172 protein-coding genes and 1 tRNA gene (1 of these 173 cut by a window edge) are annotated in these 230686 nt (G+C 64.3%); 96 read left to right on the plus strand and 77 right to left on the minus strand.

Annotated elements, in window-relative coordinates:
* On the minus strand, positions 1 to 2360 hold a 2360-nt coding region (locus tag HG800_RS13520), incomplete at its 3' end, for a serine/threonine-protein kinase (RefSeq protein WP_169977173.1).
* 1320 nt (positions 2361 to 3680) lie between these two features.
* Between HG800_RS13520 and HG800_RS13525 the strand changes: the two genes are divergently transcribed.
* From HG800_RS13525 to HG800_RS13555, 7 genes are all read left to right on the plus strand, one after another.
* Positions 3681 to 4184: a hypothetical protein gene (locus HG800_RS13525; protein WP_169977174.1), complete on the plus strand. Its 504-nt coding sequence runs from the start codon at positions 3681 to 3683 to the stop codon at positions 4182 to 4184.
* 141 nt (positions 4185 to 4325) lie between these two features.
* Positions 4326 to 5525, plus strand: a complete 1200-nt coding sequence (locus HG800_RS13530; protein ID WP_169977175.1) for a glycosyltransferase — start codon at positions 4326 to 4328, stop codon at positions 5523 to 5525.
* A gap of 88 nt (positions 5526 to 5613) precedes the next feature.
* The gene (locus tag HG800_RS13535) at positions 5614 to 5805 is read left to right on the plus strand and encodes a hypothetical protein (protein ID WP_169977172.1); all 192 of its coding nucleotides are present in this window, start codon (positions 5614 to 5616) and stop codon (positions 5803 to 5805) included.
* 171 nt (positions 5806 to 5976) lie between these two features.
* Positions 5977 to 7095, plus strand: coding sequence for a fatty acid desaturase family protein (locus tag HG800_RS13540; protein ID WP_169977176.1), 1119 nt, complete (start codon positions 5977 to 5979; stop codon positions 7093 to 7095).
* A gap of 32 nt (positions 7096 to 7127) precedes the next feature.
* Positions 7128 to 8114 (plus strand): carbon-nitrogen hydrolase family protein, encoded by a 987-nt coding sequence (locus tag HG800_RS13545; protein ID WP_169977177.1) that lies wholly within the window; start codon positions 7128 to 7130, stop codon positions 8112 to 8114.
* Positions 8115 to 8210: 96 nt separating this feature from the next.
* On the plus strand, positions 8211 to 8993 hold the full coding sequence (locus HG800_RS13550) for a DUF4058 family protein (protein ID WP_169977178.1): 783 nt from the start codon (positions 8211 to 8213) through the stop codon (positions 8991 to 8993).
* Positions 8957 to 10918: a hypothetical protein gene (locus HG800_RS13555; protein WP_182830371.1), complete on the plus strand. Its 1962-nt coding sequence runs from the start codon at positions 8957 to 8959 to the stop codon at positions 10916 to 10918. The genes HG800_RS13550 and HG800_RS13555 overlap by 37 nt, the downstream gene beginning before the upstream one ends.
* A gap of 89 nt (positions 10919 to 11007) precedes the next feature.
* Here HG800_RS13555 and HG800_RS13560 read toward each other — a convergent pair whose 3' ends face one another.
* Positions 11008 to 12396 carry a neutral/alkaline non-lysosomal ceramidase N-terminal domain-containing protein gene (locus HG800_RS13560; RefSeq protein ID WP_169977179.1) on the minus strand — a complete coding sequence of 463 codons (1389 nt, stop codon included), beginning with the start codon at positions 12394 to 12396 and terminating at the stop codon, positions 11008 to 11010.
* A 506-nt stretch (positions 12397 to 12902) separates the two neighbouring features.
* Positions 12903 to 17267 carry a tetratricopeptide repeat protein gene (locus tag HG800_RS28245; RefSeq protein WP_169977180.1) on the minus strand — a complete coding sequence of 1455 codons (4365 nt, stop codon included), beginning with the start codon at positions 17265 to 17267 and terminating at the stop codon, positions 12903 to 12905.
* 562 nt (positions 17268 to 17829) lie between these two features.
* Here HG800_RS28245 and HG800_RS13570 point away from each other — a divergent pair.
* Positions 17830 to 18717: a HEAT repeat domain-containing protein gene (locus HG800_RS13570; protein ID WP_169977181.1), complete on the plus strand. Its 888-nt coding sequence runs from the start codon at positions 17830 to 17832 to the stop codon at positions 18715 to 18717.
* 72 nt (positions 18718 to 18789) lie between these two features.
* On the opposite strand, the gene HG800_RS13575 is transcribed toward HG800_RS13570, so the two are convergent.
* A complete protein-coding gene (locus tag HG800_RS13575; RefSeq protein ID WP_169977182.1) occupies positions 18790 to 19680 on the minus strand; it encodes a LysR family transcriptional regulator in 891 nt (296 codons plus the stop codon).
* Positions 19681 to 20059: 379 nt separating this feature from the next.
* On the opposite strand from HG800_RS13575, the gene katG reads away from it, so the two are divergent.
* Complete coding sequence (katG, locus tag HG800_RS13580; RefSeq protein WP_169977441.1) at positions 20060 to 22291, plus strand: catalase/peroxidase HPI; 2232 nt, start codon at positions 20060 to 20062, stop codon at positions 22289 to 22291.
* Between the two features lie 241 nt (positions 22292 to 22532).
* Here katG and HG800_RS13585 read toward each other — a convergent pair whose 3' ends face one another.
* The 3 genes from HG800_RS13585 to HG800_RS13595 all read right to left on the minus strand — a co-directional run bounded on the left by HG800_RS13585 (position 22533) and on the right by HG800_RS13595 (position 25568).
* Complete coding sequence (locus HG800_RS13585; protein ID WP_169977183.1) at positions 22533 to 23648, minus strand: MlaD family protein; 1116 nt, start codon at positions 23646 to 23648, stop codon at positions 22533 to 22535.
* Between the two features lie 124 nt (positions 23649 to 23772).
* On the minus strand, positions 23773 to 24627 hold the full coding sequence (locus tag HG800_RS13590) for an ABC transporter ATP-binding protein (RefSeq protein WP_169977184.1): 855 nt from the start codon (positions 24625 to 24627) through the stop codon (positions 23773 to 23775).
* A gap of 26 nt (positions 24628 to 24653) precedes the next feature.
* Complete coding sequence (locus HG800_RS13595) at positions 24654 to 25568, minus strand: MlaE family ABC transporter permease (protein ID WP_169977185.1); 915 nt, start codon at positions 25566 to 25568, stop codon at positions 24654 to 24656.
* A gap of 428 nt (positions 25569 to 25996) precedes the next feature.
* On the opposite strand from HG800_RS13595, the gene HG800_RS13600 reads away from it, so the two are divergent.
* From HG800_RS13600 to HG800_RS13625, 6 genes are all read left to right on the plus strand, one after another.
* The gene (locus HG800_RS13600; RefSeq protein ID WP_169977186.1) at positions 25997 to 26803 is read left to right on the plus strand and encodes a CvpA family protein; all 807 of its coding nucleotides are present in this window, start codon (positions 25997 to 25999) and stop codon (positions 26801 to 26803) included.
* Positions 26804 to 26883: 80 nt separating this feature from the next.
* Positions 26884 to 28941 (plus strand): DUF6798 domain-containing protein, encoded by a 2058-nt coding sequence (locus HG800_RS13605; RefSeq protein ID WP_169977187.1) that lies wholly within the window; start codon positions 26884 to 26886, stop codon positions 28939 to 28941.
* Positions 28942 to 28954: 13 nt separating this feature from the next.
* A complete protein-coding gene (locus HG800_RS13610; protein ID WP_169977188.1) occupies positions 28955 to 29419 on the plus strand; it encodes a hypothetical protein in 465 nt (154 codons plus the stop codon).
* Positions 29420 to 29511: 92 nt separating this feature from the next.
* On the plus strand, positions 29512 to 30537 hold the full coding sequence (locus HG800_RS13615; protein ID WP_169977189.1) for an ABC transporter ATP-binding protein: 1026 nt from the start codon (positions 29512 to 29514) through the stop codon (positions 30535 to 30537).
* Between the two features lie 131 nt (positions 30538 to 30668).
* A complete protein-coding gene (locus HG800_RS13620) occupies positions 30669 to 31577 on the plus strand; it encodes a hypothetical protein (RefSeq protein WP_169977190.1) in 909 nt (302 codons plus the stop codon).
* Positions 31578 to 31650: 73 nt separating this feature from the next.
* Positions 31651 to 32712 carry an ABC transporter permease gene (locus tag HG800_RS13625; protein ID WP_169977191.1) on the plus strand — a complete coding sequence of 354 codons (1062 nt, stop codon included), beginning with the start codon at positions 31651 to 31653 and terminating at the stop codon, positions 32710 to 32712.
* Here the strand turns inward: HG800_RS13625 and HG800_RS13630 are convergent.
* From HG800_RS13630 to HG800_RS13645, 4 genes are all read right to left on the minus strand, one after another.
* Positions 32593 to 33468, minus strand: coding sequence for a hypothetical protein (locus tag HG800_RS13630; protein ID WP_169977192.1), 876 nt, complete (start codon positions 33466 to 33468; stop codon positions 32593 to 32595). The genes HG800_RS13625 and HG800_RS13630 overlap by 120 nt on opposite strands.
* A gap of 4 nt (positions 33469 to 33472) precedes the next feature.
* Complete coding sequence (locus tag HG800_RS13635) at positions 33473 to 34393, minus strand: aminotransferase class IV (RefSeq protein WP_206352267.1); 921 nt, start codon at positions 34391 to 34393, stop codon at positions 33473 to 33475.
* Positions 34394 to 34527: 134 nt separating this feature from the next.
* Positions 34528 to 35505, minus strand: a complete 978-nt coding sequence (locus tag HG800_RS13640; protein ID WP_169977193.1) for a sigma-70 family RNA polymerase sigma factor — start codon at positions 35503 to 35505, stop codon at positions 34528 to 34530.
* 368 nt (positions 35506 to 35873) lie between these two features.
* Positions 35874 to 37844 (minus strand): thioredoxin-like domain-containing protein, encoded by a 1971-nt coding sequence (locus tag HG800_RS13645; protein WP_169977194.1) that lies wholly within the window; start codon positions 37842 to 37844, stop codon positions 35874 to 35876.
* Between the two features lie 819 nt (positions 37845 to 38663).
* Here HG800_RS13645 and HG800_RS13650 point away from each other — a divergent pair.
* Both HG800_RS13650 and HG800_RS13655 read left to right on the plus strand, forming a co-directional pair.
* Entirely contained in the window at positions 38664 to 40064 is a 1401-nt protein-coding gene (locus HG800_RS13650) for an AAA family ATPase (RefSeq protein ID WP_169977195.1), read from the plus strand.
* A 500-nt stretch (positions 40065 to 40564) separates the two neighbouring features.
* Entirely contained in the window at positions 40565 to 41362 is a 798-nt protein-coding gene (locus HG800_RS13655; RefSeq protein WP_315852038.1) for a polyprenol monophosphomannose synthase, read from the plus strand.
* Between the two features lie 145 nt (positions 41363 to 41507).
* On the opposite strand, the gene HG800_RS13660 is transcribed toward HG800_RS13655, so the two are convergent.
* The 3 genes from HG800_RS13660 to HG800_RS13670 form a co-directional block, all read right to left on the minus strand.
* Complete coding sequence (locus HG800_RS13660) at positions 41508 to 41915, minus strand: hypothetical protein (protein WP_169977197.1); 408 nt, start codon at positions 41913 to 41915, stop codon at positions 41508 to 41510.
* 199 nt (positions 41916 to 42114) lie between these two features.
* The gene (locus HG800_RS13665; protein WP_235963682.1) at positions 42115 to 42489 is read right to left on the minus strand and encodes a hypothetical protein; all 375 of its coding nucleotides are present in this window, start codon (positions 42487 to 42489) and stop codon (positions 42115 to 42117) included.
* On the minus strand, positions 42486 to 42800 hold the full coding sequence (locus tag HG800_RS13670) for a hypothetical protein (protein ID WP_235963683.1): 315 nt from the start codon (positions 42798 to 42800) through the stop codon (positions 42486 to 42488). The genes HG800_RS13665 and HG800_RS13670 overlap by 4 nt, the downstream gene beginning before the upstream one ends.
* A gap of 335 nt (positions 42801 to 43135) precedes the next feature.
* On the opposite strand from HG800_RS13670, the gene HG800_RS13675 reads away from it, so the two are divergent.
* The 3 genes from HG800_RS13675 to HG800_RS28585 all read left to right on the plus strand — a co-directional run bounded on the left by HG800_RS13675 (position 43136) and on the right by HG800_RS28585 (position 44739).
* Positions 43136 to 44023: a ThuA domain-containing protein gene (locus HG800_RS13675; protein WP_169977198.1), complete on the plus strand. Its 888-nt coding sequence runs from the start codon at positions 43136 to 43138 to the stop codon at positions 44021 to 44023.
* Positions 44024 to 44248: 225 nt separating this feature from the next.
* The gene (locus HG800_RS13680) at positions 44249 to 44473 is read left to right on the plus strand and encodes a hypothetical protein (RefSeq protein WP_169977199.1); all 225 of its coding nucleotides are present in this window, start codon (positions 44249 to 44251) and stop codon (positions 44471 to 44473) included.
* Positions 44470 to 44739, plus strand: a complete 270-nt coding sequence (locus HG800_RS28585; RefSeq protein WP_449343007.1) for a ParE family toxin-like protein — start codon at positions 44470 to 44472, stop codon at positions 44737 to 44739. Before HG800_RS13680 ends, HG800_RS28585 begins: the two co-directional genes overlap by 4 nt.
* Before the next feature lie 102 nt (positions 44740 to 44841).
* Here the strand turns inward: HG800_RS28585 and HG800_RS13685 are convergent, their stop codons facing one another.
* Together HG800_RS13685 and HG800_RS13690 are read right to left on the minus strand one after the other, a co-directional pair.
* A complete protein-coding gene (locus tag HG800_RS13685; RefSeq protein WP_169977200.1) occupies positions 44842 to 47184 on the minus strand; it encodes a c-type cytochrome domain-containing protein in 2343 nt (780 codons plus the stop codon).
* A 181-nt stretch (positions 47185 to 47365) separates the two neighbouring features.
* Positions 47366 to 49588, minus strand: a complete 2223-nt coding sequence (locus tag HG800_RS13690; RefSeq protein WP_169977201.1) for a PPC domain-containing protein — start codon at positions 49586 to 49588, stop codon at positions 47366 to 47368.
* 327 nt (positions 49589 to 49915) lie between these two features.
* Between HG800_RS13690 and HG800_RS13695 the strand changes: the two genes are divergently transcribed.
* Both HG800_RS13695 and HG800_RS13700 read left to right on the plus strand, forming a co-directional pair.
* Positions 49916 to 51310, plus strand: coding sequence for a mandelate racemase/muconate lactonizing enzyme family protein (locus tag HG800_RS13695; RefSeq protein WP_169977202.1), 1395 nt, complete (start codon positions 49916 to 49918; stop codon positions 51308 to 51310).
* A 304-nt stretch (positions 51311 to 51614) separates the two neighbouring features.
* Entirely contained in the window at positions 51615 to 52226 is a 612-nt protein-coding gene (locus tag HG800_RS13700) for a MarC family protein (protein WP_169977203.1), read from the plus strand.
* 104 nt (positions 52227 to 52330) lie between these two features.
* Here HG800_RS13700 and HG800_RS13705 read toward each other — a convergent pair whose 3' ends face one another.
* Entirely contained in the window at positions 52331 to 52876 is a 546-nt protein-coding gene (locus HG800_RS13705) for a hypothetical protein (RefSeq protein WP_169977204.1), read from the minus strand.
* A 1615-nt stretch (positions 52877 to 54491) separates the two neighbouring features.
* Here HG800_RS13705 and HG800_RS13710 point away from each other — a divergent pair.
* The 4 genes from HG800_RS13710 (at position 54492) to HG800_RS13725 (ending at position 59619) form a co-directional block, all read left to right on the plus strand.
* Positions 54492 to 55211, plus strand: coding sequence for a choice-of-anchor K domain-containing protein (locus tag HG800_RS13710; RefSeq protein WP_169977205.1), 720 nt, complete (start codon positions 54492 to 54494; stop codon positions 55209 to 55211).
* A 631-nt stretch (positions 55212 to 55842) separates the two neighbouring features.
* The gene (locus HG800_RS13715) at positions 55843 to 56919 is read left to right on the plus strand and encodes a hypothetical protein (RefSeq protein ID WP_169977206.1); all 1077 of its coding nucleotides are present in this window, start codon (positions 55843 to 55845) and stop codon (positions 56917 to 56919) included.
* 459 nt (positions 56920 to 57378) lie between these two features.
* Entirely contained in the window at positions 57379 to 58932 is a 1554-nt protein-coding gene (locus HG800_RS13720; protein WP_235963684.1) for an ABC transporter substrate-binding protein, read from the plus strand.
* Between the two features lie 87 nt (positions 58933 to 59019).
* Positions 59020 to 59619 (plus strand): hypothetical protein, encoded by a 600-nt coding sequence (locus tag HG800_RS13725; RefSeq protein ID WP_169977207.1) that lies wholly within the window; start codon positions 59020 to 59022, stop codon positions 59617 to 59619.
* Between the two features lie 152 nt (positions 59620 to 59771).
* Here the strand turns inward: HG800_RS13725 and HG800_RS13730 are convergent, their stop codons facing one another.
* Positions 59772 to 59978, minus strand: a complete 207-nt coding sequence (locus tag HG800_RS13730; protein WP_169977208.1) for a hypothetical protein — start codon at positions 59976 to 59978, stop codon at positions 59772 to 59774.
* A gap of 238 nt (positions 59979 to 60216) precedes the next feature.
* Between HG800_RS13730 and HG800_RS13735 the strand changes: the two genes are divergently transcribed.
* The 6 genes from HG800_RS13735 to HG800_RS13760 all read left to right on the plus strand — a co-directional run bounded on the left by HG800_RS13735 (position 60217) and on the right by HG800_RS13760 (position 64728).
* Entirely contained in the window at positions 60217 to 60792 is a 576-nt protein-coding gene (locus HG800_RS13735; protein WP_169977209.1) for a hypothetical protein, read from the plus strand.
* 57 nt (positions 60793 to 60849) lie between these two features.
* The gene (locus HG800_RS13740) at positions 60850 to 62091 is read left to right on the plus strand and encodes an MFS transporter (RefSeq protein ID WP_169977210.1); all 1242 of its coding nucleotides are present in this window, start codon (positions 60850 to 60852) and stop codon (positions 62089 to 62091) included.
* Positions 62092 to 62253: 162 nt separating this feature from the next.
* Entirely contained in the window at positions 62254 to 62715 is a 462-nt protein-coding gene (locus HG800_RS13745) for a RidA family protein (RefSeq protein WP_169977211.1), read from the plus strand.
* Positions 62716 to 62821: 106 nt separating this feature from the next.
* Positions 62822 to 63052: a hypothetical protein gene (locus tag HG800_RS13750; protein WP_169977212.1), complete on the plus strand. Its 231-nt coding sequence runs from the start codon at positions 62822 to 62824 to the stop codon at positions 63050 to 63052.
* Positions 63053 to 63092: 40 nt separating this feature from the next.
* Positions 63093 to 63935, plus strand: coding sequence for an SDR family NAD(P)-dependent oxidoreductase (locus tag HG800_RS13755; protein ID WP_169977213.1), 843 nt, complete (start codon positions 63093 to 63095; stop codon positions 63933 to 63935).
* 4 nt (positions 63936 to 63939) lie between these two features.
* Positions 63940 to 64728 carry a sugar isomerase domain-containing protein gene (locus HG800_RS13760; protein WP_169977214.1) on the plus strand — a complete coding sequence of 263 codons (789 nt, stop codon included), beginning with the start codon at positions 63940 to 63942 and terminating at the stop codon, positions 64726 to 64728.
* A 65-nt stretch (positions 64729 to 64793) separates the two neighbouring features.
* Here the strand turns inward: HG800_RS13760 and arsS are convergent, their stop codons facing one another.
* The 5 genes from arsS to HG800_RS13785 all read right to left on the minus strand — a co-directional run bounded on the left by arsS (position 64794) and on the right by HG800_RS13785 (position 71387).
* The gene (gene arsS, locus HG800_RS13765; RefSeq protein WP_169977215.1) at positions 64794 to 65825 is read right to left on the minus strand and encodes an arsenosugar biosynthesis radical SAM (seleno)protein ArsS; all 1032 of its coding nucleotides are present in this window, start codon (positions 65823 to 65825) and stop codon (positions 64794 to 64796) included.
* Positions 65826 to 65943: 118 nt separating this feature from the next.
* On the minus strand, positions 65944 to 67329 hold the full coding sequence (locus HG800_RS13770; protein WP_169977216.1) for a glutamate decarboxylase: 1386 nt from the start codon (positions 67327 to 67329) through the stop codon (positions 65944 to 65946).
* A 35-nt stretch (positions 67330 to 67364) separates the two neighbouring features.
* A complete protein-coding gene (locus HG800_RS13775; protein ID WP_169977217.1) occupies positions 67365 to 67700 on the minus strand; it encodes an arsenosugar biosynthesis-associated peroxidase-like protein in 336 nt (111 codons plus the stop codon).
* A 66-nt stretch (positions 67701 to 67766) separates the two neighbouring features.
* Positions 67767 to 69971 (minus strand): spermine/spermidine synthase domain-containing protein, encoded by a 2205-nt coding sequence (locus tag HG800_RS13780; RefSeq protein ID WP_169977218.1) that lies wholly within the window; start codon positions 69969 to 69971, stop codon positions 67767 to 67769.
* 42 nt (positions 69972 to 70013) lie between these two features.
* The gene (locus HG800_RS13785; protein ID WP_235963685.1) at positions 70014 to 71387 is read right to left on the minus strand and encodes a hemolysin family protein; all 1374 of its coding nucleotides are present in this window, start codon (positions 71385 to 71387) and stop codon (positions 70014 to 70016) included.
* Between the two features lie 491 nt (positions 71388 to 71878).
* Between HG800_RS13785 and HG800_RS13790 the strand changes: the two genes are divergently transcribed.
* The 10 genes from HG800_RS13790 to HG800_RS13835 all read left to right on the plus strand — a co-directional run bounded on the left by HG800_RS13790 (position 71879) and on the right by HG800_RS13835 (position 80497).
* Positions 71879 to 71952, plus strand: a tRNA-Val gene (locus tag HG800_RS13790).
* A gap of 363 nt (positions 71953 to 72315) precedes the next feature.
* On the plus strand, positions 72316 to 73506 hold the full coding sequence (locus HG800_RS13795; protein WP_169977220.1) for a haloacid dehalogenase type II: 1191 nt from the start codon (positions 72316 to 72318) through the stop codon (positions 73504 to 73506).
* Positions 73507 to 73784: 278 nt separating this feature from the next.
* On the plus strand, positions 73785 to 74657 hold the full coding sequence (locus HG800_RS13800) for an alpha/beta hydrolase family protein (protein WP_169977221.1): 873 nt from the start codon (positions 73785 to 73787) through the stop codon (positions 74655 to 74657).
* A gap of 108 nt (positions 74658 to 74765) precedes the next feature.
* Positions 74766 to 74966 carry a hypothetical protein gene (locus HG800_RS13805; RefSeq protein WP_182830372.1) on the plus strand — a complete coding sequence of 67 codons (201 nt, stop codon included), beginning with the start codon at positions 74766 to 74768 and terminating at the stop codon, positions 74964 to 74966.
* A gap of 18 nt (positions 74967 to 74984) precedes the next feature.
* Positions 74985 to 76187, plus strand: coding sequence for a tetratricopeptide repeat protein (locus HG800_RS13810; RefSeq protein ID WP_169977222.1), 1203 nt, complete (start codon positions 74985 to 74987; stop codon positions 76185 to 76187).
* Between the two features lie 31 nt (positions 76188 to 76218).
* The gene (locus HG800_RS13815; protein ID WP_169977223.1) at positions 76219 to 76914 is read left to right on the plus strand and encodes a hypothetical protein; all 696 of its coding nucleotides are present in this window, start codon (positions 76219 to 76221) and stop codon (positions 76912 to 76914) included.
* Entirely contained in the window at positions 76911 to 77957 is a 1047-nt protein-coding gene (locus HG800_RS27440; RefSeq protein ID WP_169977224.1) for a DUF1559 domain-containing protein, read from the plus strand. Before HG800_RS13815 ends, HG800_RS27440 begins: the two co-directional genes overlap by 4 nt.
* A 93-nt stretch (positions 77958 to 78050) precedes the next feature.
* Positions 78051 to 78833, plus strand: coding sequence for a M90 family metallopeptidase (locus HG800_RS13825; protein ID WP_169977225.1), 783 nt, complete (start codon positions 78051 to 78053; stop codon positions 78831 to 78833).
* Positions 78834 to 78866: 33 nt separating this feature from the next.
* On the plus strand, positions 78867 to 80114 hold the full coding sequence (locus tag HG800_RS13830; RefSeq protein WP_169977226.1) for a mandelate racemase/muconate lactonizing enzyme family protein: 1248 nt from the start codon (positions 78867 to 78869) through the stop codon (positions 80112 to 80114).
* Between the two features lie 182 nt (positions 80115 to 80296).
* The gene (locus HG800_RS13835; protein WP_169977227.1) at positions 80297 to 80497 is read left to right on the plus strand and encodes a hypothetical protein; all 201 of its coding nucleotides are present in this window, start codon (positions 80297 to 80299) and stop codon (positions 80495 to 80497) included.
* Positions 80498 to 80555: 58 nt separating this feature from the next.
* Here HG800_RS13835 and HG800_RS13840 read toward each other — a convergent pair whose 3' ends face one another.
* From HG800_RS13840 to HG800_RS27995, 12 genes are all read right to left on the minus strand, one after another.
* Positions 80556 to 82241 (minus strand): hypothetical protein, encoded by a 1686-nt coding sequence (locus HG800_RS13840; RefSeq protein ID WP_169977228.1) that lies wholly within the window; start codon positions 82239 to 82241, stop codon positions 80556 to 80558.
* 61 nt (positions 82242 to 82302) lie between these two features.
* Entirely contained in the window at positions 82303 to 84984 is a 2682-nt protein-coding gene (locus HG800_RS13845) for an NPCBM/NEW2 domain-containing protein (protein WP_169977229.1), read from the minus strand.
* Between the two features lie 92 nt (positions 84985 to 85076).
* Positions 85077 to 85586 (minus strand): hypothetical protein, encoded by a 510-nt coding sequence (locus HG800_RS13850; protein WP_169977230.1) that lies wholly within the window; start codon positions 85584 to 85586, stop codon positions 85077 to 85079.
* A 68-nt stretch (positions 85587 to 85654) separates the two neighbouring features.
* Entirely contained in the window at positions 85655 to 87577 is a 1923-nt protein-coding gene (locus tag HG800_RS13855) for a DUF4175 domain-containing protein (RefSeq protein ID WP_169977231.1), read from the minus strand.
* Positions 87564 to 89795 (minus strand): hypothetical protein, encoded by a 2232-nt coding sequence (locus HG800_RS13860; protein WP_169977232.1) that lies wholly within the window; start codon positions 89793 to 89795, stop codon positions 87564 to 87566. Before HG800_RS13860 ends, HG800_RS13855 begins: the two co-directional genes overlap by 14 nt.
* A gap of 45 nt (positions 89796 to 89840) precedes the next feature.
* Positions 89841 to 92291 carry a VWA domain-containing protein gene (locus HG800_RS13865; protein ID WP_169977233.1) on the minus strand — a complete coding sequence of 817 codons (2451 nt, stop codon included), beginning with the start codon at positions 92289 to 92291 and terminating at the stop codon, positions 89841 to 89843.
* 43 nt (positions 92292 to 92334) lie between these two features.
* Complete coding sequence (locus tag HG800_RS13870) at positions 92335 to 94509, minus strand: BatA domain-containing protein (protein WP_169977234.1); 2175 nt, start codon at positions 94507 to 94509, stop codon at positions 92335 to 92337.
* Between the two features lie 3 nt (positions 94510 to 94512).
* A complete protein-coding gene (locus HG800_RS13875; RefSeq protein ID WP_169977235.1) occupies positions 94513 to 95439 on the minus strand; it encodes a DUF58 domain-containing protein in 927 nt (308 codons plus the stop codon).
* Positions 95408 to 96454, minus strand: a complete 1047-nt coding sequence (locus HG800_RS13880) for an AAA family ATPase (RefSeq protein ID WP_169977236.1) — start codon at positions 96452 to 96454, stop codon at positions 95408 to 95410. Before HG800_RS13880 ends, HG800_RS13875 begins: the two co-directional genes overlap by 32 nt.
* A gap of 33 nt (positions 96455 to 96487) precedes the next feature.
* Entirely contained in the window at positions 96488 to 97570 is a 1083-nt protein-coding gene (locus HG800_RS13885) for a prenyltransferase/squalene oxidase repeat-containing protein (RefSeq protein WP_182830373.1), read from the minus strand.
* A complete protein-coding gene (locus HG800_RS13890; RefSeq protein ID WP_169977237.1) occupies positions 97567 to 98457 on the minus strand; it encodes an SIMPL domain-containing protein in 891 nt (296 codons plus the stop codon). The genes HG800_RS13885 and HG800_RS13890 overlap by 4 nt, the downstream gene beginning before the upstream one ends.
* A 1-nt stretch (position 98458) precedes the next feature.
* Positions 98459 to 100663, minus strand: a complete 2205-nt coding sequence (locus HG800_RS27995) for an outer membrane protein assembly factor BamB family protein (RefSeq protein WP_169977238.1) — start codon at positions 100661 to 100663, stop codon at positions 98459 to 98461.
* Between the two features lie 249 nt (positions 100664 to 100912).
* On the opposite strand from HG800_RS27995, the gene HG800_RS13900 reads away from it, so the two are divergent.
* The 13 genes from HG800_RS13900 to HG800_RS13960 all read left to right on the plus strand — a co-directional run bounded on the left by HG800_RS13900 (position 100913) and on the right by HG800_RS13960 (position 113083).
* Positions 100913 to 102007 carry a mandelate racemase/muconate lactonizing enzyme family protein gene (locus HG800_RS13900; RefSeq protein ID WP_169977239.1) on the plus strand — a complete coding sequence of 365 codons (1095 nt, stop codon included), beginning with the start codon at positions 100913 to 100915 and terminating at the stop codon, positions 102005 to 102007.
* A gap of 158 nt (positions 102008 to 102165) precedes the next feature.
* Entirely contained in the window at positions 102166 to 103275 is a 1110-nt protein-coding gene (gene gcvT, locus HG800_RS13905; RefSeq protein WP_169977240.1) for a glycine cleavage system aminomethyltransferase GcvT, read from the plus strand.
* Between the two features lie 263 nt (positions 103276 to 103538).
* Positions 103539 to 103934 carry a glycine cleavage system protein GcvH gene (gcvH, locus tag HG800_RS13910; protein WP_169977241.1) on the plus strand — a complete coding sequence of 132 codons (396 nt, stop codon included), beginning with the start codon at positions 103539 to 103541 and terminating at the stop codon, positions 103932 to 103934.
* A 77-nt stretch (positions 103935 to 104011) separates the two neighbouring features.
* Positions 104012 to 104503 carry a type II toxin-antitoxin system VapC family toxin gene (locus HG800_RS13915; RefSeq protein WP_169977242.1) on the plus strand — a complete coding sequence of 164 codons (492 nt, stop codon included), beginning with the start codon at positions 104012 to 104014 and terminating at the stop codon, positions 104501 to 104503.
* A complete protein-coding gene (locus tag HG800_RS13920; RefSeq protein ID WP_169977243.1) occupies positions 104490 to 104699 on the plus strand; it encodes a hypothetical protein in 210 nt (69 codons plus the stop codon). The genes HG800_RS13915 and HG800_RS13920 overlap by 14 nt, the downstream gene beginning before the upstream one ends.
* A 235-nt stretch (positions 104700 to 104934) precedes the next feature.
* Positions 104935 to 105645: a hypothetical protein gene (locus HG800_RS13925; protein ID WP_169977244.1), complete on the plus strand. Its 711-nt coding sequence runs from the start codon at positions 104935 to 104937 to the stop codon at positions 105643 to 105645.
* A gap of 187 nt (positions 105646 to 105832) precedes the next feature.
* Positions 105833 to 107188, plus strand: coding sequence for an aminomethyl-transferring glycine dehydrogenase subunit GcvPA (gcvPA, locus tag HG800_RS13930; RefSeq protein WP_169977444.1), 1356 nt, complete (start codon positions 105833 to 105835; stop codon positions 107186 to 107188).
* 242 nt (positions 107189 to 107430) lie between these two features.
* Positions 107431 to 107991, plus strand: coding sequence for a Uma2 family endonuclease (locus HG800_RS13935; protein ID WP_169977245.1), 561 nt, complete (start codon positions 107431 to 107433; stop codon positions 107989 to 107991).
* Between the two features lie 3 nt (positions 107992 to 107994).
* A complete protein-coding gene (locus tag HG800_RS13940; RefSeq protein ID WP_169977246.1) occupies positions 107995 to 108276 on the plus strand; it encodes a hypothetical protein in 282 nt (93 codons plus the stop codon).
* A gap of 99 nt (positions 108277 to 108375) precedes the next feature.
* Positions 108376 to 109908 (plus strand): aminomethyl-transferring glycine dehydrogenase subunit GcvPB, encoded by a 1533-nt coding sequence (gene gcvPB / locus HG800_RS13945; protein WP_169977247.1) that lies wholly within the window; start codon positions 108376 to 108378, stop codon positions 109906 to 109908.
* Between the two features lie 159 nt (positions 109909 to 110067).
* On the plus strand, positions 110068 to 110817 hold the full coding sequence (locus HG800_RS13950; RefSeq protein WP_235963687.1) for a lipoate--protein ligase family protein: 750 nt from the start codon (positions 110068 to 110070) through the stop codon (positions 110815 to 110817).
* A gap of 317 nt (positions 110818 to 111134) precedes the next feature.
* Entirely contained in the window at positions 111135 to 111974 is an 840-nt protein-coding gene (locus HG800_RS13955) for an FHA domain-containing protein (protein WP_169977248.1), read from the plus strand.
* A gap of 134 nt (positions 111975 to 112108) precedes the next feature.
* Positions 112109 to 113083 (plus strand): AAA family ATPase, encoded by a 975-nt coding sequence (locus HG800_RS13960; RefSeq protein ID WP_315852039.1) that lies wholly within the window; start codon positions 112109 to 112111, stop codon positions 113081 to 113083.
* 223 nt (positions 113084 to 113306) lie between these two features.
* Here HG800_RS13960 and HG800_RS13965 read toward each other — a convergent pair whose 3' ends face one another.
* Positions 113307 to 115793 (minus strand): PAS domain-containing sensor histidine kinase, encoded by a 2487-nt coding sequence (locus HG800_RS13965; RefSeq protein ID WP_169977249.1) that lies wholly within the window; start codon positions 115791 to 115793, stop codon positions 113307 to 113309.
* Positions 115794 to 116107: 314 nt separating this feature from the next.
* Between HG800_RS13965 and HG800_RS13970 the strand changes: the two genes are divergently transcribed.
* From HG800_RS13970 to HG800_RS28000, 6 genes are all read left to right on the plus strand, one after another.
* The gene (locus tag HG800_RS13970) at positions 116108 to 116458 is read left to right on the plus strand and encodes a (2Fe-2S) ferredoxin domain-containing protein (protein WP_169977250.1); all 351 of its coding nucleotides are present in this window, start codon (positions 116108 to 116110) and stop codon (positions 116456 to 116458) included.
* A 38-nt stretch (positions 116459 to 116496) separates the two neighbouring features.
* Positions 116497 to 117396, plus strand: coding sequence for a pantoate--beta-alanine ligase (gene panC / locus HG800_RS13975; protein ID WP_169977251.1), 900 nt, complete (start codon positions 116497 to 116499; stop codon positions 117394 to 117396).
* A complete protein-coding gene (panD, locus tag HG800_RS13980) occupies positions 117387 to 117788 on the plus strand; it encodes an aspartate 1-decarboxylase (protein ID WP_169977252.1) in 402 nt (133 codons plus the stop codon). The genes panC and panD overlap by 10 nt, the downstream gene beginning before the upstream one ends.
* 109 nt (positions 117789 to 117897) lie before the next feature.
* Positions 117898 to 118770, plus strand: a complete 873-nt coding sequence (lgt, locus tag HG800_RS13985; protein WP_169977253.1) for a prolipoprotein diacylglyceryl transferase — start codon at positions 117898 to 117900, stop codon at positions 118768 to 118770.
* A gap of 211 nt (positions 118771 to 118981) precedes the next feature.
* Positions 118982 to 122590: an ATP-binding cassette domain-containing protein gene (locus HG800_RS13990; RefSeq protein ID WP_169977254.1), complete on the plus strand. Its 3609-nt coding sequence runs from the start codon at positions 118982 to 118984 to the stop codon at positions 122588 to 122590.
* 152 nt (positions 122591 to 122742) lie between these two features.
* Positions 122743 to 124872: a TolC family protein gene (locus tag HG800_RS28000; RefSeq protein ID WP_169977255.1), complete on the plus strand. Its 2130-nt coding sequence runs from the start codon at positions 122743 to 122745 to the stop codon at positions 124870 to 124872.
* Between the two features lie 91 nt (positions 124873 to 124963).
* Here HG800_RS28000 and HG800_RS14000 read toward each other — a convergent pair whose 3' ends face one another.
* A complete protein-coding gene (locus HG800_RS14000; protein ID WP_169977256.1) occupies positions 124964 to 128062 on the minus strand; it encodes an Ig-like domain-containing protein in 3099 nt (1032 codons plus the stop codon).
* A gap of 487 nt (positions 128063 to 128549) precedes the next feature.
* On the opposite strand from HG800_RS14000, the gene HG800_RS14005 reads away from it, so the two are divergent.
* The 7 genes from HG800_RS14005 to HG800_RS14035 all read left to right on the plus strand — a co-directional run bounded on the left by HG800_RS14005 (position 128550) and on the right by HG800_RS14035 (position 135548).
* A complete protein-coding gene (locus HG800_RS14005; protein ID WP_169977257.1) occupies positions 128550 to 129107 on the plus strand; it encodes a response regulator in 558 nt (185 codons plus the stop codon).
* 177 nt (positions 129108 to 129284) lie between these two features.
* Positions 129285 to 130502, plus strand: coding sequence for a hybrid sensor histidine kinase/response regulator (locus tag HG800_RS14010; RefSeq protein ID WP_169977258.1), 1218 nt, complete (start codon positions 129285 to 129287; stop codon positions 130500 to 130502).
* A 103-nt stretch (positions 130503 to 130605) separates the two neighbouring features.
* Positions 130606 to 131436: a response regulator gene (locus tag HG800_RS14015; protein ID WP_169977259.1), complete on the plus strand. Its 831-nt coding sequence runs from the start codon at positions 130606 to 130608 to the stop codon at positions 131434 to 131436.
* A 185-nt stretch (positions 131437 to 131621) separates the two neighbouring features.
* Positions 131622 to 133037, plus strand: coding sequence for a diadenylate cyclase (locus HG800_RS14020; RefSeq protein WP_169977260.1), 1416 nt, complete (start codon positions 131622 to 131624; stop codon positions 133035 to 133037).
* Positions 133038 to 133229: 192 nt separating this feature from the next.
* A complete protein-coding gene (miaA, locus tag HG800_RS14025; protein WP_169977261.1) occupies positions 133230 to 134186 on the plus strand; it encodes a tRNA (adenosine(37)-N6)-dimethylallyltransferase MiaA in 957 nt (318 codons plus the stop codon).
* A 379-nt stretch (positions 134187 to 134565) separates the two neighbouring features.
* Complete coding sequence (locus tag HG800_RS14030) at positions 134566 to 134805, plus strand: tautomerase family protein (protein WP_169977262.1); 240 nt, start codon at positions 134566 to 134568, stop codon at positions 134803 to 134805.
* 119 nt (positions 134806 to 134924) lie between these two features.
* Positions 134925 to 135548 (plus strand): PEP-CTERM sorting domain-containing protein, encoded by a 624-nt coding sequence (locus tag HG800_RS14035; protein ID WP_169977263.1) that lies wholly within the window; start codon positions 134925 to 134927, stop codon positions 135546 to 135548.
* 319 nt (positions 135549 to 135867) lie between these two features.
* Here HG800_RS14035 and HG800_RS14040 read toward each other — a convergent pair whose 3' ends face one another.
* Positions 135868 to 136827 (minus strand): GGDEF domain-containing protein, encoded by a 960-nt coding sequence (locus HG800_RS14040; protein WP_169977264.1) that lies wholly within the window; start codon positions 136825 to 136827, stop codon positions 135868 to 135870.
* Between the two features lie 312 nt (positions 136828 to 137139).
* Between HG800_RS14040 and HG800_RS14045 the strand changes: the two genes are divergently transcribed.
* Complete coding sequence (locus tag HG800_RS14045; protein ID WP_169977265.1) at positions 137140 to 138516, plus strand: IS4 family transposase; 1377 nt, start codon at positions 137140 to 137142, stop codon at positions 138514 to 138516.
* A 249-nt stretch (positions 138517 to 138765) separates the two neighbouring features.
* Entirely contained in the window at positions 138766 to 140010 is a 1245-nt protein-coding gene (locus HG800_RS14050; protein ID WP_169977266.1) for a hypothetical protein, read from the plus strand.
* A gap of 176 nt (positions 140011 to 140186) precedes the next feature.
* On the opposite strand, the gene HG800_RS14055 is transcribed toward HG800_RS14050, so the two are convergent.
* The 5 genes from HG800_RS14055 to HG800_RS14075 form a co-directional block, all read right to left on the minus strand.
* Positions 140187 to 141380, minus strand: a complete 1194-nt coding sequence (locus HG800_RS14055; RefSeq protein ID WP_169977267.1) for an arsenate reductase/protein-tyrosine-phosphatase family protein — start codon at positions 141378 to 141380, stop codon at positions 140187 to 140189.
* 113 nt (positions 141381 to 141493) lie between these two features.
* The gene (locus HG800_RS14060; RefSeq protein WP_169977268.1) at positions 141494 to 141784 is read right to left on the minus strand and encodes a YbeD family protein; all 291 of its coding nucleotides are present in this window, start codon (positions 141782 to 141784) and stop codon (positions 141494 to 141496) included.
* A gap of 123 nt (positions 141785 to 141907) precedes the next feature.
* Entirely contained in the window at positions 141908 to 145399 is a 3492-nt protein-coding gene (locus tag HG800_RS14065) for an efflux RND transporter permease subunit (protein WP_169977269.1), read from the minus strand.
* Positions 145400 to 145588: 189 nt separating this feature from the next.
* A complete protein-coding gene (locus HG800_RS14070; RefSeq protein WP_169977270.1) occupies positions 145589 to 146944 on the minus strand; it encodes an efflux RND transporter periplasmic adaptor subunit in 1356 nt (451 codons plus the stop codon).
* A complete protein-coding gene (locus HG800_RS14075) occupies positions 146941 to 147525 on the minus strand; it encodes a MarR family winged helix-turn-helix transcriptional regulator (protein WP_169977271.1) in 585 nt (194 codons plus the stop codon). Before HG800_RS14075 ends, HG800_RS14070 begins: the two co-directional genes overlap by 4 nt.
* 310 nt (positions 147526 to 147835) lie before the next feature.
* Here HG800_RS14075 and HG800_RS14080 point away from each other — a divergent pair, with 310 nt between their 5' ends.
* Complete coding sequence (locus HG800_RS14080; protein WP_169977272.1) at positions 147836 to 148753, plus strand: NAD(P)-dependent oxidoreductase; 918 nt, start codon at positions 147836 to 147838, stop codon at positions 148751 to 148753.
* 137 nt (positions 148754 to 148890) lie between these two features.
* Here the strand turns inward: HG800_RS14080 and HG800_RS14085 are convergent, their stop codons facing one another.
* Positions 148891 to 149226 carry an MGMT family protein gene (locus tag HG800_RS14085; protein ID WP_169977273.1) on the minus strand — a complete coding sequence of 112 codons (336 nt, stop codon included), beginning with the start codon at positions 149224 to 149226 and terminating at the stop codon, positions 148891 to 148893.
* A gap of 66 nt (positions 149227 to 149292) precedes the next feature.
* Positions 149293 to 151032, minus strand: coding sequence for an apolipoprotein N-acyltransferase (gene lnt / locus HG800_RS14090; protein ID WP_169977274.1), 1740 nt, complete (start codon positions 151030 to 151032; stop codon positions 149293 to 149295).
* A 298-nt stretch (positions 151033 to 151330) separates the two neighbouring features.
* Between lnt and HG800_RS14095 the strand changes: the two genes are divergently transcribed.
* A complete protein-coding gene (locus HG800_RS14095; RefSeq protein ID WP_315852040.1) occupies positions 151331 to 152029 on the plus strand; it encodes an SDR family oxidoreductase in 699 nt (232 codons plus the stop codon).
* A gap of 250 nt (positions 152030 to 152279) precedes the next feature.
* Here the strand turns inward: HG800_RS14095 and HG800_RS14100 are convergent, their stop codons facing one another.
* The 5 genes from HG800_RS14100 to HG800_RS14120 form a co-directional block, all read right to left on the minus strand.
* Complete coding sequence (locus tag HG800_RS14100; protein WP_169977275.1) at positions 152280 to 152435, minus strand: hypothetical protein; 156 nt, start codon at positions 152433 to 152435, stop codon at positions 152280 to 152282.
* 512 nt (positions 152436 to 152947) lie between these two features.
* Positions 152948 to 155947, minus strand: a complete 3000-nt coding sequence (locus HG800_RS14105) for a protein kinase domain-containing protein (protein WP_235963689.1) — start codon at positions 155945 to 155947, stop codon at positions 152948 to 152950.
* 108 nt (positions 155948 to 156055) lie between these two features.
* Positions 156056 to 156613: a sigma-70 family RNA polymerase sigma factor gene (locus HG800_RS14110; RefSeq protein WP_169977277.1), complete on the minus strand. Its 558-nt coding sequence runs from the start codon at positions 156611 to 156613 to the stop codon at positions 156056 to 156058.
* 232 nt (positions 156614 to 156845) lie between these two features.
* On the minus strand, positions 156846 to 158006 hold the full coding sequence (locus HG800_RS14115) for a sensor histidine kinase (protein ID WP_169977278.1): 1161 nt from the start codon (positions 158004 to 158006) through the stop codon (positions 156846 to 156848).
* 249 nt (positions 158007 to 158255) lie between these two features.
* Positions 158256 to 158657: a response regulator transcription factor gene (locus HG800_RS14120; RefSeq protein ID WP_169977279.1), complete on the minus strand. Its 402-nt coding sequence runs from the start codon at positions 158655 to 158657 to the stop codon at positions 158256 to 158258.
* A 288-nt stretch (positions 158658 to 158945) separates the two neighbouring features.
* Here HG800_RS14120 and HG800_RS28250 point away from each other — a divergent pair, with 288 nt between their 5' ends.
* Together HG800_RS28250 and HG800_RS14130 are read left to right on the plus strand one after the other, a co-directional pair.
* Positions 158946 to 160400 carry a sensor histidine kinase gene (locus HG800_RS28250; RefSeq protein WP_169977280.1) on the plus strand — a complete coding sequence of 485 codons (1455 nt, stop codon included), beginning with the start codon at positions 158946 to 158948 and terminating at the stop codon, positions 160398 to 160400.
* The gene (locus tag HG800_RS14130; protein WP_169977281.1) at positions 160375 to 161070 is read left to right on the plus strand and encodes a response regulator transcription factor; all 696 of its coding nucleotides are present in this window, start codon (positions 160375 to 160377) and stop codon (positions 161068 to 161070) included. The genes HG800_RS28250 and HG800_RS14130 overlap by 26 nt, the downstream gene beginning before the upstream one ends.
* A gap of 140 nt (positions 161071 to 161210) precedes the next feature.
* Here HG800_RS14130 and HG800_RS14135 read toward each other — a convergent pair whose 3' ends face one another.
* From HG800_RS14135 to HG800_RS14145, 3 genes are all read right to left on the minus strand, one after another.
* Entirely contained in the window at positions 161211 to 161570 is a 360-nt protein-coding gene (locus HG800_RS14135) for a rhodanese-like domain-containing protein (protein ID WP_169977282.1), read from the minus strand.
* A 32-nt stretch (positions 161571 to 161602) separates the two neighbouring features.
* A complete protein-coding gene (locus tag HG800_RS14140) occupies positions 161603 to 162379 on the minus strand; it encodes a TVP38/TMEM64 family protein (RefSeq protein WP_169977283.1) in 777 nt (258 codons plus the stop codon).
* Between the two features lie 480 nt (positions 162380 to 162859).
* Positions 162860 to 163873, minus strand: a complete 1014-nt coding sequence (locus tag HG800_RS14145; protein ID WP_169977284.1) for a DUF3500 domain-containing protein — start codon at positions 163871 to 163873, stop codon at positions 162860 to 162862.
* A 324-nt stretch (positions 163874 to 164197) separates the two neighbouring features.
* On the opposite strand from HG800_RS14145, the gene HG800_RS14150 reads away from it, so the two are divergent.
* The 4 genes from HG800_RS14150 to HG800_RS14165 all read left to right on the plus strand — a co-directional run bounded on the left by HG800_RS14150 (position 164198) and on the right by HG800_RS14165 (position 169173).
* Positions 164198 to 165088: a ferredoxin--NADP(+) reductase gene (locus HG800_RS14150; protein ID WP_169977285.1), complete on the plus strand. Its 891-nt coding sequence runs from the start codon at positions 164198 to 164200 to the stop codon at positions 165086 to 165088.
* A 205-nt stretch (positions 165089 to 165293) separates the two neighbouring features.
* A complete protein-coding gene (locus tag HG800_RS14155) occupies positions 165294 to 166205 on the plus strand; it encodes a sulfide/dihydroorotate dehydrogenase-like FAD/NAD-binding protein (RefSeq protein WP_169977286.1) in 912 nt (303 codons plus the stop codon).
* A complete protein-coding gene (gene gltA / locus HG800_RS14160) occupies positions 166202 to 167659 on the plus strand; it encodes an NADPH-dependent glutamate synthase (RefSeq protein WP_169977287.1) in 1458 nt (485 codons plus the stop codon). Before HG800_RS14155 ends, gltA begins: the two co-directional genes overlap by 4 nt.
* Positions 167660 to 167718: 59 nt before the next feature.
* Positions 167719 to 169173 (plus strand): hypothetical protein, encoded by a 1455-nt coding sequence (locus HG800_RS14165; protein WP_169977288.1) that lies wholly within the window; start codon positions 167719 to 167721, stop codon positions 169171 to 169173.
* Positions 169174 to 169200: 27 nt separating this feature from the next.
* Here the strand turns inward: HG800_RS14165 and HG800_RS14170 are convergent, their stop codons facing one another.
* The 4 genes from HG800_RS14170 to HG800_RS14185 all read right to left on the minus strand — a co-directional run bounded on the left by HG800_RS14170 (position 169201) and on the right by HG800_RS14185 (position 174786).
* Entirely contained in the window at positions 169201 to 170796 is a 1596-nt protein-coding gene (locus HG800_RS14170) for an arylsulfatase (RefSeq protein ID WP_182830374.1), read from the minus strand.
* A gap of 79 nt (positions 170797 to 170875) precedes the next feature.
* Entirely contained in the window at positions 170876 to 172018 is a 1143-nt protein-coding gene (locus HG800_RS14175; RefSeq protein ID WP_169977289.1) for a FliM/FliN family flagellar motor switch protein, read from the minus strand.
* A gap of 17 nt (positions 172019 to 172035) precedes the next feature.
* A complete protein-coding gene (locus HG800_RS14180; protein WP_169977290.1) occupies positions 172036 to 172995 on the minus strand; it encodes a hypothetical protein in 960 nt (319 codons plus the stop codon).
* A 249-nt stretch (positions 172996 to 173244) separates the two neighbouring features.
* Positions 173245 to 174786: a glycosyltransferase family 39 protein gene (locus HG800_RS14185; RefSeq protein WP_169977291.1), complete on the minus strand. Its 1542-nt coding sequence runs from the start codon at positions 174784 to 174786 to the stop codon at positions 173245 to 173247.
* 465 nt (positions 174787 to 175251) lie between these two features.
* Between HG800_RS14185 and HG800_RS14190 the strand changes: the two genes are divergently transcribed.
* The 6 genes from HG800_RS14190 to HG800_RS14215 all read left to right on the plus strand — a co-directional run bounded on the left by HG800_RS14190 (position 175252) and on the right by HG800_RS14215 (position 183492).
* A complete protein-coding gene (locus tag HG800_RS14190) occupies positions 175252 to 175908 on the plus strand; it encodes a dual specificity protein phosphatase family protein (protein ID WP_169977292.1) in 657 nt (218 codons plus the stop codon).
* A gap of 404 nt (positions 175909 to 176312) precedes the next feature.
* The gene (locus HG800_RS14195; RefSeq protein ID WP_169977293.1) at positions 176313 to 176822 is read left to right on the plus strand and encodes an N-acetyltransferase; all 510 of its coding nucleotides are present in this window, start codon (positions 176313 to 176315) and stop codon (positions 176820 to 176822) included.
* Positions 176823 to 177012: 190 nt separating this feature from the next.
* Entirely contained in the window at positions 177013 to 178812 is a 1800-nt protein-coding gene (locus tag HG800_RS14200; protein ID WP_169977294.1) for a glycosyltransferase family 39 protein, read from the plus strand.
* Entirely contained in the window at positions 178809 to 181121 is a 2313-nt protein-coding gene (locus HG800_RS14205; protein WP_169977295.1) for a glycosyltransferase family 39 protein, read from the plus strand. The genes HG800_RS14200 and HG800_RS14205 overlap by 4 nt, the downstream gene beginning before the upstream one ends.
* 248 nt (positions 181122 to 181369) lie before the next feature.
* Complete coding sequence (gene lpxD, locus HG800_RS14210) at positions 181370 to 182476, plus strand: UDP-3-O-(3-hydroxymyristoyl)glucosamine N-acyltransferase (RefSeq protein ID WP_169977296.1); 1107 nt, start codon at positions 181370 to 181372, stop codon at positions 182474 to 182476.
* Positions 182477 to 182574: 98 nt separating this feature from the next.
* Entirely contained in the window at positions 182575 to 183492 is a 918-nt protein-coding gene (locus tag HG800_RS14215; RefSeq protein WP_169977297.1) for an LpxI family protein, read from the plus strand.
* 13 nt (positions 183493 to 183505) lie between these two features.
* On the opposite strand, the gene HG800_RS14220 is transcribed toward HG800_RS14215, so the two are convergent.
* A complete protein-coding gene (locus HG800_RS14220; protein WP_169977298.1) occupies positions 183506 to 184444 on the minus strand; it encodes a hypothetical protein in 939 nt (312 codons plus the stop codon).
* 551 nt (positions 184445 to 184995) lie between these two features.
* On the opposite strand from HG800_RS14220, the gene HG800_RS14225 reads away from it, so the two are divergent.
* The 3 genes from HG800_RS14225 (at position 184996) to HG800_RS14235 (ending at position 187876) form a co-directional block, all read left to right on the plus strand.
* Positions 184996 to 185220 carry a hypothetical protein gene (locus HG800_RS14225; protein WP_169977299.1) on the plus strand — a complete coding sequence of 75 codons (225 nt, stop codon included), beginning with the start codon at positions 184996 to 184998 and terminating at the stop codon, positions 185218 to 185220.
* A 221-nt stretch (positions 185221 to 185441) separates the two neighbouring features.
* Positions 185442 to 186587, plus strand: coding sequence for a DUF1559 domain-containing protein (locus tag HG800_RS14230; RefSeq protein WP_169977300.1), 1146 nt, complete (start codon positions 185442 to 185444; stop codon positions 186585 to 186587).
* 95 nt (positions 186588 to 186682) lie between these two features.
* Complete coding sequence (locus HG800_RS14235) at positions 186683 to 187876, plus strand: tetratricopeptide repeat protein (RefSeq protein WP_169977301.1); 1194 nt, start codon at positions 186683 to 186685, stop codon at positions 187874 to 187876.
* 61 nt (positions 187877 to 187937) lie between these two features.
* Here the strand turns inward: HG800_RS14235 and HG800_RS14240 are convergent, their stop codons facing one another.
* Positions 187938 to 188738 carry a cytidylate kinase-like family protein gene (locus HG800_RS14240; protein ID WP_235963690.1) on the minus strand — a complete coding sequence of 267 codons (801 nt, stop codon included), beginning with the start codon at positions 188736 to 188738 and terminating at the stop codon, positions 187938 to 187940.
* A gap of 296 nt (positions 188739 to 189034) precedes the next feature.
* Between HG800_RS14240 and HG800_RS14245 the strand changes: the two genes are divergently transcribed.
* The 3 genes from HG800_RS14245 (at position 189035) to HG800_RS27455 (ending at position 192895) form a co-directional block, all read left to right on the plus strand.
* Positions 189035 to 189250, plus strand: coding sequence for a hypothetical protein (locus HG800_RS14245; RefSeq protein WP_169977302.1), 216 nt, complete (start codon positions 189035 to 189037; stop codon positions 189248 to 189250).
* A gap of 150 nt (positions 189251 to 189400) precedes the next feature.
* A complete protein-coding gene (locus HG800_RS14250; protein ID WP_169977303.1) occupies positions 189401 to 190843 on the plus strand; it encodes a sulfatase-like hydrolase/transferase in 1443 nt (480 codons plus the stop codon).
* A gap of 393 nt (positions 190844 to 191236) precedes the next feature.
* A complete protein-coding gene (locus HG800_RS27455; RefSeq protein ID WP_449343008.1) occupies positions 191237 to 192895 on the plus strand; it encodes an MFS transporter in 1659 nt (552 codons plus the stop codon).
* A gap of 85 nt (positions 192896 to 192980) precedes the next feature.
* Here the strand turns inward: HG800_RS27455 and HG800_RS14265 are convergent, their stop codons facing one another.
* From HG800_RS14265 to HG800_RS14280, 4 genes are all read right to left on the minus strand, one after another.
* Positions 192981 to 194381 carry a DUF418 domain-containing protein gene (locus HG800_RS14265; protein WP_169977304.1) on the minus strand — a complete coding sequence of 467 codons (1401 nt, stop codon included), beginning with the start codon at positions 194379 to 194381 and terminating at the stop codon, positions 192981 to 192983.
* Between the two features lie 176 nt (positions 194382 to 194557).
* A complete protein-coding gene (locus HG800_RS14270) occupies positions 194558 to 195355 on the minus strand; it encodes a 6-phosphogluconolactonase (RefSeq protein WP_169977305.1) in 798 nt (265 codons plus the stop codon).
* A gap of 184 nt (positions 195356 to 195539) precedes the next feature.
* Complete coding sequence (locus HG800_RS14275) at positions 195540 to 196271, minus strand: PepSY-associated TM helix domain-containing protein (protein ID WP_169977306.1); 732 nt, start codon at positions 196269 to 196271, stop codon at positions 195540 to 195542.
* Entirely contained in the window at positions 196219 to 197790 is a 1572-nt protein-coding gene (locus HG800_RS14280) for a DUF2271 domain-containing protein (protein ID WP_169977307.1), read from the minus strand. The genes HG800_RS14275 and HG800_RS14280 overlap by 53 nt, the downstream gene beginning before the upstream one ends.
* 292 nt (positions 197791 to 198082) lie before the next feature.
* Here HG800_RS14280 and HG800_RS14285 point away from each other — a divergent pair, with 292 nt between their 5' ends.
* Positions 198083 to 199375, plus strand: a complete 1293-nt coding sequence (locus tag HG800_RS14285) for a tetratricopeptide repeat protein (RefSeq protein ID WP_169977308.1) — start codon at positions 198083 to 198085, stop codon at positions 199373 to 199375.
* Positions 199376 to 199645: 270 nt separating this feature from the next.
* Here the strand turns inward: HG800_RS14285 and HG800_RS14290 are convergent, their stop codons facing one another.
* The 6 genes from HG800_RS14290 to HG800_RS14315 form a co-directional block, all read right to left on the minus strand.
* Positions 199646 to 200134, minus strand: coding sequence for a hypothetical protein (locus tag HG800_RS14290; protein ID WP_169977309.1), 489 nt, complete (start codon positions 200132 to 200134; stop codon positions 199646 to 199648).
* A gap of 202 nt (positions 200135 to 200336) precedes the next feature.
* Positions 200337 to 201443, minus strand: a complete 1107-nt coding sequence (locus HG800_RS14295) for a DUF1559 domain-containing protein (RefSeq protein WP_169977310.1) — start codon at positions 201441 to 201443, stop codon at positions 200337 to 200339.
* A 769-nt stretch (positions 201444 to 202212) separates the two neighbouring features.
* Complete coding sequence (locus HG800_RS14300) at positions 202213 to 204468, minus strand: PQQ-dependent sugar dehydrogenase (RefSeq protein ID WP_169977311.1); 2256 nt, start codon at positions 204466 to 204468, stop codon at positions 202213 to 202215.
* 200 nt (positions 204469 to 204668) lie between these two features.
* Positions 204669 to 204827, minus strand: coding sequence for a YqaE/Pmp3 family membrane protein (locus HG800_RS14305; RefSeq protein ID WP_169977312.1), 159 nt, complete (start codon positions 204825 to 204827; stop codon positions 204669 to 204671).
* A 55-nt stretch (positions 204828 to 204882) separates the two neighbouring features.
* Complete coding sequence (locus tag HG800_RS14310; protein WP_169977313.1) at positions 204883 to 205788, minus strand: DUF2188 domain-containing protein; 906 nt, start codon at positions 205786 to 205788, stop codon at positions 204883 to 204885.
* Positions 205789 to 205883: 95 nt separating this feature from the next.
* Positions 205884 to 206054: a DUF1328 domain-containing protein gene (locus HG800_RS14315; RefSeq protein WP_152049572.1), complete on the minus strand. Its 171-nt coding sequence runs from the start codon at positions 206052 to 206054 to the stop codon at positions 205884 to 205886.
* Between the two features lie 563 nt (positions 206055 to 206617).
* Here HG800_RS14315 and HG800_RS14320 point away from each other — a divergent pair.
* Genes HG800_RS14320 through HG800_RS14330 form a run of 3 tightly spaced genes read left to right on the plus strand, consistent with a single transcriptional unit; the run spans position 206618 to position 211767 of the window.
* Entirely contained in the window at positions 206618 to 207277 is a 660-nt protein-coding gene (locus HG800_RS14320; protein ID WP_169977314.1) for a PH domain-containing protein, read from the plus strand.
* Positions 207278 to 207282: 5 nt separating this feature from the next.
* A complete protein-coding gene (locus tag HG800_RS14325; protein ID WP_169977315.1) occupies positions 207283 to 208833 on the plus strand; it encodes a DUF2254 domain-containing protein in 1551 nt (516 codons plus the stop codon).
* Positions 208834 to 208890: 57 nt separating this feature from the next.
* Entirely contained in the window at positions 208891 to 211767 is a 2877-nt protein-coding gene (locus HG800_RS14330) for a hybrid sensor histidine kinase/response regulator (protein ID WP_169977316.1), read from the plus strand.
* 154 nt (positions 211768 to 211921) lie between these two features.
* Here the strand turns inward: HG800_RS14330 and HG800_RS14335 are convergent, their stop codons facing one another.
* From HG800_RS14335 to HG800_RS14365, 7 genes are all read right to left on the minus strand, one after another.
* Positions 211922 to 213379 (minus strand): sigma-54-dependent transcriptional regulator, encoded by a 1458-nt coding sequence (locus tag HG800_RS14335; RefSeq protein ID WP_169977317.1) that lies wholly within the window; start codon positions 213377 to 213379, stop codon positions 211922 to 211924.
* 1136 nt (positions 213380 to 214515) lie between these two features.
* Positions 214516 to 215250 (minus strand): hypothetical protein, encoded by a 735-nt coding sequence (locus tag HG800_RS14340; RefSeq protein ID WP_169977318.1) that lies wholly within the window; start codon positions 215248 to 215250, stop codon positions 214516 to 214518.
* Between the two features lie 808 nt (positions 215251 to 216058).
* Positions 216059 to 217750: an N-acyl-D-amino-acid deacylase family protein gene (locus tag HG800_RS14345; RefSeq protein ID WP_169977319.1), complete on the minus strand. Its 1692-nt coding sequence runs from the start codon at positions 217748 to 217750 to the stop codon at positions 216059 to 216061.
* Positions 217751 to 217771: 21 nt separating this feature from the next.
* On the minus strand, positions 217772 to 219445 hold the full coding sequence (locus HG800_RS14350; RefSeq protein WP_169977320.1) for a gamma-glutamyltransferase family protein: 1674 nt from the start codon (positions 219443 to 219445) through the stop codon (positions 217772 to 217774).
* 266 nt (positions 219446 to 219711) lie between these two features.
* Positions 219712 to 221076 carry a glucose-6-phosphate dehydrogenase gene (locus HG800_RS14355; protein ID WP_169977321.1) on the minus strand — a complete coding sequence of 455 codons (1365 nt, stop codon included), beginning with the start codon at positions 221074 to 221076 and terminating at the stop codon, positions 219712 to 219714.
* Positions 221077 to 221306: 230 nt separating this feature from the next.
* The gene (locus HG800_RS14360) at positions 221307 to 222782 is read right to left on the minus strand and encodes an aldehyde dehydrogenase family protein (protein ID WP_169977322.1); all 1476 of its coding nucleotides are present in this window, start codon (positions 222780 to 222782) and stop codon (positions 221307 to 221309) included.
* A gap of 78 nt (positions 222783 to 222860) precedes the next feature.
* Positions 222861 to 223385, minus strand: coding sequence for an OsmC family protein (locus HG800_RS14365; protein ID WP_169977323.1), 525 nt, complete (start codon positions 223383 to 223385; stop codon positions 222861 to 222863).
* Positions 223386 to 223682: 297 nt separating this feature from the next.
* On the opposite strand from HG800_RS14365, the gene HG800_RS14370 reads away from it, so the two are divergent.
* Together HG800_RS14370 and HG800_RS14375 are read left to right on the plus strand one after the other, a co-directional pair.
* Entirely contained in the window at positions 223683 to 226490 is a 2808-nt protein-coding gene (locus HG800_RS14370) for a DUF1553 domain-containing protein (protein ID WP_235963692.1), read from the plus strand.
* Between the two features lie 97 nt (positions 226491 to 226587).
* On the plus strand, positions 226588 to 228087 hold the full coding sequence (locus HG800_RS14375) for a DUF1501 domain-containing protein (RefSeq protein WP_169977324.1): 1500 nt from the start codon (positions 226588 to 226590) through the stop codon (positions 228085 to 228087).
* A gap of 73 nt (positions 228088 to 228160) precedes the next feature.
* Here HG800_RS14375 and HG800_RS14380 read toward each other — a convergent pair whose 3' ends face one another.
* Positions 228161 to 230686, minus strand: the 3' portion of a protein-coding gene (locus HG800_RS14380) for a DUF7133 domain-containing protein (RefSeq protein WP_169977325.1). It continues 474 nt past the right edge of the window; the window shows 2526 of its 3000 coding nt (coding positions 475-3000); its start codon lies off the right edge, out of view — the gene reads right to left on this strand; its stop codon occupies positions 228161 to 228163.

The following is a 230686-nucleotide window of genomic DNA, read 5'->3' on the forward strand; positions in this document are numbered from 1 at the left end:
CAAAGCGCTAGTGCCGCCTGGTACGATGCCTCGGCCTCCGCCATCCGGCCGGTGATCCTGGAGAGGTTGCCCAGGTTTTGGTGGTTGGCGGCCAAGCGGTTGCGGTAGTCGGGGACCTCGGGGTGCTCCTCGGACAATCGCTCAAGCAGCGTCAGCGCCGCCTGGTACGATGCCTCGGCCTCCGCCATCCGGCCGGTGTCGCTGTAGAGGTTGCCCAGGTTTTGGTGGTTGGTGGCCAGGCCGGTGCGGTAGTAGGGGACCTCGGGGTGCTCCTCGGACAATCGCTCCTGAAGCGTCAGCGCCGCCCGGTACGACGCCTCGGCCTCCCCTGCTCGGCCGGTGGTGCTGTAGAGGTAGCCCAGGTTTTGGTGGCTGATGGCCAGGTCGCGGCGGTAGTCGGGGACTTCGGGGTGCGCGGCGGCCAGTTGTTCCTGCATCTCCCGGGCCTTGGTGTAGAGTGATTCGGCTTCCGACAATTGGCCGGTCCGGAAGTAGGTGTAGCCCAGGTTGTGTTGGTTGCGTGCCAGTTCGCGGCGGTAGTCGGGGACTTCGGGGTGCGCGGCGGCCAGGTCACGGAACAGGGCAACGGCCCGCTCGCTTGATGTGATCGCGTCCGGCATCGAGCCCAGCGCATCGTCAATCATGGCCAGCAGTCGGAGGGCACGGCCCAGGTCGGCCCGTGCCTCAGGGTCCTCGGCGCGGCGGGCGGTGAACCGCTCGTAGAACTCGCGGGCCGATTGCAGCAGGTCGCGCCGGAGCGGCTCCATGTGCGGCTGGTTCAGCAGCGTGTCCTCGCTGACCTTCGTGTAGAAGTTGTCCACCGCCTCGCGGGCCAGCTCGTAGTTGGCCTCGGCCAGCTCGTAGTTCTCGGTGATCCGCCGATTGGCCCGGCCCAGGAGCGTCGCGCCGACGGCCAGGCCAACCACGGCCGCCAGCAGCAGACCGGCCGCCCCGGCCACCAGCGGCTTGTGCCTTCGCGCCCAGCGGCCGGCGCGGACCAGCGGCGGGTCGGGCCGGGCGGCGACCGGCTCGTCGGCCAGCCAGTGCTCAAGATCCTCCGCCAGCGCCTTGGCCGACCCGTAACGATCCTCGGGCCGCAACGCCATCGCCTTCAGGCAGATCGCCTCCAGGGAGCGGGGGATCGCCGGGTCGACCGAACGGGGCGGGGCGAAGTCCCCCCGGCGCACGGCGGCGAGCACCTCGGCGGTCGACTCCTGGGGAAACGCCGGGCGGCCGACGAGGATCGTGTAGAGGGTGGCCCCGAGGCTGTAGACGTCGCTCGGCGGGCCGAGCATGTCGAGCCGCCCCTCGGCCTGTTCCGGCGGCATGTACTGAGGTGTCCCCAGGGCGCTGCCGGGCAGCGTCTCCTGCAGGTCGCTGCCGCTGGGGGGGCGCAGCGAGGGCTCGTCGCGCGGCTCGGTCGGCTCCTCGGGGCGGCCGACGACCTTGGCCAGGCCCCAGTCGACGACCAGCGTCTCGCCGTACTTGCCGACCATGATGTTGGCCGGCTTGAGGTCACGGTGCAGCACCCCGCGGTCGTGGGCGTAAGCGATCGCGTTGCAGGCGTCGATGAATTGGGACAGCAGCCGACGGAGCCCCAGCGAGCGTTCGGAGGGGCCGGCCCGCTTCGCCTCGTCGGCATGGTAGGCGGCGATCGCGTCCCGGAGGCTGTCGCCGCGGATGAACCGCATGGCGTAGTAGGGGCGGCCGGTCTCCGGGTCGTTGCCGAGCGAGTAGACGGGGACGATGCCCGGGTGCTCCAGGCCGCCGGTGACCTCGGCCTCGAAGACGAAGCGGCGGCGGTCGGCGTCGCCGTCGGCACGAAGGCCGAGGATCTGCTTCAGGGCGACCTCGCGGTTCAGCTCGGTGTCGAGGGCGACGCTGACCTCGCCCAGTCCGCCCCGGGCATGCGGACGAACGACGCGGTAGCGGCGGCGCTCTTGCTCCGGTGAGGGGCCGGTGTAGCTGGCCGTGGCCTCGGGGTCGTCCGAGGTTGGGAGGGAGGCCGTCGCGGGCATGGGTGTGGCGGGCGGGGTCGGCACGTGGCCCAGGCTGGCCACGACCTCGGGGTCGGCCAGGGATCGCAGCCCATCGTGAACCTCAGGGTCAACCGCGACGGCGGCCAGGCTCCGCTGGGGGTTGTCACCGTGGCGCGCCAGGTGGCGGCGGAGCATCCGCTCCAGGGCGTCGTGGTCCTCGGGCGCGAGGTGGCCGCGGTCCTGAAGGATCTGCTCCAGGGGCGTCTGCTTGTCGAGGGCCCAGGCCTGCATAGCGTCGATCAGCTCATCCTTGGAGACGAAGTCCATCTGCAGGGCGAGCAGGCCGTAGAGGAGGTTCCGGTCGGCAAGGGCTGAAGGCATCCGCGGCTCCTGAAGCGTGGTGGAGGCACCATCGGGCGACGGGATGGACACGAACGACTGTAAAGAATATGTCACACCGATTCAATTGAGACGGCATGATGGCTGCTCCAGGCCCTGCTCCTGATGACGCAGCAGGTTCTCTCCCATGATGTGCGGGCCTTCGAGTTCGCTTTCCGCCCCCATTGACGCGGTCTCCGACTCGTATTCAGCCCCCGATGCGGGCCTGAGATCGTCGCAATCCCGTGGACCTCCAGGCCGTCGATGCGACAGCTGGACTCATCAGCGTCGGTTGGAAGACGCAGGGACAACGCGTCCCGACCCCGATGACGCACCATTGAAGGGTCGCTGAGCCGGCGACAGGCCCCGGAAGACTCGTGCACCGACGAGTTCCGACTTGACTTCTTCACAATCGGTTTGTGTGGCAGAACTCATGTTGAACGTTGCCGAGACCGCGTGCTCGCCGCGAACACGTCGGAGTCCGATTGAGTGACTGAACCTCGCCCAAATCCCGATCCTATTGGATGAGCCGGTTTGTCCTCCGTCCTCGTTCCTATCTCCCTCGGCATCCAATGGACAAGTCAGACCGCGCCATGCTCCTCGATCCTTCCATCACCTGAGACGATAGGCCGTCAACCTGCCGCGAACCGATCTCAACTGCTTGTGACGTTTCACCCTCGAAATTCCCGAAACGAATCGGCGTATGATGACGCAAGTTCAGCCCCCACAACCCCAAACGCACCATTGGTCTGGGCGCACCCGAGCGCACCGGACCGCGCATCGCCTGCGCACCGGCCCGGTCAACCGACCTGCTGCAATCGTTGAGAGCAGGGCCTTTCCCGAGGCGGTTTCGGGGCACTCCATGATCTCTCAAAATCCCGAAACGAAGATGTGCGAACGGTCGCAACTCCAGATCCCACAACCACAAACGCACGATCATGCCCGGCGTGCCCTGGCGCACCGTGCCGCGCACCTCCAGCGCACCTCGGGCGTTCTTGTGCAGCGGCGGGTCGGTTTCGCTCGGCGTCCCGACCTGCGTCGAGGGACCTCATCCCTCCCGATCCCGATTTCCCGAAACGAATTGGCCCAGGATGACGTAACCTTCCTGAAGATAAGCACAAATCGCTTCCTCCGCCCGGCGAGCCCAGGCGCACCGGGCCATCTGCCGGAGGCGCACCGGCCCAACCCCGACGCCCGCGATCGCACCCTTCGGGCCCGCCCGCCCGACCCCTGGCACAACGATCCCGGCGTCGCCGATCCCCGGGCTCCGTACCGATCCCCCCGATTCCTGGTTGTCCCCCACGGCTCAGCCGATATGATGAGATGACTGACCAGAGACGCAAACACGCACCCCTTTCCATGCTCCAAACGCCCATGATCGCTTGGATGGCTCTGGCCCTGATTGCCGTTCACCCCGCCGTCGCCTCCGACGATGCAAGTGAGGCGCGCACGGAGACCTTCACCGGCTCGGTCCTTCGCCTGACCGAGGCCATCGAGCCGCTCGGCGTGACCTCACCGCAGGGGCCAATCGCCGATCAGGTCGTGCTCCGAAACGCCGAGGGCACCATTTGGCCCTTGCTTTACAATGTCGGCAGCCGGGCCTTTTTTGAGGATGACCGGCTCCGCGACCGGCCGGCCGAGTTGGTGGCCCGCCGCATCGAGGGCCTTCCGTACCTTCAGGTCCTCTCGGCGAAGATCGCCGACGAGCAGGGCGTGTTGCGAACGCCCGAGTATTACTGTGACATCTGCACCATCAGCGTCCGCTTCGATCAACCCTGCCCCTGCTGTCAGGCACCGATGGAGCTTCGGTTCAAGCCTGAGGACTGAGCGACCGACCGCTCGGCCAGGTGCGACCCCGACCTGCGGCGACCGTCGCCGCCTCCGGATTCCAAGCGAGGATCACCGACTCCGTTTCTTTCCTTCCTGAGTCTCTCCCCACCGTTGGCGAGAACCGCCAAGGATCATCCGATGCTGAGCGGTGGAAGTCTGTTCCTGATCGCGGCGGCCAGTGTGGCGGTCTTCACCACCCTGGCCTCGTTCCTGTTCCTGGTCCTGATGACCCGCCGGAGCCGTCGTCGGCACCTGCCCGACCACACCCCTCCGGTGTCCATCTACAAGCCGCTGAAGGGGCTTGATGAAGGGCTCGAAGACAACCTTCGCAGCTTCTTCCAGCTCGACTACCCGACCTATCAGCTCCTCTTCTGCGTGGCCGATCCCGAGGACCCGGCCATCGACGTCGTCCGACGCCTCCTGGCCGAGTTCCCCCATCACGATGCCGAGCTGATCGTCGGCTGCTCCGTCTTCGGGCTCAACCCGAAGGTCGAGAGCCTCGCCATGATGGACCGCGTTCGCCGCCACGACCTGATCCTCATCAGCGATTCGAACGTCCGCGTCCGGCCCGAATACCTCCGCGAAACCGCCTGCTACCTGGCCGAGCCCGGCGTCGGACTGGTCACGAACCTGTTCACTGGCGTCGGCGAGCGATCCTTCGGCGCCGCCCTGGAGAACCTGCAGCTCAACGGCTTCGTCGCCGGCAACGTCGCCTGGGGCAACGGCATGGGCCTGACCTGCGTCGTCGGCAAGTCGATGCTCATCCCCGCCCATGTTCTTGAGGCGATTGGCGGCTTCGCCGGCGTCCGGAACCTCCTCGCCGAGGACCAGGCCATCGGCATGCGCGTCCGACGTGCCGGCTACACGATCCGCCTGAGCCACCACGTCATCGAGAACGTCAACCGCTCCCGGAGCCTCCGCTGGTTCCTCAACCGCCACTCCCGATGGTTCAAGATCCGCCGCCAGATGGCCGGCCCCCTGTTCGTGATCGAGCCCCTGGGCAACCTCTCGACCGTCGCCCTGGCCTGGGCCTTCTCCGACGTCTCTGGCATCGCCTGGGGCGGCCTGCTCGCGCTGATCAGCCTCGGGATGGTCCGAGACGCGGTGCAGTCAAAACTCCTCCGCGGCCACACCCCGAGCCTCAAGACCCTGGCCCTGAGCCCGATCAAGGACCTGTTCCTGATGCCGATCTGGTTCGATGCCCTGATCAACCCTCGGGTCATCTGGCGAGGCAACCGCCTGATCGTCGGCCGCTACACCCGGCTCCGCCTGGCCCGCGTTCCCCGACACGTCCACGTCCGCGTTCGCAACATCCGCCGGCTCCGCGCCCGCGGCTGACCCGACCCGGACACCTACCCGCTCGCCCGGCCCCCGGGCGTCTCTCGGTTCCCCTTTGCTCGTCCCACCAAAGGAGATGCACCCGACCATGAGTGGCCCGATCGTCCGCAAGTACGGCTTCCCGAACTTCGACAAGATCTTCGGCGCCAAGCCCATCCTCCACGGGGTCGACGACGATCCCAAACCCGAAGCCCCCCAGGAGCAGCCCTCGACCGACGCCACCCCCCGGACGGAAACGCCCAACGACCCCACAACCGAGTCGCGACCGTCCTCCTCCTGAGCCGATTCCTCCATCGCCCGCGCGATCCGGTCAATCGGCTCAACCCGGCCGTGCCTGCCTGCCGAAGAGAAACGAGGCTGCGGGTCCGTCGATTACCCGACGTCCGGACCCGCCCCCCGTTCCCTTTCCCACCGGCTCCGGGACGGAAGGCTCGATTGGCAGGAGGCGTTGATGACCCGGGAGAGCGGCTCGGAATTGACCTGGGATCAGGCCCGCCACGCCCTGCTGGCGATGTCGAAGCCTGACAACCGGACGAACCTCGCCTGCATTGCCCGCGAGTACGCCCTGATTGCCTTCGCCCTGTCTACGGGAGCCGTCGCCTGTTCCGCCTGGTCCGAGAGTCGGTTGCCCACGCTTGCCTTCGTTCCGATCTGTACGGCGATCGCGTTTCTCGTCGCCGTCGGCCAGCACCGCCTCTCGGGACTGGCGCACGAGGCCAGCCACTTCGTCCTCTTTCGCAATCGCCTGGCCAACGAGCTGGTTTCCGACCTGCTCCTGCTCTTTCCCCTCGTCGCCATCACCCAGCGCTACCGGGCCGCCCACTGGGGCCACCATCTGTTCGTCAACGATCCCGACCGCGACACCGACCTGATTCGTCTGAACCACCCCGACCCGCACCGCTTTCCGATCCCCCCCCGAGCCTTCTGGAACCGCTACGTCCTGCGAGCCCTCTGGCCCCCCGCGATCCTGCGTTACCTAATCGGAAGGGCCAAGGCCGCGAACTTCGCCGCCCCGGAAGGATCAAGGGTTCCCTCGGCCGTCTACCGGGTGGCTGTGGCGAAACGACTTCGTGGATCCTACTGGTTGCTTGTCTTTTCAGGTGTTCATTGTTCTGGAAATTGGCCCACCTTCTTCCTGTTCTGGGTCCTTCCTCTCTTGACGTTCTATCCGATGTTGATGCAACTGCGCGAGATCGCTCACCACGCCAACGCTCCTGACTCGGGAGACCTGACCAACTCTCGCGTCTTCCGGGTGCATCCGATCTTGCGCTTCTGCGTGTTTCCTTACGGACAGGATTTTCATCTGACACATCATCTGTTCATGAGTGTCCCTCACTTCCGGATTGCGGACGCGGATGGCTTGCTCCGCCACTGGCCGCCGTATCGGGATCGGGTGGTGGTCTGCCAGGGGTATTTCCTCCGCCGCAGGGGGAGCGAGGGACCATCGCTGCTCGAGCTTCTCTCCCGGCCGGCACCCCAACCCAGCGGGCCGGTTCTGATCGGTCAGGAACACTTACTCGAACCCGTCGCGTTACCGATGACCTCGACGCCTCGGAGCGAAGCCGCCTGAATCCCGATGGCTGCCCCTGGAGAGACCTTCGCATGACCACGATTCGTGCCGCGGTGGTGCAGGCCGCGCCGGTGAGCTTCGACCGTGACCGATCGATCGACCGCCTTCGTACCCTGACCGTCGAGGCTGCGGCAAGCGGGGCTTCCCTCATCGTCTTTCCCGAGGCATTTGTGCCGGGCTACCCCCGCGGGCTCGACTTCGGCGCTCGGGTCGGCTGGCGGACTCCCGAGGGCCGCGAGTGGTTCCGCCGCTACTGGCAGGCCTCCGTGGAGGTTCCCAGTCCTGCCGCCACCGCCATTGGCGAGGCCGCACGTCTGGCTTCGGCCCATCTGGTCGTCGGGGTCGTCGAGCGCGACGGGGGAACGCTCTACTGCTCCGTCCTCGTCTTCGGACCCGATGGCCGCCTGCTGGGCAAGCACCGCAAGCTGATGCCGACCGGCTCCGAGCGGCTCGTCTGGGGCTTCGGCGACGGTTCGACCCTGCCGGTGATCGACACCCCGATCGGCCGCCTGGGAGCGGCGATCTGCTGGGAGAACTACATGCCCCTCTTGCGCATGCATCTCTATGCGCAAGGAGTTCAACTCTACATCGCTCCCACTGCCGATGGCCGGGATACCTGGCTCTCGACCATGCAGCATGTCGCCCTCGAAGGCCGATGCTTCGTCCTCTCCTGCAACCAGTTCGCCCGCCGGCTCGACTATCCGCACGACTATCCGATCGAGGGGTTCGACGATCCCGAGGCGGTCGTCTCCCGAGGCGGTTCTTGCATCATCGACCCGCTAGGCCAGGTCCTCGCCGGTCCAGACTTCGACGGCCCCTGCATCCTTGCGGCCGACCTCGACCTGACCCTCATCCCTCGTGCCAAGTACGACTTCGACGTAGTCGGGCACTACGCCCGTCCCGACGTTTTCCGCCTCCTTGTGGATACGAGGCCCAAGCCTCCCGTCACCTCGGCCGAGCTGGGAGCGTTCACCTTTTCCCCACCTCTTGACGACCCGGAGACGGACGACGCGACGTGACGACGGATCGAAGCCTGTCCACCCTGTTCTCTCTCGAAGCCCCTTCGTAGACTGGAGCCATCGGGCTTGCCTCCACGATCCCCAAGGACCGCCACCATGCCCGGCATCTTCCCTGGCGTTGATCCGTATATTGAAGCTCAGGGCCAGTGGCCCGATTTTCATGCGAGTTTCATTACTTATCTCCGCGATGCGCTATTCGACCGGCTTCCAAATCATTACGAGGCCGTCATCGAGGAACAATTTCGGCTCTACGAGTCCGACGACGAGCCGGCCCTGCTTGCCAAGCCCGATGTCGCCGTGCTTCGCACCGGGAAACCCCGCGGAGAGGAGGGCGGAGTCGCCGTGGCGGAGCTGGTCGAGCCGGTGACGGTGCCCATCGCATCGGTCGAGCGGGAGGATTATCGGCATACCTGGATTGAAATCAGGACGCTCCCCGAGCGGTCGTTGGTGGCAGTGGTCGAGCTGCTCTCACCGACCAACAAGTATGGCCAGGGGCGGAACGACTACTTGCGCAAGCGAACATCGTATCTTGCGCAACCGGTTCACCTGGTTGAGCTGGATTTCCTGCTCGCCGGGCACCGTATGCCGATGGCGGCCCCAATGCCGCCGGGCAATTTCTTTGCGGTGGTCGCGCGATCGGAGCGGAGGCCCGATGCCGAGGTCTACGCCTGGTCGATCCGGCGGGGCTTGCCACCGATTCCGATCCCGCTTCGGCCACCCGATCCCGATGTTCGGCTCGACCTGGCCTCGGTCTATGCGACCGCGTACGATCGCGGGCGATACGCCCGTCGCCTGGATTACTCGGCCGCACTCTCGCTTCCCCTGGCCGATCCCGACCAGCAGTGGGCCGCCGAACAGATCAAGACCGCCACCAGGTGATCACCTTCTCCCAGAACAACCTTGCCATGCGATGGATTCTTGTCCTCTCGTTTCTTGGATTCTTGATTTCCTCATCGGCGGACGCCCTCGATGAGCCGCCGTTCGCGGTCGAGGTCGTCGATGTCGAGACGGGCAGGGGGGTGCCGCTGGTCGAACTGAAAACGGTGCATCAGGTTCGGTTCTATACCGATAGCGCCGGAATTGCGGTGATCGACGCGCCGGAACTGGTCGGACTTGAAATATACTTTTTTGTCTCAAGCCACGGGTATGAATACCCGAGCGATGGATTCGGATACCGAGGGGTCCGTTTGCAGGTGAAGCCCGGAACGATCGCTCGGGTCAAGCTGCCGAGGGTAAACGTTGCCGAGCGGCTGTACCGGGTGACAGGAGGGGGGATCTATGGGGAAAGCGTTCGGATTGGCCGGAAGGCACCTCTTGATGAGCCGCTCGTCAACGGCCTCGTCTTCGGGCAGGATAGCGTGTTCTCGATTCCGTACCGGGGTCGGCTCTGGTGGTTCTGGGGCGATACGAACCGCCCAGGCTATCCGCTGGGAAATTTTCATATGTCGGGAGCAACGTCCGATCTGCCGTCACAGGGAGGACTTGATCCGGATGTTGGGGTGAATCTAAACTATTTCGTGGATGAGAACGGGTTCAGCCGCCCGATGGCCCGGATGCCGGGTGACGGGCCGACCTGGCTCTCTGGCTTCGCCGTGCTGCCGAACGAGGATGGTCGGGAACGGCTCTACGCCGGATATGCCAAGATCAAGCCTCCGCTGACGACCTATGAGCGGGGGATCTGCCGCTTCGACGACGATACGGAACAATTCGAGCGGGTCGCCGTCTTCCCCTCTCCCGAAACCCTGGCACCCAATGGCCACGCCGTCCCGATCGAGGACCGCAACGGTACCAAATTTCTCCACTTCGCAACCCCCTATCCGATTGTCCGGGTCAAAGCCACCCCGGAGGCGATGACCGATCCGTTGCGCTATGAAACGTTCACCTGTCTTGAGGGTGGCAACGCGCCTCAGGTCGAGCGTGATGCCGACGGTCGGCCCGTGTATCGCTGGCGAACCAACGCGGCTGTCCTGGGACCGAAAGAGCAAGCCGACCTCATCAAGGCGGGAACGCTGTCCCCAGGAGAGGGATTGCTGAACCTCCGTGACATCGAGACGGGCGATCCGGTATTCGCCCACGCGGGAACCGTCGCGCCGAACCTCCATCGGGGGCGTTGGGTGATGATCACCACCCAATTGTTCGGGCGGTCGGTGCTGGGAGAAGTCTGGTACGCCGAAGCGGATTCGCCGCTTGGTCCCTGGGCCTTCGCTCGCCGTATTGTCGCGCACGATCAGTACAGTTTTTATAACCCGATGCATCATCAGGCCTTCGACGCTGGCGGGGGGCGGACCATCTATTTCGAGGGCACGTATACAGAGATGTTCTCCGGTTCGAACGTGCAAACGCCTCGATACGACTATAATCAGATCATGTATCGACTCGATCTGGACGATCCCCGATTGAACCTACCCGTTGCGCTGTACCGGATTCGAGACGAACAGGATCGGGAACGACTTCGGCCGATCGGAGGACTCGGGGATCGGCCGAGCGAGGGATCGGTCGCCTTTTTTGCGCTTGATCGGCCGGGAGCGGAAACGATCCCGGTGTTCGAGGTCGAAGGTTCCGAGCGAGTGACCCTCCAGGTTGGCGGCCAGATCGAAGGGACGCCATGCTTTCACGCCTTGCCCGTCGATCTGATCGACCCGCCCCCCGAAACGACGCTGCTGTTCACGGTACGCGACGATCAGGGGCGTTTCGGCGTCCATGTCGGAGATGAGCCGCTGTCCGAGGGATGGGAACGCCTGGGTGAGCCCATCTGCCGGGTCTGGCTGCGTCCGGGGCCCGAGCGGCAACCCCTGTTCCCGTAAGGTGGGCACAACCGGAGTACCCCTCGGCGGTGTTCGTCTCGGTCCGCCGAGGGTTGCATTCATCCAAATTCTATCATTGTCAACAAATACTATTTCACTGCCGTTCGGAAGGCAGCGGGCAGCAGGTTACTGGCGGCGTCGATGACGATTCCTTCAACGCCCGGAGCAAATCGGGTCGGTTGGCCGTAGAAGATCATCGAGCCATCGACCTCGTAGCCGCCTTCGTCAAGGAGTCGGTCGGAGGCGATATAGCACGGAGCGTCATTACTGTAGGCGTTGATCCAAAGCCGCTCGGGGTCGGCCACCCGACGGAGGTGCAGCGCGTAGTCAACCACGACCTCCCCGGCGAGGAAAACCATTGCCAGGTCATCGCCGAAGGCCCAGACCTGCACCGGGTACCCTTCCAGAGCTTCGGGGAGCGATTCACCCTGGTCGAGGCGGGCGAGCATGGTCCGGGCGTGCAGCCCTTCCTGATTGGTCTGCCCAGCACGGGCCTGCCAGTCCTCACGCGAGGGCAGGGGGGCGAAGGGAAGATTCACACGACTCAATTGAGCATGTGAGACACCGCCGAGAGGAGTCATCGGCGCGTTCAGAACCGCGGCAACGCCTCGGGCGATGGCCTCGCCGTGGGCTCGGGCCTGCGAGCGTTCGCCTCGGGGTTCGGGGTTGGCGTCGGCTCCACACCCGATGGCGATCAGCGCAATCGCGCCGGGGAGGTCGCGCTCGATGGCTTCCTGAGCGTCGCCGGCCCAGTCGCCGCAAATCTGGTTGAACTCGCCGGTCAGGGTGGTGCAGTGGCACGCGTACGAGGTAAGCAAGGCGCGGGTCGAACCGTCGGGATCGGTCACCCGGAGGACAGGCAAGGAGTGGTCGGTCGGGCCGTCGGGATTGACCCCGAAGCCGACCCACGTGCCCTCGCGGAGCACGCGGCGGTTGGCCGCGAAGTCGGCCGATCCAACTCCCCAGTCCAGTCGTCCCGGACGGCGATCGGCCAGGGCGTCGAGGGCGACGGCGGTGAGGTGGTCGGTCAGGGCCTCGGTGTAGCGGTCGATGTGGTCCTGTTCGGTTCGGTTCGGGAACTCGGGGAAGAGAAAGGGGGCGACATTGGTCAGGGCTGGAGCGGTGTGCGTGTGAGACGCGGAAATGGCCAGGCGATCGCGGGCGAGGCCCGAACGATCGGCCAGGCGTCGCGCGACCTCGGTGGTCATGGCGTCGGGGATGCCAAGGTTATCGACCGTGATCAGCACGGCCGGGCCGTCGCCGTCGTCGCCGCCGATGGCCAGGGCCTTGGCCCAGAGGCGCTGATCGACCCCTTCGGATTCGGTCGATCGGTTGCCGTAGCCGGTCAGCCGGACGGGGCCTTCCGGAGTAATGTCAACCCGAGCCACGCCGACCGGGATCTCGGGGGCGTCCTCGGGGATTGCGCTGGTGAGCGTCAGCGTCAGTGGCAGCGTTGCGAGCAGCGGGGAGAGGATCATGGGCGGGTTCCTCGATTCCGGGATGAGAGTTCGTGCAATCCTCAGGGCTGCACGATACCCGGAACGAGGTCGGAGGGGCTATCCACTGGCTCGGAAAGCGGCGGGTCAGGTTCGATCCCGACCGTCCCCATTTGATCCTCGCGTTACGCCCAATCGCTCGGGTTCGGTTTGGCGATCGCTGGGGAGACAATGCGTCGTCTTCTGGCTGTCTGTTGAAGCGAGCGAATCAATGAATCTCTCTTATTGATTCTTGATTTCTCAAATAATGAAGTGATTCTTTTCTTGAAAATCAATTTAATGAGTTTTCGGTCACTCCTGGACGCCTTCCTTCCGAGCGAGACAGAAGACCCCTCACCCCGACCCTCTCCCCGCGAGCGGGGAGAGGGAGGAAGATCGTGAACCATCTCCCCCGCTTGCACGAGCACGACTCCTTTCTGCCTTCTGTCTCCTGAGCGCAACGAGGCCGAGCCCTGGCTGAACCTAAGGCGCGGTGCCCATCACGGTCCTCAGAGGTCAGAGAGGGCGGCGAAGGCATCGCGCTCGAAGGGGTCGAGGTCGTCGACGGTGAGGCCGAGTTCCAGGGCTCGGGCGAACGAGGCTCGGGCCGCATCGGGATCGCCGGCCTGGTCGAGGACCCGAGCGAGGTGGAAGTGATAGAGGGCGCCGTTGGGCCGCTCGCGGACGACCTCGTCGAGGGTGCTGCGGGCCTCGTCGAGCCGATCGAGCCGCAGCAGGATGACGGCTCGGGTGTCGAGCAGTTCAGGAGCCCGGACGTCGAGGGCCGCCAGCGCGCGGTCGATCAACTCAAGGGCTTCACCGGGCTCCTTGGCATGCTCGCTGAGGGCCCAGGCAAGGTTGTTCAGGTAGACGACGTTGTCCGGTTCGCTCTGGAGCAGCTCGCGGTAGATGCGGATCTCGTCGTCGAAGCGCGTCGGCTCGATCCGGCCCTGGAAGTGGCGGAGCATGGCCAGCACGGCCTTGATGGCGGGCAAGTCGTGGCGTGCGGTGGCCTGTTCGATCAGGTCCGAGGCGCGGCCCATCAACTCCGGATCGGCCTTCGAGCGTTCGACGACGGTTAACACCCCCCGAACGGCCTGAAGCGCGGCGACGGCGTCGTCGGACTGGATGGACGGTTCGGCCAGTTCCAGGGCTTCGGGGTAAAGATCGCGGGTGGCGAACCACTGGGAAGGCATCCAGGCGAGGGTCGGGAACCGCTTGGCCAGGTCGCGGCCGACCCGTTCGGTCGGTTCCAGGGTCGAGTCGCCTAGCTGGACGAGGCGTTGGAAGGTGGCCGCGGCCGAGTCGAGCGCGTTGGGGGCCTCGACCGCCTCGAAGTAGGCGCGTTCCAGCTCCTCGGCCACCGAGCCGGCCTCGGCGCGGGCCTCAACCAGCAGCAGGTCCAGTTCGGTCAATTCTCGGGGTTCGGCCGAAAGGTTCCGGAGGCGGTCGAGCTGTCGACCGGCCTCGTCGAGCTGGCCGGCGCCGATCAAGGCACGGGTGTACAGAGCCACGGCGACGGGGTTCGTGCCGCTGATGGCGGTCACGGCGGCGACCTCGGCGGCCCGCTCGGGCTTGTCCATCTGGAGCAAGAGCCGGGCGAGGGTCTCTCGGGCGGCGGCGGTCATCGCGTCGCTGGCCGGCTGGTCGATGATCAAGGCCTCCAGGCGGCCGACGGCCTCCTCGCGTCGGGAGGCTTCGGGGTGCCGGGCCAGGACGATCGCGCGGGCCATCCGATCTTGCGGGGCCTGGGGATCGGTCAGTGCCGGCTCTGGGCCGAGAGCGTCCCAGGCGGCTTGCCACGAGTCAACATCGGAGCTTCGATCGGCGAGAATCAAGGCCTTGAAGCGCGCGGCCGGCCGCGAGTCGGGTTCGAGGCTCAGCAGGTGCTCGATCCGTTCCAGGGCCTGATCGGAGCGGCCGACGGAGCGATCGAAGCGGGAGGCGAGCAGGAGGGCCAGGGAGTCGTCGGGGCGAGCTTCCAGGGCGGTCGTGTAGGCGGCGTCGGCGGCGTCGAGGTTGCCGATCGCTTCCTGGGCCTGGGCTTCAAGCAGTTCGGGGAAGTCGCTCACAACGAACCGTTTCATGGCGGCAATGGCCTCCTGGGTGGCCTCGGGCTCACCTCGGCCGGCGAGGTAGCGGATCAAGGCGATCCAGGATGGGGCGTCGCGGCGTTCGTTCGCCTGAGCGCGGAGCATTTGCTCGACCTGGGCCGTGCGGCCGAGGCGGTCGTACATGGCCATCCGCCAGGCGGCAAACACGGGGGTGTTGGCCGAGGGGCTCTGGCCGGCGCGTTCAACGTACTCGGCGGCAAGATCGAGCCGGCCGCTGCGGAGGCAGGCCTCGGCGGTCAGCCGGTCGATCTGAGGGTCGAAGCCGGCGGTGGAGGAGAGCCGAGGGAGGCGGTCGATCTCGTCGAGGCGATCGAGCCGAACGAGCAGATCGATCATCGGAGCCAAGGCGCGGCCTTCTCCCTTGTCCCAGGCGGCTCGGAGATCGACCAGCGATTGTTCGAAGAACCCTTCGGGAGGATTCGCCTGAGTGTCCAACTCGCCAAGCTGCCGGTAGGCGAGGCCGCGAAGCAGCAAGGCCGTGGGCAGCTCGGGAGCAAGGCCAGGGTTCGCCTCAGTGCCGTTGCCGAGGATCGGGGCGAGAGTTTCCAGCGCCTTCTGGGTCCGGCCGAGCTTGTCTTCGCCAGGAATCCGGAGCAAGAACTCGGCCAGGCCGAGCCGGTAGGGCAGGCCGGGCTTCTCCTGGTCCTGGGGGCCTCGAAGCTCGCGGAGGGCAGCCTCGGCGCTGGGAATGTCTCCGGTGTCGATCGCCAGTTCAAGCTGAGCCAACAGCGGGATGGCCGATCCCGGCTGGAGCTCTTGCCAGGCGAGATAGGCGGCTCGGCCCTCGTCAAACTGGCCACGCGCAACATGCATGCGGCCGAGGGTCTGGAGCACCTCGGGCCGCTGGTTGGTCGGCAGAGTCGTGGCGGCCTCGCTCAGCAATGCGATGGCCTCGCGTCCCCGGCCAAGCTGCGAGAGAATCTGAGCCTGGGTGATCGTCAGCGCCGGGCGAGTGCCCACCGCGTCGGGGCTCGAGGCGCGTTCGAGGACTGCAAGCGCCTCCTCGAAGCGGTTCTGCCGGACGAGCAGGTCGCTCCAGGTAGTCCAGAAGACGACTTCCTCCGGATGCTCGGCCACGGCCGATTCGAGGCGATCGAGAGCTTCGTCGAGCTGGCCGTCGACCTGAAGGCGCTGGATCTCCAGAAGCGTCAGGGCCGGAGTGTCCGCCATGGCCTCGATCGCCCGGGCGTCGTTCAGGGCGGTTTCGAAGCGGGTCCACGAGCGTCGGTTGGCCGGCAGGGCGGCTTGCTGGGCGAGCAGGTAGCGCAGCTGAGGGACACGCAGCTCCAGCGACTCGGGATTCTCGGCGATGGCATCACGGAGCTCGGCCAGGGCGCGGTCGATTCCCTCGGGAATCAACGCCTGAACCCGTGCCAGGCGGACCTGAGGATTGTCGGGGGCAAGCTCGACGGCGGCGTTCAGATCGTCGAGGGCGGCGGCCCGCTGGCCAAGCCTCTGCTTGCTCTCGGCCCTGGCGATCAATAGATCGGGCTTCAGCGAGGCCATCAGGTCGGGTTCGGCCGCGTTCAGGGCGACGATCGCCTGGTCGTGCTGACCGGCGGCCTGAAGCCACTTGCCCCGGAGATACTCGTAATTCGCCGTGCGGTTCTCGCTGACGACCTCGCCGAAGCGCTTGACGAAGATCCCGGCTCCGTTCAGGTCTCCCGAGTCGATCAGGATGTTGGCCAGTTGCCAGATCAGGTCCACGTCCTGGGTCAACAGAACCGCCTCGCGGAGGCGATCGATCGCCTGGTCGGTGCGTCCTTGCCGCTGGTCGATACTGGCTCGGATCAGCGCAACCTGCGGAAGCCCTTGATGCGATTCGGAAAGCCGATCAAGGAACGATCGGGCCTGAGCCAGCTCATTCCGGGCCAGGGCATCGGAGGCGGCGGTCGTCATCACCAGAAGGAAGTTGCGGGAATTGTCGTCTTCATCGGGAATCAACTCGGCAGCGCGGGTCAGGGCGTTGGAGGCCTTCTCAGGCTGAGAGGAACCGACAAAGTAGTTGTACCGGACCAGCCAGGCATCGACGGAATCGGGCGCATTGCGGACGAGGTCGTCCATCACCGCCTCAGCCTCTGTCGGATCGTTGAGCCGATCCCGGTAAAGCAGGGCGAGCTGTCCGGCGGAGACCGCGTCCGTCGGATCGCGATCGAGGGCGTTTTGATAGGCGTCCATCGCGGGCTGAATGTCCCGATTGGTGCCCGCGACCCCTTCCCGGGCCAGACCGAGCAATCGGTACGACTCCGCGTCGTCGGCCCCGCGTCGAATCAGGTCCTCGACCACGGTTTCAGCGTTTGAATAGAAGCTACCGGCGACGCGATACTCGGCGATGACCGCTCGGCCCCTGGACCGCTCGATGTAGAGCTGGGCCAGCCACTTGCGGTTCTGCTGGCGATCGGAGCCCTCGACGTTTCCCTCCGGATCGAGCCGGAGCAGCCGCTCGTTCTGGCTGATGGCTCCAAGCAGGCGGCCCTCGTCGCCTTGCTCCAGCACGGCCTCGGTCATCAGGCGGGTGTAACGATCGAGCATCTCGACGTCGTCGGGGCGTTTCTTCAAATAGCGTTCGAGGTGGCGCATGGCCATCCGGGGCTTTTCGTTCTCGATGAGCGTCTCCGTCTGCCGGATCAGCTCGGTTCGGACCCGCTCCCGGAAGACCCCGGCGGCGAAAACCCCGCCAATAACGAGCACCAGCACGACCACCGTCGTGCCGATCACGGCCTTGAGATTGACTCGCTGCGTTGTCCGCGATCGTCCCACCTCGATCTCCTTCAACTCGTGGCGTCGTCAAAATGCGGGGGGCTGGGCGTCGAGAGCGAATTTCCCGTCAGATGCCATCGCTCAATTGATCGGTTTCAGGCCGGTTTCGGATCTGGCCCGAGGGGGAGAATTGCACCGTTGCGCGGCAGCCGGTTGGCACCGTGTCTCCCGAACCTCGCTCGCGGCCAACACGCAAAATCCTCGCGAGTGGGCCGCCTCGGCCCAGGATTCGCGACGTCACCATCCCCGTCCTTTACGATCCTAGAGCATTCCCGGGACATTTTCTTTCACCATTTTTCCCGAAGGCCATCAGATTCGTCTCCACGATCGACACCGGAACAACCTCCCAGACCGAGCCGAAACGCCCGAGTCCTCACCCGATCCTCGCCCGCTGGCTCGATTCACCGGCATCGCCTCTGGAAGTCTGGGATGATTGGGTTGATTAGGATGATTCTTTGTGTTCTCGGGGATGGCGGGGTAGAGTGGAGGTGTCGGTCGGAGCGAATGATCGACTCCCGATCGGGACGAACGGAACGACCTCGACCGAGGAGCAAGCATCACGATGATGACAACCTTGACGAGCGTGGCAGTCCTGACGATCCAGTTGACGGTCGGAGGGCTGGGATTGTTCGACTGCTTGAAGAAAGACCGGCATGCGTTCGGGGGGGCAGACTGTTGCCTGCGTTGCGAATCGGAGGTGATCAAGGTTCACAATCTGCTGGAAGTGCTCCAGTATCACGTGAGTGCGTCGCAGCGCGTCGATGCGGCTCGGTCGCTCAGGAGCTATGACTGGCAATGCCACCCGGAGATGGTGCCGGTGCTGGCCGACGTCTTGATCAACGACTGCGAGAAAAAGGTGCGCAAGGCGGTCGCAGAGACCCTGGCAAAGCTCCACCCATGTGACCCGACGGCCCAGGTGGCGCTGGAGCAGGCGGCCATCAGCGATTCGGACTTCTGGACCCGAAGACGGGCACGCAAGGCTCTCGATCGGATCGACCGGGGCTGTGGGTCGGGCTGCTCGGTCTGTGCGCCGATCGCGGTCGTGGGAGAGGTCGTCGGCACTCCCTTGCCGGTCGAGTACGAGGTTGAGATCGAGACGCTGCCGCCGTTGCGGGCTCCTCGGGTTTACGGAGAGGTCCCGTATGATCGGGTCGCACCGCTCTACGAACGTCGGGTGCCCACCTTGCCGCCGGCTGACGTGACGGAACCGTCTCGTTCCGACATCCCCGTCTTGCCCGACCCGAACGCCCGGCCCGAACTGTTGCCCCGGTCCATCGAACCGTTCGAGCTCGAAGCGCCGGTCGAGGTCGCCCCTCCCGACGTCTTGCCGTTGCCGACTCCTCCGTCGGTTTCGCCGTTCGGAGCGTCTCGCGGGGTCGAGGAACCCCCTCGGCCTCCGGCTCGCGCAGCCAGGCCGATCCGCATCTTCACCATCGGCCGACCGCGGTAAGCGATTCCCGATCCCGCGTGAGAACCCGTCGGGCGCTGGGGTCGGTCGAGTCGACCCCAGTGCTCCCTCGCGTCACGAGTGCGACACGCCCCCCTTTGAGCGTCGCAAGGCGTCTCGAAAGGCGTGAATCAGGCGGCTCTGAAAGCGATAGGGGTTCCAGATGACGGCCACGCTGCGCGTCGGCTTTTGCCCCGAGAACGATCGATAGACGCGGCGATCCGTCTGATCAAGCTCGCGAGCCATGGCCGGAATCATCGACACGCCATGCGACAGGGAGACCAGCTCCTGCACCATCGCCAGCTGACTGGTCCGCTCGACGGCGACAGGCTGAAACGACCGCTGGCGACAAAACGACACGATCGTATCGGACAGGCAGTGCGCCTCGTCGAGCAGCACGAAGGGATAGACTTCCACATCTTTGAGCCGGATTTTCTCCTTCTCCACCAACGGATGATCAGGGGGAAGGACCAGTAGCAGTTCTTCCTCGAACAGTTCTTCGAATTCGAGATACCTGGCCGGGACGGGCAAGGCAAGGATGGCCAGATCAATCTCCCCCTGCGTGCAGCTCTTGAGCAAGGCGTCGGTCGTGTGTTCCTGCACAATCAGCGTGGCCTTCGGAAACGCCTTCGAGAACTGCCGAAGCACTCCCGGCAGGAAGTAGGGGGCGATGGTTGGGATCGCTCCCACCCGCACCCGACCGCTTTGACCGTCGTCGGTAATTTCAGCTTTTGTATCTTCGAGAATGGTGAGCACCTGTTGGGCTCGGGCTTGCAGCAGGGTGCCCGCGTCGGTCAGGGAAACGGATCGCGTTTTCCGCTCGAAGACCGGCTGACCGAGTTCCTCCTCCAGCTTCTGAATCGACCGGCTCAACGCCGACTGCGAGATCGACAGATCCTCCGCGGCTCTCGTGAAGTTCTGTCGATCGGCGACGCGGAGGAAATACCTCAACTGATCGAGGTCCATCAATCACCTCAGTGTGCGATGCACCGGGTGCATCGTAAGAAGACGAAGAATGCATTGGGATTATTGGCGCCGCCTCGTCATACTGCAACAGTCGAGGTTTGCGAGCCGATGGGGGCAGCCTCGAACACCTCTCTGCAGCACTCGCTTCGACGGTCGTGCGAATTGTCGGCCGAAAGGAGAACATCTGATGGCGTTGCGAACCCTTTCTTTCTGTTGTGCCGGGGCGTTGCTTGTCACGTCGATCGGCTTTGTCCAGACCCCAGCCGTTCCCCGGAAAGGTGGCGAGCTTCCTGCGGCTGCCGCTACCACCACCCCCAATGCACCCATTGCGACGGTCTTCCAGGTTGAGGAGGCGCAGGGCATCGAAGCCTGCCCGGTGATGGGCAACGTCAACCCTCCTCAGGCCCGGAACACCGCGGCCGGGTCGATGTCAAACGGCGACTGGTGGCCGAACCAGTTGAACCTGGCGATCCTTCATCAGAACTCCCAGAAAAGCAATCCGATGGGAGCGGACTTCAATTATGCGGAGGAATTCCAGAAGCTCGATCTGGAAGCCGTGAAAAACGACCTCCGTGAATTGATGACCACCTCTCAGGACTGGTGGCCAGCCGACTATGGGCACTACGGCCCCCTGTTCATCCGCATGGCCTGGCACAGCGCCGGCACCTATCGCGTTTCCGACGGCCGAGGCGGCGCCGGCTACGGCACCCAGAGGTTCGCCCCCCTGAATAGCTGGCCCGACAACGCCAACCTCGACAAGGCCCGACGGCTCCTCTGGCCGATCAAGCAGAAGTACGGCAACAAAATTTCATGGGCCGACCTGATGGTCCTGACCGGCAACGTCGCGCTCGAATCAATGGGATTCGAAACCTTCGGCTTCGCCGGTGGCCGCGAAGACGTCTGGGAGCCTCAGGAAGATATTTACTGGGGTCCCGAAAGCGAATGGCTCGGCGACAAGCGGTACAGCGGTGACCGCGAGCTGGAAAACCCGCTGGCCGCCGTCCAGATGGGCCTGATCTACGTCAACCCCGAAGGCCCGAACGGCAAGCCTGATCCGATCGCCGCCGCTCGGGACATCCGCGAAACTTTCGGCCGCATGGCCATGAACGACGAGGAAACCGTCGCCCTCATCGCCGGCGGCCACACCTTCGGCAAGGCCCACGGCGCCGCCAGTGCCGACAATGTCGGACCCGCTCCGGAGGGAGCCAGCCTTCAGGAGCAAGGGCTCGGCTGGAAGAACCGCTACAAGAGCGGCAAGGGCGTTGACACCATCACCAGCGGCCTCGAAGGGGCCTGGACCTCCACCCCGACCGAGTGGTCGAACGGCTACTTCGACAACCTCTTCGGCTACGACTGGGAGCTGACCAAGAGCCCCGCCGGTGCCTGGCAGTGGACCCCGAAGGAGGAATCGGCCAAGGACACCGTGCCCGATGCCCACGACCCGACGAAGTCCCACGCCCCGATGATGTTCACCACCGACCTGGCCCTGAAGATGGACCCGGCCTACGGTGAAATCTCGAAGCGTTTCCACGAGAATCCCGAGGAGTTCCGGCTCGCCTTCGCCAAGGCCTGGTACAAGCTCACCCACCGCGACATGGGCCCCGTCTCTCGCCTGCTCGGGCCTGAAGTGGCCGAGCCGCAGATCTGGCAAGACCCGGTCCCGCCGGTTGATCACGCCTTGATCGACGACGAGGACATCGCCGAACTCAAGAACAAGCTGCTTGCCTCCGGTCTGTCGATCTCCGATCTGGCGTCAACCGCCTGGGCCTCGGCCTCCACCTTCCGCGGCAGTGACAAGCGCGGCGGAGCCAACGGCGCCCGCATTCGCCTCGCCCCTCAGAAGGACTGGGCGGTCAACGAACCGGCCAAGCTTGCCAAGGTCCTGGCGACCCTGGAAACCATCCAGAAGGAATTCAACGACGCCCAGACCGACGACACCAAGGTTTCCCTTGCCGACCTGATCGTGCTCGGCGGCTCCGCCGCCATCGAGGAAGCCGCGAAGAAGGCCGGCCACGACATCCAGGTCCCCTTCATCCCCGGCCGCACCGACGCCACCCAGGAAATGACCGAGGTCGAGTCGATCGCCTACCTTGAGCCGAAGTCCGACGGCTTCCGCAACTTCTTCGCCAGGGACATCGACCGGCCCGCCGAGGAACTGCTCGTCGATCGCGCCCAGCTCCTGACGCTGACCGCCCCGGAGATGACCGTCCTCATCGGCGGCATGCGAGCCCTCGCAACCAACTCCGGCAGCGGCCCGCTGGCCGATCTCGGCATCCTCACCGAACGTCCCGGCACCCTGACGAACGACTTCTTCGTCAACCTGCTCGACATGGGGACCGAGTGGCAGGTTTCTCCCATGTGTGAACACTTCTTCGAAGGTCGTGACAGCGCGACCGGCGACGTGAAGTGGACGGCCACCGCGGTCGACCTCGTCTTCGGCTCAAACTCGCAACTGCGGGCCATCGCCGAGGTTTATGCGAGCGAAGGTGGCCAGGAGAAGTTCGTCAACGACTTCGTCGCCGCCTGGACCAAGGTCATGAACCTCGACCGCTTCGACCTCGAACCGAGCCAGCGATCGAAGCCGCAGGTCGTTGCGCTGCAGCAGCAGTGATCCTCGCATCGCATCAGAATCAATCGCTATTCGCACACTTCCAGGACGATGCAACGTCCTGGAAGTGTTTTTGTTTGGAGTAGACCTTCCATCCTCAAATGATGCGTCGCCGCGTTGTCCTGGGTGGCCCCGGTTGGCGAGCAACCGGGGCCACCCAAAGCAAAGGGACACTGCATCTCTTGAGGGTGGAAGCGGTACTACGCGAGAACGGCTGGCGGTAGCGTTTGAGGCCCAGTTTGCCTTACCGCCCGTTAAGCACTCCGGTGCTGATCAGCCCGGGGTCTCTGGAAATCTTCTCGGCGAAGGAGCCGAAGGTCCGCAGGACGGACCGGGCGTCGTTGGCGGCGGCATCGGCCGATCGGAGGACGAGGCGGAGGTCCTCGTAAAGCTGGGGGTCGGACACGAGACGCTGGATGGTCCCCTTCGTGTTTAATCGTCCCTGACCGTCGTGGAGATAGGCGGTCAGAACGCTGATGTCGTAGGCGATCTTGTTGGCGCGGAAGAGGGCCTGGCCGAGGTTCGTGCGGGGGCTGTCCCCGGGGCCGGCCTTCAGCTCGGCGGCGATCGGCTGCAGGTCGGCCAGCAGCACGTCGAGGCGCTCGGAGGCCGAGGCCACGCGGTTGAGCGTCATCTTCACCTGATCTTTCGTGGCGTCGTCGAAGGCCGAGTCGAGCTTCTCGGCGACGCTCCGAATGGTGGCGACCGTTGGCTTGATCTCGGCCTCGTTCTCCTCCAGCACCCGGCCGAGGTCGTTGGCGACCATCTCGATACTGCGGCCGGTGTTGCCCCAGGTGGTGAGGAACTCGTCCAGCGAATCGGCCTTGCCAACGATCGCCGAGAGGTTCGTGGCGGCGGCCTCGATGGCGACCATCGTGCTATCGGCCTGCTCGAAGATCTTGGTGGCGTCGGTCAGCAACAAGAACGGGTCGGTGGCAACGAGTCCGGTAATCCATCGGTCCTCGCGGATCGCCTCGTCGGGCGAGTCGAAGGTCTTCAACGGCTCCGATCCCGTGCCGGAGATCAGGTCGATCGCCACGTCGCCAATCAGGGCCCGGCCGAGCCGGGGGGTGGTCCCTTCTCGGATCATGTAGTTCGGGTCGAGCGAGAGGGTAACGAGGACTCCTTCGGGCTGGTCCGGCTCGGTGAAGGTAAAGGCGAACACCTCCCCCACCCGAACGCCACTTTTCCGCACCGGGATGCCGCGATTGACCCCCGGGGCCTCGGGAAAGTAAACGGTCACGAAATGCCGTTCCTTGATCAGGGCAGGGGCCTCGAACCAGACGATCAGCATCGTCAGGACCATGCCGGCGACAATGACGAACATGCCGATCCGGAATTGCATCACACGTTCGTTCATGGTCGCTCCTCTCGCGCGGGGTGGTGACTCGTGTTGCGTGATCCAAGTATGCCTGGTCAGCGGCTCGGGTGGGGAGTATTCGTGTTGCCGATCCGGATTTCCTTGACTCCCCGAGGCGAATTGCTCAGCCGCGAGCGTTGTTCAACTCGCTCAGGCGTTCGCCGGCCTCGCCCCGAACAAACTGGCGAACGCGGGGGTCGGGGTGGTCCTCCAGGGCGTCGGGGGGGCCATCGTAAAGAATCTGGGGCTCGTCCGGTTTGAGCCGGGCGAGCGGGTAGAGCATGATCACCCGGTCGGCGACCTTGGTGACGGTCTTCATGTCGTGCGTCACCACCACGCCGGTCGTGTGCTTCGTGCGCTGGGTTTGGAGGATCAGCTCGTTGATCACGTCGCTCATGATCGGGTCGAGCCCCGTGGTCGGCTCGTCGTAGAGCATCACCTGCGGATCGAGCGCCAATGCCCGGGCCAGGCCGACGCGCTTGCGTTGACCTCCCGACAGCTCGGCGGGCTTCTTCGGTTCAATCCCGATCGGCAGGCCGACTTCTCGAAGCCGTTCGTGGACGATCCGGCGGAGCATCCGCTCGTCGTACAGCCCGTGCTCTCGGGGGCCGAAGGCGACGTTGTCGTAAATGGTCAGGCTGTCGAACAGGGCGGCCATCTGAAAGAGGAAACCAAATCGGAGTCGCACCTGGTTCAATTCGTAGGAACTCAGGCGGTTCAGGTCCATCCCTTCAAACAACACCGTCCCCTCGGTCGGTCGCATCAGACCGATCATGAGCTTTAACAGGACCGTCTTGCCGCAACCGCTCTCGCCGATGATGCAGAGCGTCTGCCCCTTGGGCACCCGGATCGTTACGTCCCGCAACACCTGCTGATGCCGGAAGGTCATGCCAATCCCTTCCAGCGCGATGACCGGCTCGGCCCCTTCGGTCGAGCCGGCAACGGGGGCCGTGGACGGGCTGGGCGAGGTGTTGCTCATCGGCGTGCGAATCCCCTCGGGTTGCCTCAGACCAGGGTGTCGGCCTCGGGCCAGATCGCGATGTAGAACTTGTTCCAGGTCAGGCCGAGGCAGAAATCGAGAAAGAGGATGGCCACGAACGACGTCACAAACGCCTCGGTCGCCGCCTTGCCCACCCCCTCGGCTCCGGCCGAGCAGTTGAAGCCGCGATGGCAGCTGATCAGGGCGATCGCCGCGCCGAAGAAGTAGCTCTTGAACACCCCGGCGAAAATGTCGATCCCGCCGACGTACGACCTCGAATGCGCCCAGTAATGGTATGAATCAACCCCGAGCATCTGCGTGGCCACGACCGCCCCGCCAATAATCCCCATGAAGTCGGCCATCAGCGTGAGCAAGGGAATCAAGAGCACGCAGGCCAGCAACCTCGGGACGGCCAGATAGGCGATCGGGTTCGCGCCGAGCACGTCGAGCGCGTCGATCTGCTCGGTTACGCGCATCGTGCCCAGCTCGGCGGCCATGGCCGACCCGACCCGACCGGCGAGCATCGTCGCGGCCAGAACCGGCCCTAGCTCCTTGACCAGCGAGATGTTGATCACCGACCCCAGCCGCGTTTCCATCCCCATCGCCGCGAACTGCCGGTGCGCCTGTACGGCCAGCACCATGCCGATGAACATCCCCGTAATCGCCACCACCGGCATGCTCTTGACGCCGATCAGGTAGAAATTCGGCACCAGGGTCCCCCACCTCGGCCGCCGACGGACCATCCACATGAACGTCAGGGCCGAGAAGACCGCGACGTTGCCGATCTCGGCCACCGTGTCGAAGAATTGCTCCCCCAGCTTCTGGACCGGCGAATCCTCCGGGGGACGCGCCGGCGTCGGGAGCTGCTCCGGGGGTGACGAGCCCGCCGGAGTCGTGGACGACGAGGAAGACGTTGGGGCGTCGGCGGTTGTGGCTTCCATGACGCGAGTTCCTGGCCCTCGGCCCGATCGCTGAAGTCGGTCGGTCGGGGTCGGCCGTGGCGGGTGTCCGGGCGAGGGGCTTGCCTCCGTGCGGGGGATGACCGGCGTCCTCAATCGAGCGGCTCGGATGATCCCAACTCCCATTCTCTGCGATCCAGCGCCGTTGGCAAGCCGAAGATCTGGAACAATGGACAACGAGAGGATCGAAGGGGTGTCCTGCCCGGCCAGTCGCCCTTGTGCGATGGGCCGAACTGGGGAATGATCGAATCGAACCGCCGAGGCATCGCCTCTGCATGACTCATCGGACGCCTCGCCGATCGTCGGGAATGGGCCGCGAGCGGGTTTTCCCTCAAGATCCGCCTCCCAAGAGCGAACACGTCAATAACAGGATTGGTTGCGCGTTGCCTGGGCGGAAGGATGAGACTGCGATGGGTATGGACGTCATCCTCAGTGCGATGGTGCTGATCGCCGCCCTTCGGGGCTGGTTCCGAGGGTTCTTCGCGCAGGCGATCCGCATCGGGGGCTTGATCGGAGGCATCTACCTCGCCGCTCCGCTCCGCGACCTGGCCCGGCCGATCGTCGCCGCTCGCCTGACCTCGATGAGCCCCGATTTGCTCGACCGCCTGCTCTGGTGGGTGGCGCTCGTCGTGGCCTTCGTCGTCTTGACCGGGGTGGCCACGGCCATCGTGATGGCCTCTCGGCGTCGGATCGCCCGCGATCGCTCGGCCTCGGGAGTGGCCGGACCGTCGCATCGCGGGGATCAATCGGCCGGCGCTTTGCTCGGCGCGGCCAAGGGAGCAGTTGTCGTGGCCTTTTTGGTCGCGGCCATCCAGCCGTACACGCCCGATTACGTCGCCTCGGGCGGCTGGGTTGGCGAACAGGTTGAAACGTCGTATGTGCTTGCCCTGTCAGCACGTTACGAACCGGCTCGGCGGATCTGGGATGCCGAGCCGGTGCAGGCCCTCGTCTCTCACGTCCGTCAGATGGGGCTCGGGGCCTCAGACGCCGATGCCGATGCTGACTCGGATGACGCGCCAAACGATTCCCGACGCGCCTTTGCCGTTGATTCCTCCGAGCCCGAATCCCAGGCCCGCGCCCCGGCCCGTCGGCCGGCCCCTCTGGCGGTCGAAGCAAAGCCCTCGGCCGACGGGCCAAAGGATTTGCAGAGCGCATTGGACGAGGTCCGCCGCGACCTGGAAAAGCTCGACGCCCTGCGCAACCTCGTCCCTCGCTGAGCTTGACCCCCTCGGCGATCGTCGGCACACTCCCCTGACCGGGCATCCTCGCAGGATGGAGGACCGGGGGGAGAGTTTCCATGCGCGACGGATCGCCCGAGCTCGACCGGCCTCACGTTCGACCCGCCCCGACCTGGATGGCCTACGCCCTTCTGTTCGGGCTCTCCCTCAGCCTCGGCGGGTATCGCTCGCTCGACGGCGATCAGGCGTATCGGCTTCCCTTGCTCCTGCATCAGCAAGACCCCGCCGTCTTCGCCGATGACCCGTTCGTCCGGGCCTTCGATGCCTTCAACCCTCACCGGGGTTATCTCACCCTCCTTGACGGCCCAAGCCGCCTGATCGGCCTCCCTGCCGCCTTGTTCCTGCTTTACGCGCTGACCTACGCAGTGACCTGCCTCGGCGTCCGATCGCTCGCCAGGGCGATCTGGCCCGGTTCGGGAGAGTGGGTCGGCGTCCTTGCCGTCGCCCTCCTCTTGCTCGCCGATGCAGGCAACATCGGCACCAATCACCTGTTCGAGCCGATGCTGCTCGACCGCCTCATCGCCTTCGGCCTGGGATGGGTGGCCCTTGCCCTCTTCCTCCGCGGCTTCCACCTTCGTTCGAACGCCCCCTCACCCGGCCTCCGGCCCCCCTCTCCCCCTGTCCGGGGCAGCGGGATGATCGCATTGGCCATCGCCGGGCTGATTGGCCTGGCGGGTCTCGTCCATCCTGCGCTTGGGATGCAACTGGGGATGCTCCTCGCCGCCGGCTGGCTGCTGGGTCTGATCGTGCCGGGGCGATTGGCGATGGACCGGCGCTCGTCGGCCCTCGGCCTGACCGCCCTTGCCGTGGCCCTGCTGCCGACGGTGCTGATCCAGGCCCCGCAAAAGGCGGCCCTGTTTGCGGGGCTCGACCCGGAAACCTTCCGCGTGCTGAGCTTCACCGTCCAGGGTCCGCAGCACATGCTGCCGCACCTCTGGCGGCCGATGCAGTGGCTCGCCTGGTTTGGCTATGTGGCCCTGGCGGGCGTCACGCTCTGCGATCTCGGGCGGCCGTTTTCCGTGGCTCGAAACCGGGCGGCGGCGCTGATCGGAATTCTCCTTCTTGCCCTGGCGGCGGCCTGGGTGGCGATCGAGGTGATTGGCGACCCCCGAGTCACCATCTTCCAGCCCTTCCGGATGGCGACCGTCGTTCGGGGGCTTTGCCTCGTGGTCATCGCCGAACGGGTCCGTTCGCTCGCCGTCCGCGGTGATTTCGCGGGCATCGTCCGCGCCGCGTTGCTCGTTTCGGGCCTCGGGAGCGACGGGGCGATGGTCCTTGCCGTCGCCACCGAGCTGACCTGGACCCTCGGTGATCACATTCGATTCCCTCGCCTCGCCCTTTCCTGTGCCCTGGCGATCCTCGCCGGGGGCATGGCCTACCTGTTCCGCCACGACCCCGACGCGGGATATGTTCCTGTGTTGCTCGGAATCGGCGGCGCGATCCTCGTCGGAGCCTGGCGTCTTCGAATCAGACACGTGCCCGCCTGGACCCTTGGCCGGGCAATCCGTGTGACGGTCCTCTCCTTTGCCGTGCCCGTGCTGGCCGTCCTCGCTTCGATCCTGCCCGCCGACGGCCCCGCCTGGCTACAAACCGCTCGCGAGGCCCTCATCAGCCGATGCCGGTTCGCCGAAACTCCGACCGACGACGTGGAACGCCTGGCCCTCTGGGCTCGATCGCACACCCCTCCCGACGCCCGCTTCATCGGCCCTCCGGGGCCAAAAACCTTCCGCCTCTGGTCGCGACGCGAGGTCGCCTTCAACCGCGCCGCCAGCCCCTACGACGGCCGCGGACTGGCCGACTGGGCCTCCCGATTCGCCGATCACGTCGGTTTCAACGGCGATGTCGCCTCCTTCGCCCGCGCTTACCTAACCGATCGCCACGCCCTCGAACGCCGCTACCAGGAGATGCCCGACGCCGACCGCGCCGCCCTCGCCCGACGCCAGGGAGCCGATTACGTCCTGGCCGCCGCTCCCGGTGCCGACGATGCAGAAGATCGGTCCCTGGAGCTGCTCCGGGTCGATGGCCGTTACGCGATCTATCGAGTACGCTCCGTCGAGGATGTCCACGGTCGACCGGAGCCCGGTCGTCTTGCGACCGGCGGCGTGATCCGCGATTGAGGAGGACTCGGCCGTGGGCTACGCATTCACCTGTCTCGTCGCCCCGATCCCGGTGGAAAGGCTGCAAGAGGAGCTCTCGCGAATTCCCTTCGCCGAGGGCGTGGACGTGATCCGGATTTCACTGAACCGGTCGATGGCCGTTGCCGGGAATCGGATCTCCGCCGAGACGCTCGATTGGGTGAGTCGGGCCGCGCGCGCGCTTTCTCAGAAGGTGGGGCCCATCGTCGCCATGCGGTGGGACGACCGCGTCGGCGATCGGGCGGCCGATCTCCTTGAGAACGGGCTGGTCGTCCATTCGTTCGGGCCAGACGACGAGGACGAGGAATCCGACGACGAAGACGAAGAATCCCTGGCGAATGCGATCGACCTGGCCCTTGCGCAGGCTGGGTTCGACGACTTGGGTGGGGCGGCCGGGGTCGTCTCGTTCGCCTGCCTCGCACGGCCGTTCGGCCGCCTTGAGTCTCGTCCTCAAGATTGATCCCGTAGCCCCGGCTGGGCGGAGTCTGAGTCGGAGACTAGAATGATGGCCCGGATGTGACGATTGATTTGTCCGGCCCCGAGTTCCCCCCCATGACCCTCCCCGCCCCCGGCGACCTGGCCATCCGCGTCCAGAACCTCCGCAAGGTCTATCCCGCTCGCACCGGCCCCGTGGTCGCGGTCGATGGGCTGGATCTGGAGGTCCTCTCCGGCGAATGCTTCGGCCTGCTCGGACCCAACGGCGCGGGCAAAACCACCACGGTCGAGATCCTTGAAGGCCTGAACGACGCCACCAGCGGCGAGGTCGAGGTCCTCGGCCGCCGCTGGGAGACCGATGCCGACGCCATCCGCGACCGCATCGGCGTGACGCTTCAGGAAACGCGCTTTCCCGAAAAGATGACCGTCCGCGAACTGCTCCAGCTCTTTCAAAGCTTCTACCGCTCCGGTCCCGATCCCGATGCCCTCATGCCGCTCGTCTCGCTGGAGGCCAAGGCCGACGCCTACGTCGAGACCCTCTCCGGCGGCCAGCAGCGCCGGCTTGCCGTCGCCCTGGCCCTGGTCGGCGATCCCGAACTCCTTTTCTTCGACGAGCCGACGACCGGCCTCGACCCCCAGGCCCGCCGCCAGCTCTGGGACGTGATCCGCAGCCTCCGCCACCGAGGCCGAACCATCGTCCTCACCACCCACTACATGGACGAGGCCGAACGCCTCTGCGACCGGATCGCCATCGTTGACCACGGCAAGGTCATCGCCCTCGGCACGCCCGACGAGTTGATCGCCCGGCTCGGCGGCGAGCATATCATCGAGTTCAGCCTCGGCGGCGACGGCCCCGCCTTGCTTCCCGAAGCCTTCGCCGACCTCCCCAGCGTCGCCACCTCCCGGACCGAAGGGGACGCCTTCGCCCTCGCCGTCCACGAGCCCCACGCCGCCATCCCGGCCCTGCTCGATCGCCTCGAAGCCCAGGGACGCCCCTTGCTCCGCCTCACCACCCGCCGCGTCAGCCTCGAAGACGTCTTCGTCGCCCTCACCGGCCGCCACCTCCGCGAAGACGGCATCGAACCCAACGGCGAGGCCTCCCCCACCGGCCGAGGCCGCCGACGCCGGTCGAGGGCGGGGTAATGTGCGATCCTTTGAACATGCCTGGTACCGCTTCCAATGAAATAGGGTGGGTTTCTCCCGGGTGGCCCCGGTTGCTCGTCAACCGGGGTCGCGGAGCGACGAGCGGTTTCGGTGCGGCCCCCCGTCCCCTCGTGCGGCTGCGCCGCCCCGGTTGGCGAGCAACCGGGGCCACTTACAACGCATCCTTCGAGGGTGGGAGCTGGACTGGCACGATTGCCGCGATCATCGTGAGCCTGTTCTTGCCGGGCGAGTGCCAATCAGGCGATGACTTCCCCGATGACCTGAGACAGTGGATCGCCACTGAGCCTCCCCAACTCGAATCCGAACGCTGGTGGGCGGCTGAAAATAACTTCGAGTATGAATGGGTCGTCTCGCTCCGCGACGGCCAGCCTCGGGTCGATCGGCGCGACGTGAGGAGCGAGGAGATGGACCCGCTCCCCTTCGTCATCGAGCCGGGTTCCTCTCGCGAAGGGCTCGCGGGCCGGAGGTATGCGATCAGGGTGATCGACGGCTGGCTGGTCGGTTTCAACGGCGGGGAGTTCGGTGCAGGGCTCTGGTGGTTCTCGCCCGACGGGAGCCAGCGAGTGAAGCTCGGGGAAGCCTGGATCAACGGCTTCCTCCGGACCGAAACCGGCATCTGGGCCATCGAGGGTCTGGCCCACGGAGCCGATGACTCGGGTCAGCTTCTCCGGATGGTGCACGCCCCCGGCGGCCGTTGGCAGGCCGAACGATCCCTCGACCTGGGCCAAGCCCCCGAAGTCCTCGCAGAGGACGCCGACGGCCGGTTCATCGTCGCGACATCCGAGCGGCTGATCCGGGTCGATCCCGCCGCCAAGACCATCACAACCTTGATCGAAGAGGTTTTCTGGCAAGGACTTTACCCCAATTCCATGGTCGTCACCCCAGCCGGGACGATCTTCATCGGGATGCGGCATGGCGTGGCGAAGATCGAGCCGGGGAACGACGGCCATGCCCGGCTCCATTGGCTCTTGCCGAATCAATCATTCGTGGACTTGAAGCCAGTGGAAGGGTTCAAGTAAGGAATCGTTGCCCCGACCCATTCCCAGTCTGGCCTTTCAGACCGCACAATCACCCTGGACGAATACCCTTCTCATGCCCCGCTCCTCCTCCCTCTGGCAACTGTATCTGGCCCGGCTCCGCGAGTTCTACCGCCAGCCGGCGCGGATCTTCTGGGTCTACGGCTTCCCGATCGTCCTGGCCGTGGTGCTCGGCCTGGCGTTCAACTCGGGAGCGCCCGAGGTGGTCGTCGTCGACGTGGTCGATACTGGCGAGGCCCGGACGATCTTCGGCCTCGTCGCCTCGGCCGTCGATCCGGAAGACGGGCGGGTCGGCGTCGCCCTCAATCTCGTCGGGCCGGAGGAGGCCGACCTGCGGCTCCAACGCGGCCAGACCCCCCTCGTCGTCGAGCCGACCGGACCGAACGCGGTGAGCTACCGCTACGATCCCACCCGGCCCGAAGCGCTCGCTGCCCGGGCCGCGTTCGATGACGCCTATCAACGGGCCCTCGGTCGCGAAGACGTGGCCGAAACCACCAACGCCATCATCGACGAACCCGGATCACGTTATATCGACTTCCTCATCCCCGGATTGATCGGCGTCAACGCCATGGGCGGCGGCCTCTGGGGAATCGGCTTCTTGCTCGTCAACTTCCGCATCGGCAAGCTGCTCAAGCGGTTCCAGGCCACGCCGATGCCCCGCCGCAATTTCCTCCTGGCGATCCTCGGCGCCCGGATCACCTTCCTCATCCCGGATCTGGCCATCCTCCTGACGCTCGGCGTCGTCGGCTTCGGCATGCCGATCCGGGGGAATCTTGGCCTGGTGATCTTGATGGACGTGGTCGGCGCGCTCGCGTTCGCCGGAATCGGCCTTCTGGTCGCCAGCCGGGCGCAAACCACCGAAACCGTCAGCGGCCTGATGAACCTCGTGATGATCCCGATGTGGCTCTTCTCGGGGGTCTTCTTCTCCTACGAACGCTTCCCCGAGGCCATGCTCCCGTTCATCAAGGCCCTGCCGCTCACGCAACTGGTCGACGGCCTACGGCGCGTGATCCTCGAAGGGGCGGGCCTGGTGGACGTCGGCTCGAACCTCCTTGTCCTCGCTACCTGGGCGGTTGTCACCTTCGTCATCGCCCTGCGGATCTTCCGCTGGAACTGAATCGGGCGCCGGTTCCGGTTTCGGATCGGGCGCCGGTTCCGATTCGAATCGAATGACCGGGTGAAGGAAGACTTCCAGGAAATCCCCCCAAAAACCCGCAGGACCGGGAGCATCGGGCATCGGGGGAACGTCTTCCTCATCTACGAGCTGCACGAAGAACGACGCCTTGGCCAGCAGCTCCACGTCGAGGAACCGCGACGACGATTGCGGCGGCAACACCTCCAGCGCCTCCCTGCGGTGCAGGCGACACGGCGAGTGCACGTCTCGCAACGGGATCGCAAACAGAAACGCCCACGGTCGGCAGGCCAACCACCGCACCACCCGACCCAGAAACGATCGCCGACGCCGGCCAAGCACATGATCGGCGTGGTCGATCGCCTTGAGCAACGGGTTCAAATGAGCCTCGGTCCACGGCTCCATCGCCGTGGTCACCAGCACAAGCGGCAGATCCGCCCCCTGCAGCGCCCGTTTCAGCCGGACGGCCCGCGACTCGTACTTGTACGGCTCGACGATGATCCGCAACGGCCGCCCCCGGCCGCTGAGCAACTGGCGCAACCGCTCCGCGACCGCCTCGGCCTTCGCCTCGTCCTCGGTCAGCACGATGGCCCAGATCCCGGCCGTCTTCGGCACCGGGGCCCGCACGGCATGCGCGTCGAGCGGGTGCAGCGGTTCCTCCAGGCTCGTGCCCGAGGCGGCAAGCACGTCGGCTTCGGCCAGGTTCGGCGAGGGTTCGGGCGTCGGGGGAGGCGCGGCCAAGGGGTCAGGCTCCCGCGCTGGAGGCACCGACCGGCGACCCGGTCGCGATCGGTTCCAGGCCGTCCCGGAAGCGCCGGACCGCCTCGGCGAAGCCGGTCACAAGGCGTTGAGCAATCGGCCCCGGCGTGCCGTCGCCGATCGTTGCGTCGTCGATCCGGGTCACGGGAACGATCTCCAGGGTCGTGCCGCTGAGCATCACCTCGTCGGCCCGGGTCAGGTCGTCGAAGCGAATCGTCGCCTCGGCAAATGGAATGCCGAGCGACTCGGCCAGCTTCAGGATGAACCCCCGGCTCGTCCCCGGCAAGATCCCTGGCCCTTCCGGCGTCCCTTCCAGCCGACCGTCCCGCACCCAGAGCAACGACGAATGCGTCGCCTCCGTCACGATCCCGTCCCGATCCACCAGCACCGCCTCGATGCAACCCCCCTGGTGCGCCGCCTCGTTGGCCAGTACGTTGCCGAGCAGGTTGACCGACTTCACGTCGCAGCGCTTCCACCGCAGGTCGGGATAACTGACCACGGGGACGCCCGTTTGCCGACGCTCGGCGGTGCTCGAGTCGTCATACGGCCCGACGATGATCAGCTCCGTCGGCGGGGTCCCCGGCTCCGGGAATCGATGACGACGCGGGGCAACCCCCCGGCTGATCTGAATGTATACCGTCCCTTCCTCGATCCCGCTCGCGGCAATGGTCCGATGAATCCGTCCGGTCAACGCCTCGAAATCGACCCCTTCGATCCTCATCTCGTTCAGGCTGCGCGTCAGGCGGGCGACGTGCTCGGCCTCCAGCCACATCCGGCCGCTGTACAGCCGCATCACTTCATAAATGGCGTCGCCGAACAGGAAACCGCGGTCCCAGACCGGGATCTTGGCCTCGGAGGCAGGCATCTGCTCACCGTTGAGGCAGGCCAGAGGCTCAATGGACGACATGGTCGGACTCTCGTTGGCAGGCATCAGAGCGAATTCGATTGCGACCACGATACCCCGGCGCAGGGGGCCGAGACAAGCAAGACCGCTGAGCCGAATCATGCGGCCCTCGCGATCACCAGCCGACGTCGTTCTTCCTACGAGGCTTCGACCGGAGGGGGATGCCCTTCCATCGTGTCTTGCCAGGCTCGTTTCAGCGACCGAAGGGCCCGAGCTTCGATCTTCCGAACCCGGTCCCGCGACAGGCCAAGAGCCTCGCTGATCTGCGTCAAGGTACGAGGGGGCTGATGGTCCAGGCCGAAGTGCAGGGTCAGGATCTTGCACTCGATCGGATCAAGGGTTTTCAGCGTCTGGCCGAGCTTCTGCCGCGATTCCTGCTGGTCGAGCCTGGTCTCGGGATGATCAACATGGGCGGCGGCCTCGGCGAACGGGTTTTCCTCCTCCGACGGTGAGCCGATCTGGCACCGATGCACGCGAAGAGCCTGCTCCACCATCTGCCTTTGGGCGCGTTTGAGGCCAAGGCTCGCGGCGATTTGATCGTGGCTCGGAGGAATGCCGAGCTGCTGGAGCAACGCGCGCTCCGTCCGATTCCACTTGGTGAGCAGGTTGATCAAATAGATCGGCAGTCGGATCGGTGCCGTGGTGGTTTTTAGGGCCCGAAGAATCGATTCCTTGATCCAGTAACTGGCATACGTGCTGAACCGGACCCCAAACCCGGGATCAAATTCCCGGGCGGCCCGCAAGAGCCCGAGGTTCCCTTCCCCCACCAGGTCGTCCATCGACAATCCTCGTCCGAGGAAGTCCCTGGCGATGGTCATGACCAGCCGCACGTTGGCCAGCACAAGCCGTTCCCGGGCCTCCAGATCCCCCCGCAGGCTCGCCTCGCCCATCGCCCGTTCTTCCGCCGCGGTGAGAAGCGCATACGGCCGAATCTGGTCCGAGTACACGTCGATCGGACGATCCGGAAACCTACGATCCTGGCAAACTCGAACGCTCCTGCGCGGTTGAGTCGTCCTCGGACTCCCTCGGGCGCGAGGGGGTTCCCGTCCGCGCAAGGTCGCCCGGCTCGGTGGGGTCCGGTCCGATTGCTGAGAAGTCAGGGTCGTGTACGACATGGGGGTTCTCCTTCGAACAGGGCGGCCGATCGGCCGCATCCCCTCGTCCCGTTTCGTCAAGATTCCCTGGTGTCCCCGGCCTTCGGAGACTGCGAGGGCTCCGTTGCGATCCTCGATGAACGGAGAAGGACACTCCTTGGGTGTCTGGTTCCAACAAGGTCGAAACGCAAAAACCCCGATGACGGAGGATAACACCTCAGTCACCGGGGCCATCGCGACCAACCGATTCAACCACTCGCCGACATGGCGAATGTTCGATTAAGCCTATTTTCTCAACAGGACTTCCTGTCGTCAACAAAATTAGGCAAATTCTTCCAGCCGCCGGGGTCGTTCCCTGCCAAGAGGGACGACCCCAGGACATGCGAGGCTTACTCCTTCTTTGCCAGGGCTTCGTCGAGCTGACCCTCGGCTTCGGTGGCGGAGCGGACCTCGCGGTCGACGACCTTGCCGGAGGGGTCGACCAGAATCATCGTCGGCAGCGAGATGATGCCGAACTCGTCGGCCAGGCGGCTTTCCATGCCCCCTTCCTCGACGATGGTCGCCCAGGGACCTTGCTCGGCGAACGACCGGGCGGAGCTAGGGTCGCCATCCAGGCTCACGGCGACGATGGCCAGCGCGTCCTTGCGACGCTCGGCCAGGCGGGCCAGTTCGGGAAGCTCACGCTGGGTCGGGGGAGAGGTCCCCGCCCCGAAGACAATCAATACGTGCTTGCCCTTCATGCTCGCCACGTCGATCGTCTGGCCGTCGAGTCCCGGACCGGACAGAGCGATTGGCTTGCCCACCAGATCGAGCCGATTCAAGGCACCGGCTCCCTTGCGGCCCGAAGGGGTGTCGGGAAACTCCTTCGCAAGCCGTTCGTAGACCGTTCGGGCCTCATCCTCGGCGCCGTTGAACTCCTTGATGCTGGCGAGCTGGAAGAGCGCCTCGGGCACCTCATCCGACTTCGGATAGTCCTTGAGGAACCCTTCGAGCCCGTCGATCCAGGCCTTCTGGGCTTCCACAAGCTTTTCGGGCTCCTTCGAGGCCTGCAGGCTGTACTCGGCCGGGATCAGGCGGAAGGCCGCGTACGATCCGAGGGCCCCGCCCCCCTTGACGAAGTCGTCGAGCACCCGCTTCGTCGCCGGGCCGATCTGCGGGTCACCCGTCTGATAGGCGGCGGCAAGGCTGTTGATCGCTTCCTTCTCGTATTCAATCCGGTCGGCGTCCGAGGCCGCGGCGATCACGTCGCGAAGCTTCCGGACCCGCTCGTAATGATAGGTGGCGATCTCCTTCGCGTTCCCCTTGGCGAAGACCTCGACGGCCCCCGCGTCGTAGTCGGCCAGGGCTCGCAACGCCTGTTCCAGCTCCGGGCTCACCTGCGAGGCAACCGCGCTCCCGGCTCCGCCTCCTTCTCGGTAGAGCCAGGCCCGGATCCCCTCGTAGGCGACGATCATCTCGGCCTGCGACGGATCGGGGTTAAAGGCTCGGGGCAGGCCGACGAACTTCCAGACCTCGCCGATCTTGACCAGCTCGGGAACCTGCAAGTACGCCACCTTCCCCAGGTCGGTCATGCCGTCGGGCGACCCGGCGAAGATCACCGAGTTCTCAAACAGCAAGAGGTCATCCTTCAGGGCCGCCGAGGCATCGGCGGGGATCAGATGGGGCATGTCGGCGTCGAACCGAAGCCAGGCGGTCGACTTCGTCCACCCCCAGCCGCCCAGCGCCTTCGACAGCGCCTCGATGGACGCCGGGCGTTCGCCGGTCTCCTTGCGAACTTGCTCAACCAGGCCCCGGGGCAGGCCGAGGTTCGCCAACTCGTCGGCCGAGGCCATCACGCTGTTCAAGAGCGGCTGATCGCCAGCGACGAGGGCATCGACCAGCACCTTGCTGGCTTCCTGGGCCGACAGCCGCCGCCAGGACGCGATCTTTCCGTTCTCGACCGCGGCGATCCGGGTGCCGGCGGTGTTCAGCCATCGCGACTCGTCGATCTTGCGATCGTCGTTGTAGTCGATGTCGCGATACACCTCGAATCCATCTCGGTAATAGCACCACTGATCAATGTTGCGGTCGCCGCTGACATCGACGAATCGGCGAAGGGTGCGGCCCTGGGCGTCTCGAATGACGACCGTGACCCCCTTGACCCCTCCTCCCACTCGGGAGGCCGACAAAACCTCGGCGGTGCACGAGGCGATCTCGGCCGAAGCGGTGGGCGTGTCGTATTCGACCCCGCGCTGAACCGGCCGGTTCTCCTTCAAGATGCTGGCCACGTCGAGCTGCTGCGCCATCGAGGCTCGGCCGGTCGACAGGCCAAGCAGCACGGCGGCAGCAATTGCCGCAGACCGGAAGCGGGCGGCACGCATCGGCTCCTCCTTCACCCTATTTGTGATTCCCGAGCGGTGATCCGAACCGCACGATGTTCAAACGCAGTGCGATGCCGGTTGGCACCGGCCGGAATTCCCAATCGAGCAAGCAAATGGGGTCCCGAAATCCGTCCTCACCTCACACGATCGTTTTGCCTCGCGTCATGAACGAAACGAAAACCGCGAGGGAGGACCACCGGCATCGCGTCTTCAGCAATGCTTCGGCACGCAACGGAGTCAGGGTCAAGCCTCCCGGATCGGGTCATGATCCGGCCGTCCGGGTCGTGCGGAATACGCCTGTTCCTCCGGTGTTTCGCCGGAGTAGGTCTTGATCTGCTTCAAGCGCCGTTTCATGACTTAGACGCAATCTCCGTTCCGGGGTCGATTGCTACCGGCCGCCCATCGCCCGAAGCCGGTCGCGGTTCCCGATCGAACGTCAAGAACCGCTTGCGCTTGAGACGCAACCCAGCCCGAGGAATCGCCTCGGCAGGCCGTTCCCGAACCTCCCCTCCGGCCTCATGCCGCGTTGGAAAAAAGTTCCAAATGACCGAGGGAACGACTCATCCCGAACGCCCTGGCAAGACGGCTTGGTTCGGTCGTGCGGATCGGATCGATTGTGGGTGGGTGATTCCTGCCATTCTGAGCCGGTTCGGAATCAAGCCCCAGGGGGGGACCCTCCGATATGAGGGGGGATGGTTGACCGGGCATCGTTGATCGGCCCGCGTATCGGATCGCTCAATCGATTCGAATCTCGGATCGAGATCCGAACGCTCCTTGCCGGTCCGCCGGCCCAGACCAAGGATCAGGAGAGTGGCGGCGATGGACCGACGCATCGACACCGACCGCAGCGCGAAGGATCGCGATCGGGTCGGCCGCAGTACGGACGTGTCCGTGCTTCCCAGCCGGCAAGACGCCCGATCAGCCTGTCTTCGGGGCCTTCAACAGGGCAGGGGGCCGGTTCTCTTGACCGGCGAGGCTGGCTCGGGCAAAACCTGGCTCTGCAAGAACCTGGCCGAATCGTGCCCGAAACTCGGTCGATGGTTGATGCTCGATGCCGCTCCTTCGGATTCGGGGCTCGACCTGCTCCGAAGGATTCTGCGTGGTCTCGGCCGTCGCGATGCGGCCTCAGTGCTCGATGCCCGCGCCGATCTGGCCGATGAACTGGCCGAGCAGGCCGAAGATGGCCGACGCTGGTTCCTGGTTCTCGACGAGGCGCAGAATGCCTCGGACAGTGTGCTTGAGGAGTTCCGGCTCCTCTCCAATCGGCTCGGCCAGCCGGATGGGCTTGCCGGTCTCGTTCTTGTGGGTCGGACCAGCCTGGTGTTCCGCTTCCGCAGCCGATGCTGGGAGTCGCTCGAATCGCGACTGGCCGTTCACGCCCAGCTTGGCCCGATCGACGCTGAGGAAGCCCGGCTGCTCCTGGAGCTATCCCTGCCCGAGCGTTCCTGGAACCCGGACACGATCGAGACGATTCACGCCCGAGCCGCCGGGAACCCGGCGCGGTTGCTCCGGCTCGCCGGTCAACTGCTTCCCGTTGTTCGCCCGGAAGCGGTTCGGGCCGTCTCCTCTCCGAGTTCGCAGTCGATCTCGGCCCTCGATCGTGAATCCGAGCGGCACTGGTCCGTCTCCCCTCGGATCACTGCCTTCGACCGCAAAGCCGACCCGATCGCCGACGCTGATCCCGTCACTCCCTGCTGCGATCCCCCCCGCCTTGGCGAGGCTCGGCCTCCGCTTCGGTTCGAGGATGGCGTCATCGAGGTCGGCTGGGCCGATGCGGAAGACGCTCCGGTCGACACCGAGCCCGATCCCCACGCAGCCGACGACCACTCCCCGGCCGATTCCCTTGAGCCTCGGGACGATTCGATCGCGATCGAGTGGCCCGTGTCCTCGGACTCAGTTGTGTCGAACCCCCGGCCGGTCCAGCCTTCGACGGTGGCGATCGACGATCGCTACGCGGAGATCCAGGCGCAGTCGCAGTGGTCCTTGGCGTTGCAAGCGGCGAGAGCGTCTGAGGACCCCTCGGCAGGTGAGATGGCCTCTCAAGGCCCCTGCGACGACTCCCAGCATCCCTGTGCGTGCGAAGGGCTCGGCGAGACCTCGGAGAACCGCGATTGGTCCTCGGATCGCTCCTCGACGAACGTTCGGGCGGAGTCGGGACAGGAGTTCGCTCCCTACAGCCGACTCTTTTCTCAGTTGAATTCTGCCAATGAGCCGGAGTAATCGGACTCCGAGCGTGGTTAGGTCGGGCTGTCGGGCGATTCTCAGGGAATTGGCTCAAACGTGGCTGGACCGATCGCCGATTGAGGATTACCAATGAGACGCGAATTCCCGCCCTTCACCGGGCGGGATCGCCGGGAGGGCAGGTGCCGTCGCGCGTTGCCAACGATTGATGCTCCCGTGCCCCCCATTTCCCGAGGGGGGACCTCGCGCACGGTGGTCCTGGCGAGCGGTTCGGATTCACTCCGGATGCGCGGCCCGGGCCTGCAAGGGCGGCACCTGCCTGTTCCCGACCTTCGTGTCCATTCAACCTGGGCAGTTGTCCCAGGAATTCCGGAGAGCCTCACGTTCCGAGCGGAGGAGACTGAAATTCCGCTTCGGTTCTGCTAGGCTAGTCCGATGGTAGGGGATACGTGCTGATGCCCGTGACTGCCCCGTTGCGAACTTTGTCCCGACCGGCAATGACGTTGCGCCGATCGGTTTCGCCCCGTCCCGGATCTGTCGTGAGCGACCCGCTTGACTCCGCCACCGAAGCCCCGAACCCGCCTCCCCGGCTGGTCGTTTCGCTGGCGACCTACAACGAGGCCGACAATCTCGTCCCCCTCGTCCGGGCCATTCGTAAGTACGCGCCCCACGCCTCGATCCTCATCATCGACGACAATTCCCCCGATGGCACCGGTCGGGTCGCCGACCGGCTTTCCGAGCAATTGCCCGACGTTCACGTCCTGCACCGAACTGGCAAGCTCGGCCTGGGCACGGCCATTCTCGAAGCCATGCGCTTTGCCATCCGGGGCCACTACGACCAGCTTCTGAACCTCGACGCCGACTTCAGCCACCCGCCCCGGTTCATTCCCGACCTGCTCGCCGGCATGAATCGCTTCGACGTGATGATCGGCTCGCGCTACGTCCCCGGCGGCGGCGTCGAGAGTTCCCTGTTCAACACCAAGCGCAAGCTGATGAGCTGGGCGATCAACACCTACGCCCGCGTTCTGCTTGGCCTCTCCTCCCGCGACAACAGCGGCTCCTATCGCTGCTACCGCGTCTCGAAGCTCGCGGAGATGGACCTCGACCAGGTCAAATCACGCGGCTATTCGTTCATGGAAGAGATTCTTTACTGGTGCCGACTCGTCGGTTGCACCATCGGCGAGACCCCCATCATCTTCGAGGACCGCCGCGCCGGCAAATCGAAGATCAACACCCTCGAAGTCCTCCGCGCCCTCGACGTCATCCTCCGCCTCGGCCTCACCCGCCCCTTCCGCCGCCGATCGACGGGAGCCCGGCCACCGGCCGTCCAGGCCTGATGCTCCGCCGTCGGGTTGCGTTCAGCCGACCCTTCCCAACCCTCGCCCCCGCTCACGGGGGAGAGGGTGGCCGCAAGGCCGGCTGAGGGGGCTCCGTCACGTAGCCCTGGTGGAGGGTGCCACGAGTGGCACACGCCCCTTGCCTTCAGTCTGTTGCCTTGACGACAGAGCTGCCGCTGCTCAGGACACCAACGGGGTCGATCCAGATCATGCGGGCCGGAGTGACACCATCGGCCGGGATGAACTTCAGAAAATCGCCCGGGGCGAACGCTTCACCGACCCCTGCGACAAGATAGGTATGCCGGCCTGCTTTGTCGGTGAGCCGGAAGTAATGACCGACCGCGACGGGATCGGCCTCGACATGAAGTCCGGCGTTCAGATCCGCCGAGCGCAGGGTCACGACCTCCCCAGTCACCTCCGGCAACGCCGACCACTCGACGGACATGACGGCGTCGCCAGCCTTCCACTCCGGAATGCGTGGGCTGTGCGCATTGTGGGATGCTGACGCCGGGCCGACGAGCACAGCAACGGCAACGAAGATCGAGCGCAGCATGCGAACCTCCACCTCTCTGAAGTTTGGGATCAGAGTCGGTTGGGACAGGTAGGTGGCGCGCCACCCATGCCACACGACGGTCACGAATCTCCTCACGACCGCCAGAATCACTGATCCAGGTCGAGTTGCGATCGGGGGACGGAGCTTCCTCCTGCCCAGCAAATTTCCTGGAGGAGAGGGCTTCGTCCCTCTGCACAGGTTAGCCCGCGTCGCGCTCTCGGACGGTCAAATACACTTCCTGGCACGTCTCCGCAATCCGCTCGCCCAGGCTCTGATACTTCACCTCAAGCTGGCCCGAGTACATGCTCAACACCTTGCACAGGAACGCCGAGTGCGAAGCATCTGCCTCCTCGGCGAACTGCTGCAGCGATTCCTCAATCTGATCGGCGAGGTAGAGCAGGAACTGGGCCTGCCCCTTCACCTCGGCCAGGGCGCGATGCAGTTCGGGCGAGCCGCCCGGATCGATCGAGCGATCGGCAGGGGTCGCCGGTTCGGTGTCGGCCTCGGGGGCTGTGTCCGGACGGGGTTCGAGGGCGGTGACTGAGGGGCTTGAGTCCGAGGGTCGGCCATTCATGCGGCGTCCTCCGTGCCGAAGCGGGATTCGCTGTTGACCAGCGATTCGAGCGAGCCGCAAAGCTCGCCCACGAGCCGCATGTTCTCGCACTCGACAGCGAGATTTGAGGCGTGCATCTCGATCAATTGACGCAGGAAAATCCGCGTGCCGGGGTCTGCCTCCCCTTCAAAACGCTCGACATCGGCCACGGCAGCCCGAACGAGGTAATCCATGAACTGGAGCTTGCCTCGAATCGACGTGCAGAGCCGATCCAGCTGGCCGAGTTCGATCTCGGCGGAGGGTGGCAGGGCGGTCGAAGCAGGGTGCGACATCCGTATCTCCCCGACCGTGCGGGTCGGTTGCTCGACGAGAAGGAACCTGCCCAACGGGCCGGACCAGCACACAAAAACGACGGCACTTGGTCCGGGGGCCGCCGAGGCATGCAACAATGCGCAAGTCCTCGGCGTTCCACGATGGAGCGTTGGAGCTTAACCGGGTCGGTCCTGCTCGACAAGCGATTTTCTCGACGCACCCTCTGGCGACCCGGCGCCCTCGGGGTATCATGCGCCCGAAGCGGGGCGGGCAGGGGCAGGTCGTTACGACCGCCGATCCCGGCCCGTCGGCGATCCGATCGCGATTCGAACCGAACCACCGGGAGCAACGACCCATGATCCTCAACCGACGCCGCATGCTCTTGGCCTCCGGGGCCGCCGCCCTGGGAGCCTCCGCCTTCGCCCGCACCCTCTCCGCCGCCCCTCAGGGCGACCGCAAGAAGATCCTTTACTTCACCAAAAGCTCCGGCTTCCAGCACTCGGTCATCGCTCGCGACGGCGACGAACTGGCCCACTCCGAGAAGATCCTCATCGACCTCGGCGCCGAGCACGGCTTCGACGTCACCGCCTCGAAGGACGGCCGCCTGTTCGACCCCGACCGCATCGACGAGTGGGACGCCTTCGTCTTCTACACCACCGGCGACCTGACCCAGCCCGGCACCGACGGCCAGCCCCCCATGTCTCCCGAGGGGCTCAAGGCCTTCCTCGACGCCATCCAGTCCGGCCGCAAGGGGTTCGTCGGCATCCACTGCGCCACCGACACCTTCCACAGCGGACCCGACGACCGCACCCCCTACATTGAGATGATCGGCGGCGAGTTCATCTCCCACGGCCCGCAGCAGGTCGCCAAGATCAAGGTCGTCGATCCCGACTTCCCCGGCGCCGGGCCCTTCGGCTCCGAGTTCGAAATCAACGACGAGTGGTACGCCTTCCGCAACCTCTCCGACCAGATCCACGGCATCATGGTCCAGCTCACCGAAGGCATGCAATCCGGCCGTGCCCGCGACTACGAGCGGCCTGATTACCCCATGACCTGGGTGAAAAAGTACGGCGACGGCCGCGTCTTCTACACCTCGATGGGCCACCGCGAAGACGTCTGGACCAACCCCAAGTACCAAGGGCTCCTCATCGGCGGCCTCAACGTCGTCACCGGCCGCGCCGACGCCGACTTCACCCCCAACGTCTCCGAGATCACCCCCGACTACCAAACCCTCCCGGGCTGACCTGTTCCCCGCTTCCTCGGCCAGGGAGAGCCACGGCGAGAGCCGTCGGCCCTTGGCCGAGGAAGCAGTAGCGTGACAGTCATTGGCACCCTGCAAGGCAAGTATCACGTCGCTTCTTCACTCGAACGCAGGAGGCCGGAGCTTGGTCAGTCTGGGACAGGTGGGGCCAGTGAGATATGCTGGATGGTGTCGACTTCCAGACTTCATCAATCAAAGGAGTGAACTATGTCTCGACTCATGGAACAGGCGATCGAGAAGATCCGGCAACTTCCTGAATCTGAGCAAGACGCGCTCGCCTCGATCGTGCTTCAGGAAATCGAATCTGAGCGGCGATGGGAAGAACTCTTCGCCCGGCCCGAGTCGAGCGACCTGCTTTCCCGCATGGCTGACCAGGCACTGACCGAAGCGAAGGCAGGACGGGCCACGCCGCTCGACCTCGATGACCGATGAATTCGTTCCTCCTACCGCAGTTCCTGGCGTTGTACCGTGCACTTCCCCAACAGGTTCGGCAACAGGCTCGGCACGCCTACGCCTTGTTTCGACAAGACCCACATCACCCGAGCTTGCGTTTCCGCCAGGTTCATCCGGTCCGTCCCATCTTCTCTGTCCGTGTTGGACTCCATGTTCGGGCCGTCGGAATCCGGGAGGGAAACAACATCTATTGGTTCTGGATCGGCTCACATGCGGAGTACGACCGCCTTTTGAACCAATATTGAAGATCGTGGAACACGTCGCCTGGCCGGCTGGCCGTTCCGGTGGCCAGGGCGAGCGAGCAGAACTCGCCCCAGCTCACGGGCCTCCAGATGTCAGACAGGCCCTTATTCCTCCCGGCCCGCCGTCAACGACGGCTCCGGCCGCGCCCCCGAGAACGGCTCGATCTTCCGGATTAACGCCCCATCGGCCCCCTTCCAAAGGAAGATGGCCCCCGTGTCGTCTCCCGCGGCGACGATCGAGCCGTCGGCCGAGGTGGCGACACTGTAGACGTAATCCGTTGGCCCGCTGAACCCGCGTTGAATGCGGCCGTTCTCAACGTTGAACAAGCGAACGGTCTTGTCGCCCGAGGCCCCAATCGCCTCGTTCTTGCCCGGCACCCAGCGGACCGACGTGACCTGGCTGCCCACGGCTTGCGAGGTCCGCAACTGCTCGCCGTTCTCATAATCCCAGAACTTCAACACATTGTCGGCCCCGCCGCTGACGAGCTGCGTCCCTTCGGCGTTCCAGTCGACGCTCATGACGTGGTGCGTGTGTCCTTCAAACGCCTTGAGCCGCTCTCCCGAAGGAATGGCCACCACCCGCACGAACTTGTCGGCCGCGCCGGTGGCCAGGCTCGTCCCGTCGGGGCGGAACTTCACGCCGAAGACCGTGTCGCTGTGCAGCTCCGGCAGATCCAGCAGCAAGTTGCCCGTCTCCGCGTCCCAAAGCTTCACCTCGCCCGACCCCGCCGGCTCGCCGCCTCCGGTGGCAATGAGCTTGCCATCGGGGCTGAAGTCGATCGCCAGCACCCGGAAGACATGCGGTTCGAGCGTCGTGTGCAGCGACCATTGCCCCTCGAACGTCCAGACGTTCATGCCTTGATCTTCGGATCCCGAGACGACCCGGCCGTCTCCCGCAAACGCCAGGGCGTTCACGGCCGACACCTTGGTCGGGTCCTCTGCGTTGACGTGACCGAAAGCCACCACGCCCACGCCCGTGTCCGCCTCCCAGACCTTCAAGCCATTGGCTCCGGCCGTGGCGATCCGATCTCCCGACGGGGAAACGGCCACCGCGCGAACGCCACCGTCATGGGCGTTCACGACTGACCCCGCGGCCCCGTCGGCCAGCGACCAGAGGCGCGCCGACCCGTCCGCGCCACCACTGACAATCGTGGCACCATTCGGAGAGCAGGCCAACGTCTGCACCGCCCCCTCGTGCGCGGCGATCGTCCGCGGTTCCCCGTCCCCTTCGACCGACCAGATCCGGACCGTTCCGTCCTGGCCCCCCGAGATCACCGCCGACCCGTCCGGCGTCACCGCCAGAGCCCGCACGGCCCCCTCATGCCCGGTCCGTTCGACCGGTTCGGCCCCCTCCGGGAATCCGGCCCCCGGCCCTTCGGGCAAGGACCAGATCCGAACCGCGCCGTCCTCACCCGCCGAGGCCAGTTGCTTGGCATCCAGTCCGACAAATGCTAATGCGTGAATTGCTCCCTCGTGTCCCTTGTGATTCCCGATCGCCGCGCCGTCCTCCAGCGTCCACAGGCGGATCACCCCGTCAGCTCCTCCGGTGGCAATCACCCCGGCCTCGCTCGCCAGCGCCACCGATCGCAACGCTCCTCCTTCGGCCGGGCCAATCGTGCGGATTTCCGCATCCGTGGTCGCGTCGGCCACGCGGATCGAACCGTCTTCCAAAACCGCAACCACGGTGGAACCATCCTGCGGCGACGCGATCGCATTGACCGTCGCGCCCAGCCCGCCGAAGCTTCTGGCCAGTTCGCTCGTCGGTGCATTCCAGACGGTCACGATCCGATAGCTTCCTGCCGCGAGCCGTTTCCCGTCTCGGCTAAAGCGGATCGACTGAATGAGATCCTGATGCCCTCCGAGCGTAATCACTTCCTGACCTGTTTTCGCGTCGAAGACCTGCACCACGTTCGCCCGCCCGACCGCCAGATCGTTGCCGTCTCCGGTCAGATCAACCGCCAGCACCGGGTTCACCCCCGGCGGCAAGGCCCCCAGCTCGATCGCTGCGTCTGCCGCCTCCAACTCGGCCATCATCTCCTCGGTGTCGTCCTTCGCCCCCTGGTCGATCCAGAGCTTCAGCAGGCCCAGCTCATCGGGAGTCATCGGCTCCAGGTTCTTCTCGACCGGCGGCATGAACGGCTCGACCGTATGCGCGGCCATCTGAAAGAGCAGGCTTTCCTCGGCCTTGCCCGGCACGATCGAGGGCCCGCTGGTGCCCCCCTTGAGCATCCCGGCGACCTCTTCCATGTTCAGATCATTTTCTGCCAATGCCGAGTTGTGGCACCCTGCGCAGCGAACATCAAGAATGTCAATCAATTCCGTGATGTAACTCACCGGCTCGTCCCGTTCCGGCACGTTCACCTCAAGCTGTCGGGCCTGAGTCACGGTCGTCGCGCCAACGGTCAAGAGCAGGCAGAGCAGGGGGGGGAACGTCGATCGCATTCGCATGGGTGCGGGTCCTATTCGGAGAGAGAGATCAGGCGGGACAGCGGAGGTTTGACGAGACTTCTGAGGTGAGACTCAGACATTTATGGAGATCCCAAACCAATATCCGAGTTTCAAGAGCGGCCACCGGGGATACCCCAAACCTGGGACGGTCTACGCGAAGGCACCCTTTGCGGGCTTACCCTCATTGCTCCTTGGGACGGACGGTCAAGATGATCGGGTTCGACGGCTCACTCAGGTTCGCCTCCATCGTCGCTTCAGGATTGCGCGGGTCGGGCACGGTCGCCTTCCCCCCGGCGCGAAGGAAAATCGTATAAACACCCGGCTCCACGTTCTCGGCCACCGTTACCGGCACCGCGACCGCGTCCTTCTCCGCCTCGATCTTGGTATTTGCGATCGCCAGATTATTCGGCAAGGCGTCGGGAGTGATCGGAAACTCCCCTTGCACCCCCTCGCTCCGGGAGATCCGTGCCGTCAGCTCGAACGACCCGCCCTGCGGCACCGTCACCGCGTTCGGAACCACCGAGAGCCGGGTCGCCGCCTCGGGACGCAAGGCCATCACCAGCCCTCGCGTCACCCGAGCCGGGGTCGGGGCATTCCCCCCCGGAGGAGGCCGGGTAATCGTCCCCGCCACTGCCACGCGAGGCGGTTCGTCCACCGGTTCGCCGTCGGCTCCCAGCCGACGCCCTACCAGCCGAACAGTTCCCAGCTTCGGCGGCGCTCCGGCCGACGCACTGAAGATCATCGGCGCTTGGACCTGATTCGCCGCAATCACCACCGGATCGCTCGACACCCCCGCCGGCAACCCCTCCGCCTCGACCCGGATCGGACCGGCCATCCCATCAAATCGATGCGCCAGCACATAGGCCACCGATCGCCCCCCGCTCCATAGCGTCAACCCCTCCGGATTCCCCGGATCGTTCGGCGCCACAAACAACCGATAATCCGGCTGCTGCGGACGCACGACCAGCCGATACACGGCCGTCGGGTCCACCTCCCGAGCGTTGTACAGGTCGCCGACGGTGATCACATACGTCCCGTCTTCCGGCGCCTCGAACCGCACCACCGGGTCGACCGTCCCCGTGCCGAAGCGGTTGCCCGTGCCGGGGTCCCCCTGGTCATCCCCCTCAAGAATGTCCCGAAGCGAGCCGTCGCCCATGACCCGCTGCACCAGCAAGGTCGCATCCACAGGCGACCCGATCCGATCGGCCCAAACCTCGATCATCCAGACCTGACCCTTCGTCGCCTCGAACCGGTACACGTCCTCGTCGTCCACCTCCCGGAAGTCACCCGAAAGGTCGATCGGCGGCGCAATCACCATCGGATCGTCATGGTCGCTCGGACCCTCCTCGACCACCACCGGACCCATCGCCTCGGCCAGAAACACCGGATCGGCCGCTCCTCGATCGGTCTCATGAACATGCCAGAACCCCGCGGTTCCCCCTCCCGGACTGGCGTCCAGACCAACGCCGGGGCGATCAGGGTCGATCTGCAACTCCGGCGGCACCGTCACCGACACGGTCAGGCGTTCCAGCGATTGCCCATCCGGCAACACGGTCCCCGACGGCTCCCCTCCCAGGTTCCGGCCAAGCAACGTGACCTCCACCGTCGCTCCCGCATCCACCGCGCTCGGCACGACGGCATCGACGTGCGGCCCCTCATGCACCGTCAAGCGATACACATGCTGCGGTGATCCTGCGTAAATCACATCCCGCACCTCGACCCGATACGTCCCATCCCCTGGCAAGACCGTGTCGATCAGCGGATCGCGCCCGACCGTCCCGTGCCCGTACGCCAGCTCCCGCCCCTCGGCGTCGTACAGCCGGACCTCTCCATCCAGGCGGCTGTCGATCCGCACCGCGGCCAGATCAATCAGCACCCGTTGATCCGCCTTCCCTTCGAAGGCGAACCAGTCCACATCCGTCGCCCCGTCGATCTGACCGTTGACCACCTGACCAACCGTCATCCCCCCCGCCTCGGCCGGCCCGTTGTTCGGCTCCTGCTCGATCCCCTCAGGCCGCTGCCCCACCACAAACGCCTTCGGGTTGCTCACCCCCAACGGGCCGACCACCCTCACATCGTGCAAGCCCAGCGGCACCTCAGGACCGATCGTCACCCGGAACCTCGGTGGCGAAGCATCCCCCTCAACCCGCTCCGTGGTGATCCCCGGATGATCGAACCAGAGCCCCGAGGCCGACTCCATCTCCGCCCCCCCCAGACGCACCTCCACCGCCTCGCCCCGCGTCCCTCCCGGCGGAAACACGACATCGAGCCGATGCTTCGGCATCTGCCCCTCGACCGACGATACCCCCAGCCCCAGCCCGATCCCTGCCGCGAGCATCATCGGCGCAAGCCACCGCAATCGTCTGGACCCGTGCTCGGGCCCCTTCGGGCAGGATCGGCTCATCTGGTCAACTCCGGCGTGAGGAACGCAAGGCGGGCGCATCGTCCGGGCAAAGCCATCGCAAGCAGGCGGGCGAATCGCCCGGCTCCGGGCCTCCTCGACGCCCGATCCCCGGCCAATTCGTTCTTCCATCATAAATCCAACACCCTCCCGATGGCACCCCCTCGCCCCGCTCCACCCTCCTCGGCTCACCGGGCCCGCCCCTCCGGTCCCTCGTTGAGCCTCACCGGCCTTGACCGTAGACTACCCCTGTTTGACACCTGTTGGAGAACCCGGCCGCCTCTCCCCGGCCCCCTTTTTTTTGAGCTTCCGCCGACCGAGGACCTTCCCATGCCCCGATCCTCAACCAATCCCGCCGGCCTCCTCGACCGCCGCCGCTTCCTCGGCGCCTCCGGCCTGGCGCTGGCGGCCACGCTTGCCGGCACTGGACCGCGGGCCTGGGCCCGTTCCCGGGCGAAGGGGACCGACTTCCGGGTCGAGAAGGTCGACCGCACCACCGTCCGCATCCCGTTTCGCGAGACCCCCGGCCGCGCCCTCGCCCGCGAGATCCCCCACTGGGACCACTTCGAGATCGTCGAGGTCACGCTCGGCTCCGGCCACGTCGGCTTCGGCGAGTCGATGCTCTACTACTCCTGGGGCGTCACCGGAGACGACGACGCCGCCCGGGTGCTCGGCAAGAATGCCGCCTCGTTGATGTGGGACGACTCCCTCGGCTCCGGCCTGCAACAGGCCCTCTTCGACGCCGTCGCCCGAGGGCTCGACGTCCCCTTGCACCGATTGCTCGGCGAGCAGGTCCACGACACCACCCCCGTCTCCTGGTGGAACATCGACATCCCCCCCGCCGACTGGGTCAGCGAGTGCCAGGAGGCCTACGCCCAGGGCTACCGCGCGATGAAGACCAAGGGCCGCCCCTGGTTCGACATCTGGGCCTGCGCCGACGCGGTCCGCGACACCATCCCCACCGACTTCAAGATCGGCGTCGACTTCAACGACACCCTCCTCACCGCCGAACAGGGCATCCCAATCCTCAAGGACCTGGAGCAGACCCCCCAGATCGGCATCTTCGAGACCCCCATCCCCCAGTCCGACGTCGAGGGGAACGTCCGAATCCGCAACGAGATCGAGATCCCGATCGCCCTGCACTACGGCACCCCCCGGCCTGCCGTCGTCATCAAGCGAGACGTCTGCGACGGCTTCGTCGCTGGCGGCGGGGCCAGCCGCTTGATCGACACCAACGCCGTGGCTGCCACCGCCGGACTCCCCTTCTGGCTCCAGCTCGTCGGCTCCGACATCACCGCCGCCTGGTCACTGCACTGCGGCGCCGTGCTCAGCAACGCCACCTGGCCGGCGGTCAACTGCCACCAGCTCTTCGCCGCCCGGCTCTTGACCAATCCGATCCTCCTCACCGAAGGCTACGCCCCCATCCCCACCGGCCCCGGCCTCGGCTTCGAACTCGACCGCGACGCCCTCGACCGATACCGGATCGAGAAGCCCGCCGAACGTCCCGACCCCCCCCGCCTGATCGAGACCACCTGGCCCGACGGCCGACGCCTCTACACCGCCAACACCGGCCGCGTCAACTTCATGCTCTCCGCCGCCAACGCCGGCCAGATCCCCTACTTCGAGCGCGGCGTCGATTCCCGCCTCCTCCCCGACGACGGCTCCGACGCCTGGCGCACCCGCTACAACCGCGCCCGATCCGACGGGCCCTTCCTCGAACGCTGACCCCTCCGCCTCGCCATCGGCCCTCCCCCGGGACGATCCGACGTGAGGCCGGGGCAAAGGCTCCGCCGCGCCCCGGCCTCGGAGGCTGTCTCACCCTGGGCCCGCTGCGCCTTGCCCCGGCCACCCGACGCCACGCGAGTCGTCTCCTCCGCCCCGTGACTGGGTCGCCTCCTGACCAGCAACGATGGCTCATGGATGCCGTCGATCCCGAGCGTTATGATCCGAGTCGGAGCGAGCCGCCCGCACGTCCGGGCCGGACTTCACGAGACCCACACGCGATACGGACACCGTTGACGGAAGCCAGATGATCGATTTTGCCAGGTCCACCATCCTCCTGCTCTTACTCCTCAACCCATTCCTTGTAATTGTATATCTGACAGAGATCGTTCATAAGCTAAACAAACAGGTGTTCTGTCGTGTCCTGATTCGGGCGGGATTGATCGCCGGGATCGTCTTCTGCGGATTTGCCATGATGGGAGACGCCATCTTCGGCGATCTCTTGCAGGTGGAATTCGCGTCCTTTCAGATCTTTGGCGGGATCGTCATCCTCCTCATCGGCCTCCAGTTCGTCTTCCGCGGGCCGACGGCCATCGAACTCCTCAGGGGCGAACCCGAGCACCTCGCAGGAGCCGTCGCCATGCCCGTGCTCATCGGGCCGGGGACCATCAGTGCGAGCGTCGTCATCGGCAAGCGGCTCGATCCCCTCCCCGCCTGCGCCGCGATCTGGATCGCCGTCGTGACCTGCCTCAGCACGATGGCGCTGCTCAAGGTCCTGCACGACTACGTCCGTCCGCACCGCGAGTCGCTCATCCGGAGATACATCGAGATCGCCGGACGCATCACCGCCCTCTACCTGGGGACGGTCGCCGTTGAGATGATCATGAAGGGCGCCCGCACCTGGACCGCGAACTTCTGAGAGTTCGAGTCGGGTGCGTCGAGTCCGCGAAGACGCACCAGCGAAACCGGATCGGTGCGTCTTCGCAGACTCGACGCGTCCTACGGGACTACGGGACTCCGCGCTCAGCGCACCACGAAGCGAGCCGCTCCCATGCAACCGGTGTAGTCGCGCTGGAAATGCTTGGCAAACTCCTCGCCGGACACGCGATCGAGTTGCCGATCCGCCCTGACGCGGAACACGAACACCTTCGCCCGATACGTCCCGGGCGGAAAATTCATCGGAAACTCCTCGTCGAACGGCGGCTTGAAGGATTCCCCCGGCACGACATGAAACGGCTGATGGTCATAGACCTGGAACAGCCCCACCTTCCCGCCGGAGTCGACGACCTGCAAGGCCCATGCATAAACGTTGTCCGGCCTCTGATCGCTCAGCTCTGCCTCGGCGTGGACGGTGACGACCCCCCGCTCAAACTCCGCGTCGACACGCTTCATGGTCCCGGACGAGATCTCCACCAGCACCGGAAGGCCCCGGGCCTCGCCCGCATCGGCCGTCCTCGTCGCCGCCCCCGCCGGCTTCGGGGCCAATCCGAACTGGATTCCGAGGATCACGCACGCGCCCAGCACCGCGGGAATCGCGCACTTCAGGGTCATCTTGGCCGTGTTCGTCATTTCATCTCTCCGAGAAAAATGGGCTCGGGATCGGGGAAGCTCCCCGAAAGGAGCCCGTGGACGTGCTCCCTCATCCGTCCGATCGCACATTAGAAAACGAGTTTAAATCAAAGGAAGACATGCGAAAACTCTTTCGACGATGACCTGGTCGCGTCAATGCAATCCGTGAGGTCGTCGGAAACAATCACGGTGGCCTTCCAGGTCGGTCCCATGTACAGGTGATATGTCTCTTCGGAATCGTATTGGTTCAACGATCCGCAATCCTTGACCCCTGGACTCTTCCCCGCCTTGCCCGTGTCAGGCAGCCACAGCTGAAGCGCATGGCTCCAATGCTCGATGGTTCTGCGGACACAGAGTGCACAATTCGAGACATCAACGTCAGTGCAGTTAAAAATGACTTCGTTGGTCACTTCTGCGTCGAAATCGCCGGTCACGGCTCGAATTTCGTCAATTAGACGGCTGGTATTCTGAGATCGATCTCCGTCGGCGTGCACGCGTCATCGAGATTCCGCGACAATGCCGGATACGGCGTGAACGTCGCCGCGAGAAAGACCGTCGCCGTAGCCACCGCTGCCATTGAATAGCAAGACTATCGGGTCATGGAGATTCTCCGAATTAATCTCTTCTGCAATTGTCATGGGGGGTATCTCTGTGTATCTCGTCCGGCTGAGTCTGTCAATGAGAAAAATACGTATTTCAGATTGTGCAATCAAACGGCCCCGGCCACCCGTCGTCTCACTCGGGTGGCCTCCCTTGCTCGCAAGCTGAGTGCAGAGTGACGCCCCGACGGCGACTGCCCTTGCCTTACTTCGGAGCTTGGTTGCTCGTTTTCCCAAAGTCAGTGATCTTGACGCGTTCCGGGCCGCACGATACATTGAGTTTAGTTAGGCTTTATTCGCACTGCGGAGATTATTTATGCCTTCCCCAAATGAGAGCCGGCTAATGGCTAACGGCTGCGACATGCCAATTGAAGTGTTCCAAGATCGGATTGTGGACATTATGGCTGAGATGTTCCGAAGCTGGTCGATCGATGAGCTTCTTCTCCACCCACGCGACGGGATGGAATACTGCTCCACTGTTCGGCGCACCACAGGGTTTCATGATCTGCCGGACGATTTGATCCTCCGCATCCTGCTTAATCGGAGAAAGAGTCCCTAATTGGCTTGAACTGGCCGGGTGGCACTGGTGGCGTGCCACCAGTGTTCATCAGTGTTGACGCCGCCCCTGCCTCCCGTCCCTGGCCGACGGAACCAAACCCGGCGTCTCCGATCCCCTCGGCCGACGGGCCTGGGGGCGTGTCCGGCTTGGAATCCTCTGACCTGCTGAGGCACGGGTGGTCGCCGCGGGTGTCCCCGATGGCTCGTCAACCGGGGTCGCAGAGCGAAGAGCGGCCCCAGCGAGACGACCCAAGCCTCTTGCGGCTGCGCCGCCCCGGTTGCTCGCTGGGCACCCGGGACCACCCGCGGCATGCCACCTGTCCCTTCGATCCTTTTCATGCCGTTGATGATTTTCGGGAACACAGGCTTGCAATCACAGTTTCATCGACTCTATGTTCCGCTCTAGCGTCATAGTGATGACGCACAACGTAGAAACAATAGCATGTTGGAGTGAATCGATGCATCGAACGATGTTATTGCGATTGCTCGCTGTGTTTGCCATGATGGCCATCGCCCCTTCGACTTATGCCTCGCTCTCGATCGAAGGCACGACGGCAGGGACGTTTATCAACCCAAGCCCAAGTACCGCAACGACCACCGGCGTCGGTACCAGTTCGTTCACCTGGGGGATCGGGGCGCCCCCTCCCCCGAGCAGCCTCGAATTCACGGCAACCCCGTTTGATACCTTCACTGAGTCTGAGTTCAAGGTCGGCACATTGAGGTATTACAACGGAACGATTCAAGGTGGTTCGGGGGCGGACACCGTCGATCTGAAAATCGACTTGAACTTTACGACACCTCCGGCCGGAACGAAGAGCTTCGAGTTCACCCTTGAACTGATCAACACACCGAACACGGGGAATGCGGAAGATTCGGCCGACTTCGTGCTCCTCCCAACCCTGTTTCCCACAACGATTTTCACCATCGACGGAATCCCGTACACCCTGAAGTTGCTCGGGTTCCGTAATGTCGTTGGGGACGGCTTCCTCGAATCCGACAGTACTCAGTTCCACGTCCTCGAAAACCGTTCTGCCTCCGCAGAGCTCTGGGGCGTGGTAACGGCGGATTTGATTCCCGGGCTTGCCGTTCCCGAGCCGTCGACCTGGGCAATGGGCCTGACCGGCATGGTCCTCAGTCTCGGCTACACGCTGTCGCGGCGCCGACCTGCCCGCATCTGATAACCTCGTCGACCGCAGGCCGTCGGGTGGCATTGATGGCGCGCCCCCGGTGTTCCTCAGCATCGACGGTGCCATTGCCTCTCGTCCTTGGCCGACGGAAACCAACCGCGCGTTTCCGATCCCCGCAGCCGACGCTCCTCGGCGTCCTGCCCGGCTCGGAAACACCTCCGACCTTCTGAGGCACAGGTGGAACGCCACCCATGCCCCCGATTGCGAATGAGTACCACGGGTTCCTTCCTCGGAACTCGGAAGGAGTGCCGTCTCCGCTGCGCGGGTAGCCCCGACACCGCTCTCGGTGTCGGGGCGTCGCGGCCGCCCGAGGCATCAGCTCACGCATTGCCCATCCCTCCGCGATCGCACATCGAAAGCCTTGGAATTGGCTCGAGTCCCTTGCGACCGCAGACAGGGTCCGGGGGTTCCGCGTCACATGGCCATGCGACGCTGGGCAAAAAAAACTGATCGGCCACCGAATTCTCCGGATTTCCACAATTAAGCCTCGCCCATTTCCTGATCCTATCAAATGAGTCGCGCGGTTCTCCTCCCGTTGAACCCTGCCAGAAACGAACCGCTCGCCCGACCAATCAACTGGCGTACCCCCTGTGTCTCACCCCTCCTTGGAACGCAACCTCCCATGTCCCGCACCACCGTGAAGCAAACCCTCGCCAACCGCCTGAACGCCCTCCTTTCCACCGGTCCGAAGTCGAGCGAAGGGAAAGCGCAATCGAGCCAGAACGCCCGATCGCACGGCCTCTCGAAACTCGGCACCCGCTTGCCCGCCGCCATGCGTGAGGCGATCGAAGCCCGCAAAGCTCAGTGGCGCAACGACTACCGCCCCGAAGGCCCGGCCCAGAATTGGCTCTTTGAGCGCCTCGTGGCCGAATCCGTCCGCCTCGATTGCTGCGACGCCCGCATCGTCGCCACCCGCGCCGAACACGCTGCTCGCGCCTCCGAAAGCTGGGACGACGACCGCGCCGCCGCCATCGCCTCCCTCGCCTCCCGACTCGCCCAGCACCCCGACCGCATCCAGCCCCAATTGCTCCAGAGCAAGCACGGCGTCCTCTGGCTCCTGGAGCGCTGGGATGAGGTCTCCGACTCGCTCGCCCGCCACGAAGGCTGGACCTTCGACACCTGGAACCTCGCCCTCGACCTGCTCGGCGTCCCCGCCTTCGCCCGAGACGGCTCCGGCCCCTGGGATCTTGACCCCGAGGACAAAACCGAGGCCCCCGGCCTCGACCTCGTCGCCCAGTCCACCGCCGCCCTGCGCGCTCGCCTCGACGCCTTCCTCAATGCCCGCGACGAGCGAGCCCAAACCGACGCCGCGCTCGGCCTCAACGCCGACGAGCCCCCCGCGCTCCGCCTTTTGGAACGCTACGCCGCCGACGCCCGTCGCCAGTTCTCGAAACTCCTGAACGAGTTGCGCCGAATCCAGTCCCTCGCCTCCCGGCCCGCCCCCGCCGCGCCGTCCCATCCCCCCGGCCCCCGGCCCGACCGCAATTCCGATCGCTCCCAGCCCGATCCCGCGCCCGCACCGCCCCCGATGGAGCCTCCCGACACGCCGCCGACGACCTCACCCTCACCGGCGCGAAACGAACCCATCGTCCGCCCTTCGATCGGCCGCCCCTCGCTCCGCCAGGCCCTCCCCGGAGCCTCCGCCCCCCTCAACCGCCGCGCCCGCCGCGCCCGGGCCGCCGCCTCCCGACGCTCCTGAACCCCCTCCCTGCCGGCTCCCAACCCAACCGACGGCCAGCGTGCGCGCCGAGCCAGGCCCCGGAATCGAAGGGAGCCACAGAGGAACCGAAGCAGTCTTGAGCCACGGATGAAACACAAATAAAACCGCATATGAAATAATCAAGATAAAAACATACTGCGGATGAGAGATGACACGCTCGGGACAAGCCGACGGCCTCGTTGCCGCCGGTTTGGTTTGCCGATCCATCTCGTTCTCGCTTCTCCTCCCATCCTCCCATCTGTGTTTCATCCGTGTTTCATCCGAGGCTCATCACCTCCCTTCTCCTCCGTCGCTCCTCATCCGCCTCCCGCTCGTTCTCCGTTTGACCGAGGATCAGTGGCCCCATTACGATACTCACGAGACTTCGGGCCGATCACGTTGAGCCGACCGGGGTCGGGTTCCTGGGCCGTTGAGACATCACGGGAGCTTGGGCACATCATGGGGCATCGGGCAGGGCAAGGTCTGGCGGTTGTCGTGGTGATGGTCGTCGGCATGATCGTCTCGGCGGGTTGCGGCAACCGGGGGGGGCCTGAACCGGGCGACCTCGTCGAGCCCTTCGCGGGCGTCTCCCTCCGGGTCGCCGTGCTCGGAGAACCGGCGCTGGTCGGTATGCTCGACGACCGCCGAGGCGAGTGGGAACGCAGCCGAGGCGGCTCGGTCACGATCGAGGCCGCCCCCGACCTCCCTGCCGCCGACGGGGCCGACGTCCTCGTCTTCCCCGGTGACCAGCTCGGCGCCCTGATCGACGCCGACCGCCTCCGCGTCCTTCCCGATTCCCTTGTCACTCCCCCGGATCGCTCGGCCGACCCCGACGCGCCCGCCCCCGTCGAAGTCGGCATCGGCGAGCAGCTTGCCTTCGCTCAGGTCTTCGACGTCTACCGCGAGGAGGTCTCGAAGTACGGCGACGATCGCGTGGCCCTCCCCCTCGGCGGCTCAGCCCTGGTGCTCGTCTACCGGGTCAAGGCCTTTCAAGGGGAAGACCTTGCCGCCGAGGCCGAGGCCGCCGGCGTCAGCCTCGACCCGCCGACCACCTGGGAGCAGCTCGACGCCCTCGCCCGCTTCCTCCACGGTCGCGACGGCAACGGCGACGGCCAGCCCGACGCCGGCATCGCCCTCGCCTTTGCCCCGGATGAGGTCGAACGGCTTGGGGTCGAGACCTTCTTCGCCCGATCCGCCGCCCTCGGCCTGCATCGCGACTACTTCTCCCTCCTCTTCGACCCCGACTCCATGGCCGCCCGCCTCACCGACCCGCCGTTCGTCGAGGCCCTCGACGCCCTCGTCGCCCTGCAAGAGGCCGGGCCGGACGGCGTAGCCTCGTTCGATGCCGAGGCCGCCCGATCAGCCTTCCGCTCCGGCTCCGTCGCCCTGCTCATCGACCGAGCCGAGCGCTACGCCTCGTGGCTCGACGAGGGAGACGAGGCCGAGCTGGGTATCGCCCGCCTGCCCGGCTCCGACCGCATGTTCGAGGCGATCCGGGGGGCGTACGACCCTGCCGATCCCCCGAACCGCCCCGGCTACCTGCCCGGTGGCGGCGGCTGGTTAGTAGGCGTCTCGTCGGCCACCGCTCAGGCCGATCCCGCCGAGGACTTCGCCCGCTACCTGATCGAGCCCGACACGGCCTCCCGGCTCCGGGTCGATCTCCGCGTGCCGATGCTCCCGGTCCGTTCCCCCCTCGTCGGCCAGGGGCCTCCCCTCGGCCGTGACCTGCCCGGCCTGAGCCGTCGCGACTGGTCCGACGCCGTCTCGCGGACCTTCCTGGCCGATCGCGTCTTGGTCGGCCTTCGCATCCCCGGCGCCTCGGGGTATCTGGACGACCTTGCCCAGGCCATCGCCTCGGCCGCGACCGGCGACTCCCCCCCCGCCGAGGCCCTCCAATCCGCCGCCGACGCCTGGGACGCCCGCTCCCGAGACCTCGGCCTCGATCGCCAGAAATGGCACTACCGTCGCAGTCTCAATGCCTTCGTGACCTCCGATCAGCCCCCTCCCCGCTAATCACCCCGCGATTGGCCGATCCATCCCTGACTCTGAATGTCTTCCCTGAGGCTCCGTTCCTGACCTGAGTTGAGTTGAGCAACCGCCATGTCTCTGCCCACCCCCCGAGTTGGATTCTCGAACGAGCGGACCGCGCGGGGTGATGTCGACCTGACGATCGAGCAGTTGTGCAACCTCGACAGCGCTCCCGCGTTTGTCCGACGGGGCCAGGACGTTGAGGAGGCCCTCAATCGCCTGCACGGGCACTGCCGACGGGTCCGGGCCGAGATGCTGGAAATGGTCCACCTTCGCCTCCGGCAATGGGCCGCCGTGGCAGTCGGTCCCGACGATTGGTCCGATCGCTTCGATGGTCCCGTCGCGCCGCTCTGGAGCCTGGCCAACGCCCCGACCGAGGCCCTCTGGGCCGATCGGCCGGCCTCGACTCGGCGTCGTCGGGCTGTGGCTCGCGACCTCATCGGCAGCCTGACCCGGTTCAACCGCCGCTGGTCCCGCCACGTCGAGGAGTTGAATCTCGACCCGATCAACACGCGGATCGAGGCGTACAATCGCTACTACCTGATCGAGAAAGAGCTGCTTATGGGTTCTGCCCGATTGGCATCACACTTCTTTCGTGTTCATCCGTTGCTCCGGGGCGAGCATCTGCTGGAACGCCACCCGCTCCTGCCCATGCTTCAGGCCAGGGGATGACCTGATCAACGGCCCGTCCCTTTGCGGAAGACTCGCAGCGATCGGCTCGATCCACCAGGGCCGGCCGCCTTCGAAGCGGTCTTGGCCTCGGTGGTTGATTGCCGAGCCGCCGGACGATCCTGGCCCAACGCCGATCCTCGGAGCAGGAGCCGTCAGGGTTCGCCCTGGCTTCCAAGCATGTCGAGCGCGTTGAGCGAAGCCGTCGCCTGCTCGACGTTGTTGCGGATGATCTCGAGCATTTCCTCACCAAGTTCTTTCTCAAATTGGGATTTTCGGATTGCGGTCGCGGCCGAGGCAATGGCACTGAGCCGGTTTCGAAGATCGTGCACAACCTCTCGGATGGAGTCGGAATCGCTCATGAGAGCCTCTCGGAGTTGTTGAAGACCAAAGGGCGGCATCGCCGGCATCGTGCTCCCATCGTCGGAGCCTCGCGAACCTCGCCTTCAGTGTATCAGTGCAATTGCCGCGCCGTCAGATCCAGGGAGCACGAGCGTTGCCGGACGAAGGCCCGATCGCGTACCCTGGTGCTTCGCGATCGAGTGTTCGGGAATCGGCGGACAACGCCAGGTGAATGATCGGGAGGAGCACACGGCGGTCATGGACCGGATCTTCCTCGGATCGGCCTTCCTTCATGCGATGCTTCTGCTGGCCGCCTTCGGGTCGGGCCTGTTCGGAGGGGTGGCTGAGGGTTCCTGGCAAGGGCTCCACGATCGGCTCGGACCTGCGGCGACGATGACCGGTGTCCTGGTCAATACGCTCGTGATTGCCAGCATCGGTTCTCGTGAAGCCTGGATTCGCCGGGTCGAGCGTGACGCAGGACTTCCGGGGCGATTCCACTCCCGAGCGATCCGGAACCGCCGACGGGTTGCTCCGCTCGCGGTTGGAAGTCTGGGGCTTCTTGCGATGGCGTCCTGGCTCGGGTTCCAGACCGGATCGAGCAGTCCGGGGTCGCCCTGGAGTCTCGCTCATCTGGGCCTGGCCTCGGTGGCGATCGGCTACCAGGGGGCCTCCCTTGCCGTCTTCACCCTGGCGATTCTCGGTCAGAAGGCGATGACCCGAGCCCTCACGGCTGAAGTCGATCGCCTTCGGCCTCCCCCCTTGATCTCCACCGACCCGGACCCGGCCGCCCCCCCCTCGGTCGCTCCTCCCGCCGATCGCCTCCCGACTGTCTGAACTCGCCTCCCTCCCTTGGTTCTGATTCCGGACCTCTGCAGAGGAACCTCCCCGCCGATGTCGCCGCTGCTGGTCGTCGTTTCCATCGTGCTTGTGGACTTGCTCGGATTCTCGCTGGTCATGCCGCTCTTGCCTCGGTACGCCGAGCAATACGGTTTTGACGAGCGCATGATCGGTGCATTGTTCGCTGCCTTCCCGCTCTGCCAGCTCATCGCCGGGCCAATCCTCGGACGCCTGAGCGACCGCTACGGGCGTCGGCCGATCTTGCTCATCAGCCAGGTCGGCACCACGCTCTCGTTCCTGATGATCGGCCTGACGGATGTCTTCGTCATCATGCTGCTCGGCCGGATGCTCGACGGCTTCTCCGGCGGTAATATACTGGTCGCCCAGGCGTACATTGCCGACGTGACGAAACCGGAGGAGCGAGCCAAGGGGCTCGGCCTCATCGGCGCGGCCTTCGGCGTGGGATTCGTGCTCGGACCGTTGCTTGGGGGGCTCCTTGTCTCGTTGCCGATCGGGCCGGTCTGGAGCCTTCGTCTGCCGTTTCTGGTCGCAGCCGGATTTTCAACACTTGCCTGGATCTTGACCTGGCGATGGTTGCCCGAATCCCGCCCCCCGGGGATCGAGAATGTACCAAGGGCGGCCGTCCGCGCTCCCGGCTGGCAAGGGCTCGTCCGGGCCGTCGGCGATCGAAACGCCCGACCACTCGTCCTCCTCGGGGCGCTGGTCGTCTTCGCCTTCGCCAGCCTGGAGGGAACGTTTAGCCTCTACCTGGAACGCCGGATGGGACGCGGGGCCGGCCAGGCCGCCTATTGGTTCGCTGCGCTCGGTCTGGTCAGCGCGATCATGCAAGGAGGCCTGATCCGTCGTCTCGTACCCAGGTTCGGCGAGCCTCGCCTGATCCCTGTCGGCCTTGCCCTGCTGGCTTCGGGGTTGGCCTCGCTGGCGATCGTGCAAACGACGGCCGGACTGGCATTGGCGGTGGTGCTTGTCGGTCTGGGCCAGGGGCTCGCGGCGCCGACCGTCTCGGGCCTGCTTTCGCGTTCGGTCACACCGAGCCGACAGGGAGCCATCTTCGGAGCCTTGCTTTCGGCGCAAACGTTTGCACGATTGATTAATTATCAGACTGCGAATGAGTTGCTTGCCCGCTACGGACCCTCCGCTCCGTACTGGGAAGGGGCGGTGATCGCCACGCTGGCCTTGCTATTGTCCGGCTGGGCGATTCGGACGGCCCAATCTTCGGGCGATCGAGCGGGTGAAGTCCACCTGGCGAGTGCGGCCTCCAACGCTGACGTCTGAGGGACCTGAACCATGCTCGCTTGGCCTGCTCACGTCTCATCGCGCAGCTCGATCGGGCAACGTCCCCGCGGCGGTTGATTCGAGCGGGTGTCCGCGGTAGCCTCAATGGCCGAAATGGACCCGTTATTCGAATCACCCCGCAGCACAGAGGATCACCCGATCATGGGAGCCGACGCTCGCATCGACGAACTGAAGTTGGAACTGCCCAAGGCCCCGAAACCGGTGGCGACGTACGTGACGGCCAACCGTCACGGGGACTTGCTTTACGTCTCGGGGCACGGCCCGTTGAAGCCCGACGGCTCGATGTACACCGGAAAGCTCGGGGCCGAGCTCGACCTGGAAGCTGGGAAGATCGCCGCGCGACAGGTCGGACTGGCCATTCTCGCCACCTTGCGATCCCACCTGGGGACGCTCGACAAGGTTGAGCGACTGATCAAGACGCTCGCCCTCGTCAATTGCACGAGTGAATTCGCCCAGCAACCTCAGGTGGTCAACGGCTACTCCGACCTGATGCGAGATGTCTTCGGCGACGCCGGCGTTGGGGCCCGGAGCGCATTGGGGACCAACAGCTTGCCAGGTAACATCGCCGTCGAGATCGAGGCAATTTTTCAGATCAAGGACTGACGGAGCAAGGCCCGCTCATCCCATTCCCCCCTCGCGGGAATGGAATGAGCGGGGCTGTTGAGCAGGTGTGCCGCACTTCTCGCAACTCAAGACCAGGGTACGATGAATGCACAAAAAAGCTGAGTACCGATATGTTATTCTTGATTACAATGGCAATTGCTGGCTGGTACAGGACGGTGGAACCCAGAAGACCTCCGGCTTGCCGTCGATGCTGGCCGAGGGGTGGGTGCCCGTCCGAGAAACACCCTTTCATACCGAAGGTACCGTAACACCCTACATTCTCATCCTTTTGGAACAAGACGGCTCCGGCACAAGCAGCGACTTTGGCTTTGCCTGACGGATGCACTCCCATCAATCAACCAAAGAGGGATCGGACCGTGACTCGACCGGGAGGACGACTCGACGGCCGATCCTGCCTGATCGTGGGGGGAACGGGTGGGATTGGACTGGCAACGGCCGAGCGCTTCCTCGCGGAAGGTGCACGTGTGGTCGTCTCGGGGAAGACTCCCGAGGAGGCGAGCGAGGCGATGAGCCGGCTTGGCCCGCTCGGTCCGGTCTGGAGTGAACAGGCGGACGTCTCCGACGAGGACTCGGTCATTGAGTTGTTCGATCGGGCGGTGGCCTGGCTCGGCGAGCGGCTCGATGTACTGGTGCATGTGGCCGGGATCAGCGGCCGACGCTTCGGTGATGGCCCACTTGATGCCTGTACCCTGGACGGCTGGGAAACGGTGATGGGTGTGAATGCCCGCGGTGTTTTTCTGACGAATCGGGAGGCGGTTCGACGGATGATCACAAATTGCCCAGGAGAAAATTTACATGAGTTGACTGGTTTGCGCGGATCGATCGTCAACGTCGGCTCGGTGCTGGCTCGGTCTCCGGCTCCCGACTATTTCGGTACGATTGCCTATGCGGCAAGCAAGGGGGCGATCGAATCGTTGACCCGAGCCGCAGCGGCTCGTTACGCACGCGACGGCATCCGGATCAACCTGATCGCTCCCGGGCTGATCGAAACGCCAATGGCCACGCGAGCCGTCAACGACCTGGCCATCCGGCACTACCTGCATACGAAGCAACCGATGGCCGGTGGTCCCGGATCGGCGCTCGACGTGGCCGAGGCCGCCCTCTTTCTGGCCGAACCGGCCAGTCGGTTTCTGACGGGGGTTGTGTTGGAGGTCGATGGCGGCTGGTCCCTTTCCGATGGTCAACTCTTGAACGGATAACGCAATGGCGGATCGTGAACGGAATGATGTTCTTGCGCAATACCTGGTTGCCGCCCGATCGGCCATTGACGCGATCGAAGCATCCCAGCTTGATGCCATCCGTCAGGTATCCCAGCAGTTTGCGGAGACGATACTTGCTGATCGTTTGGTCCACGTCTTTGGAACCGGCCACTCTCGGATGGCAGTCGAGGAGATGTTTCCGAGGTATGGATCGTTCCCCGGGTTCCATCCGATTGTCGAGTTATCCATGACCTTTCATAATCCGGTGGTTGGTCCCAACGGGCAGCGTCAGGCGATGTTTCTCGAGAATGTGCAGGGTTTTGGGCCGGTCCTCTGGCGGAACTTTGTGACAGACCCGCGCGACTGCGTGCTCGCCATTTCCACAAGTGGTTGCAATGCGGTGACGATTGATGTGGCCAATGAGGCGAAACGTCTGGGAATGACGGTCGTAGCCCTGACCTCGCTGGCTCATAGCGAGGTGTCGACCTCGCGCCATGAGTCGGGGAAGAAGTTGCACGAGGTGGCGGATTTGGTGCTCGATCAGAAGGCCCCGGCAGGGGATTCGAGCGTCTGGATTGAGGGACTCGACACTCCGGTCGCGCCGATCTCGTCCGTCAGCGGTTGCACGATGATCAACCTCGTGAAGGCCGAGGTTGCCCGCCTGCTCACCAAAGCCGGTCGGCCGCCGAAGGTGCTGACCGCCGCCTGCCACGTTGGCACCGATCGGGCACGGACCTTGTTCGACGAGACGTATGACGACTACCGGAGACGTGTGGGCGTGCTCTATCGCTAGGGACGGAACCCTCGATCGCACGCTTCTCGATGAATCCGATTCTGACGCCCCATTCCCATCAGTGATCAGGGTGCCACCTGGCCTCCACAACTGGAGCCGGAACCGGCCGTGCAGCCGTAGCAGTGCAGCCCGGTCACGATCGGTTCGGTGGTAAGGAGATCGAGGTCGAAGTCGGCGATGTGGCGCGGCCGGGTGGGCAGGTCGAGCTGCTGGTTGAAATCGCAGTCGTACAGGGTGCCGTCCCAGGACACCGAAAGCAGACTGCGGCACATGACCCCTTCGGCAGCAGTCGGGTTGTAGGAAGAAATCAGGCGATTCATGTACGCATCGTACTGGTTCGTGCGCATCAAGAATTCCAGGAATCGGTTGATAGGCATGTTTGTAATCACGTAGAGGTGATTAAAGACAATGCCGTATCGGTTGTTGAGTTCGCGGTGGAAATCGGTCTCGATCGAGGCTTGTTTCGGGGGAAGAAACGCGCCGGTCGGGTTATAGACAAGGTGGAGCAGGAGTCCGGAGTCGGGGACTCCATAGCCGAGGCCATTGAGGCGGCGGAGGGCGGCAATTGAGTCGTCGAAGACGCCGGAGCCACGCTGGGAGTCGGTCGAGCGAGGGAGGTAGGAGGGGAGACTGGCGACGGTTTCAACGCGATGCTGGGCGAGAAACTCGGGCAAAGTCTTGAAGCGGGGGACGGTGAGGATGGTCAGGTTGCAGCGATCGATGACGTGTCGGCCGAGGTGTCGAATCTGTTCGACGAACCAGGAAAAGTGAGGATTCAGTTCGGGAGCTCCGCCGGTGAGATCAACGCGGGGAATCCCAGTTGCTTCGAGAACCCGGAGACAGTGGGTCATGGTCTCTCGGGTCATGATCTCGGTCCGATCGGGACCGGCGTCGACGTGGCAGTGTTTACATGTCTGATTGCACATCTTGCCGAGGTTGATCTGCAAGACGTCGATGCCAGTGCGCGTCAGGGGATGAAGCCCATGCGACGCAAGCGACTCGTGAAAGGGCCGAAAGGTTCCGGAGGGCCGGAGGATTCGAAGTTGCTCGTCGACGGTTGCCAGGGGGTGTCCCTGGCCGAGAAGACTGCGGGGCATGACAGGCTCGTGAGTCGAGTCGAAAAGGAAACGGGGGCTGCCCTGATCGTACCATGTGGAGGATGAAAACGGGATCGTTCGCGGGCAAGCGATTGGCAGGACTCAGGAAGAAACGAGATTAGCAGACGCCGTGCGGTTGATTGTCGGAAACGACGGGGAGATGCACCTGTCGAAGGCGATCGACCTTGGCCAGCGCGGCTTCAAGATCGCGGACGAACAGTTCGGCGAGATCGCGGCTCAGGTTCTCTCGGACCACGGCTCGGAGAACGCGAATCTCCTGAGCATTGGGAGGCAGGGGGTAGGCAGGGACAATCCAGCCCCGTTCTCGGAGGGTCTCGGAAAGCAGGTCGAGGGTTTCGGCAGGCTCCGAGGGGTCGGCGAGGGTCAGGGCGACGACGGGAATGGCTCGGGTGTCGCCAAGGCGTCGGAAGCGGCCGATCGCGTCGATCCGATCCTGGAGATACGTGGCATTCTCCATGATATTGCCGACAATCCGGGCGTATCCGGCGAAGCCGAGTCGGAGAAAGTTGTAATACTGAAGCAGAACGGGAGCGCTGGCACGGGAGAAGTTCAGGCTGTAGTTCGACATTTCGCCACCGAGGTAGCTGATCTTGAACACCAGCTCGTCGGGTAAATCGGCGGTATCTCGGAAGACGACCGTTCCAATTCCCGGGTAAACGAGTCCAAACTTGTGATTGGAAACGTTGATGGAGCGAACCCGTTCGAGGCGGAAGTCCCAGACGAGGTCGGGATTGGCGAAGGGAACGATGAAACCGCCACTCGCCGCGTCAACATGAATGGGGATGTTCCATCCGTGCTCGGTCTGGACGCGGTCGAGCAGGGAGGCAATGTCGCTGATCGGGTCGATCTGGCCGGTGAAGGTGGTGCCGAGGACGCAGCCGACGGCGATCGTATTTTCGTCAATGCGGTCGGACACGCCTTGCGGCGTGAGGATGTGGCAATCGGTTGAGAGAGGGGCAACGCGGGCCTCAACATCAAAGTAACGCGTGAATTTTTCCCAGCAGGTATGAACATCTGCGCCGAAGACGACGTTGGGTCGATCGGTGGGAAGCCCCTGGGATTCGCGTCGTTTTCGCCAGGCCCACTTGTGGGCCAGGAGGCCGAGCATGATCGCCTCGGACGATCCGACGGTGCAGGTGCCGACGGGGGTGGCGTCATCCGGGGCGTGGAAGAGGCGGCCGATCATGCTGACGACGCGGTGGTGGATCTCGTCGGTCTGAGGGTATTCGTCTTGATCGATCAAATTTTTGTTCAGAACATCCACGGCTAATCGGTCGGCTTCGGGCTCCATCCAGGTCGTGACGAAGCTCGCGAGATTGAGCGCGGGGTTGCCGTCGAGTTGCAGCTCATCGCGCACGAGACGAGCCGCGACATCGGCGGACATACCGTCGGCGGGGATGCGGTCGCGGGGGATCGAGCGGGAGAAGTCTCGCGAGGCGTAGGTCGGCGACAGCTGGGTCTCGGTGTGGCGAATCGGTTTCATGGGCCTCGGAGCCTTGGTCGGAAGAGCAGAGGAGCTTACATGGAGAGGGAGTCGTGGATGTCCTTCATCTGGACGCCGTGGACCAGGGCGACTCCGGCTCGCAAGGCGGCGGCGACCTGAACGGCCTCAGTCATCTGTTCGAGGTTTGAACCATTCTCAAGACAACTGCGCGTGTAGGCGTCGATACAATAGGGACAGCGCTCGTTGTGTGCGACGGCCAGGGCAATGAGGGCTTTCTCTCGGGCTGAGAGGGCGCCATCCTCGAAGACGGCGCCGTACCATTCCTGGAATTTTTCCCAGAGGGCAGGGGCACCCTCGGCAATTTCCGGGAATCGAGGGAGGTCCTCGGGGTTGTAATAGGACGAGGCCATGAGGGTGTCAACTCCTTTTCGCAGGGCAAGCGAGGCGTGATGATACGGCGATTCGCCGATCGAACGTTATGTCGGGATGGGTGAAAGCCGTAATCGGGCAAAGAGTGCCGAGAGGACATAAAAGCCGACGGCGACCCAGATGAGGTTGTTAAAGCCGATGGCGAGCGAGAGGTTTTCACTCAGGCCGCCCACCACCACCCCGGCCACGTTGGCCCCGAGTGCGAGATCAGGGCGAACTCGGTCTCGGAAGGCGGTTGCGAAGATGATTCCCGCGAAGAAGACAGGGAGGAAGACCACGGTGCAGGAGACGATGACGCGGAGCACATCCGGCAGGGCGAGGTAGGTCTCCAGGGGGACCAAGACGTTGGCCAGCAAAGCAAGCACCAGCGCCACGTAAGCGGGCCACTGTCGCGTTGGCTTCACACGGATCACAAAGAGATTTCCGAGCAAGATCATCACGAGGATTGCACCGAAGACGATGGAGTTCACTGCCCAGGTGGATCCGAAGAGTAGCGCCATGTGAACGACTCCCTTGGTTTCCAGGAGCATGAAGCCGGCACCAAGAAAGAACATCTGTACATCGGGTCGTCCTCGTCTGATGGGGGCGAATGCCAGGATCAAGCCAAGGGAGAGGATACCGACAATCGCCATTCCTCGGAGGTTCAGGTCGGGGATGGAAGGTTCGCGAAGGTAGAGGAAGGGCCAGGAGTCGGTCGGGACGTCAGCGATGCCAGCTTTGATGACCTGGGCGGGGCGAAGCGCATCGATGGGGCCTTCGGATCGAGGGGCGAAAAACCCGTCGATGGTCGCGGATTCGGGGTCGAGGGATGTGACGAGGACCTCGTTGGCGGCGAATCGACGGCGGGCCTCTTCGACAGAGGGGGTCGAGCCGTTGCCGGCCATGAGAAAAGTGATGTGGTTGCTTTGTGAGGCGTCGGGGCGGATTTCGTCCTGGGGGGGGAGCGAGAAGACGACGGGGGACTCACCGAAGGCGGCGTCGATCATCAGGTCGATTCGTCCCACGACCCAGCCCTGCCGATAATAGTTGTAGGCCGCGAAAACGCCACCGGGTTTCAGTCGCGCCTGGATATCTTTCATGGCCTGATCGGTGAAGAGGAAACTCTCCAGGCGCAGGCTCGAATAGCCGGAATGAAGGACGAGGGAATCGACGAGCGCATAAATAATGAGATCGTATTGTTTCTCAGTCGTACGCAGGAATCCTCGGCCGTCGGTCAGGTGGACGGTGACGCGGGGGTCTTGATAGGGTCGGTTGGGGTGGTGCTGTTGCCCGAGCCGTTGAAGGGTGGGGTCGATCTCGACCGCGTCAATCTGTTCGGCCCCGAATTGCAGGGCGGAGGCCACGTCGTTGCCCGACCCCGCCCCGATGATCAACACATCCTTGAATGCGTTGCCGCCGCCGGCCCGATTGAGCAGGTGCGGGAGCCAGTAGGCGCGACCGGTGGTCTTGACGTCGACCATTTGCTGATGGCCGATGTTGTTGGTTTCGATGAGGCGAGAGTCGGCCGAGTATTCGACCTTGTAATAGGGGGACCAGAAGGTGCGGGCCTCGTTGCCAGGCCCGAAGGCAGAGAGGGCCGCGAGGTAGATCAGGCCGATGAGGGAACCGATTTGCAGCATCGATCGCGTGCGCAAGAGTGCGATGAACACTCCTGATGCCACGGCGAACCACAGGAGCGGTGTGGTTTCGAAGCGCGAGGCGATTGCGAATCCCGCAATGCCGACGAGACTTCCGGCGATGTCGGTGGAATAGGCTGCAACCCGGTGGGGAATGGCGTTGAAGCGTCGGCCCATCACCTGGCCAATGCCAATGAACATCACAGCAATCAGAACGAAAAAGACCCCGGCCAGCACCTCGATGGGAATGACCCAGGCGAACGGGTCGCGAGCGAGATATTCTGTTCCAAAATAGATCTGTTGTGGAGATCCTTGCCCTCCCACCTCGACCATGACACCTCCGCCTGTCTGGTGGGCATAAAGAATCCATTGCGCCAGCAAGGCCGCGACAAGTCCGACGGGAAGTGTGAGGCGAGCATAGTCTCTGGTCGAGCCTGCCGCGAGCAAACCGACAGACAGTCCCAGGAAGCACGCCATCAGGACGAGGTTCGTGAAGAACGTCAAAAACGCCACTGTGGCCCCGAACCATCGAATACAGGCCAACTCAAGGAACAGCGCGACGAAGCTGATGAGAAACAGTTCGACATACGCGCGCCGGGTTGTGATCGTGCTTTCCGAAGGTGATGAAGATTCCATGCGTTCTGAGCTTTCCGGCGAGGAATCGGGCGATCGGGATGGTCAGGATGGGTCTTCGGTGCCAGGGGAGTCAGAGGGGTTAGGGTCGTGTTCCGGGTGTTCAAGCGATTCAGTGCTGATGGGTTCGACCCGAACGCGTCTGACCCGGTTTGGCTCGGCATGGAGAACGATAAGACGGTGTTGCCCAACGACCACGGCATCTCCTTCGGTGGCCAGGCGTCCGAGAAGCTCGACGACCAGCCCACCGGTGGTTCGCGAGTCGATTCCTTCGGGCACGGCCACGGCGTTGGCTTCGCGGAGTTCATCGACGGGGTAGACGCCGTCGACTTCAAATGCGCCTCCGTCCTTGGATTCAACGCGAGGGGGTTCACGGTCGAACTCGTCCTGAATCTGGCCGACGAGCTTTTCCAGAACGGTCTCCAGCGTGACCATGCCCACCACGTCGCCATGTTCGTTTAACAGCATGGCAAGGTGGATCTGATTCCGCTGAAATTCGAGCAAGAGCAGGTCGAGCTGCATGGTTTCCGGCAAGAATGGCACGGTTCGAGCGAGCCGACGCAGGTCGGGACGGCCGTCGTCCGAGCCACTGGAACGGAAAAGATCTTTGACATGAATGAACCCGACAACCGTTGTCAGGTCGTCTTCGCAGAGCGGGAACCGGGTGTGTCCGGCGCGGCGGGCGATCCGTAAATTTTCCTCGACCGACCGGGCAAGGCTCAGGTACACAATATCAATCCGGGGGACCATTGCGTCTTCAGCGGTCTTTTCTTCAAGATTGAGGACATTCTCAATCATCACTCGTTCAAACCGGGAAAGGTGGCCCCCCTGGTTGCTCTCGGAAAGAATGTGCCTGAGTTCTTCCTCGGTATGGGCGAGTGCTTCGTGGTCGAGTTTGCCGATTCCGGCCAGGCGAAGAATGAGATCACTGAAGCCATTGAGCAGCCAGATCACCGGGAAGAAGAGGTAGTAAAAGGCCATCAACGGCGGTGCGGTGATCAGCGCCATGGGCCGGGCCGCCCGAATGGCCAAACTTTTTGGGACAAGTTCGCCAATGCTAATGTGGAGAAACGTCACGAAGATAAAGGCGAACGCGGGGATGATCGGAATCCGCTGCCCTTGAATTTCCAGCGCACGTTCCGGCAGACCCATCGAGTGCAGCAGGGTTTCAATCCCTGGTTCGACCGATCGTTCGATGACGAAGCCCAGCCCCAGGCTCGCCAGCGTAATTCCGAATTGCGAGGCGGACAGGTAGGCGTCGAGATGGTCGAGCAACCGGCCCGTGACCTTCGCCGCCCAATCGCCCTGTCCGGCCAGCTCATCAATCTGGCTGACCCGAACCTTGACCAGCGCGAACTCGGCCGCGACGAAAAAGGCGTTGGCCAGCAGCAACCCGGCCACAACCAAGAATTCGACCATGCCCATCCTCGGGCCTGTGCGATGATGGCGGCCCCCGGGGTGATCTCCGCGCGACGGGGGCCCGAATGCGTCCCCACCGCCGATCGACCCAAAGGCCCTGTCTTCCCCGCGATCTTACCCGAACTGACTTCCCCTCGCACGATTCTTCTACCCGAGCCCCGCCGATTCACTGTTTCTCAGGCTTTGCGGTCGTCCTGCCTCCTCCGCATCCTATCAACCTCAAGCTTTTACCTGGTCCTTCCCTTGAACGGCCGACCGCTGCAATGGCCCAGACGATCTTCCTCAAGTGTTCGTGCTCGGTGCGCTCCCTTCGCCGACTGCTCGACGCGATCCGGCTCGTCATCCGTCGATCCTGTGCCCCCCTGACTTTGCTGTTCGATTGGTTCCCTTTCTCCTCGATTTGCTCTCGATTCCTCAACACCGGGAATTTTTCACCTTGAACCCGGCCAATCCGCTCGTTAATGTGAGACTGGTTTTTCCCACCTTGCCTCGGGCGGCTAGCTCAGTTGGTTAGAGCGCCATCTTCACACGGTGGAAGTCACTGGTTCGAGTCCAGTGCCGCCCATTTTTCTCATGTGTTGCCGATCTTGGAGTGAGAGGTTCCCCAGGGGTGGGGGGGGCCGGATCGGGGACGATTCGGGTGATACGACCGTCGAGGTTGCTCGGCGACTCGTGGTGACGACGTGCTTGACCGGATCGATTTGCGGGTCCGATGGTCAAGAACGAGGATGCAGCGCAATCTCAATCGAGGGACGAGGAAGCCTTCGATCGATGGCTGATGCGCACCGGGTCGACTCGGTGAGTTAGGCTTGATGCTTGCGTTGGATGGGATTGGAGGTGTCAGAATCCTGAGTGATCTGAGCGTTTGCCTTGCTCGGTGAGGCGACGATCAAGGCGTCGATCGCAACGCAACACGGGGGACAGGCCGATGGAACGCCCCAAGATCATCGTCTTTGACGTGAACGAGACGCTGCTCGACCTGACGCCCTTAAAAGTGAGCGTGGCTGAGGCCCTTGGAGGTCGACCGGACCTGGCGTCGCTCTGGTTCACGACGCTCCTCCAGTATTCACTCGTGGCGACGGTTGCCGATCGCGACCAGCACTTCGACGAAATCGGGGTTGCCTGCCTGCAGATGATCGCCGAGGGCCAAGGAATCCGGCTGGATCACCACACGGCGCGGCGTTGCCTGGCTCTGATGCGGGCGCTGCCTCCGCATCCCGAGGTCACCTCGGCCCTCGAACGCTTGCGGGACGACGGATACCGGTTGGCGACCCTGACCAACTCCTCCAGGGCGGTCCTGGCCGATCAGATGACGCATGCCGACCTGGAGCGTTTTTTCGAGGCCATGCTGAGCGTCGAGGAGATTGGGCGCTTCAAACCGCATCCCCACGTCTACCGCTGGGCTGCTCGCCGACTGGGGGTGGAGGTCTCGGAGTGTCTGCTCGTCGCCGCTCACGGTTGGGACGTGGCGGGGGCGTCATGGGTCGGCATGCGGACGGCCTTTGTCGCTCGGCCGGGCCAGTCGCTGTATCCGCTCGGCCCGGCCGTCGATGCCACGGTCCCTTCCTTCGCAGACCTTCCTGAGATGGTGGCGCGGTTGGTCTCGTCTTCGCGAGCGGAAAGGGGAGAACCGGTGCTTCTCAAGAAGATCCTCGACCCTCAGGAGCACCCTCCAGAGACCTCGGGTCGCGTGATCGACCTTGCGGCCGAGGCGGCAGTGCGGGTGACGTCGGAAGACCCCGAGCATCCGATCGACCATGCCTTCGATGACTCTGAAGGTCCCGGAGGTTCGCGTTGGATCGCGGGCACGCCCGGCGAGCAGACGCTGATCCTGGCCTTCGATGCTCCTCAGGGAATCACTCGGGTTGCGCTCGAAGTTGAGGAGCGGAACGTCGCCCGCACTCAGGACCTTCAGCTGGCTCTCTCGACCGACGGCGGACAGACCTACCGGGAAGTCCTCCGGCAGGAATACGGCTTCAGTCCGACCGGATCGACCTTTGAGCGGGAAGACTGGGAGGTTCGAGCCGATCGCGTCACCCACCTGCGGCTGGTCATCAGGCCCGACAAGGGTGGAAGGCCATGTCGGGCGTCGATCACGACCTTGGCGTTGCGGGGTTGAACGCTGACGGAATCAACAGATCGGCACGCCCTGTCCCGACCTCTGAGGAGAGTACGGTTCCTGATCGTCGCCATCGGAACCCTTGCGTTGGAAAGATCTCGCAGCCGGGAGCGAGAGGCAGCCTTCTGAAGCAATTCTCCGTCAGACGCCTCGTTCAGGAGACGAGGGTCGGAGGGGACCACCTGTGGTATGCTCGGACGCATCGAATCCGATCGATTCGCGGGCCTGGTGATCTCCGGATTGACCTCACCGATCAGGACGATAAAACGAGGAAAAGCATGATCATGTTTCGAGTTTGCTCTCGATTCCGAGGGATCGTTCCGTCGACCCTGCTTGCGGTGGCGCTCGTCCTGAGCCCCGACGGCGCTCAGGCCTGGCAAGGCGGAGCTGCCCCGCCGGTGGTTGACGAGCCGTCGAAGGAACTCCCGATGCCCGGAGAAGTCTTTCAGGTCGAGGGACAAACCGCCTTCCTCATCCTGCCGGAAGGAGCATCCGCGACCGAAGGCATGCCGTGGGTCTGGTACGCCCCGACCCTTCCAAGGTTGCCGGGACCCGAGGAGCGCTGGATGTTCGAGCGGTTCCTCAAGGCCGGGATCGCCATCGGCGGGATCGACGTGGGAGAGTCGTTCGGGAGCCCCGAGGGACGGGCACGCTACACCGCCTTTTATGAGTCGCTCGTTCAAGGACGCGGACTCTCACCGCGGCCCTGCCTGCTGGCGAGAAGCCGAGGGGGCCTGATGCTCTACAACTGGGCGGTCGAGCATCCCGAGTCGGTGGCCTGCATTGCCGGTATCTACCCGGTTTGCGACCTTCGCAGCTATCCCGGCGTTGATCGAGCGTCTGCCGCCTATGGGATGACTCCGGAGAAACTGACCGACGCCCTCACGTTGCACAATCCGGTGGACCGGGTCGAGACGCTGGCGAGGGCGGGCGTGCCGGTCTTCCACCTCCACGGAGACGCGGACACGGTCGTTCCCATCGAGGCGAATTCGGCGGCGTTGGCCGAGAACTACAGCAAGTTCGGTGGCGAGATGACGCTGCGCGTCGTTGAAGGGGGCGGGCATACCATGTGGCCAGGCTGGTTTCAGAGCCCGGAGCTCGTCGCGTTCGTGATCGCCCATGCGACAGCGAGCGAGCCAGACAAGCCCTGATTGCAAGCTCCGGGAGTTCGTTTCAACAGGGCACCGCTCGGCTCGCGGGCATGGTACACTGGTCGCCAACCGGATGAACGTGGCGACCTCTTTCTCGGGAGCATGATCATGCGACGATGGACTTCCATTCTGGCCGCCTGTGCCGCCGTTGTCACGGGCGGAACGCCGAGCCAGGCTGGGGCCGAGACTCCTCAGGTTGGTGAGCGGTACCCGGATTTCGTCCTCCCGAGCATCGACGGGGGCGATCCCGTTTCACTCTCGCAATTCCGGGGCAAGAAGGTCCTGTTGATCCAGTTCGCCTCGTGGTGAGCGGGCTGCCGCAGGCACGTGCCGGTCTGGCACGACTCGACCCGATCGTGGGTAAACGACGGACGCCTGGTCCTACTCGGCGTCACCCAGGAACAGCACGCCGACCGCTGCCGCCTGTTCGCCCGGTGGCAGGAGTTTGAGTTCCCGATCCTTCACGATCCGATCAATGTGCTCCAGTCGGAGGCCGTGCCGATTCTCACCGCCATTGACGAGCATGGAATCGTGCGCGACCTTCAGCCTCGGCTGGAGACGTTCGAGGCGGAATTCCTCGATCGCTCGTTCCCGGCCGAGCACACGAACGCCGAAGTTGCTTCTGCCCAACCTCCCGATCTCGACACCTTGAGGAACCTCGCCCGATCGAACCCGACCGCCGATGCCTGGCGATCGCTGGGAGATGCCCTGGCCTTGTGGGGCGGCATCGGTCGGATCGACGAGGCCATCGAGGCGTATGAACATGCCCTCGCGCTCCGGCCGGACGATGCTGACAGTCGCTTTCGGCTCGGAGTTTGCCACCGGATGCGGTTCGAGTCGCCCCATCGACTCCCCGGCGACTTCCAGGCGGCCGTCGATGCCTGGGGCCAGGCGCTCAATCAGGAACCGAATCAGTACATCTGGAGACGTCGAATCGAGCAGTACGGCCCCCGGTTGGCCAAACCGTACCCGTTTTATGACTGGGTGGACGAGGCCACCGAGGCACTCGCCGCCCGGGGAGAGCCGCAGGTTCCGCTCGCCGTCATGCCCACCGGGGCTGAGATTGCCCAGCCCTCCCGAGACTTCGAGGTGTTCGACGCCGTCGAGCAGTCCCCCGATCCCCAGGGTCGCATCAATCGCGATCGGCAAGGGCTCATCGAGGCCGAGGTCGCCGTCGTCCCCGCGAAGGTTCGTCCGGGAGCAACAGCTCGGGTTCATGTGACCTTCCTGCCCAATGCGATCCGGAAGGCCCACTGGAACAACGAGTCGACGCCCTTGCGCCTGTGGATCGAACCTCCTGAAGGATGGCGTGTCTCAGGGAAGTTGCTGACGGCCCCTCAGGGGGACGAGGCCGAAACGAACGAGATTCGCCGCCTCGATTTCGAGGTCGAGGTTCCTTCCTCGGCGACCGGCCCGACGCGCATTCCTGCCTTTGCCCTGTACAATGTGTGCGAGGACCTGGGCGGTGTCTGCCTCTTTCTTCGACAGGATCTCGTGATCGAGGTCGATGTCATTCAAGAGGCCCCTTGAACCGGTTTTCTCTCAACGTGGGAGGATGGCGATGCGATTCAAGCGGCCTGGGATGAGCGTGGTGATCGTCCTCGCCAGTGCCGAGGTTGCCTGGGCAGGGATGCCCTCGATCACCCTGACCGACCTGGCCCGGATGCGGATGCAAACGCTCTCATTCTTTTTGCTCGGAATCCTCATCTGCTCGTGGATCGTGCAGCGCATCTGGAACGGGCTGAGCAAGGACTTTACCTGGCTCCCCCGACTGACGTTCGGCAAGGCCCTCGGCCTCATCACGCTCTGGGGGTTCCTGTTCGTCCTCATCCTGACCATGATCTCCGGTGCCCGGGAACTGATGACACCCGGCGCCTGGGAAAAGCAGGGGTTGACGTATACGATTGTTGAGGAGAGCCCCACGGAGGTTTCCCCCGATCCGCTCCTTGAGGAACGCCGCCGGGCGCTCGACCGGCTTCGGATCGCCCTTTGGACCTATGCTCGAAGCCACGACGGTCGTTTCCCTTCCCCGGACGACCTGACCGCCATCCCCGACGAGGCGTGGCAGGTGCCCGACCCCTGCGGCATGCGGTACCTCTATGTGCCCGGACAGATCGCCGACGAGGGCCACAAGCCGCTCGTTTACGAACCGGAACTCTTCGACCTCGATTGCCTCGTGCTCCAGACCGATGGCCGGATCGTCGTGATGACCTCCGACGCGATCGACCACGCGCTCGGAGAGGAGCAAACCCCATGAGACGGTCGATCTTCGTGGGCTGCATGACGATCGTGGTCCTCGTCAGCCTTGCCACCATTGGTCTGGTCGTGCCGCTTGATGTGACGATTGCCCTGACAGTGGGCTGGGCCTTCTTCCTTGGCCGGGTGCTGCCGGAGGTCACCATTGCCTGGGATGGGGTGGTTACGGCAGTGGTTTGCATCGTCGTTTTCGTGGTTGGTGCCCATGCCTTTCTTCGCTGGATCGCGCAGCAGCGCATCGCGGAACGCTCAGAACACGCTCGACCCTGGCCGTTCCGGTGGACCGCGGCGATGACGGGGGTGATCCTCGTGATGTTCCTCGCCGGGATCGCGGCGACCGGGGTCGTCCATCAAGTCGGCTGGCTGTTGACTTCGGGCGAGCCGATCGCAGGCTTCGTCAGTCTGGCCGCGCAGCGTGCTCAGTCGTCGAACAATCTGAAGCAGATCGGCATCGGTTTGTCCAACTACCACGACTCGCACGGCACCTTCCCGCCCGGCGCGACGTTTGACGATCGCGGTCGACCGCTCCACGGATGGCAAGCGATGCTCTTGCCTTATGTCGAGCATCAGGCGATTTACGACCAAATTACCTTCGAACTACCCTGGGATGATCCCGCCAATCGTGAACCGTTCCAGACCGAAGTGCTCATGTTTCTCAACCCCGGAAACATCAACTCCGGGAATCTCAATCGGAGTGATGCGGCCGGGTATGCCCTCAGCCATTATTCCGGGAACGCTCGGCTTCTTGGTGGAGACATGCCACGAAGTCTGACGGACCTGACGGATGGGGCCTCCACCACGATTCTGGCCGGAGAGGTTGCGACCGAGTTCCTTGCCTGGGGCCATCCGATCCAGTGGCGAGACCCAGCCCTCGGGATCAACCGCTCTCCCCGAGGCTTCGGAAGCCCGTTTCCCCCTGGAGGAGCGAATTTTGTGTTCGCCGATGGATCGGTCCGGTTCGTGAAGGAGACAGTCGATCCTCAGATCCTCAAGGCGCTGAGTACCCCGACTGGGAACGAAGCGATTTCGAACGGGATGTACTAACGATGCGTCTTTCATCGTGGCGAATCTTGCTCAGGTTGGCCCCGCCAGCAGCATGTTCAAGACGAAAACACTTCAGACGCCTGGAAATCGCTTATGTTTGGGATCTTCGAAACAAAACGGCAGCGGCGGAACCGGATTCGCTCCCAGCCCTTTCCCGATCATTGGGGTGAGATCCTGAGCAGGGAAGTTCCGCTTTATCAACGCCTTTCCAAAGAGGATCGGCAGGAACTCCAGGGGCTGATTCAGATTTTCCTCGCCGAGAAGCATTTCGAGGGCTGCGGTGGGCTGACGCTGACCGATGCCATTCGCGTCACGATCGCCGCGCAGGCATGCGTGCTTCTGTTGCATCGGGAGACGGATCTGTACCCTCGTTTGATTACCATTCTCGTCTATCCGAGCGCCTACGTCGCCCGGGCGCGAGAGCCGATTGGCGGCGGCTTGGTCCTTGAAGGGGAGGTTGCCCGTCTGGGTGAAGCGTGGAAGGATGGTGTGGTGGTCCTGGCCTGGGACGATGTGCGTTCCGGCGCTTTAGACATTCACGACGGGCACAACGTCGTCCTGCACGAGTTTGCGCACCAACTCGATCAGGAGAACGGTCCGGCCGACGGGGCGCCAATCCTTGAGCATCGGAGCCGCTACATCTCCTGGGCTCGCGTCCTCGGCGATGAGTATGAACAACTGCGCAAAGACGCTGCGTCTGGGCGCTTGAGTGTGCTTGACCAGTACGGCGCCACCAATCCAGCCGAATTCTTCGCTGTGGCGACCGAGTGCTACTTCGAGAAGTCTGAGGAACTTCGACGCACGCATCCCGAGTTATTCGAAGAACTCAAGGCATACTATCGGTTTGACCCGACCCAGATGACGACATTGGACTGAGTGAGCCTGCGACCCCTCTCGATCGGAGCAACGATGATACTCCACCGACGACACCTCCTCGGGGCCGGCATTCTGGCACTGTCTGCGGGACGAATTCGCGCCCAGCAGGAGCAGACGATCACGGTCGAGGACCTGGATCGAGTCGCTCAGGAACCGATCCTTCGGGTCGAGGAACTGACGGCTCCCCTGGAGATCACCGCCCTGGACCTCCTCCGCAACGGTCAAGAGTTCCTGGTACGCGTTCGGACCCGAGACGGGGCCGAGGGGATGGCCGTTCCCAACTCGATGCATCTAATCCACACGTATCCGATCTTCGTGAACCGGGTCGCTCCGTTCTTCCTCGGGAAGGACGCTCGGATGCTGGAAGACCTGCTCTGGGAGGTTTCCAGGCATTCGAGCAACTATAAATATCAAGGGCTCGCTCTCTGGGTTTGTGTAGCCGCAGCCGAGTTTGCCATTCTGGACCTGCTGGGCAAGTGCACCGGGAAGTCCATCGGCGACCTGCTCGGCGGTGCCCGTCGCCGTGACATCGCCGTGTACCAGGCAAGCGGGAACCGGGGGAATACCCCTGAGCAGGAAGTTGACCACCTGAAACAGCTTGTTGCGGAGAGCGGGGCCAAGGCCGTGAAGTTCCGACTTGGCGGTCGATTTCGGCGCGATGATGCCGACTCGCTTCCGGGCCGGACCGAAGCCTTGATTCCTCTCGTCCGCGAAGCCTTTGGCCCGGACATGACCCTTTACGCCGATTCCAACAGCTCGTATTCCGTTGCAAAGGCGATCGAAATCGGCCGCCTCATGGAAGCTTATGATTATGCCTTTTACGAGGAGCCCTGCCGTTTCGATCACCTGGAAGACACAAAAACGGTTGCCGATTCCTTGACGATACCCGTGGCTGGAGGGGAGCAGGAGTCGAGCGAATACCGCTTCCGCTGGATGATCGCAAACCGAGGGGTCGACATCGTGCAGCCCGACCTCCACTATTACGGCGGCTTCATCCGCTCGATGCGAGTTGCTCGAATGGCTCATGCGGCAGGCATGGGTTGTACTCCGCACATGTCGGGCTCGGGACTCGGGTTCCTTGATGCGGCGCACTTTGTCTCGTGCATCCCCAACCCTGAGCCGTTCACCGAGTACAAGGGCGACCCTTCAATTCCCGTGACCAGCGACACCTCCTCCCTGTCGAGTGAGAACGGGGTGATCCGGGTGCCCAGCGGGCCGGGTTTCGGCGTGACGATCGACGAGCAGTTCGTTCGTCAGGCAACGCTCGTGACATCGGGATAATCCGAGCGGAGGCACTCGACAGCATTCTGGCTCTCGACGCCAGGATTCTGCGCCGTGGTCCGTCACGATGGGTAGAAAAAGCAGGTCATTCACCGTAGCCAGGCCCCTGGCGAATCCGTTCGGCATCACCCTTGCATCGGGGTTTCTCAGAAGATGAGGAACTCGTGATTGCGAGGCATATCATGAACGCGATGACCTATTTTGAGAGGTTACTTGTCTCTGCCGAGCGGATCGCCCACCATCCCTGGCATCCGAGCAAGGACGAGACGATTGCACAGTGCATCGAGGAAATCGAGATGATTGCACTGGATGGGCATCTCAGCGATGCCCAGTACGAACAGCTTCGAGCCGTCCTCCGAAGTGGGTGTTCGAACGCTGCGTGAAGGGAAGCGGTCCATCGCGCTCGGACCGTGGGGCGATCGACCGATCCAACACGATCAATCAAGGAATCGGCTGATTGAGCGTCCGTAACACGCGTTCGACCCGAAACACAATTTCAAGGTCGTTATGATTCAGGGCGTCCTTGAGTGCGGGAATGGCGACCGGACCCAGAGTCAGCAGGTCGCGCTCGGCAGTCTCTCGGACGCTCGCAGACGGATCGCCAAGAAGAGCCACCAATTGCTTTGCCTGGTCTGAGAGGTTGGGGTCGATCCCGGAGATGATCACCGTGGCAACTCGAACGGTGCGATTGGGTGGGGGGAACACATCGAGCGGTACAAGTTCGTCGAGGGCTGCTCGATCGAGGTGGGCCAGCACGATCAGTCGATCGGGTCGGAACAGCGGATCGCTCAGTTCGTTGATCGTGACGCTCGCCCGATTTTCGCCGATTCCTCGCTTAACGAGACGCCGCAAGAACTCTTGATCTGACACATTGGCATACTCGGGATCGGTTGCTGGGAACACCTTCGAGAGCGTGAGCGTGACGGGCGGGCCTTTCACCTGAGCTTCGCGAGAGGTGGCGTCCGCGCTGAGTCGCTCGGAGGTGCTGAGCAACAGGGACCCGTCCTGGATGATCCGATAACTGAGGCCGGCGTTGCCAAGCACCTCGGCCAGAACGTCACGAGCCGAACGTTGACCGGCGGTCGGAGCCGCCGACCGGGCATCGAGGTCGATCGATGCCAGAGCGAGCGTCTGATCATCCCGCACCGTTTGCAGCCCGGTTTGGGTGCTGATCCGTTGAAGGATGGCCGCAATGGGCATTTCAGAACCATCAAAAAAGATAGGCTGATTCAAGCGTTGCTCGGTCTGGGCTCGAACGGTTGCATCAGCCTCGGCGGGGAGGGGGGTGGGAGGGGAGTCTTGGGGCTTGGGGTCATCCACGTCCTGGGCTTCGTCGTCGAAGAGGTCGAGTGTGGGGTCGCGATCTGGGTTCTTGTTCGTATCCGTCCCGTCTTCAGGGTCCGAATCTCCCTCAGCGTTCTCCGAGCGAGGCTCCTCGGTGGGCGTTCCGGCGGGAAGCTCGTCAAGCCAGCCGATCCGGAACCCTCCCTCGGCCGGGGCAATCACCGCGAGATCATACAAGGTCTGCGATGACACATTCTGAAGCGTGTACTCGTCTGGGCCGTCCTGAAGTGTCAGTGGGATCGGCATGGCCAGTTCGGCGTCATACGAGAGAAATCGTTCCGTCCTGGCTTCGACCTCGATCACCAGTGAATCATCCAACTCGCGGAGCGCCCGGAAGGGGTGGGATTCCGACAGAAAGACGAGAGGCAGAGACTCTGGAACGGTCCGCGAGAGATCGATCCCGAACCATCGAAGACTGTCGACCCGTTCTCGGGCCGGAGGCCAGTGCGAGAGGAAGGATCCCGACGTGAGCTGAAGCTCGACATCATTGTCTATTGTCGGCGCTCCGAGAAGCCGGATCACCGAAACCGGAGCAATGGCCAGCCCCTTCGACCCTGTCCCATCCTGACTCGGCCGAGCCGTGCCGACCACGCTCGGCATCGCATTGCCGAACGCCTTTCGGTCGTTCATGCGTTCGTGGGCCGGAGAACCGGTCCAGATCGACCACTCCTCGACCGTGATCGGTAACACCTCCTGCCCATGACATGCTTCTCCAGTTGCGCAAAGCAGTACAACATTCACATAAGCGAACGCGAAAGGTATCCGATTCAAGAACAGTCTCATTCCAGGTGCTCGGCAGAAGAAACGCATCGGTCCAGCCCCGTGGCTCATCACCCAAGAGTGCCTAGGGTGCTTCCGGAGGATCGCGGTAGAGTCGGGCGTTGGCCCAGATCAGGCGGTCGCCCGCATCCTGATCGGGGCCATAGTCAACGACCAGCCGGAGTGTCTGGGCTCCCGCAACCGAAAGGCGAAGCGTCGTGGCCGGCGTCTCGGCGCGAAGGTCGGGATTGGCGAAAATCTCCGCGTCATCCGCGAATACCCGGCAGTCGACCCGACCAAGGCCCCTTGTCGTGTCATCAAAGCCAACCAGAGTCTCAAATGTACTGAATCGTCCGTTCAGATCGTAGGTCAGCTCGCAATGCGAGTGCACTGCCAGCCCGCGATCGAAGGTCTGGCCATTGATCGTCAGCGGCCCTCCACGAAGAGATTCGTCTCGTCTCCAGGGAATCAGGCGGCCGAAGTAGGGCGTTTGCTCGACGCGAGCGGGTTCGAGGTCGGAGAGATACGTCATTCGAGTCCCCTGGAACCGAACCGATTGGACCTCCGAGGCCGGCACCTTCAACGTCGCTCCCCAGACGGTCTCGATCGTCCAGGTCGTGCCGTCAATCGCTCGCCAGAAGCCGGAGAGAGCCTGATCTTCGGTCATCGAGAGCCTCGCGATCGGCTCGTCAGGCTCAGGGTCGACCGGGGCTGGTCCCTCGGCAAGCACAATCCCCTCGACCAGCCTCAGGGGCACCGTGCGACTCTGGTCCTGGTAGATCATCCGGATGCGGTCCCCCTCCATGCCTTCAATGATTCCGGCCACCGCCACGATCTCACCACCTCGGGTTCGGGCGAGCAAGACGTCTTCGGCGCCTCGGGTATCGAGGCGTTCGGAGAACGTACCCTCCGGTTCGATCCGGTCGATCACCTCCACGCGGACTCCTCGGATCCGACCGAGCGGGATCGCGATCGTCTCCGACGCTCCCCAAGGAAGCGAAAGAATGAGCGATTTTTCATCTATTGCGGTGAGTGTGCCGGACAGCTCCTGCCCATCCTTAAGGAACACACGAACGTCGTACCCGGTCGAGTTCGCGGGCAGATCGGCATCGACCACGTGAGCCGGGTCGGTGCTCTGGTCGACCTTCACGGTGAGAGACGCGGACTGCTGATCCGCGTAGGTCAGATTGATCTGGAATGATTTGCCGTTGCAGTCTCCTGCAGGGGGTTCGAGGAACAGGTCGGCGTGGGGACGTTTTCCCGAGCGTTTCAGCACGAGCGGCCAGTCCGTTGATCCGCTGGTGTCAAGTCGCCAGCGGCTCTGGCCCTCGTCGGTCTGGCACGAAGCGACAATTTGAGTGAGTTCCGCGTCGCGAAGACCGGAAAGCCTGAGATGAAGGTCGCGGATGCCGTTTGGTTCCGGTTCCGCACGAGGGGCCTGAGTTGATCGCGAGGTCGAAGGGGTTGGGGTGGTCCTCGGAACCACGGTCCCCGGTGGCGGCAACGGTGCATCCTTCTCAGGATCGCCACCTACGGCTGGGTGTTCCTCGCTGGAGGGTTTGGCGTTCTCGGCCGTTGCCGAATGCGGGCCGGTCAGATCCACATTCGGTTGACCGAGAAAACGACCCGACAACGTGACGGTGCGTTCAAACCGGACCACATCGAGCTCATCAAGTGGGATGATCGCCTTCGGCTCGGGCGTTACGGGCGCTTCCGACGCTGCTTCGGGTGATGGGGCAGAAGCGTTCCCGGCGGACGGCGGAGGGGGGGGCGGGTTGTTCTCCCGGACCGCAGCGATCGTCCCATTGAGCGTTGCCTCGACCCGGATGGGAGCCTCCTCCGGGCCAGCGATTCGCTCCACAATCACCACTTCCTCCAGCCTTGCGACGTTCCCCTCGACGGTCGAACTCCCGGTCACAGACGGAGCCTCCGTCGGGGCAGTCGATTGCTCGGGCCTGGCCGGGCCGACCTGAAGCGAGCCGTCTTCCAGGCCGATTGGCTCTCCGTAGACGACCTGACCGTGAATTGTGCGGACGGCCGTGCCCAGCCCTCGAAGCTGGTCGGCGTGGACGGTCACCGATTTGATCAACACATCGACAGATTCGGCACCATTGCGGTTCAGGGCGAATACCTTCAGACCGATCAGGTCGCCATTCCCGAGGGGCATCTGTCCGAGGTCTCGCGGGCTCTCAGAGGCGGCATCGAGCACGCGATAGGAGAGCGTCGATCCATCGCGTTGCACGATCAATCGGAACGAATCCCCCTCGGCTGGGAAGGTAGGGCGGGGGGGCTTCGCATCGCGGGCAGCGGGATTGTTCCCGGGAGCAATCATCCTCATCTGTGACGGTTGCCGAGGGGCATTTCTGGGCTGATTGACCACGCGGTAACGGATCGAACCATCCGGCTCGGTCACGCGGACCAGGGTGGCGTCGGGCTGATCCAGGGTCTGGGTGGCGACGGAAAGCCCGACGGCCACTCCGTCCTCCTGCGTTGGGGTCGGCAGCGATCGCACCTCCATTTCGACCTGGATGGTGGCATTACCGACGATGCGCAAGTTGGATGGCGACTTCCAGCCGGTTTCCTCGTCTTTCGCGTTGACCCGGAGTCGAAGTCCCTCGGATTCGAAGAGGAAAGCGTCCTCCTTGCCGTAACGCTCCGAGGCAAGGGGCTCCAGGGCGATCGCCTCGGTATCGAACGATCGGGAGTAGTCGTCGAAGGGACCCGCAAGCACACTGGTCCCAATCACGAGAATCGTCGCGATCCACATGAGAAATGATCCCCGATCGTCGCTTCCGATCGTCTGGCCAACAAGGCACCGTTCGTTTTGAAGAATGCTCGCACGAACGAGCGAAGATGACCTCACGGTGACTGGGGCGTGTCCTGTGCCGGCTCACTCGTGGGGGTAGACTCGGTGGTGGTTTCCTCGGCGAGCCTCCGGTAGTAGCGTTCGAGGACGGTCCGGTACTCGGGCGGGAAGCCCTCGGACATCGACTGCAAAATGCGGTCGCGCTCCCGGGCGGAGAGGTTCGCCCAATCCTTCTGACTCGCATTCGGATCGGTCAGATCACCGATGCCGCCGGTTCCCTTGCCGATGGTCGAATCGGCCAGCGGGTTGGTCGGGTTGTTTCGTTTCATGCCGTTGCGGCAGGCCGCACACTCTTTTTCGAGCTCGGCAATCAACGCATCCAGATCACGGACAATGTCCTGTTGTCGGACCTGGACCGGCTCGCCGGTCTGGGTGTCCTGCAGGTCTCGAACGACCCGGCCCATCTTGACGGAAATGCCGGTGATGGGGGCCTGCGCGTTCGATTCGCTGCCGACCAGGCCGATGACACAGGCCACGCTGAAGAGTAGGGGAACGATTCGCATCGTCGAAGACCTCATACGAAGAGAACGATTGTTTGTCACTGAATACGTCTGCCGAGTGTTCTCATCGATCACAAATCCACCTCGCCGCCAAGGCCGGGCGGTTCCAACTGCCGGCCGATCTTAGAGAGCGATGCACGAATCTCATCCTGATTGTTGCGCAGGGCGTCAATCGCTCGACGCAATTCGGCTGAGAGGGGAGTGTCGTCGGGCCGCGTTTCATCCACGATCACCGTGTCGTCGTTCAGACGCGTTTGAAGCATGCGAATCATCTTCAACTCCGCGACCAGGCGATTGAGTTCCCGTTCCCGATCGCGAGGGTTCGTGGGCAGCGGGGTTCCGGGGGGCGGCGGGGTCGAGGGGGGGAGCCGCCGCATGGCCTGAATCAGGCCGAGCAGGTCCTCCTCGATGCGTCGCTCCAGGGCAATCGTCGGTTGGGTCGCATCACCCGCCTTGAGCAAGGCTTCGACCGCCAGCATCTCGCGTCCTAGCACGCGGAGCGAGGTTGGCAGGGCGATTCCGAACTCGGTGATCTCAACCAGATCGGTCAACTGTTCGATGCGAGCCGCCAGCTCGGCCTCACTCTTGGCCAGTCCCGCCAGAGCGATCAACGCCGTGCGCGATTGCTCGGCCGCTCGGGGGGCCTGGGCTTCCGTCGATTCCCGGATGGCGACCTGAGCCTCGTACATTTCGGTCAAATCGGCCAGAATCTGCGCTTGCAACTCCGTGCGCAGTTCAACAAGCAAGTCTTCCATTGCTCCGGCGAGTGTCTCGCGCGATTCCAGAAGCTTTTTCAGGGCATCAAGCTGATCGTTCGCTGCCGGCTCGGGCTCGGTCTGGGCAAGGTTGCCCTCGGCGTCTCGCATCGCTCCGCTGGCGTCGATGAGATTCTTCTGAAGCGAGACTCCCGCATCTCCCAGCCGAGACGAAACACGAGACAGGGCGTCGGTGGCATCTCGGTTTCGGTTCTGGTCGCGTTCGAACTGGCGGAACTGATCCTCGGAAATGGCAGCTTCGGCCTCGGCGATTCGCTCATCGAGCCGGTCGCGTTCCTTGAGAAACAGGTCGAGTGCCTGCTGCCCCGAGTTCAGGGCCGGATCCAGCGAGTCCGCCTCCAGGTGGGTTGTCGTGTCGTCCACATGGGGAATCGCTTGCTTGAGCCAGGCCGGTTCGCGCTCGGCGAAGAGCGGATCGGCCGCCAGCGTGGCCGCAGTCTCACGGACACCAGCCTCCCGAGCAATCGCTCCCGACACCGCCTCGGCCCGATCCTTGGGTGTTGCCGCATCTTTGCCGTTTGTGGTCGTCTCAAGCACCGCGTTTTGATCGCGGATGATCGACTCCAGGTCCTCCCGTCGTGATCGGAGGCGATCCAGCTCTTCCTGCGTCTCGATCGCCGAACGAGACCAGGCCAACTCGCGCTGTTCTTCCTTGATGATGCGTTCGAGCTGAGCGAGAGTCTCGCGCATCTGACGAAGCCGGGCGAGTTTCAGCTCGAAATCCAGATCTTCCGCCAGCAAGAGATTGCGAAGATGTTCAAGCTTTGCCAGCAGTTGACGGACCTCCGTCTCTGCCTTTCCGAGCTGGGCTTCCTCAAGCAGGGCTTGCGTATCACGCATCTGCTGGAGGATCAGTTCCTCTCGCGAAAACTTCAGCGCCAGTCGAAGCCGCGAGGCGTTCTCGGGTTCAAGGTTGAGCAAGGCCTCGGAGAGCCGGAACATCCGCTCCTCCAGTTCGGCCATTTGCGCGGCCACGTTCTCCTGGGTGAAGCCCATCCGGCTGCGATCACCGCCCAGGGGGACCGCAGCCTCGGTGGCGGCAGGGGGCGACGGAGCGTCGGTGTCCGCCTCGGCCGGGGTCGAGGGTTTTGGCGTGGGTGTGTCGAAGATGTCATCGATTCCGTCCTGAGCGACGACGGCATGCGCAAGCACCATCGAGCCCAGGAGGAGCGAGAGCATCAGCGGCAGCCGCGGGAGGCACTGGCTAGGGAAGCTCATCAAAAACCTCCTCGGTCCGGGAATCCCGGACTTGCTCGGTGGCGTCAAGAATGGATTGTTGCATCTTAATCACTTCGGCGACCTGATTCACGACATCGACAAAACTTTCCCACTGAGACATTTGTTCGAGAATGGTATTCATCTGGTTGACCACCTCCTCGTGCAAGGCTCTGGCCGTTTCCGGGTCGGCTCCCTGACGAGCAGCCCCACCCCCGAGGGCTTGCAGGACGTTCCGCAGCTCGGTCATCGGCCCGGCGCTCAGCGATCGCATGGGGGTGATGACCCCGTCTTGAAGCAATCGATGTGATTTGGCCGAGCCGATCTGATTCAGTTGCATTTCCACGAGGGTGTCGGCAATGCGCCCGCTGATCTGTTCAAGCTGCCTTGCCTGCGTCACCATCACTCGAAGCGCACCGAGCATCGCGTCACGATCTGGTGTCTCCGCCAGCGCGTCGCGTTGACCATCCACCGCGTCCAGGGCGGTGACGAACTTCGCCCGCTCTGCTCGTTGGCGGATCAAGATTTCATAAAAAAGTTCCTCGGGCGAGACCACCTGGAATCGGAGCGCGCCCGACTGCCCCCGTTGTACGCCTCGGGTCGAGGCATCTTCGGCCTCTGCAACGATCACGAAGGTTGTTCCCAGGGCCGGCGGCTGCGTGAGCAGATCCACATCGTGCCTTGCCTGGTGATCGAGCACGGCGCGCCCTTCGCCAGAGGGAATGGGGATAGGAACCGTTTCCCGATCGGCCCGTCCTGACGCGGCATTTTCCTGAGCAGGAGAAAGGCGATCGATCTGGAGGTTGACCTTGGCCAGGCCCAGGTCGTCGGTGGCCGTGAGGCTGAGTGGAATCGTTGCCACCGGTGTGACTCGCGATCCCACGCCCAGGGCCCTTAAGCTCACGCGAGGCTCTCGGTCGCGGAGCAAGGCGATCGAAAGAAACACGGATCGTGATTCAAGGCCGGTCGGCTCGGAGGTCAGTCGAAGTTCGAGCGTCGTGGCCTCCTCCAACGTCCATCGCGTTTCGAATGTTCGATCGTCGATTCGGGAGGGAGACGGGACCGCCCCCGGCTGTGCGTCGATGCGAAGATCGGCCAGAGGTTCCGAACCCGTCAGTGTCAGCTCGATCTCGGTGTCAGGGAGAACGGTCAGCAGTTGTCGTGGATCGTCGATCGTGCGGAAGGCGTTGTTCGGTGACCCAGGCTCCCGGACCCGAAGGCGAATCGATGCGAGGCTTGGGCGATCCACCCGCTCAATCCGGAACGGGCCAAGCCAGTCGTCGCCGCCTCGCAAGGAAACGCGTGACGACTCGTTGGACGCTGGAATCTCGAAGCGAAACCGAGAAGGTTCCACTGCGGTCATCACGCCATCGCGTCGACCTCTTCCTTCAACCTCCTCGCGAATGCTCACGCGATCGGGTGTTTGAAGCGATTGCGGGGCCGATCGGAGCAGCAAGGGGGCTCCTCGTCCCGGAACGTTCCAACGATCGCCGATCTGTTCCAGATCCGGAAGATCTGATCGAACCTCGATCACGAACGGTTCGTCTCGGGGAGCAAGCAAGCGGTCCTGATCGGCCAGGCCGACCACGCTGAGATACGTTCGCTGCGGCCATCGCTCCGACGACCCGAACAGCCAGCGATCCACGCTCAACCGCGCCGCTTGGGGAGCAAGCAAGGCGAAGGCGATCGGCACCAGCAGACAGCCCACCAGGCCGGCAAGTTGCCTTGCTGTTCGCCGGCGGTTCCAGAGCAGGTGCCAGTCGGATTGGGCCAGGGCCTCACTGGCCAGACGCACCGCCAGCCGGACCATCGCGGGCGAGGCCGAGCCGTTTGGTTCGCCCAGTAGGGTCGGGAGCTGAAGCACGTCGGCCACGCGTTGCCCTGTCCCAGGGCGGAAGCGATCGACGGTCATTGCCAGTCCCAAATCGTCGAGCTTCGACGCGTGCCATCGCGCCCACGTCCGCCAACCAATCCCGATCAGAACCAGCGGGGCGACGACTCCCATCACCACCAACCGGGTGGTCGTGCCAAACCGCCCGAGCCAGTCGAGCAACACGAGCAGGGATGCCGTCACGGTCAGGACCAACATCGCATCGACGAGTGATTCCAGCGCGGACTGCCACGTCAACCGCCGCCGAAGCCGCGCAAGCCGATCGCGCAGGAGCCGTTGCTCCCTCTCCAGCGATTCGAGTTCCGGAAGCTCGTCGGTCGCGATTGTCACGATGAGGCGTCCTTCTGGGCGAACGAACAGAATAGGAGAGTCCGATTAGATCATGCGTACGAGTTTGCGAACGATCCATTCACTCGTCAGGGCGATCATGAGCAGCGCGGCCAGCAATGGAGCGTTCCAGAGTTCCTGCCGCGTTTCCAGGGTGCGAGTCACCTCTCGCATCGAGATCAGTTGATCCAGGCGATCCAGATCGGTCAACTCAATCACCTGACCGCCCGTCATGCGGGCCAGATCGTTGAGCAAGGGGCGGTTCAGGCTCGGCTCATCGACTTCGCGACGCGGGGGATCGACCCGGAACGTGGTGGTCGAGACTCGCACACCCGACCCCGGGTCGCCCGTCGTTGCGGGAACGATGCGCAGGGTATAGGCCCCGGCGCGATCCGCCGGGAAGGTGGCGGTCAGGCCGGCGGGATCGCTCGGGTCGGGGTCGAACCGGATCGGCTCGGGGGGCTCTCCGGCGCGCTCCAGCTCGGCGATTAGGTCGGACCCCTCGGCAATGGCCGATTCATCGGTAAAACGAACCTGCATGGCCACCGTATCACCGACCCGGTAGCCCTCCTTGCCCAGCCCGACCTGGAACGGGAAGCGACCGCCGAGTGCCTTGTTCCGCCCGACGCGATCGATCAGGCGAGCCCAAAACCCATCAAAGTAATCTTCCGAGAGATACCGCCAGCGATACGTGCTGTCGAAGCCGAGGAAAACCGTTCGCCCCGGCCCGTAGAGCTGTGAGGCGAGCAAGACGTGCCGACCGTACTGGTTCTGCATCCTCGGGTCGCCGTGGCGCGCCAGCACGGTCGCGCCGGGTCGGGCCCGGGTGACGGGAAAGCTCCAGTACATTCCCGGCAGGCTGCTGAGAATCGCCCGGTTGCGGATCGGGTCGGGATGGAAGGCGAAGACCGGATCGGCTCGCCCTTCATTCGTGAGATCCAGCACATAGGTGTTTGCCGAGCTCAGTCGGACCTCCGCCTCGGTCCGATAGAGTCCCGGATCGCGAACCACCGGAAGGATGCGCGTCCACGAGTCAGCAGGCAATCCGCCGGCGTCTTCGTCGAACAGTTGCTGTGAATGCAGTTCACCCGCCACGAAGATGAGCCCGCCGGCATCCTTGCCCACGAAGTCAACAATCATCTGTTCCCACTCGGGACCGAGCGCGCTCATGTCGGGATCAACAAGCACAAGAACATCGTAATTTGCCAACTCCTCTCGCGAGTTCGGCAGGCGAAGGATCGGCCGATCGCCGACCTGCCGATACCCCGCGTCGGCGTGCTGGAGCCACGACACGAACTCGACCTGGGCATCGCGTTGCATGGCATTGCGGAGAAACTGAATCTCGGGAGACGGCCCGCCGGCAATCAGCAAGACGCGAATCTGCTGTCGGACGACCCGAGCGGCCGCGGTCACGTCGTTGTCGTCGAGGGTCAGCTCCGGCCCGGCGTCCTCAAGCCGAGCTCGATACTCGTACGAGCCGACGACGCTCGGCGTGGTTCGAAACGTCTCCCTCGTCAACTGACCATCCTCGCCGAGCGCAATGCGACGCTCCTCGATCGCCTCCCAATCCCCTTGATTGATGCGACGTTCGAGCGTGAGTGTGGCCTCGGCATCCTGCAACCCTCTGGCATCCACCACGGCGGCCAGGGTCATCGGTTCGCGGACGAAGGCGACGGGACTAAGCTCCAACTCGGCCAGGCGAACGTTTCGGGGACCTTCTTCCGACCCGGCTGCAATCGCAAAAATCGGGATGCCTTGATTGGCTGCGGCCTCGGCCACGCGAATCGGGTCTTCCCCCACGTTCGATCGGCCATCGCTCACGAGCACGATGCCCGCCACCGGCCGGCCTCGATGGCTTGCCAGAACGCCCCGCACGGCGTCTCCCAGCGGTGAGACCGCGCGATCGGCCTCGATCGCGTCGAGCGATTCCGGTTTTCCTTGAGAGACACCCCCCCCCCGACTGGCAGACTCCAACGTGTCCAGCGAGACGGTCCGGCCCTTGCCCAGCCGCTCAAGCTGAGGACTCAAGGTCCTGCGCACCAGGTCGATGCGAGCGGTTTCTCGCAACCGAGCCGCAGAGGATTTCCCCTCCTCGGGCTCGATGCCGAGCATCGTGGCAACTGCCGAGGCGCGTGCCTCGTCTGTGTACGGATCGGAGAACCGCATGCTTTCCGAATCATCCACAATCATCAACAGGTGAGACGGAATCGACTCGCGGCGGCTGGTGATCAGCACCGGCTCGGTCAACATCGCGGCCACGGCCAGCAGGGACACCGTGCGCAGGCCGACAATCAGGGCGCGACGAGGGCGGCTCAGATCTGTCCGTTCTCGACGGGCGAGAAACCAGAGCATTGCCACGATCGCCAGTGTGACCAGCGTGAGGGCCAGGACCCCACCGCCTCCCGGCACGGCCGAAAGCTCTAGCCGAGACTTGCCGACCATCTCGGCCCCCGGCGACGTTTCGATGCCCAGCATGTGCTGCCAGAGACTGCGGTTCATGTCGGATTCGTATCGTAAGAAAAGAGAATGGCTCAAACGAATGCTAACGCGATCGGCCGATCCAGGTTGTGAGCATTGGCTCGGCAATCATCAGGGCAAGCAATCCCCAGGCGAGCGCTCGCCAGAGTTCCCGGCCGGTCGGAGACGAGAGGGCTTCGGTTCCGCTTCGGCCGGAGGCCACCTCGACCTCCAGGGGCTCAAGCAGTTGGGTGACCTCGTCACGACCGATCCGATCCAGCTCACTTTCGCGGGGATCAGGATTCGCCGCCGAAAGCTCGTTCTGAACGCCAAGCGGGCCCTCTTCCCAGGTCAGCCGGTAAAGACCCGCGCGGCGCGTATCGGGAACATCAATGATGAGAGAGGTGCTGGGATTCTCGTCGCTGGACGGATTCAAGGGAACGGCAGTGAGTGCTCGCGGCTCGCCGTCATTGGGTGGGAAGAGGCGGATGTCGCTCAGTGACTGGCTGGTCTCCACCACCTTCCGAATCGGTTCGCCCGCCGTGACGGTATTTGCTAGGGGAGTGGCCCGTGCCGTTCCCCGTACGGCTTCGCGGATGGCCAGCACGAAGCTCGGCTCGACCGGCCAGTCGTTGCCGTCGCGGTCGGCTGTGGTCGTCCAGAGCAAGACACGACCCTCCCCCACGATCCGCTCGATCACCGCGGGCGATCGCTCGGGATCGTTCCAGCGGGCGAGCACCCGGATGCTTCCCTCGGCATCGTCTCCTCCCTCCTCAACCGTCATCACTTGCCGTACCGCCACCCGCTCCAGCGCCGAGGGCCGAAGCTCCAGCAAGGCTTCCAGCGGAGACGGTCGCACCGGCTCAATGATGACCCCGCGAATCTCCTGATCGACCATTCCCCGCATCCGCGCCGGCAGCAGGCGAGCCTCGTCGCGATCGAACAGATCGTGATACGATCCGATGTCCATCCTGGCTCCGGCGAAAATCATCAGACCCATCCCCTCACGTACCTGTCGAATCAGACGATCCGCCTGTTCCGGAGTGGGCGAGGCAACGTTGGCAAGGATGAGTACATCGGGAATTGCAAGCCTGTTCGACAGAAAATCCTCATCTTGCACCACCTCGACGCGCCAGGCGTCGGCGTCGCCCACGCCGATCGAGAGCGGAGCGGCCAGGTAATCGACCTCGCCGCCAAACGGCTCCGAGGACGGCTCGCCATCGACCAGGCGGATGAGGAGCGACTCCTTCACCTCCACCGCGGCCCAGCGGCGGTTGTCGCCGGGCAGGGGGTCTTCGGGCAGCTCAATGGCCAGGTCGTGCGGGCCGAGGCCTGGAAATCGGACCGTGATCGGCACACGAACGCTCGATCGAGCGGCGATCTCCGGCAAGGGAAGCTCGGTCGGGGCATCATCGACGCGGAGAATCGCCGAGGCTCCTGTGATGGTACTCGGCGAGTCGTTCCGGATCGTCGCCTCCCAGCGGCTTTCGGCATCGGCCAGGATGGTTCGGTCGAGCGGTTGCAGAGACTCGACCGCGAGGTTCCCCGCTCGGTCGCCGTCGTCTCCCACATCCACGATTCGAACGATGAGTCCGCGTTCCTGCCACCGTCGGGCCATCGGCCCGACCCCTTCATCCCAGCCCGATCGGCGTAAATCGGTAATGATTGTCAGTTGCTGGGTCGGAAACGTGCACGATTCCAAAACTCCATCCAGCGCCTCGAACACGGCGGGCCATCCGGTGTACGTTTCCGTCTGAGCCAATCCCAGGGCCGCGCTCGACAGCTCGTCCTGGCGGCTGCCTTCGACTTCCAGCAGGACCGGGACCCCCGGCCTTGAAGTCGTCACCAGTGAGCAGCGGTCCTGCGGCCTCGCCTGGGCGAACAGGGCCGCGGTGACCTCTCGGGCCTCTTGAAACGCTGGGGGGCCTTCCCCCTCGTATCCCATGCTCAGGGAATCATCCACCAGGACGATTCGGCTCGTCCGGCTTCCCGGCCCGGCCCAGCCTTCCAGGCCGGTCGGGTCGAGGATTGGCCGGGCGAGCATGAGAAAGAGGAGGATCGGTAACGCAATGCGCAAAAGCAAGAGCAACCACTGTTCGATCTGCAGGCGTCGGCGATTGCGACGCACCGTCAGTTTCAGCAGTCGCATCGGTGCCCATTCCACGCGTCGGAACCGTCGGCGGTTCAACAGGTGGATGATGAGCGGGACGGCGCCCAGCAAGGTTCCCCAGAGGAGCAGGGGGGTGAGAAAGGTCATCATGGCTCAGGACCGCCCCGCCTGTCGGGCCGCTCGGTCGGCGTCCAGCCGCGCGTGGAGGAAGACACTCAAGGCGTCGGCCAGCGGCTCGTCGGTGACGAACCGCACATGGTCATAGCCACGTTGGCCGCATTCCCGGCGGGTGTTTTCCAGGAAGTCTTCCATCGCCTTGCGATACTCGCGGCGGAAGGCCCACGGCTCGGCAAATAGTTCCTCATCCCCTTCGATGTCCTTGAAGATTGTCGGCCCGTCGAACGGCAAGTCCAGCTCGTCGCGGTCGAGGATCTGAAGGATCAGGGCCTCGTGACCCTGGAACCTGAGACGGTTGAGGCTGTCATACAAGCCGTCGGGATCGGTGAACAGATCCGAGACCACCACGACGACACTCCGCCGCTTGAGCTGCCCGGCAAGCGATCGCAGCAAGCCGCCCAGATCCGTCGTTCGGCTCGGAGCACAGCGTTCGAGCTGCGCCGTCATCGCCACGATCTGCGCCTGGGTGGCGTTTGGCGGCAAGGTCTCGGTCGCCTTTTCGTCGAACAGGACCAGGCCGACCGGGTCCTGTTGCCTGACCAGCAGCAAGGCGAGCGAGACGACCAGGGTGGCGGCGTAGTCAAACTTCGAGAGTGCCGCCCGGGCCCCTTTGTACGCCATCGACGCACTGGCATCGACGACGAACGTGACGCGCACGTTGCTCTCTTGCTCATATTGCTTGATGTAGTGCCGATCGGATCGTGCGAAGACACGCCAGTCGAGCCGCCGCAGGTCCTCGCCGGGCGAGTACTCGCGGTACGAGGCGAACTCGATGTTGAAGCCGAGAAACGGGCTGCGGTGCTGGCCGCTGATCGCCCCTTCGGCCAGGCGACGGGAGCGGAGCGTCAGGTCGGCGATCCGGGCGATCGCGTCAGGATCGGAATACGTCCGCGACGGCGTCATCGGCGGCCCCCTTGCGGATCGGGATGTCGTCCAGAAGGCGCTGGATGATCGAGTCGCTCGACTCTCCGGCCGCCTGGGCGTTGTAGTTGATGACGACGCGGTGACGGAGGACCGGCCGGGCGACCTCCTTGATGTCTTCGGCGGTCACGCTTGGCCGGCCCGCCAGCGCGGCCCGTGCCTTGGCCGCCAGAATCAACGCCTGACCGGCTCGAGGTCCGGCCCCCCAGGCGACCCAGTCGCCAATGTACGACGGCCCGCCGTGTTCGGGGCCTCGGGTGGCCCGCACTAGGTCCATCGCGTAGTCGATGCAATGGTCCGACACCGGGACCCGGCGCACGAGCTGTTGCAAGGCGGCGATCCGCTCCCCGGCGATGATCGGCACGATCTCCTGCCGGTCGGCCCCGGTGGTTACGCGGTAGATTTTGCGTTCTTCATCGGGAGTCGGATACTTGATGAAGATCTTGAACAGGAATCGGTCGAGCTGGGCCTCGGGAAGCGGATAGGTTCCTTCCTGCTCGATCGGGTTTTGCGTGGCCAGTACGAAAAACGGGTTCGGTAAGCCGTGGCGGTGGCCGCCGGCGGTGACCTGGCGTTCCTGCATCGCTTCGAGCAGGGCAGCCTGCGTCTTGGGAGGGGTCCGGTTGATCTCGTCGGCGAGGATCAGGTTGGCGAAGACCGGACCGGGGACGAACCGCAGTTCCCGGGCTCCGGTGCTGCGATCCTCGTACAACACCTCGGTCCCGGTGATGTCCGACGGCATCAAGTCGGGCGTGAACTGGATGCGGTTGAAGTCGAGCGAGAGGGATTGCGCCAGGCTTTGCACCATCAGGGTTTTCGCCAGGCCGGGCACCCCTTCGAGGATGCAATGCCCTCGGGCGAAGACGGCGATCAAGAGCTGATCGACGACCTCATCCTGCCCGACGATCTGCCGGGCCATCTGCTCGCGGATTTGCCGGTGAGCGGTTTGCAGCTCCTCCAGCCCGGCAAGGTCGAGGTCTTCGGTCGAGGTGCTCACGAGGCCATCCCTTTCGTCGGAAATCGGATCCGTTCAACGCTGGAAGACAGGAAGATATTTGAACGGAAGTTGCAAAATGATGGCGGCGATCGACGTGCCGTAGACCTGGCCGATGCCGTCGCCGTTCCACGAACCGTCGTCGGCTTGAAGGCTCATCAGGTGGTCGCGCGTCTCGGGAAAATAATCATCCCAGTACTCGTCACCGGCCATGTAGAACGCCTGGGCGGCGTAGAGGTGGGCGTAGTACGTGTGCCCTCCTCCTTTATTCCAGGCGTCAGTCGCCTGAAAGGCGTCCCAAACATACTTGAGACAATCGGTGGCGATTGGGCTGTCGAACTGGCCCGAGTTGTACAAGGTGGCCACCGCCGCGGCCGAGATGGGCAGGCGAGGGCCGCCTCCCGAGCCGAGCGAGTAGGCAATACCCCCCTCCGGCGTCCGGCACTTCTCCAGGTACTTCCCGGCCTCTTCGATTACCGCAGGAGGCACGAGAAATCCCGCATTGTGAGCTGCCCGAAGGGCCTGGACCTGGGTCACGGTCACCGAGCCTTCGTCGCCGGTTCCCGGAACGTAGGTCCAGCCGCCGTGGATGCTCTGCCCGCGGGCGGTCAAAATCACGGCCTTGCGGATCGCCTCGCGCACCTCGCGCCGGAGCGACTCCTTGGTGATCATCCCGTAGACCGAGGCCAGGAACATCAATGCGAAGCCGTGCCCGTGCATCGGCTGGCCGTTGTCCTGGCTTGGGCCGGTCAAGAGTCCTGAGGGGGTCGAGCAGCGCACCAGGAACTCAACCGCCCCCTGCAGGTTCCTGGCGTACGGCCCCCGGGTCGGTGAGTCGCCGTGCGCCAGAAACGCTGTTCCCGCCAGGCCGGTCATGGCCACCGGATACGCCTGGCCGCCGCCGATCATCCACGAGCCGTCGTCGGCCTGGGTGCTGGCCAGGTAATCGGTCCCGCGTTCCACGGCGCGGAGCGTCTCGGGCGTCAGGTGTTTGGGCAAGACCTGCCCGCTGCCCTGACCCCTGGCGATCCGTCCTGCGAGCCCCCCCGCGACGGCCCCGCCGAGGCATTGGCCAAGAAACGCGCGACGATTGGCGGGGGTCGGCGTGCGAATGCTCATGGTGTCCCGTCTCCGTCGCCCGAGGCGGGCCGAAGCTGGAACCGGACGAGCAATTCAACCCGCACAGGAACCTCTTGCAACCGGGTCGATTCCAACCGCCCCTCGCGCGGGGGCTCCTCGTTCGGGATGGCGACTCGGGGGACGTTGGCGATCGGATCGCCCGGCCTTGCGACTTCCTGAATCGCGACGATCGGCCCGAGCTTGGTCCCGCTCAGGCGGGCGAGCCGTTCGGCTCGGGTCCTGGCATCGGCCACGGCGGCCTCGTACGCCTGCTCCTCCACCGCCTCGAAGTCCTCGACGATGAACCGGACGAGGTTCATGTCGTACCCTCGGGAGCTGTATTGATATGGATTGACGTTCGGCTGAGGGCCGATCGTTCCTCCGGCATCCTGCGCCACGTCGAGCAATCGGGCGGCCAGTTGCAACAGCTCCTCCTCGTCTTTCCCTTGAATCTCGGAGCATCGCACGACGAGCTTGCGGGACAGTTGCACCTCGGGCTTCGCGCTCAGGGTCGTTCGGGGGTCGATGCCGCCGTACTGATTGGGAGCCGGCCCCTTTTGATCGACGAGCAGCCCACGCTCCTCGATCTCAACCTGATCGAGCTTCAGGTTCGCAAACGCCTCCTCGATCCTCGCCTTCGCGTCACGATACTTGACGATCGCGTCGGCCGTCAGTTCGGAGGCGGAGGTCACGTGCAGGTCGATTTCCATCAGGTTGGGCATGGCATCGACGATCGCCTTGCCCGAGACGGTGATCCCCTCGATGTCCTCGGCTGCCTTGTCGCGGGGGGTGTAAACCACCTGCCCAAACGCCTTGTGTGCCTCCAACCCCAGCCCGATCGTGCCGAGGAAGACGACGGCCGTCACGACCGATCGCGTTGCTCGCATCTTATTGCTCTCCTTCGTCGGTCGTTTGTGCGTCGTCGGAGTTGGGATTGAGATTCGAGTCGAGATCATCCTCGCCGGGGCGACGCTCGTAGGCCGAGATCGTTCGGTTTGAGACGGCCAACAGCCAACAGTCGGTCAGCAGCAGGTCGCCGCCGATCGACCCCGTGTCGTCTCCTCGAACGATCCGACGCACGCGGCCGGTCTGCGAATCCAGCTCGAAGATCCCGCGAGGGGTCAGGTGCCAGATGCCGTCGTTTCGGATGATCGGCCGGCCGTCGTAGCTGCCGCCGGGCAATCGGATCGACCACTCCAGGCGCCGAGAATCGACGTCGAGCGCATCGACTTCGGGGCCGCCAAGAATCACGCTGCCTTCCACCGCTCCCAGCAATCGGGCCGACCTGGCCATGGGCCGATCCCATCGCAGGGTCATCCGATCGGGGTCGATGGCGGCGATCCGGCCCGACTTCGCTCCCTTGACGAGCAAGGCTCCGTCCACCTCGACCGGACGGCCCGCGGCCGTCACCGGGTCCGGGATGCGGTTCGAGGAAACGAACACGCGGCCTCCCGAGCCCGACACCGGATCGGTCTCATACGCATAGCCCCAGGCGAGGTCGCCGGTCTCGGCGTCCAGCCGGACGAGCACTCCCGCGTGCGTATCCAGAAACACCGCCCCCCCTCGATGCACGAGTTGCGGCTGGGCCTCCTGAAACGGTACACCGTAATAGTAGCGCTGCTGGTCCTGCCGAAGCGTGCCGACCTCGGCCTTCCAAAGGACCTTGCCGTGACTGGGCTGGATCGCCAGCACAAACAGCCCTGGTCCTTGCTGCGGTTGCTGATTCATGAACGTCCGGCCGACGACGAACACCCGATCGCCGACGGGCAGGGGGGGGCCGATCAGGTCGAGACCAGCCAACTCCGAGAGGTCGGTCGATTGCCAGACCACGTCTCCCGAGTCCGATCGGCGGCAGACCAGCCGAAACGGTGCATTGTAGTTCTGGTCGCGCAGATCGCGTTCGAGGCTGAGCAGTCGATCGCCGACGGCGACCACCAGATAACGGCTCGGGTCGATCATCCGTCCCTGGTTCTGCGAGACGGCTGTGTTCAGATCATGAAACGGGGCCGATCGCCAGAGCATCTTGCCGGTCGTCAGGTCCACCGCGAACAGGTAGCTAAGGTAATTCACAAACAACCGCGATCCGTCGGTCGCGGTCCCTGGGACCGTCAGACTGAGCGGATTTACCCGCCACTGTTGCTGTTCCTGCTCGGTCATTCCCGCGACGACCGAATCGCCGAACCGTACCTGCCAGGCCGCCGCTTCCGTTGCGCCGAGCACGGGGGCAGGCTTCTTGCTGGGATCGGCCGAAGCGGAATCCTCCGGCTCCGGCTCATCAAGAACCCGATCGAGAAACGTCTCCGCCTCCTCGGGCGATCCGGCAATCACCACCTCCTCGCCGGCGTATCGCCCCTCAATGTCCCGGCGTAGCTCTTCCACTTCCGAAGCCCGTCCGGCTCGGTGCAGCGCCAGGGCTGCTTTCACGGCGATCTGGGCCGGAGGGAGGTCGGAATCGGGATAGTCGCGGAGAATTGCCAGCCAGCACTCGGCTGCGCGGTCGAACCGCCCTTGCTGGAAGCGGAGATCCCCCAGCCGATCGGCCGCGTCGTCTCCGGACGAGGTGAGAAAGGACGAGGCAAACAACCGTTCAAGCGTCTCCTCCTCCTGCTCACCGACGGCCAGATCGAGCAATCGCTGGGCCTCGGCATCGGCAAAGAGGCGGTAAGCCTCGCGTCCTTCGGGGGGGAGGCTCGCCAGCAAGCCCCTCCTGCGTTCCGAAACGCGGATGATGAAGCCGTCGTCCCGATCGACGAACCGTTCGTTCTGCTCGTCGGGAATCCCATCGAGTGCCTTGAAGGCCCGTTCCCAGGCCGATCGGCGGGCGAACCGTTCGAAGTCGTCGAGCGCTTCCTTCACCTCGGTCGAGGCTGGCGGAAGCTGGATCGGCCGCCCCGGCTCCTCGTTCGAGGGCTGCGCGGCCACCAGCTCCATCATCATGACCTGGCCGATCGCCGTTTCCGGCCCGCTCGCAAGCAACAGGGCGAACAGCCCAGCCGCTGCAACGGCCCAGCCTCGCGCGGTTCGGCCGCTCGGCAGCCCGTTTCGGAAGCGATCGACCGACCGGACCCAACCTTGCCGGAATCGTCGAGTCACAAGGGCTTCCCCAGATGGACACACACTCATGAAGGCTCAAGATAGCACTGTTGTATCGAAGTGGTCGCAGAGGGGGCAAGCGAATTCTTTCGGAATTCCTTGCACGCATGGGTTTCGTGATTCGCCCTCAAGAGCCGGCTCCCCGCTCGACCCGTGCGATTGCACCCCGTATGATCGCGCCGATTCGATCCGGCACCGAAACCTTGATCGTGAATTGGCTCAAACGAACTGCTCAAAGGAATTTGTGAGATGAAGATCGCCCGCGTTGACTCGTTTTCCGTCGAGGTGCCACAAAAACCGCCGATCGCCCCCTATCACAGCCGCTATCGCGGTGCCTCGTCCACCTTTTCCATTTTGATCCGCCTCGAAACCGACACCGGAATGGAAGGCTGGGGAGAAACCCCTCAGGTCTATCTCGGCACCAAGCTTACCGGCCGAGAGGCCGAAGGGCTCCGGTCAATGCTCGTGGGAATCGATCCGACGAACATCATGGCCGTCTATGAAGACTTGAAATTCGATCACATTTACATCCAGAGCGCCGTTGAGATGGCCCTCTGGGACCTGACGGGGAAGATCTATGCCTTGCCCCTGTTCCGCCTCCTCGGCGGCCCTTATCGACGCGAGATCGAGCTGGCCGCCTGCATGGGGATTCAATCGTACGAGCGTGCCGGCGAAATCGCGAAGCTCTATGTTGAGATGGGTTTTTCGACCCTCAAGACCAAGGCCGGTCGCGATCCCGAGGAAGACCTGGCGATGGTCCGAGGCGTTCGAGACGCCGTCGGCGACCGCCTGGAGCTGCGCATCGACCCCAACACCGGCTATTCTCCCGAGGTCTGCGAGCAACTTGCAAAGGATCTCGAACCGTACCGCCTTCAATACTTCGAGCAGCCGATGCCCGAAGACCTGATCGACGACTCGGCCCGCATCCGAGCCCTCACCTCGACCCCGCTGGCGCTGAACGAGTCGGTCACGACGATGGCCCGCGTTCGTACGATCCTTGAGAAACAGGCGGCCGACGTGCTCTTGCCCGATACGTATCAGTGCGGCGGCATCTGGGCCACGAAGCTTGTGGCCGAGGTCGCTGCCTCGGCCGGGGTTCCTTGCGTTGTCCACTGCTCGCATGATTTGGGGCCGAAGACCGCCGCCATGCTTCACCTGGCCGCCAGCACGCCGAATTTCCCGATGGCAAACGATTGTACGTATTACGGACTGATTGACGATGTGATCGCTCACCCCTTCACCATCGAGTCGGGCCGCATGACCGTTCCCGAAGCCCCGGGCCTCGGCATCGAGGTTGATCTGGAGAAGGTCCGCAAGTATCAGATCGACGCCTCCTCGTCCTGACCGGCTCGTCGCCGGTCAACACGCGGTTGTCCTTGGGTGGCTGGCTTCGCTAGAATCGCCCCAAATCCGGACTCGGCCGCGTCGTGATGAGATGAGACGAGATTCCCCTTGGCCGTGATGGCTCCGCGCGCTGATCATGTAGCGAGGTTCTGCTTCCCATGTCCACTGTCGAACTCTTGAAAACCCCCCTGTACGACTGGCACAAGGCCCACGGCGGCCGGCTGGTTGAGTTCGGCGGCTGGGTGATGCCGGTCCAGTATTCGAGCATCGTCGAGGAACATCGGGCTGTCCGACAACACGTTGGCCTGTTCGACATCAGCCACATGGGCCGCCTCCGCTTCGACGGACCCGATGCCCTGGCCTGGCTTCAGCACGTCACGACCAACGACGTGGCCCGCCTCGCCCCCGGCCGAATTCAGTACAGCCTGATCTGTGACGAGGACGGGGGCATCCTCGACGACGTACTCGTGTACCACCTGACCGAAGCAGACGGGTACGGACTCGTCTGCAACGCCTCGAACCGCCTCCGCGTGGTCGAGCAGTTCGAGCAGCAGGCCGGCTCCTTCAACGCGACTCTGGCCGACTCGACCCTCGATACGGCCATGATCGCCATTCAAGGGCCGGCCGCGCTGTTGACCCTTCAAGAGCTGTTCGAAGGACCCTCCCTCGCCGAACAGGGCTACTACAGCCATACCTCCGGCCAGGTCCTCGGCACCCGGGCCTCGGCCAGCCGAACCGGGTACACCGGCGAAGACGGCTTCGAGCTGATCGTCCATCGCGACGTGGCCGAGGCCGTTTGGCTCGAACTGCTCGAATGCGGCCTCAAACGCGGCATCCGCCCCTGCGGCCTCGGCGCCCGAGACACCCTCCGCTTCGAGGCCGCCATGCCCCTCTACGGGCACGAGCTGAGCGAATCGGTCAACCCCTTTGCCGCCGGTCTCGCCCCGTTCGTGAAGCTCGACAAGGGAGACTTCGTTGGCCGCGACGCCCTGACTCGTCTGAAGGAGGCCCCCGGCGCCGCCCGGATCGGCCTGAAGCTTCCCGGCCGCAAGATCGCCCGCCAGGGTTGCGGCGTCCTCCGGGGCGACACCCTGATCGGCACCGTCACCTCCGGCACCTTCGCCCCAACCCTCCAGCAGAGCCTCGCCATGGCCCTCGTCACCCCCGAGGCTCCCCCGCTCGGCACCGAGCTCGTGGTCGAGATTCGCGGCCACCGTGAACCGGCCGAGGTCGTCGAATTGCCCTTCTACCGCCGCCCCCGATCCTAGAGCAGTTCCCGAGTGCAAGGAGCGCCTTCTCCCCGCTCGCGTGGAGAGGCAGACCGAGACCTCCGCCACCCTCTCCCCCGCGAGCAGAGCGGGGGAGAGGGTGGCCGCAAGGCCGGGTGAGGGGGGCTGTGCCCCGAACCTCACGCCTTGCCATCCAAACGCAGCCCCCTCTCCCCGCACGCGGGGCGAGGAAGCCAGTACTCAACCCTCTCCGCCGCTTTCGAGAACAAACAGCCTTTGCCCCCCAAGGAGCCCCGACGATCATGGACCCCAAGGATCTCAAGTACGCCCCCACTCACGAATGGGTCTCGATCGACGGCGACGTGGCGACCGTCGGCCTCTCGACCTTCGCCGTCGAGCAGCTGACCGACCTCATCATGATCGACCTCTCCAAGGCCACCCCCGGCACCACCCTCTCCGCCGGCGACTCCTTCGGCGAGGTTGAGAGCGTCAAGTCCGTCAACGACCTCTACGCCCCCCTCTCGGGCGAGGTCATCGAGGTCAACGCCTCCGTCGCCGACGACGTCAACCAGATCGCCCAGGACCCCCTCGGCTCCGGCTGGATCCTCAAGCTCCGCCCCTCCTCCCCCGACGCCGAGCTTCCCAATCTTCTCGACTTCGACGCCTACCAGAAAAAGGTCGCCGAGGACTCGCACTGATCGGGAACTTCAAGAATGCTTCGAGCACTCTCAGGACTGCTGATCCCCTCTCTGCGATCAAGCGGTAAAATGGTGCCATGAAGCCCAGGGTTTACCTTGAGACCACTCTGCCCAGCTATCTGACCGCATGGCCGAGCCGCGAGCTGGTGCGGGCAGCTCATCAGCAGATCACCCAGGAATGGTGGACGGGCCGGGATGCGTTTGAGCTGTACACATCCCGACTCATCCTGCTGGAGTGTCAAGCTGGTGATGCCCAGGCTGCGGCCACTCGCGTATCTTCCCTCGAAGGAATTCCTCTGCTGGAGGAAACGCCTGAGGTTGCGACATTAGCGCAATCTCTGATCAGAGATGTCCCTCTTCCCGAACGGGCGGCGGCTGATGCGGTCCACATCGCCCTTGCGGCATTCCTCGGTCTGGATTACCTCTTGACCTGGAATTGCAAACATATCGCAAACGTGACGTTGCGACCACGAATTGAGGCTGTTTGTCGTGCTGCCGGATACGAACCTCCATTGATCTGCACGCCCGAAGAATTACCCACTGGAGGCCAGGACGATGAAGGAAGATAGTGTTTTGGAGCAAGTTCGAGCAGCCCGAGAGGCCTATGCCAAGCTTTTTGGCTACGACGTTCACGCCATGGTGGCTGACCTTCGAGCGCGAGACGATCGTGATGTCCGGCCAATCGTAAGGCTTCCCCATCGCAAGCCGTCCGAGGGGCGCGTTTCTGAGGTGGCCGGTTCGACCCGCAACAGTGACGAGGGCTGATCATCGCCGAGCCCGTCCTGGCGGAGGCTACCCTGCGCAACCAACCTTCCTCCCAGCCCGGACCTGATGTTGGTTGGGGTGAATCGGGCAGACCAACCTCATCCGGGAACATGGCGGCCTCCCGGAGTTTCGGCTCGAGGTCACACGTCTCATCCACACTCGTGGGTCCGCACTGCGATACCCTTCGGCCCATCCCTCGGGATCGAACATCCCCCAGCCCAGGACGCATCCGAAGATGACCACGCCCCGAGGAGTACCGTTCCCAAAGGCCTGGCCGTCGATCGAGCTCCCGGGCTACCGCGATCATCCCGACCTGGCGACCTACTCGTTCTTCGCGTACGAGACGCTGCCTCCCGCGCCGTCTAAACACGTCCAAGGCACCTTTGACTGGCTCAAAGCCCGGCCGATCCATGCTCCTCTGGAGGCCGGGTGGGCAGAGGACGCTGCGACGCGCTTGCCCGCGCTCGTCCGCGAGGCCAAGGCGAAGGGCCTGACGCTGCCCGAGTCGTTCTTGACCTTCATCGCGGACCCGGAACTCGTCGGCCGTGTTCGATCGTGCACCGACTGCTACTTCGAACTCCCCGATTGCCTGTTGCGACCCCCGTGGAACTCCGAGGCCGCGCTCGTCCACTTTCTTTCTGACTCGCAGGGATGCCTGTTCTGGTACCTGTACCTCGATCCGAACTCCGATCCCGTCGTCCTCGTATCCCTCAATGACTATGGCGATCCTTCTGAGTCGGTTCCGGAGATCGATCCATCGAATACACCCTCCGGAGACGGCGAATCAGATTCTCCATGGAGCGAAGGTCCCTGGCTCTGCGTTTCGTCGTTCGAGGAATTTCTCTACCGGTTCTGGATCGAGAACGAGATCTGGTATGCCATCTCCGAGGAAGCCCGGTCGTTGAATGACGAGGAACGGGCATACGCAGAGCATTACGTGACCTAAGCTGGAACCCATCGACTTCGGTTCTGGGGCGTTGAAGGTGCGATGGACTCGCTATGAGGTTCCTCGGAAGTCGCCTCGTCGGTTCGTAGGCCGTCTCGTAGAATAAGCGCCTACAATGACGCTGAGGGCCGGGCGATCGCGCACCGGCTCCTGGAGACGCCCGATCATCCGAACCCCCTGGCTGGTAATGGCCTACATTCTGAACACGGACGAACAAACGCGGGAGATGCTTGCAACGATCGGCCTGGAGTCGCTCGACCAGTTGTTCGAGATGGTCCCGCCCGGCGTCCGGCTCGATCGGCCGCTCGACTTGCCGCCGGCCCTGACGGAGATCGAGCTGACCCGGCACGTCGGGGCGCTAGCCCGAAAGAACGCGAGCATCGACGATCGCCCCTGCTTCCTCGGCGGCGGCGCGTACGATCACTTCATCCCCGCCGTGGTCGACATGCTCGCCAGCCGCGGGGAGTTCTACACCGCCTACACCCCCTATCAGGCCGAGGCCAGCCAGGGAACGCTCCAGGCGATCTTCGAGTACCAGACCCTCGTCGCGCAGCTCACCGGGCTCGACGTCTCCAACGCCAGCCTCTACGACGGCGGATCGGCCGTGGCCGAAGGGGTGCTCATGGCCATCGCCTCGGGCAACCGGCACGGCCGGGTCGTTGCCAGCGAGGCCGTCCACCCCGAATACCGGGACGTGACCCGGACCTACCTCGAGAACCTCGACCCGGAACTCGTCACCGTCCCAACTCGCAACGGCCGGACCTCGATCGACGACCTCATCGCCGCCATCACCGACGACACCGCCGCCGTCATCCTCCAGCAGCCGAATTTCTTCGGCCAGCTTGAAGACATCGAGCCGCTTGTCGCTGCCGCTAAGGAAAACGGGGCGACGGTCATCGTCAGCGTTGATCCGATCGGCCTCGGCCTGCTCAAGCAGCCCGGAGCCTACGGCGCCGACATCGTGACGGCCGAGGGGCAGCCGCTCGGGAATGCCCTGGTCTACGGCGGGCCGTACCTGGGGATGCTCGCCTGCCGCGAGTCGTACCTCCGCAAGATTCCCGGCCGACTGGTTGGCCAGACGCTCGACCGTGACGGCCGCCGCTGCTTCGTTCTCACCTTGCAGACCCGCGAGCAGCACATCCGCCGCGAAAAGGCGACCTCGAATATCTGCACCAATCAAGGATTGATGGCCCTTCGCGCCAGCATCTATCTTGCCGTGATGGGGCCGACCGGCCTCCGCGACGCCGCCGCGCAATCGGCCCGCAAGGCCCACTACGCTGCCGATCGCCTGGCCGAGATCCCCGGCCTTTCGCTCGCCTTCGACGGCCCCTTCTTCAAGGAATTCGTCGTTCGATGTGAGGGGAAGGACCCGTCCCGCGTTTTGGCCGAGGTCGGCCGCCTCGGCTTCCACGGCGGCATCGCGCTTGGCCGCTGGTATCCCGAGCTGGCCGACGCCATCCTCATCGCCGTCACCGAGAAACGCACCCGATCCGAGATCGACGCCCTCGCCGACGCCTATCGCCAGGCCCTGGCTGTGGTCTAATCGATTGCGCCGCGCACGCTGAAGGCGTCGGACCCCTCACCCCCCGCACTCGTGGGCGAGGGTTGGTTTTCACTCCCTCTCCCCCGTTCGCGGGCGGAGAGGGCCAGGGGTGAGGGGGGTCTTCTCACCCTCAATTGCCGATCGAACCACCGGCGACAACGACACCACGAACACGTACCATTTCATCCCACGCCCTAACCTCCGACCATCCCGGCCCCTCCATCCCCTCGGAGCCGATTCCCATGTCCACCCGCACCCGTCCGATGACGAGCGACGAGCTACTCCGGTTCGACGATCCGTCGGTTCGGGTCGAGCTGGACCGGGGAAAGCTGATCACGATGCCCTTACCCGGCGGCGAGCACGGCATGATTGCCTCGGAAATCCTTGTGTTGCTCGCCGTTCATGTGAAGGCAAACCGGCTGGGTCGGGTCTTTGCCGCCGAGACGGGTTTCCTTCTCCATCGGAATCCCGACACCGTCCGCGGTGCCGATGTCGCGTTTGTCGCTCACGACCGTCTGGCCCAGGTGGCCGATCGGAAAAAACATCTGCCCCTCGCCTCCGATCTGCTCATCGAGATCGTCTCTCCCACCGACCGCCCCGGTCGGATCGCGTCGAAGCTCACCGAATGGCTCGACGGCGGCGCTCGATTGGTCTGGTGGGTGTATTCTGATCGCCGCGAGGTGGAGGAGCATCGCCCTGGCCGCGATCCCCGGACGATTCCCGCGGCCGAGCACCTCGACGGCGGCGATGTGCTCCCGGGCTTCCGCGTCCGCGTGTCCGATCTGTTCGACGGAGGAGGCTGAGCGATGCGCAAACACGACGCGGCCCGACGCCACCGGCGAGCGGTCGTGATCATCGCCGCAATGGCCGGCGTACTCCTTGTCTTGCTGGCCTCGGTCGTCCCGTGGGCCAAAACGCAGTACGACGCGAAGGGGATCGAACCCTCCCCCGCGGTCGATGCCATTTTTCGGATCAGCGCGATGGTCACCGATCAACTGACACTCGTCCTCTTGCTTGTCGCGGTCCTGATCGGTCTGCTCTGGTCCTCCTTCGGACTGCTCGATCGCGCCTTTCGGTCGCGGGCTTGAACCTCGGAAACGATCCGCCGCGCTTACCTTGATCCGCTCGGTTGCAACCAGATCCCGACCGCCCTCGCACGGACCTTTTTTTTGAATCGGCGACGACCCATGTTGAAGAAAGACCAGCCCCCGCTCCTGTTCGAAGCGTCTCGCCCCGGCCGTCGCGTGCGGATCGTCCCCCCCTCGGACGTGCCCGACCGGCCGCTCGATGACCTCATCCCCGCCGAACACCGCGCCGAGGCGCTCCCGCCCTTGCCGGAACTCGGCGAGCTCGACGTCGTTCGCCACTACACGAACCTCTCGACGTTCAACATGGCGATCGACGCCAACTTCTATCCCCTCGGGTCGTGCACGATGAAGTACAACCCGAAGCGCAACGAGCGGCTCGCCTCGCTCCCCGGCATGGCGGCCTTGCATCCCTATCAGGACGAATCGACGCTTCAAGGAATGTTGCAGCTCCTGTTCGAGATTCAGCACGATCTTGGCGAGATCGCCGGCCTGCCCGCCGTCAGCCTTCAGCCTGCCGCCGGAGCCCAGGGGGAGCTGACCGCGTTGATGGTCGCCGCCGCGGCCTTCCGCGATCGCGGCGAGCACCGCACCACCGTCCTCGTCCCCGACAGCGCACACGGCACCAACCCCGCCTCGGCCCAACTTGCCGGGTTCAAGGCCGTGACGGTCAAGAGCGACCCGCGCGGCCTCGTCGACCTCGACGACTTCAAGGCGAAGCTTAACGACGAGGTTGGCGTCTTCATGATCACCAACCCGAACACCGTCGGCCTGTTCGACCAGCAAATCACCCAGATCGCCGACTTGCTCCACGAACGCGGGGCCTTGCTCTACCTCGACGGGGCGAACATGAACGCCATCCTCGGCGTCGTCCGGCCCGGCGACATGGGGGTCGACCTCATGCACTACAACCCGCACAAGACCTTTTCCGGCCCTCACGGCGGTGGCGGTCCCGGCGCCGGGCCGATTGCCGTCCGCGACCACCTCGCCCCCTACCTTCCCGCTCCCACCGTCGGACGGCGCGACGACGGCACCTATTTCCTCGACCACGACCGCCCGAAGGCGATCGGCCGCGTCCGCTCCTTCTTCGGCAACGTCGGTGTGCTCGTTCGCGCCTACTGCTACATCCGATCGCAAGGCCCCGAGGGGCTCAAGGCCGTCGCCCAGCACGCGGTCTTGAATGCCAATTACCTGCTGGCCCTGGTCAAGGACGTCTACCCCGTGCCCATGGGCGATCGCTGCATGCACGAGTTCGTCGCCTCGGCCCGCGCGATGGCCCGCGATCGCGGCGTCCGTGCGATGGATATCGGGAAGCGGCTGATCGACTACGGCTTCCACGCCCCCACGGTCTACTTCCCCCTGATCGTCTCCGAAGCCCTCATGATTGAACCGACTGAGACCGAGAGCAAGGAAACCCTCGACGCCTTCGCCCGCGCCCTGCTCGCCATCGCCGAGGAAGACGCCGAGCTGCTCCACGCCGCCCCCGTCACCACCCCCATCAGCCGCCCCGACGAGGTCGCCGCCGCCAAGCGTCCGATCCTCCGCTGGAAACCCGACTCCTCCGCCGCTCCCCAGCCCTCGGCGACCCCCGTTCCCGCCGCCGATCGGGGCACACTCGTCACTCCTTCGTATTAACGCGCCGGTCGGGATGACTCCGTCTCACCCTCGCCGAGGCGACCGCAGTCATCCCGACCCCCGCTGTCACCACGTGGCCCCAACCTCACATCCTCCTTTCCGCTCTCGCCTCGCGCTCTTCCCCACCCCACTGCCTACTGCCTCAGGGAGTCGCTCTCGATGCAATGCCGGGTCTTGCCTTACGAGGCGGGGGACGGGCCGTGGAACATGGCCGTCGATCAATGGATGCTCGACTCGGTCGTTGCCGACCCGAGCATGGCCATGTTTCGCACCTATGAATGGTCGGTACCGACCCTGAGCCTCGGCTATTTTCAGCATCGGGCCGAGGCCGACGCCGACCCCCGATGGCGTAAGGCGGCCCTCGTGCGGCGGTCCACCGGAGGAGGAGCCATCTGGCACGATCGCGAACTGACCTACGCCCTGGTGTTGCCGGCCAATCACCCCCTGACCCGACGTTCCAAGGACCTCTATCGGGCAGTCCATCAGGCCATTGTTGGCTTGCTGTCCGAACGGGGGATCGTCGCCCGCCGTCGCGGCGAGGCCGAGGCTCGCGTCGGTCGCGATCGCCCCTTGCTCTGCTTCCTCGACCGCGACGCCGAAGACCTCGTCGTGGACGGTTCGAAGGTCCTGGGCAGTGCCCAGCGGCGTCGGGCGGGGGCGTTGCTTCAGCACGGGTCCCTCTTGCTCGACACCTCCGAGCAAACCCCCGAGTTACCCGGCCTGGCCGCCCTCGCACCCGAGAAGTCCATCCCTTCCCCCGCCACCTGGGCCGATTTGGTCCAAAACGTGCTATTCAAAGCAGTCGAGCTTGACCCAATCATTCAGGTGTTCACGCGTGCGGAGCGAGACGCTGCCGACCGCCTGGCCCACGCCGTCTATCGCGACCCCGGCTGGACCGATCGCCGGTAATTTACGTGCGATTCCGGCTTGAAACTCTTGCAAAGGATTCACGGACTGGTAAGCTCAACGTCGATAATGGACGTGATCTGTTCTCACATCCGTGGACCTGAACCGGCCTCCAAACCTTGCCTTGGGGCAGAACGGGTTACAATTCCTCTTGGAATGGTCTTCCGGACGGAGCCACGTCGGGTGGGGGCCGGTTGGCCCCATCGAGCTGTGTTTCGATTCATGTCCCAGCTTCCGCTCTCGTCACTCGTTCTTCCGTCTGTTTCCATTTCTTGGGACCGTCCGGGACGGCCGACGCGCACGCATGGGGGCGTCTACGTATGAGCGCGAAAGTCTCGCTGATCGTCGTTCAAGGCAAGCCCGAGGGGAAGGTCATCCCCTTGGTCACTCCCCGTTTTCGGATCGGACGAGGAGAGGGTTGCCACCTGCGCCCGAATAACGAACAGGTCAGCCGCAACCACGCCGAGATTGAGCAAACCGATCAGGGGATCGTCCTGCGCGATCTGGGCAGTCGCAACGGCACCTTCCTGAACAACCAGCGGCTCGAAGCCAACACCGATCAAGTTCTCAAGAACAAAGATCTGGTGCAGGTTGGCCCCCTGACCTTCGCCATCTCCATCCAGGGAGCCGTCGCCGCGTCGCCCACCACCACGCCCGACAAGTCCGAGCGCGCCATGGCCAAGGCCGCCTCGCTCGACGAGCTGAGCAACGACGACATCGACTCCTGGCTCGTCACCGACAAGGATAGCGCCGCTCCTCCCGAACGCCCCTCCGGCGTTTACACCGGCGACACCATGACCTTCTCCTCCTTCCAGGAGGCCAGCAAGTCCGATCATCAGGTCCCCTCGGCTCCGGCTCCCGAGGAACCCGAAGCCCTCGCCGAACCGGAACCGGAACCGGACGCCGAACCCGAAGACGAGCCCGAGCCCGTGGTTGCCGAGGGCGACGACGACATCTACGACAAGCTCGACGACGAATACGACCCCGACGCTCCCCCCGAGCCCGAAGAGTTCGTCGACGAGTCCAACCCCTTCTTCGCCGCAAAGAAGGACGCCGAAGACGAATCCGCCGTCACCAAGAAAAAAGAAGATGTCGATTCCAGCCGGGCCGCCGAGGACATCCTTCGCAAAATGATGGAACGCCGACGCGCCCCCCGCTGATCGAACCCAACACGAGGGGCAAGCCACCAGAGCGAGGATCGCCTCGCTCCCCCCTCGCGGCTTGCCCCCCGTCGATGGCTCGCTGACCCTCCTCGGCGAACCCATGCCCGGCCGACCCTCCGAGCAATCCGCCCGTGCCCCTCGATCCTGAGCCGACGCCCAACCTCGCCCCGCTGTTCGATCGCCTGGAAGCGCGGGTCGTGGGACAGCGTCCCTTGCTCGATCGCATGGTCATCGCCCTGCTGGCCGGCGGCCATGTCCTCATCGAAGGCGTGCCTGGCCTCGCCAAGACCCGCGCCGTCCGCGCCCTCGCCCATGCGCTCGACCTCCCGTTCCGTCGCATCCAGTTCACGCCCGACCTGCTCCCGGCCGACCTGACCGGCACCCAGGTCTACCACCCGCAAACCGGCCGCTTCGACATCAAGCACGGCCCGATCGTCACCAGCGTTCTCCTGGCCGACGAGATCAACCGCGCCCCGGCCAAGGTCCAGAGCGCCCTTCTCGAAGCGATGCAAGAGGGCCAGGTGACCATCGGCGACGAAACGATCCGCCTGCCCGACCCCTTCTTCGTCCTCGCCACCCAGAACCCGATCGAGCAGGAAGGGACCTACCCCTTACCCGAGGCCCAGCTCGACCGCTTCCTCATGAAGCTCGTGGCCCGTTATCCCGACCGCGACGCCGAGCTGGCCATGCTCGACCTGCCCGGCATCACCGACACCCAGACGCCCCTCGACCCCGATCCTCCCTTGCTCGGCCCAGCCGAGGTCCGATCCCTCCGTGCCGCCACCAGCGCCATCCGCGTCGCCCCGGCTCTGAAGTCCTACATCGTCGACCTGATCCGGGCCACCCGCGATCCCCTCGAATACGGCCTCGACCTCAGCCCGCTTATCGAGCTGGGGGCCAGCCCCCGGGCCACCCTCGCCCTCTTGCGTGCCTCCCAGGGGCATGCCCTGATCTCCGGGCGCGACTACGTCACCCCCTTCGACGTCAAGGCGATCGCGCCCGACGTCCTCCGCCATCGCCTGCTCGTCTCCTACGAGGCCGATGCCGAGGGCCTTTCCCCCGATGCGCTCCTCCGCCGCGTCCTCGACTCGATCCGCGTCCCCTGATCCAATCTCCCCGACGAACCCAGACCCCTCACCCCGCACTCGGGCGCGGGAGCCAGACCTCCCCATCCCTCTCCCGTCTGCGGGGGAGAGGGTGGCCGCAGGCCGGGTGAGGGGGCCGATCGGAAGAACGCCAAGCGTGGCGATCCGAACCCAGCCCCCCCTTGCACGGTGATCCAAGGGGCCGATCCGCCATTGCTCCGAGGCCCGCACCAGGGCACCGCGCTTAACTCGTGGTCGGCAATCGCAACCGGAAGGTCGCTCCTGCCCCCGGAGTCCCCTCGGCCTCGATCGTCCCCCCGTGGCCGGTGATGATGCTGTGGCTGATCGCCAGCCCCAGCCCTGTTCCTTCGCCGACCGGCTTGGTCGTGAAGAACGGATCGAACAGCCGGGGCAGGTGCTCGGGCTCAATCCCCCCGCCGTTGTCCTCGATCTCGATCACCTGCGCCTCGTCTTCATCCCGAAGCCGGATCGCAATCCGACCGCCCTCAGGACGGTCAAGGTCCTGGATCGACTGGCTGGCGTTAATCAGCAAGTTCAGAATCACCTGCGCGATCTGATTCGCCACGCACGGCACGCGGGCCAGGTCCGGCGGCGCATCCACCTCGACCGTGATCTTCGCCTTGCGCAACCGCCCCTGAGCCATTTCGAGGGCCGAGGCCACCAGCTCGCTCAGCGGCACCAGCTCCTTCGACGGCGGAGCGGTTCGGGCCATGCTTCGCAAGTTCGAGACAATGCTGGCCACCCGTTGCACCCCTTCTCGGGTCCGGGTGATCAGTCGATCGGTGTTGGCCCGCACGTAGTCCCAGTCCAGCTCGGCCTCGACCTCCTCGATCTGGCGGACCGCCTCGTCCGCCATCTTCGGACGAGCCTCCTCATAGGTCTCAATCAGGCTGAACACCCCGCGCAGGTCACGCTCCAGCACCGCGAGGTTGTTCGCCACATAGGCCAGCGGATTGTTGATCTCATGCGCCACCCCTGCGCTCAGCAAGCCGATTGAGGCCAGCTTTTCACTCTGAATCAGCATGTCCCGCATTCGCTGTCGTTCGGTCAGGTCGCGGATCGAGCCAATATACTGCAACTCCTTCCCCTGACCGAACGCATTGAGCGACAGCTCCAGGGGGAACAGTTGCCCCCCTTTGCGACGCCCTTGCAGCTCGACCGTCCGACCCACCAGCCGCTCCGACGGAGCCGCGCACTCGGTACAATCACTCCGGTCGCCAGGCTCCGAACCGTCTTCGGGGGTCAGCAGAACCAGCGACAGGGGACGGCCGATCACCTCGAACGCCTCGAAGCCGAAGGTCCGTTCGGCCGCCGGGTTGAACAACGTGATCTTCCCCTCGCAGTCAGCCACAATCACCGCGTCGAGCGTCGCCTCGGTCAGTTGCCGGTAACGCGCCTCCGATTCCAGCAGCATCCGGTTCTTCTGCGAGAGGACCTCGGCGTTCGACGCCTGCACCTCGGCAAATCGCCGCCGGGTTTCCTCCAGCGTCTTGCGCTCGCTGATGTCCCGAACCACCACTAGCACCGCCGTCTGAGCACCAAGCTGGATCGTTGAACTGGTGATCTCGACCGGAATCTTCTGCCCCCCCTTGGCCCGATGGGTCCCTTCGAACCGCATGTGACCGTCGCGCAGTTGCTGGCTCAGCCGCTCCGAGAACCCCTCGGCAAACCCCTCGGCGTCGATGTCAAAGGTCGTCAGCCGAAGCAGCTCGTCGCGGCTGTAGCCGAGCAATCGGCTCGCTGCCGGATTGGCTTCGAGAATCTTCCCCTCGGTGTCATGCACGAAGACCGCGTCTTCAATTCCATCAAAGAGTACTTGTGCCCGTTGCCGAGAGGCAACCAGCGCCGCTTCCATCTGCTTCTGCTCGGTGATGTCCTGAACCGTCGTCCGAATACCGAGCACCCGGCCGTCGGCATCAATGCGCAAGCGCTCCCGGATCATCACGATCAACGCCCGACCGTCCCGACGCCGATACGTCCGCTCGAAGGGAACCAGCATCCGACGCCCGGCAACCTTCTCGGCCACGGCCTGCCGCGCCAGATCACGCTGCGACGGATCCACCAGATCAAAGATCGGCCGACCGACCAGTTCCTCGCAGTCGTAGCCGAGCATCTCGCATTCGGCCCGGTTGATGGCCACGATCCGGCCGTCGCAATCAATCTCGTGATAGCCGAACGGTGCCTCGTCAAACAGGTGCCGGAACCGCGATTCCGACTCTCTCAACGCGCGCTCGGCCTCTTTCTGCTCGCTCAGATCCGTGATGAACGAGAAAAACGCCATCGGCCGGTCCGCTTCATCGTAGAGGACATCGGCCACCAGATCGACCGGCACCAGCCGCCCGTCGCGCGCCCGGTATTCCTTCTCGTACCGCAGCGGACGCCCCTCGGCCAGCAAGCGGTTGCGCGCGTCGATCGTCGTCTCGTGCCAACGTTCCGAGGTCAGGCCGACGATCGTCCGGCCGATCAGCTCCTCGGGCTCGTAGCCGAGCAGATCGCAAAAGGCCCGGTTGGCCCGCAGCAAGGTGCCAGCCAGCTCGACAATGATAAACGGTTGCGCCGATCGCTCCAGCAAGGCCAGCGCAAATGGACCCAGGCAACGGCTCAGCGAGTCTTCCACCTCGGCTCGGGGTGGCCAGTGGACCGATTCCGCCGTCACCAGCCCCGAACCGTCCTGCGGGTCCGGGATTCGTCTCTGTCCGGCAGACTCCACGGCTCGATCCTCCCCTCGAACCTCAAGCCGTTGCGCTCTCGTAACCCGGCGCGATCTTGACCCGATCCGCCCCAACGGAACACCATTGAAGTATACGGGCCGCTCCGGCGGTTCCTCCATGAAAAACCCGTCCCTTTCGGACGATTGCTCCCTCCTTTGGCGAGGTGCGTCGCGTCTTCGGTCCGCACCAATCTGCGGCGATTCCCAAGGGTCCGTGTTTCGACAAAGACGCGACGCCCTCCCAGGTTCGACGCCCCTCTGCTCACTCGTCTCGTTTCTTTCCCGTTCGAACGCCCCGAGGTCTCACCCCTTCCATGCCCGCGTACTCCCACCATCTGTTCATTTGCGGAAACGTTCGCGACCCCGGCCATCGTCGGGGCAGTTGCGACCCTTCCGGAGACGGCGACCTGCGCTCCGCCTTCAAAAAGGCCCTGAAGCGCGCCGGACTCGCCCAGGAGGCCCGCGCCAACTTTGCCGGATGCCTCGACCAGTGCGAGCACGGCCCGGTCGTCGTCATTTACCCCCAGGGCATCTGGTACGGTTCCGTGACCGAGGACGACGTGACTCGGATCGTCTCCGAGACCCTCGTTCACGGCCGCATCCTCGACGACCTCGTCATCGCCGACGGTTGCCTGAACAATCCCGATTGCCCGCACCGCTCCTAACCTTCCGATCCGACCGCTCGGGACGAGTCCACCACCTCATGAGCCACGCCGCCCCCCCTCCCGTCGTCGTCCCCACCATTGCCGAGTGCCGCCGCCTCGTGACTGAGGCCCGCGCCTCGGGCAAGTCGATCGGCTTCGTGCCCACCATGGGAGCCCTGCACGACGGCCACCTCCGTCTCATCGACGCCTGCCGACGCCATTGCGGCTTCCTCGTCACGTCGATCTTCGTCAACCCCACCCAGTTCGGACCGAACGAGGATTACCAGCGCTACCCCCGCACCCCCGACGACGACCACCGCCGTTGCGCCGAGGGGGGCGTCGACCTGATCTTCGAGCCGACCGTCGCCGAGATGTACCCGAACGGCCCGACCGCCACGTTTGTCGAGGTGCCGGGCCTCTCCTCGGTCCTTGAAGGCAAGAGTCGGCCGACTCACTTTCGCGGTGTGACGACCGTCGTGGCCAAGCTCTTCGGCATCGTCCAGCCCGACCTGGCCGCGTTCGGCCGCAAGGACTTCCAGCAACTGGCCGTCATCGCCCGGATGGTTCACGACCTCAACATGCCCATCCGCCTGCTGCCGGTCGAAACCCACCGCGAAGCCGACGGCCTGGCCATGAGCAGCCGCAACCGCTACCTCTCGGCCGATCAGCGCCGGGCCGCCGTCGTCCTCTCCCGAGCCCTTCAAACCGCCGCCGAGGCCGTCGCCTCGGGCGAGCGCTCGGCCGATCGGGTTCGACAGGATCTTGCCCAGGCGATAGAATTAGAGCCGCTGGCCCAACTGGACTACGCCGAAGTCGCCGACGCCGAGACGCTCGAACCGCTCGACGATCTTTCCGCCGGTCGACCGGCCGTCGCTCTCGTCGCCGCTCGGTTTGGCGACACCCGGCTCATCGACAACACCCTCTTGCCGACCGTAACGTCGGAATCTTCATGCAATTGAAGCTGCTCAAGGGCAAGCTGCACCAGGCCGCAGTCACTGGCTGCGCCCTGCACTATCATGGCAGTCTGACCCTCGATCCCGAACTGATGGCCGCCGTCGGCATCCTGCCGTACGAGGCGATTCTCGTCAGCAACATGGCCACCGGCGACCGTGCCGAGACCTACGCCATTCCCGGAACTCCCGGCGCTCGCCAGGTCGAGCTGAACGGCTCGATGGCGCGCCTCGGCGCTCCCGGCGACCGCATCATCGTCATGGCCTTTGCTTTGCTCGATCCCGACGAGGTCGAGGGCCATCAGCCCCGCGTCGTCGCGCTCGACCGAGAGAACCAGATCATCGAGCGGCTCGACGCCCTCTATGTGCCGCTCGCTCATCGCGCGGCTCTGACTCCCTGATCGTCCGAATGATCCCAGGGCCGATCCGATCGTTCGTTCTCCTCAACCGTTCGGCGAGCCCTTCCGCCGTCCTCCGTTCCCTTCTCCCCCTTCCCGGACGCCGCCGACCATGTGGCAGGTCCTGTTCGAAATCCCCGGCACCGGATTCCGCGTCCACGGCTTCGGCCTGATGCTGTTTCTGGCCTTCATCGTCGCGATGAATCTCGCCTCCTGGCTGGCCAAACGCTCCCGGATCGACCCCAACGACGTCTTCGACCTGGCCATCTGGGTGATCGTCGGCGGCTTGCTCGGTGCCCGAGGCTTCTATGTCCTCCAGCACCGCGAGGCCATCAGCACGTTCTGGGATATTTTCAAAATCTGGGAAGGGGGGATCGTCCTTTACGGCAGTCTCATCGGTGCCGGGATCGGCTTCACCCTGTTCTGGCGATGGCGGCGCTTTCCGTTCCTGCCGATGCTCGACGTCGTGGCCCCGGCCATTGCCATCGGCGTGGCCCTCGGTCGGGTCGGATGCTTCCTCAATGGCTGCTGTTTTGGAGATACGTGCGATCTTCCCTGGGCGGTCCAGTTCCCCTCCGGAACGCTTCCCTGGCTCGACCATGTCAGCGGGGGCCTGATCCCCTCCGATGCCCCTCGATCGCTCCCGGTTCACCCGACCCAGCTCTACTCGACCCTCGACGGCCTGATCCTCATGGCCTTGCTCCTGGCCTTTTTCCCGCTTCGCCGTCGAGACGGTGAGGTGATGGCCCTGTTACTCGTGACCTACCCCATCACCCGATTCCTGATCGAGCGGCTCCGCGACGATGAAGGGGCCATCTTCGCCGGCATGACCATCTCGCAGAACATGAGCATCGTGCTCTTGATCGGCGGGCTGGCCTTCTGGGCCTTCCTGCTCGGTCGCCCTCCCGGACGCCTTGCCGATCTCCCCGAATCGAGCGCTCCTTCGGCCTCGCCGCCAGGATCTTCGACCCGTTCCCGACCTTGACCCAGGCCGATCCGGCTGCATCAAATCCGCTGTCCGTCCGATACCAGAACGAAGCTCTGTTCATTTGCCGTCCTGAACCTCGGTCGTGCCCGGTCGTTCGCCCTCGGTTGGAAGCCTCGAATTCGACGAGGGCAGGGCAGGGCAGGGGTTCCGAACAGAACGGTGCTCGGTGCTCGGGGGCTGACAGGGCGGCGGAGGCGCGAGCGGACTCATGGACCACACGTCGATCCGAGAATCGGCCCTTGAAGCGCTCGACGCGATCGCCCAGTCGATGGGACTCGATCTCGATCTGGCCGACGCCATGCGCGCTCTCGCCGAGGCCGAGCGCGCCATCCCCGGCACCTGGCAAGAGACCTGGGCCGACCGGCTCGAACGGGCCGGGGCCGCGATGGGCTTGCGCATCGAGCGCTCGGACCAACCGGCCCAGGAGATTCTCACCCGAAGCTACCCCCTGACCCCGCTGCTCGCCTTTCTCGAACGCGACGACGGCCCCCGCTGGATCCTCGTCACGGCCTCCAAGGCCGGACAGGTTCGCTACGCCATCTTCAACGAGCCGTCGCAACGCGAACGCCCGTCTCCCCGCTGGGCCTCGGCCGACGAAATCGAGCGGCGGCTCGGCCCCGACGCCGATCGCGTCCGATGGGCCATGGTGCAGCCGCTCACCCCCCTGGAAGGCATGCGCGGCGGTCGCTTCGAACAGGAGGTCGCGGTCCCCCTCAAGCCGCTTTCCCGGCTCATCGCCCTGCTGAAGCCCGAGCGGCAAGATCTCGTCGCCATCGTCGTCTTCACCATCGTCATCGCCTTGCTCTCGCTGGCGACCCCAGTGGCGGTCGAACGCCTGGTCGTCACCGTCTCGCTCGGAACGACCTATCAACAGGTCGTCTCGCTTTCGGTGATGCTTTTTCTCGCGCTGGTCTTCTCGATGATCTTCCGGGTCATCGCCTACTACGTCATGGAGATCATCCAGCGCCGGATTTACGTCCGAATCGTCTCCGACATCTCCTTCCGTCTCCCTCGCGCCCGCCTCGAAGCCTTCGATCGCCAGCACGGCCCCGAGCTGGTCAATCGGTTCTTCGAATTCGCTCAGATCCAGAAGCTCTCCTCCATTCTCTTTCTCGACCTGCTTTCGCTCATCATTCAGGCACTGGTCGGCATGATCGTGCTGGCCTTCTACCATCCGTTTCTGCTGATCTTCGACGTGGTGGTGATCATCCTGGGCTTCTGGGTCGTGTTCGTGTCCGGCCGAGGGGCCATCGCGACCGTCATTCAGGAGTCTCACGCGAAGTACGAGTCGGCCGACTGGCTCGAAGAACTCGCCCGCAACCCGATCGCCTTTCGCAACCGAAGCGGTCCCGAGCTGGCCCGAGAGCGGGCCGACTCGGTCGCCCGGCACTGGCTCCGCGCGCGTCGCTTCCACTTCCAGATCGTCTTCAATCAGGTCATCAACGCCAACATCCTGGCCGTGACCGCCATCACCGGCATGCTCGCCCTGGGCGGCTGGCTCGTCATGAGCGGCCAGATGACGCTCGGCCAGCTGGTCGCCGCCGAGTTGATCGTCGCCGTCGGCACCAGCTCGTTGATCTCCCTCGCCAAGCACTTCGAAGGCTTCTACGACCTGATGGCCGCCATGGAGAAGCTCGGCTATCTGACCGATCTTCCGCTGCACAACGAACATGGGGAACAGCACCGCGTCGACCCCGATCGCGGGGCCGCCATCGAGCTTCACGAGGTCGCTTACGACTACCACAATCACGACGCTCACGGCCGAGACGACCAGATCCACGACGGCCACCACCTCGCCCTGGCCGAGCTCGACCTGGAGATCAATCCCGGCGAGCGCCTCGCCCTGATCGGACCCGATGCCTCCGGTCGCTCCACCCTTGTCGAGATCCTGGCCGGACTCCGAGACCCCTCAACCGGCCGCATCCTCTACGACGGGGCCGACTATCATGACATCCACGCCCGCCAGCGCCGCGAGGAGGTCCAGCTTGTCCGCCATGTCGAGGTCTTCCACGGTTCGCTCGTCGAAAACGTCCGCATGGGATGCGAAACCCTCTCCTTCGACGATGTGCAGGACGTCCTCGACCGCGTCGGCCTGCTCCGAGAGCTGGAAGCCTTCCCCCGAGGCATGCAGACCGAGTTGACCTCCGGCGGCGCTCCCCTCTCGGACGGCCAGGCCCGCCGCCTGACCCTCGCTCGGGCCCTCGCCAGTTCCCCCCGTCTCCTGATCATCGACCAGACCCTCGACGCCCTCGACCCCGGCGTTCGCGCGAAGGTTCTCGACGCCGTCTTCGATCCCCAGGCCCCCTGGACCCTCGTCGTCGTCACCCAAAGCGCCGACATTGTCGATCGCTGCCAGCGCATCGTGACCCTCAAACCCCCCTCGACTCCCGAGGCCCCCCTGGTCCGGCCGATCCCCCCCGACTCCTTCGCCCCTCCCGAAGATCACGACGACGACCGCGACCGCGACGACCATCGCCCCTGGTACATGAACCTCAGGACGACGCCCCCCGAAATTCCTCCCCGGCAGCAGGTGCTTCCGGCACTTCGGCTCGTGCAGTCGATGGGGCCGCTCCGCCGCCTGAGCAAGGTCCTGGTCGTCTTGCTCCTCCTCGCTCCGATCGCGATGGCCTTCGTCCCCTGGCGGCAGAACATTCCCGGCCAGGGCAGGGTGGTTGCCTTCAACCCCCAGGACCGCCGCCAGCCGATCCGAGCCACCATCGACGGCCGAGTCATGCGCTGGTGGGTCGTCGAGGGTTCGCAGGTCAAACGCGGCGACCGGATCGTCGAGCTGGAAGACAACGACCCCGCCTATCTCGAACGCCTGGAATTGCTCCTCGACGCCGCCCGAGAACGGGTCCGGGCCACCGACGCCAAACGCGTCGCGTTCGAGGAAGTCGTGACGGCCCTCACCGAAACCCGGACCCGAGCCATCGCGGCCGCTCAGAAGCAGCTCGACATCGCCATCCAGAATGTCGAGATCGCCCGCCAGAATCTCCAGGCCTCCGAGGCCCGCGTCCGCGCCACCGCCCCCGACTACGAACGCAAACGCCGAGGGGCCGCCGAAGGATTAGTGTCAATCCAGGACTTCCAGTTTGCCGAAAAAGCCTATGCCGAGGCTCGTGCCGATCTTGCCGCTAACGAGGCAGAGGTCAGCGCCGCCAACGAGCAGGTGGCCGCTCGCAGCGCCGAGCTCGATCGCGTTCGAGCCGAAATGCAAAGCCGAATCGACTCGGCCCGCGCCGACCTCGAAACGGCCCAGAACGACCTGGCCGAGGCTCAGCAAGGCGTCACCAACGCCGAGGTCGACCTCGCCCGCCAGAGCCGTCGCCTGGTGCTTGCCCCCCGCGACGGCACGATCTTTCGCATCTTGACTGGACAGGATACCGACATCGTGAAGATGGGCGATCCGCTCGCCCTGCTCGTGCCCGATTACCCCGACCCCATGAGCCGGACTGTCGAGCTTTACGTCAACGGCCGCGACATGCCCCTGATCGAGCCCGGCCGCGAGGTCCGTTTGCAGTTCGAGGGCTGGCCCGCCGTCCAGTTCATCGGCTGGCCGTCGGTGGCCGTCGGCACCTTCCCCGGTCGGGTCATCCTGGTCGATCCGACCGAAGACGGCTCCGGCCGCTTCCGGGTCCTCGTCGGCCCCCCGCTCGGTCAGCCCGAAGCCTGGCCCTCCGAGCGCTTCCTCCGGCAGGGGGTCCAGGTCCAGGGCTGGGTCCTTTTGCGACACGTCACGCTCGGCTACGAAATCTGGAGATTGATCAACGGCTTCCCCCCTTACGTCGCAATCGACGAACCCGTCACCGCCTCCTGATCCGCTCCCTTTCCCTCAACACTCGTGTTCCCCGGAACATCCGCACTCGGCTCGCCAAACGTCTTTGCATCAAGCCGAATGGGATCTGGTGAAGATGTGTTCCAAAGGTCCTGAACGTACCACCCCGATTTCCGGGGCGTATTGAGGACGATATGCACACGCGGATCTGGCTCGTCCTGCTCTCGATCTCCGCCTGGACCCTGGGAATGGCCTCCCAGCCCGGCGAAACGCATCTGGCGATGCAAGACACGCAGGAAATGCCCTTCCGCCCCTTCCCCTTCTCAATCCCTCCCGAGCGCCAGACCGGACCTCCTCGGGCCGAGGGTGAATTGCCCTCCGAACGCGGCTTGCCCCCCACCGACATGCCCGGTCAGCGCGAAGGACCGCCCCGAGCACAGGGCGTCGCGCCTCCCCTGTCTCAGCCCGATCAGCTTCGACCTCAGCCCCTACCCGGGCCTCCACCGCTCGGTCCCGTCCTCGGCGTGGGAGAAGACAGCGCGCTCCCTCCCATCTTCTCCCAGACGAAGCCGCTCGATCTGCCCGGCCTGTCGGATGATTCCCCCGGCGCCTCCAGTTTCGGCGGTGCTCGTTCCCTCGGCCCTGCCGACGGCTTCGGACCTCCCGCGCAGCTCGGCCCAAGACTCGGCTCCGACGTCGATCTCTTCGCCTCCCCCGGCCCGTTGCCGCCCATTGCCCCGGGAGAGCAGCCCGACCTGGACGAAATCCGAAGCCTCGTCGAGCCGATCGACCTGATCCCCTCCGAGGGGCTCTTTGCCGAATTCTCCCCGTTGCTTCCGCAGCCTCCTCCCGTGGCCGATCCCGATCCCCCCGCCCCCTTGAGCCTCTCCGAGATCCTCGTCGCGGCCGAATACGCCTATCCCCCGTTCCTCGAAATTCTCCAGCAGCCCCGCATCGCTACCGCCGACCTCCAGCGCGTCCTCGGCCCCTTCGATCTCCGCCTCGATGCCGAAGGGCGCAACTGGGCCCTCGGCTACTATCAACGCTGGCTCTACGACGTCTTCGTCTCCCAGCGATCCACCAACTGGGGCACGCGCTACTTTGCCGGCTACCGCCTTGGCCTTGGGGTCTGGCCGATCTATTACCAGTATCTCGACACGCTCAACGGCGGTGCCTACGTCGCCGGCATGGAACTTCCCTTGCTCAAAGATGGCCCGATCGACGCTGAACGCGCCAGGGTCATGCAGGCCGAGATCGCCCGTCGCCAGGTCACTCCCGCCGTCTCCCGACGCCGGATCGACCTCATCCGAGACGTCACCAAGGTCTACTGGAACTGGGTCGCCATCGGCCAGAACTACTGGATCAAGGCCGAGCTCCTTCGCATCGCCGAGGACCGCAACCGCGCCATCGCCCGACAGGTCGAGCTCGGCCTCGTCTCTCCCCTGGAGCTGGTCGACAACCAGCGGATCATCGTCCAGCGCCAGGCGATGGTCCTCGACGCCAAGCGACGCTTCCAGCAGGCCGCGCTCGAACTCTCCCTCTACAACCGAGACGCCCGGGGATTCCCCGATATCCCGTCCCCCGATCGCGTTCCCCCGGCCTTCCCCCAGATGCTCAAGCCCTCCGTCGATCGGTTAGGCGACGACATCGACGCCGCGCTCCTGCTCCGGCCCGAAATGCTCGACTTGAACCTCGAATCGCAGAGCCTCGACATCGACCGCCGCCTCGCCGAGAACTCCCTCCTGCCCGAGCTGAACTTCTACCTCTACGCCGAGCAGAACACCGGCCCCCCCAAGACCACCAACCGCAACGACATCGCCGCCCAGGTCGAGCAGCGGATCGAACGCAACAAGGCCCCCTTCATCATGGAAGCTTCGTTGCTCTTTTCCGTCCCCCTCCAGCGCCGCGAGCCCCGCGGACGCCTCCGCGTGGCCGACGCCAAGATCACCCAGCTTCGCCTTCGCCAGCAATTTCTCCGCGACCAGATCGCCGTGCAGGTCAAGGACGCCGTGGCCGCGCTCCAGGCCACCTATGGACAGATGATCGCGCTCGAACAGGCGTATGAAGCCGCCCGCCGCCTCGAACTGGCCGAGCGCCGCCGCTTCGAGCTGGGCCTCAGCAGCGTCCTGCTCGTTTACATCCGCGAACAGGCCACCGCCGACGCCCTCTCCCAGACCGTCGACGCCGGCTACCGCTTCTTCACCGCCCTGGCCGACTACCGCGCCGCTCTCGGCATCGACGCCCTCCCCCCCGATTCCGTCACCGTCCCCTTGCCCCCCGACCACTTCAGCACGCTCGAATATCACAAGACCGGCCGCTATTGATCGGGACTGGCCCTCGCCGATGGAGGAACCCCGGAGATTGGGCCCCTGGACTTGAATTGCCTTTGTCTCCGAGGTTCGGTCTTCTGGCCCCTCACCAGACGATTCCTGCCCCCTCCTCGCCGTTCGACTCGCCGACCAATTGGATCAGCGGGACCAATCCGTACCGCCAGAGCGAACCGGTTTCGATGGCGTTGCCATAAGGATCCTGGTTGGCGTCGATGGCCGCCGGTTTATCGATCGCGACCACCTGATAAGGGACGCAGTTGGAAAAGGTGAGTGTGATCGACGAACCTGCAGACAAGTCGATCTTGTTGTTTTGGTCTTGCGGAATGTCCAGGGAACTCGAATACCAGCCTTCGATCTTCCAGACCACAACGTCCACAGGGCTGTTGTTCTGAAGCAGGAAGCTTTGGAACCCTCGCTCTCCCACGGTGAGGTCGGGACTGGGCGTGGGTGCGCCGTCCCCCACCGGAAAGGCTTCGAGCCGGTAGGTCGCCTGCCGCGTGATGATCTGGTTGCAATCGGTCCCGGAACTCGTGCCACAAGTCGAAAGCTCGATGTCACGAATGGGCTGTTCGTTCTCCTTGATCACGATGCGGACAGCATCCTTCACCTCCCAGCTCAAACAGACGCTGTTGCCCTGGCAAGGGACAAAAATCGCACCGTTGTGCCACGCGTTGAACGAGACAATGTCAGCGGGAATGGCCTGGACGTCGAGCACCCGTGCATTGCTCTGCAACCCTCGACTCGTGACCGACACGGTCCAGCTTCCCGGTGGGAAATTGCTACCCCGGCATCGAATCGAGGTCGCGCTGATGGTGAGGATTTCCAGCGTCCGGGTCGCTTCCCCCGCCTTCGACGCCCTCACCACCGTCTCTCCCGCCTTGAAGCATGAGCCCGTCAGTTGCAGCTCGAAGGTCCGACAGGCTTGCACGGCCTGCGGGGCAATGGCGTCGAGCGTTGGCGTGTCGAAGACCTCAATCGTCATCGAGTCGCTCAGGTGCCCCGGCGCGGTGGCCGTCAACACAACATCTAGACACCCTGTTCCGGTCGCGGTGACCGACATGCTACTCGTGTCCTGTCCCTCGGGAATCACGACCGTTGCTGGAACCTGGAGCCGGCTGGGGTCGCTGCTGGAGAGCGAAACTGTCTCGCCCCCCGCCGGCGCCGGGCACGAGATCCGCACCGTGACGTTGGCCGACTGACCCACTTGCAACGACTCCGGCCCCGTCAGGTGAACCTTTTGATACCGCTCGATCGTGATGTTTCCTTCAACCTTGCCGCAGCTTGACCCGTTGACCACCGATGCCGCGCGGATGACATACGACTCATCCTCCCGAGCCGTCACCCCCAGGCTTCCTCCCGGCGGCAGGTTCTGACCCACCACTGTTCCGTCCGACGCGATCACCTCAACTCTGATGTACTGGTCCGGGTCGGCCCAACCGCTCTCGCTCCCCAAATCAATCTGCCAGGAGAGCACCACCTCGGTACATCCTTCAGCAGCCAGCGAAAGCTGCGTCACGCCGCTGGCCGACCCCTCCAAACCAGACGCATGAAGCGAAACCAATCGGGGAGGAGGCACCACGTCCAGCCGGTTCCGACCCGTGCACGCAATCTGGAGTGGACCTAATCCGGCTTCGAACAGGTCGAGCACAGGATTGCGCGACATCCCGGCCATGCGGAAACAGGAGTCGATGAACGCGATGTTTCCAGGAGTCTGAACTGTCCCCCGGAACCCGACGCACCCAGAGAACTTCGCCTCCTTCAACCGTACTCGGATCAGGTTCGACGAGCGGCTGATCGTCTCCAGCAGAACCTTCTTGTTGAATGCTCGCTGAAGCACGGCAAAGCATTGGCCCGCCCCCCCGAATGATTGGCCCTCGACCGGCCGGATCTCCAACTCGACATTCGAGGCCCCGAGACAGACCGCCGATGGGCTGATGCTGCCGATGTCCTCAACCCGAGGGCACATCGCCGGAGGCTGATAATTCGACGCCGCGTCCACAATCTCGTCCACGCAATCGACCCAGAACCCGCACGGAAAGCCCCCGCCGCCACCGGGGCTCGGCGTCCCTGGCCCTGGCACCGGAATCCCCCCTCCGCCTCCTGGAATGGGTCCGCCGCCAGGTCCACCTCCAGGGATCGGTCCGCCCTCCGGAATCGGCCCTCCTCCGGAACCTCCCCCCGGAAAAGGGCCGCCATCGGGCCAATCCAACGGCTCGTCGGGACCCATCCCGCCGCCGGGTCCAGAGGGTTGCCACCCGGTGAAACCGCCGACGCGTCCCGTTCGCCCGTCGAGCACGTCGTCCCGAAACGCTTCGAGCGCGAACGCCCGGTCCTTGATCAGGTCGGCCGTCTGGCGCGTCAGCGCTCCTGGTTGCGTCAGGTCGCCCAGCCGTTCCGCCCGCAACCGATCAAGCAGGAATCCGGCCGCCGTCGCCACGAACGCCCCCGCCGCATCGACGATGCACGGGGAACCGTCCGGCTGAGGACCGCCGAACGATCGCGGACCACCCCGGCCGCGCCCTCCTCCCGGTGGCATCGGCCGCATCGGCCGGCCCGAGAAGGTCATGGCAACCCCCGCTCCCGACGGACCCCCCGATCCCCCAGGGACGACGCCCCGACCTGGTTCCCCGACCAGACGGAGAAACGCCCGATTGGCCGCGCGATCCCCTTCCAGCACCCTCCTCCCCAACGCAGCCAGCGTGTTCAACTCGCGAATCGACGCATTGACCCATGCCGGAACTCTCGGGCGTCCATCCAGCTCCATCCCCTGGCCCTTCAGCGCCTCAGCCATCCGTGCGAGCGTGCCCACCGCCACCAACGCCGGACCCGAGGCCGGACGCGGCGGTGCGACGGCCGCTTGCGGAGCCATCGTCGCCGCCGGCCGGTCCAGGACGACCCGCAGTTGACTTGCACTCGATCGCGGGACGATCGTCTCGGCCCTCCCCATCACCGAGCCCCGATCACACAGCACCCTCAACTCGACCGACTCGGGTGAGCTCCCCGACACCGCCTCCCCTCGCAGCAGAAACCGCCCCCCTTGATCCACGGCAACCCGGCAGATTTCCTTCCCCGTACCCGGCTCGACCACACACACTTCCTTCGGTTTCCCCGTCGGCCGGCCATCCGCATTGTGGATCGTTCCCAGAAGAAAACCCGCGCCGCGTTTCGCTGAGTTGCCGCTCATTTTCACCACCTGTTCACGAATCAACGAATAACAGAGACGTTCTACTTAATGACGCTTGTGTGATTGTCCCGAGCCATCGGATGAGACCTCGGTTCCGCTCATGTAACGCGTCCCGAACCCAGAAGGCCCAGAACGCCGCCAGCTTCGTGCGGTGGAATCCTCATGTCAACGCTTTTATCGAAGAAAAATCTCGACGGATGTGCTGAAGTTTTGACCAGGAAAGCATAAGATTCTTCAACAAAAAAACTTGATTTTACTTTAACGTTTATGATGTGTTCGATTCTTGTCGAAGAAGTCTTTCCTGTCGGTCGCAGCACTCGCCAGGGCGATCTGTTCCGGACCCGTTGCGTCTGAAATCGGAGCAGGCGACTGTTCGACGAACCGTCGGTCGTTTGGTATGCTGGTTCTTCGGCTGGCCGAGTCCGTCGGGACCGGGCCTCCTCCCTCGGCCGACCAGACCGTTTTCAACGCCTCTTGAGCCTTCACGATGAAGCACTGCCTGCTCGTCGTCGACGATGAACCGGACGTTTGCGACTCGGTTCATGACCTCCTGCGCCGCGAGTTTCGCGTTCTGAAGGCCCACGGGGCCGAGGAAGGATTGCGGCTGCTTCGTGAACACGACGTCCACATCATCATGACCGACCAGCGGATGCCCAGCATCACTGGCGTCGACTTCCTCACCCGGGCCCAGGCCCGAATGCCGCAGGCAATCCGGATGCTCTACACCGGATTCACCGACCTCGAATCGATCATCGCGGCGATCAATCACGGCCACATCTATCAGTTCCTCCGCAAGCCCTGGCAGCCTGAGGAACTGCTCGACGCCGTCCGGTCGGCCGCCGCCGAGTACGATCGTCTCGTCGCCGTCGAGGAAGATCGGCTCCGTCTCAAGCAGGAGCTGGAACTGCTCAATCACCGGGTCTCCTGCCTCGAGGCCCAGATCGAGCGGCTCGGCGGCACCTTGCCCCTGGCTCCGGCTCCGTCTTCCTCGGACTCCTCGTCCACCCAAACAGCCCCCCGGAACGCCGATGAAACCGCGACCTGATTCCCGCTGACCGGCCGACTTGCCCGCTCCCGACCGCGTCCCGTCCGGCCTCCACGCGATGCCGGACCGAGACCCTCGACGTCTCTTTCGCCTCGGTTTCCGCGACCCGCGATCAGACCGGCTCCCCTTGTCGCTCGACGCTCTCCCGACCAGGACGCACCCCGTTCAGTCCGTCTCATGGATCGTCTTCACACCCTGCTGATCGTCGATGACGAGCCGAGCCTCCTGGAAAGCCTTTCCGGTTTGCTCCGCCGTCGGTTCCGGGTCCTCACAGCCTCCAGCGGTGAGGCGGCGCTCGCCCTGCTCGACGCCGGTGAATCCGTCCACATCATCCTCTCCGATCAGCGCATGCCCGGCATGAGCGGCGATGTCCTCCTCTCCCGGGCCCGACTCTTGGCTCCCGAGGCTATCCGCATCCTCTTTACCGGCTATGCCGAGATTGGAGCGGTCATCAACGCCGTCAATCGCGGCGAGATCTTCCGCTTCCTCCTCAAACCCTGGGAGCCCCAGGAACTCGAAGCCGTGCTCGATCAGGCGGTCGCCCAGCACGACCTGATCGCCGACCGCCGCCGACTCGTCGAGCAGCTTCAGGCCGCCAACGATCGCCTCACGATCGCTAATCGCGAGCTCACGGAACTCAACGAGGTCAAAAGCGCCTTCCTCGAAGTCGCCAGCCACGAATTCAACACCCCGATCACCCTCGTCCACGGCATGAGCGAGTTGCTTCGCCTGCTCAAGCCCGACCGAGACGAGGCCGAGGCCGAGCTCCTGGAGAAGCTCTCCGAAGGCTCCCGACGCCTCGCCCGACTCGTCGCCGATACCCTGAAGCTCATGAAGGCCCAGGACTTCCGCCGATCGCTCCACCTCGCCCCCGTCGACCTGGCCCACCTGCTCGACGACGTGGCCGATCAGGTCCACCCCTTCCTCCATGCCCGTTCCCAGCGCCTCGACCGCCAGTACGACCCCGGCCTCGGCCGGGTCACGGTCGATCCCGACAAGATCCGAGACGCCCTGGTCAACCTCCTGACCAACGCCATCAAGTTCACCCCCGATGGTGGCCTCATCCAGCTCCTCGCCGAGCCCCAAGGCCCTGACCAGGTCGTGATCCACGTCGTCGATCATGGCGTTGGGATCGAGGCCCGTGCCGTGGCTCGGATCTTCGAACCGTTCTTCACCGAATTCGACCCCACAAGCCACTCCTCAGGCAACTTCGGCTTCCAGAAGCGCGGGCTGGGCCTCGGGTTGAGCCTCGTCAAGAAGTTCGTCGAGCTTCACGGCGGCCAGGTGTCCGCCCACAGCTCGCCAGGGCTGGGGACCACCGTCTCCGTGACCCTGCCCAGACAGCCCGATCCCGAGCACCAGCCCCCGCTGTCCGAAACCGGATCGAGCGGGTAGAATATTCCGGGCCTGGATGTTCGACGTTCGTTGGTCGTGCCTGTGCCAACTGGCCCTCCACGGTATTGACCCAACCCGCCGCCTCTCCCCCTCAGGGGGTCTTATGCCGACCGCGCTGATTGTTGAAGACGAACCCGACGCCAACACGCTGCTCTCGATGCTCGTCCAGATGCGCGGCTACCGACCCCAGTCGGCCCTCGGCGGCATCGAGGCCCTCGAACAGTTGAACCAGCACCGGCCCGACGTCGTTCTGCTCGACCTGATGCTCCCCGACCTCAGCGGATACGAGGTCTGTCGCGCCATCAAGGCCGCCCGAGAAACCGCCCTCATCCCCGTCGTCGTCGTCTCGGCCGCCCGCGTCGAGGAAAACGAGGCCCGCTCTTACGCCGCTGGCGCCAACGACTTCGTTCCCAAGCCCTACACCCCCGACCAGATCTTTCGCGCCCTCTCGGCCGCCGACGCCTGGCGGCAGGATGTTGGCCGACGCCCCGCCGAGGGCTGTTTCAGCTTCGACCTCCGCGACCCCCTCGAACCGCTCCGCGAGCTGTCTCGCCTCCGCAGCCTCCTCCGCGCCTGGACCCCCTTGCCCAACGATTCGCTCTGTTCCGTGATCGTCGCCCTCCGCGATCTCTGGGATTCCGCCTCCTCCTGGGGACGACGGCAGGAAGGCTCCGTCACCGGACGACCGATTGCCTCGGTCCACTATCGCCTCGAATCCGACCGCCTGGTCTTCTCCATCGAAGACCGCAGCGACGGCTGGCTCCGCCACGACGCCCCCTCCACCCCTGAATCCCTCCACGGTCTTCCTTCCGAGTTCGTCGAAACCGAACGCCACGACGACCGCCTCGTCTTCGTCTGCCGACACTCCCAGGTCGATCCCGAGCCCGATCTCGACTTCGATTCCGACCTTCACGACACCGACGACGTCCACTGATCGCTCCCGATTGACCCTGCTCCGATCGACCGCCCAACCCGAACCTGTTCCTGTTCCTTCCCTCGACTCGCTCCGGAATCGGCCACGACACGCCCCGTCCAACTCGCTACACTACCTCGCCCGATTCCCAGTCACTCACTCCGCCCCTTCCCGTGCCACGTTCGAGCGATGGGGGACGATTGCCGATGCCTGAGCCGACGGTCCCGATCCCGGAGCGTTCCTTCCGATCCAACTCCCGGCTCGTCGGCCTTTACCACGCGCTCTTACGCCAGCAGCTCGACCACTTCTTCCCCGACTCCCGCCTCCGCCTCGAAGGCGACCACAGCCCGATCCACTGGAACGCCCGCCCCGACGAGCCCAACTACCACCTCCTCAGCGACCCCGACGGCCTCGATCTGATCATCGACTGGTTCGGCTCCCGCTACGTCTTCCAGCCGGTCAGCCCCGTCCCCTTGCTCAGCTCCGAGCGCAGGCTCGTCGAAACGATCGTCCGCGTCCTCGACCTCCGCTTCCGCACCCTCATCGACATCGACGCCGTCGACCGCACCGAGCTATTCGACTACGCCCTCGAAGACGTCATCGTCACCGAATACCTCAACCCTCCCGCTCCCATGCGCCTCCCCGTGGCCATGGAAGCCATGCGCATGGCCGCGCTCTCGACCTACGAGGATCGCCGCGTCTCCTCCGGCGCCCTCTTGCTCGGCACCGAGACCGACCCCGCCTTCCCCGACCGCACCAACGCCCCCGACGCCCCCCGATACAACGTCCGCCTGACCTCGATCAAGATCATCCATCGCCTCTGCGACGGCCTCCGCACGGTTTTCGTCGTCGACCGTCGCGGCGACCTCGCCTGGGCCGTCGACATCGAACGATGGACCGAGCGTGTCCAGGGCCACGCCCCCTTGCCCGCCCCGTGCCCCCGACGCTTCGAGCACCATGCCCGAGCCACCCGTACCGGCGATCACGTCGGCCTCGTCCTCTCTCCCTCTCAGGAAATCAAAGTCTTTGCCGGAGGCGTGCCCGTCTTCACCTTCGCCAACGCCCGATGGCGCTTGCTCGACGTGCCCAACAAGTTTGCCTCCTGGACCAGGGCCGTCGGCGACCAGGCACCCCCCGGCCTCGCCGCCCGGCTCTTTCAGGCCGCCATGAACCTGTCGGAAGACCGAGTCGGCGCCCTCATCGTCCTCCTGCGCGACCCCGAGGAATCGCTCCCCCACCTCGTCGCTCCCGGCGACCGGATCGAGGACATGCTCCCCCTCGATCCCGACGCCCCCGCCGACCCCGACCATCTTCCCCCCCGCATGGCCAAACGCGCCTTGCATCACCTGATCTTCAGCCGCCGGGTCGGCGACCTCGACGCCTCGGTCCTTGAAGCCGTCGCCGGCATCGACGGCGCGGTCGTCGTCGATCGCCGCGCCCAGCTTCTCGCCTTCGGCGCGATCCTCCGCATCACCCCCGAGGCCATCCTCGCCGCCCGAGCCTCCGAAGGCGCCCGCACCGTCGCCGCCCTGGCCGCCAGCTACCACGGCCCCGTCCTCAAGGTTAGCCAGGACGGCGTCATGTCCATGTTCCTCGGCGGCCGCCGCGTCTGGGAACTCTGATGAGGCAGTAGGCGGCGATGAGCCCTCAACCTTCCGGCCTCTGGTCCTTCCGATCACTTCCCGCTGTTCTCCGGTCCTCATCGCAATCCGGTCGACTCCCTTCCATCCTCTGCCTACCACCTACCGCCTACTTCTTTCTGCCTACTGCCTACTGCCTACCGCCTACCGCCTACTGCCTACTGCTTACTGCCCATGCCCACCAGCAACCCCTTCCACCGCGCCATCTACCTCACCGGCCCGACCGCCTCGGGCAAGACCGCCGTCGGCATTGCCCTCGCCGAGCGGCTCAACGCCGAGATCCTCGCCCTCGACTCCATGACCCTCTACCGAGGCATGGACATCGGCACCGCCAAGCCCACCGCCGCCGAGCGCCGAGGGGTCCCGCACCACCTGATCGACGTGCTTGATCCCTGGCAATCCGCCTCCGTCGCCGACTACCGCGCCTGGGCCGCCGAAGCCCTGGCCGACATCGCCTCCCGCAACCGGCCCGCCCTCTTCGTCGGTGGCACGCCGATGTACCTCAAGGCCCTCCTCCGCGGCCTCTTCGACGGACCCGCCGCCGACCCCGCCCTCCGCCAGACGCTCGAAGCCGAGGCCGACCGCCTCGGCAACGCCGCGCTCCACGCCCGCCTCGCCGCCGTCGATCCCCCCACCGCCTCCCGCCTGCACCCGAACGACCGCCGACGGATTATCCGCGCCCTCGAAGTTGTCACCCTCACCGGCCGACCCCTCAGCGCCCTCCAGCTTGAGCACGACCAGCCCGCCCCCGCCTCCGTCCCCGTCGTCTGCCTCGACCGCCCCCGCGCCGAGCTGTACGACCGCATCAACCGCCGCGTCGCCGCCATGTTCGCCGACGGCCTGATCGACGAGGTCCGCCGCCTCCTCGCCCAGCCCCACCCTCCCCACCCCGTCCCCATGCAAGGCGTCGGCTACCGCGAGGTCCTCGACCTCCTCACCGGCCGCCTCCCCTCCGAGGCCGCCGCCATCACCCTCATCCAGACCCGCACCCGCCAGTTCGCCAAGCGCCAGCTCACCTGGTTCCGCTCCCTCTCCGAGGTCCAGTTCCTCTCCCTCTCCGACCCCGAACCCCCCGACCACACCGCCGACCGCCTCCTCGCCCTCCTCCCCCGAGCCGAGTCCCCCTCCTGAACATCTCGTGATCCGCTCCCGTCCCGGGCCATTCATTCCCCCTCGCGCAGAATGATGCTCAATCTCAACGCGCAACGTTGCGCCGCGTCCTCATCGACGCTCCGCACCCTCTGAAAAACGGCAACATCGGGACGAAGTCATCTGCCTCTGTCCGTCGAAGCCCGAGAATCTCCTTGCAATCTCCAGCGATTGCAGGCACAGTGCTGATGCGACGCTCAGGATGAAACGAGCGTTTAGGCCGTGTTCTGCCGCGTTTTTTTGGGGTCGCCGGTTTGCCGCAACAGGGACGAATCGCGCACCGAAACAAGGTTGGACTTCGAATCGCGTCCGAGTCCGAGGTGGCCCCAGGTCATCTGGACGCAGCCGAGGAGAATGCACCATGCCTCTCGTTCAGGTGAAGGTCATCGAGGGCGTCTTCTCGGAGGCCCAGAAGCAGGAGATGATCCGCAAGCTCACCGACGCGATGGTTTCCATCGAAGGAGAGAACATGCGTGCGGTCACCTGGGTGGTCGTCGAGGAGGTGAAGAGCGGCAGTTGGGGGATCGCCGGGAATCCGTTGACGACGGCGGATGTCCAGGCACTTGCCGCTGGCCAATCGCCATCGGATCCCGCCGCCTGACCGCTCTCATGGCCCCGGCCCGCCGCGGCCCGTCTCGAGAGTTCGATCAGTTAGGTTCCTCTCCCCGGGCCGATCCGCTGAGGTTGCTCGTAAGGCCCTAGACTTAGTGGAGAATATTGATGCGTCTCGCCCTCGTCCTCGCCATCTCGATCGCTGGATTCTCGATCAACCCGGCATCCGCCGAGTTCGCCACCTCTCTCGTCGAGAGTTCACCACTTTCCGGTGGAAGTCCGACCAATGTGCTTGGCGCGCCGGACGGGCTGATTGCCGGCTTCGATCAAGTCGACGCCTCGACCCCTGGGTTCGTGACCGTGAGCTTCGACCGGACGTTCGTCGATGTCATCGGCTCGGATCTTCTGATCCATCTCGTCGACTGGATCCCGGGCGACGACGAAGTCTTCGAGGTTTTTGCGAGCCTCGATGGGACCGCCGGCTCGTTCCTCAGCCTCGGGGCCTCGGGCACGCCGTCAGGAGGGGTCGACCAGCCCGTGACCCTCGGGTTCGACTTGGCCACTGCAGGATTATCCGCCGCTCGATTCGTCCGAATCCAGAATCTGCGCATCGACCTGACGAACGCCTTCGAGGGGCCAGACATCGACGCTGTCCAGTCCGTCCGAGCCGTGCCCGAGCCGGGTGGCCTCTTCTTGCTGGGCCTCGGGCTGATCGGGCTGACCGGGTATGCCAGAAGAAGGGGGGCGGTTCGCCGTGGCAAAGCCGAAGCCGTGCCCTCGTCCTGCAATTGAGGAGTGCCTGGCCATGCCGCATACGCCGTGCTCGACAGCCCCGGCTCGCCGGGTGTCCCGGGTTCCGCGCTAGCGGAACCCGGGCGAGGGGCCGGCTGGCCTCTGCGGCTTTACCCGGGTTCCGCTGGCGCGGAACCCGGGACACCCAGGCGAGACGAACCGCTTGACGGTGTCGGCATACGTTCCGAAAGCCAAGAGGGTGGCACGGGTTCTGCCTTCGAAACCCGTGTCTCGTCGTCCGAAACAGCCCTCAGATGCCACCCTACCCCTTGGCGACACCTCCAACGGGCTGGGATCCCGCGAGCCACCCACCCGATGCTCAGGCCGGCGAGCCCCCGCTCGGGCTCAAGGCCGGTTGCGACCCGGCATACACCTCCAACCCCGACCGCGCCCGCTTGGCCGCATACATCGCCAGGTCGGCATGTCTGAGCAAGCGAGACACATCCCGTCCCTGGTCCGGCCAGGTCGCAATCCCCAGACTCGCCCCGACCGTCAAGCGCTGCTCACCGACCCGCATCGGCAGGCCGATCGAGGCCAGAATCGCCGCCCCCACCCGCCGCGCGCGCAGTTCATCGGCCCCACGCAGCACAATCCCGAACTCATCTCCACCCAGCCGCGCCACCAGATCGTCCCGGGTCACCACCTTCTGCAGCCGAGGACGCATTTGCATCAACACCTCATCCCCCGCCTCGTGCCCGAAGGTGTCGTTGATCCGCTTGAACCCGTCGAGATCCAGCAGCAGCAACGCGAACGGCTCCCCCCCCGCCTCCACCTCGTTCAGCGCCTTCGACAGTGCCTGAAGCAGCTTCGAGCGGTTCGGCAAACCGGTCAGCGCGTCGTGGGTCGCCTGATACGCCAGTTGCTCCTCAATCCGCTTTCGATCGGTGATGTCCACCAGCACGTTCGACGCCCCCAGCAACCGACCCTCGGCGTCGCGCATCGGGTTCGCGTGCGCCAGGGCCCACCGAATCGCGCCGCTCGGCTGCTCGATCACCACCTCCTGCCCGTTGTACGACGCCTGGTCCCTCAGCGCCAGCGCCATCCAGCATTCCTCATGCGGCATCAACCGCCCATCCGCGTAAAACAGGCGATACGAGCCGCAGAATCGGTCCGCCGGATCATTGATCCGCGGCGTCCGTCCCCACACGTCCACCGCGTTCCGGTTGCAGTAGGTAATCAACCCCGACACATCGCACGTATACGCCGCCGCCGGCAGCGTGTCGAGCACCTGCAGCAGAAACGATTGCGACTGCCCGGAATCGTGTATAGAGGCGTCCATGATCGTCATCCGACATCACGTCGTCCGAGCAAGACAAGGTCGCCATGACTCCTGAGCATGGTGCGGCGTCATCGCCTCGGGCGAAAGGAATCAGAAAGGCTCACCTTCATTGTAAGTCGGGCAGTTCGAGAGGGCGTACGGATTTGCCCCCAGTTCCCCCATTTTTCTCAGAATTTCTTGAACTGCTTTCGGTTTCCCCAACCTCCCCGAGCTGAGACGACGTGCTCGCCTCCCTCCCCTGCAGAGCCGCTCACCATTACCCACAAGTTGGGGGGTGGCGATCTCTTGGCATTCTCGGTTCGTAAGAGAAGGATGTGGTCCGAACACGAACTCCGCTCCGTCCGCCTTGGTGATCGTCGTCTCAATCGTCGCCTTGCGATCCTCGTCGAGGCTCTCGCCGCGAGGCCGGAGGCCAGCGTCCCTCAGGCCACCGGCTCCTGGGCCGCCGCCAAGGCCGCTTACCGTTTCTGGGACAATGACCGGGTCTCCCCCGAGGCGATCTTGGCCGCTCATCGCGACAGCGTCCGCGACCGCCTGCCCGAGATCGGCCCGATCCTGGCCATCCAGGACACCACCGCACTGGACTGGACAACCCACCCCGCGACCTCCGGATTGGGTTATCTGGCGAACCGCCGCAAGGTCGGGCTGCTTGCCCACTCCGTCTTGGCTGCCGACCTCGACGGCGTCCCCCTCGGCCTGCTGCATCAACATGTCTGGGCAAGAGCCCCCGAGGGATTGGGGCATCGCGCGTTGCGCAACAAGTTGCCGACCAAGGCGAAGGAGACCCAGCGATGGATCGAGGCCTTGAGTGCCACCGAAGCCGCACTGCCCCCGGGGACGCTCGTGGTGACGGTGGCCGATCGCGAGGCCGACTTCTATGACCTCTTCGCCACCCCGCGGCGTGACGGCTCCCATCTGCTGATCCGCGCCAAGCCGCGTCGCCGCGTCCGGCATGCCGAGAAGCTGCTCGACCGGGCCTTACGGACCGAGCCCGCCCGGGGGTCGTTCGATGTCGAGATCCGTCGCGGTCCCGGCCGCCCGGCGCGGGTCGCGAGCCTGACCGCACGCTTCGCGGCGGTGTCCCTGGCGCCGCCCTTGACTCGCCGCATCGGCGAACGCCTCGCCGATCTCCGCGTGACGGCGATCCTGGCCGAGGAGGAGTCCCCTCCGGGGGGCGAGGAGCCAATCCGGTGGTGGCTGCTGACGACCCTGCCGGTCACGACCTTGGCGGAGGCCCAAAGGATGGTGCTCTGGTACTCACGACGCTGGCTCATCGAGCGTTATCACTCCGTGCTCAAGAGCGGTTGTCAGGTGGAGCGACTCCAGTTGGAGGATGCGTCTCGCCTACGTCGCGCTCTGGCTACCTATGCCGTGGTCGCCTGGCGGCTTTTATGGCTGACATGCCGGGCCCGACAAGCTCCCGAGGACGCCTGTGACACGGTGATCGCCGAAGCGTCGTGGCAGGTCTTGCACCGGGCGGTCGAGCGATCCGAACCGCCGGAAAGGGCTCCCGGATTGAGAGTAGCCGTTCGCCAATTGGCCCGGCTGGGAGGCTTCCTGGGTCGAGCACGCGACGGAGAGCCCGGCGTGACAACCCTCTGGCGCGGCCTCCGTCGACTCGACGACCTGACCCTGGGTTGGAATCTCGCCGAACAAGCGTCGCGGGCCAGTCCCCCAACTTGTGGGTAATGGTGAGCCCCTGCAGAGCCGAGGGAGAACAACACGCCTGGCCCCGCCTCGTGATCCCCTTGCTGCCCGATCGTTTTTCTCGTCAAACCCGGATTTTGTGACTGGCGCTCCCTGTTGCCACGATGATCTCAGGGTACGGCCTTCCGTCGGCCGCGGCGCGGGAGCCGCGCGCCGGGCCGAGTTCGATGAAGAAAAACACCACGCCTCACCCGCCCGTCGGCGGCCGGCGATCGCTTCGAGGTGACACCCATGAGCGCCCCCCACGACCCGATCCCTCACCCACACTCCCCCCGACGCTCCCCCGGCCCCCGATCCGCCGACGCCCTGAATCGGACCCGGCAGAACGCCCGCCGTCACGGCCTCACCGCCTCCTTGCCCGACACCGAGGCCGAGATCGCCCTGATGAACACCTTCTCCGAAACCTGGACCCGACAGCTCGGCTCCGACAACGACCCCGAGGAAGCCCTCATCCGCTCCGCCGCCCTCGCCTATGCCCGCCTCGAACGCTGCCGAAAGGCCGAGGAATCCGCCCTCGCCGATTCGACCCGCAAAGCCGTCGAACGCTGGCAAAAGGCCCGACGCCACGCCGTCCGCAAGCTCGCCCAGGCGCTTCCCCACGACCCGTCCAACACCGTGGCCGACCTCGAAACCTCCTCCTTCGGCTGCGATTGGCTCATCCGCCACTGGCTTCGCCTCGACGCAAAGCTCTGTCAAGGAATCACTTGGGATCGAGATGACATGGCCCGGTCCATGCGGTTGCTCGGCCTTCATCCCCAGGCCCCCGGCCCCGATGCCGACCCGGAACTCCGGCGCGTCTGGCACCTCGTCCGCTGCTGCTCCCGGCTCCCGGTCGAGCCGACCCCCGGCCTCCCGACCGACCTCCTCCCCGCCCTCGCCGAGCTTCGCCTCCTGATCGCCGATGAACTGGATCGCCTCGAAACCCTCCGAGACGACCTCTGGCAGCACCAGGATGCCGCCGAGGCCGCCGCCGAGGCTCAGCTCGGCCTCATCGACACCACCAAGGAAGGCCAGCTGCGCCAGCGCTACCGCCGCGAAGCCTTCTCCGAAATGATTCGGGGAATCAACCAGGTCATGCGCATCCGGGTCGAACGCTCGAAGGACCATGATCGCCAGTGGCACCAGGCCCACCCCCACCTCTCGACCCGGCGATCGCCGGCCCCCCCGCCGTCACGGAGTCCCGAGCCTCCCCGGATGCCAGTCGCCGACCCCGCCCGAGCCAACGCTCCCGACCCGCCGTCGGATCGCTCCCGAAACGAATCTCCCGAACCAGCCGATGCGACCGCTTCGGATCGCCTCAACCCTCAGTCAGATCAGGAAATCCGTCGCGATCCCTCCGCGGTTGAGCCTCGACTCGATCAGCGCACCGACCCGCGATCGACCGGGTCCGCACGCCCCTCGACCGACCCGATGGCTCCTCAAGATCCCCCGTTGCAGGCCCCTCATCGCCCCTCCCACGACGACGATCGCGGCTGATCGGCCCCGATCCCGCCTCGGTCCGCCCCGGCCGGCCCGCTCGATCGGGCTCAACCCCCGATCCTCCCGCCCTCGGTCCGCGCCGAAGGCCGCCCCCCCCGCTCCTCGCTCCTTGGCAATCCGACCTTCCAGGAACCCTCAGCCATAACCCCGAGTCCCCCAGGAACCGGATCGGATCAGCGATCCCGAATGTCTTCCGGTGGAGTTTGCCCGGCTCCGGGAGGGATCAGTTCGTCGAGCCAGATGGCCAGATGCGTCCGGATCGCCTCGGCGGTGGACCGATAGGTGGACAGGTCCGAGCCGACCGGGTCATCAATGTCGTACCCGTCCGGGTCGAGCAGGGCCGTGCGGTCGGCAGCCTCGGGCGCATGTTCAAGCAGAATCCGGAGATGCGACCGGGTCATGACCAGAATCCGATCGGCCGCCCGGACCAGCTCGGGCACGAGCATCCGGCTGGCGTGCCCTTCGAGCGATCCGCCAAACTTCCGGACGACCTCGACCGCGTTGGCCGCCGCGGGAGCCCCCTGCATGGCCGACAGCCCGGCCGAGAGGATCAGCCAGCCGTGCGCCTCCAGGTCCTCGGGATGGCACCCGAGCCGATCGGCCAGCATCGCCTTGAACAGGGCCTCCGCCATTGGACTCCGGCAGGTGTTGCCGGTGCAGACGAACAGAATGATGGTACTCGCCAGCCTCCCCAGGGTGCGATCGTCGAGCAGGCCATGCCGGACGACGGTCATCTGCCCCGCCTTGAAGGCCAGGATCGACAGGCCGTCCGGATCGTCGATCGCCCCGTCGTCGATGAGCAGATCGGCCCCTTTCGGCTCCAGCAGCCCCGCGACCGCCCGGACCGTTTCCCCCTGCGGGCCGATCGGCTGCCCCAGCACCAGAGGCCCGGCCAGCAATCGGGTCAGATGCTCCACAAACGCATGCTCCGGGCAGCATAAGGCGATGGTTGCGTCGGAGCCGACCAGTGCGGTTCGAGCACCTTCAGGAAGGCGATCGGCCAGACCGCTGCTCACCCCGTCGGCCAGTCGGAGCACCACCGGCCCCGGCCAGGCCCGCGAGGCGACCCGGCGGGCCTCGACCGGCGCTTCCGTGGCCCAGTCGGTCAGCTCTCCGGGACCTCGGACGCAGAGCCAGACCTCCCCGGTAGCCTCGGGATCGTGCTCGGCGAGCCGTTGCATGGCCGCGGCGACCCGAGCGACCGCCTCCGGCTTCAGGGCCGAGGCGGCCAGGGCATATCCGGTCTCGGTCGGGAGGGCGATCACCCCGCCCCTCGCCAGGGAGGCCACGGCTCGATGGACAACGTCCCTCGGATCATCCGCTCGAAACAGCTCGATGAGTTCAGGCGACGGGTTCGGATCGCTCATGGACCTTGGGCCTGGCCTCGGGTCTCGAAGCCCCCGGATCGCCACCAGAGTGAACCGAGGAAGTTGCTTACGCGAGCTATCGAGCTTACGGTCTGCCGCCAATCGCGGTCAATTCAGAACAGAAGCCGGAGGCCCGAAACCTCATGCAGCCTGGCATAGATCGCCCGCACCTGATCGGCCGACTGGACCGTGATGTCCAGCGTGACCGAGACGTGCCGCCCCCCCTTGGTGAACCGGACCGAATGATCGAGCTCTCCCGGGCCGGCCAGTTCCTCCTGCACTGCGGCCACCACCCGCGCCGGGAAATCCTCGTCGGACGATCCGATCGCCCGAATCTGGTAGCTTCCCGGAAACGGATGCACCGACTCCAGCAGATCAGCAGACGGGATATTGTTCGAAGACATCAGTGTTCCTTGATTCAAGGTGAGGCGTCGGACAGTTCCTCTTCATTGTTTCGCGACGCCACCCCCTCGGCAAGTCCAGGCCCGGTGTCCGAGCGGCGGAAGCACCGGGCCATCAGACGCGACTCAGGCCCCCGGAGCGCGGGTTGGATCGTCGGGCGAGGCGTGCACCGGCTCTCGGGCCGGGGCCGCCCCCGACCGTTGCGACGGCGTATGGCTGGCCTCGTCGTCCAGGTCCACCGACAGGGGAATCTCGTCCTCCAGGTGGTGATCCTCGCTGATCGAATGGCCAAGCCAGTCAAGCACATCCGCATAGATCGCGTACAGGCAGGGGACCAGCATCAGGACCACCATCGTACCGAAGGCCAGCCCAAACGCCAGACTTGTCGCCATGGGGATCAACACTTGAACTTGCAAGCTTTTCTCGGTCAACAGCGGCAGCAATGCCGCCACCGTCGTAAGGCTGGTCAGCAAGACCGGGCGGAACCGGTCCTTGCCCGCCTCGCGCAGGGCCACCCGAATCGGCTTGCCCGCGGCCACGTTGTTGTTGATGAAGTCGATCAACACAATCGAGTCGTTGATGATCACGCCCGAGAGTGCCACCAGCCCGAAGAAGCTGAACAGGGTCAGCGGCAGGCCCATCAAGAGGTGGCCCCAGATTGCCCCAACCAGACCGAAGGGAACAATCATGAGAATGAAAACCGGTTGCAGATACGACCGAAACTGCGTGGTCAAGAGCACGAACATGGCGAACAGGGCGATCACGAAGCCCACCACCAGGCTGCCAAACGACTCCTGCGTCTCCTGCTCCTGTCCTTCCCACCGAACCGTGACACCGGGGAACAGTTCCAAAAGCTCAGGAATGAACGTTTGTTGAAGATCCTGGGTAATCTCCCGGGCGTTGGCCACGGCCGAGTCGAGGTCGGCCGTCACGGTGATCGACCGTTGCTGATCGATCCGGTTGATTGCCGAGTAGCCCCGCTCAACCGTCACCGAGGCCAGTTCGTCCAGCGGAACCTCGCCCGCCTCGGGGGTCCGGATCCGAATCTCCCTCAGGTTGGCCAGGCTTTCGCGCTGCTCCGGGGGGTTCCGGACCATCAGCTTCACCTCGTGCCGACCACGTTGCAGCCGCATCACCTCCTCGCCGTAGAAGGCCGATCGAACCGTCAGGGCCAGGGCGTTCGTGTCGATCCCCAGGGCCTCGGCCGAGGGCTTCACCCGGAGCTGGATCTCCGGCTTCCCCGGCTTACTGTTGTCGGCAATGTCAAACACACCTTCATACGTCCCCAGGCGTTCCTTGCAGCGTTCGGCCAGGGTTTCGAGGGCGTCCATGTCCTCGCCTACGAGCTGGAACTCGATCGGCTTGCCTCCGGGGCCGGTGTTGCCGGCGCTGAACTTGGCCTCGTCGAAGCCGTGGACCCGCTTCAGCGAGGCGTCTCGCCAGCGGTTGACCAACTCGAAGCTGCTGATCGGCCGTTCCTCACCGCCGACCATCTCGGCGAAGACCATGCCCATGTTCGAGCCACTGCTCGACATCGAGGCTCCTGGTCCTCCTCCTCCGGTCTCCACATAGCCGATCGATCGACTGATGGCGCGGATCGGTGGCTGGCCGGATTCCTCGGCGATCTCGGTATGAAGCCGCTCGATCTCCTCGGCCATGCGTTGGGTCGCCTCGTCCACCACGCTCGCCGGGGTTCCGGCCGGGTAGGTCACCGTGGCCGTGATGTAGTTCGAATCGAAATCCGGGAAGACCACGAACGGCACCTTGCCACTCGCCACCAGGCCGAACGAGCCAACCAGGATCGCCAGCATTGCCGAGAGGAACACGACCGGAAAGCGGAGGAAGAACCGCAACGACGGCTCATACGTGCGTTCGATCACCCACTTCAAGGCCCGATCGACGGACGACCGCACCCCGTGATAGGCCGAGATTACCGGGTTTTCCAGCCGCATCGCTCGCGTTTCGGCCCGCCGACTGCGGAAGGCCCGCACCAGCCAGATCCAGGCAAAGAGCGGAGTCAAGAGCCAGACGACCACCCGGCCGATGACTCCCAGAATCGGCGCCCGACGGTGCGAAAGGTGATTCGGCAAGATCAACAAGCTCTCACCCAACGATCCCAGCAGCATCGAGCAGACGACGATCGGCATGATGAAGATCACCTTGCCCAGCACCCCCGCCACGAAAAACATGGGCATGAAGGCAAAGATCGTCGTCGTCACCGAGGCCATGACCGGACCCGAGACCTCAATGGTGCCGTCGATGGCCGATCGGACCGGAGACTTGCCCATCTCGCGATGGCGGTAGATGTTTTCACCCACCACGATGGCATCGTCGACCACGATCCCCAGCGCCATGAGGAACGCGAAGGTCGAGATCATGTTCAGCGTCACGCCGGTTCCGGCCATGACGATGAAGGCGAAGCCGATCGACACCGGAATCCCGAGCGCCACCCAGAGGGCCAGGCGAATCTCCAGGAACAGGGCCAGCACAATGAAGACCAGGGCCAGCCCTTGCAGGGCATTGCTCGTCAGGGTATCCAGACGCTCCGAGACGAGAATCGACTGATCGTCGAAGACCTCGGCCCGGTAGCCCGAGGGAAGCGTCAGATCGGCCACATACTTGCGAACGTCGGTGACGACCTCGATCAGGTCCTCGGTGCGGGTCTTCTGGACCATCATCACGATCGACGGCTGCTCTCCCTCGAAGGCCGGTGCCACATCCGGGTCGGCCAGGGGGGAGGGGAACCGCATCCAGCTTCGCTGAGCCGTATCGGTGAAGCCGTCGTGCACGGTCCCCAGATCCTTGACCCGCAAGACGGCGCCATCGGTTCGGCTCAGAAGGGGAAGCTCGGCGATCTCGTCGCCCGTCAACCGCTTGTTCTTGCCCCGGACGAGGAATTCGGACGACGGGGACCGGATTTCCCCAGCCGGCAACTCGATATTTTCCTGGCGAATGACCAGGCCGACCTGCTGAAGCGACAGGTTGTGCCGCCTCAAGGTTTCTTCAGGGATTTCAACGTCGATCTGATAATCGCGGACCGCAAGCATCTCGACCAGCGAGACCGACGGCAGGTCGAGCAGCTCGGTTCGGATCCGCTCGGCAAGATCGCGAAGTTGAAGATCCTCTCGAAGCCGCCAGGCACGCTGCCCCTCGGCGTCGAGTCCTTCGGGCATCGGCGCTCCGCCGAACAGGGCGACCCGGATCGCCGGCTGGCGGAAGGCCAGCAGCTTGACGTCCGGGTCCTCGGCCAGGAGCGGGAAGCTGGGGATCTGGTCCACCTCCGAGCGGATCTCGTTCAAGACCCGCTGGGGATCACGGATGTTGCCGTACATCTCAGCAACCACCGTCCCCACGCCCTCGGCGGCGGTGGAGGTGATCTTCTTGATGCCGTCGACCGCCCGGATCGCTTCCTCGATCTTCTGGCAAATCCCCTCTTCAACCTCGGCCGGACTCGCGCCGGGGTAGGGGACCGTGATGGTCACGATCTCCAACTGGAATTCGGGGAACAGCTCTTTCTTCAGGCCCAGGAGCGACAGCACCCCCACCAGGATGGCGGCCACCATGATCGTGTTGACGGCCGGCCCGTTTCGGACGACCCATTGAATGATCCCACTCACGAAAAGGGCTCCTTGGCAGGCGGGGGGAACGAAGGCACTGGCACGCCGAGGCACGGGCCGACGATCGTCAGCCGATGCGCCAATCATCACGAATGTCAGGGGAACTCGAACCGAAGCAACGCGGACCGATTGGTCGGTGCAAGGACGGGGCGAGGCCGCAGGCCGGGCGCCCCTCGCGTCAAGATTGGGTTATCGTGGTCGAGCAGCCGAAGTCGAGGCGACGGTCTCGTCGGGGACGCTGGGGGCCGAAGGATCGACGATGGCCACCTCCATGCCTGCGACGGGGGAATCGAGCGGAGAGATCACCAGCGGGGCACCGACCGGAATCGGGTCGCCGGGGCCGTCTCCTCGGATCACGACCACCTCGTCCAGGACCCGGACCGGATCCACCCGTCGGATCTCCAGTCGGCCGTCGTTCACAAGCCAGATCTCATTGTTTGGCCGGAAGGCAGCCCGGGGGATCGAGAGCAAGGGCACCCGCGTTTCGGTGCCAAACAGCGTGACGGAGACGAACATGCCGCGCCTCAGGCCGGCCGGGTTCGGGACCTCGACCCGACACGGAACGGTGCGGGTTCGTTCGTCGATGCCACCCCCTTCGAACCGAGAGAGCACCCCGGCCCAGTCGGTCGAGCGGCCGGCCAGGGTCCGAGAGACGATCGCTCGGGCTCGGGGGATGGCGTACGGGTCGTCGTTGGCCAGGGTCATCGGATCGTCGCCGCCAGCCAGCCAGAACAGGTCTTCCAGGCGAAGGCTGCAACGGACCTCCATCGTGGCACTGTCCTCAATCGTGACCAGGACCTCGCCCGGCCGGGCGTAGGCATCACGTTCGACGCGGACCTCGACGATTCGTCCGTCGATGGGAGCGGTGATCGTGGCTCGTTCCAGGTCGTAGGCAACCTGGTCGAGCTGGGCCTCGATCCGACGCATCTGGGCTTCCAGGCGGGCTCGTCGGCTGGAATAGGTGCGGCGATCGTTTTGCAACCGCTGCAAATTCTGGCGGGCGGTGAGCATCTGGGCATCGGCCGCATCACGCTCGGAGGCCGACGAGGCGCTGCGGGCGATCAACTGCTCGACCCGGATCTGCTCACGACGCCGAAGCTCGACTTCCTGCTCGGCCAGGGTGACCAGTTCCTCGGTGTTCTCGATTTCGATGTCGAGCTGTTCAAGGTCGGCGGCCACCTGGGCCAGCTCGGCCTCGAACGAGGCGCGCTGGATTTCGAGCGGCCGGGGGTCGAGCCGCAGGAGCAAGTCGCCGGCCTTGACCGATCGTCCGGCCCAGCAGGCCTCGGTGCGCTCGACGACCCTTCCCTGGACCTCGGCCGAAAGGGTGATCTCGCGCTTCGGGATGATCGTGCCGTTGACCTCGATGCCGAGGCCTTCATTCGAAGCATCGGTGGTCGGAACGACCTCGACCCGAGGCAGCTCCCGACCGCGTTCAACGCGCTGGGGAGGCTCCTTGGAGGCAACCAGGCCGGCAAAGACACCGACCCCGCCACCCAGGAGCAGGGCCGGCAGCAGCACGTTGCGGAAGAGCTTGGCCATCATCGAGATCGTCCTTCGCTGCCGCTCGGCAAGGCTTCGGATCGGCCCGTCGCCTCGCCAGCCCGGCCGCTGACCTTGATATTAATGTGCTCGAAGCCGGACCACGCGCCCGGATCGATAATGCGTTGGAGCATGGATTTGAGCTGCAATCTCTCCTGTTCGGAGAGCGGTGCCAGAACCTCGTTTTCCACGCCTTCCACGGTGTCATTCGCCCGTCGGAACAGATCCTGGCCCGATTCCGTGAGGTGGATGCGGTGGGCCCGTCGGTCGACCGGATCGGGCTGGCGCTGGACCAGATCCCGACGCTCCATTTCATCCAGCAATCCGACCATCGAGGTGCGATCGATACAGATCGACTCTCCCAGCCGCTGCTGGGCCACCGGGCCGAAGTGGTAGATCATGGCGAGGACCTGGACGTGCTTGAGCTGCACGCCCATGGGCTCCAGCTCCTCCTCGAACCGCGATCGGAGCCGGTGGGCAGCCATCGCCAGCAAGAAGCCGTATCGCTCCCGGGCCGATGTTTGCCGCGGATCGAGAGCGAGTCGCTCCTCAGTCGTGCCCAGTTCCTCGGTCCGATCGTTCATTGTGCTCCGATTGCAAGAGGGTCGCAGGCCGCCAAAAGTTCGCTGGTTTTCCCAGAATGTCTGAACGGTGGGGTCGAGAAGATCTTCAGTGGCGGCAACCGTCAGAAATGAGGATCGTCAGTCTTCCTGATAGTTTCTAGCCAAAACGGATTGCTCGTCAAGACAAATCGAGAGAAATGTATTCGGGGAGCGTGAGTGGGCAAGGGGAGCGTTGGGGTTGCTTCCGATCGGAGCCGGGGTCTGGTAGGGTATCGGGCCGTTGGGTGGACGAGCATCTTGACTTGAACCGCGAGCGCGAGAGGCGAGAACGATGGCTCTGGAGATCGCACCGGGCAAGACGACGATTGGATGGATCGGCACGGGGGTGATGGGGTCCTCGATGTGCGGGCACCTGATGAGTGCTGGGTACAAGGCGACCGTGTACAACCGGACGAAGGCCAAGTGCGCTCCGCTGGTGGAGAAGGGGGCGACCGAGGCGAGCACGCCGAAGGAGGTGGCAGCGGCCTCGGACGTGATCTTCACGATCGTCGGGTATCCGAAGGATGTGCGGGAAGTGATTCTGGGCGATTCGGGGGTGCTGGCCGGGGCGAAGCCGGGGAGCATCCTCGTCGATATGACGACCAGCGAGCCGAAGCTGGCCGAGGAGATCTTTGAAGCGGCGAAGGCCAAGGGGGTCCACGCGATCGACGCGCCGGTCTCGGGTGGCGACGTGGGGGCGAAGGAGGCGCGCCTGTCGATCATGATCGGCGGCGAGGAGGAGGCGGTGGCGACGGTCAAGCCCCTGTTTGAGATCATGGGCAAGACCATCGTGCATCAAGGCGGGCCGGGGGCCGGCCAGCACACGAAGATGGTCAATCAGATCCTCATCTCGACCGGGATGATCGGCGTGTGTGAGGCCTTGCTGTATGGCCACAAGGCGGGCCTGGACCTGGAGACGGTGCTTCAGAGCGTCGGCTCGGGGGCGGCGGGGTCGTGGAGCCTGAACAACCTGGGGCCAAGGATCATCAAGGGGAACTTTGATCCGGGCTTCTTTGTCGAGCACTTCATCAAAGACATGGGGATCGCCCTGGCCGAATCGCGCCGGATGGGCCTGTCGATGCCGGGCCTCGCCCTGGCCGAGCAGCTTTATCAGGCCGTGGCCGCGCAGGGGTACGCCCGGAATGGGACGCAAGCGTTGATGCTGGCCCTGGCGAAGCTGTCGAACGTGGACTGGACGGCGAAGGGTTGAACCGGGCGCTTCCGGGGACCAATCCGTCGGTGGGCCTGGAGTTGGAATGATTCCGGGCCGTGCCGGCGTGAACCCAGATGGCTCACGACCGGGATCGGCTCTCGGTCGGAGGGGGCTCGAAGGGATCGAGCCGCGCTTCAGTCTTTGGGAGACCAGAAGAGGCGGTCGAATCCCTCGACCTTGTGCCTTGGACCGAACCGAAGGCCCTCGGCGCGGAGGCGATCGAGCTGCTCGCGTCCCCTTGTCTCAAATCGGGTTTTGCTGATGGTTCCGCCGTCGGCCAGGACGCGATACCAGGGGATGGCGTCCTGCTCGTCGTCGGTGAGGGTGGCGAGGATGTAGGCGACGTGCCTTGCCATGACGTCGAGATGCCGGCCGATGGCCGCGAAAGTCGTGACCCGACCCTCCGGAATCGACCCGACAATCGCAAGCACGTCGTTCTTGATCCGCATGAACGCGGGGGATCGCGGCATTGGGAGACTCCCCTTGGACCGCTCGGACGACCAGATCACCTGTCTGAAAATCAAGTCAAGACAAATTCACTTCTTGGTGTTATGTCGAATGAGGAGCGATCGGCCGGCGGCGATCGGAAGGGACGCAAGGCAGAGCCCGAGGCAGGCGGTAGGGAGCCAGTCGCCGGTCTTCATGTAAACACTGGTGCGAGGATCGAGAGGGACCTCGACGGTGAGGACCCCTTCGGCAGCGTTCGGAAGGGAGTCGCGGGAGGGGGGATCGAGCGAGGCGAGGACGGTGCCGTTGCCGTCGATGAGGGCGGAGGTGCCGGTGTTGACGCTCCGGGCGACGGGCATCCGCAGCTCGACGGCGCGGAGGATGCTGCTGGCCAGGTGGAGCTGGTGGGCGGCGGTGCCGCGGAACCAGCCGTCGTTGGAGAGGTTCAGGAGGATGTCGGTCGGGTGGCCGTTGGGGGCAGCGGCAAGGCGTCGAGCGACATGGGGGACGCTGTCCTCGAAGCAAATGGGGGTGCCGAGCCGCCAGGGGCCAAGGCTGAGGGTCGAGGGTTTGAGGCCGGGGTCGAGGCTGGGCATGTGGTCGGCGCTGAAGGGGGTGAGCGCCAGGACCCAGGGGATGGTTTTGACCCAGGGGATGTACTCGCCAAACGGGACAAGATGGATCTTGTGATAGGTCTGGGTCTGGGTGGTCCCTGGTTGGAGCAACAGGGCCGTATTGTAGTGGGCGAGACCGCCGGGTCGGAAGAAATAGGAGTTGATGCCCACGATCAAGGGGGTGTTGATGCGGTTGGACCATTCGTGGAGCATCGTGCGGACCTCGCCGCCGACCTCGGCCCAGCGGTCGGGGTCGGAGCCGGGGGAGTAGCGGGCGAGCTGAGCGTGGTATTCGGGTTTGGGAAGTGAGGGGTCGATGTCGATCCAGCCGTAGGGGAACATGGTTTCGGGCAGGACGATCAGGTCGGGCTGCTCGGTCGTGGCCTGGCCGACGAGGCGGGCGAAACGGGCAAGGACCTCGGCCGGGTCGGGTCCACCGCCGAAGACCTGCGGGATGTCGGACTGGATGAGGGCGAGCTTGGGGCCGGGCTGAAAGTCGGCCTGATCGCGTCGGACGCTGCCGTAGATGAGGCTGCCGCCGAGGGCAACGACAACCAGGGCCGTACGAATCACCTGCCCGATGGCGGGGCGGCGGCCCGAGGGGGTTTGGACCCATCGAGGGCGTTCGATCAGTTCGAGAAGCCAGGCGTTGACGAGCATGACCAGGAGGCTGAGGCCCCAGGCTCCGGTGAGGTCGGCGACCTGAATCAAAGGGGTGAGCGAGGCGGTGCTGTGGCTAAGGAAGAACCACTGGAAGCCGTTGAGCGGATAGAGACCACGAACGAATTCGACCGCGATCCAGGCGGCCGGGGCGGAGAGCATCAAGGGGATGCCAAGCCGACGGACCATCACCCGCATGAGGCCGATGGTGACCGGCCACCAGAGGGAAAGGACCAGGGCCAGGGCAAGCCAGCCGGGCCAGGCCGATTCGTCGGAGGCGCGGACCCACTCGACGGCGAGGAGCCAGAAGGTCAGGCCGCCGACCCAGGAGCCGAGGTAGACCGATTTGGCCGGGCGATCGGAACGGACGAGCCGGAGGACGGGGACGAGGGCGACCCAGGCGAGCCACCAGGCGGCGGTCGGCTCGAAGGCGAGGGCCATCAGGAGGCCGGAGAGGCCCCCGAGCAGGCTTGGATGCGGGTCGAAACGTGCGTTGGCCGATCGAGGCGCCGGGACGGTTTGGGACGCGGGTTCGGCGGCGGTCGGCTGCGACATGAGATCCCCGCGCCGGTCAATCGGCCGGCGCCTCCGTGGCGGTTCAAGGCGATTTCGGGAGTGGTGATCTCCCGAGCGATGGTTGGTCCGTCGGGGACATCAAACCGAAAATGCCCCCGTTTGAGGATACGAATTCCAGGACCAAAAGGTTGGGCGCGGCTTGAACAGGTGGGTTTCGGACGGAGGCGATTGGGGCGAGAATCACAAACTGGAACGGGCAGCGGGCTTTGCGACGTGGTGCGGAGCAGTGAAGAAATGCTGCCCTGCAGGCAGGTTCAAGAACCAGGGAGGCGACATCGTGCCGGAGCCTCGATCGAAACGGATTGTGCTGACGGGTGCTACCCGGGGACTCGGCCGGGCCATGGCCGAGGGCTTTATCGGGCGGGGTCATTCGGTGGCCGGATGCGGCCGATCGGCCGATCGTGTGGCCGAGCTTGCGAAGACGTTCGGGCCTTCGCATCAGTTTTCGGTGGTGGATGTGAGCGATCAGGATGCCGTGAACACCTGGGCCGCGACCGTGATGGAAACCTTCGGCGTGCCTGATTTGTTGATCAACAACGCAGCAATCATCAATCAGAATGCACCCTTGTGGAAGGTGCCGGTGGAGGAATTCAATCGTGTGGTAGACGTGAACATCAAGGGGATTGCCAACGTGATTCGAGCGTTTGCCCCTGCGATGGTGGACCGCGGGTCGGGGGTGTTCGTGAACTTCAGTTCGTACTGGGGGCGATCGACTTCGGCCGAGGTGGCGCCGTACTGTGCGTCGAAGTTTGCCGTTGAGGGCTTGACGCAGGCGATGGCGCAGGAGCTGCCCCAGGGAATGGCGGCGGTGGCGTTCAATCCGGGGGTGATTGATACAGAGATGCTTCGCTCGACGTTTGGAAGCTCGGCCGGGAATTATCTGTCGCCGGATCGCTGGGCCGAGTCGGCGGTGCCGTACCTGCTGGCACTGGGAGCGTCGCAGAATGGGACGTCTGTGACCGCGCCGGGACAGTAACGGGCAGGGGTTGGTTGGACTGGTGCTCTGAGGTCGGTGCGGGAATCGACCCGCACCGACCTCACCAGAAACCTTCACAATCACGGTCCAAAGGGATCACATTCTGTCCAAAGGGATCACAATCAAGCCAGAACGCTTCACACACGGCACACGCGCTCACACACCGAGATGGGGGGGGCGACCGGGAAGGTAATCGGCGCGATCGAAGCGATGAGGCTTCGATCGGGCCTGTGAGACCCGGTCGGCGTTCTTACGATCCATCCAGGTGATTCGGGGGAGTTCGGTGTTCCTGGAAGGAGGACGGATCGGGGGCGAGCCGATTCGGGTCGTACGCGGTGAGCACGAACGTCTCTCCGGATTTGGCCTCGAAGCGCTCGCGGTAGAGGATCTGGTCGGCTCGGGTCATCACCATCTCATATGGGCCTGGGTTCAAGTACAAGAGGATTGGTTCATGAGATTGTTGGTCAATTTGACACGTGTGGCCGCCCACAGAAACCTCCACGTTCGACTCCGTGACATGAAGGACGAGCTCGCAGGGTGATCCGGCTCGACCGGCGATCCAGAGGAGCATTGTCAGACCCATGACGGACCCGACGCTATACTGAGCAATTCGAGCGAGTATGGTAGACTGGACGAACGAGGGAATTAGATAGGTAATCGACACAGTTTCATTCCTCGCTTTCGGGTCACGTGGATTCCCAGTCCAGCAGAGGTTGCCCGTTACGGCTCAGCGTGCAGGCTCAAGGTTCAGGTCAAGGGGATTAGGTCTGATCGAGGGGCACTTCCTCAGCTTTGACAGTTACCCGGTGATCATGGTTCGAGTCGATCCTGAGCGGCGCTGATCGACGCATCGGCGCAAAGTTATCCACTTAAGAGCTATCTGACCGAAATCAGCAAAAGGTTACAGATTTTTTTTATTCAACACGGCCCTCCCGTCAATCGAGGGCCGATGGTCCCGCAGTCTTGGTCGATGATGAAGCGTGATCCGCTGTTGTGTCCTCCTGTATTGCTGAAAGCGGTGTGGTTGGTCTCCTGGGAAATCGCCCTGTCGTTCCTGAGCGCTTCCGAGGGGCTCCCATCCTGACCAATGAGGAACAGGGAGATTTTCATGTGGGTTGCAGAGACGAGGGACCTGAGGTCCTGGGAGTTTGGTGACAAAGCGGGGGGACGACGGGTCGAGGCTGGTGAGTCGACTTCAAGGAGTCGCGTAGCGATCTCGTTTTGGAGAACCTGAAGTTCGGCAAGCCAGGGCTCACTCTTGTCCAGAAAGGAGCGTTCGTAGCTGGCACGAGCGGCTTCGACATCTCCTGCGTGGAGTTGCAATTGCGCAAGGGCGCACCAGTAAAATCCGAAGCCGCCGATGAAGTCGGGGTGATCGGCCGAAGCCTGGATGGCTTCGAGGGCGAGTTCGAACTGACCGGCGCGGTGAAGGACCAGGGCGAGCGCAGACCAGGCCTTGGGGCTTCCCAAGATCGTCACCGCCTCCTGGGCTGCTCGGGTCGCCAGATCGGAGTCAACGGGGACCGAGGCAGGGAGGGTGGCGAGGTAGATGGCCAGGTGTTCGAGCCGGATACAGCGGCGGGATTGCTGATAGGCGTCAGAGGGAATGGGGGTCGCCAGGAGATCCCGGAGCCATCGCTCGGAGACCTCGCGGATGGTCTCGAATTGACCAAGTGCGCGGCAGGTGCCCAGGTAGTGATTCAAGGCGCTGCTGGTCTGAATGTGGGTCGATCCGAAGAGGCGGCGATGGGCTTCGGCAACCTGTGCGTACAGGAGGATCGCCTCTTCGTTTTGTTGGCGTCGCTGGAGTGTGGTTGCGAGGAACTTGCGGGAGGCGAGGGTTGCGGGATGATCGGCACCGAGGACGCGATCGCGCCCGGCGACGGCCTGTCGGAGGACACGCTCCGAGTTGACATGGTCTGCCTTGCAATACAGAACCCGTCCGAGGACGTGAAGCGTCTCCAATGTCTCCGGGTGGTCGGGGCCGAGAAGTCGAGTCTGGCCCTGATAAGCATCTTCGAGCAGGGTTTGTGCTTCCCCCATGGGGACTGTCCCCAGCGTGCGAAGGACCTCATCGGAGAGACTGAGGTTTGGAGCTTTTCTGAATCGCTCAAGCAAGGCCTTGTTGAACTTGACCTGGAGGACGTGACCGAGGGTGGTCATTGAGTCGAGGGTCTGGCGGTCGTTGGGGCCAAGGACGCGGCGACGGGTTTCCATCACTCGACGGGCGATCGGTTCGGCTTCGTCGGGGATGGCGACCAGTCCCAGAGCGTCGGGACACAGCGCGCGGACGACCATTGCCTCGGCCGTAAGAGTTTGGGGGTGGTCGGGGCCGAGGTGCTCGGCTCGCAGGGCGGCGGCGAGGCGGAACTGAGGGGCGGCGTCCTCGTAGCGGCCGAGATCGTAGTAGGCTCGACCGAGGGCGATCCGGGCGGAGGCCTCGGCGGTAGGGTGGTGGCCGAAGCGCGCGGGAATGGCCGCTTCTCCTGCGACGAAGATGTCTTGAAGTGTGGGAGTCTTGCCCTGGAGCCGTTCGGGAGCGGCGGCGCCGAAGACGTCATTGACGAGGTACTCGACGACCAGGCTGGTTTCCTCGGCACTGGCGGCGGCCTGGGCCTCGGCCCGGGTGGCGCGGTGGGCCTGGAGCAGGCTCAGGACAGTGGCCGTGACGAGAACCAGAACGATGAGGACGGTCGAGGTGAGGATTGCACGGTTGCGGGAGGCGAACTTTTGGAATTGGTAAGCGGCCGACGGCGGTCGGGCGAGGACGGGCTCGTTGTTCAGGTGTCGGCGGAGCTCAGCGGCGAGGGCGTTGGCGGTCTCGTAGCGGCGGTCGCGTTTCTTTTCGAGGCATTTCATGACGATCCAGTCGAGGTCGCCCCGGACGGCCACGAGAATGCGGCGGGGGTCGGCCCCTCGGGAGGCCGAGATGGTGGAGAGCGATTTCCCAAGGCCGCTGAGCCGAGTGCTCGGGGTGACGGCTTCACGATCGTGGATGAGTCGTCGGATCTGGTCGAGCGGGGCCCGCTGAAATTCCTCGCGCTGGATTGGGGTCGAGCCGGTCAGGAGTTCGTAGAGGAGGACGCCGAGGCTGTAAATGTCGCTGCGGGTGTCGATGTCGAGGCCGGAGAACTCAGCCTGCTCAGGGCTCATGTACTGAGGGGTGCCGACGAGCTGGGCGAAGCCGGTGAACAGGGTCTTGTCGGTGAGGCTCTGGCTGGTAGCCTTGGCAATGCCGAAGTCGATGACCTTGGGGACCGGCTCGCCGTCGTGGAGCGTAACCAGGATGTTCGAGGGTTTGAGGTCTCGGTGGATGATCCCTTTTTGATGGGCGTGCTGCACCGCCTGGCAGACCCGGACGAACAGGTCGAGGCGTTCCTGGATGTCGAGGCGGTGGCGGTCGCAGAATTCGGTGATCGGGAGGCCCTTGACCAGTTCCATGACGAAATAGGGGCGGCCTGAGTCGTTCGTGCCGGCGTCGAGGACCCGGGCAATGTTCGGGTGGTCCATCAGTGCCAGGGCCTGTCGTTCGGCCTCGAAGCGGGCGATGACCTGCTTGGTGTCCATGCCCGGCTTGATGACCTTCAGGGCGACTCGGCGGCGGACCGGCCGTTCTTGATCGGCCATGTAGACGGTGCCCATTCCCCCCTCGCCGATCGGTTCCAGGAGCGTGTAAGGGCCGATCACTGTGCCGATCGCCTCGATTGAGGGTTCGGCCAGGGGGCCTCCCGCCTCGGTTGAGAGGAGATGGGCGGGATCATCGTCGAGGAAGTCGCCCGCCTTGCGATGCGACTGAAGCAGGGATTCGACTCTGGCCCTCAACGCGACGTTCCTCTGACAGGCCTGGTCGAGGAATGCGCGCTGGGCGTCGGGGTCCTCAAAGTCGAGAGCCTCCATGAAGATGGTGCGCTCGCTCATCGCCGCAGCCCTCCCGAAACAGGTCTGGCGGGCCATCCGCCCGAGAGTTCATGCGATTCTTGGGGGTGGATCACGTCACCGAATTGGAAAAAAATTCCGGACGGTGAGTTACTCCTCGCTCAGTTTGTGGTGAAGCCAGGCGCGTGCGTAGGCCCAGTGGCGGTCGACCGTGCGGGGAGCGATCTCAAGAACCTGGGCGATCTCGACGATGGTGAGGCCGACAAAATAGCGAAGCTTCACCACCTCAACCGAGGTTGGGTCGTGCTGGGCAAGTGCGTTGAGGGCGTCGTCGAGGGCGGCCAGATCGGGGCCTGGCGAGGCGATGGAGTCGATGGCGACCTCGAAATCGAGTCGCTGATGGTCGCCGCCGTGTCGGAGACGGCACTTCCGGCGGTAGCGATCGACGAGGATACGACGCATGGCCTCCGCGGCGGCCTTGAAGAAGTGACCCCGGCCATCCCACTCGATGGGTGAGGAAGGATCGATCAGCCGGAGGTAGGCCTCGTGCACGAGCGCCGTGGCTTGCAGCGTCTGTCCGGGGCGTTCACGGGCCAGATGCGTGGCTGCGAGCGTGCGCAACTCGTCGTAAACGAGCGGGAGCAATTGCTCGGAAGCGAGTGGGTCTCCCTGCTCAATTGCCGAGAGGATTTGTGTAAGATCGTTCATCCGTACCGGCCCATCAAGAAGGGGACGGCCTTGTGGGTGCAATCTCGTCGATTGCACCGTTCAAGAATGACACGGATATGAAGATAAGCTTGTTGAGCCAGCCTTGCAATTCCTGATCGTCCTGAGATTTCCTTGATCGGACCGGAACAAAAGGGGGCGTCGGCCGATTCAGAAGGATTCAAAGGAGTGGAGCAGGCGTCAATCGAGGGTTGGGATCGAGAATTGTCGAACTTTATTGGTACAAAGAGGTGACTCGGTCGCTGGAGATCGGGTTGGAGCCGACCGCGATCGGGGTGTCGAGGATCGACGGTGAGGGGTTGGGTCCAAGGATCGGGAGGAGGATGAGCACCTCGGCGCCGGGCGAGGCGTTGGTCAGGGTGATCCAGCCGCCGTGGGCTTCGACGATCCGTTGGGTAATCGACAGTCCGAGCCCCAGGCCCTCGCTTCGGGTGGTGAAGAAGGGTTTGAACGCCTGGCGACGGATCTGGGGGGGGAAGCCGGGTCCGTTGTCCCGGATGGCGATCCAGAGCGACGGTTTGCCTTCGGGAGCGATGGCCTTGCACTGAACCCGGATTTCGACGGGATCGGTACTGCAATCGAGCGTGTTCTCGAAGAGGTTGCGAAAGACCTGCTTCAGGCGGAAGGAGTCGGCCAGACAGTCTCGGGCTTCGCTGGCACCTTCGAGGATGAGCCGAGCCGTACGACCGTTCCGGCGGGTTTCGAGGTCATCCCAGACCTCTCGGGCAACGCTGTAGAGATCGCACGGTTGGAGGTTGAGCTGAAGGGGGCCGGCCTGGCTGCGAAGGTCGGCAAAGAGGCGCTCGAGGTCGCGACAGCCGGCGAGGCCGGATTCCAGGACGGAAGGCAGGTCGGGGTCGCCGTGGGAGGTGAGCTTTGCAAGTTCGAGGGCAATCTTGGTGCGGTTCAGGGCGTTGCGTCCTTCGTGGGCAAGGACAACCAGCATCTGGCCAAGCGAGGCAAGCTGCTCGGAAGCCTGGGCACGCTGCTCTGCCTCTCGGAGCCGAGCGAGGCGCTGGAGGCAGGCGTAGAGGGCCTCGGGTTCGAGGGGTTTGGACAGGGAGTCAACGACTCCTCCTCGAAGGGCGGCAAGCAGACCCTCGTGTTCACACCAGGCCGTGAGGAGAATCAGGGCACAATGAGGAGCCAACAGTCGAATGCGGGGCAGCGAGGAATCGATCGTGCCCTCGGGGAATTGGCGGTCGAGCAGTGCAACATCAAAGCTGCTCCAGTCGTCCGAACGGAGGGCGTTGATTTCGCGAAGCGAACTGGCGAGGGTGACACGATGGCCTTCTGCTTCGAGCAGATCCCGGAGTGTTGTGCGGGCATCCTCATCGTCTTCGACGACCAGGATCTCAAACAGACTCGTGCTCATCAGAAATGTCCTTGACGTCACATGCTCAAACGTGTCAACAATGATCGGTCAGTTCGTTCGGCCCGAATGGCTCAGGAACCGAACTCGAACACCATGACGAGGTCGGAAGGACTTGAACCACCGCTGACGGGGCGCCTGGGGTGACCGCCGCATCACCGGTATGCCCGCGCGTTCGCGTCATCAACAGAAGGCAGGGCGAACGCGCAGGAACACACGGCGTCAGAAACGATCGGGGACGCGTAGAAGGCCTTATCGAAACGCAGGCATATTCGCCGTTTGCAGGTTCGTTGTAAATAACTGAGTGGCGATTCGGATGACGAGGGAACTGGGATGGACCGGTTTACTGAGGCAAACCTGCGGAGACAGTCCCAGACGATCCGCCAACCGTTCCGGGGATTCCGTTCCGATGGCGATGACGGCCTGAGGTACCTGTGACTGACGCTCGTGGATCAGGCTCAGGACGCCATCCCCTCCTCCCCAGGCAAGATCCGCGTCGATCACAATGACCTCGGGTTGGGAGGATCGGAGCCGATCCAGGCAATCCAGGCCATCATTGGCGGTCTCGACCTGGAATCCGAGGGACGCAAAATAATCCGCGAGGATGGAACGAAGCGAGGGGTCAGACTCGGCAAGAAGCAGGTGAGGAAACATCAGTGCATCCGCCTAGTTAAAGGCCTTTGTTGCTATAAAATGTGCTCGTTCATCCATGCGAGTTTGCGATAGGTTTACTACCGTGTTCCTGGGTGTCAACCGTATGGCAAGTCAGAGGGGGCTGCAATCGGGAGAATCATGAATCGGTTGTAGTGAATTCCATGACAATGGTTTCTGAATTCATTGGGCGCAACGGTTTGGATGGTTAAGGTGAGAGAGTGAGGTGTGCGCGTTGTGTGAGTGTCTCGGGGAGGAATCACCTGGCGCAATAGGGACTGGAGAACGCGTGTGGAACAATCGAGAAATGATGAACATTGGACGAACGTTAATGCGATCGTCGAGTCGGTGCTCGATGCCCTTCCGGCGCACGTCTGTTTGCTTGATGCGGAGGGGACGATTGTGGCGATCAACCGGCGCTGGGAGCAGTTTGCGCGGGAGAATGACGGCGACCTGCAACGGTGCGGACTGGGTGTGAACTATCTGGAGGTGTGTCGACGGGCCGCGGAGCAAGGTGTCGCATTGGCGGCTGAGGCGCTGGAGGGAATTCGCGACGTGATGTCGGGTCGTCTGGAGTCGTTTACCCTGGAGGCGCCGTGTCATCGATCGGGGAAAAATCGGTGGTTTTTGATGCTGGTGGCTCCGTTACATTTTGATCATCAGGGACTGATTATTTCTCATGTGGACATTACGTATCAAAAAGAGGCCGAGTTTGCACTTCATGAAAGTGAGGATCGACTGCGCACGGTGATTGAATCGGCTGCGGAAGGGATTGTCTCGATGAACAAAGACGGGATTGTGGACTCGTTGAATGCCGCTGCGGAGCAACTCTGCGGTTACACGCGATCGGAAGTGATTGGGAAGAAGATTTCGATCTGGATACCTTCGCTTCCCGAGGCGCTGAATGAAGAGGGTTTGGAGCGGCTTCGGTCGAAGGAGCCGGGGCGGGTGGCCGGTCGGGTGCCGTTGATGCTGTTGCAACGCAAGGACGGCAGCAGTGTGCCGGTCGAGCTGTCGATCAGCAAGGTTGATGACCTGGACCTGTACACGGTGATCATCCGCGATCTGTCGGAGCGGCGAGCCATGCAGGAGCAATTATTGACAATTGCCGAGCAAGAGCAGCGGCGGATTGGTCAGGATCTGCACGACAATGTGGGGCAGGAGCTGACCGGGTTGGCCCTGATGGTCGAATCGCTGGTCGAGGCGACAGAGGAGATGGATTCATCGGAGAGCAAGCTAGTCGAGCGGATTCGAGAAGGACTGCAACGGGTGCAGGAGGGGATGCGAAACCTCAGCCGCGGGCTCATTCCGGTGGAGGTCGATGCCGAGGGGCTGATGTCGGCTCTGAGTGAGCTGGCGACCCGGATCGGGAGCAACCACGAGCTTACCTGCCGCTTTGAATGCCGGGAAACGGTTCGGGTGGAGAACAATCAGGCGGCGACACAGCTCTACCGAATTGCTCAGGAGGCGGTTTCCAACGCGGTTCGTCACGCTCACCCTCGTCAGATCGTGATTCGATTAACGTACGAGCGTGATCAGGTCTTGCTGGAGATCTGGGATGACGGCACGGGTCTGTGGCATCCGGATGAGCAACCGGGCGAAGGGATTGGGTTGAAGATCATGCGGAGCCGGGCAGAGTTGATTGGGGCCCAGTTGCAGATTGAATCTCGCGAAGGACTCGGGACCAGGGTTGTCTGCACGGTTCAAGGGAGGATTGTTCATGGAGAGCGAGCCGAGCCCCAATGATGTGCCTGAGGTTCCTGCCCGGGTCTTGATTGTCGATGATCATCCGACGGTTCGGGAGGGCTTGGGCTTCCGGATTGCCCGATGCCCGGATCTGATCGTCTGTGGTGAGGCGGCCGATTTGTGCAGTGCGATGGCGGAGGTGGAGGCGACGAATCCGGACGTGACGGTCGTGGATATTGCCCTCGGAGCCGAGAGCGGGATCGATCTGATCCGTCGGCTCAGGATTCGTGATCCGTCCGCGAAGACGCTGGTCTGGTCAATGTATCCTGAGTCACTCTACGCGGAGCGTGCCCTTCGTGCCGGAGCGATGGGGTACATCACCAAGCAAGCGGCGACGGGACGGATCATTGAGGCCATCCGTCGCGTTCTGGCCGGAGAGATTTATCTAAGTCAGGCGGCCGCGAATCAGATGCTGCGCCGGGTGGTGGGGACCAATGCCGGTGAGGTGAGTGCCCCGGCTCCCACCCCCGAGGCCACGCTCTCGGACCGGGAGCTGGACGTGATGCGGCTCATTGGCTCGGGGCTGACGACGTCGGAGATCGCCAATCAATTGCATTTGAGCGTACACACGATCGAGACCTACCGGCAGCGGATCAAGATCAAGCTGGGCCTTCGCAATGGGGCCGAGTTGATTCGGGCGGCGACTCAGTGGGTGCTGGAATCGCGCTGACTGACCAGGCGAGGCAAAGGGGAGGGAGGCAAGGGTGGAACCAGACCAAAGGGGACCGGAGCGGGGGGAAGGGCGTGTCCCGGCTCGCTGGCCGAGCTCCGCGGGATGGTCTGCTGCGGGGCCATTGCTGGGGTTTAGACTTAATAGCGCGGAACGGTGGGATCAATCGTCAGGGACCAGGCGTCGATCCCGCCTTCAAGGTTGATGACGTCGGAGACGCCCTGGCTGGCGAGCCATTGAGCGGTGGCGAGCGATCGGACGCCGTGGTGGCAGTAGATCACCAGGGGACGACCGTCGAGGCAACGGCGAACCAGGTCGAACCGTCTGGAAATCTCACCGATGGGCACATGAAGATCGAGTACCGTCTCAGGCACCTCAATGGTGCAGTATTGGCGTTCCAGATCTTCGCGCACATCGAGCAAGACCAGAGGGGACCCCGAATCGAGGTGGTCTTTCAGCACATTCGGCGGCCAGCGATGGACATCAGTAGCCTGAATCATCAGGGCGAAACTCCCGAGGGTCGGAGGGTTTTTCAGGGCGATCGGGGAGGGTCGGCAGGGGGAGGAGATGGGGAGTCGTTCCGATCTTCCGCACTGACCTGGGCCAGCGCCTGGGTTGCGATCACGGCCAGGATCGCCGCGGTCAGCAGCGCAGAGAGGAGCAGGAGGGCCCACCCCCTCCCGCCGAGTTCCGCCGGTCGTTCGTTGCTGGCCGAGGCCCCGATGAAGGAAATGACCACGGTTCCCGGAACCATGCCGACAAGGCTAGACAGCACATACGTTGTGAAGCGAACACCCGTTAACCCCAACGCATAATTTAACAGATTGAACGGAACCGCCGGAGAAAGCCTGAGCAAGAAGACCACCCAGGCCCCTCGCTTGGCCACCGCCTGATCGAGGGATCGGAAGCGGTGGTCAGTCTCGATCCGGTGTCGGATCGCCTGGCGGGCGATCCGACGAGCGATGAGGAAGGCGACCGACGCCCCCATCACGGCCGAGAGCAGTGCCAGCCCCGCGCCGAGCATCGGGCCAAAGAGGTATCCGCCGGCCAACGTCAGGACCGTTCCCGGAGCCATCATGACCACGGCCGACACGTAGACAGCCACGTAAACGAGATAGCCCCACCAACCGGCCCGATCGATTGCCGGCAGCAACTGCTGCTCGACCCAGTCCGAGACGGGCAGGCTCCGCCAGAGCAGAGCGAGCCCGAGCAAGGCCAGGGGGAGAAGCAACCACCGCAGCGCCGGACGGAGCGAAGCCGTCAGGGTGTTCCGCCGACCGAGCGTCTGATCGGTCTCCTCCTTGCTCATGGCATGTCTTCTACGCAGAGGCTGGGTGAGAGGGACCCATGTTCCGAAAAGTCAACGCGTTCGCATGAATCCATGATCGCTCGAATTCGATCACGCAGATTCCTCTCAGGCAGGCCGAATCCGGGGTCGTCGCAAGGGAAGTGCAAGGGAAGGTTTCTGGAATGATTCCGAGGTGGGTAGACACGGTGGTGCCCCCTGAGGGGGGGAAGATGGTGATCTCGGAACCGTGCGGACCGAACGGGGAGTGGCGGGGGTGATCTCGACGATTGGCCGGGGACCTGGATCGAGTCGGATCGGGCCGGGGTGGCGTGGGGAGGGGTTACGCCGTCGGGCGGCCCGCCTTGGGGGATCGAGCCCTCGACCGAGGGGGCCACGTCGCGCATTCGAGCCACCCCGAAGACCCTGGGAGAAAACGGGGTGGCAGGATGATCAGGCCCATCCGGTCGAGGCGATTGAGTTCGAACAGGGAAGCAGCCGGGGTTATTCGGCGGCGGCGGCGATGGGTTCGCCGAAGTCGCCGAGCATGCTCCGCCAGAAACTATGAATGTGGTTGGCGTTGTTCTGGGTGTTGTTGAATTCGATGAGGAAGGTGGGGCCCTGGATGCGGTAGGCGTGCCCCTGGTTACGTTCGGTGGCGCCGAACCAGGCGAAGGCGACGTTCTCGGGGCCGGCGTCTCGGATCTCGGTCAGCCAGGCCTCGGCCACGCGGGCGGGCATGTCCATCGCGTAGGCTTCGACGAGGGTGCGGAGCATTTCGCGCTGGGCGTCGGTCATCTGGGCGTAAGTCAGGCCGACGGCCTCGTCGGTGGGAGGCTGCGGATCGTTAGCGGATCGGACGTCGTCGGGGGCGGTGTCGGAGAGGATTGCCGTGGCCTTTTGGTCGTCGCTCAGGGCCTGGACCAGGCGAAGGGCGCGGTCTTCGATCTCGGCCAGGGTGCGGAGCCCTTCGCGGGGTCCTTGGCGGACCTCGGCCGGATTGGCGCCGAAGAAGGCGGGGGTGGCCGAGACGATCGCGCCGTCCTCGATGGTGAAGTTCAGGGAGAGGTGGTGCCCTTCGACACGCCATCCCCAGCGCCCCTGGTTCGACGGTTCGCCGAAGATGCTGAAGAAATAGAGTTCGGGGTCACGACGGGGGGCGTTGTTCTCCATCTCGTGGAGGATCTGCTCCAGGCTCATGACCGTGGTGGCCTTGAGCGTGCCTTCAGCGCTGAGGCCGGTGGCGAGCAGGCCCATGGCGAGGGTGCGTTCCTCGGGGGTCATCTGCTTGACGGGCAAGCCTTCGCGTTCTCGGGGGATGAAGTGCCAGTTGAGCCGTTCGGGGTCGTCGAAGGTGAAGGTGGCCAGGTCGCGCTTCGGGTCGTCGAGCCCATCGAGGAAGCGCGAGGCGGCGGTGGCCATGGCGGCCCCTGGCCGGTCGGCGGCGGCTCCGGCCCAGAGGGCGAGGCTGATGACCCCGAGGGTGCCCAGGGCGAGGCTTGGTTTCAGTCCGCGCATCGGATCGCTCCCCGTTTGGCGTTGGCTTGGCGTTTGGCGTGGGTGAGAGGGGGGTTCGGGGCGTCTCTCGGAGCAAATCCGATCGCTCGGGAGCCCCGGCCCTCGATCCGGGACGGCCAACCGCCCCGTGACCGGCTCGTGTCATGGTACCGATTGTTCAACAGATCGCCAGCCGGCACCGGCTCGGAATCAGGAATCGAACAGGGGCGATTGCGTTGACCCTTCCTGCACTCGGGTCCAAGATAACCGTGGCGGCCTGCCGTGCGGCCCCCCATCAGGCTCAATCCGAGAATGCCGACCCGTTCGAACCGAACCCGATGACTTATGCCTCGAAACGCCCCCGATCCTTCGCTCGATATCCCTGCGCCTCGTTACCAGACCGATGATCCGGGGGTCGCCCGGGTTGTCTCGAACGAGCGGCTGACGCCCAACGGATCGGCCGAGATCCGGCATCTGGTGCTCGACTGTTCGGGGCTCGATTACCAGTACCGTGAAGGCCAGAGCGTGGGGATCATCATTCCCGGCGTCGAGGACCGCGGCCACGCCAGCACCGTAAGGTTCTACTCGATTGCCTCGGGCCGAGGGGGTGAGGCGGGTCAGAAGGGCCTGGTGGCGATTTGCGTGAAGCGGGTGATGGTCGCCGATCCGATAACCGGCGCGTTGCGCGGAAGTCCTTCGTCAGAATTTCTTTGCGACGCCAAACCCGGTGACGACATTGCCGTGACCGGCCCGTATGGAAAGAGCTTCGTGTTGCCAGACGATCCGCGATCGAACCTGATTTTGGCGGCGACCGGAACCGGTGTCTCCCCCTTCCGAGGGTTCCTGCAACATCTGTTTACCGAGCGGGACGACTGGCAAGGGCAGGTCCGGCTGTTCGAAGGGGCCCGATCGGTCGGCGAGTGCCTTTATCGAACCGAGTTTGCCGCCTATCAAGAGGATCACCCCAACTTCCGCGTCCACTACGCCCTGAGCCGCGAAGAACATGCCTCGGGCGGCGCTCGGATGTACGTGCATCATCGCATGGAGGAGCAGATCGAGGAGGTCTGGGCGCTGCTCGATCGGGAGGAAACGTACCTTTACATTTGCGGGATCAAGGGGATGGAAGGGCACATCGAGCGGGTTCTTGAACGTCGAGCCGACCGCGACGGCATTTCCTGGTCTGACTTCCGGCGCGTCCTGCAAGACTCGGGGCGGTTGCTGATCGAGACGTACTGATTCAACTGATACAATCCGAGCGCCGGAATCGGTGACTTCCTCTGTTCAGACGCGCCGATCTTTGCTACGATTATTGAGATGAGCTGCGCCTCAAGAGGGGGCGCTTGGCTAATCTCTCTTCGAAGCCTCAGGGCGGGGCGATTGCCCGTCGAGTGTCGACGGGTGACGGTGTAATGGCCGCGTTCACCCCGTCCGGTAGACGATCATGTTCCCGATTCTCGAGGCTGAATTTCTCGCGCCTGAGATCAAACGATTCGTGATCGAGGCGCCCCGAGTCGCCCGCAAGCGGAGGGCCGGGCAGTTTGTCATCGTTCGCCTGCATGAGCGTGGCGAACGGATTCCTTTGACGATTGCCGACGGCGATGCCGATCGAGGCACAATCACGCTGATTGTGCAAGGAGTGGGCAAGACAACTCGCCTGATGAACATGCTGGAGGCCGGCGACGCGGTGCTTGACCTCGTCGGGCCGCTAGGCGAACCCTCCGACGTTCGGAATTACGGCACAGTGGTGGTCATTGGCGGCGGGGTCGGAACCGCCATTGCCTGGCCGACGGCCAAAGCGATGAAAGCGGCCGGCAACCGTGTGGTGGCGATCATCGGGGCCAGGACGAAAGAACTCGTTCTCCTCGAACCGGAACTCCGGGAGATCGCCGACGAGTTGGAGATCGTGACCGACGACGGCAGCTACGGCCGCAAAGGGGTGGTGATCGACCCGCTTTGCGAGCGGATCATGCGAGGCAACCGGATTGACCTGGTGCTGGCCATTGGCCCGGTGCGGATGATGCAAGCGGTGGCCGAGATGACCCGCCCGTCAGGCATTCGGACGATCGTCAGCCTCAATTCGTTGATGGTCGACGGCACCGGCATGTGCGGCGGCTGCCGCGTGGCCACGAAGGAGGGGACTCGATTCGCCTGTGTGGACGGGCCGGAGTTCGACGCCCACATCGTCGACTTCGATGTCCTTGCCCGGCGGAACCGGACCTATGCCGCCAACGAGGCCGAGGCGCTCGAAACCTTCCGGGCCAACCCGAACGCCGCGCTCGAGTTCGTTCGTCGTTCGTGCCGCCTCGATCGTTGCCATGCCGAAGGGGACCTGGCGGAGGTGAGCTCCTCATGAGCGGCAATACCCTGCCTCCCAAGGAACGGATGAAGATTCCTCGCCAGGCGATGCCCGAGCAGGAAGCGGATCTCCGTCGGCACACCTTTACCGAGGTGAACCAGGGACTCACCGTCCTCGGCGCCACGACCGAAGCGCTGCGATGCCTCGAATGCGCCAAGCCGGTCTGCATGACCGGCTGTCCGGTTGGGGTGAAGATCCGGGACTTCGTCGAGCTGATCACGGCGGGCGACTACCTGGGCGCGGCGAGCAAGATCCGAGAGGACAACGTGCTGCCGGCCATCACAGGCCGCGTCTGTCCGCAAGAGACGCAGTGCGAAGGGTGCTGCATTCTTGGCAAGAAGTTCGAGCCGCTGGGGGTGGGCTACCTCGAACGCTTCGTGGCCGACTACGAGCGCGAGCAGGGTAGGATCGGCCTGCCCGAGATCGCCCCGCCGACCGGAAAGCGGGTGGCGATCATCGGGTCTGGTCCGGCCGGACTGAGTGCCGCGGGCGATCTGGTCCGCTGGGGGCATGCGGTCACGGTGTTCGAGGCGCTGCATGAGATTGGCGGTGTCTTGCTGTATGGCATCCCCGAATTTCGATTGCCGAAGGAGATCGTCCGGCACGAGGTCAACGCGCTGGGTCAGATGGGGGTCGAGTTTCAGACGAACGTCGTCGTGGGCAAGACGGTGACGATCGACGAACTGATGACCGAGGACGGTTACGATGCCGTGCTGGTGGCCACGGGTGCGGGCTTGCCGAAGTTCATGGACATTCCGGGCGAGCATCTCTCGGGGGTCTACTCAGCCAACGAGTTCCTGACGCGCGTCAACCTGATGCACGCCAACGACTTCCCGAAGTACGACGAGCCGGTCTTCGACTGCCGGGGGCAGGACATCGCCGTCATTGGCGGCGGCAATACGGCGATGGACGCTGTCCGCACGGCCGCTCGACTGGGGGCCCGGACGAGCACCTTGATCTATCGTCGGACCGAGGCCGAGATGCCCGCGCGGGTCGAGGAAGTCCGCCATGCCAAGCAAGAAGGGATCGACCTTTTGACCCTGGCCAACCCGGTGGCGTTCCTCGGCGATGACGAGGGGCGTCTGACCGCGGTCCGATGCATTCGGATGGAGCTGGGAGCGCCGGACGACTCGGGCCGACGCTCGCCGGTGCCGATCGCCGGGTCGGAGTTCGAACTGCCGGTGGCGATGGCGGTGGTGGCGCTCGGCACGGGGGCGAACCCGCTGGTGCAGTCGTCGACCCCCGACATGGCCACGAACCGCAAAGGGTACATCGCGGCTGATCCGGAGACGTTGCGGACCTCGAAGCGTGGCGTGTTTGCTGCAGGGGACATTGTGACCGGGGGCGCGACGGTGATCCTGGCGATGGCCGCCGGTCGGACGGCTGCCGCGTCGATCCGGGATTATCTCGACACGGGCCGCTGGGACGGGGAGCCTCCTTCGCCTGCCTGACGCAAGCGAAGGAGGGAGGTACGGGCGGTCGGAGTGATTGTCAGGTACACTGCTCTGCCATGACGCTTCGAGTTGCCCGGGTGCTGGTTCTGGTGGGTTCGGTCCTGCTCCTGTTGGGACTGGGTCTGCTGCTGCGCGATCCGAGGGTTCCGCTGGGGGTGCCCGGAGAGTGGACCTGGGCCCGGCTTGGGGAGGCGGTCGAGCCGGTGGCGGTGAGTGTCGGCCTGGGCCTGGCGGGGCTGGCCGTGTATGTCGCGTTCGTGGCGATCGGCCGGCGCGACCTTGGCCGATCGGTCCGTGGGTGGCGTCGGGAAGCAATCTGGCTGATCGGGTTGCTGGTCATGGGGGTGTTTGCACAGCTTGCTGCCCTGTCCGCCGCGCCACCGGGATATGGCACGGCCAAGATGGTGACGCTCGCCATGAGCGGATCGAGCGGCTATTACAACGTCGCACGGACGGAGATGACGGATGTGGCCGGGTTTCTCGACTCCTATCCCCAATGGATTCGTGAACAAGATGTTTATCATATCGGCACGCATCCGCCTGGTTTGTTTCTGACGACCTGGGGGGCGTTGGCCGCGATGGATGCGTTCCCGGGGCTGGCCCGGGGAATCGACGAGCGTTTACCGGTGGATCTGGTCAATGCGTTCCGAGAGATTCTTGGGCCGATGCCGAGAGCCGATCGCGCCGCGTTGGTCCTGATCGCTGCCCTGACGCTGATGATCTGTGCGGGGACGGCGGTGCCACTGTATCTGTTGATGCGAGGGTCGGGACGTGACCCGGCGGTGGCATGGTCGGCGGCGAGTCTGTGGCCCCTGGTTCCTTCGGCGATCCTCTTTCAACCGACGGCGGACACGGCGTTTCCGTTGCTGGCGGTCTCGGCCCTGGCGTTGGCGACCCGTCGAGGAGCGATCGCGGCGGCACTGTCGGGGGTGGTCCTGGCAGTGGGGATGGTGTTCACGCTTGCGTTTCTGGCGGTGGGCTTGATGGTCGCCTTGATGATTGTCACGAGCCCCGGAGTTTCGATTCGCCGGAGGGCGGGGTTGATCCTCGCCACGGGGGCCGGGTTTCTGACGCCGACCGTGGTGGGATGGCTCGTGACGGGAGCGAACCCGTTCCTGATCTGGTGGTGGAATCAGGCGAATCACGCGGGGTTTTATGTCGAACACCCGAGACGATACGCGGCCTGGCTTTTGATCAACCCGATCGAACTGACCGTAGCGCTCGGATTACCGGCGGCGGTCTGGGCCGGGGTGGGGCTGGCGAGTGGCCGGGCGCCGCGGGTTTCGTGGATCGCGCTGGGGGTCCTGGTCCTGTTGACGGTGAGCGGGCGAAGCCTCAGCGAGGTCGCCCGACTCTGGATCCCGTTCTGCCCGATGCTGCTGGCCGCCTCGGCGGCTGGACAGGCTCGGCTTGGGGGAGGAGCGGTGACCCTGGCCGTGACCGCCCTGTTGATGGCGATTCAGGTGGTGATGATGCAACTGACGATTCAGGTTGTCTATCCGGATGTGTAGTGTTGCTGATTGGATCGGATGTTCGCGTCATTGACTCGCGATCGGCCAGGGGGCGACGCCGCAGCGCTCGGCCCAGGAGTCGTAGAGCGCGGACAGTTCGACAACCGTTTCGGGATGCTCGTCGGCCAGGTTGTTCAACTCGGTGCGGTCGAGGGCGAGGTTGTACAGCTCCCAGGGTCTGCCGTGGGGGGCGACGAGCTTCCAGTCGCCGAGCCGGACGGCGCGGTTCCCCTGGTGTTCCCAGAAGATCGGCCCGCGGTCGATCGGCTCGCCCGCGAAGCCGGGGACGAGGCTGCGGCCTTCCAGCGGCAGGGTCGGGGTGCCGTTGCGGGCCCCGGGATAGGCGGCCTGGGCCAGTGCGAGGCAGGTGGGCATGAGGTCGATGATGTGGCCGGGCTGGTGCTCGATCTGCCCCTTGCGGCCGATGCCGCGCGGCCAGTGGGCGATGAACGGGGTGGCGATCCCGCCTTCGTGGGTGCTCATCTTGAACTTGCGGAACGGGGTATCGCAGGCGTTGGCCCATTCCAGGCCGGCGCTGGCGTAGGAGAGGCCAGTGCCGATCGGGGCGCCGGGTTCCCCCCGGCTGAAGCCGCCGGGTCCACCCTCGGCCGAGCAGCCGTTGTCGGAGAGGAAGAGGATGAGCGTGTTGTCCAGGGCGTCGGCCTCGCGGAGGGCCGTGACGAGCCGCCCGACGGACTGGTCGAGCCGGTCGACCTGGGCCGCATAGATGGCCATGCGGCGGGCGCGCTCGGCGCGCTCGTCGTCGGAGAGGTCGGTCCAGGGGGCGGCCTCGGGGTCTCGTGGGCTGAGCGGCCATTGCGGGTCGATCAGGCCCATGTCGAGTTGTCTCTGATAGCGGGCCTCGCGGACGGCATCCCATCCGAGATCGTAGCGTCCTTCATATTTGGCGATGTCTTCGGGGAGGGCCTGCAGGGGCCAGTGGGGGGCGATGTGGGCGAGGTAGAGGAAGAACGGGCGGTCGGAGGCGGCGGCGTCCTGGGCGAACCGGATGGCGTGGTCGGTGAAGACGTCGGTGACGTAGCTGTTGTCGGGGAACTCGACGCGCCGGTCGTCCTCGACGAAGAAGACTTCGGTGCGAATCTGGAGCGTGTCCTTGAAGTAGACGCCGCCGCCGGAGGGGGTGCCGTAGTAGCGATCGAAGCCGCGGTCGAGCGGCCATCGGCCGGGAGCCGAGCCGACGTGCCACTTGCCGGCCATCAGGGTCGCGTAACCGGCGGGGCGCAGGGCCTCGGCGATCGTGACGCATCGGTTGTTGAGATAGCCTTGATATGACGGCAAGCCCCGGTCGCCCACCATGTGGCCGACCCCCGCCTGGTGCTGGTACAGGCCGGTGAGCAAGGTGGCGCGGGTCGGGCAGCAGCGCGCGGTGTTGGTGAACTGGGAGAAGCGGAGGCCGTCGGCGGCCAGGCGATCGAGGTTGGGCGTCTCGATCTCGCCGCCGAAGCAGCCGAGGTCGGAGTAGCCCAGGTCGTCGGCGAGGATGATGACGATGTTCGGGCGATCGTTCGCCATTGCCGCGGGGGCAACCTTCAGGATGACCACGAGCGTGACCAGGATCATCCCGCAAACAGGAAGCAAGGAGGGCAGGGAGGATCGTCTCATGAATCGGTACTCCTGGATGATTTGGTGTTCGGGTGTGGGAGGGGCTTGGGGTCATGCCTGCGCAATGGAGCGGTCAGTGTCAGACGAACAGCCGGGTGATGCGGACGCCAAGGCCGCCGTCGAGCGAGACGAGGGTGCCGTGGGCGACGGGATCGCCGCCGGAGGTGATCAGGACGGGGTCGTCGGGGGAGTGGCCGAGGTCGAGCACGTCGCCGGGGCGCAGCTCGGCGACCCGGGCGAGCGGCAGGTGCAATCGGCCCAGCTCGACGACGAGGTCGAGGGGCAGGGCCGGGGGAGTGTCGGGCCTGGAGTCTGCCTCCGGGCCCGGGGAGATCAGGCTGAGGACCGTCAGGGAGTGACCCTCCGGGTCGGAGCGCCGGCCCACGGCAAGGGCCCGGGCGTGCGGGGTACTCCCTTCGCCCAGCACCAGCAAGACGGGGGGGCCTTCGGGGGATTCGGGCACCCCGGCGGGGAGACCTTCGGGGAGGGAGAGGGGAAGGACCTCGCCCTCGATCGGGTCGGGGCGGCCCTCGGGAGGCGTGAGGGAGCCAACCACGACACGGACCGGGACATGAAGCCCGGCGAAGCGGCGGGAGAAGGCGGCGGAGTCGGTGATCGGCGGGGCAGGGGGCTCGTCGACGAGGGCGAGGCCCAGGAGCATCTCGGGGACCCAGAGCCGGACGACCCCGTGGACCGGGCCGACCTGGAGCGGCCAGGCGAGGGTGACGATCGGGCCGAGGCCGTCGGGCGGGAACGGCTCGGGGCCGACGCGGTCGAGGTACAGGTCCCAGGGGCCGAACGGGCCGGGAGACTCGGCCAGGCGGTCGAGCAGGCGGGCGACGACGAACCCGAGGATGCCCCACTCGATCGGCGAGACCTGGAGCTTGTGCTCGGCCTCTTTCCGATCGAAGCCGAGCAGGCGATCGACGAGGGCATGGGCCAGGCTCGGCTCGATCCCCAGGCCGATCCGCGTCCCCAATCGCGGCCACGAGCACTGCGCGATCGCCCCGGGACGCTTCAGGCCCGAGGCCCGGGGGATCAGGTCCACGTCGTTCGGGACGATCGAGGCGCCGATCATCGCCTCCAGCTCGTCGAGCAAGGGGCGGAGGGTGGCTTCGCTCTGCCGCAGGCGGTCGGCCAGCCGGGCATGGCGGCGGGCGAGGCTCGGCGCGCTGCCGAGCGGATCGGGCGCGGCCTCGGGGTCGTTGGGAGGGGGGCTCATGCGTCGTCTTCCGGCGATCAGGACGGTTCGGCCAGGATGAGCGGATCGATCCGGCCCTCGCGGGCCAGCAGGACGATGGCCGCGCGGAGCAAGGACGCTTCCCAGGCCATCAGGTCGGCCGAAGGAAGCGGGAATGTCTCGGGGTTCATGAATTTGTGCAAGTTTCGGGCAATCTGATAGGGCAGGTGTTGCAGGGCCCATCGTGCCCGGTGGGGCTCGACCTCCGACAGCAGGCGGCCAAGCGATCCGAGCCCAAGCCGCGCCGGGAGGTTGTGGACCGGATTGTCTCGGGCCTCGACCCGGAGGGCGGCCAGCTCGGCGATGGCCAGATCGACCAGCTCCGGACGGGGGCCAGGCAGGGAGGCGCGCAGGGTCTGGAGCCGTGTCCGGTCGCGGGCTCGAACGGCGTCGTACTGCTCGGCGTAGGCGAGCTTGGCCAGGCCGAGGGCGGTGAGGATGCGGGCGTAGCCCCTCGCGTCGAGTGCAGCGATGACCCGGACGATCGGCGGGTCGTCGTCGCGTCGGATCGGGCCGCCGACGAACCGCTCGCCGGCGAGGGTCAAGACCCAGTCGAGGGCCTCGGGGTCGGGCGGATAGGTTGCGACGACCTCGGGATCGGGGGCGTCGGCAAAGGCGCGACGGAGGGCGGGGCCGACCGGATCGGGGGCGAAGGCGATCACCGTCTGGCGGATTGATGGCGATTCCTTGCGAAGCGCGCGGACCCACCAGCTCGGGTGAATCCGAAACAGGTCGGGGCGGGCCTCGGCGGCGTGTTCGTGCGCGAGCCGATCACGGGCCGAGGCTGGTGGGAAGCGGTAGGCGAGGGTTGGCAGTGCCTCCTCCAAGCGGCTTCGCCAGGATTCCGAGAGGCGATGCCAGGCCGGGTCGTCTTCGGGCCGTTTCCCGAAGGCGAGGAATGCCAGCAGCAGCGCTTCGTCGGCGGCACTCAGGGGTCGATCGGTCTCGGGAGCCGGCACGATCGGCACTCTCGTTCGAGGGGTCCGGTGGTCGTTCTGGAGGAGTGATGTCCATGCTAGCAAGGCGGACGGGGGACCGCACGAGCGCAATCGGGATCGGTTCGCAAGGGGGTGATGGCAATGAGGAGAGGGATTGCGCGCAGAGACGCAGAGAAGAATCGAGAGAGGTCGCTGTCCCACGTCCTGATCGCTTTGTCTCTGCGACTCCATGTCTCTGCGCGATTCCCTCCCCTGGCCCGACACTTCCCGTCATCCGCCCGGCGGGGCGTCGAAGCGGAAGGGACGAGTTTGCCGGACGCAGCGAAAGAGACGCACCGGGCGGATCGGGACGCCGCCGCGCATGATGTTGAACGAGGCGATCGGCTCGATCCGCTCGAACCAGCGGTCGAAGCACTGGGGCTCGGTCGATCGGTCGTCGATGGCGACGAGGATGCCATCCCGGCCGACCCAATCGTCCGGGCGGCTCCAGCCGGAGAACCCCCGGGCGTCTCCTTCGTGGTAGCAGAGGACCGGAGTCCCCGGGCCGATTGCCCGGGCAAGCTGGCCGCTGACGTGCCAGTGGCCGGTGAAGACGAAGGTGTCGGGCCGATCGAGCAACCCTCGTCGGCGCAGCTCGTCGGCGATCTGATCCCAGCCGAACAGGTCGCGCGACGGGTCGGCCTCGGGGGGGAGCAGGGTGATTCGCCCCGAGCCTCCCCCCTGGAGCCATCCCGTGTTGACGTGGGCGAGGGCAAGGGCTGTGACCACGATCGGAGCCAGGGCGATCAGGGCGAGCCGCCGCCGCATGCTCCGGGGCTGGCGGGCCAGCCGATCAGTCCAGGCCGCACCAAGGGGGGGCATCAGGGCTGCGACGCCGATCAGCCCCCAGTGCGGCAAGACCGGCCGGAACGCCGAAACGGCCAGGAAGAAGACGAACGGGACCAATGCCAGGGCGAGAAAGAGGCGGTCCCATCGGCGTTGATCGGGGTCGGAGGACGGATGCCGGGCGATCCGGACCGCGACAACCGCTAGGGCCACGGCCATCCACGGCAGCAGATAGAAGACCTGAGCGACGATCGTACCGAACAGGGCAGCCGGGTCGATCGTCAACGAGCCCGAGGCCCGAGCCCCCTGGAAGACGAACGAGGCCCAGTCGTTGCGGGCGTTCCAGGAGATCACCGGCGTAAAGATGAGTAGGCCGACCGCCGTTGCCAGGTACGGGCCGGGCGTTTTCAAGGTGCGCCGGGCGAACGGCTCGACCAGGCAATAGGCCAGGAATCCGGCAGGGAGAAACACCGCGTGGTACTTGCTCAGCAATGCCCCTCCCCATGCCAGGCCGACGCCGAGCCAGGGGACGAGGGATCGGTCAGGATCGGCGTCGAGGGCTGTCATCAGGCGGTCGATCGTCAGGAGCCAGAAGAAAAGCAGGGGACCATCGGGCAGGACGAAGGTTCCGACCGCCGCCCCGAAGAACCACGAGGCGTTCAGGGCCAGGGCTGTCGGGGCTGCCGCGGTTTCCCCGTAAGCCCGGCGCGCCAGGCGAGCGACCAGGAGTGTCGATCCGGCGAACAGCAAAACGAAGCCGAGCCGCAGGGCAAGGAGGGATCGCTGGCCTCCGCCGATCGTCTCGCCGAACAGGGCCACCAGGGCGACCATGGGGGGATGGTCGAAGTAGCTCCAGTCGAGGTGATCGAGATAGAGGCCGTAATAGGCTTCGTCGTTGCCCGATCCCAGAGTCGCGGCCAGGATGAGTCGCAACAGCGTGGCCACGATGACGATCCCGAGCACCCCTCTTGTCGGCATCCGTGACATCGTCTCGCGGTCCTTTGAATCAGAACGATCCGGTCTCGGTGTTCGGGATGCGGTTTCGACCTCAGCTTCAAGCGATTGTCAGAATCGCCTCGAAGCATGGCCACGACGGTGTCGGATGCCAAGAGGAATTGTTCAAGACGACGGTGAGTTGTGGGCGATCTCTGTTTGTTGGCGCTCTGTTCGTTTGCGATTCGCAGGAAGTGGAGACGGCGAGCCGACCGTTTCAACCTTGCGCGAGGAGTCCACGCTTCCTTCGGAGAGTCAGGCCGCGGGAACGATTTCCCGAGGCGGTTGTCCTGAGCTCAGGCCGCACTGAGCGGCATTGCCGCGATTGGCGGACCCTGCTAGGATTCCCCCGCGCTGGGCTCAAGTGCCACGAACGAGTGATGACTGCAGCGCTCGCCGATCGTGATGGAAGGACCCCGAACCCGGCCCCCCCAAGGACGGAACGGAGACGACTGGCCCATGCTTTCGCGCCGCCGCCTCATTCTTCGCTGGACCCTGATCGCGGCCGCCGGGCTGCTCGCGGTCGAGCAAACCTGGCGTCATACGTACGATTACCTGCTGCCCGAGCAATTTGCCGTGGTCGAGGAGGGCAAGGTCTATCGAGGGGCCTGGCAAATGACCTGGCCCATGAAGCGGATCGTCCGCGAACATGGGATCAAGACCGTCGTGGCGCTGGCTCATCCTCCCGGAAGTGACTGGGTGAAGAAAGAAGCCGCCCTGGCCGATGAAATGGGTTTTCAGTTCGTTCACGTTCCGATCGTTGACGACCGGAAGGACGAGCGAAGCGAGCTGCTCTACGACCGAATCGAGGAAGCCGCCGACGCCATCGCCAATCCGGCCAATCAGCCGGTTTATTTCCATTGCCATCACGGGATCAATCGCGCGTCGATGGTCCAAATGGCGTACCGGATGCTTTACGAGGATTACACCATCGACGAGGCCGAGGCCGAAATCGCTCGGCAGTTTGGCTTGAAGAAGGTGGACAAGGGGCCGGACTATCGCCACATGCGAGGCTTCTACGAGGATCGCGTCCTGCCGCGACGGTTGGCTCGGGCGAAGGGGGAAACGGCCTCTCGTGACGACCGGGCTGAGGAGAAACCTTCGGTCCGTCAGTGAGTATTTTGAACGAAAGGTGGGCGATCGCGGCTCCGAATCGGGGCCGCGCGGCCTGAGGGGCGATCCGTCGGTCGATACCCGCCAACGCTCCTCGGATCGTCGATGATGGGGAACAGTCGTTGAGGCTGTTTCCCATCGGCTTGCGGAAACGCTTTTGGAAATCCTGCCGTGAGAATGTGTCTGACACCCATCGATGTCCTGGGCTGAGACGAGCGGCCGATGCCGGGGAATCCGCTGCCGATCTTGCCTCCAGAGGTTCTCGGGCATTACAATGATCGATTCACGTCTGCTCGGGCGTGAAGACCGTGCGTTCCTGGGTTCTGTTCCAAGGTTCGTGTCGAACGGTGCTGGGCCTGCCCTGAACATCTTGGGGACAGGTCGATGCCGGAGGGAGGATTCCTGGATTGAAAATTCGCCCCGCCAAGGTCGGCGACGTGCCGACGATCAACGACTTGATCCGTACCTTTGCCGACCGCAAGCTGATGATCCGCCGATCGCTCGGCGAGCTGTACGAGTCGATCCGCGAGTTCGTCGTCGCGGTCGATGAGCACGGTACGGTGGTCGGTTGTGCGGCCTTGCACGTCTTCTGGGAAGATCTGGCCGAGCTGAAATGCCTGGCTGTTTCCGAGACGGTTCAAGGTCGAGGTGTGGGGAGGATGCTGGTCGATGAGTGCTGGCGGGCCGCGCAGGAGATGGACCTCGATACGGTCTTCACCCTGACGTATGTGCCTGAATTTTTCGAGAAGTGCGGCTACCGCCAGATCGACAAGGCCGAGCTGCCGCATAAAATCTGGAATGAGTGTGTCCGCTGCCCCCTGTTCCCGAACTGCCACGAGACGGCCCTGATTCGCACGGCTGAGCCGGTGGATGAGGCGGTCCGGGAAGCCTTCGCCGCCGCGTCGGCAGGCCGCTGATCCGGCCCCGAGCGGAGTCGACCGAGCCACGCCTCGAATCCTCCCCCGAGGTTCGAGGCGCGAGCGTTGCGGGCGACCAGGGTGGTTGATCGAACGGCCGGGGACGATCTCGTCACGGCCCGAAAGATGATCGGGAGCCCCTCACTTCCGTTCGTATCGCCGCCCCGAAGCCGGGAACGAGCCCATCCCCATGCCGCGCACCGAAGCGACGATCCCCTCGAAGACCGTTCCGAACGATCCTCCTCCCCTGGGGGAAACGGCGCCTTCGACAGGGCAGCATTCACTCCGATGGGGATTGCTCGCCGGGACGCTGGCCTTTCTTGTGCTGATCCTCACCGAGCCGATGCTGGCGATTGCCTGGGACGAGGGGTACTCCCTGGGGCGAGAGCGTCGCATTCGGGCCTGGCTGTCGGCTTTGGTCGATCCTGAGGGATTCGCCGAAACCTGGTCGCCTCCGGCCCTCGAACTGGTGCAGCCCGATGGTCCCCCGCCGAAAGGGCGATTGCCGGTCGTGCCCCCGTCTCCCGAGCAACTGGACACACGGGGGAAGCTGTTCGATTCGGAGGTCATCGCCTATTTCTGGCCATTTGCTCGCGAAGAACCGCACGGCCATCCCCCGTTTTATGCGATCCTGGGCCTCATCGGCGACGTATTGACCCCCTGGCGAGGCGACCTGGCCCAAGCCCGGCTCGGGCCGATGCTGCTGATCAGCCTGGCGGTCGGGGCGCTGTTCACGTTCATCGATCGCCGACTGGGCCGATGGGCTGCGGTGGTCGGGGCCTCGGCGCTCGTCTTGCAACCGAGGTTGTTCGGGCATGCCCATTATGCCGCGTATGACGCTCCACTGACGGCCCTCTGGGTGCTGGCGGTTCTTGCCTTTTTTCAAGCGACCGAGGATCGATCGCGGCGGAACCCGAGCTGGAGATGGGCCGTCGTGCTGGGTCTGGTTATTGGCGCTGCGTCGGCGACAAAGCTGACTGGATGGTTCATTCCGCTGCCGCTCCTGGCCTGGACGATCGTCTTCCGCGACCGTCGTGGGTTGCTCGCCCTGCTGGCGGCGTGCCCAGTGGCTCTGATGACGATTTATGCGTTGATTCCTCCCTGGTGGCACGACCCGATTGACGGCTTCACCCGGTTTCTGGCCTCGAACACCGGCCGGGGGCAGACGATCCCGATCCGGGTGATGTACCTCGGTAAGATCTACCGGACGCCGGTCGACTCGCTGCCGATCGACAACACGATCGTCTGGACGGCGATGGTCGCGCCGGTGGGGTTCCTACTGCTCGCCCTGACGGGGGCGATCCGGTCGGCAGTATCGCACTCTACCGAGCGATTCGGAGTCCTGGTCTCGCTCAACTGGCTGTTCTTGCTCGCGTTGCGGGCGATGCCGAACGTGCCGGGGCATGATGGTATTCGGTTGTTCTTGCCGGCCTTCGGCATGCTGGCGATTGCCGCCGGAATCGGCACGGCGCTGATCGTCGGTTGGCTCGGACGCTGGGGCAAAGGACTTGCCGCGGCTGCGGTGCTTGAAGGGGTAGTGAGCGTCGCGGTGATGATGCCGGTGCCGCTCTCGTATTACAGCCCGGCCGTGGGAGGATTACCCGGTGCGGTTCGACTAGGAATGGAACCGACGTATTACTGGGATGCCCTGACCGACGACGTGCTCGAATGGATTGATGCCAATACCCCTGAAGGTCGTCGGGTGGCCACGGCGACTTTCCCTACGTCGTTCCTCGAGTTGAACGACTCGGGACGGTTGCGCACGCCGATCTCTCCGCTGGCCCCCGAACCACCGGCCTGGTACGTCGTCCAGAACCGGCCGGGAGCGATTGGGGTGCTCGAGTATCGTCTCCTAAGCAATCATGAACCGGTCTATGTGTCAGAGAAATTCGGGGTCCCCTTGATCTGGATCTTTTCCTACGACGATGTGGAGACAATCCGAGCGGAATGGGCGTCGCAACCGATGATGCGGGGGGCCATCGTGCCATGAGCGAGCCTGGAACCGAGACGCGACATCTCCCTTGGCTCGGAACGCTGCTGGTGGCGCTGATCGCTCTGGCGGCGACTGTTCCCACGACGGGAGATATCGGCCTGACCTGGGACGAACCGGCCTACCGCTACAGTCAGATCGTTTCGGCCCAGTGGTGGGAGCAACTCGGTTCGGCCCGATCGGTCGAGGATCTGGAGCCGCTGCTCGATCCCGATACCCTGCTCTATTACTGGCCCTACGGCCGGCACGGGATCAACTTTCATCCTCCCCTCTCGGGCCAGCTCAACCTGCTAACGTACGCGCTGTTTGGGAACTGGGTGAAGGATGTCCCCGCGCGTCGACTCGCGTCGGTGTTGGAATATGTGATCACCATCACGGTTCTCCATCATTTTTTGGCGAGGCGATATGGCCTCTGGGTGGGGCTGATCGCCGCCGGATCGCTCGTGACCATGCCTCGCGTCTACGGCGACGCCCACATCTTCGGGACCGATGTGCCGGGCATGATGCTCTGGCTGCTGGCGGCGATCGCGACCTGGAAGGGGTTGACCGAGCCTAACGCGCGGCGGTGGCGAGTGCTCGTAGGGGTGCTACTGGGGCTCGCGTTTCTGGTGAAAATGGCGGCCGTAATGGTCCTGTTGCCGATTGTCGCCTGGGCGGTTGTGTCCAGTCTGCCGAGAGAACTGCGACAGGGTGGGCGAGCAGCCTGGTTCGACGCCATCGTGACGACCGCCGCCTTGCTTGCTCCGCTGATCGTGGCGTTTCTGGAAATCCGACGACTGGCAGAACTTCTCCCTGCGCCGAACGTAACCGACCTCTTTGTGATGCAGCCCGAGAGCCGATGGCCCGGATCGATCCTGCTCGTGCCGGCCTTGATCTGGGGCGTTCGTCGGTTGATCGCCTGGGTTGCTCCGGGGTCACGGGTCTGGGGAGTCGAGCGGCCGGCGATGGAAATTGGCTGGGCGATCCTCGCGTTTGCTCCGGTCGTCGGCTGGCTTGGGAACCCGGCCTGGTGGCGCGAGACGTTACCGAGGCTGGCCCATTACTACTTGTTGAGTGTCGACCGCCGGGGAGCCTTGCCTGATATTCGCATCTATTACCTGGGGGAGACGTACCTGTTCAGTCTCCCCTGGCACAACGGCTGGGTCTTGATCGGTGCGACGGTGCCGGCGTCGATCCTCGTGGCAAGTGTGCTGGGGCTGGCGTATGCGCTCCGGGTGGTGAGGCGTGATCGACTGCCGCTGTATTTTCTTGTCCATTTCCTCACGTTGCCCGTCCTTCGGATGCTCCCGACCCCGGCCCATGACGGTGTCCGCCTGATGCTGCCTTGCTTCCCGTTCCTGGCGGCCCTTGCGGGCTGGGGAGCGGTCTGGCTAGCCGATAGAATTGCTCGCGTGGCTCGTCGAGGAGATCGGCCGACACCGTTCCGGGCCGTTGTGGCCGCGGCCGTGGTGGGCTGGTCGGCGGTGCAACTGGTCATGATCCACCCGTTCGAGCTGTCGTACTACAACCGCCTCGTTGGCGGGCCGTCGGGAGCCTGGCGTCGCGGATTCGAGCTGACCTACTGGTACGACGCCTTCAACCCCGTCACCCTCCGGGAGATCAACGCAACCTTACCCCCCGGCGCGGCGATTGCTCCCACAAACGAATTTTCGCAGGTGCCGACCTTCATGGAGTTGCAGACGTTCGGCGGGTTGCGGTCGGACCTTCGGCTTGATCCGCCTCCCGATGCCTTTCCCTTCGTCTGGCTCCTGACGCACGACTCGAAGGCCAATGCCTACTCACGGTTGCTCTTTGCGATGCAACCGGATTACGAGCGTCGGCCTGAGCAACTGGGAGGGCTCCGCGTGGCGGCCGTGTCTGGTCCGGAAGATGCGTCTCGAGCCTGGGCCTTGCAACTGCTGGCGAGCGACTCGCGTCGCTTGCGTCCCAAGCAGGCTCCCCTTCCGGATTGGCTGCGTAAGTCGGCTCCCTGGCTGGCCCGATTCTGGGGAGAAGGGCTGACCCGCCCCCCTGCGCCGAGCGTGCTGGAGGAGAGCTTTGCCTGGGCCTCCTCGGATCCCGATGGCCTTCGCAAGGCCGCTCGGGCGCTCGTTGAGGGGCGTTCGGCCGAGGTTCCCGAGGCGGCGCGGCTTCGTGCCATTCTGAATCGTTTTGGCGGTACGTTCGCCGATGATCTGCTGACCCGTCGGCCCGAGGCACTGCTTGAAGCCGTTGAGCTGCTCATTAGCCGGCCCGACGACCTTCGGCAGGTGCTCACGACGCAAGGTTACACCGATCCGGAGACCATCGGAGGCCCGTTGGTCCCCTGAGGTAAGCGGAAAGGCGAGGTCGGAGTTTGCGGTTGGCTGATCGACTCGCCTTGTCGGGTCTGGCTGGGTGGGGTACGATCCCGAGCATGGCCGCGGTTGAGGGATCACCGGCGGCTAATTGATGCTCGGTTCGAGACGATCTCCGGCCTGGGTTCCAGGCTGGTCATGATGGTCACAACCGGAAGTCTCCGGGGTTGGAGCGATGCGAGGCTCTGACCCTCATCAGGGAGGAAAAGGGGGCAGATCGCGTGGCCGCCACGATTCAAGAGCTTGCGTCAATGGTTCAGGGTCGCGTCATCGGCGATCCCGAGGCAACGATCACCGCCGCGAAGCCGGTCACCGAGGCTGGTCCCGGCGACCTCACTTTTCTGGCAGATGAACGCTATCTGAAAGCCCTGGCGGTTTCTCCCGCCTCGGCAGTGTTGATCGCCAAGGAATTTACGATTCCTGAATCGGCCGATCGGTCGCCGACCCTGACGTTCATCGTCGTTGACGACCCCCGCGCCGCGTTCATGGTCCTCCACGCTCACCTGCGAGGAAGTCAGGCTCAACGCTGGGTGGGAATCGATCCGAGAGCGGTGGTCTCGCCCTCAGCGAAGCTCGGCCAGGACGTGGCCATCTACCCCTTCGCCGTGATTGGCGATGACGCTGAGATTGGCGACGGCTGTACGATCGGTCCGGGCAGCGTCATCGGGCCCAGGTCTCGGCTTGGCAAGGACGTAACCCTGCATGCGAACGTCGTGGTTTATGAGGATGTGGTGATTGGTGATCGCGGCATCCTTCATGCGGGGGTGGTCATTGGGGCCGACGGCTTCGGATATCAACTCGTCGACGGTCGGCACGCCAAGGTGCCGCAAAGCGGTGGCGTGGTGATTGAGGAAGACGTGGAGATCGGCGCGAATTCGTGCGTGGATCGGGGCACTTTCGGTCCGACCCGGATCGGCCAGGGAACGAAAATCGACAACCTCGCGCAGGTTGGTCACAACGTCAAGCTTGGCAAGCATACGGTTATCTGTGCCCAGGTCGGGATTGGCGGGAGTTCCGTTTCGGGTGATTATGTGGTGATGGGTGGACAGGTCGGGATCGCCGACCATCGGACCATCGGCGACGGGGCTCAGCTTTGTGCTCAGTCGGGTGTGAATCGGGACGTGGACGCGAAGGCGACGGTCTTCGGCACGCCGGCTGTCCCGCTCCGCCAGCTTATGCAAATGCATTCGCTCAGCATGAAATTGCCTGAGATGAAACGGCAATTGAAGCAACTTGCGGCCGAGGTTCAGCGCCTCTCCGGTGCGATTGACGATGCCGAGTCCGAGTCCGACGACGTACCGCCGTCTCGGAATACCTCTGCGGCCTGACCCCGACCTACCGAACGACCGGGTCCGACCGTCACGTGTGTCGGGTCCGGTCAGGAGCGAGGCTCCGATTCGACCGGAGCAGAGGAGGCACCCGCGCCGTGTCCGCAACACTCAATCCCCGATCGCATCGATTGTCGTCCCCGACGGCCCCCCCCGGGGCTGGAGTCGTCGGCCTGTTGGCCGGAAGCGGTCGGTTTCCGATCCTTTTTGCCGAGGCGGCCCGGCGGCAAGGGCTGTCTGTCGCCTGCGTTGGCATCAAGGGGGAAGCTCCCGACGTTCTGGCCGATCTCTGCGATTCGTTCGACGTGGTCCCTGTGACCACGCCGAGCCGGATCATCGGCGCCTTCAAACGCCGGGGAGCCCGGGAGCTGGTCATGGCCGGCAAGGTCCACAAGACGGCCATGTACACGCCGTTCTTGTTCTGGCACGCGATCAGCGATCCGAGGGCCGTCCGCATCTGGTTCTACGGCGCCTTGCGTCGGAACAAGAAGGACGACACGATTCTGTTGACCGTCATCGATGAGTTCGCCAAGGACGGCCTGAGCTTCCGCTCGGCCCTGGACTTCTGCCCGGAGCTTCTCGTGAATCATGGCGTTCTGTCCCGCCGCCGACCTTCGAGGTCAGAGCTTGACGACATCCGTTTCGGCTGGGAACTGGCGAAGGAGATGGGCCGGCTCGACGTGGGCCAGTCGGTCGCCGTCAAGGACTGTGCTGCCATCGCCGTCGAGGCGATCGAGGGGACCGACCGCTGCATCGAGCGAGCCGGTCAGCTGTGTCGATCGGGCGGCTGGACCCTGGTGAAGGTCGCCAAGCCCCAGCAGGATATGCGGTTCGACGTGCCGACAATCGGCATCGGCACGGTCGAGAACCTGCACAAGGCCGGAGCCCGAGTCCTGGCAATCGAGGCGGGAAAGACGATCGTGATCGACCAGCCCGAAGTGGTCGCCCTGGCCGATCGGCTCGGCATTGCCCTCGTCGCGCTCGACGCTGCCGAGGTCGCAGTAACGGCGGGCTGATGGATCGTTGGAGCTACTCGCGAGGACGAGAACTGCGAGGAGTGCTCTGGACCTTGAACGAGGCGAAGGCGATCCCGAGGGCGATGGCCAGTGGCATTGTGAACCGCGAGATGAGCCGTTGCCGGGCCGCGGCCGTTGCCGTACCCAGTTGAAACTGGTCGATCGCCTGTTCGCCGGCCTCATGAGCATTCATCATTGGCCCTCGGATCAGGTAAAATCGTTCCCAGTCCATCGTCTCGCCCGAGAATGGCCCGACGCTGGGAATAAACTGATCTGAGTGGGTTAATGGGAAGACGATCGCGTTGATGACCTCGATCGTCGCCACGCCCACGATTGCACCGATCAGCCCGCCCAGCATGAGGGCCCAGATGGATCGGCCCACTCCCAGGCCAATGCCGATCGCCAGGCCGGCGGCGAGGCCGATTGGAAGCCAGATTGCCCCGTAAATCATCATCGGAAGTAACAGGGTCGGCTCGGCCGGCTCGAACAGATCGAAATACATCGGCACGACAAGAAACGGGATTGCGGCCCCAGCGGCCCCTCCGAACAGAAGGCCGAGACCGCCTCCGACCACTCCCGATCCGGCTTTGCCGCGGGCGAGCCCTCCGGCCAGGCCGAGCGTCAGGCCAAGCGTTGCGCCGAGGACCCCGAAGGCAATCGCCGCATTCCTGGCGCCTGAGCTACGCCGCTCCAGATTGGCCTGGGTGAAATCGAAGCTCTGGCCCGCCGCTTCCTCGGAAATATGGAAGAGGTCGAGCGTGGCTTCGCCGACCGTCCAGCCGATCACTCCCGAGAGCAATCCGGCAAGGAGGATTAAGGCCCAGAGTCGGCCTCGCTTCGGAGAGTCGGAGGCAGTCGGAGGCGTGTTGGTGAGCCCTCCCGATGAGGGAACGGGACTCGAATCAGAGAATGGTTCATTTCCACGGACGTTTTGAGGTTCATGCGTTGCCATCGTCCGGTTCTCCTCGCGAACCTTCGCGCTGGATCGAATCCTGAGGGCCAGACCCCTTGGCCCTTTGGTTATTGAAGGCACAAATGCGTCGATTCTGGCAGCCTCAATCCCCTGAGCAATGGGGACCGATTCCCGATTCCCGAAGAAACCACGCACCTGTCGACGGAACTTCCTTTGAATGACGATCTCGGAATCGAGACGGGGAATCATCTTGAGTTTGAAATGCTCGACGCATAGTATGGGCGTCGAGGTGCGTTCGCACTAGGGGGCTACCCGTCTTTTCGCTCGAATTCTCGAAGTTCCTGTCCGGACGTGCTTCACACGATTCGCAGGAGGCACGGGCTGTCAAGGCTCTTGTGTACTGGGGTGGCGTGTCCCGAAGTCGGGATTCCGTCTTCTGCAAGTAACCCGTGTGCAGGCACCTTTGATTCCTTGGCCTCACGTTCATTCCGTGCGGCGCTGTGACGCAAAGACCCGGAGTGTTCTCCCTATCCCGATCAACGTTCTGGCGCCGTTTGAGGATTTTCACCCGTTCTGATCGAGGTGACCTGATGCGGTTGTTCTTGAAGTGGCCTCTTGCGGGTCTGCTGGCCGTTTCCCTGACCGGGTTGATGGCCGGTTGCGGTGGTTCCGGCGAAGTGGAGCGTGCCGATGTTCCCGCGATCGCACCTCCGCCTCCCTTGCCCGAAGACGAGGTGCCGGAGACGGATCGACCGACTGAAGGATCGTCGGCGGGAATGGATTACAACCCCACGCGAGGGGCGGTGGTGGACTGAGGTGTGGCCAGACGGACTCGGCCTGATCGGGCAGACTGCACGCTCGGATCACCTCGGACCTCCTCAACGCGTGGAGCGTTTCTCGAACGCTCGTGCGAGGCGGAAGCAGAAACTCTGCCGACCGGTTGGTTTGCTCGCAGGTCCGATTCCGGTCCACTTCGGTTGTCCGTATGTTTGATGCGGTTCGATCAGCATTTTCCAACCTTCGAGGGCATTGAGCGATGAGACAGAACCCAAATCGAACGCACCCCGTCTTTGAACGGATCAGGGGGTTCACCCTGATTGAGTTATTGGTGGTGATCGCCATCATCGGCGTGTTGATCGCCCTGCTCTTGCCGGCCGTCCAGAGCGCCCGAGAAGCGGCTCGGCGTGCTCAGTGTACGAACAACATGAAGCAGATCGGACTAGCCCTTCATAATTATCACAGTACCCATAACGTCTTTCCTGGTGTTTATCCGGCCCGAACGACCTCGGACCTCACGATTCGAGGGACCTGGGGAGCCTGGAGTCCTCACTCGATCCTGCTCCCGTTCATGGAGCAGACCCAGGTTTACAATGCGTTGAATTTCAACGTCATCAACAAGGATATCGGGGCGGGTGCGTTCGTGCAGTGGACCGGCATCAGTGCCCGGATCAGCTCGTTCCTCTGCCCGTCGTCTCCGCTGCCTCGTGGCAACCAGGACAGCGGCGGGGGCGTGCCGGCTCGGCCGAAGACCGGCAACAACTATTTCGCCTCAACCGGCGCAAGCATCAACTTCCAGGGCTGGATCGGCGACGGCCGGCCAAACGGAATCTTCATGCTGCATCGTTCCCAGGAGCAGGGGGGCGGTTCTCAAGACGTTGGGATCAGTGACATTACCGACGGCACGGCCAATACGATTGCCTTCGGCGAGTGGCGCATGGGCGACTTCGACGAAAATCGTCTCAGCCACCCACAGGACGTCATCAACGAGGTTCCCTGGCCAGGTCCGGCTGCCACGCGAAACATGCCGCTTGGGGCCGTCGAATTCAACCAGTGGACCCTCTCCTGCGCCGCGGCCTTCCCGGGTGCGAATCAGCGGGATCCGCGGTGGCACCACAACGTGAGCTGGGTCGGCGATAGTTGGTTCCAGGGGATGTACGGCTGGACGATGGGCAACACGCTCTTGCCGCCAAACCCGAGGTTCCCGAACTGCCGCACCTGCACCTGGCAGGGCGACCTCGATTGCCCCGGCATGTACGGCATGAGCAGCTTCCACGCAGGCGGTGGCAACATTTTGATGGCTGATGGTTCAGTGCGCTTCCTCAAGAGCACCGTTCAGCCGGTCATCGTCTGGTCGCTCGGCACCCGAGACGGCGGCGAGATCGTCTCCAGCGACCAGTATTGATTGTGCCTCGGTTCAGGCCCGAGGACGATCACGGACCCTCGGGCCTGACCATTGCAATCAGCGTCAGATCGAAATTCCAGTGAAGGTCTCCTGAGATGAACGCCCTTGGATCCAAACGTTTGCTGGTGATCCTCGTGGGACTGATCGCCTTCGGGGGCCTCGTGGTCGTCCTCGTCCCAAGTGACACCGCTCCCAGCGACGAAGACATCACCGTGACCCGTTCTTCTGAAGGGCACTGGGAGTCGGTCAGGCAAGCCCGGCGCATGCTCGACTCGGGACGCCCCGACCTGGCGTTCGACGCCGTCAAGGACATTCGTGACCAGGAACCCGGTGCCGCCGAGGCCATGACCATCGCCGGCGTGGCCCTGTTCCGTCTGGGAGACCCGGTCGGTGCGCGCAGGGCGCTGGAAGTGGCCCTGAACCTCCAGCCGAATCAACCCGAAGCCGCCCGGGCCCTGGCGGCGCTCTGTCTCGACATGGGAGATACGACCCGGGGCCTCTCCGCCCTGGATATGGCGGCCGATGCGGCTCCGAACGATGCCCGGCCCTGGGCCGACAAGGGCCGGGTGCATCTCGACCTCGGCGAATTCGACGAAGCCGTCCATGCCTTCAACGAGGCCCTGAAACGCAATCCGGAACGTGAAGATGTCCGGCAGGGCCTGATCGTGAGCCTTCTGAAAAGCAACCGGGCGGAGGAAGCAACCGCCCGCGTGAAGGAAGCCCTGATCCGCAAGCCCGACGATCCGATGATGCTTGGCCTGGCTGCTCAGCATGCCTTCGCGTCGGGCGATCTCGACCGGGCCAGGCAAATGGCCGATCAGGCCCTTGAACTCGATCCCGACGCCGACGAGGCCCTGCTCGCCAGGGGACGGACCCACCACGCCTCGGACGATCTTCAGGAGGCCCTTGCCGACCTCGAACGGTTCCTTGAACTGAGGCCGAACAACCTCTCGGCGCTGCAACTGCTTGGTCAGATCGAAGCGCGGCTCGGGCTGACCGAACGTGCTGCTCAGACGGCCGATCGGCATCGAGCCGCCTACGAGCGAGCCGATCGGATGACCCGCCTCACCGAGCAGATCGCCGAGCAGCCCGATGATCCCGCCCCACGTTGGCAGATGGGTCAGATTGCTCTGGAGGGGGGCTCGACCGAACTGGCCCGCCGCTGTTTCCAGGCAGCCCTGATGCTCGATCCGGGATACCAGCCGGCCCGAGACTCCCTGACCGCCCTCGATCAAGGGGGGCCGACCACCGATCCCAACGGCGTCCCGACGGCTTCACCAAACCTCTGATCGCGTTGCCTTGGCTTGCCGTGCCATCAAGTGACGATGAGCGCCGAAGGGTCGATCCCGCTCAATCAGGGCGGTCGTCTTCGGGACCTGGCAGAGAAAGGGCAGGGGAGGGCGGCGGCTGACCGGCCTCGATGGCCCGAGCGATGAGCTCACAGGCAATCGGAAGGCCGACACTCTCGGTGTCGATCACAAGATCATAAGAGTGCGGGTCGGTGTCGTCGGCGCGAAACATGGTGCGAACGAATTTGCGGCGGCGACGGTCCAGATCGAGCGCGAGTCGTCGGGCGGTCCGGGGCGTGACGCCAAGCCGTTCCGAGAGGCGGCGGGCTCTCGCCTTGATCGGCGCAACGAGGCGGACCGAGAGAACCTCGTGCCTCGGGATCATGAACCCAGCCCCTCGGCCGACGATCACCGCGTCGCCCGCGTGGCCGATCGAAAGCACGAGCTTGGCCAGGTGATCGAGGTAGGCTTCGAGCGGAGCCCAGTGTTCCTCGCGGAGTGGCAAGAGCCAGTCTTGCACGACGCTGGGAGAAAGTTCGTCGAGCGCCTCGACTTCCTCGATCGGCCGCTCCATACGCTGCGCGATTGTCTCGATGATCCGAGCGTCATAGACAGTCCAGCCGAGGCGTTCGGCGACCATCCGGCCCAGCGCCGAGCCCCCGGCTCCGGCCTCTCGCGAGAGGCAGACGACCCGAAATCGTGGGCGTGGTTCGTCGATCGGCTCGGAGGCGAGGTCGGGTATCGGTTGGCTCGAGAACCATCGAGCCATGACCGCCCGCAGCCCTCGGGCAGAGCGGTTCGAGCCGGGTCGCGATGCGTCGCCGATCATCCCCATGCCGTCGCCCCGTCCCCGCCGACTCAATCGCTGATGGATCCTCGGGACCCTTGCAACGAAGGGCCGATTCCCGCTCCGTTGCCGATCCCGGCGTGGTGCTCGAAACCATTGTAACCGTTACATGCCGGGTCGCTCTCGCTCTGGTCTCGAAAATCTGGGCAATTTTTCCTCAAGTCTTTGCGCCGGTTTACCTGACGAGATTATCCGCCCACGTGAAGCGGGGCATTGGTACGGGCTTTGCCCTGATCGACGTCCGACGCCGCGAGGGACTCAAACGTTTCCCTCCTCCCGATCGACATGGACCGTTTACGGGACATCTTTGCATGAGCGACCGAACCAACACGCTGCTCTGGATGAGGGACCTGATTGAGCACATGCGCCACTGCCAGGAGCAGCTTCAGTGGGCCTCCGACGGGCCGAGCGAATCGTTCCTGACCGAGGCTATGTTGGTCGATCTGTCCGAGTGCCGCACTCTTTGCGAGCGGCTGCGCTCGAACCAGTCCCCTCACGAGGCCCGACTGCACGCCACCTCGGCCTGACGACTCGATGCGAAACGCCTCTGTCGACCGTTGCGGCTGCCCCTGGACAGTCGCCCCCGAGCATGTGAACCTCGTGTCGCGGCGATCGTCGATTCGCTCGATGGTCGATCGAACCGACCATCAACGGGGCTCGGCAACGGGGAGGCGGCGATGCGGATCGTGCTCGGAATCCTCACAACACTGGTGATCGGCCTCGGGACGACGGCCTCTCGGGCCGAGGACGAGGTCAGGCCGAACATCCTGCTGATCCTCGTCGATGACCTGGGCAAGGAGTGGATCGGCTGCTACGGGGCCGAGGGGATCGAAACCCCTCACATCGACGCCCTGGCCGCCGGGGGCATGCGGTTCGAACTCGCGTACGCAATGCCCCAGTGCACGCCGACCCGCCTGACCTTGCTGACCGGGCAATATCCCTTCCGCCACGGCTGGGTGAATCACTGGGATGTCCCGCGATTCGGCGGCGGCGCCCATTTCGATCCCGAGCAGAACGCCTCGATCCCCCTCTTGCTGCGCGATGCGGGATACGCGACCGCCGCGGCCGGCAAGTGGCAAATCGACGACTTCCGCGTCGAGCCGATGGCCATGTTCGAGGCCGGGTTCGACTCCTGGTGCATGTGGACCGGCGGCGAAGGAGGCAACCCGCCGAGCGATGAACGCTACTGGAATCCTTACATTGCCTCGGGAGACGCCTCGGGAGCCTCCCCCTCGGCCACCTACCGCGGGGCCTTCGGGCCGGAGGTGTTCGCGACCTCGTTGATCGACTTCATGCGATCGCACCGCGACCGGCCGATGTTCCTCTACTTCCCGATGGTCCTGGTCCATTCCCCCCAGGTGCCGACCCCGAGCGAACCCGGCGCTGAATCGGCCCAGGAGCGTCACGCGGCGATGGTCCGCGCGACCGATGCGACCATCGGCCGACTGGTCCAGGCGGTTGATGACCTTGGCCTCCGCGAGCGGACGATCATCATCGTCACCACCGACAACGGCACGGGCGGGAACATTACGGGCCGCCGTCTCGGCCGCGAAATCCGCGGCGCGAAGGCGCAACTGTCGGAAGCCGGCACCGCCATGCCCTTCATTGTCAACGGGCCGGGCCTCGTGCCCCAAGGGGTTGTGACCGAGGCATTGACCGATTTCACCGACCTCTTCCCTACCCTCGCCGAACTGGCCGGGGCCAAGGTGCCTGACAATCGGGTCGTCGATGGCCGATCGATCGCACCCTTGATCCGAGGCGAGGTCGACGACTCTCCACGAGACTGGATCCTGTCACTCGGGCGCGGTCCCGCCGTCTTCCGCGATGGTCGGGTGGTCCCCGCGCAACGGTACATCGACCGGGTGATCCGAGACCGTCGGTTCAAGCTCTGGATCGGCCTCGACCGCGCACCGACGGCCCTGTACGACCTTCAGGCCGACCCCTGGGAAGAGCACAATTTGCTCGATTCGACCGATCCCGAGATCCTCACCGCTCGGGATCGCCTGCTCGCTGTTGCGGCAACCTTTCCCGAGCACGACGCGACACCTCGATACCGCCCCAACCCTCCCCAGCCGTGGGATCGCCCTCCTTCTGCTCGTCGGCCGATCGCGCGCGATTGAAGTCGGTCACGAGGTGCGACGGCTCTTTCGGACTGGGACTGAAGCCGGAATGATGCAGGAGCGCGATCGTAGGAAAGTTCCCCGGTCAAACCGGTCGGAAGGGGTGAACCTGTCTCGATTTTGGGGGCGAGCGGTTGCAGACGCGGTGCGAAGATGGTGGGATCGTGCGTCTGATGAATGGCGATTCGCCGACCGCGTGACCAAGCCTTCCCTCGCCAAGCCCGCCCGCACTGCGGTCAACGGTCCGATGACGACCTCGCAGGGGACTGCCGTCCCGAGGCCTCGGTCCACTCCGAGACGGGCAATGACTGGCCGAGAGGGCTCGATCCCGGTCCAGGTGCATCCGCCTCGGCTCGTTTTTGGTTTCGACTCGATCGCTCGGAGGAAGTCATGATGCATGCCGAACCGCCCTCCGGGGCAGGCGACGCCCCCATCGATTCCAGCAAAGGCCCGTGGCATCGCGGGCTGACCAGCTATCATTGGTTCGTGCTCGCCGTCGCCGCGCTGGGATGGCTGTTCGACACGATGGATCAGCAGCTCTTCAACCTCGCTCGCAAGCCGGCGATGGAGGAGCTGCTGGATACCACCGATCCAGCCCGCGTCAATTTCTTCGGCACGCTTGCCACGTCGATCTTTATTGTCGGCTGGGCGCTCGGCGGCCTCTTCTTCGGCATCCTGGGCGACAAGATCGGCCGGGCCAAGACGATGCTGCTGACGATCCTGATGTACTCGATCTTCACGGGCCTGAGCGCCTTCTCGTTCAACGTCTGGGACTTCGCCTTCTACCGCTTCCTGACCGGCCTGGGGGTCGGCGGCGAGTTCGCCGTCGGCGTGGCCCTGGTGGCCGAGGTGATGCCCGACCACGCGAGAGCCCGAGCTCTGGGGTGGCTTCAGGCCCTCTCGGCCGTGGGGAACATGACAGCGGCCCTGATCGTCATCAGCCTCGGCCTGATCGAGGATACCGGGATCAGCCGATGGCGGATCATGTTCCTGGTCGGCACCGCTCCGGCCCTGCTGGCGATCGTCATTCGCATGAAGCTCCGCGAACCCGATCGCTGGCAACAGACCGCCGGGGTCGCACCGAAGGGTAAGGCGGAGCACGAGCACACACCCACACCCTCGGAAGACATCCCCGCCGATGGTTCCCCCGGCATGTACGAGTCGGAACCCGACGGTGGTCAGAAACTCGGCTCGCTCTCGGAGCTGTTCGGCGACCGCCGATGGCGCAAGAACACGATTGTCGGCATGCTGCTGGCCTTCTCCGGCGTGGTCGGCCTCTGGGGCATCGGCTTCTTCAGCTTCGACCTGATTCGCGACATCTTCAGCGATGCGGCCCTCCAGATGGCCAACGAGGCCGGCCTGGTCGCCGGTCCCGAGGCCGATTACGAGGCTCGCCTCCAGGACGGCTCGATCCGCGTCGTGCAGAATCCCTCAGACGTTCCCGAGACGCCCGAGGAGGGAATCACCTATCTCGTCGCGCCGACCGAGGAGCGAGCCCGCAGCAGCTACCTCCGGAACCATGAGGAAATTCGGCCGTTTGTCGAGGCGAGGCTCGCCCGATGGACCGGCTACACTTCGCTCGTCCAGAACGCCGGGGCCTTCTTCGGCATTTATGCCTTCGCCTTGGTCACGGTGCGGATTGGCCGCAAGCCGGCCTTTGCCATCTCGTTCCTGCTGGCAATGGGGGCGACGATCTTTACCTTCCTCTTCCTGGGCAAGATCGCCGGATTCTGGGATGTGTACTGGATGATCCCAGTCATGGGCTTCTGCCAGCTCTCGCTGTTCGGCGGTTACGCGATCTACTTCCCTGAACTGTTCCCGACCCGGCTGAGGAGCACCGGCACCTCCTTCTGCTACAACGTCGGCCGGCTGGTCGCGGCCACCGGACCGCTCGGTCTCGGGGCGTTGAATCTGCTGTACGCCGATTATGCCGAGATCGACAGCTCCTTGCCCATGCGGTACGCCGGCGTCACCATGTGCGTGGTCTTCCTGATCGGATTGATGGCCCTTCCGTTCGCTCCGGAAACCAAGGATCAGCCGTTGCCGGAGTGATCCCTCACGCCGATCGCTGACAGACTGTGTCCATCCTGTCCGGGGAGCCGACCACAATCGGTCGGCTCCCCGTATTTTTTTGCGATCAGGCCTTCGCGGCTCGCATGGGCTGGAACTTCAGATAGGTCAACGATCGCCAGAGCCACTCCGCCGGGCCGAAGCGGAACCGAGCGAGCCAGAGTGGACTGTACCAGAGCTGAATCGCCCAGATCGCCAGTACAATCAGCCAGAGCGTCGGCCGATCGAGCGTGCCGAACAGGCCGAATCCGTAGCCGTAAAACAGCAACGTGCCGACGATGCTCTGCGTCAGATAGTTCGTCAGGGCCATCCGGCCGACCGCGGCCAGCCGGGCCGTCAGTCGCGGCAACACGCCCGACTTGACCACCAGCATCACCACCGCCGCGTGACCCAGCGCCACCGGCAAGGTGGCTAGCTGGGTCAACGACGACCCGAAGATCATCCCCCGAACCACATCGAAATCAGTCGCCCAGAGATCCAGCCCTCCCACAATTGTCAACGGCAGGCCGATCCCGTAGGCGATCAGAGCCATGACCCCATAGAACCGGGTCGATCGTTCTGCCGAGAAGGCCCCCCATTTCATGAAGGCCATTCCCACGAGCATGCGACCGGCGATGCCCCAGATGAACAGGGGAAGAAAAAACGCCTGGAATCCGATCGACTCCTGTGCCCGGTGGGGGAAGACCTCCCAGTAACTCCCGCGGTAGGCGGTCAGTTGCTCGGCAAACTGCTCCTCGGTCGGTTCGAAGAAGGCACCCATTTCCTCCCAGGCCTCGGCCAGTTCGGCTCGGCCCGGTTCGGAGGTGCCGACGCTGGCCGACGTCGTCTCCGCCATCGCTCGCATCGCACCGATCCCCAGACCCAGGATCGAAAACAACAGGCTTGAGCCGATGAACAAGACCGTCCCCAGGGCAAACAGCCGACCGGGGCTCATCGATCGGAACAGGAACAGCACGAGGCCGCACAGGGCGTAAGCGACCAGGATGTCGCCCGACCAGATGAAGTACGCGTGGATCAGCCCGATCACCAGCAGCCAGAGCACCCGACGGTAATAGACCCAGGCGAACGCCGTCCCACGCCGCTCGGCTCGGTCGGCCATCAACACCAGGCCGGCCCCAAAGAGCATCGAGAAGAGGGTCATCATCTTGCCGGAGAACAGCAGTTGATTGACCATCCAGGCCGATCGGTTGAGCAGCCCTGGCCCTCCGCTCAGATCCGGATTGTCGTAGGCCGAGAAGGGCCAGGCGAAGCTGACGATATTCATCGCCAGGATGCCGAGCAAGGCTACCCCCCGCAGCACATCCACGGCCGCCAGCCGTTCAGCCTTGCCGACCGGTTCGGCCTGAGACGGCACAAGAGGGGGTTCCGTTGCCGGGGTCGGTGCCACCGGCGCGAGCAGATCATCCCCCGGCGCAGGATCGCCGAGAGCATCAGACCGATCGGAAGCAGTCGGATCGTGTGTTGCCATGAAGTCTCATCTCGGTCAGGTTCGCAGATGCTCCGCGGTCCCTTGACACCGAGGAGCAATCCGGGGTTCAAGTGTTCGTTCACCCGGAAGTTCGACAACCCGACCGAAAGATTCACTACCTACGTGGGCGATTTCCCGCCAATCCGGGATTGCCCGTCTCCGGGTGTCTTCCCGCATCAGAGTACCAGGCGGGCCGACTCTCGATCGAGCAATAAGGTTGCTCCCTCGTGCTGTCGCAGGGCCGAGGCCGGGCAGGCTTCCGAGATCGGTCCCTTCAGCGTGGCCAGCACCGCATCGGCCTTGCGAGGGCCAGGCACGACCACCGAAAGAACCGGCGCCGAGAGCAGGGCAGGCACGGTCAGGGTGTAGGCGTGTGTCGGAACGTCATCCAGCTCGGCGAAGCAGCCGTCGTTGACCTGCTGCACGCGGCACGAGTGATCAAGCCGGACCACCTTGATCAGGACCGGGTCCAGAAAGTCGGCGACGGGCGGATCGTTGAAGGCCAGGTGCCCGTTTTCCCCGATCCCGGCACAGACGATATCCGGCGGTTCGGACCGCAACGCATCCTCATATTCCAGGCAGGTCCGCAGGGGGCGGTCGGTCTGCTCACCCGGGATCAGGCGGAGCCGATCATCCGGCAAGCCTGCCATCCGAAAAATGTGCTCATGCAAGTAGCGACGGAAGCTTGCCGGATGATCCGGAGACAAACCCAGATATTCATCCATGTGAAAGCCGACGACGCGTGACCAGTCAATCGCGTCGATCCCCAGCAAAGCTGTCAGGAATTCGTCCTGGCTCGGGGCGGCGGCGAAGATGATGTTGGCCATTTTGGCGGCCTGATGGCGGGCCGCAATGGCCTCGGCCACCCCGGCCGCGGCGGCCCGTCCCAGGCGGGCTCGGTCTTCAAAGACCCGAACGCGGAGGCGGTCGACGGTCCATTCGGCGATCGGCGTGGGGGGGGCCGGCAGGGACATGGTGGCAGTCTCTCAGGTCTCAATCGGAGGTCGATGGCGTCGGACGAGGATACACCAGGCGGGCCGGGCGAGCCATCGCACCCGACTCCTGAGGCTCGAAGGATACCCCGATGATCCGCCGATCTCAACACCGCCGAACGTCCTCTCACGAGCCAATCGTCCTAAAGGCGGGCGTGGCCGACCGTCAGGGGATACCCAGCAGCACCACCGCCACGATCACCACCCCGCCAATCACCGCGACCACCAGTCCCGGGTTGCGCCTCAATCTGAGATAAAAGAGCAAGATTAAGCCCGAGAGCGAGATCACCGTCAGCACCACCGCCGAAACGTCGATCGCCACCGACCAGACCGGCCCTGTATCCCTACCCTTGTGTAGGTCGTTCAGTACAGCCACCAGGCCGAGCGTGCTTTCCGTCAGAAAGTACTCGCCTGTCTCTCGATCAATCCGAGCATCGGCGGAATAGCCGGGGCCTTTGAATGTGACGAAGCATTCATATTCATCCACGAAAAACTCGGTCAACGCCCCCTTCACGTCGTGCTCCAGCCGCAGGTACTCGACCACCCTGAGCTGATCGACCTGATCCTCTGCCTGGTCCGTCGTCGCCGAGTCAAGATCGTTGAGCCACGATCGCTCCAGCGTTCCCTCGGCTTCATCCAGATGCTCGACGTTGGCGAAGAACCAGTCGGGATGGTTCAGCGTCAGACCGGTCACACTGAAGAACAAGACCGAGGCCAGGCCGAACATCGACAAATAAATGTGCAGCCATCGCGCAACGGCCGCCACCCGATTCCCGAGCGGCCGCCTCGATCGCCTGCGCGTTCCCCGATCGGAACGTTCCGCCGTGTCCGGTTCCAGATCCTCGTCACTCGGACCCGACGCGGCGGTATTCGACGGAAGCGGACTTGATTTCGACATTCCCTTCGTAATCCTCGGCAAACGGTTCGTCGGCGATCGAAACCGGCATGCGAATCACCTGATGGGTTCCGTGCTCGCGAGCAGCCTCGACAAAGACCGTGTACGACCCTTCCGGTAAGGGCTGGCCCTTGTCGTCCTTCCCGTTCCAGCTGATGCGGTATTCACCGGGTGGGCGGGTCGATCGGCCGATCGCATACGCCTTGTTCCGCCGCTCGATTCGGGTGCGGCCGGCGTCGCTTCGGTACCAACGCAAGAGGTCGGGCAACCACTGATCCGGTCCCGAACCGGACATCGACACCCACATCAACAAGTGCCGAACCACGTGCCCGGTTTCGTCCTCGATATAGACCACCACGTAGGGCCGCCGATAGCGCCGTTGCTCGACCTCGGGCCGGTTGATCTCGAACCGAACGACCAGCTCGAACGACTCTCCCCAGACTCCCCGAGGCTCGGAAATCGGGCTGGACTCTGTCGGCACCGCAGCCGGTTCCCGGGCATCGGCCAGGAACGGGGCCGACGGCCTCGACCGTTCCAGATCGCCCCAGCCGTCACTGCGGTGGATCGTGCCGTCGCGGGCGACAATCAGGCACTCGACCTCCGCCAGGGCGTTGACCAGGCGAAGTCCCTCCGCAATCGGCAAGACGTTGAGCGCCGTGGCTAGGGCGTCGGCATCGCTTCCGCTCGGAGCGACCACGGAAGCCGAGGCCACGGCTTCGACCGGTCGGCCGCTTCGGGGATCAATGATGTGAGAATGCCAGCGGCCATCGATCATCCAGCCGCGATGAGCTGCGCCGCTCGTGGCAACCGAGCGATTCCGGACTTCCAGAAACGTGAACGGCTCGCTCGCCTCCGAATCCCCCTTTGGCGGAGCGAGCCCGATCGTGCCGAACCCGTTACCGACAACCCGCAAGTCCCCACCCACGTTCAGCAAGAGCCCGTGAACTCCCCGGTTCGGGTCGAGTCCCTCGGCACAGGCCCGCTCAATGATGAATCCCTTGGCGATGCCGTCCAGGCTGATCGGCGTCTGGCCGATCCGTTCGGCGGTCTGAGCCTTGAGATCGAGCCTCCAGGCATTGGCCGAAGCCAGTCGTCTTGCCTTCGCCAACTCGTTACCCGTTGGCGTTCGGCCTCGTTCGGCGCTTGCATTCCAGAGCTTGCCGAACACGGCCACCCTCGGGTCGAAGGCACCACCGGTCGTCTCTCTCCAGTGATCGGCACCGCGGAGCACCTCGAACAGTTCGGTTGGAATATTCGAGATCTCGCCCGGATCATTCATCCACTGACTGAGACGACTTGATGGATCGTAACTGCTGAGAATGGCCGAGAGGCGGTCAATTTCGGCCAGAACGCGAGCCTCAGCCCCCCGGGCAGCTGCTTCGTTGTCGGCCTGGACGCGAAGCTCCAGCGCCGTACCCATCACCTCCTCGTGAAAGAACCCGAACTCGTCAGCGCTGGCGAGGGGGGCGAAGAGAGTTCCCATGAGTAGCAACGCCGGAAGAATCCAGAAATCAGAATGCATGCAGCCTCCTCAGCAATCCGAACCGCGATTCCCGAAGACGCTTCGATGGTAGTGGACGATCCTTCCCGAGGCAACCGCGCCGCTGACGATCGTTGAGCCCCACGGCCTTGGGATTCTCCACTGCCGACACCGCGCTCGCCTTACCCCTGCTTGACGGCCTGAACGGATTGGATACGCTGGAATCACCTTCCCTCAGTCTCACCTCGCGCGTAATGAAAAGGGATGCGGGGTGGCCGGTCTTCGCTTCGAGCCGACATGCAGGGGCGGTTCATCCGCCCGGAGCCTCCCATTGATGAGTCACTCGCACCGGACGATGCCCGCGTCCCGACTGTGTTCTTCCTGGTCCCGGGCCGCCGGTTGGTCGCTTCTCGGATCCTTGGCCCTGATCCTTGCGGGGACCGGTTGCTCGGGTAACGGGACGCTCGGGCAAGACGTGGCGGCGGCGATCGCGTCGGGTCAGCTTGACGAGGCTCAGCAACTCGTCGATGGATGGCTTTCACGGCGTTCCAATGACCCTGAAGCCCTCGCCTGGGCTGCCCGTGTTGCCCTGGCCCAGGATCGACCGACCGAGGCGTTCGAGTTCGCTCGGCGCGCCCAGCAGCAGGGGCTCGATCGGTCAGCCCTGCGCGATGTCGAGGGAGTGGCCCTCGCCCGAGCCGGTCGCATGGCCGAGGCCGAGCCGCTGCTTCGTGCTCACCTGGCCGCCACCGATCGCCCCGACCCGGTCGCTTGCCAGGCCCTCGCCGAGATCGGCATGGCCACCTTCCGATTCGGAGCCGCCCGAGAGGCCCTCGCCCGATGGCGACGCGATGCCCCCGACGACCCCGAACCCTGGTTGATGGAAGCGGAAATCTCCGAACGCATCGGCGATGAGTACACGGTCATCGCCTCGCATTACCGCGAGGCCCTGAAACGCGACCCGACCCTCGATGGTGTGTTGCTCCGCCTGGCCGAAACCATTCGCCGCTCCGGCAACTACGCGGAGGCGGTCGAATCCTTTAACGCCTACCTCGAGCGCCACCCCGACGACCCGGACGCCCTCGCCTGGGCCGGTCTGAACCAGCTGGGTATGGGGGAGGTTGAGGCCGCCGAGGGCTTGCTCCAGCAGGCCCTGGAGCAGGATGCCGACCACCTGGAGGCCATCAAGGGACTCGCCCGGCTGTACCAGCAAACCGGCCGCATTGCCGAGGCCCTCGATCAGTTCAATCGGGCCGCCGAGCTGGAGCCCGAGCAGGCGGACATCCCCTATCAGCAATCGTTGTTGCTCGCCCGGCTCGGACGCCGGGAAGAAGCCGAGCAAATGCGCGAGCGGTCCGAACAACTTCGCGCCCAGTCGGCCGAGATCGAACGCCTACGCGATGCCCTCGTGCGCGATCCAAACAATGCCGAGCTCCAGTACGAAACCGCTCGCTGGTTGATCGAGCACGGTCACGCCGAAGAAGGCGTTCGCTGGGCCGAGAAGGCGATCGCCACGGTTCCGGGCCATCGTCCTTCTTGCCTGCTGCTTGCCGAGTATTACGAAGGGACCGATCAACCCGACCTGGCCAGCTTCTACCGCTTCAACGCCGCTCCGGCCGATCGGTAACGCGTGGTCTCTCCGGAAACCTGGAGGCCGCGAGGCGAGCGTCTGTCGGGAGTTCTCCGGGCGGATGTGTGCCCAGTCCTGGCTCCTGCTCCGGCTGTTGCGTTTTCGCAACCGTTGCGATTCGGCAACATCCGAGGTCCGGGCCGAACCGGATTCGAACACCGGGCGCACAGAAACGACCCGGTTCCCATGCCTTGGCTCAAAGCCCGCAGAGGCAGGGGATCGGGTCGTCTGGAGTCGAGTCGAGTCACCTGGGCGCCGGCCCGTGGCTCAATCGGTCAGGTCGAAGTTGACGTTGCGATTCGAACCGCTCTCGACCGTGTAGGTCAGCCCCGAGGTGTCCGGCAGGCTGTACTTGGCAGGAACGAGGTCCTTGGCCTCCTCGAAGGCTTTGGCCACGTCGTCCTGCTTCGGAGAACCACCCTGCACGCCACTCATCGCGGCGTCGAAGTCGACGTCGCGCGAAGTGATCGAAACCCGGTACTCCCCGGGCAGGGCACCATCGCCGTCAACGGCGGTGGTCAGGTAGTAGGAGCCGCTCTCAATCGTTCCACTGGCCGCTCGACCTTCGGGGTCAACGGGGGCGAAGGTGATGGTGCCGGTCTCGACGGGCTGGCCGTTGTAGTTGACGGTCCCTGAAACCGGGTAGCGCTTGGCAAGGCCCGTCCCGTCACTGCAACCGACGACAATCATCATGCCGACGAAGGTGAGAGCCAGGGGGGTGAATCGACGGATCAAGGTCAAGGGTGCCGCGGTCATGGTCGCTCCACTGCGGAATGGCGGAATCAATCGAGGCAAGAGGGATGCCCCTGGCCACTCGGAATTGGGACCAGAGAGCATCATTGAGCCCATCGAACCAACGAAGCGGACCCCCGGAAGACGAATCTCCCGGGGGTCGAGGATGCTCCAAAGCGGGGTGGCCGCATCGCCAGGCCCCGGAGCAATCAGAAGGAGTCGAGGATCAATACTGGTCGGCGCTGACGACCTCGCCGCCGTTTCGGCTGCCGAGGGCACAGTAGACGACGATATTGATGCTCTCCTTGAGGAACTTCACCGAGCCGTCAGCGAACAGGAAGTTCGCACCGCCCGGGTGTTCGCTCTTGGCTCCCTTGCTCGCATAGCTGAACCGGCTCCGCCAGTTGGGCGAGCCGAACTGGACGGCCGGGGCTTCCGGCGTCTTCCAGTTGATCGGAACCGTGGTGCCGAAGGTGCTGCCGTTGTTCATGTAGAAGTTGCTGTCAGCAACCTGATACGGCAGCGTCTCGCCCACGATGATGGTGTTGCTCGTGCCGTCTCGCACGCTGGCCAGGTTCACCGGGCCGATACCCGAGTTGCGGTACGAGAAGAACCCACGGAGCCGGCCTGGACCACGCGCCGAGAGGGTCTCGTTGAAGTTCGTACCCCAGAAACCCGCCCAACCAATGCGGGGCGCTCCCGGAGCCAGCACCGTGCCGACCGGGGTTTCCCAGGGGCCGCCCGGAGGGGTCAGGCCGCCGATGCAGTAGTTGTCGCCGAAGCTGCCCGGGTAGTTCGACACGGGAACGACGGTCGGCGGAGCGCCGGTCGCCGGGTTGATCGGGCCAGAGCCGTTGGGCCACTGGCCGGTGATGGTTTCACGCTCTCGGAGGCCGCCGTTGTTCTCGCCGTCCGAGGGGCAGAGCCAGGTATTGTTGACCGTCACCCACGCCGTGAACCACGCACCGGCACCGGCGCCGGTGTTGCTGCCGTGCACGTCGAAGTTCAGGGCGTTGTACTGGTTGGTCCCTTCCATCTGCGGCAGGATCAAGGCCCGCCAGCTCAGGGTGCTCATCTGGGAGTTGCCGGCCCAGATGCTACCCCGGCTTTCGTCGGCAATCGCGCCGGGAGGGAACGCGTTGACCTGGTCGTGGTAGTTGTGCAGAGCGATGCCGATCTGCTTCAGGTTGTTCACGCACTGGGCCCGTCGGGCCGCTTCGCGAGCACTCTGAACGGCAGGAAGCAGCAACGCGATCAAGACACCGATAATGGCGATGACCACCAAGAGTTCGATCAAGGTGAAACCGAGGCGTCTGCGAGCGCTGACCTTCATTGCGAATTGTACTCCTGGCGAGCAATCCCAGAGCGATACCTCGCCCCGAAATGTGCTCGGGTAGAACCCCGAAGACTGGAACACGCGAACGACCAAGCGAAAGGCGATCTGAAATCGTGTCCCGAACGGAACACGACTGAGAAACCGCAATCACCGCCGGGTATCTTGATCGGCTCGAACGAAATCTGTTCGAGGAAGGAATCCTCAGCGATTCCAAACAAGACAAACCGTCCGGAAAAGCTCAAGGCCAGCAGCGATTGCAAACACTACCATAGCCAGGACGAAATCCCGGGGTCAAGCAGGTCTTCGAAAAATTATGTCGATTATGCAAAGCAGAGAGCGATCGTGATCCCACCGATCCGTTGACACTTGCGAGCAAGCATGCGGGAACGTGGGAGCGAATGATCGAGCTTCAATCTCACTCAGCAGGGTACACTCGGATCCGGCACGCAACACGAGAAGCGTGCCGAACGACAGCCTTTCGCATGAGACACTTCGAAGCAGCACTCTCAACACACTCGCCCGTCTCACCAGTGACGACCGAGTACGATTGAGATTACTTTGTCTTACCAGCCTGAACTCAGGCAAGTCAAGAAAGAACAGCGGTCAAAGAAGACATTTTTTTGACACCGATTCCCCGAATCTGCCTGGGCACAGCCCAATCCCTCTCAGATCAGGGAAACACCAGAGCCTGGACGCACGAAAAGGCCGAGGCCAGGCTCGAAAACCTGGCCTCGGCCGTGGTGCATCGAGTGGTCAAATCGCGAGGTTACTCGGCGCCCGAGGAGAGGGAGTTCGGTGCGTTGAGCTGCTCGATCCAGGCGCGCACCAGGGCTTCGGCGTCGGGGTCGATGCGCGTGGTTGCCAGTGGAGGCATCTGGTTCGGGCCTCGACGGGTGATCCGATGATAGAGAACGGATCGCTCGGGATCGCCCGGGGCCACCAAACGGGCGTTGGCAATGCCCAGATCTCCCTGGGTCGGTGCTTCATCCACCAACCGAAGTCGATCGAGCGGCGCATCGAACCGCAGGTTGATCGCCGCGTTGCCGCCTCCCGCCTCAACGTGACAGCTCGCGCAGTTCGCGTGCAGGTACGATCGGGCTCGGGCCTCGATCGGCGCGGTCTCGTCGCTCGGATCGACGAGCTTCGGCAGCGCCTCCGGACGATTGGGCAACGGCTCCTTGAACAGGCCGATGTGCTCCAGCGTGGCAAGCTGATTGGCCACCCGACCATTGCCGTAATCCAGCGTCCGGTTCATCTGCTCAGTCGAGAGGCCGAGCACGTAGTTCGCCGCCCGAGAGTGGCAGACCATGCACTCGGCTCGGCTCGGGTAGTGCCATTCGAGCGTTCGGATGCCGCCGGGTGCCTCCGGATCGCGTAGCGTGTAGGTCCGATCGGCCCCCTCCTTGCTCACGAGGACGGCATCCGTTCGATCGTCATTCCAGAGGTATGAGTAGCCAACCCACTCCCCTTGCTGCCGAGTCATCAGGCGGGTTTCGATCGGTTGGCGCGATGCGGGATTGCCGGCCTCGAACTCCAGAGCAAACTCCTTGACCAGCACGGTTCCTTCGGGGAAGTCCCAGCCCTGGCCGGTCCCTCGCAAAGAGACTTTCGCCTCGTCCGGATCGCCGGGAATGGCAATGAATCGTTGCTTGATGGAGCCGTCGGACCAGAGAGGCGAGTTGACCGCGTAGGGAATCAATGCCTCATGCGTTTGTCGATCCGCCACCGACCGATACAAACCCGTTTCACTCAGCAAGGTCGGGAACGGGGCGGCCGGGCGGTCGTCGGCTTGTGGCACCATGCGGTAAAACCCGGTCAGGTGGTCGATGACAATCAGCTCACCGTCCTTGTCGAGTCCAAAACCGCTCAGAGCGAACGGCGTATCAGCAATCTCCTGATGCCAGGTCACCTGCTGACCGTCGTGCTTGACTCCCCAGATCTTGCCGGTCGAAAAGTCGCCGTACACATACGCTCCCCGAAGCTCAGGAAGCCTCTGGCCGTGGTAGACGACTCCGCCGGTCAACGATCGAGCCTCGGAGTGATGATGCTCGACCGTCGGCGGGGTCAAGGGGTCGGGACCCATCCGGTCGAGGAAGAAAGGATGACCCCCTTCGTAGGCGCTCCAGCCGTAGTTGGCGCCCCTGGTCACCAGGTAGGCCTGCTCCCAGAGGTCCTGACCGTTGTTGCCGACCCAGAGCTGATCGAGCGTCTTGTCGTAGGTCATCCGCCAGGGGTTCCGCAGGCCGTATGCCCACGTCTCGGGACGCGCACCAGGACGATCAACGAACGGGTTGTCGGGCGGCACCGCATAATTCTGCCCAGGAGCCGGGTGATCGACGTCGATCCGCAAAACCTTGGACGTCAGTTCCGACAGATCCTGGCCCCGCAAGTTCGTATCCGAATCCCCCGTGCCGTCGCCCGACGTGATGTAGAGCATCCCGTCGCCGCCGAAGTCGACCGCGCCACCGTTGTGGCCGTTCGAGGGCCAGTCGATGATCACCACCTCCGACGCCGGGTCGATCGCGTACGGCGCTTCCCGATCGACCGTGAAGCGCGAGACTCGTGTGACCGGCTCTTCGCCGTTCGAGACATTCTGGCCGACAAAGAGGTATCCGTTCTGCTCGTAGTCGGGATGGAACGCCAGCTCGTAGGCAATCCCCGGCAGTTCCAGAACGACCTGGGGATCAGAAGCCTCCGGATCGTTCGGAATCCGCAGAATCGTTCCCGGCGCCGACCAGGAACCATGATGCTGAATGATCAGGTAAGCGTCTCGGCCGGGTTCGGCGTCGAACGTCAAGGGCTGGAAGATCTCCAGCTTCGGAAAGGCCGGTTCGGTCCGGTACGGGAGCGGCGGCTCAGGAGAGCCGACCACGCGAGAATCATGCCAGGGAACCCGTTCCGAGAGGCCAAACCGACCCTCGTCGTCGTCGGCCGCGACATTCAGAGACGCTGTGAAGAACAGCAACGGACAAAGAAACACGCGAAGGAACCAACCGGAGCGGACGCTCATGGTCACACTCATCCTCCGATGATCGTTCTGATGAGATCAATCAATGAAACATGGGCGGAATCTGCCGAGGAGAGGTTTGCATCATGATACGGTGCGCCACCAGGCCGGGCAATCCCGCGCACGACACAACGGCCGCCTCGCGTTCCGAAAGTTCCGGAAGAGCAAAAGCGGCCGTCGGTGGAGGGTCGAATCGGGCTCGATCGGGAGTCGAATCAATCGCTGGCGATCACGTAAACCGCATGAATGACACCCGGAATGTAGCCGAGCAAGGTCAGGAGAATATTGAGCCAGAAGTGAAGGCCAATGCCCACCTGAGTGAACACGCCCAGCGGAGGCAAAAGAATGGCCAGCAGAAGTCGAATCAGGTCCATGAGCGGTGATCCTCGTCAGATCAATGAAAGGGGGCCGGTCTACCCCGTGGTTCGGTCAGGAAGGGCGGACCGCCAGGCCCGCGTTGCGCCGACGTCTCAAATCTTCGAGCGAGAGCTGAGGTCCGGCACCAATCAACGATCCGGCGATTGAGGCAATGATTGATGCGATAAGGGTGGCAAAGGTCCACCACGCGGCCGTGGTCGCCCTAAGTGTGCTCGTCTGAGCCTGGGCCGCCTGAACATCGGTAATTTGCTGAGCGGTCAAGCCGGCGTCGATCAGTTGCGCCTCGGTGAGGGTTGGAGTCATGGTCGGCCCGGTCACCTGCTGAAGCATTCCGCCGACACCAAGGTTCAACCCAAGCCCTGTCAGCACCACCACGGCGACGAAAATGGTGCCCCAGAGCAAGAGGCCATAGATCATCGCCTCGTCCTTCCGCTCCCCGACGGTGCTCCGGCTGGTCACAAAGCCGCCCATGAACAACGCGACAAGCAACGAAACAGCGGCCCAGATGGCCGCACCGATGGCCAGCGTGCCACCGCCGACGACGTCGGTTCCGGCCGTCGAAAGCCCCACAGCCACGCCAAGCGTACCGAGCGATACATAAACCGTCAGTGCCACGACCGCGCCGGCCATCAGGGCACTCCAGCTCACTCGACTACCGACCGAGGTCACATCGTGCAAGCCGATGATCTCGTCGTTGGCCGAGCGTGCCGAACGACGGTGATCGCCCCGGTCGCGGTCGCTCCCGGACCGCCCATTGCTTTCGGTGAAGTTCATCACATGATCGAAGACGCCATCCTGTCGATGGACAATGAGATTGACCTCGCGATCCCGCGCAAGATTCTCACCTTCCTCCACTGCGATCGTCCTGGTCGCATATTCAGAAACGATTCCATCGTCTCCTTCTTGTTTAATGGCCCAACGATCCTCGTGGGGCACCACATGCAGATTCTTTGCCATCGTTGATTCCTCAAAATCTGGTGTTTGCCCCACCCGGCGCGGGGTCCGCCCGCGCCGGACGGATCATCGGGGCGATAGGAAAGCAGCCCCGATCGTCAGGCGGCTGGTCCTCGCGTCCGCCCAAAGATCAGTGAGGCGATGAACAGGACGAGGAACACGACAAACAGCACCTGAGCAATCCAGGAGGCCGTGCCAGCGATCCCGCCAAACCCCAGCACTGCAGCAATCAACGCGATAATCAGGAACGTAATCGCCCAGCCTAACATGAGAATCTCCTTGTCCCCAGGAATGTTGGGGAAGTAATGGAAATGGCCACGGTATGCGATTGCCGGTGTCATCAACACCTGCAGATTCACCCGTCGCACAAACCCTGGGGCAAGTCGTGTGCCAAAAGATTCCATTCGTTGAGGTCGATCGGTGCCCAAGCGATCTCCTACGCTCACGCGTGCGCGATTACAGATCAGCTCAGCATCCGCTTTCAAAGCGTGAGAAAGGACCAAGGAGAACCGGCATCAATCAACGGATCAGCAATCGCGCTAACGGCCCGATGCACTGATCTCGGCTCCGCGTCGTCAAGCGGTTGCAGCGTGCCTGGTCACTTCCGGTTCAGTGCGGTCACAAGGTGTTCAGAAACCCCGCCTTGCTCAATTTGAACCGTTGGCACGACGATTGCTCCGAGCTAGGGCAGTGAGGTGACCCGAGGGACGTTCCACGGCGATCCATGCCGAGTCTCGTTGTCTTCGAGGACAGGTCTGATCAGAAGTGCGGCGAGTGCGGCTACCCGGCCGAGGCCGACCTGCGTTGCACCTCCAGCAAGGGAGGGAGATTCATGAATCAACAGTCAAGTCTTGTCTATAAGTGTCCGCATTGTCAGGCGAAGGCAGAGATCGGCGACGAAATGCTCGGTCAGGTCGTCAACTGCCCGCGATGCGAGCGGCCCTTTCGAGTCGAAGCCCCACCGTCATTTCCGATCAGTGACGACGAAGCCGGCTCGGTCATCCGCAAGGGTGGAGCACCGGAGGTGATGAACCCCGTTGATCAGGAACGGGTGCTTCTCGTCCTTCATCCGGCAGTGCTCAAGCGTCGAATTTTTCAGACGACGGCCTCGATCCTTGTCATCATTGCCGGCAGCATCGCCATGATCTGGGGACTGGGGAGTACGAACCCCTGGCTCGGCTGGGGCGGACTGACTGCCGTGGTGATTGGAGCACTTGACCTGCTCTACTGGTGGTTCAAGTCCCTTTTCGTCACACTCTCTGTGACCAACCGTCGGACCATCCTGCGGACCGGGCTGTTCGCGAAGTCCACCAGTGAGGTCAATCACGACGACGTTCGGAACCTTCAGATCGATCAATCGGTCATCGCTCGCATGCTCAACATCGGTGATCTGCGGGTTTCCAGCGCCGGCCAGGATACCATCGAGATCCGGGCCAAGGCGATTCCGGATCCTGAAGCAGTGGCAGCCATTATCCGAGAACACCAGGATTAACCGCCGTGCGAGATGATCCCGAGCCCTCGTCGAATTCGAGCCTCAATCTTCCGACGGCTCGCATCGCCCGCCCCTCCCGCCTGTCCTACCCGGGGGGAACGATGCGCCTGCGATATCATTGGGACTGGCTCAGGTCGGGCTACCTGTTCGTTCCCTCGCTGATGGTCTTGCTCGCCCTCGCGATGGCCTTGCTGGCGATCGAGCTGGACGGCTACCTCTACGGCGACGGACGAATCATTGAACACTGGTATGCGCAAGGAGGTCCTGACGAGGCTCGGACCATCCTGGGCATGATCGCCGGCTCAATGATCACGATTGTTGGCATCGTCTACTCGATCGCCATGGTCAACCTGACACTCGCCTCTGATCAGTTCGGCCCGCGCCTGATCCGCACGTTCATGACCGACATGGGTACGCAGCTCGTGCTCGGGGCCTTTCTCGCAACGTTCGTGTACAGCGTGATGGTTCTGCTGGCGATCGAAAGCGGAGCCAATGCTCCAGGCCCGAGCGCTGCGTCGTCGGCTCGAACGGGAGATGTCGACGCCGAGGTCTGGGCCGCCTTGCCCGAGCCAACCTCCTTCGTTCCCGTGATCTCGATCTGGCTGGGAGTTGGCCTGGCCTTGGTCTGCTTGGGAATGCTCATTTACTTTATCCACCACGTTGCTCAGGCAATCCAGGCTCCGAACGTCATTGACTCGGTCGCTCGGGAGCTTGAGCGTTCGATCCGCCGCCACTTTCCGGAAGCCCGCGATTCGATCGAGGCAATTGGGCCTTCAACCGTTCGCGAAGCCCTTGACGACGATCTCCCTCCGGATTTCGACGAGCAGGCGCGCCCCCTGCCGGTCGCCGTCTCCGGGTATCTTCAGTTCATTGATCACGAGGCACTTGTTCAAATTTGCTCGGAAGCGCATCTTGTCATGCGACTCGATCAACGCCCAGGCGACTTCGTGGTGGCGGGTGGTTCGGTGGGCTTGGTCTGGCCGCCGGATCGGGTGAGTGAGGAGATCGAACGCCGGCTCCGGAGCGTCTTCTTGATTGGGGTTCAGCGGACTCCTCCGGAGGATGTCGAGTTCTCGATCAGCCAGCTTGTCGAGATTGCTGTCCGAGCCCTCGGAAACAACGACCCCTTCACCGCAATCAATTGCGTCGATCGGTTGGGAGCCGCCATGTGCTTGCTAGTGGGACGCAAGATCCCCTCCCGAAAACGCTTCGACAGCGACGGGCAAATTCGCGTCATTGCCCGAGCAACCCGTTTCGGCGGGATCATCAATACCGCCTTTGACCAAATTCGCCAGTACGGTGCCGATGATACGGCTCTAACCATCCGCTTGCTTGAGGTGATCGCCCTCATTGCCTCTCGAGTCGATAATCTGACCGACGGGGCAGCCTTGCTTCGCCAGGCCGTGATGATCGAACGTGGCAGCCGCCAAACCATCGTCGAGGAATACGATCGCCGCGACATCGCCGAGCGGTTCCAGGACATCCTCAACCAACTTGATTTACAGGACGTTACGGGAGAGGTCGATCGCTGGCAACCAAGACGGGTCAAAGTCTAGGATTCTCTCATACGCTTCTTCGAACCATTTCATGGCCGCTGCTTGTGCTGGAATCTCATGCGTCACGCTGACATGGTCCACCGCTACACAATCGCCCTGCTGAGCGTCACCCTGGCGTTTGTGCTGAGATGGGCCATTGATCCGGTGACCGACCAGGAGTTCGGCCCCTTTCTTTTCTTTGCCGGAGCCGTGACGGTCAGTGCCTGGTACGGGGGCTTGATGCCCGGCTTACTCGCGCTCGGCCTTGCGGTCGTTGCCTCGGTCGTGGCGTTCTTGCCGCCGATCGGCGCCTTCTGGTTCTCGGATCCCGGAGAATTCACGCCAGTTCTGGCATTTGTGCTTGAAGGTTTGATTATTTGCATGGTCTGTCAGATGTTGCACCAGGCGAGAGCCCGCGCCGAGCGGTCCACTGCCGAGGCACATGAAGCCCTTCGCGCGCGCCGGACAAGCGAAGCCCGATTTCGCCGCCTGGCCGAGTCGGGCGTGATCGGCGTGATCGAGGGGCGAGACGAGTCGATTCTGGAGGCCAACGACGCGTTTCTGAAGATGCTGGATTACCCCCAGGATCAGTTGCACGGACGGGGCCTGAGCGTTGCTGAGATCACCCCTGAGAACGAACGAGCGCAGGACGAGGAGCGTTTTGATCATTTGTTCCGGATCGGCACGCTTCCCTCCTTTGAGAAATCCTACCTGACTTCCGACGGCCGATCGGTTCCGGTGCTGGTGGGGGGGGCACTGGTAGAGCCAGGGGGCCTCGACTGGGTCGCGTTCGTACTCGATCTGAGCCGTCAGAAGGGTGTTGAGCGTGCGCTGGCCCAGGCAATCGCTCGGGCCGAGGCCGCCAACCGGGCCAAGAGTGAATTCCTGGCGGTCCTGAGCCACGAACTGATCACACCGATGAACGTGATCCTCGGCATGAATCAACTGGCCATGGCTGGGCAGAGTGACCCGACCCTTCGCGACTACCTGGCCACGGCTCAGGACTCGGCCGAGGCCCTGCTGGCCTTGCTCAGCGACTTGCTCGATTACTCCTCGATCGAGATCGGCGGTCTTGATCTCGATCCGGCTCCCTTCCACCTGCGGGTGATGCTCGACCGGGTTATCCGACCTCTGACCGACCGAGCCGCCCGCAAGGGGTTGGAACTGACGGCCGAAGTGGCCGACGGGGTGCCGGAGGTACTGGTCGGGGACGTCCGTCGACTGCGACAGATCCTCGTCAACCTGATCGACAACGCGATCAAGTTTACCGAGGCGGGAGCCGTGACCCTGACCATCAGGCTCGACCCGAACGACCGGCCAGCAGCCGACCCGGACGTGGTGAAGGTCTGGTTCGAGGTGGCCGACACCGGCATCGGGATCGACCCGAATGACCGCGAGCGTATCTTCTCGCCCTTCACCCAGATCGACGCCTCGACCACCCGGCCGTACTCGGGGACTGGTCTGGGGTTGTCGATCTGTCGGCAAATCGCCCATTTGATGGGGGGCGAGATCCACCTGGAGAGTATGCCTGGGCAGGGTAGTCGATTTCGGGCCCTGGTCTCGTTGCAGAAAGGGGCCGAGGATGGGCCGCAACCACCGACCTCGCCGCCCGATCTCAATGGGGTGCCGGTTCTGGTCGTCGATCCTCTCCCGTCGAGCCGGACCGTGGCGGAGTCGATCCTGGCCGGCTGGTCGATGCGACCGGTCCTCGCTTCCGACGGCCCGACCGCGCTGGCCTTGCTGACGGAGGCGGCCGATCGGGGAAAGCCGTTCCCTCTGGTCCTCGTCGATGCTCAGATGCCCAGTCTCGATGGGGATACCGTGGCCTCTCGCATCCATCGGGAGCGTCTGGCCGGAGCAACGGTCCTGATGCAATCGCCGACCGACCGCGACCCGGACGCGTCTGAAGGAGCAGCCGTTCCCGAGGTCGAGGCGATTCTGGAGAAACCGATCACTCCCGCTCGGCTGCTCGATGCGATTGTCAAGGTTCTGGAGACCCGACCCCCGAACGATCCCGAGGAGAACCGCACGCCTGGATCGGACACGCCGCAGCCGGGTACGGAGCGCTCCTTGCACATCTTGCTTGCCGAGGACACGCCGGCCAATCAAAAGCTTGCCATGGCCGTGCTCCGGCGCCGAGGCCATCAGGTTGATCTGGCCACTAACGGCCAGGAGGCGGTTGATCTGGCACTCCGATCGCGGTACGACGTGATCTTGATGGACCTTCAGATGCCGGTGATGGACGGCCTTCAAGCCACCTCGACCATCCGAGCCCCCGGCGGATCGATCAATTCCAATGTGCCGATTGTCGCTCTGACCGCCCACACCATGCGCGATGACCGCCATCGGTGTCTCCAGGTCGGAATGAATCATTATCTGGCCAAGCCGATTGATATCCAGGAGTTGGTGAGTGTTGTTGAGTCTTATGCAAGGTCATCGAATGATCGCTCGGATCGGGAGACTTCGTCGGAGGGAATTCCCCGTCTCTTCGGGAACGGCTCGCCACCAGGTGCGATTGACCGGACCAACGTTGGGACCGAGCCCCTGACTCATCTGGGCCAATCGTTGCAGAAACCCGCGCAGGAGAAGCTGGTGAATCAGGATCATGAGCCCGTGTATCACCGTCAGGCCGCTCTGAAGCGTTTGGGAGGAGATGAAGAATTATTCCGTGATATGATCGGATTCTTTCTCGAAGACTTCCCGGAACTGCTCGATCAGCTCCGCCGCGGATTGCTGTCCGATGACGCCAGGGTCGTTGAACGGGCCGCCCATAGCCTGAAAGGACTGACCGCAAGTTGCGGCTCTGGTCCAGCCAGGAAGGCGGCAGGGCGTGTCGAACAGATCGGCCGCGAAAACCGCCTGGCCGATGCCCCCGAAGCCGTCGAGCACCTTGTTGCCGAACTGCAACGCTTGCAAGAGGTGCTCACGGCCGATCGGGACGCAATGGCAAGATGAGTGGAGTGCGCGAATTCTCTGTATGCGCATATGTTGGTTTGATTAAATCAGTGTTGACTTCTTGAATTCAGAAATATGATTTATTGGTGTTTGCGCAATTGGGTTTTTCTTTGAATCCTCGGTGCGAAGTTTGCATGGTGGCAGAGTAACAAGGTCAGGCTTTCGGATCGTCGTTCTCGTCTTCGGCGTCACCCACGACACGGTCGATGGAGATGCCGAGTGATCGGATCTTGTTCCGGAGGCTGCCGCGAGCGATGCCGAGAATCTCTGCTGCGCGGGACTGGTTGCCGCCGGTGCTGGTGAGGACACGACGGATGAGCAGGGCTTCGAGGAATTCGATGGCCTCGGCGTGGAGGTCCTTGGAGCCCGCCTGAAGCCGATCGCGGATGAAGCGGTCGAGGTCGGAGCTGGCCTCGCTGGCCGACTCGGCCGGTTCGCCCCGACGCCCGGTGCGGACGTCCGTTGGCAGGAAGTCGGCAATCAGGACTGGGCCGGTCGACTGGAGCAAGGCCTGGCGTAAGACGCTTTGAAGCTCCCGAACATTGCCGGGCCAGTCGTAGCGCATCATGAGGTTCAGGGCCTCGGGAGAGAGTCCCTGGACCTGCTTGCTCAATTCGCGATTGAAGCGTTTGAGGAAGTGGTCGATGAGAATCAAGAGGTCGTCGCCGCGGTCTCGGACCGGGGGCAGGTTGATGACGAAGCCGTTGAGCCGGTAATACAGGTCGGAGCGGAACTTTTCCTCGGGCATCTTCTCCAGATCGCGGTGGGTGGCGGCGATGATCCGCACGTCGACCTTGATCGTCTTGTTCCCACCGACGCGCTCGAATTGCCGCTCCTGCAAGAGCCGCAAGACCTTGCTCTGCAAGACCGGAGACATGTCGCCGATCTCGTCGAGAAAGATGGTGCCGCCGTCGCACTGCTCGAACTTGCCGATTCGGGTGGTGACGGCGCCGCTGAAGGCCCCTTTTTCGTGGCCGAACAGCTCGCTTTCGAGCAGGCCCTCGGGAATGGCCGCGCAGTTGATTGCCAGGAAGGGGCCGTTGGTGCGTCGGCTGTGCTGGTAGATGGCGCGGGCGACCAGTTCCTTGCCGGTGCCGCTTTCCCCCCGGATCAGGACGGTCACGTCCTGCGGGGCGACCCGACCGATGGCCTTGTAGACCTCCATCATTTTCTGGCTGTTGCCGACGAGCAGTTCCCCTTCGCTCCGCTCGGTCCCGGCATCGGGGAGGACGACGGGCTCGTGCATGAGTCGGCGGATCTCGATGGCCTGGTTGACTTTCTCGCGGAGCTGCTCGACATCCAGCGGCTTGTGGATGTAGTCGTACGCGCCAAGCTTGATGGCCTCGATCGCCGTCTCTCCCGAGGAGAGGCTGGTGATGAAAATGATCGGTAATTTCGGGTCGAGGTCGAAGACCCGCCGATAGAGCTCCAGCCCCGAGGTTTCCGGCAAGAGGATATCGAGCAAGACGACATCCGGCGCATGCTTGCGGATCAGTTCCAGACCTTCATCGGCCGTCGAGGCCGTTTGCACATCGACCTTCAGCGGCTTGAGCGCCTGGCCGACCAGATGCTGAACGGAACGGTCGTCATCGATGACCACGGTGAGCGGCATGGTGAATGTCTCAATCGTCTCGGGCGTCTCCAACCGGTGCGAGGTGTCGGAACCAGGGTTGGAACGCAATGGTTCCGTCACTGGGAACCCCAGGGGAGCGCGGTCCCCATTATACCGGGCCATGGTGCGATTGCGAGCGGAGCCGCCGCCACGGAATCGGCCCCTTGCCGTGGCCGTCCCGCCTCGGCCCGCCGCCTCGGTTGCCCGTTGGTGCGCGGGGCGTTTGCCGCCCGGTGCGCTGCATCGATCGAGGGGGATTGCGCTGATCTTGAGGAATTGCTTAAGGTTGTGGCGATTGCAAGAGATTCGTTTCGGAAACGGGGCTGAGGGGGATTGGCTTCGTTTCGCGCCAGGTTGACTCCCCAGGGGCCAGCAGGTCGCAGGACCGGTTCCGGCAGGGGCCGGGCCGCATCCAGGACCGGTAGACGGCCCCCGGCACGTCCGGGGATAACCCGCCGGTGCGCCGAGAATCGGGGAGGTGTAGATGAGGAATCCTCTTTCGGCAAAAGAGGTTAGGATTGCCGCTGCCTGTTTGTTTCGGGAAACCCGCCGGTGAGGATTGGCTTCGTTTCGCGCGGCGGAAAAGGAGATGGTGTCACGAGTGGAACGCGGAGCCGAGGAGGAATCTCGGGAGCAGGGGGAGCCCGTCATTCGGGGATAAACGGTGAGGGCGGGGGAAGGGGGCCAATCAAGGGGACAAATTGCATTTATGCGTGATTGCGTGCGTGGCTTAGGTCGGTGTTTGGGCCGTCGGCTGACCGTCGAGGAGGAGCCAGTGGGGGTGGGATTGGGCGAGTGAAGGGTTCGGGGGCGGGGTGTCATGGGTGAGGTTCGGGGGGATGAGAGAGAGGATCGGGGGCGCGATCGAAAATCCGGCAATGAAATGATCGGGAAATGGGGGAGGCCCAGTCACTCAATCCGAGGCGTAGAGGTACGATCCGCGCAGGGGAGACGCGTCGCCCGCGGGCCGGGGGCGCACGGCGACGACCCCCGAGCCCCGGGTCCGCGAGGGACGAGGGGTGGGGGTCGTCATTAGTGAGTGGCCCGGATGCAGCGTCGCATCGAGGCCCGATTCAGGGCAGAACGTCAGGATGGGGCGATTCCGAAGGGAGGAAACTCGGAGACGCCCCGTGGGGTCAACGTCGGCGGCGGAGGCGACGCACTCCCAGACCCAGCCCGGCGAGGACCGCGGTCCCGCACAGGGCCAGCGACGAGGGCTCAGGCACAACGCCGTTGGGACGGGCGATGAAGTCGAGGACGTCTGACGAGTTCAGGTCAATCAGCCCCGCGTTATAAGCGAAGCCGTTGTTGCCACCCTTGATGTAGACGTTTCCCCAGACCGGAGCCCGGTTCGAGGTGAAGGAAATGACCAGAGGGGAAAGGTTATCCATGCCTTCGAACTTCACCCCCACGATGGAGGGGCCAGGAGGAAAGCCGGGGTTGCTGCCGCCGGGACCACCAGGATTTTGAGCATTGGCCTCGAACTCGCCGAAAATCAGATCGACGTCGTCCGATGAGCCATTAAACGTTGTGCCGGTTACCGCCTTCGGGTCGACCTGGGGGAAGACGGCGTCGTCAGTAAGGTCGAGGATGATGTGGCTGATCGCGGGTTGATTGAAACCCGTAAAGGTGTAGGTGTACGAGAATGCGGCATTACTGATCTGGGCGATTTCCCACTCGATCTTCAGTGATTTTCCAGAGTAGTCGCTCAGGTTTGGTCCCTGGGACGCGTTGGTCAGGAGGATCAGGTTGTCTTCGGTTCGAGAGCCTGTCAGGTTGGCGGCAGTGCCGTAGACCGGGTCGGCGCTGGCCGCCGAAGCACCCAGCACGGTCATCAAGGTCACAAGAGAAAGCAAGCGGGGGGTCAGCATCAGTGTTTTGACTCGTGGAGCGGTTAAATCAGGAGTTACGCAACCTTGCAACATGAGGGCGCCGTTGTTCCTCGATCCATCGGGCTTCCATCTGCACAGCGCCGTGCATCGACCGACGCCTTCAGTGTTCGGACAAAAACAGGTGAATCAAGACGCGTTGACGCGAAGCACCGGTCGCCCCGGCGGAATGTTGCATGCAGTCAACCCGGCGTAAGAAACGAAACGCCGGCATGATGTCGGGGGGAAACAATGGCTATTCTTGGCGAGATTTTGGACGGATCGAGACGTCGAGCAGGACACCAACGACGAGAGGAAATCCATGCGCTGGAGAAGGGGGAGCGTGAGGGCACGCGATGGCAGAAACGGTAACGGTGGGGACGGGGTGGGGGTGGGGCGGCCGGTTTCCCCTTGGCCTGGAGGTGAAGGGGAGGCAATGGGCTCGACGCGATGGGGGAGTGGTGGAGCCGACGTTCGGGGATCAGCGTGATCGGGAGGGTGGGGAGACGGCGCGGGCGTGGTCGGGGTCGTCGGGGATCATTGAATCAATGGACGAAGTGAGGAGCAGCGCGAACGAGATTCCCGAAACCCGCGGGTCGCGGGAGTGAGTTGGGAGATGGGGAGACCGACGGCCGAGACGATTCCCGTGCTCCTTGAGTCCCTCGACGGCGAGTATTCAAGGGTAGGGGACTGGTCAGGCCTCTCACTCCGGCCTTCTCTGCCCTGTGGACAGGGCAGAGAGAGGCCGAAGGGCGGGTGCGAGGGACGATCGATCGAACAGAAACGTGCGGGCGGCCACGGGAGCGAGCGATCAGGGGCGACCGGGACGCAGGGCAAGGCCGGGCCGATCGCCGGTCGAGCTGCCGGAATCGAGCACGAGACGACCGTTGACGAGAACGTGAGTGATGCCGTCGCAGTACTGGAAGGGTTCGAGATAGGTCGAGCGGTCGATCACCTGGTCGGGGTCGAAGACGGTGACGTCGGCCGCAAGACCGGGGAGCAACAAGCCGCGGTCGGTGAGGCCGACCTTCAGGGCGTTCTGGGAAGTCATCTTGCGAATGGCTTCTTCAAGCGTGAGCAAGCCCTGTTCGCGGACGTAAACGCCCAGCACGCGAGGGAAGGTGCCGAAGTTGCGCGGATGGGGATGGCCACGGCGGAGCGGGCCTGAGATGGCGAGGGCCGAGCCGTCGGAGCCGACCGAGCACCAGGGTTGCCGGAGGGCGAGGGTCATGTCCTCGTCGGTGTGGTGGGCGTAGATGCAGCCGATCGAACCGTTTTCGGCGATGAGGAAGTCGAACAGGAGGTCAAGCGCATCGGGGGCCGGTTGGCGATCGGCGGCGAGGCCGGCGAGGATGACGTCCATCGTCTGCCCCTCAAAGCGAGCATTGGTCGGGCTGAGGCGCTCGGAGATGAGCATGCGCGACCAGTCGCCGCCGACGGCAAGATAGTGGTTGTACCAGCCGGGGATGCCCTTGAGGATGTCTTGCTTGAGCCGAGGCCGGATTTCGGGATCGGCCAGGCGGGTGAGCAGAGCGTCTCGGCCGCCTTCGTGGGCCCAGGGGGGGATGATGCTAACGAGGTTGTTGTTGCCTCGGGTGTAGGGATAGACATTGGCCTGAACGTCGACGCCTCGGGCTCGGGCGGCGTCGATCATGGCGACGATCTCGGGCATCCGGCCCCAGAGGGTCTGCTCGGCGATCTTGAGGTGAATGATGTCGACGGGCAGCCCGGCCTGCTCGCCGATGGCGATGGCCTCGGCAATGGAGTCGAGCACACCGAGCCCTTCGGTGCGGATGTGGGAGGAGTAGATGCCGCCGTGTTTCGCCACCACGCGAGCCAGGCGGACGATGTCGTCGGTCTGGGTGCCGAGCGACTGGGGGTGCATGAGCATGGTCGAGAGGCCGAGGGCGCCGTCCTGCATGGCCTGGTCGATCAGGGCTTCCATGGCCTGGAATTGCTCCTCGGTCGGGCGGTCAAACGAGTCGCCCATGACGGCCTGCCAGATGTTTCCGAGACCGACATACGAGGCGATGTTGATGGCGCTGCCGGACTGTTCGATCGCGTCGAAGTAATCGGCCAGGGTGGAAATGTGAACGGGTTGACCGTCAATGGTCAGCTCAAGAGGCTCGGCGAAGGGGCCGCCGGAGGTGTGCTCGCCGAGGATGTCGGTGGTGACTCCCTGGCGGATTTTCGACTCGGCGGCGCCGTCCTCAAAGAGAACGAAGTCGGAATGCGAGTGGATGTCGATAAAACCCGGGGCGACGATGAGTCCGGTGGCATCGATCGTTCGAGCGGTTTCAGCGTCTTCGGGAATGAGACCGACGGCGGCGATGCGGTCCCCTTTGATGCCGAGATCACCGGCGTACCAGGGGTTGCCGGTGCCGTCGACGATTCGACCACCGCGGATGATGAGGTCGAAGAGGGTGTCGTCGGGCGGACTGGCCGTCACAAGGGACGGAAGCAAGGCAGCGACGGCGACCAGGAGGGAGCGAAGTGCGATCATGGTGGGGCCTCGGTGAGTCAATCAGTAAGCAGCGGCGTGGCGTCGAGAGTCGGGGCAGCCGGCAGCTTCGATCAGGCCGGTGTCGGGGTGGATGCGGAGGACGGTCGGGTTGGAGCCGACCGGGGATCGCGAGGGTTGGATGCGGTGGCCGCGGGCTTCAAGCTCGGCCAGGACCTCGTCACCCACGCGGGGGTCGATTCGGAGCAGGCCCAGCTCGGGGGCGGGCTGTCCGAACGAACCGACGAGGTGCTCGGAATTGAACCGGGGGGCCGTGACCGCCTCGGACGGTGACAGCCCGAAATCAATCAGGTTGGTGAGCATCTGTAAGGTGGATTGATCCTGCGCGTCCCCTCCGGCGACACTGACGGCGATGACGGGCGTCTCATCCTTGAGGACGATTGTCGGGGTGAGGGTAATGCGGGGGCGTTTGCCGGGCTCGATGACGTTGGGGTGGTTCGGCCAGGTGTTGAAGCTTTGCAAACGAGAGCCGAGCCAGACACCAGTCTCACCGGCCAGGACGCCGGACCAGCCGCTTGGGGTGGCGGCGACGACGTTGCCTAACGAATCGGCGACGATGCAGGTGGTGGTGTCGAGTGAGGGGCCATCAGTGCCGATCCGAACGGTTGAGCGCTCAGGATCGAGCCGAGCCTGGCCTGCGGCGGGGTCGCCGGGAATGCGGTCGAGCGAGGCGCGGTCGGGGTCGATCAACGAGCGGCGGGAAGCGGCGTAGTCGGAGTTCAGGAGCAGGTTCAACGGGACGGGGGCATAGAGGGGGTCGGCGTAATACTCGTCGCGGTCGGCGAACGCGAGCTTGAGGGCCTCGGTCTGAAGGTGAATGGCGTCGGGATCGCCAGAGGAATGCGAAGAGAGATCAAACGCTTCCAGAATCTGCAATGCTTGAAGCAAGGCGGGTCCCTGGGTCCACGGGCCGCACTTGAGGATACGGTGGCCGCGGTAGTTGAGGGAGACGGGTTCCTCGACTCGGGTGACGTGGGTGGCCAGATCGGCGTAACGAATGAGGCCGCCGTGGGCGCGGGACCAGGCGTCGATCTCGACAGCGATCGGCCCTCGATAGAAGACGTTGGCCACGAGGCGGAGCCCCTGGCGGCGGTCGGAGGCGGCGGCCTCGGCCTCGATGAGGCGTCGGAGGGTGCGGGCGAGGTTGGCGTGCCAGGGGTGCTCGCCGCGGTCGAGGATCTGAAGGGTTGGGGCGACCACCTGGGTGAAGCTCATCGAGCCGGAACGATCAAGCGCGGTCAGGCAGGCATCGAGGAACGCGGGGACGGCGGCCGATTCGATCCCGGAACGGGGGATGCCTCCTTTGGCCTCGAAGTGTTCCAGGGTGGCGAGTCGAGGGGCGGCTCCTTGACCGGCGATCGATTCGACCACGCCGCGCTCGGCATCATAGATGAGGATGGGAACCTCGCCGCCGAAACAGAACAGGTGAGCATCGGTGACGCTGAGGGCCAGCAGGGTGCCGACGGCGGCGTCGATGGCGTTGCCGCCTTGCTGAAGGATGGCCATACCGGCCTCGACCGACTCGGCACCGCCGGCAACGACCGCCCCGGACTGACCAGAGGCGTGCCAGCCGATCGCGGAATCGGCGGGAGGGCGGGTTGGCCGGGCGCGGTCGTCCTGCGATCGGGCCGAGAAAGGCATGAGGACAATCGCGAACATCAAGACGCGAGCAATCATGGCGAGTATTCCAGGTGAACCGGGAAGGGAAGCGCCGAGTTGAGTCTTACTGGAACCGATTGGAGGCCGGGAGGCAAGGGTCGGGAGCGGTCGTGGATCGGCTCCGTCAGCTGACCTGAGGAGGGTGGGGCCGTTCTGGCCGGGGGGCGGGAACGAGTGTGATCGCGAGGACGGTGTGGAGCAAGCGCGACCGTGACGTGAAGGGCAGAATCGAGCAGGATGCTGCGATCGACGTGTTCTCGGTTGGGAGGGAGGGGCGGTCTGGCTTATTCGAGGTGGGGGCCGGTCGAGCCGGCGGGATATTCGAGCAGGGGGACGCGTCCTTCGGACCAGGCATGAAGGATGGGCTCGACGATTCTCCAGGATTCCTCGGCCTCGTCGTCGCGGATGGAGAGCATGGTGTCTCCCTCGATCACGTCGAGCAGGAGGCGGGCATAGGCGGGGAGTTCCTGGCGGCAGCAATCGGTTGTTAGCTCGACGTGTTCCAGATCGAACGGATCGCCAGGTCCGTTGATGTTGACGCCAAGGGCCATGCGGTCAGGATTCAGTTGAAGGCGAAGGATGTTGGACGGTGGTGGGGATTGCTCAAAGGCGAGGTGCGGGACGGGGCGGAAGCGGATGACAATTTCGTGACGATCGGCAGCCATCGCCTTGCCGGTACGAAGGACGATCGGCACGCCAGCCCATCGCCAGTTGTCGATGTGAAGCGTGACCTGCGCGAAGGTTTCGGTACGACGGTCCGGATCGACTCCTTCCTCGTCGGTATAATTCGGCAGGATGGTATCGCCGACCTGGCCGGCGGTGTAGCGGGCGCGGTAGGTGTGGCGCTCGACTTCGGCGGGGGAGTCGCGGCGGATGGCGCGGAGGACATCGAGCTTGCGGTCTCGGAGGTCGCGGGCGTTGATCGAGACGGGAGGTTCCATGCAGACAAGTGTAAGCAATTGAATCAAATGATTCTGAATCATGTCGCGGAGTGCGCCGGAGCGATCGTAGTAGGAGGCTCGGCCTTCAAGCGCGACGGTTTCGTCCCAGGTGATTTCGATGCGTTCGATGTGGTCGCGATTCCAGAGCATCTCAAAGATGCGGTTGGCGAAGCGGAGGCCGAGGATGTTCTGGATCGTTTGCTTCATGAGGAAATGATCGACGCGGAAGACGGCATCCTCTGCGAACGAGTCGTGCAGCAAGCGGTTGAGTTGCTGGGCTGAGGCGAGGTCGGTGCCGAACGGTTTCTCAATGACGATCCGACTGCCCCGAGGGAGGTCGAGGTCGGAGAGTGTTTCGACGGTCGGGGTAAACAGGCTGGGCGGCAGTGCCAGGTAGGCGATGGCCGGTCCCTTGACCTGATGGAAGACCGAGGAAAGGGCGGCGCGGTCGGTCACGTCGGCCCGGCGATACTGGAGTCGGGCGAGCAGGTTGGCGATGACCTCGGCAGAGGCGTTGGGGACGTGCTGCTTTAGGCGCTCGGCACTGTGCTGGCGAAATTGATCGTCGTTCCAATCCTGACGCGAGACGCCGAGGATGGAGACATCCGGGTCAAGGTGTTCGGCCTGGATGAGATGGACGAGGGCAGGCATCAGATAGCGGGAGGTCAGATCGCCCGCGGCGCCGAGGATGACGAAGTCCGGAGCCATCGGCTCTCCCTTGACTTGGTAGATGAAGTGCTGAATTGCAAGAATGAGGAAACGCTCAAATGGAACCGAGTGCATCGGCGAGCAACGCGCGCCGGCGTCGGGTCTGTGGTTCCTGGCGTTGCAATTCTAGTGCCGTCGAGTCAGGCGAGCGAAGGGGATGGAAAAGGAACCGACCTGGCCTCGATGGCCGGTCCCCGAGGCAAATCGGGGACCGGCGGAAGGGGAGCCGATCAGCCATGCAGCTTGACGGTGACGGTCTTCAGCTCGGTGTAGTGTTCCAGGGCGGCCTCGCCGTTTTCACGGCCCTGGCCAGACATCTTGAAGCCGCCGAAGGGGGTGGTGGGCTCGACGACGTGGTAGCAGTTGACCCAGACGGTGCCGGCCTTAACCTTCTTGGCGTAGAGGTGGGCCTTGTCGATGTCCTTGGTCCAGACGCCGGCGGCAAGGCCATAATGGGTGCGATTGGCACGCTCGACGACCTCGTTGACGTCGTTGAAGGGCAGGACGGTGACGACCGGGCCGAAGATTTCATCACGGACGATGTCCATGTCTTCACGAGCGTTGTCGAAGATGGTGGGCTCGACGTAGAAGCCAGACCCGCCGACGCGCTTGCCGCCCGAGACGACGCGGGCTCCTTGCTTCTGGCCTGACTCGACGTAGCCGAGGATCTTGTCCAACTGCTCCTGAGAGACCTGCGGGCCTTGCTCGGTGTCGGGGTCGAGCGGGTCGCCGATCTTGCGAACTTTGGCCCGCTCGGCCAGGCGCTCGACGAACTCATCACGAATGCCGCGCTCGACGAACAGGCGGCTGCCGGCCGTGCAGCACTGGCCGCCGTGGAAGTAGATGGCGTGGAAGGCTCCGGCCACGGCCTCGTCGAGGTCGGCGTCGGCGAAGATGACGTTCGGGCTCTTGCCGCCGAGTTCGGTGGTGACGCGCTTCAGGGTGTCGGCGGCGTTCTTCTGGATGATCTTGGCGGTGTCGACGTGGCCGGTGAAGGCGATCTTATCCACGTCTGGGTGGCGGACGATGGCGTCGCCGGTGGTTTCGCCCATGCCGTTGAGGATGTTGATGACACCGGCAGGGAAGCCGGCCTCGATCGCCAATTCTCCCAGCTTCAGGGCGGTGAGAGGGGTTTGCTCGGCGGGCTTCAACACAATGGTGTTGCCGCAGGCGAGGGCCGGCCCCCACTTCCAGGCGAGCATCAGGAGCGGGAAGTTCCAGGGGATGATCTGCCCGACCACGCCGATCGGTTGGCGCAGGGTGTATGAGAGGAAGTTGCCACGCACCGGGACCGTGCGGCCTTCGATCTTGTCGGCCCAACCGGCGTAGTAGCGCAGGGTGTAGATGACGCCGTTCAGGTCGCCACGGGCATCGGTGATGGTTTTTCCGCAGTTGAGCGATTCGAGCTGGGCGAGGGCCTCGGCGTCTCGCTCGATCAGGTCGGCGAGGTTGTACATGAGCTTGCCGCGTTCGGCGGCGTCCATCGAGCCCCAGGGCCCGGTTTCCAGGGCTCGGCGAGCGGCTCGGACGGCGCGATCGACGTCGTCGGCCGAGGCTTCGGCTACCTGGGCGATGACCTCGCCGGTCGCGGGGTTGTAGGTGTCGAACGAGCCGCCCCCCTTGGGACTGACCCATTCGTTGTCGATGAGGAGGCGGGAGGCCAGATCAGTCGGTACGCGAGGCGCGGTTTCAAGTCCCTGGGCCATCGGTTCGGTTCTCCCTGGAAAAAGCAAGAGGCAACGTCATCGGGGGAAATTCATCAAGATGCGTCAAACGGCGCCATCCTAGCGGTCGGCCGGGCGGTTGGGAACGATCTCGCTGGTCAACTCGGGAGGGTTTTTCAAGGTCTGCGCGACGACGCAATAGCGTTCAGTCAGGCTCAGGAGTTTGGCAAGCTGTTCGTCGGAGGCGTCGCTGTCGACCTCAAACCGGAGTCGGACGCGGGGGAAGCCGACCGGCGCGGCCTTGTCGACGCCAAGGGTACCGCGGGCGTCCCAGTCTCCCTCGGCGAGGACCGAGCCGCCTCGGATCGGGATGCCCATTGCGGCTGCCACGGCTCGGAGTGTCACTCCCGCGCAGGCGACGAGCGCTTCGAGAAGCATGGCACCGGAACAGGCCGCCGATCCGTCTCCACCGGTCGCCGGATGCAAGCCGGCCTCCACGAGGCCGCCCGTCGCCTCGACCCGGCAGGTCAGAGCATTGCCGACCAGGGTTCCTCGGGCCGAGAGGGTGAGCTGGGCCGCCTCGGGATGCTCGCGATAGCTTGCCTTGATCGGTGCCTGCAGGGCTCGCAATGCGTCGCCATCCATCCGATGATCCTCGATCGTCCGATCGTTGGGTCAGGGTTCGGTGGGAGACAAACCAGGAACTCCCCACCGACCGCGGATTCAATGCCACACGATTTCCATCATCGAGTGAGGTCGTCCCGCGTCAATGCCCTTGCCGGATCGCGGGGAGCGTGAAACTTTTCCCTTGGAAGTGTCGGCACCGTGCGGTACAAGTTAAACAAGAGATGATCACGAGAGATTTCGCGATCTTTGCAATGGAGCGGAATCGATCGATGATCGTGACGAAGCCACCCTCGCGATTTCGGGAGGTCGCTGTTGATGATCTGGCCCGTACCTCTGATCGGTCGGCGAGCGGGGAGCGAAACGCCGCGAATCGTCGCGTTGCTGCTCGGGATGCTGCTTGCCGCGGTTCAGCCTGTAGTCCGGGCGGATGACGCAGGGCTTGCGGCCTACGAGGGGCAGATCCGGCCGTTGCTCAAGGAGCGGTGCTACGCCTGTCACGGAGCGCTCAAATCGCAGGCCGGCTTGAGGCTCGACACGGTCGCCGCCATGCTCGACGGGGGCGATAGCGGACCGGCGATCGAGCCGGGAGATTCGGAGTTTAGCCCCCTCGTCGAGCGGATCCTCGAGCATGATGATGCCCTTCGGATGCCTCCGGAAGGAGAACCGCTGACCGAGGATCAGATTGCGATCATTCGATCATGGATTGATTCTGGTGCCGCTGCGCCGAGCAACGAAACCCCTGAACCCGACCCCCGCGAACACTGGGCCTTTCAGACCCCGACCCGCCCGGCCGTGCCCGATGCCGGGGCCGGATGGGCTCGGGAGCCGATCGACGCCTTCCTCGCTGCCGAGCATGATCGCCTGGGGCTGGAACCGCTGGGCGAGGCGCCTCCTCATGTCTTGCTCCGTCGGCTCCATCTCGACCTGATCGGCTTGCCGCCGACTCGGGAGGAATTGCTGGAGTTCCTGGCCGATCCGTCCGAAGCGGCGTATGAGCGCGTGGTCGATCGGCTGCTGGCCGATCCTCGGCACGCCGAGCGATGGGCACGGCACTGGATGGACGTTTGGCGCTACTCCGACTGGTATGGCCGACGCGCCGTGCCCGATGTGCTGAACAGCTACGCCATGATCTGGCGATGGCGTGATTGGATCGTCAACAAGCTAGACGAGGACGCCGGATACGATCATCTGTTGCGCATGATGCTGGCCGCCGACGAACTGGCACCCGACGACCCGGAGGAACTGCCCGCCACCGGCTATGTCGTGCGGAACTTCTACCGATGGAATTATAATACGTGGATGGCCGACTCGGTCGAGCATACGGGGAAGGCGTTTCTTGGACTGACGATCAATTGCGCTCACTGTCACGATCACAAATATGATCCGATTCGGCACGAAGACTATTTCGCGTTTCGGGCCTTCTTCGAGCCGATCGAGCTGAGGCATGACCGCGTCCCGGGAGAGCCCGATCCGGGGCCGTACCCGAAGTATGACTACGGCAAGGCATACGCGCCGATCAACTCGGGCATGGTCCGCATTTTCGACGAGAAACTTGACGCCGAAACGTTTCTGTACACCCGAGGCGAGGCCCGAAATATCGTTCCCGGCCGCCCGCCCATCCCCCCGGGGCCGCCCCGCTTTTTGACGGGAGGAGACTTCGAGGTCGAGCCGATCGACCTGCCGGCTGAAGCGGCCTATCCGGGCGTGAAATCCTTCATCCGGCAGGAAGAAACCGCGGTGAGGCAGAAGACGCTCGACGAGGCCCAGGCGGCTTTGTCCACGGCTCAGCAGGCGTTGGAGACGATCAAGGCTCAGGCCGACCCCGAGGGGCACACCTCGGCCCAGCTTGCGCTGCAGGTGGCTGAGGAAACCTTGCAGGTGGCACAGACCGACCTGGAATCGCTTCGGCTTCGAATGGTGGCCGATGATGCCCGCCTTGGCCGAGGTGAGGTGGACCCCGACGAGTCGGCCCGTGCTGCCGCTCGCAAGGAGCGGGAGCTAGCCCTGGCCCGAGCTCGGCTCGAACGGGCCGCGGCCGAACTGGCCGAGCATCAGGTGCGTCATCAGGCCGACGCCGCAGAAGACGCCCTGACTCAGGCCGAGCAACGGCTCGCCACCGCCCGGCAAGCGGTTGAGACGGCCGAGGGGGCACTGGAGAGCGAATCGACCTCGTACACGCATCTCTCGCCCTCGTACCCTGGTCAGAGCACCGGGCGTCGGGCGGCCTTGGCCGAGTGGCTGACCCGGCCCGAGAATCCGCTCACGGCTCGGGTCGCGGTCAATTATCTCTGGGGATGGCATTTCGGGGAGCCGATTGTGGCCACACCGCACGACTTTGGCCGCAACGGTGCCCCACCTTCGAATAAGGCATTGCTTGATTGGCTTGCCGTGGAATTGATGGAGCCGTCGAGCCCCGGGGTCAAACCGTGGTCGATGAAGCACATTCATCGGCAAATTGTGATGAGTGCCGCCTACCGGATGGCTTCGCACACGAGCGACGCCGACCACCCGAACGTTGCCATCGACCCCGAGAACCGCGGACTCTGGCGCTTCCGGCCAAGCCGAATGGAGGCCGAGGCGGTGAGAGACAGCCTCTTGCATGTGGCGGGAGTGCTCGACCTGACACGAGGGGGGCCGGAGATCGACCAATCTCAGGGGCTCGTTTCACGTCGTCGAAGTCTCTACTTTGCCCACCACGGCGAGGGATCGATGCAGTTCCTGGAACTCTTCGACGCTCCCGACCCTGGGGAATGCTACCGCCGGACGACATCGGTTGTCCCTCAGCAATCGCTTGCCCTGGCCAACAGTGAGATGGCGCTGGCAATGGCTCGGACGATCGCCGCGGAGCTGGAGACGGAACCGTCGTGTGATCCCCGGGCAGATGGACGTGAAGATGCATTTATTCAAGCAGTATTTGAGCGTGTGCTGTCCCGTCCACCGTCTGACGAAGAACGTGCCTTGAGCCGAACGTTTCTCGAACGCCAGGTCGCCCTGTTCGAAGGGGTGGAATTGCCCGATGTGTCCGAAGTGTCGCCACCTCCCTCGACCGATCCGAGGAGACGAGCGAACGAAAATCTTGTTCATGCACTGCTCAATCATCATGATTTTGTGACCATTCGTTAATGGCAGTGACCAGGACCTCGATCGCAGCCGATTCGGTGGTGTTCGACCCTCCGATTTGCCGTGGATCCGACGTGGACTGATGCTGGAGGCCCCGCTTATGAGTGCTCGCCCTCGCCCCTCGATTGCCGGTCCTCCGTGTGGACGCATTCGACGCCGGAGCTTTCTGGCCGATGTGGGTTTCGGCTTTACCGGCCTGGCGCTGGGTTCGATGCTGAGCCAGGAAGGGATTGCTCGTGGCGAGGCCCCAAGCCCGTCGGGCCGGTCGGCTCCGGGGCCGCACTTTGCGCCGAAGGCGAAGAACATTATCTGGGTCTTTCTTTCCGGTGGTGTCAGCCACATGGAAACCTGGGACCCGAAACCGGCCCTCAATCGCTATGCGGGCAAGAGCTACGACGAGACGCCGTATCCGAACCCGTTCGAGGATCCGCTCTTTCGTGAGCGATCGCGAGCCGTGGTGGGGGCAGACCGGACGCATTCGGAGATCTTCCCGCTCCAGGTCGGGTTCCGTCGGCACGGCGAGTCAGGCATCGCGGTGTCGGACTGGTGGCCCGAGCTGGGATCGTGCGTGGACGACATTGCGTTCGTTCGGTCGATGTACTCGACCGACAACGATCACGCCGCCGAGTTCCAGTTTCACCACGGTCGCCACAAGCTCGACCCGAGAGAACCGTGCATCGGTTCCTGGATTCATTACGGGCTGGGAACCTTGAACGAGAATTTGCCGCAATTCGTTTTCCTGGGCAAATACTCGGATATGAGAGTTCGAGAGAACTTCGATCCGCACTACCTCGGCCCGCAACATGGTGGCATCGAATTGTCGCTGGATCCGGGGGCTCCCTTACCGTTCGGCTCGCCAGCCGAGGGGATTCTGGCGGACGAGCAGCGCGAGCAGTTTGCCTTTATTCGTGATCTGAACGCTCTGGCCGGGGTCGAGTACCCGGACGATGAGCAACTGCTCGCACGGATCAAGGCCTATGAACTGGCTTACCGAATGCAAGCCTCTGTGCCCGAGGCGCTTGACCTGGGGGCTGAGGACCCGGAAACCGAACGGCTATACGGCATCGATCGAGAGCAGAACGCGATCTACGGCCGTCGCTTGCTGGCAGCCCGTCGCCTGGTGGAGCGCGGGACGCGCTTTGTGTTGGTTTATCTGAGCGATTACGGGGAGTGGGATTCACACACCCAGTTACGGGACCTGCATGCCCGATCGTGCTCCCGCGTCGATCGGCCGCTGGCCGGGCTACTCCGGGATCTCAAGCGTCGGGGACTCGATGAAGAGACGGTCGTGGTCTGCTGTACCGAGTTCGGCCGGACCCCGGGCCTTGAGGTACGCGACGCCTACGCCAAGCCGAACGGTCGTGACCACCACCCGCACGCCTTTACCATCTGGTTCGCCGGAGCCGGGATCAAGAAGGGGATCGTTCACGGCGCGACCGATGAACTCGGCTTCCACGTTACTGAGCACCCGCATTACGTGACCGATGTGCACGCGACCTTGCTGCACCTGATGGGGCTCGACTCACGACGTCTGGAAATTCCTGGTCGGAAGCGGCTCGACATCGACCACGGCCATCCGATCCACGAGATTCTCGCCTAGCGTTTGATCGGTCCGAGGTCAAGTCAACCCCGGAGACCCACCGAGAACCGTGGTTGGACCTCGCCGATGCAACTCAGGAGGAGAGGGATCGAAGGTAGGCGTCGAGATCGGCGATCTCCTGATCGGTGAGGTCGTCGATCAGACCGGCGGGCATGAGGGACACGTCGGAGGGTCTGCGTTCTTCGACTGCGTCGCCGTCGATGAGGATGGTTTCGGTGGGGCCGGTTTGGAGGATCAAAGAATCGACAGCATCGTAAATAACGATTCCCTGATAGACTGCTCCGTCCTCTGTGGCTACAATGAGGGACCGGTAGCGGTCGGCGATGTCGCGTGAGGGCTGGACGATCGCTGCAAACAGATCCTCGCGTGAAAATCTTCCGGTGATTCCGCTCAGGTCGGGACCGACGGCCCGATTTCCCGAATGGCAGGCTGAGCACTGGGTTCGATCGAAGACGGATCGACCGCGCTCGGCGTTGCCAGCGTTCCAGTCGATCGCGGAGCGCTTACGGGACCAGGCTGCGGCGTCAACACCATCAGCCCCGCTCAGATCGTCAGCGCGATTCGGGTACGCCTTGACGAACCAGGAGGACCATGCGGCGGGATTGTCGTCAATCGCTTGATGTGTTGAATGCCTGAGTGTGTCAGCGATTCTGGATCGGACTGGGCCTTCCGGGGTGCGACGGAGCGTACGGATCAAGGTGAGGGCTTCGTCGGGATCGTCACGCAGGCCGAGTCGAGCGAGCCCATCGAGCGCGGCGTTCAGGGTTGAGGTTTGCGAGGATCGCAAGGCCGATTGAAATTTGGGTCGATCTTCGGGAATGGGATCGCCTGCCAGGACTGGCACGATTGATTCGTCGAGTCCGTGCGTCCCCCAGATGGCCCGAAGAGCAGTCCGAGCCTGATCGGAGGGATGGGCGGCCAGCACCGCCACCACCTCGCTGGTCCAGGCGAAGTTGGGGTCGGTCTCTGCTCGATCGAGGAATCGCGAGGTAGCACCAGGGAGGTCGAACCCCTCAACGAGGGCAAAGAGGGCATGGTCGGGACGGCCGAACGACGGGTGATGGAGCAAGGCCTCGGGGAGGCTCGGATCGCGACGGAAGAGACCCTCAACCAGTTCCGAAACGCGGAGCGGCCAGTTCCGATCGCGTCGGGCGTGTAGCGCATCGAGTTTGCGATCGAGGTCGAGCAAGGCGATGGTCACGCGATCGGTGACCGGGCCTGGAATCGGAGCGCGAAGTCGGCCGAGGACGATCAGGTGGTGGAGATCGTGGATGGGATCGGACGAATCCGTGAGTCGATCCGCGACGAGCGAGAGTGCCTCAGGGTCGTCGCAGGCCAGCATGCCGAGGGTCCGCACGCGTTCTCGATCGAGGGCGGAGAAGGGGGGGGCCTTCAGGGCGATGAGAGTCGGGATGATCCGGTCCAACAGCGAAGGGGCACGAGCCGTGGTCATGTCTCGGGGAGCGGAGTAACCTTCCCAGACGCTTGCCTTCACAGCGGGATCAGGCTGGCCTCCGAGTGCGACCTGAACAAGACGGACGGCCGAGAGGGCCGTGTCGGAGGTGAGATCGGTCGCATCGAGGGCGTTGGCTGCGAGGGTGAGGGCGGTTTCAACGTCATCACTGGCGACCCCGAACCCGACCGTAAGCTGAGCCTGAGGGGTGGCGGCATGCTCTCGAAGGAACGATCGAGCGGTCGCATCGAGGCCTGCGATGATGCTGGCCGAGGCATTGCGGAGAAGGCGATCGGGATGGTCAAGATTCGGAAAAATCGCTGTTGTGAGGACGTTTACAGGAGTCGACGTCTGCCGCCTTTTCAACGCGATGAGTGAGCGAAGCCGCTGCAGGGGATCGTTCGAACGTGAGGCGTTGAGGAGTTGGCCAAGGGCTACGTTCGGGGGAAGGACGCCTGCGGGGAGTTCGTGATCAGCGGTTGCGGTGCGTGAGGCTGGAGGGGCGACAGGGTGTGTCGGGGCTTCGACGAATCGAACGCGGTAAACGGCGCCCCGGGTGCCGCGGCCACCGATGGAGAGGTAAAGATCGCCGGAGAGAGGGTGAACCTCGGCGTCGGTCCAGGCGAACCCTTCGGTGCCAGTCGGTTCGAGGAAGATCTCGGGCTTGGCGGTATAGGATGCTCCCGAACGTTCAGGGCGGGCGAAGTACACCCGGCCGAAGGTCCAATCGAGGAAGAAAATGCCGTGATGATACTGTGTGGGGAAAGACGAATGAGCATAGCAAACGACCCCGGTGGGTGAGCCGCGGTCGATCGGCGCGACGGGTGGGACGACGTCTTCCATCTCGGGAGGGAGTCGCCAGAGGTCGGTCTGCTGAGGGGCGAGCCAGCCATGATGACCGCCGGGGAGGACGTGATAGATGCGGGTCGGCTCGTACCAGGGGAGCGAGACGCAGCGCTCGTTATCAGAGTCGAAGGTGAAGATTTCGCCATCGGGACCGAAGTCGAAGTCGTAGGGGTTGCGGAAGCCGTCGGCGACGATCTCGGTACCACTGCCGTCGGGGGCGATCCGGATGAGGCAACCGGCCACGGGTTCGGCAATGGGAGAGGTCGGCAGCGAGGAATACGAGGCGTCGACGTTCGCAAA

Origin of the sequence: Tautonia rosea, from assembly GCF_012958305.1 — a bacterium.
Taxonomy (GTDB): Bacteria; Planctomycetota; Planctomycetia; order Isosphaerales; family Isosphaeraceae; genus Tautonia; species Tautonia rosea.

What these genes read in the sequence shown, in the direction of transcription:
- HG800_RS14015 (WP_169977259.1), top strand. Translation starts at nt 130,606, where the DNA reads ATGCCGACCGCGCTGATTGTTGAAGACGAACCCGACGCCAACACGCTG.
- HG800_RS14145 (WP_169977284.1), bottom strand. Translation starts at nt 163,873, where the DNA reads ATGCGCGGACTGAAACCAAGCCTCGCCCTGGGCACCCTCGGGGTCATC.
- HG800_RS28585 (WP_449343007.1), top strand. Translation starts at nt 44,470, where the DNA reads ATGAATTCGTTCCTCCTACCGCAGTTCCTGGCGTTGTACCGTGCACTT.
- HG800_RS14315 (WP_152049572.1), bottom strand. Translation starts at nt 206,054, where the DNA reads ATGTTAGGCTGGGCGATTACGTTCCTGATTATCGCGTTGATTGCTGCA.
- HG800_RS13590 (WP_169977184.1), bottom strand. Translation starts at nt 24,627, where the DNA reads ATGAGCAACACCTCGCCCAGCCCGTCCACGGCCCCCGTTGCCGGCTCG.
- panD (WP_169977252.1), top strand. Translation starts at nt 117,387, where the DNA reads ATGCAATTGAAGCTGCTCAAGGGCAAGCTGCACCAGGCCGCAGTCACT.
- HG800_RS14130 (WP_169977281.1), top strand. Translation starts at nt 160,375, where the DNA reads ATGGAGAGCGAGCCGAGCCCCAATGATGTGCCTGAGGTTCCTGCCCGG.
- panC (WP_169977251.1), top strand. Translation starts at nt 116,497, where the DNA reads ATGAGCCACGCCGCCCCCCCTCCCGTCGTCGTCCCCACCATTGCCGAG.
- HG800_RS13955 (WP_169977248.1), top strand. Translation starts at nt 111,135, where the DNA reads ATGAGCGCGAAAGTCTCGCTGATCGTCGTTCAAGGCAAGCCCGAGGGG.
- HG800_RS13550 (WP_169977178.1), top strand. Translation starts at nt 8,211, where the DNA reads ATGCCCGGCATCTTCCCTGGCGTTGATCCGTATATTGAAGCTCAGGGC.
- HG800_RS14010 (WP_169977258.1), top strand. Translation starts at nt 129,285, where the DNA reads ATGGATCGTCTTCACACCCTGCTGATCGTCGATGACGAGCCGAGCCTC.
- HG800_RS13805 (WP_182830372.1), top strand. Translation starts at nt 74,766, where the DNA reads ATGCGACGATGGACTTCCATTCTGGCCGCCTGTGCCGCCGTTGTCACG.
- HG800_RS13970 (WP_169977250.1), top strand. Translation starts at nt 116,108, where the DNA reads ATGCCCGCGTACTCCCACCATCTGTTCATTTGCGGAAACGTTCGCGAC.
- HG800_RS13710 (WP_169977205.1), top strand. Translation starts at nt 54,492, where the DNA reads ATGCATCGAACGATGTTATTGCGATTGCTCGCTGTGTTTGCCATGATG.
- HG800_RS14280 (WP_169977307.1), bottom strand. Translation starts at nt 197,790, where the DNA reads ATGCATTCTGATTTCTGGATTCTTCCGGCGTTGCTACTCATGGGAACT.
- HG800_RS13615 (WP_169977189.1), top strand. Translation starts at nt 29,512, where the DNA reads ATGACCCTCCCCGCCCCCGGCGACCTGGCCATCCGCGTCCAGAACCTC.
- HG800_RS13735 (WP_169977209.1), top strand. Translation starts at nt 60,217, where the DNA reads ATGGACCGGATCTTCCTCGGATCGGCCTTCCTTCATGCGATGCTTCTG.
- HG800_RS14190 (WP_169977292.1), top strand. Translation starts at nt 175,252, where the DNA reads ATGCTTTCGCGCCGCCGCCTCATTCTTCGCTGGACCCTGATCGCGGCC.
- HG800_RS13950 (WP_235963687.1), top strand. Translation starts at nt 110,068, where the DNA reads ATGCAATGCCGGGTCTTGCCTTACGAGGCGGGGGACGGGCCGTGGAAC.
- HG800_RS13720 (WP_235963684.1), top strand. Translation starts at nt 57,379, where the DNA reads ATGGGGCATCGGGCAGGGCAAGGTCTGGCGGTTGTCGTGGTGATGGTC.
- HG800_RS13825 (WP_169977225.1), top strand. Translation starts at nt 78,051, where the DNA reads ATGTTTGGGATCTTCGAAACAAAACGGCAGCGGCGGAACCGGATTCGC.
- HG800_RS13740 (WP_169977210.1), top strand. Translation starts at nt 60,850, where the DNA reads ATGTCGCCGCTGCTGGTCGTCGTTTCCATCGTGCTTGTGGACTTGCTC.
- HG800_RS14235 (WP_169977301.1), top strand. Translation starts at nt 186,683, where the DNA reads ATGAACGCCCTTGGATCCAAACGTTTGCTGGTGATCCTCGTGGGACTG.
- HG800_RS13745 (WP_169977211.1), top strand. Translation starts at nt 62,254, where the DNA reads ATGGGAGCCGACGCTCGCATCGACGAACTGAAGTTGGAACTGCCCAAG.
- HG800_RS14220 (WP_169977298.1), bottom strand. Translation starts at nt 184,444, where the DNA reads ATGGCAACGCATGAACCTCAAAACGTCCGTGGAAATGAACCATTCTCT.
- HG800_RS13800 (WP_169977221.1), top strand. Translation starts at nt 73,785, where the DNA reads ATGATCATGTTTCGAGTTTGCTCTCGATTCCGAGGGATCGTTCCGTCG.
- HG800_RS14040 (WP_169977264.1), bottom strand. Translation starts at nt 136,827, where the DNA reads ATGGACGCCTCTATACACGATTCCGGGCAGTCGCAATCGTTTCTGCTG.
- HG800_RS14045 (WP_169977265.1), top strand. Translation starts at nt 137,140, where the DNA reads ATGTGGTCCGAACACGAACTCCGCTCCGTCCGCCTTGGTGATCGTCGT.
- HG800_RS14155 (WP_169977286.1), top strand. Translation starts at nt 165,294, where the DNA reads ATGTTCCCGATTCTCGAGGCTGAATTTCTCGCGCCTGAGATCAAACGA.
- HG800_RS14365 (WP_169977323.1), bottom strand. Translation starts at nt 223,385, where the DNA reads ATGGATGGCGACGCATTGCGAGCCCTGCAGGCACCGATCAAGGCAAGC.
- HG800_RS13665 (WP_235963682.1), bottom strand. Translation starts at nt 42,489, where the DNA reads ATGAATGGCCGACCCTCGGACTCAAGCCCCTCAGTCACCGCCCTCGAA.
- HG800_RS13545 (WP_169977177.1), top strand. Translation starts at nt 7,128, where the DNA reads ATGACCACGATTCGTGCCGCGGTGGTGCAGGCCGCGCCGGTGAGCTTC.
- HG800_RS13705 (WP_169977204.1), bottom strand. Translation starts at nt 52,876, where the DNA reads ATGACGAACACGGCCAAGATGACCCTGAAGTGCGCGATTCCCGCGGTG.
- HG800_RS13785 (WP_235963685.1), bottom strand. Translation starts at nt 71,387, where the DNA reads ATGGTCGAATTCTTGGTTGTGGCCGGGTTGCTGCTGGCCAACGCCTTT.
- HG800_RS13540 (WP_169977176.1), top strand. Translation starts at nt 5,977, where the DNA reads ATGACCCGGGAGAGCGGCTCGGAATTGACCTGGGATCAGGCCCGCCAC.
- HG800_RS14205 (WP_169977295.1), top strand. Translation starts at nt 178,809, where the DNA reads ATGAGCGAGCCTGGAACCGAGACGCGACATCTCCCTTGGCTCGGAACG.
- HG800_RS14170 (WP_182830374.1), bottom strand. Translation starts at nt 170,796, where the DNA reads ATGAGACGATCCTCCCTGCCCTCCTTGCTTCCTGTTTGCGGGATGATC.
- HG800_RS14005 (WP_169977257.1), top strand. Translation starts at nt 128,550, where the DNA reads ATGAAGCACTGCCTGCTCGTCGTCGACGATGAACCGGACGTTTGCGAC.
- HG800_RS13835 (WP_169977227.1), top strand. Translation starts at nt 80,297, where the DNA reads ATGAACGCGATGACCTATTTTGAGAGGTTACTTGTCTCTGCCGAGCGG.
- HG800_RS13685 (WP_169977200.1), bottom strand. Translation starts at nt 47,184, where the DNA reads ATGCGAATGCGATCGACGTTCCCCCCCCTGCTCTGCCTGCTCTTGACC.
- miaA (WP_169977261.1), top strand. Translation starts at nt 133,230, where the DNA reads ATGCCCACCAGCAACCCCTTCCACCGCGCCATCTACCTCACCGGCCCG.
- HG800_RS14075 (WP_169977271.1), bottom strand. Translation starts at nt 147,525, where the DNA reads ATGAACGATCGGACCGAGGAACTGGGCACGACTGAGGAGCGACTCGCT.
- HG800_RS13865 (WP_169977233.1), bottom strand. Translation starts at nt 92,291, where the DNA reads ATGAACCGCAGTCTCTGGCAGCACATGCTGGGCATCGAAACGTCGCCG.
- HG800_RS14150 (WP_169977285.1), top strand. Translation starts at nt 164,198, where the DNA reads ATGCCTCGAAACGCCCCCGATCCTTCGCTCGATATCCCTGCGCCTCGT.
- HG800_RS14020 (WP_169977260.1), top strand. Translation starts at nt 131,622, where the DNA reads ATGCCTGAGCCGACGGTCCCGATCCCGGAGCGTTCCTTCCGATCCAAC.
- gltA (WP_169977287.1), top strand. Translation starts at nt 166,202, where the DNA reads ATGAGCGGCAATACCCTGCCTCCCAAGGAACGGATGAAGATTCCTCGC.
- HG800_RS13990 (WP_169977254.1), top strand. Translation starts at nt 118,982, where the DNA reads ATGGACCACACGTCGATCCGAGAATCGGCCCTTGAAGCGCTCGACGCG.
- HG800_RS14085 (WP_169977273.1), bottom strand. Translation starts at nt 149,226, where the DNA reads ATGCCGCGATCCCCCGCGTTCATGCGGATCAAGAACGACGTGCTTGCG.
- HG800_RS13695 (WP_169977202.1), top strand. Translation starts at nt 49,916, where the DNA reads ATGCCCCGATCCTCAACCAATCCCGCCGGCCTCCTCGACCGCCGCCGC.
- HG800_RS14050 (WP_169977266.1), top strand. Translation starts at nt 138,766, where the DNA reads ATGAGCGCCCCCCACGACCCGATCCCTCACCCACACTCCCCCCGACGC.
- HG800_RS13690 (WP_169977201.1), bottom strand. Translation starts at nt 49,588, where the DNA reads ATGAGCCGATCCTGCCCGAAGGGGCCCGAGCACGGGTCCAGACGATTG.
- HG800_RS14035 (WP_169977263.1), top strand. Translation starts at nt 134,925, where the DNA reads ATGCGTCTCGCCCTCGTCCTCGCCATCTCGATCGCTGGATTCTCGATC.
- HG800_RS14185 (WP_169977291.1), bottom strand. Translation starts at nt 174,786, where the DNA reads ATGTCACGGATGCCGACAAGAGGGGTGCTCGGGATCGTCATCGTGGCC.
- HG800_RS13795 (WP_169977220.1), top strand. Translation starts at nt 72,316, where the DNA reads ATGGAACGCCCCAAGATCATCGTCTTTGACGTGAACGAGACGCTGCTC.
- HG800_RS13675 (WP_169977198.1), top strand. Translation starts at nt 43,136, where the DNA reads ATGATCCTCAACCGACGCCGCATGCTCTTGGCCTCCGGGGCCGCCGCC.
- HG800_RS14060 (WP_169977268.1), bottom strand. Translation starts at nt 141,784, where the DNA reads ATGTCTTCGAACAATATCCCGTCTGCTGATCTGCTGGAGTCGGTGCAT.
- HG800_RS13585 (WP_169977183.1), bottom strand. Translation starts at nt 23,648, where the DNA reads ATGAACGAACGTGTGATGCAATTCCGGATCGGCATGTTCGTCATTGTC.
- HG800_RS13560 (WP_169977179.1), bottom strand. Translation starts at nt 12,396, where the DNA reads ATGATCCTCTCCCCGCTGCTCGCAACGCTGCCACTGACGCTGACGCTC.
- katG (WP_169977441.1), top strand. Translation starts at nt 20,060, where the DNA reads ATGGGCAACGTCAACCCTCCTCAGGCCCGGAACACCGCGGCCGGGTCG.
- HG800_RS14165 (WP_169977288.1), top strand. Translation starts at nt 167,719, where the DNA reads ATGACGCTTCGAGTTGCCCGGGTGCTGGTTCTGGTGGGTTCGGTCCTG.
- HG800_RS13640 (WP_169977193.1), bottom strand. Translation starts at nt 35,505, where the DNA reads ATGTCGTACACGACCCTGACTTCTCAGCAATCGGACCGGACCCCACCG.
- HG800_RS13815 (WP_169977223.1), top strand. Translation starts at nt 76,219, where the DNA reads ATGCGATTCAAGCGGCCTGGGATGAGCGTGGTGATCGTCCTCGCCAGT.
- HG800_RS13870 (WP_169977234.1), bottom strand. Translation starts at nt 94,509, where the DNA reads ATGATGACCTTTCTCACCCCCCTGCTCCTCTGGGGAACCTTGCTGGGC.
- HG800_RS14375 (WP_169977324.1), top strand. Translation starts at nt 226,588, where the DNA reads ATGAGTGCTCGCCCTCGCCCCTCGATTGCCGGTCCTCCGTGTGGACGC.
- HG800_RS13730 (WP_169977208.1), bottom strand. Translation starts at nt 59,978, where the DNA reads ATGAGCGATTCCGACTCCATCCGAGAGGTTGTGCACGATCTTCGAAAC.
- HG800_RS14355 (WP_169977321.1), bottom strand. Translation starts at nt 221,076, where the DNA reads ATGGCTCCGGACTTCGTCATCCTCGGCGCCGCGGGCGATCTGACCTCC.
- HG800_RS13670 (WP_235963683.1), bottom strand. Translation starts at nt 42,800, where the DNA reads ATGTCGCACCCTGCTTCGACCGCCCTGCCACCCTCCGCCGAGATCGAA.
- HG800_RS13645 (WP_169977194.1), bottom strand. Translation starts at nt 37,844, where the DNA reads ATGCGTGCCGCCCGCTTCCGGTCTGCGGCAATTGCTGCCGCCGTGCTG.
- HG800_RS14200 (WP_169977294.1), top strand. Translation starts at nt 177,013, where the DNA reads ATGCCGCGCACCGAAGCGACGATCCCCTCGAAGACCGTTCCGAACGAT.
- HG800_RS14135 (WP_169977282.1), bottom strand. Translation starts at nt 161,570, where the DNA reads ATGATTCAGGCTACTGATGTCCATCGCTGGCCGCCGAATGTGCTGAAA.
- HG800_RS13680 (WP_169977199.1), top strand. Translation starts at nt 44,249, where the DNA reads ATGTCTCGACTCATGGAACAGGCGATCGAGAAGATCCGGCAACTTCCT.
- HG800_RS14030 (WP_169977262.1), top strand. Translation starts at nt 134,566, where the DNA reads ATGCCTCTCGTTCAGGTGAAGGTCATCGAGGGCGTCTTCTCGGAGGCC.
- HG800_RS14070 (WP_169977270.1), bottom strand. Translation starts at nt 146,944, where the DNA reads ATGATGGCCAAGCTCTTCCGCAACGTGCTGCTGCCGGCCCTGCTCCTG.
- HG800_RS13935 (WP_169977245.1), top strand. Translation starts at nt 107,431, where the DNA reads ATGTCCACCCGCACCCGTCCGATGACGAGCGACGAGCTACTCCGGTTC.
- lgt (WP_169977253.1), top strand. Translation starts at nt 117,898, where the DNA reads ATGTGGCAGGTCCTGTTCGAAATCCCCGGCACCGGATTCCGCGTCCAC.
- HG800_RS13760 (WP_169977214.1), top strand. Translation starts at nt 63,940, where the DNA reads ATGGCGGATCGTGAACGGAATGATGTTCTTGCGCAATACCTGGTTGCC.
- HG800_RS14105 (WP_235963689.1), bottom strand. Translation starts at nt 155,947, where the DNA reads ATGAGCGAGCGCACCATCTTCATGGAGGCTCTCGACTTTGAGGACCCC.
- HG800_RS14250 (WP_169977303.1), top strand. Translation starts at nt 189,401, where the DNA reads ATGCGGATCGTGCTCGGAATCCTCACAACACTGGTGATCGGCCTCGGG.
- HG800_RS14290 (WP_169977309.1), bottom strand. Translation starts at nt 200,134, where the DNA reads ATGACCGCGGCACCCTTGACCTTGATCCGTCGATTCACCCCCCTGGCT.
- HG800_RS13780 (WP_169977218.1), bottom strand. Translation starts at nt 69,971, where the DNA reads ATGGAATCTTCATCACCTTCGGAAAGCACGATCACAACCCGGCGCGCG.
- HG800_RS14330 (WP_169977316.1), top strand. Translation starts at nt 208,891, where the DNA reads ATGCGTCACGCTGACATGGTCCACCGCTACACAATCGCCCTGCTGAGC.
- HG800_RS13875 (WP_169977235.1), bottom strand. Translation starts at nt 95,439, where the DNA reads ATGACGCCGTCGCGGACGTATTCCGATCCTGACGCGATCGCCCGGATC.
- HG800_RS13595 (WP_169977185.1), bottom strand. Translation starts at nt 25,568, where the DNA reads ATGGAAGCCACAACCGCCGACGCCCCAACGTCTTCCTCGTCGTCCACG.
- HG800_RS14140 (WP_169977283.1), bottom strand. Translation starts at nt 162,379, where the DNA reads ATGAGCAAGGAGGAGACCGATCAGACGCTCGGTCGGCGGAACACCCTG.
- HG800_RS14100 (WP_169977275.1), bottom strand. Translation starts at nt 152,435, where the DNA reads ATGACCCGAGCCGACCAGATCCTCTACCGCGAGCGCTTCGAGGCCAAA.
- HG800_RS13635 (WP_206352267.1), bottom strand. Translation starts at nt 34,393, where the DNA reads ATGTCGTCCATTGAGCCTCTGGCCTGCCTCAACGGTGAGCAGATGCCT.
- HG800_RS14350 (WP_169977320.1), bottom strand. Translation starts at nt 219,445, where the DNA reads ATGATTGCTCGCGTCTTGATGTTCGCGATTGTCCTCATGCCTTTCTCG.
- HG800_RS13845 (WP_169977229.1), bottom strand. Translation starts at nt 84,984, where the DNA reads ATGTGGATCGCGACGATTCTCGTGATTGGGACCAGTGTGCTTGCGGGT.
- HG800_RS28000 (WP_169977255.1), top strand. Translation starts at nt 122,743, where the DNA reads ATGCACACGCGGATCTGGCTCGTCCTGCTCTCGATCTCCGCCTGGACC.
- HG800_RS13570 (WP_169977181.1), top strand. Translation starts at nt 17,830, where the DNA reads ATGATGACAACCTTGACGAGCGTGGCAGTCCTGACGATCCAGTTGACG.
- HG800_RS14275 (WP_169977306.1), bottom strand. Translation starts at nt 196,271, where the DNA reads ATGTCGAAATCAAGTCCGCTTCCGTCGAATACCGCCGCGTCGGGTCCG.
- HG800_RS13660 (WP_169977197.1), bottom strand. Translation starts at nt 41,915, where the DNA reads ATGCTGCGCTCGATCTTCGTTGCCGTTGCTGTGCTCGTCGGCCCGGCG.
- HG800_RS14340 (WP_169977318.1), bottom strand. Translation starts at nt 215,250, where the DNA reads ATGCTGACCCCCCGCTTGCTTTCTCTTGTGACCTTGATGACCGTGCTG.
- HG800_RS14305 (WP_169977312.1), bottom strand. Translation starts at nt 204,827, where the DNA reads ATGGACCTGATTCGACTTCTGCTGGCCATTCTTTTGCCTCCGCTGGGC.
- gcvH (WP_169977241.1), top strand. Translation starts at nt 103,539, where the DNA reads ATGGACCCCAAGGATCTCAAGTACGCCCCCACTCACGAATGGGTCTCG.
- HG800_RS13840 (WP_169977228.1), bottom strand. Translation starts at nt 82,241, where the DNA reads ATGAGACTGTTCTTGAATCGGATACCTTTCGCGTTCGCTTATGTGAAT.
- HG800_RS13575 (WP_169977182.1), bottom strand. Translation starts at nt 19,680, where the DNA reads ATGGACCTCGATCAGTTGAGGTATTTCCTCCGCGTCGCCGATCGACAG.
- gcvT (WP_169977240.1), top strand. Translation starts at nt 102,166, where the DNA reads ATGTCCACTGTCGAACTCTTGAAAACCCCCCTGTACGACTGGCACAAG.
- HG800_RS13830 (WP_169977226.1), top strand. Translation starts at nt 78,867, where the DNA reads ATGATACTCCACCGACGACACCTCCTCGGGGCCGGCATTCTGGCACTG.
- HG800_RS14080 (WP_169977272.1), top strand. Translation starts at nt 147,836, where the DNA reads ATGGCTCTGGAGATCGCACCGGGCAAGACGACGATTGGATGGATCGGC.
- HG800_RS13900 (WP_169977239.1), top strand. Translation starts at nt 100,913, where the DNA reads ATGAAGATCGCCCGCGTTGACTCGTTTTCCGTCGAGGTGCCACAAAAA.
- HG800_RS14320 (WP_169977314.1), top strand. Translation starts at nt 206,618, where the DNA reads ATGAATCAACAGTCAAGTCTTGTCTATAAGTGTCCGCATTGTCAGGCG.
- HG800_RS14230 (WP_169977300.1), top strand. Translation starts at nt 185,442, where the DNA reads ATGAGACAGAACCCAAATCGAACGCACCCCGTCTTTGAACGGATCAGG.
- HG800_RS13530 (WP_169977175.1), top strand. Translation starts at nt 4,326, where the DNA reads ATGCTGAGCGGTGGAAGTCTGTTCCTGATCGCGGCGGCCAGTGTGGCG.
- HG800_RS13605 (WP_169977187.1), top strand. Translation starts at nt 26,884, where the DNA reads ATGCGCGACGGATCGCCCGAGCTCGACCGGCCTCACGTTCGACCCGCC.
- HG800_RS14000 (WP_169977256.1), bottom strand. Translation starts at nt 128,062, where the DNA reads ATGAGCGGCAACTCAGCGAAACGCGGCGCGGGTTTTCTTCTGGGAACG.
- HG800_RS14110 (WP_169977277.1), bottom strand. Translation starts at nt 156,613, where the DNA reads ATGAACGATCTTACACAAATCCTCTCGGCAATTGAGCAGGGAGACCCA.
- HG800_RS14300 (WP_169977311.1), bottom strand. Translation starts at nt 204,468, where the DNA reads ATGAGTGTGACCATGAGCGTCCGCTCCGGTTGGTTCCTTCGCGTGTTT.
- HG800_RS14225 (WP_169977299.1), top strand. Translation starts at nt 184,996, where the DNA reads ATGCGGTTGTTCTTGAAGTGGCCTCTTGCGGGTCTGCTGGCCGTTTCC.
- HG800_RS13715 (WP_169977206.1), top strand. Translation starts at nt 55,843, where the DNA reads ATGTCCCGCACCACCGTGAAGCAAACCCTCGCCAACCGCCTGAACGCC.
- HG800_RS13725 (WP_169977207.1), top strand. Translation starts at nt 59,020, where the DNA reads ATGTCTCTGCCCACCCCCCGAGTTGGATTCTCGAACGAGCGGACCGCG.
- lnt (WP_169977274.1), bottom strand. Translation starts at nt 151,032, where the DNA reads ATGTCGCAGCCGACCGCCGCCGAACCCGCGTCCCAAACCGTCCCGGCG.
- HG800_RS13770 (WP_169977216.1), bottom strand. Translation starts at nt 67,329, where the DNA reads ATGAAACCGATTCGCCACACCGAGACCCAGCTGTCGCCGACCTACGCC.
- HG800_RS13890 (WP_169977237.1), bottom strand. Translation starts at nt 98,457, where the DNA reads ATGCGAGCAACGCGATCGGTCGTGACGGCCGTCGTCTTCCTCGGCACG.
- HG800_RS13925 (WP_169977244.1), top strand. Translation starts at nt 104,935, where the DNA reads ATGACCACGCCCCGAGGAGTACCGTTCCCAAAGGCCTGGCCGTCGATC.
- HG800_RS13775 (WP_169977217.1), bottom strand. Translation starts at nt 67,700, where the DNA reads ATGGCCTCGTCCTATTACAACCCCGAGGACCTCCCTCGATTCCCGGAA.
- HG800_RS14285 (WP_169977308.1), top strand. Translation starts at nt 198,083, where the DNA reads ATGAGTCACTCGCACCGGACGATGCCCGCGTCCCGACTGTGTTCTTCC.
- HG800_RS27455 (WP_449343008.1), top strand. Translation starts at nt 191,237, where the DNA reads ATGCATGCCGAACCGCCCTCCGGGGCAGGCGACGCCCCCATCGATTCC.
- HG800_RS14120 (WP_169977279.1), bottom strand. Translation starts at nt 158,657, where the DNA reads ATGTTTCCTCACCTGCTTCTTGCCGAGTCTGACCCCTCGCTTCGTTCC.
- HG800_RS13885 (WP_182830373.1), bottom strand. Translation starts at nt 97,570, where the DNA reads ATGAGCATTCGCACGCCGACCCCCGCCAATCGTCGCGCGTTTCTTGGC.
- HG800_RS13915 (WP_169977242.1), top strand. Translation starts at nt 104,012, where the DNA reads ATGAAGCCCAGGGTTTACCTTGAGACCACTCTGCCCAGCTATCTGACC.
- HG800_RS14175 (WP_169977289.1), bottom strand. Translation starts at nt 172,018, where the DNA reads ATGAGCCCCCCTCCCAACGACCCCGAGGCCGCGCCCGATCCGCTCGGC.
- HG800_RS14265 (WP_169977304.1), bottom strand. Translation starts at nt 194,381, where the DNA reads ATGGCAACACACGATCCGACTGCTTCCGATCGGTCTGATGCTCTCGGC.
- HG800_RS14245 (WP_169977302.1), top strand. Translation starts at nt 189,035, where the DNA reads ATGAGCGACCGAACCAACACGCTGCTCTGGATGAGGGACCTGATTGAG.
- HG800_RS13535 (WP_169977172.1), top strand. Translation starts at nt 5,614, where the DNA reads ATGAGTGGCCCGATCGTCCGCAAGTACGGCTTCCCGAACTTCGACAAG.
- HG800_RS14360 (WP_169977322.1), bottom strand. Translation starts at nt 222,782, where the DNA reads ATGGCCCAGGGACTTGAAACCGCGCCTCGCGTACCGACTGATCTGGCC.
- HG800_RS13940 (WP_169977246.1), top strand. Translation starts at nt 107,995, where the DNA reads ATGCGCAAACACGACGCGGCCCGACGCCACCGGCGAGCGGTCGTGATC.
- HG800_RS14370 (WP_235963692.1), top strand. Translation starts at nt 223,683, where the DNA reads ATGATCTGGCCCGTACCTCTGATCGGTCGGCGAGCGGGGAGCGAAACG.
- arsS (WP_169977215.1), bottom strand. Translation starts at nt 65,825, where the DNA reads ATGCCCCGCAGTCTTCTCGGCCAGGGACACCCCCTGGCAACCGTCGAC.
- gcvPB (WP_169977247.1), top strand. Translation starts at nt 108,376, where the DNA reads ATGTTGAAGAAAGACCAGCCCCCGCTCCTGTTCGAAGCGTCTCGCCCC.
- HG800_RS13700 (WP_169977203.1), top strand. Translation starts at nt 51,615, where the DNA reads ATGATCGATTTTGCCAGGTCCACCATCCTCCTGCTCTTACTCCTCAAC.
- HG800_RS14055 (WP_169977267.1), bottom strand. Translation starts at nt 141,380, where the DNA reads ATGAGCGATCCGAACCCGTCGCCTGAACTCATCGAGCTGTTTCGAGCG.
- HG800_RS13600 (WP_169977186.1), top strand. Translation starts at nt 25,997, where the DNA reads ATGGGTATGGACGTCATCCTCAGTGCGATGGTGCTGATCGCCGCCCTT.
- HG800_RS14345 (WP_169977319.1), bottom strand. Translation starts at nt 217,750, where the DNA reads ATGATCGCACTTCGCTCCCTCCTGGTCGCCGTCGCTGCCTTGCTTCCG.
- HG800_RS13525 (WP_169977174.1), top strand. Translation starts at nt 3,681, where the DNA reads ATGACTGACCAGAGACGCAAACACGCACCCCTTTCCATGCTCCAAACG.
- HG800_RS13920 (WP_169977243.1), top strand. Translation starts at nt 104,490, where the DNA reads ATGAAGGAAGATAGTGTTTTGGAGCAAGTTCGAGCAGCCCGAGAGGCC.
- HG800_RS14270 (WP_169977305.1), bottom strand. Translation starts at nt 195,355, where the DNA reads ATGTCCCTGCCGGCCCCCCCCACGCCGATCGCCGAATGGACCGTCGAC.
- gcvPA (WP_169977444.1), top strand. Translation starts at nt 105,833, where the DNA reads ATGGCCTACATTCTGAACACGGACGAACAAACGCGGGAGATGCTTGCA.
- HG800_RS13750 (WP_169977212.1), top strand. Translation starts at nt 62,822, where the DNA reads ATGCACAAAAAAGCTGAGTACCGATATGTTATTCTTGATTACAATGGC.
- HG800_RS14115 (WP_169977278.1), bottom strand. Translation starts at nt 158,006, where the DNA reads ATGAGCACGAGTCTGTTTGAGATCCTGGTCGTCGAAGACGATGAGGAT.
- HG800_RS14295 (WP_169977310.1), bottom strand. Translation starts at nt 201,443, where the DNA reads ATGAAGGTCAGCGCTCGCAGACGCCTCGGTTTCACCTTGATCGAACTC.
- HG800_RS13650 (WP_169977195.1), top strand. Translation starts at nt 38,664, where the DNA reads ATGGACCGACGCATCGACACCGACCGCAGCGCGAAGGATCGCGATCGG.
- HG800_RS13855 (WP_169977231.1), bottom strand. Translation starts at nt 87,577, where the DNA reads ATGAGCTTCCCTAGCCAGTGCCTCCCGCGGCTGCCGCTGATGCTCTCG.
- HG800_RS27440 (WP_169977224.1), top strand. Translation starts at nt 76,911, where the DNA reads ATGAGACGGTCGATCTTCGTGGGCTGCATGACGATCGTGGTCCTCGTC.
- HG800_RS13850 (WP_169977230.1), bottom strand. Translation starts at nt 85,586, where the DNA reads ATGCGAATCGTTCCCCTACTCTTCAGCGTGGCCTGTGTCATCGGCCTG.
- HG800_RS13625 (WP_169977191.1), top strand. Translation starts at nt 31,651, where the DNA reads ATGCCCCGCTCCTCCTCCCTCTGGCAACTGTATCTGGCCCGGCTCCGC.
- HG800_RS14310 (WP_169977313.1), bottom strand. Translation starts at nt 205,788, where the DNA reads ATGGCAAAGAATCTGCATGTGGTGCCCCACGAGGATCGTTGGGCCATT.
- HG800_RS14335 (WP_169977317.1), bottom strand. Translation starts at nt 213,379, where the DNA reads ATGCCGCTCACCGTGGTCATCGATGACGACCGTTCCGTTCAGCATCTG.